Annotated in this window: 204 protein-coding genes, 7 tRNA genes and 1 pseudogene (2 of these 212 only partly in view); 88 read left to right on the top strand and 124 right to left on the bottom strand. The window is 64.6% G+C overall.

The features are described from left to right. From Q352_RS0101595 to Q352_RS0101585, 3 genes are all read right to left on the bottom strand, one after another. On the bottom strand, positions 1 to 10 hold the beginning of the coding sequence (locus tag Q352_RS0101595) for an autotransporter outer membrane beta-barrel domain-containing protein (protein ID WP_028497812.1). The gene continues 1160 nt to the left of window position 1, outside the view; the window shows 10 of its 1170 coding nt (coding positions 1-10); the start codon lies at positions 8 to 10; its stop codon lies off the left edge, out of view. 47 nt (positions 11 to 57) lie between these two features. After that, positions 58 to 636: a hypothetical protein gene (locus tag Q352_RS0101590; RefSeq protein ID WP_146745014.1), complete on the bottom strand. Its 579-nt coding sequence runs from the start codon at positions 634 to 636 to the stop codon at positions 58 to 60. A gap of 67 nt (positions 637 to 703) precedes the next feature. Beyond that, positions 704 to 2074, bottom strand: a complete 1371-nt coding sequence (locus tag Q352_RS0101585; RefSeq protein WP_028497810.1) for a sigma-54 interaction domain-containing protein — start codon at positions 2072 to 2074, stop codon at positions 704 to 706. Between the two features lie 229 nt (positions 2075 to 2303). Between Q352_RS0101585 and ddaH the strand changes: the two genes are divergently transcribed. Together ddaH and Q352_RS0101575 are read left to right on the top strand one after the other, a co-directional pair. Further along, entirely contained in the window at positions 2304 to 3068 is a 765-nt protein-coding gene (ddaH, locus tag Q352_RS0101580) for a dimethylargininase (protein WP_028497809.1), read from the top strand. Between the two features lie 209 nt (positions 3069 to 3277). Next, on the top strand, positions 3278 to 4693 hold the full coding sequence (locus Q352_RS0101575) for a basic amino acid/polyamine antiporter (protein WP_036384720.1): 1416 nt from the start codon (positions 3278 to 3280) through the stop codon (positions 4691 to 4693). Here the strand turns inward: Q352_RS0101575 and recR are convergent. The 4 genes from recR to dnaX are packed head-to-tail and all read right to left on the bottom strand — an operon-like array spanning position 4690 to position 8139. Then, entirely contained in the window at positions 4690 to 5292 is a 603-nt protein-coding gene (recR, locus tag Q352_RS0101570; protein ID WP_028497807.1) for a recombination mediator RecR, read from the bottom strand. The two genes, Q352_RS0101575 and recR, sit on opposite strands and share 4 nt — an antisense overlap. 12 nt (positions 5293 to 5304) lie before the next feature. Then, complete coding sequence (locus Q352_RS0101565; RefSeq protein ID WP_028497806.1) at positions 5305 to 5706, bottom strand: GFA family protein; 402 nt, start codon at positions 5704 to 5706, stop codon at positions 5305 to 5307. Positions 5707 to 5733: 27 nt separating this feature from the next. Then, positions 5734 to 6060: a YbaB/EbfC family nucleoid-associated protein gene (locus tag Q352_RS0101560; protein ID WP_028497805.1), complete on the bottom strand. Its 327-nt coding sequence runs from the start codon at positions 6058 to 6060 to the stop codon at positions 5734 to 5736. A 3-nt stretch (positions 6061 to 6063) separates the two neighbouring features. Beyond that, positions 6064 to 8139 (bottom strand): DNA polymerase III subunit gamma/tau, encoded by a 2076-nt coding sequence (dnaX, locus tag Q352_RS0101555; protein WP_028497804.1) that lies wholly within the window; start codon positions 8137 to 8139, stop codon positions 6064 to 6066. Between the two features lie 135 nt (positions 8140 to 8274). On the opposite strand from dnaX, the gene Q352_RS0101550 reads away from it, so the two are divergent. Then, on the top strand, positions 8275 to 9651 hold the full coding sequence (locus Q352_RS0101550) for an FAD-binding oxidoreductase (protein WP_036384717.1): 1377 nt from the start codon (positions 8275 to 8277) through the stop codon (positions 9649 to 9651). 23 nt (positions 9652 to 9674) lie between these two features. On the opposite strand, the gene Q352_RS0101545 is transcribed toward Q352_RS0101550, so the two are convergent. Next, entirely contained in the window at positions 9675 to 10190 is a 516-nt protein-coding gene (locus Q352_RS0101545; protein ID WP_211249582.1) for a GNAT family N-acetyltransferase, read from the bottom strand. Next, entirely contained in the window at positions 10174 to 12177 is a 2004-nt protein-coding gene (gene uvrB / locus Q352_RS0101540) for an excinuclease ABC subunit UvrB (protein WP_028497801.1), read from the bottom strand. Before uvrB ends, Q352_RS0101545 begins: the two co-directional genes overlap by 17 nt. A gap of 225 nt (positions 12178 to 12402) precedes the next feature. Here uvrB and Q352_RS0101535 point away from each other — a divergent pair, with 225 nt between their 5' ends. Next, entirely contained in the window at positions 12403 to 13275 is an 873-nt protein-coding gene (locus Q352_RS0101535) for a D-alanyl-D-alanine carboxypeptidase family protein (RefSeq protein ID WP_028497800.1), read from the top strand. Between the two features lie 224 nt (positions 13276 to 13499). On the opposite strand, the gene kdpE is transcribed toward Q352_RS0101535, so the two are convergent. The 6 genes from kdpE to kdpF form a co-directional block, all read right to left on the bottom strand. Then, entirely contained in the window at positions 13500 to 14189 is a 690-nt protein-coding gene (gene kdpE, locus Q352_RS0101530; protein WP_028497799.1) for a two-component system response regulator KdpE, read from the bottom strand. Continuing rightward, entirely contained in the window at positions 14186 to 16861 is a 2676-nt protein-coding gene (locus Q352_RS0101525) for a DUF4118 domain-containing protein (RefSeq protein WP_036384715.1), read from the bottom strand. The genes kdpE and Q352_RS0101525 overlap by 4 nt, the downstream gene beginning before the upstream one ends. Before the next feature lie 76 nt (positions 16862 to 16937). Next, positions 16938 to 17579 carry a potassium-transporting ATPase subunit KdpC gene (kdpC, locus tag Q352_RS0101520; protein WP_084299743.1) on the bottom strand — a complete coding sequence of 214 codons (642 nt, stop codon included), beginning with the start codon at positions 17577 to 17579 and terminating at the stop codon, positions 16938 to 16940. 20 nt (positions 17580 to 17599) lie between these two features. After that, entirely contained in the window at positions 17600 to 19663 is a 2064-nt protein-coding gene (gene kdpB, locus Q352_RS0101515) for a potassium-transporting ATPase subunit KdpB (RefSeq protein ID WP_036384713.1), read from the bottom strand. 58 nt (positions 19664 to 19721) lie between these two features. Continuing rightward, positions 19722 to 21500 (bottom strand): potassium-transporting ATPase subunit KdpA, encoded by a 1779-nt coding sequence (gene kdpA, locus Q352_RS0101510; RefSeq protein WP_028497795.1) that lies wholly within the window; start codon positions 21498 to 21500, stop codon positions 19722 to 19724. Next, positions 21497 to 21589, bottom strand: coding sequence for a K(+)-transporting ATPase subunit F (gene kdpF / locus Q352_RS23695; protein ID WP_084299741.1), 93 nt, complete (start codon positions 21587 to 21589; stop codon positions 21497 to 21499). The genes kdpA and kdpF overlap by 4 nt, the downstream gene beginning before the upstream one ends. A gap of 365 nt (positions 21590 to 21954) precedes the next feature. On the opposite strand from kdpF, the gene Q352_RS0101495 reads away from it, so the two are divergent. Next, on the top strand, positions 21955 to 23520 hold the full coding sequence (locus tag Q352_RS0101495) for a methyl-accepting chemotaxis protein (RefSeq protein WP_028497794.1): 1566 nt from the start codon (positions 21955 to 21957) through the stop codon (positions 23518 to 23520). Positions 23521 to 23625: 105 nt separating this feature from the next. Here the strand turns inward: Q352_RS0101495 and Q352_RS0101490 are convergent, their stop codons facing one another. From Q352_RS0101490 to earP, 4 genes are all read right to left on the bottom strand, one after another. Further along, positions 23626 to 24933, bottom strand: a complete 1308-nt coding sequence (locus Q352_RS0101490) for a hemolysin family protein (protein ID WP_028497793.1) — start codon at positions 24931 to 24933, stop codon at positions 23626 to 23628. A gap of 222 nt (positions 24934 to 25155) precedes the next feature. Then, positions 25156 to 25509: a helix-turn-helix domain-containing protein gene (locus tag Q352_RS0101485; protein ID WP_308417826.1), complete on the bottom strand. Its 354-nt coding sequence runs from the start codon at positions 25507 to 25509 to the stop codon at positions 25156 to 25158. Between the two features lie 339 nt (positions 25510 to 25848). Then, positions 25849 to 26409 (bottom strand): elongation factor P, encoded by a 561-nt coding sequence (efp, locus tag Q352_RS0101480; protein WP_028497791.1) that lies wholly within the window; start codon positions 26407 to 26409, stop codon positions 25849 to 25851. Between the two features lie 67 nt (positions 26410 to 26476). After that, on the bottom strand, positions 26477 to 27610 hold the full coding sequence (gene earP / locus Q352_RS0101475) for an elongation factor P maturation arginine rhamnosyltransferase EarP (protein WP_028497790.1): 1134 nt from the start codon (positions 27608 to 27610) through the stop codon (positions 26477 to 26479). Between the two features lie 119 nt (positions 27611 to 27729). Here earP and Q352_RS0101470 point away from each other — a divergent pair, with 119 nt between their 5' ends. Next, positions 27730 to 28182 (top strand): peroxiredoxin, encoded by a 453-nt coding sequence (locus Q352_RS0101470; RefSeq protein ID WP_028497789.1) that lies wholly within the window; start codon positions 27730 to 27732, stop codon positions 28180 to 28182. Between the two features lie 52 nt (positions 28183 to 28234). Here Q352_RS0101470 and leuD read toward each other — a convergent pair whose 3' ends face one another. From leuD to Q352_RS0101445, 6 genes are all read right to left on the bottom strand, one after another. Continuing rightward, positions 28235 to 28876: a 3-isopropylmalate dehydratase small subunit gene (gene leuD, locus Q352_RS0101465; protein ID WP_028497788.1), complete on the bottom strand. Its 642-nt coding sequence runs from the start codon at positions 28874 to 28876 to the stop codon at positions 28235 to 28237. After that, positions 28873 to 28995 (bottom strand): entericidin A/B family lipoprotein, encoded by a 123-nt coding sequence (locus Q352_RS22580; RefSeq protein WP_107889456.1) that lies wholly within the window; start codon positions 28993 to 28995, stop codon positions 28873 to 28875. Before Q352_RS22580 ends, leuD begins: the two co-directional genes overlap by 4 nt. Before the next feature lie 85 nt (positions 28996 to 29080). After that, positions 29081 to 29224, bottom strand: coding sequence for an entericidin A/B family lipoprotein (locus tag Q352_RS22575; protein ID WP_084299739.1), 144 nt, complete (start codon positions 29222 to 29224; stop codon positions 29081 to 29083). Between the two features lie 82 nt (positions 29225 to 29306). After that, on the bottom strand, positions 29307 to 30725 hold the full coding sequence (gene leuC, locus Q352_RS0101455) for a 3-isopropylmalate dehydratase large subunit (protein WP_028497787.1): 1419 nt from the start codon (positions 30723 to 30725) through the stop codon (positions 29307 to 29309). Positions 30726 to 30839: 114 nt separating this feature from the next. Beyond that, positions 30840 to 31748 carry a LysR family transcriptional regulator gene (locus Q352_RS0101450; RefSeq protein WP_036384709.1) on the bottom strand — a complete coding sequence of 303 codons (909 nt, stop codon included), beginning with the start codon at positions 31746 to 31748 and terminating at the stop codon, positions 30840 to 30842. A 5-nt stretch (positions 31749 to 31753) separates the two neighbouring features. After that, positions 31754 to 32350 carry a TetR/AcrR family transcriptional regulator gene (locus Q352_RS0101445; RefSeq protein ID WP_028497785.1) on the bottom strand — a complete coding sequence of 199 codons (597 nt, stop codon included), beginning with the start codon at positions 32348 to 32350 and terminating at the stop codon, positions 31754 to 31756. Positions 32351 to 32768: 418 nt separating this feature from the next. Between Q352_RS0101445 and Q352_RS0101440 the strand changes: the two genes are divergently transcribed. The 3 genes from Q352_RS0101440 to adeC are packed head-to-tail and all read left to right on the top strand — an operon-like array spanning position 32769 to position 38556. Further along, entirely contained in the window at positions 32769 to 33950 is a 1182-nt protein-coding gene (locus Q352_RS0101440; RefSeq protein WP_028497784.1) for an efflux RND transporter periplasmic adaptor subunit, read from the top strand. Between the two features lie 12 nt (positions 33951 to 33962). Continuing rightward, positions 33963 to 37112: an efflux RND transporter permease subunit gene (locus Q352_RS0101435; RefSeq protein WP_028497783.1), complete on the top strand. Its 3150-nt coding sequence runs from the start codon at positions 33963 to 33965 to the stop codon at positions 37110 to 37112. 1 nt (position 37113) lies between these two features. After that, complete coding sequence (gene adeC / locus Q352_RS0101430; RefSeq protein ID WP_028497782.1) at positions 37114 to 38556, top strand: AdeC/AdeK/OprM family multidrug efflux complex outer membrane factor; 1443 nt, start codon at positions 37114 to 37116, stop codon at positions 38554 to 38556. 71 nt (positions 38557 to 38627) lie between these two features. Here adeC and Q352_RS0101425 read toward each other — a convergent pair whose 3' ends face one another. Then, the gene (locus Q352_RS0101425; RefSeq protein ID WP_028497781.1) at positions 38628 to 40145 is read right to left on the bottom strand and encodes an MFS transporter; all 1518 of its coding nucleotides are present in this window, start codon (positions 40143 to 40145) and stop codon (positions 38628 to 38630) included. A gap of 87 nt (positions 40146 to 40232) precedes the next feature. Here Q352_RS0101425 and Q352_RS0101420 point away from each other — a divergent pair, with 87 nt between their 5' ends. After that, complete coding sequence (locus Q352_RS0101420; protein ID WP_028497780.1) at positions 40233 to 41165, top strand: LysR family transcriptional regulator; 933 nt, start codon at positions 40233 to 40235, stop codon at positions 41163 to 41165. Positions 41166 to 41189: 24 nt separating this feature from the next. On the opposite strand, the gene Q352_RS0101415 is transcribed toward Q352_RS0101420, so the two are convergent. From Q352_RS0101415 to Q352_RS19455, 7 genes are all read right to left on the bottom strand, one after another. Then, positions 41190 to 43745 (bottom strand): RHS repeat domain-containing protein, encoded by a 2556-nt coding sequence (locus tag Q352_RS0101415; RefSeq protein WP_156952447.1) that lies wholly within the window; start codon positions 43743 to 43745, stop codon positions 41190 to 41192. Then, entirely contained in the window at positions 43742 to 45337 is a 1596-nt protein-coding gene (locus tag Q352_RS23160; protein WP_156952446.1) for a hypothetical protein, read from the bottom strand. The genes Q352_RS0101415 and Q352_RS23160 overlap by 4 nt, the downstream gene beginning before the upstream one ends. Before the next feature lie 42 nt (positions 45338 to 45379). Next, positions 45380 to 46357 (bottom strand): RHS repeat-associated core domain-containing protein, encoded by a 978-nt coding sequence (locus Q352_RS22570; protein WP_084299736.1) that lies wholly within the window; start codon positions 46355 to 46357, stop codon positions 45380 to 45382. Between the two features lie 54 nt (positions 46358 to 46411). Further along, the gene (locus tag Q352_RS22565) at positions 46412 to 47431 is read right to left on the bottom strand and encodes an RHS repeat-associated core domain-containing protein (RefSeq protein WP_084299734.1); all 1020 of its coding nucleotides are present in this window, start codon (positions 47429 to 47431) and stop codon (positions 46412 to 46414) included. Positions 47432 to 47659: 228 nt separating this feature from the next. Next, on the bottom strand, positions 47660 to 48688 hold the full coding sequence (locus tag Q352_RS0101405; protein ID WP_028497777.1) for a threonine aldolase family protein: 1029 nt from the start codon (positions 48686 to 48688) through the stop codon (positions 47660 to 47662). Positions 48689 to 48806: 118 nt separating this feature from the next. Next, positions 48807 to 50372 (bottom strand): MDR family MFS transporter, encoded by a 1566-nt coding sequence (locus Q352_RS0101400; protein ID WP_028497776.1) that lies wholly within the window; start codon positions 50370 to 50372, stop codon positions 48807 to 48809. After that, complete coding sequence (locus tag Q352_RS19455; RefSeq protein ID WP_051528607.1) at positions 50369 to 50809, bottom strand: MarR family winged helix-turn-helix transcriptional regulator; 441 nt, start codon at positions 50807 to 50809, stop codon at positions 50369 to 50371. The genes Q352_RS0101400 and Q352_RS19455 overlap by 4 nt, the downstream gene beginning before the upstream one ends. A 139-nt stretch (positions 50810 to 50948) precedes the next feature. Here Q352_RS19455 and tadA point away from each other — a divergent pair, with 139 nt between their 5' ends. Genes tadA through Q352_RS0101375 form a run of 4 tightly spaced genes read left to right on the top strand, consistent with a single transcriptional unit; the run spans position 50949 to position 53047 of the window. After that, positions 50949 to 51482 (top strand): tRNA adenosine(34) deaminase TadA, encoded by a 534-nt coding sequence (gene tadA / locus Q352_RS19450; RefSeq protein WP_051528606.1) that lies wholly within the window; start codon positions 50949 to 50951, stop codon positions 51480 to 51482. Beyond that, entirely contained in the window at positions 51436 to 51915 is a 480-nt protein-coding gene (locus tag Q352_RS0101385) for a L,D-transpeptidase (RefSeq protein ID WP_028497774.1), read from the top strand. The genes tadA and Q352_RS0101385 overlap by 47 nt, the downstream gene beginning before the upstream one ends. Further along, on the top strand, positions 51912 to 52607 hold the full coding sequence (locus tag Q352_RS19445; protein WP_084299730.1) for a L,D-transpeptidase: 696 nt from the start codon (positions 51912 to 51914) through the stop codon (positions 52605 to 52607). Before Q352_RS0101385 ends, Q352_RS19445 begins: the two co-directional genes overlap by 4 nt. Before the next feature lie 2 nt (positions 52608 to 52609). Further along, positions 52610 to 53047, top strand: a complete 438-nt coding sequence (locus tag Q352_RS0101375; RefSeq protein WP_028497773.1) for a DUF2721 domain-containing protein — start codon at positions 52610 to 52612, stop codon at positions 53045 to 53047. A gap of 16 nt (positions 53048 to 53063) precedes the next feature. Here the strand turns inward: Q352_RS0101375 and Q352_RS19440 are convergent, their stop codons facing one another. The 10 genes from Q352_RS19440 to ccoN all read right to left on the bottom strand — a co-directional run bounded on the left by Q352_RS19440 (position 53064) and on the right by ccoN (position 61909). Continuing rightward, a complete protein-coding gene (locus Q352_RS19440) occupies positions 53064 to 53717 on the bottom strand; it encodes a hypothetical protein (protein ID WP_112692125.1) in 654 nt (217 codons plus the stop codon). Positions 53718 to 53733: 16 nt separating this feature from the next. Next, positions 53734 to 55116, bottom strand: a complete 1383-nt coding sequence (locus Q352_RS0101365) for an AAA family ATPase (protein WP_028497772.1) — start codon at positions 55114 to 55116, stop codon at positions 53734 to 53736. A gap of 198 nt (positions 55117 to 55314) precedes the next feature. Beyond that, positions 55315 to 55734 carry a Spy/CpxP family protein refolding chaperone gene (locus tag Q352_RS0101360; RefSeq protein WP_028497771.1) on the bottom strand — a complete coding sequence of 140 codons (420 nt, stop codon included), beginning with the start codon at positions 55732 to 55734 and terminating at the stop codon, positions 55315 to 55317. A 335-nt stretch (positions 55735 to 56069) separates the two neighbouring features. Further along, positions 56070 to 56513, bottom strand: a complete 444-nt coding sequence (locus tag Q352_RS19435; RefSeq protein ID WP_051528604.1) for a YbaY family lipoprotein — start codon at positions 56511 to 56513, stop codon at positions 56070 to 56072. Beyond that, on the bottom strand, positions 56510 to 57019 hold the full coding sequence (locus Q352_RS0101350; protein ID WP_051528603.1) for a FixH family protein: 510 nt from the start codon (positions 57017 to 57019) through the stop codon (positions 56510 to 56512). Before Q352_RS0101350 ends, Q352_RS19435 begins: the two co-directional genes overlap by 4 nt. Positions 57020 to 57071: 52 nt before the next feature. Next, positions 57072 to 58505, bottom strand: coding sequence for a cytochrome c oxidase accessory protein CcoG (ccoG, locus tag Q352_RS0101345; protein ID WP_028497769.1), 1434 nt, complete (start codon positions 58503 to 58505; stop codon positions 57072 to 57074). A gap of 194 nt (positions 58506 to 58699) precedes the next feature. After that, positions 58700 to 59626, bottom strand: a complete 927-nt coding sequence (gene ccoP / locus Q352_RS0101340; RefSeq protein WP_028497768.1) for a cytochrome-c oxidase, cbb3-type subunit III — start codon at positions 59624 to 59626, stop codon at positions 58700 to 58702. Continuing rightward, complete coding sequence (locus Q352_RS0101335; protein ID WP_028497767.1) at positions 59626 to 59838, bottom strand: cbb3-type cytochrome oxidase subunit 3; 213 nt, start codon at positions 59836 to 59838, stop codon at positions 59626 to 59628. Before Q352_RS0101335 ends, ccoP begins: the two co-directional genes overlap by 1 nt. An 11-nt stretch (positions 59839 to 59849) precedes the next feature. Beyond that, positions 59850 to 60464: a cytochrome-c oxidase, cbb3-type subunit II gene (ccoO, locus tag Q352_RS0101330; RefSeq protein ID WP_028497766.1), complete on the bottom strand. Its 615-nt coding sequence runs from the start codon at positions 60462 to 60464 to the stop codon at positions 59850 to 59852. Positions 60465 to 60487: 23 nt separating this feature from the next. Next, a complete protein-coding gene (ccoN, locus tag Q352_RS0101325; RefSeq protein WP_028497765.1) occupies positions 60488 to 61909 on the bottom strand; it encodes a cytochrome-c oxidase, cbb3-type subunit I in 1422 nt (473 codons plus the stop codon). A 353-nt stretch (positions 61910 to 62262) separates the two neighbouring features. Here ccoN and Q352_RS0101320 point away from each other — a divergent pair, with 353 nt between their 5' ends. Beyond that, entirely contained in the window at positions 62263 to 64053 is a 1791-nt protein-coding gene (locus tag Q352_RS0101320; protein WP_028497764.1) for a M61 family metallopeptidase, read from the top strand. 7 nt (positions 64054 to 64060) lie between these two features. Here the strand turns inward: Q352_RS0101320 and Q352_RS0101315 are convergent, their stop codons facing one another. After that, positions 64061 to 65107: an AraC family transcriptional regulator gene (locus Q352_RS0101315; protein WP_028497763.1), complete on the bottom strand. Its 1047-nt coding sequence runs from the start codon at positions 65105 to 65107 to the stop codon at positions 64061 to 64063. A gap of 221 nt (positions 65108 to 65328) precedes the next feature. Here Q352_RS0101315 and Q352_RS0101310 point away from each other — a divergent pair, with 221 nt between their 5' ends. The 9 genes from Q352_RS0101310 (at position 65329) to pepN (ending at position 78926) form a co-directional block, all read left to right on the top strand. Further along, positions 65329 to 66600 carry a hydantoinase/carbamoylase family amidase gene (locus Q352_RS0101310; RefSeq protein WP_036384704.1) on the top strand — a complete coding sequence of 424 codons (1272 nt, stop codon included), beginning with the start codon at positions 65329 to 65331 and terminating at the stop codon, positions 66598 to 66600. A gap of 44 nt (positions 66601 to 66644) precedes the next feature. After that, the gene (locus Q352_RS19430) at positions 66645 to 67325 is read left to right on the top strand and encodes a glutathione S-transferase family protein (RefSeq protein ID WP_084299722.1); all 681 of its coding nucleotides are present in this window, start codon (positions 66645 to 66647) and stop codon (positions 67323 to 67325) included. Positions 67326 to 67551: 226 nt separating this feature from the next. After that, positions 67552 to 68325 (top strand): (S)-ureidoglycine aminohydrolase, encoded by a 774-nt coding sequence (gene allE / locus Q352_RS0101300; RefSeq protein WP_028497761.1) that lies wholly within the window; start codon positions 67552 to 67554, stop codon positions 68323 to 68325. 135 nt (positions 68326 to 68460) lie between these two features. Next, a complete protein-coding gene (locus Q352_RS0101295) occupies positions 68461 to 69489 on the top strand; it encodes an aspartate/ornithine carbamoyltransferase family protein (RefSeq protein ID WP_028497760.1) in 1029 nt (342 codons plus the stop codon). A 351-nt stretch (positions 69490 to 69840) separates the two neighbouring features. After that, the gene (locus Q352_RS0101290) at positions 69841 to 71298 is read left to right on the top strand and encodes a YfcC family protein (RefSeq protein ID WP_199489744.1); all 1458 of its coding nucleotides are present in this window, start codon (positions 69841 to 69843) and stop codon (positions 71296 to 71298) included. A gap of 88 nt (positions 71299 to 71386) precedes the next feature. Next, a complete protein-coding gene (gene allB, locus Q352_RS0101285) occupies positions 71387 to 72751 on the top strand; it encodes an allantoinase AllB (RefSeq protein WP_028497758.1) in 1365 nt (454 codons plus the stop codon). A 224-nt stretch (positions 72752 to 72975) separates the two neighbouring features. Continuing rightward, positions 72976 to 74415, top strand: a complete 1440-nt coding sequence (locus Q352_RS19425; protein WP_036384703.1) for an NCS1 family nucleobase:cation symporter-1 — start codon at positions 72976 to 72978, stop codon at positions 74413 to 74415. Positions 74416 to 74566: 151 nt separating this feature from the next. Continuing rightward, positions 74567 to 76006, top strand: a complete 1440-nt coding sequence (locus Q352_RS0101275) for a YfcC family protein (protein ID WP_036384702.1) — start codon at positions 74567 to 74569, stop codon at positions 76004 to 76006. A 298-nt stretch (positions 76007 to 76304) separates the two neighbouring features. Then, positions 76305 to 78926, top strand: a complete 2622-nt coding sequence (gene pepN / locus Q352_RS0101270) for an aminopeptidase N (RefSeq protein ID WP_028497756.1) — start codon at positions 76305 to 76307, stop codon at positions 78924 to 78926. A gap of 104 nt (positions 78927 to 79030) precedes the next feature. Here pepN and Q352_RS0101265 read toward each other — a convergent pair whose 3' ends face one another. After that, positions 79031 to 79363 carry an SCP2 sterol-binding domain-containing protein gene (locus Q352_RS0101265; protein ID WP_028497755.1) on the bottom strand — a complete coding sequence of 111 codons (333 nt, stop codon included), beginning with the start codon at positions 79361 to 79363 and terminating at the stop codon, positions 79031 to 79033. Between the two features lie 262 nt (positions 79364 to 79625). On the opposite strand from Q352_RS0101265, the gene Q352_RS0101260 reads away from it, so the two are divergent. The 4 genes from Q352_RS0101260 to Q352_RS24370 all read left to right on the top strand — a co-directional run bounded on the left by Q352_RS0101260 (position 79626) and on the right by Q352_RS24370 (position 84948). Continuing rightward, entirely contained in the window at positions 79626 to 80276 is a 651-nt protein-coding gene (locus Q352_RS0101260; RefSeq protein ID WP_028497754.1) for a GntR family transcriptional regulator, read from the top strand. 310 nt (positions 80277 to 80586) lie between these two features. Then, positions 80587 to 82503 carry a M14 family metallopeptidase gene (locus Q352_RS0101255; RefSeq protein WP_028497753.1) on the top strand — a complete coding sequence of 639 codons (1917 nt, stop codon included), beginning with the start codon at positions 80587 to 80589 and terminating at the stop codon, positions 82501 to 82503. Positions 82504 to 82958: 455 nt separating this feature from the next. Further along, entirely contained in the window at positions 82959 to 83468 is a 510-nt protein-coding gene (locus Q352_RS0101250) for a PAS domain-containing protein (RefSeq protein ID WP_036384701.1), read from the top strand. A 16-nt stretch (positions 83469 to 83484) separates the two neighbouring features. Further along, positions 83485 to 84948, top strand: coding sequence for a methyl-accepting chemotaxis protein (locus Q352_RS24370; RefSeq protein WP_084299720.1), 1464 nt, complete (start codon positions 83485 to 83487; stop codon positions 84946 to 84948). Between the two features lie 77 nt (positions 84949 to 85025). Here the strand turns inward: Q352_RS24370 and Q352_RS0101240 are convergent, their stop codons facing one another. Beyond that, complete coding sequence (locus Q352_RS0101240) at positions 85026 to 85961, bottom strand: LysR family transcriptional regulator (RefSeq protein ID WP_051528601.1); 936 nt, start codon at positions 85959 to 85961, stop codon at positions 85026 to 85028. A 103-nt stretch (positions 85962 to 86064) separates the two neighbouring features. On the opposite strand from Q352_RS0101240, the gene Q352_RS0101235 reads away from it, so the two are divergent. Further along, entirely contained in the window at positions 86065 to 87063 is a 999-nt protein-coding gene (locus tag Q352_RS0101235) for an aldo/keto reductase (protein WP_028497750.1), read from the top strand. A gap of 13 nt (positions 87064 to 87076) precedes the next feature. Here Q352_RS0101235 and Q352_RS19415 read toward each other — a convergent pair whose 3' ends face one another. Next, the gene (locus tag Q352_RS19415) at positions 87077 to 88138 is read right to left on the bottom strand and encodes an MFS transporter (RefSeq protein ID WP_036384700.1); all 1062 of its coding nucleotides are present in this window, start codon (positions 88136 to 88138) and stop codon (positions 87077 to 87079) included. A 113-nt stretch (positions 88139 to 88251) separates the two neighbouring features. On the opposite strand from Q352_RS19415, the gene Q352_RS0101225 reads away from it, so the two are divergent. Then, positions 88252 to 89115 carry a helix-turn-helix transcriptional regulator gene (locus tag Q352_RS0101225; RefSeq protein WP_028497749.1) on the top strand — a complete coding sequence of 288 codons (864 nt, stop codon included), beginning with the start codon at positions 88252 to 88254 and terminating at the stop codon, positions 89113 to 89115. Positions 89116 to 89281: 166 nt separating this feature from the next. Here Q352_RS0101225 and Q352_RS0101220 read toward each other — a convergent pair whose 3' ends face one another. Beyond that, positions 89282 to 89500, bottom strand: a complete 219-nt coding sequence (locus Q352_RS0101220) for a hypothetical protein (RefSeq protein ID WP_156952445.1) — start codon at positions 89498 to 89500, stop codon at positions 89282 to 89284. A gap of 115 nt (positions 89501 to 89615) precedes the next feature. Here Q352_RS0101220 and Q352_RS23990 point away from each other — a divergent pair, with 115 nt between their 5' ends. Beyond that, positions 89616 to 90212 carry a toxin-antitoxin system HicB family antitoxin gene (locus Q352_RS23990; protein WP_244879549.1) on the top strand — a complete coding sequence of 199 codons (597 nt, stop codon included), beginning with the start codon at positions 89616 to 89618 and terminating at the stop codon, positions 90210 to 90212. Between the two features lie 282 nt (positions 90213 to 90494). Here Q352_RS23990 and Q352_RS0101210 read toward each other — a convergent pair. The 3 genes from Q352_RS0101210 to Q352_RS0101200 form a co-directional block, all read right to left on the bottom strand. Then, positions 90495 to 90570: transfer RNA gene (locus Q352_RS0101210), tRNA-His, on the bottom strand. Between the two features lie 43 nt (positions 90571 to 90613). After that, positions 90614 to 90690 (bottom strand) — tRNA-Arg (locus tag Q352_RS0101205). A 25-nt stretch (positions 90691 to 90715) separates the two neighbouring features. After that, positions 90716 to 90793, bottom strand: a tRNA-Pro gene (locus tag Q352_RS0101200). A gap of 112 nt (positions 90794 to 90905) precedes the next feature. Here Q352_RS0101200 and folD point away from each other — a divergent pair. From folD to Q352_RS23155, 11 genes are all read left to right on the top strand, one after another. Continuing rightward, complete coding sequence (folD, locus tag Q352_RS0101195) at positions 90906 to 91757, top strand: bifunctional methylenetetrahydrofolate dehydrogenase/methenyltetrahydrofolate cyclohydrolase FolD (protein ID WP_028497746.1); 852 nt, start codon at positions 90906 to 90908, stop codon at positions 91755 to 91757. Positions 91758 to 91836: 79 nt separating this feature from the next. Continuing rightward, the gene (gene purU / locus Q352_RS0101190; RefSeq protein WP_028497745.1) at positions 91837 to 92697 is read left to right on the top strand and encodes a formyltetrahydrofolate deformylase; all 861 of its coding nucleotides are present in this window, start codon (positions 91837 to 91839) and stop codon (positions 92695 to 92697) included. Beyond that, on the top strand, positions 92697 to 93302 hold the full coding sequence (locus Q352_RS0101185) for a hypothetical protein (RefSeq protein ID WP_028497744.1): 606 nt from the start codon (positions 92697 to 92699) through the stop codon (positions 93300 to 93302). The genes purU and Q352_RS0101185 overlap by 1 nt, the downstream gene beginning before the upstream one ends. A 186-nt stretch (positions 93303 to 93488) precedes the next feature. Further along, a complete protein-coding gene (secF, locus tag Q352_RS0101180) occupies positions 93489 to 94421 on the top strand; it encodes a protein translocase subunit SecF (RefSeq protein WP_028497743.1) in 933 nt (310 codons plus the stop codon). A 142-nt stretch (positions 94422 to 94563) separates the two neighbouring features. Then, complete coding sequence (locus Q352_RS0101175; RefSeq protein WP_028497742.1) at positions 94564 to 95202, top strand: DedA family protein; 639 nt, start codon at positions 94564 to 94566, stop codon at positions 95200 to 95202. A 41-nt stretch (positions 95203 to 95243) separates the two neighbouring features. Further along, a complete protein-coding gene (mutL, locus tag Q352_RS0101170; RefSeq protein WP_028497741.1) occupies positions 95244 to 97166 on the top strand; it encodes a DNA mismatch repair endonuclease MutL in 1923 nt (640 codons plus the stop codon). Between the two features lie 81 nt (positions 97167 to 97247). Further along, entirely contained in the window at positions 97248 to 98414 is a 1167-nt protein-coding gene (locus Q352_RS0101165) for a benzoate/H(+) symporter BenE family transporter (RefSeq protein WP_028497740.1), read from the top strand. 32 nt (positions 98415 to 98446) lie between these two features. Then, on the top strand, positions 98447 to 98980 hold the full coding sequence (locus Q352_RS0101160) for a helix-turn-helix domain-containing protein (protein ID WP_233495187.1): 534 nt from the start codon (positions 98447 to 98449) through the stop codon (positions 98978 to 98980). Continuing rightward, positions 98980 to 99552: a PIN domain-containing protein gene (locus tag Q352_RS0101155; protein ID WP_036384697.1), complete on the top strand. Its 573-nt coding sequence runs from the start codon at positions 98980 to 98982 to the stop codon at positions 99550 to 99552. Before Q352_RS0101160 ends, Q352_RS0101155 begins: the two co-directional genes overlap by 1 nt. A 73-nt stretch (positions 99553 to 99625) precedes the next feature. Further along, a complete protein-coding gene (locus tag Q352_RS22555) occupies positions 99626 to 99811 on the top strand; it encodes a DUF2269 family protein (RefSeq protein WP_255420181.1) in 186 nt (61 codons plus the stop codon). Then, positions 99808 to 99984, top strand: a complete 177-nt coding sequence (locus Q352_RS23155; RefSeq protein ID WP_156952444.1) for a hypothetical protein — start codon at positions 99808 to 99810, stop codon at positions 99982 to 99984. The genes Q352_RS22555 and Q352_RS23155 overlap by 4 nt, the downstream gene beginning before the upstream one ends. Before the next feature lie 5 nt (positions 99985 to 99989). Here Q352_RS23155 and Q352_RS0101140 read toward each other — a convergent pair whose 3' ends face one another. Further along, entirely contained in the window at positions 99990 to 100598 is a 609-nt protein-coding gene (locus Q352_RS0101140) for a glutathione S-transferase (protein ID WP_028497737.1), read from the bottom strand. Between the two features lie 120 nt (positions 100599 to 100718). Here Q352_RS0101140 and Q352_RS0101135 point away from each other — a divergent pair, with 120 nt between their 5' ends. Next, positions 100719 to 101174 (top strand): Lrp/AsnC family transcriptional regulator, encoded by a 456-nt coding sequence (locus Q352_RS0101135; RefSeq protein ID WP_028497736.1) that lies wholly within the window; start codon positions 100719 to 100721, stop codon positions 101172 to 101174. Between the two features lie 20 nt (positions 101175 to 101194). On the opposite strand, the gene Q352_RS0101130 is transcribed toward Q352_RS0101135, so the two are convergent. Beyond that, a complete protein-coding gene (locus Q352_RS0101130; protein WP_028497735.1) occupies positions 101195 to 102121 on the bottom strand; it encodes a pyridoxal-phosphate dependent enzyme in 927 nt (308 codons plus the stop codon). Positions 102122 to 102268: 147 nt separating this feature from the next. On the opposite strand from Q352_RS0101130, the gene Q352_RS0101125 reads away from it, so the two are divergent. Beyond that, the gene (locus Q352_RS0101125; protein WP_028497734.1) at positions 102269 to 104077 is read left to right on the top strand and encodes a putative nucleotidyltransferase substrate binding domain-containing protein; all 1809 of its coding nucleotides are present in this window, start codon (positions 102269 to 102271) and stop codon (positions 104075 to 104077) included. After that, the gene (locus Q352_RS0101120; protein WP_028497733.1) at positions 104077 to 104685 is read left to right on the top strand and encodes a 3'-5' exonuclease; all 609 of its coding nucleotides are present in this window, start codon (positions 104077 to 104079) and stop codon (positions 104683 to 104685) included. Before Q352_RS0101125 ends, Q352_RS0101120 begins: the two co-directional genes overlap by 1 nt. Positions 104686 to 104738: 53 nt before the next feature. On the opposite strand, the gene yiaY is transcribed toward Q352_RS0101120, so the two are convergent. Both yiaY and adh read right to left on the bottom strand, forming a co-directional pair. After that, on the bottom strand, positions 104739 to 105887 hold the full coding sequence (gene yiaY, locus Q352_RS0101115; protein WP_028497732.1) for an L-threonine dehydrogenase: 1149 nt from the start codon (positions 105885 to 105887) through the stop codon (positions 104739 to 104741). 88 nt (positions 105888 to 105975) lie between these two features. Next, positions 105976 to 107496 (bottom strand): aldehyde dehydrogenase, encoded by a 1521-nt coding sequence (gene adh / locus Q352_RS0101110; protein ID WP_028497731.1) that lies wholly within the window; start codon positions 107494 to 107496, stop codon positions 105976 to 105978. A gap of 326 nt (positions 107497 to 107822) precedes the next feature. Between adh and Q352_RS19405 the strand changes: the two genes are divergently transcribed. Continuing rightward, complete coding sequence (locus tag Q352_RS19405) at positions 107823 to 109652, top strand: sigma-54-dependent Fis family transcriptional regulator (protein WP_051528600.1); 1830 nt, start codon at positions 107823 to 107825, stop codon at positions 109650 to 109652. A gap of 3 nt (positions 109653 to 109655) precedes the next feature. On the opposite strand, the gene cysK is transcribed toward Q352_RS19405, so the two are convergent. Further along, complete coding sequence (gene cysK / locus Q352_RS0101100) at positions 109656 to 110588, bottom strand: cysteine synthase A (protein ID WP_028497730.1); 933 nt, start codon at positions 110586 to 110588, stop codon at positions 109656 to 109658. 173 nt (positions 110589 to 110761) lie between these two features. Here cysK and Q352_RS0101095 point away from each other — a divergent pair, with 173 nt between their 5' ends. Continuing rightward, positions 110762 to 111562, top strand: coding sequence for a CHAD domain-containing protein (locus Q352_RS0101095; RefSeq protein ID WP_028497729.1), 801 nt, complete (start codon positions 110762 to 110764; stop codon positions 111560 to 111562). Positions 111563 to 111685: 123 nt separating this feature from the next. Here the strand turns inward: Q352_RS0101095 and Q352_RS0101090 are convergent, their stop codons facing one another. Beyond that, positions 111686 to 113305 (bottom strand): YdgA family protein, encoded by a 1620-nt coding sequence (locus tag Q352_RS0101090; protein ID WP_028497728.1) that lies wholly within the window; start codon positions 113303 to 113305, stop codon positions 111686 to 111688. A gap of 156 nt (positions 113306 to 113461) precedes the next feature. On the opposite strand from Q352_RS0101090, the gene Q352_RS0101085 reads away from it, so the two are divergent. The 4 genes from Q352_RS0101085 to Q352_RS0101070 all read left to right on the top strand — a co-directional run bounded on the left by Q352_RS0101085 (position 113462) and on the right by Q352_RS0101070 (position 116585). After that, entirely contained in the window at positions 113462 to 114643 is a 1182-nt protein-coding gene (locus Q352_RS0101085; RefSeq protein WP_028497727.1) for a DesA family fatty acid desaturase, read from the top strand. 16 nt (positions 114644 to 114659) lie between these two features. Next, positions 114660 to 115250, top strand: a complete 591-nt coding sequence (locus tag Q352_RS19400) for a methyltransferase domain-containing protein (protein WP_036385030.1) — start codon at positions 114660 to 114662, stop codon at positions 115248 to 115250. Between the two features lie 92 nt (positions 115251 to 115342). Beyond that, positions 115343 to 116077, top strand: coding sequence for an energy transducer TonB (locus tag Q352_RS19395; RefSeq protein ID WP_158537399.1), 735 nt, complete (start codon positions 115343 to 115345; stop codon positions 116075 to 116077). A gap of 37 nt (positions 116078 to 116114) precedes the next feature. Beyond that, positions 116115 to 116585, top strand: a complete 471-nt coding sequence (locus Q352_RS0101070) for a copper chaperone PCu(A)C (protein WP_028497726.1) — start codon at positions 116115 to 116117, stop codon at positions 116583 to 116585. 156 nt (positions 116586 to 116741) lie between these two features. Here the strand turns inward: Q352_RS0101070 and Q352_RS0101065 are convergent, their stop codons facing one another. Continuing rightward, on the bottom strand, positions 116742 to 117290 hold the full coding sequence (locus Q352_RS0101065) for a RidA family protein (RefSeq protein WP_244879548.1): 549 nt from the start codon (positions 117288 to 117290) through the stop codon (positions 116742 to 116744). Here Q352_RS0101065 and Q352_RS0101060 point away from each other — a divergent pair. The 10 genes from Q352_RS0101060 to Q352_RS0101010 all read left to right on the top strand — a co-directional run bounded on the left by Q352_RS0101060 (position 117271) and on the right by Q352_RS0101010 (position 126246). Continuing rightward, positions 117271 to 118173, top strand: coding sequence for a LysR family transcriptional regulator (locus tag Q352_RS0101060; protein ID WP_028497724.1), 903 nt, complete (start codon positions 117271 to 117273; stop codon positions 118171 to 118173). The genes Q352_RS0101065 and Q352_RS0101060 overlap by 20 nt on opposite strands. A 95-nt stretch (positions 118174 to 118268) precedes the next feature. Then, a complete protein-coding gene (locus Q352_RS0101055; RefSeq protein WP_028497723.1) occupies positions 118269 to 118487 on the top strand; it encodes a YgaP family membrane protein in 219 nt (72 codons plus the stop codon). A gap of 6 nt (positions 118488 to 118493) precedes the next feature. Next, complete coding sequence (locus Q352_RS0101050) at positions 118494 to 118856, top strand: carboxymuconolactone decarboxylase family protein (RefSeq protein ID WP_028497722.1); 363 nt, start codon at positions 118494 to 118496, stop codon at positions 118854 to 118856. A gap of 248 nt (positions 118857 to 119104) precedes the next feature. Continuing rightward, the gene (argS, locus tag Q352_RS0101045; protein WP_028497721.1) at positions 119105 to 120826 is read left to right on the top strand and encodes an arginine--tRNA ligase; all 1722 of its coding nucleotides are present in this window, start codon (positions 119105 to 119107) and stop codon (positions 120824 to 120826) included. Positions 120827 to 121005: 179 nt separating this feature from the next. Continuing rightward, a complete protein-coding gene (gene ygfZ / locus Q352_RS0101035) occupies positions 121006 to 122034 on the top strand; it encodes a CAF17-like 4Fe-4S cluster assembly/insertion protein YgfZ (RefSeq protein ID WP_028497720.1) in 1029 nt (342 codons plus the stop codon). Positions 122035 to 122181: 147 nt separating this feature from the next. After that, a complete protein-coding gene (locus tag Q352_RS19390) occupies positions 122182 to 123927 on the top strand; it encodes a putative bifunctional diguanylate cyclase/phosphodiesterase (RefSeq protein ID WP_051528598.1) in 1746 nt (581 codons plus the stop codon). A 318-nt stretch (positions 123928 to 124245) separates the two neighbouring features. Continuing rightward, on the top strand, positions 124246 to 124554 hold the full coding sequence (locus tag Q352_RS0101025) for an H-NS histone family protein (RefSeq protein WP_028497719.1): 309 nt from the start codon (positions 124246 to 124248) through the stop codon (positions 124552 to 124554). Positions 124555 to 124757: 203 nt separating this feature from the next. Further along, entirely contained in the window at positions 124758 to 125690 is a 933-nt protein-coding gene (locus Q352_RS0101020; protein WP_084299712.1) for a dihydroorotate oxidase, read from the top strand. 128 nt (positions 125691 to 125818) lie between these two features. Continuing rightward, a tRNA-Asn gene (locus Q352_RS0101015) sits at positions 125819 to 125894 on the top strand. Between the two features lie 58 nt (positions 125895 to 125952). Next, entirely contained in the window at positions 125953 to 126246 is a 294-nt protein-coding gene (locus tag Q352_RS0101010) for a GIY-YIG nuclease family protein (RefSeq protein WP_028497717.1), read from the top strand. Between the two features lie 132 nt (positions 126247 to 126378). Here the strand turns inward: Q352_RS0101010 and Q352_RS22115 are convergent, their stop codons facing one another. The 4 genes from Q352_RS22115 to Q352_RS0100990 form a co-directional block, all read right to left on the bottom strand. Beyond that, positions 126379 to 128133 carry a cytochrome c peroxidase gene (locus Q352_RS22115; RefSeq protein WP_051528597.1) on the bottom strand — a complete coding sequence of 585 codons (1755 nt, stop codon included), beginning with the start codon at positions 128131 to 128133 and terminating at the stop codon, positions 126379 to 126381. A gap of 14 nt (positions 128134 to 128147) precedes the next feature. Then, positions 128148 to 130814, bottom strand: a complete 2667-nt coding sequence (locus Q352_RS0101000; RefSeq protein ID WP_051528596.1) for a TonB-dependent receptor — start codon at positions 130812 to 130814, stop codon at positions 128148 to 128150. Positions 130815 to 130951: 137 nt separating this feature from the next. Next, complete coding sequence (locus Q352_RS0100995) at positions 130952 to 131911, bottom strand: FecR domain-containing protein (RefSeq protein WP_028497715.1); 960 nt, start codon at positions 131909 to 131911, stop codon at positions 130952 to 130954. Next, positions 131908 to 132423: a sigma-70 family RNA polymerase sigma factor gene (locus tag Q352_RS0100990; protein ID WP_028497714.1), complete on the bottom strand. Its 516-nt coding sequence runs from the start codon at positions 132421 to 132423 to the stop codon at positions 131908 to 131910. The genes Q352_RS0100995 and Q352_RS0100990 overlap by 4 nt, the downstream gene beginning before the upstream one ends. Before the next feature lie 186 nt (positions 132424 to 132609). Here Q352_RS0100990 and Q352_RS0100985 point away from each other — a divergent pair, with 186 nt between their 5' ends. From Q352_RS0100985 to Q352_RS23145, 3 genes are all read left to right on the top strand, one after another. Further along, the gene (locus Q352_RS0100985; RefSeq protein ID WP_028497713.1) at positions 132610 to 133662 is read left to right on the top strand and encodes an NADP(H)-dependent aldo-keto reductase; all 1053 of its coding nucleotides are present in this window, start codon (positions 132610 to 132612) and stop codon (positions 133660 to 133662) included. An 88-nt stretch (positions 133663 to 133750) separates the two neighbouring features. Next, entirely contained in the window at positions 133751 to 134359 is a 609-nt protein-coding gene (locus Q352_RS19380) for a LexA family protein (RefSeq protein WP_036384696.1), read from the top strand. A gap of 52 nt (positions 134360 to 134411) precedes the next feature. Next, positions 134412 to 134576, top strand: a complete 165-nt coding sequence (locus Q352_RS23145; protein ID WP_156952443.1) for a hypothetical protein — start codon at positions 134412 to 134414, stop codon at positions 134574 to 134576. A gap of 91 nt (positions 134577 to 134667) precedes the next feature. Here the strand turns inward: Q352_RS23145 and Q352_RS0100965 are convergent. The 5 genes from Q352_RS0100965 to uvrC all read right to left on the bottom strand — a co-directional run bounded on the left by Q352_RS0100965 (position 134668) and on the right by uvrC (position 137455). Next, positions 134668 to 134741 (bottom strand) — tRNA-Cys (locus tag Q352_RS0100965). Between the two features lie 41 nt (positions 134742 to 134782). Further along, positions 134783 to 134858, bottom strand: a tRNA-Gly gene (locus Q352_RS0100960). A 31-nt stretch (positions 134859 to 134889) separates the two neighbouring features. Next, a tRNA-Gly gene (locus tag Q352_RS0100955) sits at positions 134890 to 134965 on the bottom strand. An 81-nt stretch (positions 134966 to 135046) separates the two neighbouring features. After that, positions 135047 to 135628 carry a CDP-diacylglycerol--glycerol-3-phosphate 3-phosphatidyltransferase gene (gene pgsA, locus Q352_RS0100950; protein WP_028497711.1) on the bottom strand — a complete coding sequence of 194 codons (582 nt, stop codon included), beginning with the start codon at positions 135626 to 135628 and terminating at the stop codon, positions 135047 to 135049. 30 nt (positions 135629 to 135658) lie between these two features. Beyond that, positions 135659 to 137455, bottom strand: coding sequence for an excinuclease ABC subunit UvrC (uvrC, locus tag Q352_RS0100945; protein ID WP_028497710.1), 1797 nt, complete (start codon positions 137453 to 137455; stop codon positions 135659 to 135661). Positions 137456 to 137569: 114 nt separating this feature from the next. On the opposite strand from uvrC, the gene guaB reads away from it, so the two are divergent. After that, complete coding sequence (gene guaB, locus Q352_RS0100940) at positions 137570 to 139030, top strand: IMP dehydrogenase (protein ID WP_028497709.1); 1461 nt, start codon at positions 137570 to 137572, stop codon at positions 139028 to 139030. 91 nt (positions 139031 to 139121) lie between these two features. Here the strand turns inward: guaB and astE are convergent, their stop codons facing one another. The 3 genes from astE to Q352_RS19370 all read right to left on the bottom strand — a co-directional run bounded on the left by astE (position 139122) and on the right by Q352_RS19370 (position 142442). Continuing rightward, entirely contained in the window at positions 139122 to 140126 is a 1005-nt protein-coding gene (gene astE, locus Q352_RS0100935) for a succinylglutamate desuccinylase (RefSeq protein ID WP_028497708.1), read from the bottom strand. A gap of 123 nt (positions 140127 to 140249) precedes the next feature. Next, a complete protein-coding gene (locus tag Q352_RS19375) occupies positions 140250 to 141128 on the bottom strand; it encodes a hydroxymethylglutaryl-CoA lyase-like TIM-barrel protein (RefSeq protein ID WP_051528595.1) in 879 nt (292 codons plus the stop codon). Between the two features lie 132 nt (positions 141129 to 141260). Beyond that, positions 141261 to 142442 carry an NAD(P)/FAD-dependent oxidoreductase gene (locus Q352_RS19370; RefSeq protein ID WP_233495188.1) on the bottom strand — a complete coding sequence of 394 codons (1182 nt, stop codon included), beginning with the start codon at positions 142440 to 142442 and terminating at the stop codon, positions 141261 to 141263. A 193-nt stretch (positions 142443 to 142635) separates the two neighbouring features. Between Q352_RS19370 and Q352_RS0100920 the strand changes: the two genes are divergently transcribed. The 5 genes from Q352_RS0100920 (at position 142636) to Q352_RS0100900 (ending at position 148650) form a co-directional block, all read left to right on the top strand. Then, a complete protein-coding gene (locus Q352_RS0100920) occupies positions 142636 to 143610 on the top strand; it encodes an ABC transporter substrate-binding protein (RefSeq protein ID WP_036384695.1) in 975 nt (324 codons plus the stop codon). 110 nt (positions 143611 to 143720) lie between these two features. Continuing rightward, on the top strand, positions 143721 to 144539 hold the full coding sequence (locus Q352_RS0100915) for an ABC transporter permease (protein ID WP_028497706.1): 819 nt from the start codon (positions 143721 to 143723) through the stop codon (positions 144537 to 144539). A 52-nt stretch (positions 144540 to 144591) separates the two neighbouring features. Then, positions 144592 to 145386 carry an ABC transporter ATP-binding protein gene (locus Q352_RS0100910; RefSeq protein ID WP_199489745.1) on the top strand — a complete coding sequence of 265 codons (795 nt, stop codon included), beginning with the start codon at positions 144592 to 144594 and terminating at the stop codon, positions 145384 to 145386. Positions 145387 to 145483: 97 nt separating this feature from the next. Next, positions 145484 to 147310, top strand: coding sequence for a sensor histidine kinase (locus tag Q352_RS19365; RefSeq protein WP_051528594.1), 1827 nt, complete (start codon positions 145484 to 145486; stop codon positions 147308 to 147310). Continuing rightward, the gene (locus Q352_RS0100900; protein WP_028497704.1) at positions 147307 to 148650 is read left to right on the top strand and encodes a sigma-54-dependent transcriptional regulator; all 1344 of its coding nucleotides are present in this window, start codon (positions 147307 to 147309) and stop codon (positions 148648 to 148650) included. Before Q352_RS19365 ends, Q352_RS0100900 begins: the two co-directional genes overlap by 4 nt. Before the next feature lie 2 nt (positions 148651 to 148652). Here Q352_RS0100900 and Q352_RS0100895 read toward each other — a convergent pair whose 3' ends face one another. The 3 genes from Q352_RS0100895 to Q352_RS19360 all read right to left on the bottom strand — a co-directional run bounded on the left by Q352_RS0100895 (position 148653) and on the right by Q352_RS19360 (position 151127). After that, positions 148653 to 149948 (bottom strand): EAL domain-containing response regulator, encoded by a 1296-nt coding sequence (locus Q352_RS0100895; RefSeq protein WP_156952442.1) that lies wholly within the window; start codon positions 149946 to 149948, stop codon positions 148653 to 148655. A gap of 170 nt (positions 149949 to 150118) precedes the next feature. Beyond that, on the bottom strand, positions 150119 to 150763 hold the full coding sequence (locus Q352_RS0100890) for a response regulator (protein WP_036384693.1): 645 nt from the start codon (positions 150761 to 150763) through the stop codon (positions 150119 to 150121). Between the two features lie 43 nt (positions 150764 to 150806). Beyond that, on the bottom strand, positions 150807 to 151127 hold the full coding sequence (locus tag Q352_RS19360) for a helix-turn-helix domain-containing protein (RefSeq protein WP_051528593.1): 321 nt from the start codon (positions 151125 to 151127) through the stop codon (positions 150807 to 150809). A gap of 199 nt (positions 151128 to 151326) precedes the next feature. On the opposite strand from Q352_RS19360, the gene Q352_RS0100880 reads away from it, so the two are divergent. Both Q352_RS0100880 and Q352_RS0100875 read left to right on the top strand, forming a co-directional pair. Next, entirely contained in the window at positions 151327 to 151944 is a 618-nt protein-coding gene (locus Q352_RS0100880) for a helix-turn-helix domain-containing protein (RefSeq protein WP_028497701.1), read from the top strand. A 117-nt stretch (positions 151945 to 152061) separates the two neighbouring features. Further along, positions 152062 to 152721: a helix-turn-helix domain-containing protein gene (locus tag Q352_RS0100875; protein WP_028497700.1), complete on the top strand. Its 660-nt coding sequence runs from the start codon at positions 152062 to 152064 to the stop codon at positions 152719 to 152721. Positions 152722 to 152725: 4 nt separating this feature from the next. Here the strand turns inward: Q352_RS0100875 and corA are convergent, their stop codons facing one another. From corA to Q352_RS0100830, 9 genes are all read right to left on the bottom strand, one after another. Then, a complete protein-coding gene (corA, locus tag Q352_RS0100870) occupies positions 152726 to 153823 on the bottom strand; it encodes a magnesium/cobalt transporter CorA (RefSeq protein ID WP_028497699.1) in 1098 nt (365 codons plus the stop codon). A 69-nt stretch (positions 153824 to 153892) separates the two neighbouring features. Further along, positions 153893 to 155404: a Ppx/GppA phosphatase family protein gene (locus tag Q352_RS0100865; RefSeq protein WP_028497698.1), complete on the bottom strand. Its 1512-nt coding sequence runs from the start codon at positions 155402 to 155404 to the stop codon at positions 153893 to 153895. A 177-nt stretch (positions 155405 to 155581) separates the two neighbouring features. Next, positions 155582 to 156283, bottom strand: a complete 702-nt coding sequence (gene phoU / locus Q352_RS0100860) for a phosphate signaling complex protein PhoU (protein ID WP_028497697.1) — start codon at positions 156281 to 156283, stop codon at positions 155582 to 155584. A gap of 146 nt (positions 156284 to 156429) precedes the next feature. Beyond that, on the bottom strand, positions 156430 to 157092 hold the full coding sequence (rpiA, locus tag Q352_RS0100855; RefSeq protein WP_028497696.1) for a ribose-5-phosphate isomerase RpiA: 663 nt from the start codon (positions 157090 to 157092) through the stop codon (positions 156430 to 156432). An 89-nt stretch (positions 157093 to 157181) separates the two neighbouring features. Then, positions 157182 to 157676 (bottom strand): 2-C-methyl-D-erythritol 2,4-cyclodiphosphate synthase, encoded by a 495-nt coding sequence (gene ispF / locus Q352_RS0100850; RefSeq protein WP_036384690.1) that lies wholly within the window; start codon positions 157674 to 157676, stop codon positions 157182 to 157184. A 13-nt stretch (positions 157677 to 157689) separates the two neighbouring features. Then, positions 157690 to 158385, bottom strand: coding sequence for a 2-C-methyl-D-erythritol 4-phosphate cytidylyltransferase (ispD, locus tag Q352_RS0100845; protein ID WP_028497694.1), 696 nt, complete (start codon positions 158383 to 158385; stop codon positions 157690 to 157692). Next, positions 158382 to 159107, bottom strand: a complete 726-nt coding sequence (gene dnaQ, locus Q352_RS0100840; RefSeq protein ID WP_028497693.1) for a DNA polymerase III subunit epsilon — start codon at positions 159105 to 159107, stop codon at positions 158382 to 158384. The genes ispD and dnaQ overlap by 4 nt, the downstream gene beginning before the upstream one ends. 26 nt (positions 159108 to 159133) lie before the next feature. After that, on the bottom strand, positions 159134 to 159583 hold the full coding sequence (gene rnhA / locus Q352_RS0100835) for a ribonuclease HI (RefSeq protein WP_028497692.1): 450 nt from the start codon (positions 159581 to 159583) through the stop codon (positions 159134 to 159136). After that, positions 159573 to 160307, bottom strand: a complete 735-nt coding sequence (locus tag Q352_RS0100830; protein WP_028497691.1) for a class I SAM-dependent methyltransferase — start codon at positions 160305 to 160307, stop codon at positions 159573 to 159575. Before Q352_RS0100830 ends, rnhA begins: the two co-directional genes overlap by 11 nt. A 30-nt stretch (positions 160308 to 160337) precedes the next feature. Here Q352_RS0100830 and gloB point away from each other — a divergent pair, with 30 nt between their 5' ends. Next, entirely contained in the window at positions 160338 to 161111 is a 774-nt protein-coding gene (gene gloB / locus Q352_RS0100825; protein WP_028497690.1) for a hydroxyacylglutathione hydrolase, read from the top strand. Between the two features lie 253 nt (positions 161112 to 161364). Beyond that, the gene (locus tag Q352_RS0100820) at positions 161365 to 163263 is read left to right on the top strand and encodes a lytic transglycosylase (protein ID WP_028497689.1); all 1899 of its coding nucleotides are present in this window, start codon (positions 161365 to 161367) and stop codon (positions 163261 to 163263) included. Between the two features lie 94 nt (positions 163264 to 163357). Here Q352_RS0100820 and Q352_RS0100815 read toward each other — a convergent pair whose 3' ends face one another. The 9 genes from Q352_RS0100815 to cmk form a co-directional block, all read right to left on the bottom strand. Then, positions 163358 to 164002: an MBL fold metallo-hydrolase gene (locus Q352_RS0100815; protein WP_084299701.1), complete on the bottom strand. Its 645-nt coding sequence runs from the start codon at positions 164000 to 164002 to the stop codon at positions 163358 to 163360. Beyond that, positions 164002 to 164991: an ADP-glyceromanno-heptose 6-epimerase gene (gene rfaD / locus Q352_RS0100810; RefSeq protein ID WP_028497687.1), complete on the bottom strand. Its 990-nt coding sequence runs from the start codon at positions 164989 to 164991 to the stop codon at positions 164002 to 164004. The genes Q352_RS0100815 and rfaD overlap by 1 nt, the downstream gene beginning before the upstream one ends. A gap of 48 nt (positions 164992 to 165039) precedes the next feature. Then, positions 165040 to 166005, bottom strand: a complete 966-nt coding sequence (gene rfaE1, locus Q352_RS19355; RefSeq protein WP_051528592.1) for a D-glycero-beta-D-manno-heptose-7-phosphate kinase — start codon at positions 166003 to 166005, stop codon at positions 165040 to 165042. A gap of 14 nt (positions 166006 to 166019) precedes the next feature. Continuing rightward, complete coding sequence (gene pyrF / locus Q352_RS0100800) at positions 166020 to 166751, bottom strand: orotidine-5'-phosphate decarboxylase (protein ID WP_051528591.1); 732 nt, start codon at positions 166749 to 166751, stop codon at positions 166020 to 166022. 13 nt (positions 166752 to 166764) lie between these two features. Continuing rightward, on the bottom strand, positions 166765 to 167934 hold the full coding sequence (gene lapB, locus Q352_RS0100795; RefSeq protein WP_028497685.1) for a lipopolysaccharide assembly protein LapB: 1170 nt from the start codon (positions 167932 to 167934) through the stop codon (positions 166765 to 166767). Positions 167935 to 168019: 85 nt separating this feature from the next. After that, complete coding sequence (locus tag Q352_RS0100790; RefSeq protein ID WP_028497684.1) at positions 168020 to 168316, bottom strand: LapA family protein; 297 nt, start codon at positions 168314 to 168316, stop codon at positions 168020 to 168022. A 180-nt stretch (positions 168317 to 168496) separates the two neighbouring features. Beyond that, complete coding sequence (locus tag Q352_RS0100785) at positions 168497 to 168805, bottom strand: integration host factor subunit beta (RefSeq protein WP_028497683.1); 309 nt, start codon at positions 168803 to 168805, stop codon at positions 168497 to 168499. Between the two features lie 12 nt (positions 168806 to 168817). Continuing rightward, complete coding sequence (gene rpsA / locus Q352_RS0100780) at positions 168818 to 170587, bottom strand: 30S ribosomal protein S1 (RefSeq protein ID WP_084299696.1); 1770 nt, start codon at positions 170585 to 170587, stop codon at positions 168818 to 168820. Positions 170588 to 170605: 18 nt separating this feature from the next. Beyond that, a complete protein-coding gene (gene cmk / locus Q352_RS0100775) occupies positions 170606 to 171271 on the bottom strand; it encodes a (d)CMP kinase (RefSeq protein WP_028497681.1) in 666 nt (221 codons plus the stop codon). A gap of 190 nt (positions 171272 to 171461) precedes the next feature. Here cmk and aroA point away from each other — a divergent pair, with 190 nt between their 5' ends. Both aroA and Q352_RS0100765 read left to right on the top strand, forming a co-directional pair. After that, a complete protein-coding gene (gene aroA / locus Q352_RS0100770) occupies positions 171462 to 172748 on the top strand; it encodes a 3-phosphoshikimate 1-carboxyvinyltransferase (RefSeq protein ID WP_028497680.1) in 1287 nt (428 codons plus the stop codon). Continuing rightward, complete coding sequence (locus tag Q352_RS0100765; protein WP_051528589.1) at positions 172745 to 173194, top strand: nucleoside triphosphate pyrophosphohydrolase family protein; 450 nt, start codon at positions 172745 to 172747, stop codon at positions 173192 to 173194. Before aroA ends, Q352_RS0100765 begins: the two co-directional genes overlap by 4 nt. A gap of 134 nt (positions 173195 to 173328) precedes the next feature. Here Q352_RS0100765 and Q352_RS0100760 read toward each other — a convergent pair whose 3' ends face one another. From Q352_RS0100760 to Q352_RS0100670, 19 genes are all read right to left on the bottom strand, one after another. Continuing rightward, on the bottom strand, positions 173329 to 174054 hold the full coding sequence (locus tag Q352_RS0100760; protein ID WP_028497678.1) for a YebC/PmpR family DNA-binding transcriptional regulator: 726 nt from the start codon (positions 174052 to 174054) through the stop codon (positions 173329 to 173331). Positions 174055 to 174173: 119 nt separating this feature from the next. Beyond that, positions 174174 to 174968: a flagellar biosynthetic protein FliR gene (fliR, locus tag Q352_RS0100755; protein ID WP_028497677.1), complete on the bottom strand. Its 795-nt coding sequence runs from the start codon at positions 174966 to 174968 to the stop codon at positions 174174 to 174176. Position 174969: 1 nt separating this feature from the next. Beyond that, positions 174970 to 175239 carry a flagellar biosynthesis protein FliQ gene (gene fliQ, locus Q352_RS0100750; protein WP_028497676.1) on the bottom strand — a complete coding sequence of 90 codons (270 nt, stop codon included), beginning with the start codon at positions 175237 to 175239 and terminating at the stop codon, positions 174970 to 174972. A gap of 10 nt (positions 175240 to 175249) precedes the next feature. Beyond that, the gene (fliP, locus tag Q352_RS0100745; protein ID WP_051528588.1) at positions 175250 to 176011 is read right to left on the bottom strand and encodes a flagellar type III secretion system pore protein FliP; all 762 of its coding nucleotides are present in this window, start codon (positions 176009 to 176011) and stop codon (positions 175250 to 175252) included. Then, a complete protein-coding gene (fliO, locus tag Q352_RS19350; RefSeq protein ID WP_051528587.1) occupies positions 176011 to 176454 on the bottom strand; it encodes a flagellar biosynthetic protein FliO in 444 nt (147 codons plus the stop codon). Before fliO ends, fliP begins: the two co-directional genes overlap by 1 nt. Positions 176455 to 176458: 4 nt before the next feature. Beyond that, positions 176459 to 176902, bottom strand: a complete 444-nt coding sequence (gene fliN, locus Q352_RS0100735; protein ID WP_028497674.1) for a flagellar motor switch protein FliN — start codon at positions 176900 to 176902, stop codon at positions 176459 to 176461. Between the two features lie 37 nt (positions 176903 to 176939). Then, positions 176940 to 177941, bottom strand: coding sequence for a flagellar motor switch protein FliM (gene fliM / locus Q352_RS0100730; protein WP_028497673.1), 1002 nt, complete (start codon positions 177939 to 177941; stop codon positions 176940 to 176942). Positions 177942 to 177943: 2 nt separating this feature from the next. Continuing rightward, positions 177944 to 178384: a flagellar basal body-associated FliL family protein gene (locus Q352_RS0100725; RefSeq protein ID WP_051528586.1), complete on the bottom strand. Its 441-nt coding sequence runs from the start codon at positions 178382 to 178384 to the stop codon at positions 177944 to 177946. Positions 178385 to 178497: 113 nt separating this feature from the next. Next, on the bottom strand, positions 178498 to 179739 hold the full coding sequence (locus Q352_RS0100720; protein WP_158537403.1) for a flagellar hook-length control protein FliK: 1242 nt from the start codon (positions 179737 to 179739) through the stop codon (positions 178498 to 178500). Positions 179740 to 179848: 109 nt separating this feature from the next. Further along, positions 179849 to 180283, bottom strand: coding sequence for a flagellar export protein FliJ (gene fliJ, locus Q352_RS0100715; RefSeq protein ID WP_028497670.1), 435 nt, complete (start codon positions 180281 to 180283; stop codon positions 179849 to 179851). 7 nt (positions 180284 to 180290) lie between these two features. Beyond that, the gene (gene fliI / locus Q352_RS0100710) at positions 180291 to 181694 is read right to left on the bottom strand and encodes a flagellar protein export ATPase FliI (RefSeq protein WP_084299694.1); all 1404 of its coding nucleotides are present in this window, start codon (positions 181692 to 181694) and stop codon (positions 180291 to 180293) included. Beyond that, the gene (locus Q352_RS19345; RefSeq protein ID WP_169735623.1) at positions 181681 to 182493 is read right to left on the bottom strand and encodes a FliH/SctL family protein; all 813 of its coding nucleotides are present in this window, start codon (positions 182491 to 182493) and stop codon (positions 181681 to 181683) included. Before Q352_RS19345 ends, fliI begins: the two co-directional genes overlap by 14 nt. A gap of 4 nt (positions 182494 to 182497) precedes the next feature. Further along, complete coding sequence (fliG, locus tag Q352_RS0100700) at positions 182498 to 183496, bottom strand: flagellar motor switch protein FliG (RefSeq protein ID WP_028497668.1); 999 nt, start codon at positions 183494 to 183496, stop codon at positions 182498 to 182500. Then, entirely contained in the window at positions 183489 to 185105 is a 1617-nt protein-coding gene (gene fliF, locus Q352_RS0100695; RefSeq protein WP_244879547.1) for a flagellar basal-body MS-ring/collar protein FliF, read from the bottom strand. The genes fliG and fliF overlap by 8 nt, the downstream gene beginning before the upstream one ends. Before the next feature lie 224 nt (positions 185106 to 185329). Next, positions 185330 to 185665 (bottom strand): flagellar hook-basal body complex protein FliE, encoded by a 336-nt coding sequence (gene fliE, locus Q352_RS0100690; RefSeq protein ID WP_028497666.1) that lies wholly within the window; start codon positions 185663 to 185665, stop codon positions 185330 to 185332. Then, on the bottom strand, positions 185662 to 187077 hold the full coding sequence (locus Q352_RS0100685) for a sigma-54-dependent transcriptional regulator (protein ID WP_028497665.1): 1416 nt from the start codon (positions 187075 to 187077) through the stop codon (positions 185662 to 185664). The genes fliE and Q352_RS0100685 overlap by 4 nt, the downstream gene beginning before the upstream one ends. Before the next feature lie 4 nt (positions 187078 to 187081). Further along, positions 187082 to 187762, bottom strand: coding sequence for a chemotaxis protein CheB (locus Q352_RS0100680; RefSeq protein WP_028497664.1), 681 nt, complete (start codon positions 187760 to 187762; stop codon positions 187082 to 187084). After that, the gene (locus Q352_RS22110) at positions 187759 to 191931 is read right to left on the bottom strand and encodes an EAL domain-containing protein (protein WP_051528584.1); all 4173 of its coding nucleotides are present in this window, start codon (positions 191929 to 191931) and stop codon (positions 187759 to 187761) included. Before Q352_RS22110 ends, Q352_RS0100680 begins: the two co-directional genes overlap by 4 nt. Positions 191932 to 192215: 284 nt before the next feature. Beyond that, on the bottom strand, positions 192216 to 192620 hold the full coding sequence (locus Q352_RS0100670; protein ID WP_028497663.1) for an OsmC family protein: 405 nt from the start codon (positions 192618 to 192620) through the stop codon (positions 192216 to 192218). A gap of 501 nt (positions 192621 to 193121) precedes the next feature. On the opposite strand from Q352_RS0100670, the gene Q352_RS22105 reads away from it, so the two are divergent. The 7 genes and pseudogenes from Q352_RS22105 (at position 193122) to Q352_RS0100635 (ending at position 212671) form a co-directional block, all read left to right on the top strand. Continuing rightward, positions 193122 to 195527: a hypothetical protein gene (locus tag Q352_RS22105; protein WP_051528583.1), complete on the top strand. Its 2406-nt coding sequence runs from the start codon at positions 193122 to 193124 to the stop codon at positions 195525 to 195527. A 186-nt stretch (positions 195528 to 195713) separates the two neighbouring features. Then, entirely contained in the window at positions 195714 to 198125 is a 2412-nt protein-coding gene (locus tag Q352_RS0100660) for a hypothetical protein (RefSeq protein ID WP_156952441.1), read from the top strand. 48 nt (positions 198126 to 198173) lie between these two features. Further along, positions 198174 to 200978, top strand: coding sequence for a Tc toxin subunit A (locus Q352_RS0100655; protein ID WP_084299687.1), 2805 nt, complete (start codon positions 198174 to 198176; stop codon positions 200976 to 200978). A gap of 54 nt (positions 200979 to 201032) precedes the next feature. After that, positions 201033 to 205199 carry a Tc toxin subunit A-related protein gene (locus Q352_RS22100; RefSeq protein ID WP_028497659.1) on the top strand — a complete coding sequence of 1389 codons (4167 nt, stop codon included), beginning with the start codon at positions 201033 to 201035 and terminating at the stop codon, positions 205197 to 205199. Positions 205200 to 205252: 53 nt separating this feature from the next. Then, positions 205253 to 208048 (top strand): RHS repeat-associated core domain-containing protein, encoded by a 2796-nt coding sequence (locus Q352_RS19320; protein ID WP_051528582.1) that lies wholly within the window; start codon positions 205253 to 205255, stop codon positions 208046 to 208048. Between the two features lie 74 nt (positions 208049 to 208122). After that, a pseudogene (locus tag Q352_RS23835) lies at positions 208123 to 209052 on the top strand (SpvB/TcaC N-terminal domain-containing protein); the annotation flags it as partial. Positions 209053 to 209479: 427 nt separating this feature from the next. After that, a complete protein-coding gene (locus tag Q352_RS0100635) occupies positions 209480 to 212671 on the top strand; it encodes a toxin TcdB middle/C-terminal domain-containing protein (RefSeq protein ID WP_028497658.1) in 3192 nt (1063 codons plus the stop codon). A gap of 5 nt (positions 212672 to 212676) precedes the next feature. Here the strand turns inward: Q352_RS0100635 and Q352_RS19310 are convergent, their stop codons facing one another. Beyond that, entirely contained in the window at positions 212677 to 213198 is a 522-nt protein-coding gene (locus Q352_RS19310; RefSeq protein ID WP_051528581.1) for a L,D-transpeptidase family protein, read from the bottom strand. A 164-nt stretch (positions 213199 to 213362) separates the two neighbouring features. Here Q352_RS19310 and tsaD point away from each other — a divergent pair, with 164 nt between their 5' ends. Both tsaD and Q352_RS0100620 read left to right on the top strand, forming a co-directional pair. Then, a complete protein-coding gene (gene tsaD, locus Q352_RS0100625; RefSeq protein ID WP_028497657.1) occupies positions 213363 to 214397 on the top strand; it encodes a tRNA (adenosine(37)-N6)-threonylcarbamoyltransferase complex transferase subunit TsaD in 1035 nt (344 codons plus the stop codon). 4 nt (positions 214398 to 214401) lie between these two features. Continuing rightward, positions 214402 to 215706 (top strand): replication-associated recombination protein A, encoded by a 1305-nt coding sequence (locus Q352_RS0100620; RefSeq protein WP_028497656.1) that lies wholly within the window; start codon positions 214402 to 214404, stop codon positions 215704 to 215706. Positions 215707 to 215713: 7 nt separating this feature from the next. On the opposite strand, the gene Q352_RS0100615 is transcribed toward Q352_RS0100620, so the two are convergent. The 3 genes from Q352_RS0100615 to Q352_RS0100605 all read right to left on the bottom strand — a co-directional run bounded on the left by Q352_RS0100615 (position 215714) and on the right by Q352_RS0100605 (position 217276). Continuing rightward, a complete protein-coding gene (locus tag Q352_RS0100615) occupies positions 215714 to 216043 on the bottom strand; it encodes a type II toxin-antitoxin system RelE/ParE family toxin (protein ID WP_028497655.1) in 330 nt (109 codons plus the stop codon). Beyond that, the gene (locus Q352_RS0100610) at positions 216040 to 216312 is read right to left on the bottom strand and encodes a type II toxin-antitoxin system Phd/YefM family antitoxin (protein WP_028497654.1); all 273 of its coding nucleotides are present in this window, start codon (positions 216310 to 216312) and stop codon (positions 216040 to 216042) included. The genes Q352_RS0100615 and Q352_RS0100610 overlap by 4 nt, the downstream gene beginning before the upstream one ends. 88 nt (positions 216313 to 216400) lie before the next feature. Beyond that, positions 216401 to 217276, bottom strand: coding sequence for a prephenate dehydrogenase (locus Q352_RS0100605; protein WP_233495190.1), 876 nt, complete (start codon positions 217274 to 217276; stop codon positions 216401 to 216403). Positions 217277 to 217529: 253 nt separating this feature from the next. Here Q352_RS0100605 and Q352_RS0100600 point away from each other — a divergent pair, with 253 nt between their 5' ends. The 3 genes from Q352_RS0100600 to Q352_RS0100590 all read left to right on the top strand — a co-directional run bounded on the left by Q352_RS0100600 (position 217530) and on the right by Q352_RS0100590 (position 218628). Next, positions 217530 to 217850, top strand: coding sequence for an ElaB/YgaM/YqjD family protein (locus tag Q352_RS0100600; RefSeq protein ID WP_028497652.1), 321 nt, complete (start codon positions 217530 to 217532; stop codon positions 217848 to 217850). Between the two features lie 92 nt (positions 217851 to 217942). After that, on the top strand, positions 217943 to 218323 hold the full coding sequence (locus Q352_RS0100595; protein WP_084299685.1) for a phage holin family protein: 381 nt from the start codon (positions 217943 to 217945) through the stop codon (positions 218321 to 218323). Continuing rightward, positions 218320 to 218628, top strand: coding sequence for a hypothetical protein (locus tag Q352_RS0100590; RefSeq protein WP_028497650.1), 309 nt, complete (start codon positions 218320 to 218322; stop codon positions 218626 to 218628). Before Q352_RS0100595 ends, Q352_RS0100590 begins: the two co-directional genes overlap by 4 nt. Before the next feature lie 9 nt (positions 218629 to 218637). On the opposite strand, the gene Q352_RS19305 is transcribed toward Q352_RS0100590, so the two are convergent. From Q352_RS19305 to Q352_RS0100540, 10 genes are all read right to left on the bottom strand, one after another. Further along, the gene (locus tag Q352_RS19305) at positions 218638 to 219807 is read right to left on the bottom strand and encodes a dicarboxylate/amino acid:cation symporter (protein ID WP_036384673.1); all 1170 of its coding nucleotides are present in this window, start codon (positions 219805 to 219807) and stop codon (positions 218638 to 218640) included. A gap of 95 nt (positions 219808 to 219902) precedes the next feature. Beyond that, the gene (gene pabC / locus Q352_RS0100580) at positions 219903 to 220700 is read right to left on the bottom strand and encodes an aminodeoxychorismate lyase (RefSeq protein WP_028497649.1); all 798 of its coding nucleotides are present in this window, start codon (positions 220698 to 220700) and stop codon (positions 219903 to 219905) included. Between the two features lie 55 nt (positions 220701 to 220755). Beyond that, on the bottom strand, positions 220756 to 221604 hold the full coding sequence (locus Q352_RS0100575; protein WP_028497648.1) for a Rossmann-like and DUF2520 domain-containing protein: 849 nt from the start codon (positions 221602 to 221604) through the stop codon (positions 220756 to 220758). 69 nt (positions 221605 to 221673) lie between these two features. Further along, positions 221674 to 222948, bottom strand: a complete 1275-nt coding sequence (locus Q352_RS0100570; protein WP_028497647.1) for an O-acetylhomoserine aminocarboxypropyltransferase/cysteine synthase family protein — start codon at positions 222946 to 222948, stop codon at positions 221674 to 221676. 115 nt (positions 222949 to 223063) lie between these two features. Further along, positions 223064 to 224218, bottom strand: coding sequence for a pyridoxal-phosphate-dependent aminotransferase family protein (locus Q352_RS0100565; protein ID WP_028497646.1), 1155 nt, complete (start codon positions 224216 to 224218; stop codon positions 223064 to 223066). A 289-nt stretch (positions 224219 to 224507) separates the two neighbouring features. Then, entirely contained in the window at positions 224508 to 225482 is a 975-nt protein-coding gene (locus Q352_RS0100560) for a peptide ABC transporter ATP-binding protein (protein WP_028497645.1), read from the bottom strand. Then, entirely contained in the window at positions 225479 to 226441 is a 963-nt protein-coding gene (locus tag Q352_RS0100555) for an ABC transporter ATP-binding protein (protein WP_028497644.1), read from the bottom strand. The genes Q352_RS0100560 and Q352_RS0100555 overlap by 4 nt, the downstream gene beginning before the upstream one ends. Positions 226442 to 226451: 10 nt before the next feature. Further along, a complete protein-coding gene (locus tag Q352_RS0100550) occupies positions 226452 to 227366 on the bottom strand; it encodes an ABC transporter permease subunit (protein ID WP_051528580.1) in 915 nt (304 codons plus the stop codon). A gap of 9 nt (positions 227367 to 227375) precedes the next feature. Continuing rightward, on the bottom strand, positions 227376 to 228404 hold the full coding sequence (locus tag Q352_RS0100545; RefSeq protein ID WP_028497642.1) for an ABC transporter permease subunit: 1029 nt from the start codon (positions 228402 to 228404) through the stop codon (positions 227376 to 227378). Positions 228405 to 228824: 420 nt separating this feature from the next. After that, positions 228825 to 229968 carry the 3' portion of an ABC transporter substrate-binding protein gene (locus tag Q352_RS0100540; RefSeq protein ID WP_028497641.1) on the bottom strand. The gene runs 452 nt beyond the window's last position, so 1144 of the gene's 1596 nt are visible here — the last part of the coding sequence; its start codon lies off the right edge, out of view; its stop codon occupies positions 228825 to 228827.

Genomic DNA, 229968 nt, shown 5'->3' with positions numbered 1-229968 from the left:
TGCGCAGCACGCCGGTCCCGGTCTGGGTAAAGTTGCCGACGACATAGCCGGTGTCTTTCAGCCCCAGGTCGATGGTGCCGGCGTTAGGGAGGCAAACCCGCCGGTCTCCCCGGCGGCAAAGACGTTGATGACACCACCGCTGGCGTTGAGCAGGCTGCCCCCCGTGGAAATGGTCTCGGCCTCGATGCCCCGCACCCGGATGTCGCCATTGTTGCCGCTGTTGGTGGCCGTGCCGGTAATCAGGCCATTGTTGACCAGCTGGCCGGAAATCGTGACGCTGTAGATGCCGTCGGCAACGGCCAGACCTTGTCCGGCGCTATTGGCCGCACTGGCAGACATGTTCCGGTTCTTGGTCAGCGTGCCGGAAAGATCGCCATCGATGTAAATGCCGTAGGCCTTGGCCCATTGCCCCGTCTGATTGGCCGACCCCGCGCGGATAGCGCCGGCATTGGTCAGGGTGCCGGCCAGATTCCGGGTGACCCGGATGCCGTAGTTGGTGTCCTCGACCATCAATGAGGCATCAATGATGCCGTTGTTGAGCAAGGTCTTGCCGACGCCAAGATCGGTGGCGAACTGGACCGCCGCCGGCTGGTCCTGCTGTTCCACCCCCGAACCGGCGCCGGTCGTTCTGAGCAAATCCGGGACGGAATTACCTTTTTGTCATCGCAGCGCCGGATCTGGCCGCAGGATAAAACCCTCTCCGTCAGGCCTGCAGCCCCAGCCGCTGCATGCGCCCGATCAGGGTAGTGCGCGGCAATCCCAGCGCCGCTGCCGCCCGGGCCGCATTGCCGCCATGCGTCGCCAGCGCCTGGGCGATCCACTGTCGTTCGGCCTCCTCCAGCCGGTGGTGCAGGTCGCCGTCGACCGGCAGGACCGGCGGCAGTGCCGGCGACTCGCCGTCGTCCGGCAGCGAGATCCGCTCCAGCACTGCCCCCTGCCCGCCATGCAGCAGCAGGCTGCGGCGGATGGCGTTTTCCAGCTCACGGACATTGCCGGGCCATGGCAGCCGCTGCAGCTGCGCCAGCGCCGCATCGCCCAGCGCGGTCACGTTCGGGTTCAGTTCGGCCGCATCGCGGCGGACGAAGGCGTGTGCCAGCAGCGCGATGTCGTCACGGCGCTCGCGCAGCGGCGGAATATGCAGGCAGCCGACATTGAGCCGGTAGTACAGGTCCTCGCGCAGGCGGCCATCGGCGATCGCCTCGCGCGGTCGCTGGTTCAGCGCTGCAATCAGCCGCACATTGGCATGCTGGGCCAGCTGGCTGCCCAGCGGCAGATAACTGCCGTCCTGCAGCACGCGCAACAGCTTGCTCTGCAGCGACTGCGGCATCGAGTTGATTTCGTCCAGGAACAGGGTGCCGCCATCAGCCAGGGCGAACATGCCCTTGCGGTTTTCCGCACCGGTAAACGCGCCACGTGTGGTGCCGAACAGCGTGCTTTCCAGCAGGGTTTCCGGAATGGCGGCGCAGTTCAGGCTGATCATCGGCCGCGCGCCGCGGCGGCTCATCGCATGCGCGCGCCGCGCAAACAGTTCCTTGCCGGTTCCGGTCTCGCCATGGATCAGCAACGGCAGGTCGGTCACGGCGAAGATGTCCAGCGCCGCCAGTTGCCGCTGCATGGCCGGGTCACGGGTCAGGATGTCCGGTGGCGGGGTATGCCGCGCCGCGCCGTCACTCGGCATTTCCGATACCGTACGGCCGACTTCCATCGCGCCGATCAGCTCACCGTCGCGATCCAGCAGCGGGAAGGCACGGTGCAGGTAATGGACCGGTTGCCCGCCGGCGCCGTGGTAGGCCTGATAGGCATCGACCAGCGGCACCCGCTCGCGCAGGCAGCGCAGCAGCGTGCTGTCATCGGCATCCAGCCACGGCGTGATCTCCAGCACATGGCAACCGATCATCTGCTGCGGGTCGGTGCCGTCCAGCAGGGCACTGGCATGGTTGTAGTAAACGAAGCGGCCCTGGGTATCGACGATGGTGACCGGCTGATCGAGCCCGTCCAGACCGGTCCGGACGCAGTCAACCAGCCATTGCAGCGATTCGGCAACACGGAATGTCGCGTGGTCGTCGGTTGTCATCACAATCCCTTGTTCTGTCTGAGTCGCAGGATCGTCGAAATATGGACATGCGTCCGTTTTTCGACAAACGATCCCATTTTACCTGCTTCGGCCAGCCTGAATATGGCAAAAAACAGCGAAAAACACCGCATTTTCCATTTTTCAGCGTCTGAAATTCCAGAAAACCAGGCACGCACCTTGCTAAGTAACAGGCAGACACTCCCGATTACCAAACGGAAAGGACTCCACCATGTTCAAGCACATCATTGCCCGCACTCCCTGCCGCGCGCTGGTCGACGGACTGAGCTCCAGCCATCTGGGCAAGCCGATCTATGAAAAGGCGCTCGAACAGCACAATGCCTATATCCGGGCGCTGCAAACCTGCGAGGTGGACATCACGCTGCTGCCGGCGGATGAACGCTTTCCGGACTCGGTCTTTGTCGAAGACCCGGTACTGTGCACACCGCATTGCGCCATCATCACCCGCCCGGGCGCCGAAACCCGGCGTGAGGAAACCGAGATCATCGTCGAGACCATCGAACGCTTCTATCCGGGCAAGGTCGAGCGCATCACGGCACCGGGCACGGTCGAAGCCGGCGACATCATGATGGTCGGCAGCCACTTCTATATCGGCCAGTCGGCACGGACCAATGCCGAAGGCGCCCGGCAGATGATCGCCATCCTCGAACGCCACGGCATGACCGGTTCGGTGGTGAAACTGGAAAAAGTGCTGCACCTGAAGACCGGCCTCGCCTATCTGGAGCACAACAATCTGCTGGCCTGCGGCGAGTTCATCACCAAGCCGGAATTCCAGTCGTTCAACATCATCGAGATTCCGGAAGAAGAGTCGTATGCAGCCAACTGCATCTGGGTCAACGAACGCGTGATCATGCCTTCCGGCTACCCGGTCACCCGCGACAAGATCGCCAAACTCGGCTACCAGGTGATCGAAGTCGACACGTCCGAATACCGCAAGGTGGACGGCGGGGTGAGCTGCATGTCGCTGCGCTTCTGAACCGGCATGTCCGGCGGGCACCGGTAGCCGGGGGGCAACGGTGCCTGTCCGACGGGGTGCGGGGCTGGCAGGCAGTTTCTCCGCTGCCTTCCGGCTCCGCCCGCCCCTGCAGTGGCGGGCAGACCCCGCTTCGCTCATCCGTCCTGCATGATGCAGGCGGGTGAGCAAACCGGCCCGGGCAATCCCGGGCCTTTTCGGTGGAGCGCACAATGACAAACGCAACACGACTCGGCCTGCCCGCACTGACGGCGCTGGTGGTGGGCGGCATTATCGGCAGCGGCATATTCAGCCTGCCGCAGAACATGGCCGAAGGGGCTGGCGCTGGCGCCATCCTGATTGCCTGGGCCATCACCTTCGTCGGCATGCTGACGCTGACGCGGATCTTCCAGTGGCTGTCGACATCGCGTCCGGATATCGACGACGGGGTCTATGGCTATGCGCGCGAGGGTTTCGGCCGCTATCTGGGCTTCAATGCCGCCTGGGGCTACTGGATTTCGGCCTGGATCGGCAGTACCGGCTATCTGGTGGTCATGTTCAGCGCACTCGGCTCGTTCGCCGCGCTGAGCTTCTTCGGCGACGGCACCACGCTGCCGGCCCTGCTGTGCGAACTGGCCGTGCTGTGGCTGGTCCACTCCTTCGTGCTGCGCGGTGTGCAGAGCGCGGCGCTGACCAACTTCGTGGTCACGGTGGCCAAGATCGTGCCGATCGGCCTGTTCATTGTCTGTGCCGCCCTGATGTTCCGCGTCGATGTGTTCCGCATCGATTTCTGGGGCAGCGCGGCACTGGGCAGCGTGACCGACCAGGTGAAGAACACCATGCTGTATACGGTGTGGGTGTTCCTCGGCATCGAGAGCGCCACGGTCTATGCATCCCGGGCGCGCAATATGGTCGACGTCAGCCGGGCAACCTTCCTCGGTTTCATCATCACCATGCTGTTGCTGGTCTGCGTGTCGGTGCTGTCGCTGGGCATCGTGCCGCAGCATGAACTGGCGGCGATGAAGAATCCGTCGATGGCGCAGGTGCTGGCAGCGGCCGTCGGACCGTGGGGCGCGGCGCTGATCAATATCGGCCTGATCGTCTCGGTGGCTGGCGCCCTGCTGGCCTGGACCATGCTGGCGGCGGAAATGCTGTACCTGGCCAGCCGGGGCGAGCGCAATACTGCGCCGTCGCTGTTCGGTCGCGTCAACGCCCGCGGTACGCCGGCACCGGCACTGTGGCTGACCAATGTACTGGTTTCCGGTCTGCTGCTGATCGCCTATCTGAATGCGTCCGGCTACAACGCACTGATCCAGCTGGCCACGTCGATGGCGCTGATCCCGTATCTGCTGTGTGCGGGCTTCTCGCTGCAACAGGCCATGCACGCGCCGCAGCCGTCCACCGCCCGTATCGGTCTGACCGCGCTGGGCTCGGCTTACGGGGTATGGCTGATCTATGCCGCCGGGCTGAAGTTCCTGCTGCTGTCGATGATCCTGTATGCACCGGGGCTGCTGTTCTTCCTGTGGGCGCGGCGTGAACGCGGCGAACCGGTGTTCGCCAACCGGGGCGAGCAACTGGCAGCCGGTGTGGTACTGGTGCTGGCGGTGACGGCGGTCGTCGCCATGCTCAGCGGCAAGCTGGCGCTTTAATCCTTGATCCCGCGCCGCTCGTACAGTGCCTGTGCGAGCGTGCCGGGATCGACGTATTCAAGCTCGCCGCCGACCGGCAGGCCACGGGCAATGCGCGTCAGCGTCAGCCCGCGATCCTTCAGCAAGGTGTGCAGCACATGCGCTGTCGCCTCGCCCTCGGCGGTGAAATTGGTCGCCAGCACCACTTCCGATACCGTGCCGTCCAGCGCCCGCCGCGCCAGCTGTTCCAGCGGCAGGTCGCGCGCGGTCAGGCCGTCCAGCGGCGATACCCGTCCCATCAGCACGAAGTACAGGCCGTCGTAGCTGCGGGTCTGTTCAATCATCATTTCATCAGCCGGCATCTCGACGATGCACAGCAGGTCCTGGCGCCGCTGCGGATCGGCACAGACTCCGCACAGCTCGCTTTCGCTGAAGGTATTGCAGCGGGCGCAGTGCTTCAGATGGCTGCGCGCATGGTCGATGGCGCGGGCAAGCCGGTCGGCGCCGGCGGTGTCGCGCTGCATCAGGTGATAGGCCATGCGCTGCGCCGACTTCGGGCCGACACCGGGCAGGACACGCAGCGCGGTGATCAGCGAATCGAGCGAGGGAGGATTTTTCATGCAGTCGAGGGATCAGTCGTCGAGCTCGCCGTGCAGGCTGCGCGGCAGGGCATCGTCGATATGGAAACCGGGAATGGCGCTGGCGGTCCACACATGGACCTGCGCCGCAATGGCTTCCGGATGGTCCAGCGTGGCAACGCTGACTTCGAAATAGTCGCCGTCGAGCGGCTCGAAGAACAGGCTCGAACCGCAGGTCGGACAGAAATGCCGCCACGCACGTGCCGATGAGCGGTAACGGGCGGTCTGCCCGTCCACGCTCACCGCCTCGCGCGGGAACGAGACGCCGAAATACACCGGCGCCCCGGTCGCCCGCTGGCAGGTGCGACAGTAGCAATAGCCTGCCTTCAGCGGCTGGCCGTGACACTGGTAGCGAACCGCGCCGCACAGGCAGCGGCCCTGAAGACAGTCATCCATCGCGCGCCCTCCGGGCAGCCGGATCACTCAGAACGGCAGCTTCATCCCTGCCGGCAGATTCAGGCCTTGCGAGAAACCGCCCATTTTTTCCTGGGTGGTGGTGTCAATGCGACGGTTCGCGTCATTGACGGCGGCAGCGACCAGGTCTTCCAGCATTTCCTTGTCGTCCATCACGCTGTCGTCGATCTGCACGCGCTTGACGTCGTGGTTGCAGGTCATGGTGATCTTGACCATGCCGGCGCCGGACTGGCCTTCCACCTCGATGGTGGCCAGCTCGTCCTGGGCCTTCTTCATGTTTTCCTGCATTTGCTGCGCCTGCTTCATCAGGCCTGCAATACCGTTCTTGCCGAACATGGCTTACTCCTCAATCGGTTGAATGGATTCGGGCACGAGCGTGGCGTTGAATTCCCGCATCAGCTCGGCCACTTTCGGGTCGCTATCGATGGCGGCGCGCGCGGCGGCAAGTTTTTCGCCCTGCACCCGTGCACGCTGCATCAGATGGGTTTCGCCAGCCACTTCGCCGATCTCGACATCGATCTGCACCGGCTGGCCGAAGTGATCGGCCAGCGCGCTGGCCAGTTGCTGCTGGTAATCGTGTCCGGACACGAAGCGGTGGGCAGACGGCACGCGCAAGGCAAAGCGGGTACCGTCCAGCCCGGCGCACTCGGCGTTCTGCGCCAGCATGCGCGCCTTCGCGCCCAGTCCTTCCTTCAACTGGTCGACCAGCGCAATCCAGTCGCCGTCGAACGACAGCGGCGAATCGGCGCCGACCGGCGCGATAACCGGCGCTACGGCCGGCACGCCAGCGTCGGCGGCAGGCGGCAGTACCGCCGCTTCCGGTTCCGGAGCAGGTTCCGCGGCAACGGCGGCGGGCGGTTCGCCAAACATGTCGTCGTGCGCTTCGGCCTCGGCCGCGGTCAGCCCGTCGGGCTGCGCATCGTCGTCGGCCACTGCGGCCGGCTCGACCGGCGGCGGCGCCTCGACGACCGGCGCCGGCTGATCGGCTACGGCATCGGCGACCGGTGCGTCGTCCCAGGGCGGCACGACAGCCGCTTCCGGTACAGGCGGCGGTTCCGCCACAAGCTCGGGCGCCGGTACCGGCTCGGGTTCAGGCGGCGGCGTGTCGTCGGGTGGTGGCGTTGGCGCAGCCGGGCGCGGCGCGACCCGGGTCGCCGGCGCGGGTGGCGGGGTCGCCGGTCCGCGCTTGAGGAATTTTTCCAGTGCGGCACGCGCCGCAGCCGGACCGGTGCCGCCCGCAGGCGGCGGGGAGGACGGCCGTTCGACGGCAGGACGCGCGGCAGCGGCCGGTGCCGGACTGGCCGGGGCAGCGGCTTCGGCCACCGGCGCATGCGCCGGGTGGAAGGCCAGCATGCGCAGCAGCGTCATGTTGAAGCCGAGCTGCTCGTCCGGTGCCAGCGGCAGGTCGCGACGGCCCTGGGTGGCAATCTGGTAATACAGCTGGACGTCTTCCGCCGCCAGGGTCTGCGCCAGTGCCAGCAGCGCCTCGTGGTCGGGATCGTCCTCGGCCAGTGCCTGCGGTACGGTCTGCGCCAGCGATATCTGGTAGAACAGGCAGGCGAGTTCTTCCAGCGCGGCATCGAAACCGACGCCGCGCTGCGCCAGTTCGCTGGCTTCGGCCAGCAGGGCCGCGCCATCGGCATCGGCCAGCGCCGCGATCAGCGCGAACAGGTAGCGGCGGTCAACGGCCCCGAGCATGGCGCGCACGCCGGCTTCCTGCACTTCGCCAAGGCCATAGGCGATCGCCTGGTCGAGCAGCGACAGCGCGTCGCGCATCGAGCCATTGGCCGCCCGGCCGAGCAGCGTCAGCGCGCCGGGCTCGTACGGCACCTGCTCGGTTTCGAGCACATGGGCCAGGTGGCCGGACACCTGCGGCGGTGTCATGTTGCGCAGGCTGAACTGCAGGCAGCGCGACAGCACCGTCACCGGCACCTTTTGCGGGTCGGTGGTGGCCAGAATGAATTTGACGTGCGCCGGCGGTTCTTCCAGCGTCTTCAGCATCGCGTTGAACGCCGACTTCGACAGCATGTGCACTTCGTCGATGATGTACACCTTGTAGCGGCCGGCGGTCGGCGTGTACTGGGCGTTCTCGATGACTTCGCGGATGTTGTCGATGCCGGTATTGCTGGCCGCGTCGATTTCGAGCAGGTCGACGAAGCGGCCGGCGTCGATCTGGCGACAGGCCGCGCATTCGCCGCACGGCTCGGCGCCAACGCCGCGTTCGCAGTTCAGGCTCTTGGCCAGAATGCGGGCGATGGTGGTCTTGCCGACCCCGCGTGTGCCGGTCAGCAGATAGGCGTGGTGCAGGCGTTCGCCGGCCAGCGCATTGCCAAGCGCACGCACGACGTGCTCCTGGCCGACCAGATCGGCAAAGCGTTTCGGACGCCACTTGCGGGCAAGGACTTGATAGCTCATAGGTAGCGGATTCTATCTTAGGTTGCCGGACAACTCATAAAGGGATGCTGCAAAAAGCCGGAGGGGGGCGTAGTCTTTTTTGCATAAAAACCGACTGCAACCGATCCGGAACGGATCCCGGGAGAAGAAACTGCAATGATTCCTGCCGCCGCACTGGCCGAGCTGTCGTCGCTGCTTGGCGACCGCCTGTCCACCACCCGCAGCGTCTGCGACCAGCATGGCCGCGACGAATCCCCCTACCCGGCCATGCCGCCCGACGCGGTCGCCTTCGCCGACAGTACCGACGAGGTCGCCCGCATCGTGCAGGTTTGCGCCCGCCACCGCGTGCCGGTCATCCCGTATGGCGCCGGCTCGTCGATCGAGGGCCATCTGCTCGCCATCCGGGGCGGGCTCAGCCTCGACCTGTCGCGCATGACCCGCATCATCGCCATCGACGCCGACGACCTGACCGCCACGGTCGAGGCCGGCGTGACCCGCGAGGCGCTGAACGACGCGCTGCGCCACAGCGGGCTGTTCTTTCCGATCGACCCCGGCGCCAACGCCAGCCTGGGCGGCATGAGCGCCACCCGCGCGTCCGGCACCAATGCCGTTCGCTACGGCACCATGCGCGAGAACGTGCTGGCGCTGACCGTGGTCACCGCCGCCGGCAAGGTCATCCATACCGGGACGCGGGCGCGCAAGTCATCGGCCGGCTATGACCTGACCCGGGCCTTCGTCGGCTCGGAAGGCACGCTGGGCGTCATGACGGAAATCACCGTGCGCCTGCATCCGCAGCCGATGGCGGTATCGGCGGCGGTCGCCACCTTCGACAGCGTCGCCGACGCCGTGAATACCGTGATCCGCACCATCCAGTACGGGATTCCGGTCGCACGGGTCGAGTTCATGGATATCCAGGCCGTCCGTGCGGTCAACGCCTACTCGAAGCTGTCGCTGCGCGAGGCGCCGACGCTGCTGTTCGAGTTCCACGGCAGCGAGGCCGGCGTGGCCGAGCAGGCGGAGACCGTGCAGGCCATCGCACACGAGTTTGGCGGCACCGATTTCGAGTGGGCCAGCCGCCAGGAAGACCGCAGCCGGCTGTGGGCGGCGCGGCACAAAGCCTATTTTGCCTCGCTGCAGCTGCAGCCGGGCTCGACCTGCGTGACTACCGATGTCTGCGTACCGATTTCCCGGCTGGCCGAATGCGTGACTGCCACCTGTGCCGATATCGACGCGTCCGGCATCCTGGCCACCGTGCTCGGCCATGTCGGCGACGGCAATTTCCACGTGCTGTTGCTGGTCGACCCCGCCGACCCGCAATCGCGCGAACGCGCCGAAGCCGTGAATGCCCGCATCGTGCGCCGTGCGCTGGACATGGACGGCACCTGCACCGGCGAGCACGGCGTCGGCCTGCACAAGATGGACTTCATGCGTGCCGAGCATGGCGAGGACGCGCTGGACATGATGCGCGCGCTGAAACGCGCCTTCGACCCGCAAAACCTGATGAACCCGGGCAAAATCGTCACGCTGGACTAGCACCGGGCGCCGGCACGGGATCGCTACAGCAGCAATTGCATCTCGTGCCACGCCATGCCGCCATGCAGCGACGGCGACGGTCGCACATACGCATAGCCGAGTTTTTCGTACAGCGGCACGTGCCGCTCGCGGCACATCAGCTGGATCGAGGTCTTGCGCCACTGCCGTGCGCGTTCGACAAAGGCGCGCATCAGGGCGCCGGCCAGCCCTCTGCCCTGCCAGTCCGGATGAACGACCACGGACAGGATCACCAGATGGGCGCCGTCCGGGTCGTGGCCGACCAGTTCCTTGAACGCCTCGTCCTCCATTTCCACCACGTCGGCCGCACCGGCGTTGATGAAGCCGGCGACCTCGCCGTCCATCTCGGCCACCAGGAAGGCCTGCGGAAAGGTCTCGATGCGGATGCGGATCTTGTCGCGGGTGGCGGCTTCGTCGCCCTCATAGGATTCGGTCTCGATCCGGTAGCAACGGTCGAGATCCCGCGCCTCGACCTGGCGGATGCGGCAGGCATCGCCTGCCCGCTCATTCTTCGTCGACAAACAACTGCTCCTTCAGTGAACGCAGGGTATCGCGCAGACGGGCTGCTTCCTCGAACCGCAGGTCGCGGGCCGCTGCCATCATGTCTTTCTCGGTGGTCTTGATCAGCTTGGCCAGCTGCTTTTCGTCATGCAGCTTCGGCGCGGCTTTCGCCTTCGGGTCATTGTGATAGACGCCGTCGATAATGTCCTTGATACGCTTCTGCACCCCGCGCGGCACGATGCCGTTGGCCAGGTTGAACGCCGTCTGTTTGGTGCGGCGGCGGTCGGTCTCGCCGATCGCGCGCTCCATCGACGGCGTGATCCGGTCCGCATACAGAATGGCGAGGCCGTGCAGGTTGCGCGCCGCGCGGCCGATGGTCTGGATCAGCGACCGCTCGCTGCGCAGGAAGCCTTCCTTGTCGGCATCGAGGATGGCGACAAGGCTGACTTCCGGGATATCCAGCCCCTCGCGCAGCAGGTTGATGCCGACCAGCACGTCGAACACGCCGAGACGCAGGTCGCGGATGATCTCCACCCGCTCCACGGTGTCGATGTCCGAGTGCAGGTAGCGCACCTTGATCCCGTGTTCGGTGTAGTAATCGGCCAGTTGTTCCGACATGCGCTTGGTCAGCGTGGTCACCAGCACCCGCTCGCCCTTGGCCACGCGCAGGGTGATTTCGCTCATCAGGTCGTCAACCTGGGTCGCCACCGGCCGCACGCTGATCAGCGGGTCGACCAGCCCGGTCGGCCGCACCACCTGTTCGACCACCTGTCCGGCGTGGTCGGCCTCGTACGGACCCGGCGTGGCCGAGACAAAGATGGTCTGCGGCATCAGTTGCTCGAATTCCTCGAACTTCAGCGGCCGGTTGTCGAGCGCGGAAGGCAGGCGGAAGCCGTAGTCGACCAGGTTTTCCTTGCGCGCCCGGTCGCCGCGATACATGCCGCCGACCTGCGGCACGGTCACGTGGCTTTCGTCGATGATCATCAGCGCGTTTTCCGGCAGATAGTCGATCAGCGTCGGCGGCGCCTCGCCCGGCAGCTTGCCGGAGAAGTGGCGCGAGTAGTTCTCGATGCCCTTGCAGAAGCCCATCTCGTACAGCATTTCCAGGTCGAAGCGGGTGCGCTGCTCGATGCGCTGCGCCTCGACCAGCTTGCCCTCGCGCTCGAAGCGGCTGCGCCGCTCGGTCAGCTCTTCCTTGATGGTTTCGCACGCGCGCAGCACGGTCTCGCGCGGTGTCACGTAGTGGCTGGACGGGAACACGGTAAAGCGGCCGACCCGGCTGTGGATGCGCCCGGTCAGCGGGTCGAACAGCTGCAGCGTCTCGACCTCGTCGTCGAACAGGCCGATACGCAGCGCCAGCTCGGCACTTTCGGCCGGGAACACGTCGATGATGTCGCCGCGCACGCGGAAGGTGCCGCGGGTGAAATCGACCTCGTTGCGGTCGTACTGCATCACGGCGAGGCGGGCGATGATGTCGCGCTGCGGGCAGCGGTCGCCTTCCTTCAGATGCAGGATCATCTTGTGGTAGTCGGACGGGTCGCCGATACCGTAGATCGCGCTGACTGTCGCCACGATGATACAGTCCGGCCGCTCCAGCAGCGCCTTGGTCGCCGACAGCCGCATCTGTTCGATATGCTCGTTGATCTGCGAATCCTTTTCGATGAAAAGGTCGCGGCTCGGCACATACGCTTCCGGCTGGTAATAGTCGTAGTAACTGACGAAATACTCGATGGCATTCTCGGGAAAGAACTCGCGCATTTCGGCATACAACTGCGCGGCCAGCGTCTTGTTCGGCGCCATGACAATGGCCGGCCTGCCGGTGCGGGCGATGACGTTGGCCATGGTGTAGGTCTTGCCCGAACCGGTTACGCCAAGCAGCGTCTGGTAGGCCAGCCCGTCGTCCAGCCCGTCGATCAGCTTTTCAATCGCGGCCGGCTGGTCGCCGGCCGGCGGGAACGGCTGGTGCAACTGGTACGGGGAGCCCGGAAAGGTGACGACATCGGCCATGTGATCGCCTATGAATCAAAGAATAAGAAGGAAATTGTAGGCGTATGCCGCCCCTCGCGGCGAGCCCGACCCGGAATTTACAATTTTTCGATTCGGAACCACCTGTGCTTGCGTTTAAAATCGGAGCCTTCGCCAACCAGGGAAACCCTTACGGCCTTTGACGATGCCGTCTGCCGGGCGGCGGACGCATCGCATGCGACAGGCTCTCGAGGGAGGAAACAATAAATGCTGCCCCGCTTTCTCATTTCCGGATTGACCGCCGCCGTGCTGGCGCTCAGTCCGATGCTGCCCGCCGCCGCCGAGCAACTGCGCGTCGCGTCGCTGGACAGCCTGGAGTCGGCTCCCGTGCTGCACTCCAACGCCGTGCTGATCATCAATGCACAGACCGGCGTCCCGGTATTCAGCAAGAATGCCGACAAATTGTCATCCATCGCCTCGATCACCAAACTGATGACCGCCATGGTCGCCCTGGACAGCAATCCGGATCTGGACGCCGCGCTGACCATCAGCGATGACGAGGTCGACCGGCTCAAGCGCACCACGTCCCGCCTGCCGGTCGGCACCACGCTGACCCGCCGCGAAATGCTGCTGCTGGCGCTGATGTCCAGCGAGAACCGCGCCGCCCACGTGCTGGCCCGCTCGGCCCTGCCCGGCGGCACCGGCATCTTCGTGTCCCGCATGAACCAGAAGGCGCGCCAGCTCGGCATGACCCATACCCGCTTCTACGACCCGACCGGGCTGAACAGCGGCAATGTGTCCACCGCGCAGGACCTGGCCAAGATGGTGGCGGCGGCCTACCGCTATCCGCTGATCCGCCAGTTCACCACCACGCAGGAACATGACGTCTACGTGAAAACCCGCCTCACGCACTACAAAAACAGCAATGCGCTGGTGCGCGAGGGCGAATGGCAGATCGGGCTGTCCAAGACCGGCTACATCCAGGAAGCGGGCCGCTGCCTGGTCATGCACGCAACGGTCGGCACCACGCCGCTGATCATGGTATTCCTCGACGCCGGGGGTTCGGCCGCGCGCACCAACGACGCACGCGCCATCCGCACCTGGCTCGAAGGCCATCCGGGGACGTGGCTGGCCGGTTGAGGCTCCCCCCATCGGCGCCCGGAACACCGTGGCGCCATTCCATGCCCGGCAAACACCAGGGGGCGCCAGACACGGCAGCCCCCTGTTCGATTCCGGTGCTCGCCCTGTCTCGCTGCGGCAAGCGAATCCCGCTTCGCTCGTCCATGGTTTCTGCTGCCTGTGCGCGGTGGTAACGGCGCCGGCACCAGAATCCCCATTTCATCCGGGCTGAGGGCTCACGTCCCTCACAGCAACAGCCGGTAGCCGACCCCTGTCTCGGTCAGCAGGTGGCGCGGCTGGGCCGGATCGGCCTCCAGCTTCTGCCGCAGATGGCCCATGTAGATGCGCAGATAGTGCGGCCGGTCGGCGTAGCCGGGTCCCCAGGTATCGAGCAGCAACTGGCGATGGGTCAGCACCCTGCCGTGGGCCTTGATCAGCGTTGCCAGCAGCCGGTATTCGATCTGCGTCAGCCGGACCGGCTCGCCGTTGCGGCTGACGGCGCGCGCGGCGAGGTCGACACTGATATCGCCGAAGCGGCAGATGCTGTCGCCGTCATCGGCCAGACGCGTGCCGCGCCGCAGTTGCGCCCTGACCCGCGCCAGCAGCTCGGGCACGCCGAACGGCTTGACCAGATAGTCGTCCGCGCCGGCATCCAGCGCGGCGACCTTGTCCTCTTCCCGTTCGCGCGCCGACAGCACGATGACCGGCACCGCCGACCAGCCGCGCAGGTCGGTCAGCACCTCGATGCCGTCCAGATCGGGCAGACCGAGGTCGAGCACCACCAGGTCCGGCTGCCGGGTCCCGGACTCGATCAGGCCACGCTGGCCACCGTCGGCCTCGAACACGGCAAAGCGCTCGGCCTCCAGTGCCGCACGCAGAAAGCGGCGGATGGGCGGATCGTCCTCGATGATCAGGATGCGGGGTTCGGTATTCATGCGTCGGACTCGGCTGCGTCAATGTCAGGCGGTGTGGTCAGCGGCAGCGTAAAGCTCAGCCGCGCGCCGCCACCCGTCAGGGATTCGGCCTGCATCTTACCGCCATGCGCGTCGATGATGCTGCGCGCCAGCGCCAGCCCGAGGCCGGCGCCCGGCGTGGCCGATTCGCGCTCGCCACGGGCAAAGGTATCGAACAGCCGCTCGGGGTCGCCGTCCGGCAACCCGGGGCCGTCGTCCTCGACGCCAACCACCAGATGGTGACCGTCGACCCGGGCGAACAGCCGGACCCGGCTGCCGGCCGGCGTGTACTTGGCGGCATTGTCGAGCAGGTTGCACAGTACGCGTTCGATCATGACCGCATCGAACTGCACCAGCGGCAGTTCGGCCGGCAGCCGGGTTTCGACCCGGTGGCCGCCGAGGCTGGCCGCACTGGCACGCAGGGCGCTGCCGACCACCTCTTCCACGGCCTGCCATTCGCGGTTCAGGCGGACACCGCCGGCCTGCAGCCGCGCCAGCGCCAGCAGATTGTCGACCAGCGCCGCCAGCCGTTTCGCCTCGTGATGCACGGCACTGGCCAGCCCGTCGCGCGTCGCCGCCGGCTGGGCCGGATTGGCCGCGGTTTCCGCCAGCCCGACCAGCGCCGTCAGCGGGGTACGCAGATCGTGCGACACGCTGGCCAGCAATGCATGGCGCAAACGCTCGGATTCCATTTTCACCAGCACGTCCTGCGCCACTTCCACATAGTGGATCCGTTCGATGGCCAGTGCGATCTGCGCTGCCGACGCTTCCAGCCACTGCACCGTTTCCGGCTCGTCCAGCCGCGCCAGATCGGCCGGGCGCAGGCCGAGCACGCCGCGAATGCGCATCGGCGCTTTCAGCGGCAGGTAGCGCGCCGTGGCGGCCGACAGCGTCCGGGTACCGGCGCCGGCCGCCTGGCCGCTGTCGTAGACCCACTGCGCGACCGCGCTGTCCGGCACCCAGTCACCGCCCTGCCCGTCGCTGGTCGCCGCCCGTACCCGTTCGTGGCTGTCCGGCAGCAGCAGCACGCTGACTGCGCCCAGCGCACTGTCCAGATGCCGGGGCAGACACTCGACCACCTGGTCCAGCGTCAGCGCCGCCGACAACTCGCGCGCCAGCGCCGCCAGAGCATAGGCGCGCCGTTCGCGCGCCCGGGCCACATCGGCGGCAAAGCGCAACCGCGCCGCCAGCTGGCCGATCCCCAGCGCCACCGCCAGCATCAGCACAAAGGTGAACAGATACTGGCCGTCGGCCACCGTGAACGAAAAGCGCGGCGGCACAAAGAAGAAATCCAGTCCGCCAACGGCCAGCAAGGCGGCCAGCGCGCCGGGGCCACGGCCCCAGCGATAGGCGATGCCGACCACCGCCACCAGATAGACCATCACCACGTTGGCAAGGTCGAACACCGTCAGCAGCAAGGCAGTCAGCGCGGTGGTCAGTACGCCGATGGCAACCGTCCACGCATAGCCGCGCCAGTCGGTGCGGCGCGGCTGGCGCGAGCGGATCGGCGCCCGCGGCACATCGAGCGCGATCTGGTGCAGTTCCAGCCCCGGCGCCAGCCGGGCCAGCGATTCGGCCAGCCGGGGGCGCAGGCCGGCCCAGCCCCGGCGCCGGCTGCCGGCACCCAGCACTACGGTGCCGGCATTGTGCCGGCTGGCACATTCCTGCAGCGCGGCCGCAATGTCGTCGCCGGCCAGCGATACGGTTTCGGCGCCGAGTTCGGCCGCCAGTTGCAGCGCCGACAGCGCGCGGCCGCGCACCTCGGCGCTGGCGCGCGCCAGTTGCGGCGTTTCCACATAGACCGCCAGCCAGTCGGCGCGCAGCGATTCGGCCAGCTGCGCCGTCGCCCGCACCACCTGCTCGCCGCCATCCGGTCCGACACAGGCCAGCAGTCTCGGCACCGCCGGCCACACCGGCCGGATATCGCGGTCGGCGCGCCAGGCACGCATTTCGGCGTCGACCCGCGCCGCCGTCCGCCGCAGCGCCAGTTCACGCAGCGCCAGCAGATTGCCCTTGCGGAAAAAGTGCCCGGCCGCGCGTTCGGCCTGGCCGGCCAGATAGACCTTGCCGGCCTTGAGCCGGTTCAGCAGTTCGTCCGGCGGCAGATCGCACAGAATGACGTCCTCGGCGGCATCGAACACCCGGTCCGGCACGGTTTCCGCCACGCGGATACCGGTGATGCGGCCGACAACGTCGTTCAGGCTTTCCAGATGCTGGACATTGAGCGCGGTATAGACGTCGATGCCGGCGGCCAGCAGTGCTTCGATATCCTGCCAGCGCTTCGGGTGCCGGCTGCCGGCGACGTTGCTGTGGGCGAGTTCGTCGACGATGATCAGCGCCGGCTTTGCCGCCAGCGCCGCATCGAGGTCGAACTCGGCCAGTGTCCGTCCGCGGTACTCGACTGCGCGCGGCGGCAGGATCGGCAACCCGTCGAGCAGTGCGGCGGTCTCGACCCGGCCATGGGTCTCGGCCACGCCGATCAGAACGTTGGCGCCGGCCTGCAGCTGTTCGCGCGCGGCGGACAGCATCGCGTAGGTCTTGCCGACGCCGGCGCAGGCGCCGAAGAAGATTTTCAGCTTGCCACGGGCGGCGCGTTCGCTGTCGCGTGACAGGCTTTCCAGCAGTCGGTCGGGATCGGGACGGGTATCGTTCATCGGCACGGCAGTCTGTGAATGTGAGTCGACCCGTCCCGCGCAGGGCGGGACGGGTGGCGGCGGGTCGGGGTAACGCTCAGCGCTTCAGGTCATCCAGCGCCAGGTTCAGCGCCAGCACATTGACGCGCGATTCTCCGAACAGCCCCAGTTGCGGGCCCTCGGTCGCATGCACGATCAGCGCCCTGACCTCGCTTTCGGGCAACTGGCGCGCCCGGGCGATGCGACCCGCCTGATACAGCGCCGCTTCCGGCGAGATATGCGGGTCCAGACCGGAGGCCGAGCTGGTGGCCAGGTCGGCCGGCACCGGACCGCGCTGGTCCGGATGCGCGGCGCGCAGCGCGGCAACGCGGGTCGCTACCTGCTCGGCCAGCACCGGGCTGTTCGGCCCCAGGTTGGCCGCGCCGGACGACGCCGCATTATAGGCTTGCGGCCCGGTGGCCGACGGGCGGCCCCAGAAGTAGCGCTCACCGGTGAACGACTGGCCGATCAGCCGCGAGCCGACCACCTTGCCATCGCGGACGATCAGGCTGCCGGCAGCCTGTTCCGGGAACAGCAGCCGGGCCACGCCGGTCACGGCCAGCGGGTACAGCAGGCCAACGATGGCCGACAGCACGACAAATACGGTCAGCGCCGGGCGCAGCACGCCGCGCCAGATCGAGTCCTTGCCGCGAGCGGCGGCGTGCGCCGGGTGCGACGGGTTTGCAAGCGATTGGTACATGGAATGTCTCCGGTCGGGGATCAGGCCCAACCCAGCGCATTCAGCGCCAGGTCGATCAGTTTGATGCCGGCAAACGGCACGAGGATGCCGCCGAGGCCGTAGATCAGCAGGTTGCGACGCAGCAGCCGCGCCGCGCCCAGTGCGCGATAGCGCACCCCCTTCAGTGCCAGCGGAATCAGGAACACGATCACGATGGCGTTGAAGATCACCGCCGACAGGATGGCCGAGCTCGGGCTGGTCAGGCCCATGATGTCCAGCCGGCCCAGTTGCGGGTAGGTGACGGCGAAGGCGGCCGGGATGATGGCAAAGTACTTGGCGACGTCGTTGGCCAGACTGAAGGTCGTCAGCGCACCGCGCGTCATCAGCATCTGCTTGCCGATCTCGACAATCTCGATCAGCTTGGTCGGGTTCGAGTCGAGGTCGACCATGTTGCCGGCCTCTTTCGCCGCCTGGGTACCGGTGTTCATCGCCACCGCGACGTCGGCCTGGGCCAGCGCCGGCGCATCGTTGGTACCGTCGCCGGTCATGGCCACCAGCTTGCCTTCGGACTGGTAGCGGCGGATCAGCGCCAGCTTGTCTTCCGGGCGGGCTTCGGCCAGGAAGTCGTCGACGCCGGCTTCGGCGGCGATGGCGGCGGCAGTCAGCCGGTTGTCACCGGTAATCATCACCGTCTTGATGCCCATGGCGCGCAGTTCGGCAAAGCGCTCCTTGATGCCGCCCTTGACGATATCCTTGAGCTCGACCACCCCCAGCACGCGCAGCCCGTCGACCACCACCAGCGGCGTGGCGCCACGGCGGGCAACGTCGTCGATGGTGCCGTCCAGCGCCGCCGGCCACTGACCGCCACCGTCAGCCACATGGCGGCGCACCGCGTCAGCAGCCCCCTTGCGGATATGGCGCGAGCCGATGTCGACCCCGCTCATCCGCGTCTGGGCGGTAAACGGCAGGAAGTGGGCATCGCCCAGTGCGCGACCGCGCAGGTCGAAGCGGGTCTTGGCCAGCACGACAATCGAGCGGCCTTCCGGCGTCTCGTCCGACAGCGATGCCAGTTGTGCCGCATCGGCCAGTTCGCGCTCGTCCACGCCCTGCGCCGGCAGGAAGGCGCTGGCCTGGCGGTTGCCGAGGGTGATGGTGCCGGTCTTGTCCAGCAGCAGCACGTCGACGTCACCGGCTGCCTCGACCGCACGGCCGGAAGTGGCGATGACATTGGCCTGCATCATCCGGCTCATGCCGGCGACACCGATGGCGGACAGCAGGCCGCCGATGGTGGTCGGAATCAGGCACACCAGCAGCGCCACCAGCACGGCGATGCCGACCGGACTGCCACTGCCGGCTGCATCGGCGCTGTAGATCGAGAACGGCAGCAGTGTGGTGCAGGCCAGCAGGAACACCAGCGTCAGTGCGGTCAGCAGGATGGTCAGTGCGATCTCGTTCGGGGTTTTCTGCCGACGCGCGCCTTCGACCATGGCGATCATGCGGTCGAGGAAGGCCTCGCCGGGCTTGACCGTGATGCGCACCACCAGCCAGTCGGACAGCACGCGGGTCCCGCCAGTGACAGCGGTGAAGTCACCGCCGGATTCGCGGATCACCGGTGCGGACTCGCCGGTAATGGCGGATTCGTCGACCGACGCCACGCCATCGATCACCTCACCGTCCAGCGGCACGATGTCGCCGGCCTCGATCAGCACGATGTCGCCGCACTGCAGCGAGAAGGCGTCGATCACACTGACGGTCGAGAGACGGTCGGCAGAGGCCAGCCGCTTGGCGCTGACATTCTTGCGGGCGCCACGCAGCGCGGCAGCCTGGGCCCGGCCCCGGCCTTCGGCCAGCGCCTCGGCCAGGTTGGCGAACAGCACGGTGAACCACAGCCAGGCAGCGATCGCCAGGGTAAAGCCGGCCGGAGCGTCGGCCACACCGGCCAGCGCCGCAAAACCGAGCAGCGAGGTCAGCACGCTGCCGGCCCAGACGACGAACATCACCGGGTTTTTCCACTGCGCCCATGGCGACAGCTTCCTGAACGCGTCTTTCAACGCCGGTCGCAGCAGCGCCGGGTCGAGCAGCGGCAAGGTACGAGTTGTATTCATGATCGTTTCCATGGCCCGCCGGAGCGGGCACAAATGATTTCTGCGGGATGCGCCAGGCTCAACGGAACAGTTGCAGGTGGTCGACGATCGGCCCCAGCGCCAGCGACGGAATGAAGGTCAGCGCGCCGACCAGCAACACCGTGCCGACCAGCAGGGTGACGAACAGCGGACCATGCGTGGGCAGGCTGCCGGCGGTGGTCGCCAGCTTCGGCTTGGCGGCCAGATGACCGGCAATGGCCAGCACCGGGATGATCACGCCGAAGCGGCCGAACCACATCGCCATGCCCAGCATCACGTTGTAGAACGGGGTATTGGCCGACAGGCCGGCAAAGGCCGAGCCGTTGTTGTTGGCGGCGGACGTGAATGCGTACAGCACCTCGGAGAAGCCGTGCGCCCCGGTATTCAGCATGCCGGCGCGGCCAGCCTCGACCACCACGGCGATGGCACTGCCGCCCAGCACCAGCGTCGGCGGGATGAGGATGGCCAGCGCCAGCATCTTCATCTCGAAGGCTTCGATCTTCTTGCCCAGGTATTCCGGCGTGCGGCCGATCATCAGCCCGGACACGAACACGGCGACCAGCGCGAACACCAGCATGCCGTAGAAGCCGGAACCGACCCCGCCGTAGATCACCTCGCCCAGCTGCATTTCCAGCATCGGCACCAGACCGCCGAGCGGCATCAGCGCATCGTGCATGGCGTTGACCGCACCGCACGAGGCCGCCGTGGTCACCACGGCGAACAGCATGGTGCCGATCACGCCGAAGCGCATTTCCTTGCCTTCCATATTGCCGAGGCCCGGATCGAGCCCGGCAAGCTGCGGATTCAGCTGGCCCTCGGCCATGAACGCCGCCGCCGCCATCAGCACGAACAGCACCGTCATGGCAGCAAGAATGGCGACACCCTGGCGCCGGTCGCCGATCATCCGGCCGAACACCAGGCACAGCGCGGCCGGGATCAGCAGGATGGCCAGCATCTGGCTGAAGTTGGACAGCGGGGTCGGGTTTTCGTACGGGTGTGCCGAGTTGGCGTTGAAGAAGCCGCCGCCATTGGTGCCGAGCAGCTTGATCGCTTCCTGCGAAGCCACCGGTCCCATCGCCAGCAACTGGGTGGTCGCCTGCTCGGTCTTCATAGCCGGCAGGCCGGCCGCATCGGTCTGCGGCTTGCCGTCGGCATCGACGACCGGCACGCTGTAGCTGACCGTTTCGGTCAGTTGCGCCAGCCGGTAGCTGTCGACGTTCTGGATCACGCCCTGGCCAACCAGGAACAGGGCATACAGGAACGACAGCGGCAGCAGCAGGCCCAGGGTCGCCCGCGACAGGTCGATCCAGATATTGCCGAGGCCGCTGGCCGAACGACGGGCAAAGGCACGCATCAGCACCACGGCGACCACAATGCCGGTCGCGGCGGACAGGAAGTTCTGCACCGCCAGCGCCAGCATCTGCGTCAGGTAGCTCATCGTCGATTCGCCACCATAGCCCTGCCAGTTGGTGTTGGTCACGAACGAGATCGCGGTATTGAATGCCGAATCGGGGGCGACGGCCGCAAAGTCCTGCGGATTGAACGGCAGTCCGCCCTGCGCGCGCTGCAGCAGATAGACGGCAATCAGGCCGATCACGTTGAACACCAGCAGTGCACTGGCGTAGCGGCTCCAGTGCATGTCCTGGTCCGCATCGGCGCCGGCCAGCCGGCAGACGCCACGCTCGACGGCATCCAGCCAGCGCCAGCGCGCGGCCAGCCGGCCGTCGAACAGGGCCGCGCAGTAATTCGACAGCGGCCACGCCAGAACCAGCAGCACGGCCAGGAACAGCCCGACCTGCAGGATGGCAGCATGGTTCATGCGACCTCCTCGGCGTTGATCAACGCCCAGACCAGGTAAACCGCCAGGCCCAGCGCCACGGCGCCGGCCATCCAGTAAAGCATGCTCATCGCCGGGTCTCCAGTTTGCGGCAGCCGGACAGCAGACCGGCTACAGCCAGGGCAAACAGCGCACAAAGCGCCAGATAGACGACATCCATTCCGGTCTCCAGATCAGTGGGGGGATTTCGTCATGGATGCTAGGCGCCGGCGTATAAATCCGGCGTCGAGAGCCCGGTCATCCCTGTAAACGGAATGTAAAAAAAGGCGTGCCGGGCCGCGGAGCCCGACGAAAGAAAACGGGGAAAACAGCATTGAAAACAGCCATTTGCAATGAAACATGCCAGGAACATGCCTGCAAAGTCAGCTCTTTGACATAAATAGGTCAACCGTGCCACTATAATGATTTCGCCCCTTATAAGAAAAAGCCTTCCCGAATGCGCAACAACCAGCCCGTCACCCAGCAAGAACGCAGTTTTCCAGGCGAACAGCGACTGATCTCCAGTACCGACCTGAAAGGCCGCATCACGTATTGCAACGATGCGTTCGTCCATCAGTGCGGGTTCAGCCGTGACGAGCTGATCCGTGCGCCGCACAATCTGATCCGCCACCCCGACGTGCCGGCTGCCGTATTCGGTCACATGTGGGCCGCGCTGAAGCAGGGGCAGCCGTGGATGGGCATCGTCAAGAACCGCTGCAAGAATGGCGATCACTACTGGGTCAACGCCTATGTGACGCCGGTCTATGACGGCGACCAGGTGTCGGGCTACGAATCGGTACGGGTCAAGCCGACCCGTGAGCAGATCGCCCGGGCGGAAAAGCTGTATGCCCGCATCAATGCCGGCAAGTCGGCCACGTCCCGCATCAGCCGCGTGCTGCCGCAGGTGATCGACTGGCTGCCGTACGGCGTCGTGGCCGTACTGGGTGGCGCGGCGGGCGCGCTGTTCGGCCCCGCCGCCGGTCTGGGCGCCGCCGTGGCACTGGCGGTACCGGTCGGTCTGGCCGGACTGCGCTTCCAGCGTCGTGAACTGGCGCGCTTGCTGGAACTGCCGGGACAGGCCCTGTCCGATCCGCTGCTGGCCGCGCTGTACACCGACCGCAGCGGCGTGGTCGCCCAGCTGGAAATGTCCATGCTCAGCCAGGAAGCGCGGCTGCGCACCTGCATGACGCGGCTGGAGGACAGTGCGGTGCAGCTGGCCAGCCAGGCGCAGGAAGCCGATCGCCTGACGCACGGCAGTTCCGACAGCCTGAAGCGCCAGCAGGAGGAAACCGAGCGGATTGCGGTCGCCGTCGGCCAGATGGCCAGTTCGGTGCAGAGCGTCGCCGACGGCGTGCAGAGCACGGCCAACGCCACCCACGAAGCCAATCAGCTGACCCGTCAGGGCCGCGACATGACCACCGAAACCCATGACGCGATCCAGCGTCTGTCGCAGGTGGTCGGCAAGGCCGGCGAGTCGATGGGGCGCCTGGCCCGCGACAGCGAAGAGATCGGCGGGGTGGTCGATGTGATCGAGGGCATTGCCGAACAGACCAATCTGCTGGCACTGAATGCGGCGATCGAGGCCGCACGCGCCGGGGACCAGGGCCGCGGCTTCGCCGTGGTGGCCGATGAAGTGCGGACGCTGGCCCAGCGTACCGCCCAGTCGACCCAGCAGATTCACGGGCTGATCGCCCGCCTGCAGGGCACGGTCAATGAAGCGGTCGCCACCATGGATACGGCCTGTACCCAGGCCAGCGCCTCGGTGGTGCAGGTCGGTCAGGCCGAGCAGGCACTGGCCGGCATCAGCGACGCCGTCTCCCGCATCAACCAGATGACCCTGCAGATTGCCAGTGCCGCCGATGCGCAAAGTCGCTCGGCCGAGGAGATCAACCTCAATGTCGGCACCATCGCCCGGCTGACCGACGCCACCAATGACGAAGTGCACCGGACCGCGCGCCTGAGCGAAAGCCTGACCCAGACCGCGCTGGACCAGCAGGCGCTGGTGTCACGCTTCAACCGCTAGTCCGGCCCGCGGGAAACCGGCATGAAAAAGCCCCGTGCTGCCATGGCAGCACGGGGCTTTGACTGCGGCGACAGCAGCTGCGCCGGGTTTACGCAGCCCTGCGCTTTATTCGTCGTGCGGGTAAATCCGCAGCAGCACGATGCGCGGGCCATGCATCTTCTTGACCACGGCGTCAAAGTGCTCGAACTCGATCCGTTCCCCTTCGGACGGCACATTGCCGAGCCGGGAGAAAATCAGCCCGCCGACCGTGTCGACCTCTTCGCCCTGGTCCGGCTCGATATCGACCCCCAGCGCGCGTTCCAGGGTAAAGATCGGCAGGCTGCCCTTGCCAAGCAGCGAGCCGTCGTCGAGCCGCGCCCATTCGTTGCGCGCCTGGCGGAACTCGTCGCGGATCTCGCCGACCATCGCGCCGAGCAGGTTGTCCAGCGTCAGATAGCCGAGCGGCTGGCCGTCGTCACTGTCCTCGACGATGGCGAAGTGCGGCGCTCCCTGCTGCAGGCGGCGGAACAGCTCCATGGCCGACAGGTGCGGCGACACCCGCAGTGCCGGACGCAGCAGTTCGCCGAGATCGACGTCGTCATGCTTCTGCATGGCGAACAGCACGTCTTTCAGGTGAATGATGCCCTGCACGTGACCATTGTCATCGAGATACGGGTAGCGGCTGAAACGGTGCTGGGCCGCACGGTCGAGGCTGGTCTGGAAATCGTCCTCGGCCCGCAGGCACACCGCCTCGTTGAACGGGCGCATCAGGTCCGACACTTCGAGTTTGCGAAAATCGAGCGACTGCGCAAGCACGCGCCATTCGTCGCCGGTGAACTGGCCGTCGGCACGCGACGAGCGCAGGATCAGCTTCAGCTCGTCGGCGGAATAGTGGCTGTCATGCCCGGTGTCGCCATCCAGTTTCAGCAGGCTCAGCACCTTGCCGGCGCTGTGATTCAGCAGCCAGATGGCCGGATACATGGCCCAGTAGAACACGTACAGCGGCGGAGCCGTCCACAGGCCGACTTTCTCCGACATGCGGATGGCCAGCGATTTCGGGGCAAGTTCGCCAACGACGATGTGCAGATAGGAAATGGTAAAGAAGGCCACGACAAACGAGATGCCGTGCACCAGTTGCGGCGAGTCGATGCCGGCTGCCTGCAGCAGCGGTTCGAGCAGGCGCGAGAAAGCCGGCTCACCGATCCAGCCCAGACCGAGCGAGGACAGCGTGATGCCGAGCTGGCAGGCCGACAGATAGGCGTCCAGGTCCTGATGCACCTTGACCAGCAGACGCCCGCGACGCCCGTGCGTCTTGGCCATTGCCTGCACGTGGGTCTGCCGGAGCTTGACCAGGCCGAATTCGGCCGCAACGAAAAACCCGTTCAGCAGAACGAGCAGGAATGCAGCAAAAACGAGTAATAAGTTACTACCCATATCGGGGACACCAGCGGATGTCCCACACCTTTCCGGTTGTCAGGAGAGGGCAAATTGTGCACGAATCGCCGCACGCTGTCGCGGAAATGGCATGCTGCGACGCAATGAGCCGGAGCCGGCCCATACCGCCCCCGGCCGGATTTTTTCATCTGCCGGGCATCGCCCCGCCGCGCCAGCAACGGGCACGGGGCCTGGGCATGGCGGCCGGCGGCACGGGCACGGTCAGCCCTTGCGCTTGATCATTTTTGCCAGGCTCGCATACAGCTCCGGATGCTGGTCGCGCAGATAATGGACAATCTTCAGATCATCTTCATTCAGCGCTTCAATATCGACGTGCCGGACGTAGAGCAGGTTCAGCAATATCCGCACCGGTTTCGGAATATAGTAACCACGCTCATAGCGACTGCCGCCACTTTGTGAAATACCCAATGGGCTCCAGAACTGTTTCTGGGTTAATCCGACTCCCTCCCGGATACGAATGACATCGCTGTTATCGAACAATTTGCGCACAAACGGTTTGCGGCTGCCAACCGCCATGACCGACTGGGCCGCGCCGTGGCTGAGCTGATTATCCATATTACCCCCGATAAAAACCGTATTCGCCAGCAAATAACACCTGTCTGGGTGCCAGTATTCCGCGTGACCAGACCGGAGTGACCTTGAGTTCCCTCCGCTGACCAACTAGGCTTAGCCATGCTAAATATTCCGCACGGTCACCAGCAATAGGATTTTTCTCAAATTAAGTGGCGTCATTTCTGATGCCATGGACATGTCAGATAAATCAAGTCGGCAGAAGGCTACAATCAGGGCAATCCCGGTCATATACCGGCCGGAAATGAAAACGCCGCTTTCCGTGAGAAAAGCGGCGTTTCGGCCAGAGATTCAACTGCGGCCCCGGGGGGGCGGTGAGTGAACTCAGGCGCGCTTCTTGAATTCGCCAGTGCGGGTGTCGATTTCGATGAGGTCACCGATTTCGACGAATGCCGCCACCTGAACGATGGTACCGTTCAGCAGACGGGCCGGCTTCAGCACCTTGCCCGACGTGTCGCCGCGAACGGCCGGTTCGGTGTATTCGACTTCGCGCACGACGGTGGTCGGCAGTTCGAGCGAGATCGCGCGGCCATCGTAGAACACCACTTCGCACACGTCTTCCATGCCGTCCTGCAGGTACGGGAGCACGTCACCCATGTTGTCGGCTTCGATCTCGTACTGGTTGTACTCGGTGTCCATGAACACGTACATCGGGTCGGCGAAGTACGAGTAGGTGCACTCCTTCTTGTCGAGGGTGATGACGTCGAACTTTTCGTCTGCCTTGTACACGGCTTCGCTTGCGCTGCCGGTCAGCAGGTTCTTCATCTTCATCTTGACGACGGCGGCATTGCGGCCCGACTTGTTGTACTCGGTTTTTTGCACGACCATCGGCTGGCCGTCGAACATGAACACGTTGCCGGAGCGAAGTTCCTGAGCGGTTTTCATCTAATATCCTGTAACTGACTGTCTGATTGGCGAGCAGCAAAGTGCCCGCGTTTCGGAAAACGCGTGATTATAAAAGACTTTCGCAAAAACGCGCCAGATTGGACGTCAGATCCCCCAGCGCGGCAAGCCGGTCCGCCCAGCGGCGCGCATGTGCGCGAATTTCCGGCAGTACGGCGACATAGGCCTGCCAGGCCTCGCCGATCCCGTCGCCGGCCCCGTTCCAGACCCGATGCATCTGCCGCACCGAAGCCGCCGCCGCCGGGCTCAGGCCCTCGCAATACCGGGTCAGCCACGCGTCCAGTTTGACCAGATGGGCATCGTCCTGCTGCGGGTAGATATGCCACAGCAGGGGCCGGGCCGCCCACTGTGCACGCACGAACGAGTCTTCGCCGCGAATGAAATTGATGTCGCAAGACCATAACAGCGGGTCGTAATCCGGCTGGGCGACAAACGGCAGCACGCTGAGGGCCAGCGCGCCTCGGCGCAGTGTTTCGCCACGGGTCAGCGGCCGTCCGGCCCAGCCGGCGACCGAATCGAGCACGCGCCCTTCCGGCACCAGCACGTGCACGGCGCATTCGCCAGAGGCCAGCGCGTCCAGCCAGGCCGGCAGCGCCGGGTTCTCGTAGGCGAACAGCGAGACGGTCAATGCGCCCTCGTCGATGCTCAGGCCGGCCTCGTGCCGGAACGCGGCCTGCGCGACCGGATCAGCCACGAAGGCATCGCGCTGCGCAGACAGCGCACGCTCGGCCAGCAGTCCGCCACTGCGCGGGGTGAAGCCGGGAAAGAAGAAATGCTTGCGCAGCGGCGGCTGCGGCGAGGCCATGCCGTGGCAATCGTCGATCCAGCTCTCCGCCGACAGGTATTCGAGATTGATCCACACCGGCGGTGGCGACGCAGCCGCCATGGCCTGACGAAACCGGGGCGGAATCTCGCAGGCGAAGGCCTCGACCACCACCCGGTGCGGCACGACCTCGTCCCAGTGTGCGGACCAGTGGCGCACGTCGACACCATCCCGTGTCTGTGCGGTCAGCGTCGGGTCGATCTGTGGCGCAATGCGGGCGAAGCTGTGCAGGTCGTCGACCCACAGCCGCACCGGCTCGCACCGTTCGGCGGCCAGTTGCCGGGCCAGCCGCCAGCACACGCCGATATCGCCGTAATTGTCGATGACGGTGCAGAAGATATCCCAGGAAAGCACGGGCATGGGGAGAGGCCTGCGGAGGAAAAGCGGCATGCTCTCACAAGCGGCGGGCGGCGCGAAGACTGGAAGCGGCGGCGCCATTCGCTACACTATGCAGACTGAAGACCCAGCCGGAGAAGTTCATGAGCGCCACGCCCTGCCCCGATTTCACCCTGCCGTCCACTGGCGACGACAGCTTCACGCTGTCCAGCGCACCAAAGCCGCTGGTGCTGTATTTTTATCCGAAGGACAACACGCCCGGCTGCAGCAACGAGGCCGCCGCCTTCCGTGACCTGTACCCGGCCTTCCGCGCAGCCGGCGCCGAGGTGGTCGGCATTTCGCGCGACAGCCTGAAATCGCATGAGAATTTCCGCGCCAGATTCGAGCTGCCGTTCGCGCTGCTGTCCGACAGCGACGAAACCGTCTGCACGCTGTTTGACGTGATCAAGATGAAGAACATGTACGGCAAGCAGGTGCGCGGCATCGAGCGCAGCACCTTCCTGATCGGCCGGGATGGCGCGATCGCCGCCGAGTGGCGCAAGGTCAAGGTACCCGGCCACGCCGAGCAGGTGCTGGAAGCGGTAAAAGCGCTGTAAGTGCACCGGCGGGATCGGGGCAGACCCCGGTCCCGCCGGAAAGATCAGGCGCTTACGACGCGAACAGCCACGGCTGCGACTGCTTGCGCGCGTCCTCGAATGCGTGGATCTCGTCCGCGTGCTGCAGGGTCAGGCCGATTTCATCCAGCCCGTTCAGCAGGCAGTGCTTGCGGTGCTCGGTGATGTCGAACGGGAACGACTCGCCGGACGGCGTGGTCACCACCTGGGCGGCCAGATCGACCACCAGCCGGTAGCCTTCGCTGGCCTCGCACTCGCGGAACAGCTGGTCGACGACCGCTTCCGGCAGCACGATCGGCAGCAGGCCGTTCTTGAAGCTGTTGTTGAAGAAGATGTCGGCAAAGCCCGGCGCGATAACGGCACGGAAGCCGTAGTCGTCCAGCGCCCACGGCGCGTGCTCGCGCGAACTGCCGCAGCCGAAATTCTGCCGTGCCAGCAGCACCTGCGCACCACGGTAGCGCGGGAAGTTCAGCACGAAATCGGGATTCTGCGGCCGCTTGCTGTTGTCCATGCCCGGTTCGCCATGGTCGAGATAGCGCCATTCGTCGAACAGGTTCGGACCAAAGCCCGAGCGCTGGATCGATTTCAGGAACTGCTTCGGAATGATGGCGTCGGTATCGACGTTGGCGCGGTCGAGCGGACAGGCGAGTCCGTCGAGTCGGGTAAAGGCTTTCATTTGGCTACTCTCTCAATGGCGCGACCGCCGGCACTGATGTCGCGGCCGACCCCTTGCACGGTGTTGCAGCCGGCCAGAACGCCGGCCAGAAGAACAACAAGTACGCTCAGCTTTGTCATGTTTTTCATCTATCGATCAGCAGTCCGGGACCGACCCGCAGGCCCCGGACTGCCGCCCCCTTCAGTCAATGTGCGGCAGGTGTCGCTACATTTTTTCTTTGACGTCCTCGGCAGAATTCGACATGCCCTGCCCGGCAGCCTTGACGTCCTTGCCCATGCCGGACACGGTGTTGCACGCGGACAACCCGATGGCGGCCAGCGCCGCTACAGCCACTAACAACAGCTTCATGTCACGCTCCTTGAGGTGCTGCCATCACCCGATGGCCACCCTAAGCATAGCGCGTGAATCCGCCGTGCCGGACCGTGCGGCATCAGCCCGCGGTACGCAGGTCGACGAAATGGCCGGCGACGGCAGCGGCGGCGGCCATGGCCGGACTGACCAGATGGGTACGCCCGCCCTGCCCCTGCCGCCCTTCGAAATTGCGGTTCGAGGTCGATGCGCAGCGCTCGCCCGGCTCCAGCCGGTCGGCGTTCATCGCCAGGCACATCGAGCAGCCCGGCTCGCGCCACTCGAAGCCGGCAGCGCGGAACACCTGGTCCAGCCCCTCGGCCTCGGCCTGCGCCTTGACGTTGCCGGACCCCGGCACCACCATCGCCAGCCGGACCGAATCGGCCTTGTGCTTGCCGGCCACGACCGCGGCCGCTTCACGCAGGTCCTCGATGCGCGAGTTGGTACAGCTGCCGATGAATACCTTGTCGATGGCGATGTCGGTGATCGGCGTATTCGCTTCCAGTCCCATATAGCTGAGGGCGCGGATCATGCCCTCGCGGCGGACCGGATCGGTCTCGCGCGCCGGATCCGGCACCCGGCCGGTGACGTCGGTCACCATTTCCGGCGACGTGCCCCAGGTCACTTGCGGCGCGATGGCGGCGGCATCCAGCCCGACCACGTGGTCGAACTGCGCACCGTCGTCGGACACCAGCGTGCGCCAGTTGGCGACGGCGGCTTCCCATTGCGCGTCGGTCGGCGCAAACGGGCGTCCCTTCACGTAATCGATGGTGGTCTGGTCGACGGCGACCAGGCCGGAGCGCGCACCGGCCTCGATGGCCATATTGCACAGCGTCATCCGCCCTTCCATCGACAGTCCGCGAATCGCGTCACCGGCGAATTCGATCGCGTAGCCGGTACCGCCGGCCGTGCCGATATGACCGATGATGGCCAGGGCGATGTCCTTGGCGGTCACGCCGGGCTGCAGCTTGCCGTCGACGCGGACCAGCATGTTCTTCGATTTCTTCGCCGTCAGGCACTGGGTCGCCATCACGTGCTCGACTTCGGACGTGCCGATGCCATGGGCCAGTGCGGCAAAGGCGCCATGGGTCGAGGTGTGCGAGTCGCCACAGACCACGGTCATGCCCGGCAGCGTCGCGCCCTGCTCCGGACCGACGACGTGGACTATGCCCTGGTTGCGGTCCATGAACGGAAAGTAGGCCAGCGCACCGGTGGCGCGCACATTGGCGTCCAGCGTCTCGACCTGCAGCCGCGAGATCGGGTCCTTGATCCCGGCGATGCCTTCCTCCCAGTGGTCGGTCGGCGTGTTGTGATCGGCGGTGGCGACGATGGAAGTGATGCGCCACGGCTTGCGACCGGCAATCTTCAGCCCCTCGAACGCCTGCGGGCTGGTGACTTCATGCACCAGGTGGCGGTCGATATACAGCAGGGCGGTGCCGTCGGCGTCGGTACGCACGACATGGCTCTGCCAGAGTTTGTCGTAAAGGGTGAGTGCGGCCATGGTGAACCTTCCGGTAAGGAGATGGCGGGAGAATATGCAGCGATTATGCACGCCCGCCGTCCTCATCGGCACTGAAATCGGACGACGCAGACATCGCGGATGGCGATGGCTGGATCAGGCGCTTTCGCCGCTGGCGGCCAGGTGGCCGAACAGGCGTTCGGCGGCCGGCGACAGTGAGACCCCCGCCTTGCGGCACAGGTACAGATGGTGGGTGGCCCACGGTTCGTCCAGCGTCAGCGCCGCCAGCCCGAGCGGCACCAGATACGGCGAGATGGCGGCGCGCGGCACCACGCCGACCCCCAGCCCGGCCGACACCATGGCGCAGACGGCATCGAAACTGCCGACCTGGATGCGCAGCGGCAGGTCACGGCCGATATCGCCGGCGGCCAGCAGCAGCCGGCCATGCAGCGTACTGCCGGCTTTCAGCCCAACCATCGGATAGTCGAGTGCCGCGGCAAAGCGCAGCCGCGTCTGCCGGGTCAGCGGATGGCCGGGCGGCGCCAGCAGCACCAGTTCGTCGCTGCGGCACAGTGTCAGTTCCAGCCCGTCGTGGCGCAGCAGTTCGCTGACGACACCAAGGTCGGCCACGCCTTCGGTCACCGCCTGGGCGATGCGGGCCGACACGTGCTCTTCCAGATCGACGCGGATGCCGGGCCACTGCCGGTCGAAGCTGGCCAGCACCGGTGGCAGGAATTCGACGATGGACGAAATATTGGCGAACAGCCGCACATGGCCGCTGAGCCCGGCGCCATAGCTGGCAATCTCGCGCTCGACCCGGCCGGCTTCTTCCAGCAGGCCGCGCGAGCGCACCAGCAGCGCCAGCCCGGCCGCAGTCGGCCGCACGCCACGATTGTGCCGCTCGAGCAGTGCGGTACCGAAGGCGGCTTCAAGGTCGGACAGCCGCTTGCTGGCGGCACTCGGCACGATATGGCAGCGCTCGGCGGCGCGGGCGATGCTGCCGCTGTCGGCGGCGGCGATAAACAGCTCAAGGTCCCGCCAGTCAAACCCGATGCGCGTGGGCATGACGATCAGGCGCTGAGCAGGTACTGCATGACCATCTTCAGGCTGCGCATGATGGCTTCCTTGTCGAAGTCGTCATTGCGTACCGAGCGGATGATCAGCCCGTCGAAAATGGCGCTGATGATTTCCACCCGCCCGTTCAGTTCCCGTTCATCCTGAACCCAGCCGGTCTGCAGCGCATTGCGCAGCATGTTGCGGAAGCGGGCGCGAACGATGGCATCGGCCTCCGACACCATGGCCGAGACCTTCGGATTGCGCGAGGCCTCGCTGAGGATCTCCAGCCACAGCCCGGCCTCGTACGGGTCGATCGACATTTCGACGCCCTCGTCGACACAGTCGAGCAGATGGCGGAATACGTCCTCGGCGGCCTCGAAGGCCGCGATCTTTTCCAGCATGTCGGCCAGGTCACGCTGGACGATGGCGGCAATGATCGCCTCCTTGTTGGCAAAGTAATGGTAGATGTGGCCAACGCTCATCCCCGCTTCCCTGGCGATGCCCGCCATGCCCGCGCCATGAAAGCCATGCTGCCTGAAACAGTCGGCTGCGGCCTTGATGACCTGTTCCCGCCGACTGTCCGCACAGCACGGCGAACCCGCCGCGTGCATTTCCTTACCTGCCATTCCTCTGTCTCCCGAACATGTTGTACTTGACGCGTGACCGCATTGTAGTGGCAATGCGCCACCACAGGTAAAAAACTAGAATGAACGTTCACTCTAGCGCCAGAAACGGTGCTAGACTGCGCGTCCACCCACTAGTGGAATCGCCATGTCGTGCGATTCAGTCGCAATTAACTCGAACGGCCTGCGCTGCGCGACTCATCGCGCAGGCGCCCGCCATTCCTCTTTTGCCGCGCAGATCCGTGGCAGGGGCCACAGGCCCTCCCCTTGTTGTAGCAAGCGCCGCCCTGGCGAGCAGCCGGCCACCGCGACGCGGTCGTATGAAGCATCAGACAGCAGCCAAAAATAACAATCGCCAATGCCCGCTTGCGCTCATTGGCCAGCTTTCATTCCAGAGAGGTTCCACATGCAGATCAATCGAACTGTCGCGCAGTTGACTGCCGCCGGCATCCTGCTCTCCGGCAGCATCCTGCTGACCGGCTGCGGCAAGAAGGACGCCCCGCCTCCCCCCGGGCCGCAGGAAGTGTCCGTGGTCTCGGTCGTGTCGCAGCAACTGGCCATGACGACCGAATTGCCGGGTCGCACCTCATCGTTCCAGATTGCCGAAGTCCGCCCGCAAGTCGGCGGCATCATCCAGAAGCGCCTGTTCCGCGAAGGCGCCGACGTCAAGGCTGGCCAGCCGCTGTACCAGATTGATCCGGCCACCTATCGCGCCGCCTACGACAGTGCCCGCGCCACGCTGGCCAAGGCCGACGCCAATCTGACCACCGCGCGGCTGAAGGCCGAACGCTACCGCGAGCTGGTGTCGATCAATGCCGTCAGCAAGCAGGAATACGACGACGCCGACGCCGCCTTCAAGCAGGCCGCCGCCGACGTGGCCGGCGCCAGGGCTGCCGTGGAAAGCGCGCGCATCAACCTCGACTACACCCGCGTGAGTTCGCCGATCTCCGGCCGCATCGGCAAGTCGACGGTGACGCCGGGCGCCCTGGTGACGCAGAACCAGGCCGATGCGCTGACCACGGTCCAGCAGATCGACCCGATCTATGTCGACGTGACCCAGTCGAGCACCGAAGTGCTGCGCCTGCGTCGCGAACTGGAAAGCGGCAAGCTGGCCCGCGCCGGCAACGGTGGCGCCCGGGTCAAGCTGCGGCTGGAAGACGGCAGCGACTATGCGCATGAAGGCCGGCTGGAGTTCTCCGACATCACTGTCGACCAGGGCACCGGTGCAATCACCATCCGCGCGGTATTCCCGAACCCGGAACGCAATCTGCTGCCGGGCATGTATGTCCGCGCCGTGCTGGAAGAAGGGGTCAATGACCAGGCGATCCTGGTTCCGCAACAGGGTGTGACCCGCAATCACAAGGGCGAAGCCACCGCACTGGTGGTCGGTCAGGACAACAAGGTCGCCGAGCGCGTGCTGAACGTGTCGCGCACCATCGGCGACAAGTGGCTGGTAAACAGCGGCCTGAAGCAGGGTGACCGGGTCATCGTCGAAGGGCTGCAGAAAGTGCACCCGGGCGCGGTGGTCAAGCCTGTCCCGGCCAAGCCGGCCAAACCCGCCCCGCAAGCCGCGGCCGCCAAGCCGTAAGAGGATTCATTCATGGCCAAGTTTTTCATTGACCGGCCGATTTTCGCCTGGGTCATCGCCCTCGTCATCATGCTGGCGGGCGCCCTGTCGATTCTGAAGTTGCCGGTTTCACAGTACCCGAGCATTGCGCCGCCGTCGGTCACGATCAGCGCCAACTACCCGGGTGCCTCGGCCCAGACGCTGCAGGATACGGTCACCCAGGTGATCGAACAGCAGATGAAGGGGATTGACCACCTGACCTATATGTCCTCGACCAGCGATTCGAGCGGCTCGGCCAGCATCACCCTGACATTCGATGCCGGCACCGATCCCGATATCGCCCAGGTCCAGGTGCAGAACAAGCTGTCGCTGGCGACGCCGCTGCTGCCGCAGGAAGTCCAGCGTCAGGGCATTTCCGTGTCCAAGAGCTCGTCAAGCTTCCTGATGGTGCTCGGCTTCGTGTCCGAAGACGGCAGCATGAGTGGCAGTGACCTGACCGACTATGTGGTCGCCAACCTCCGTGATCCGATCAGCCGGGTCAACGGGGTCGGTACCGTGCAGGTGTTCGGTTCGCAGTATGCGATGCGCGTCTGGCTGGACCCGAACCGGCTCGACAAGTTCAGGCTGACACCGAGCGACATCGCCACGGCGATCACCGCGCAGAACGCGCAGATTTCAGCCGGCCAGCTCGGCGGCACGCCGTCGATTCCGGGCCAGCAGATCAACGCCACCATTACTGCGCAGACCCGGCTGCAGACGGCCGAGCAGTTCGAGCAGATCCTGCTGCGGGTGCAGCCTGACGGCTCCAAGGTATTGCTGAAGGATGTCGCCCGGGTCGAGATCGGCAGCGAAAGCTACGATACCGTCGCGCGCTTCAACGGCAAGCCGGCGGCCGGCGTGGGCATCCAGCTCGCGACCGGTGCCAATGCGCTGGACACGGCATCGGCCCTCGAAGCCAAGCTGGCCGAACTGCAGCCGTACTTCCCGGCCGGCACCAAGGTCGTGATCCCGTACGACACCACGCCGTTCGTGAAAGTGTCGATCCATGAGGTGATCAAGACGCTGGGCGAAGCCATCGTGCTGGTGTTCCTGGTCATGTACCTGTTCCTGCAGAACTGGCGCGCGACGCTGATTCCGACCATCGCCGTGCCGGTGGTGCTGCTGGGCACCTTCGGCGTGCTGGCGGCGGCCGGATTCTCGATCAACATGCTGACCATGTTCGCCATGGTGCTCGCCATCGGTCTGCTGGTCGACGATGCGATCGTGGTGGTGGAAAACGTCGAGCGGGTGATGAGCGAGGATGGCCTGTCGCCACGCGAGGCAACCCGCAAGTCGATGGGACAGATCACCGGCGCCCTGGTCGGCATCGCCCTGGTGCTGTCGGCCGTGTTCGTGCCGATGGCGTTCTTCGGCGGCTCGACCGGCGTGATCTATCGCCAGTTCTCGATCACCATCGTTTCGGCCATGGTGCTGTCGGTGCTGGTGGCCATGATCCTGACCCCGGCCCTGTGCGCGACGCTGCTGAAACCGGTCCAGAAGGGCCACCACATCGTCGATACCGGCTTCTTCGGCTGGTTCAACCGGGTGTTCGACACCGGCACCCAGCGCTATCAGTCCGGCGTGCGCGGCATTCTCGGCCGCAGCAAGCGTTTCATGCTGATCTACGGTGTGATCATCGCCGTGATGGCGCTGATGTTCATGCGCCTGCCGACCTCGTTCCTGCCAGACGAGGACCAGGGCATCCTGTTCAGCCAGATCCAGCTGCCGGCCGGTGCCACCCAGGAACGTACCCTGGAGGTCATCAAGCAGGTCGAACAGCACTTCATGGTCAAGGAAAAGGACGCGGTCTCGTCAGTGTTCGCCGTCGCCGGCTTCAGCTTCAGCGGCAATGGCCAGAACAACGCGATCGCCTTCGTCAGCCTGAAGGACTGGGACCAGCGTGACGGCAAGACCCAGAGCGTGAAGGCTCTGGCCGGGCGCGCGATGGGTGCGTTCTCGCAGATCAAGGACGCGATGGTGTTCGCCTTCGCCCCGCCGGCCGTGGTCGAGCTGGGCAATGCGACCGGCTTCGACCTGCAACTGCAGGATCGCGGCGGCCTCGGTCACGACAAGCTGATGGAAGCGCGCAACCAGTTGCTCGGCATGGCGGCGAAGAGCCCGGCGCTGGCAGGGGTGCGTCCGAACGGTCAGGAAGATACGCCGCAGCTGCGCATCAACATTGACCAGCAGAAGGCCACCGCGCAGGGGCTGAGCATCGCCGCGATCAACGACACCCTGTCGTCGGCCTGGGGCGGCGCCTACGTCAACGACTTTATCGACCGCGGCCGGGTGAAGAAGGTCTATCTGCAGGCCGATGCCCCGTACCGCATGGTGCCGGAAGACCTGAACAAGTGGTTCGTGCGCAATACCCAGGGCGACATGGTGCCGTTCTCGTCCTTCGCCACCGCAAGCTGGGAATACGGTTCCCCGCGTCTGGAACGCTATAACGGCGTGCCGTCGCTGGAAATCCTCGGCGAACCGGCGCCGGGCAAGAGCTCGGGCGAGGCGATGCAGGAAGTCGAGGACATGATCGCCAAGCTGCCCCCGGGCATCGGCTACGAGTGGACCGGTCTGTCGTTCCAGGAACGCATGACCGGCTCGCAGGCACCGGCGCTGTACGCGATCTCGCTGCTGGTGGTGTTCCTGTGCCTGGCCGCACTGTACGAAAGCTGGTCGATTCCGTTCGCGGTGATGCTGTCCGTGCCGCTCGGCGTGGTCGGTGCGGTGGTTGCCACCAGCGTGACCGGGCTGTCCAACGACGTGTACTTCAAGGTCGGTCTGCTGACCACGATCGGTCTGGCGGCGAAAAACGCCATTCTGATTGTCGAGTTCGCCAAGGAGCTGTACGAAGGCGGCATGGGCCTGATAGACGCCACGCTGGAAGCGGTGCGGATGCGTCTGCGCCCGATCCTGATGACCTCGCTGGCCTTCACGCTTGGCGTGCTGCCGCTGGCAATCAATAACGGTGCCGGTTCCGGCGCGCAGAACGCGATCGGTACCGGCGTGGTCGGCGGCATGATTTCCGCCACCGTACTGGTGATCTTCCTGGTTCCGCTGTTCTTCGTGCTGGTCCGCCATCTGGCCGACCGCAAGCGCACGGCCGCGACGGCAACCGAAGCTACCCCATCCCAAGAGGGTCAATGACATGAAGTACGCCCCCCTCTCCGCACTGGCCGCCGCGCTGCTGCTCAGCGGTTGCATCAGCATGGCGCCGACCTACCACCGGCCGGCCGAGCCGGTGGATGCGGCCTGGCCGCAAGGCCCGGCCTACCCGAAGGAGGCGTCGCCGGCCGACGCCACCCCGGCGGCCGATATCGGCTGGCGCGATTTCTTCGTCGATGAGCGGCTCAAGCGCCTGATCGCGCTGGCGCTGGACAACAACCGCGACCTGCGCGTCGCCGCGCTGAACATCGAGAAGGCGCGTGCGCAGTACCAGATCCAGCGCGCGGACCTGTTCCCGTCGATCAACGCCCAGGGCGCCGGCACCGGCCAGCGCACGCCGGGCAGCCTGAGCACCACCGGCCAGGCGCTGACCACGCGTCAGTATTCCGCCGGACTGGGCTTCAGCGCCTATGAGCTGGACCTGTTCGGCCGGCTGACCAGCCTGAAGAACCAGGCGCTCGAGCAGTACTTCGCCACCGAAGCGGCGCGCAACAGCGCACAGATCAGCCTGGTGGCGGAAGTCGCCAATGCGTGGCTGACCCTGTCGGCTGACCGTGAACGACTGCGGGTCGCCGCTGACACGCTGAAAAGCCAGCAGTCGTCGTACACGCTGATCCAGCGTCGCTTCGAGCTCGGCTCGGCCTCGGCGCTGGACCTGCGTCAGGCGCAGACCAGTGTCGATTCGGCCCGGGTCGATATCGCCGGCTTCACCGCTCAGGTCGCCCAGGACGAGAACGCACTGGCACTGCTGGTCGGCATGCCGGTCCCGCAGGATCTGCTGCCGGTCGAATCGGTCGAACGCGTCGCGGCGGTCACCGACATTCCGGCCGGCCTGCCCTCGACGGTACTGGTCCGGCGTCCGGACGTGCTGCAGGCCGAGTACCAGCTGAAAGCGGCCAATGCCAATATCGGCGCGGCCCGCGCGGCGTTCTTCCCGAGCATCACGCTGACGGCATCCGGCGGTACGGCCAGCAACACCCTGTCCGGCCTGTTCAAGGCCGGATCGGGCGCCTGGTCGTTTGCCCCGCAGATCAATCTGCCGATCTTCTCCGGGGGCCGCAACCTGGCCAATCTGGACGTGGCAAAGACCGAAGAGAAGATCGCCGTCGCCCAGTACGAGAAAGCGATCCAGAGCGCGTTCCGCGAGGTCGCCGATGCGCTGGCCCAGCGCGGCACGGTCAATGATCAGCTCGACGCCCAGTCGTCGCTGGTCACGGCCACGGCCGATGCCTACCGCCTGTCGGGCGCCCGCTACGACAAGGGGGTCGACAGCTATCTGAACGTGCTGGACTCGCAGCGCTCGCTGTACAGCGCCCGTCAGGGCCTGATCACCGTGCGCCTCGCGCAGCTGGCCAACCAGGTCACGCTGTACAAGGTGCTCGGCGGCGGGCTCGGTGAAACCACGAAAGTGGCCGCCAAACCCTGAAACGGTCAGCCATCTGCAGAAAAACGCCACATCCGGTCCGGATGTGGCGTTTTTTCATGGATGGCCGGCAGTCAGTTGTAGACCCGCTGCCGGTAGACGATCAGGCCGACGATCACCGCCATCACCGCCAGCAACTGGTAGTAGTCGAGACAGGACATCAGCATCGACTGGCGATCCACGCTTCGCGCCAGCACACTGAGCGCCATCTGCCCGCCCGGGTCGTGCAGGATGCCATCCAGTTGCTCGACCTGCTGCCGGTACAGCGGGTTGAAGAGGCTGAAATTCTCCGACAGCCGGCTGTAGTGCACCGCGCCGCGCGACTGCAGAAACAGCGTCGCCAGCGTGATGCCGAACGACGATGCCAGCTCGCGGATGACATTCTTGCTCTGGTAGGCATGCGAGAACGTGCGCTCGTCCATGTTCATGAACGCGCCCTGTGCCACCGGACCGATAAACAGCGACATGAAGCCGCCGCCCAGCAGCATGGTGACGCCGAACCAGGCCCAGGTCACATCCGGCGAGAAGCGGCTCATCAGCGCCGACGACCCGGCCAGAATCACCAGCCCGCTGAGCATGTAGACGCGGAAACCGGCCTTGATCCGCAGCAGCGTCACGTGCAGCAGGGCGCTGGCCAGACTGCCGATCGACGACAGCGCCGCCAGCCCGCCGGTATTCAGGATGGTGAAGCCCAGCCCCTCATGCGCCAGCTTCGGCATGATGAAGCCGTTGGCGTTGACCACCAGATAGCCGAAGAAATAGCACATCATGCCGATCAGGAAGCGGGCCTGGAACAGCGGCCGGTAGTCGATCAGCGGCCGCGCGTGCCCCATCTGCCGGCGGCAGAACCACAGCACGCACAGCGCACCGGCCACCGACAGCGCCAGCAGCCGGCCGGACTCGCTGAAGAAGTCATAGCGCGAGCGCTGCAGCGCATACTGCAGGCCGATCCCGCCGACGACCACCCAGATCAGCCCGCCCCAGTGCGCCTGGCTCTTGTCTTCCGCCGAGCCGACCTCGGTCGGCATGAACCGCCAGCACAGTACGGCGACCAGCGCCAGCACCGGCAGCATGGACCAGAACAGGTCGCGCCACTGGCCATGGTCGAGCAGCCAGCCGGCCAGCAGCGGCGCCAGCGTCGATGCGCCCAGCAGGGCGATGACGAAGGCCAGCAGCGGCCGCAGCCGGCCCGGGCCGGCGACGGTATTGCACATGACCCGGCCGGCACAGAAGAAGGTCGCGCCGCCCGCGCCCTGCAGCACGCGCCCCAGCACGAATTCCGGCACATTGGCGGACAGGGCACAGACTACGGTGCCGATCGCGTACACCAGCAGCGACACCAGCGCAAAGTCGCGGTAGCCCAGCTGCTCGGCCAGCCAGCGATGCTTGAACAGCATCAGGATGGCGGCCACCGAGTAGGCCATGGCGGCGAAACTGAATTCTTCCGGCGCAGCACCAATGCCGCCGACGATATACGAGGCGGAAAAATTGACCATGCCGTTCTGCAGGAACTCGATGCAGGTCAGGCTGGCGATGAACAACAGGAACAGCGGGCCGGGCAGCGGCTCGCCCGGGGAGGCTGGCTGGGTCATGCGATGGGGGCAATGGGGGAGAAGAGCCCGATTGTAGGAATATCAGCCCAATCACACCAATCGATGCGAAAGATTTACAATATCGACATGGATAATATTCAACATGCGGACTTCCGCCGGCTGGACCTGAACCTGCTGGTCGCCTTCGACGCGCTGATGCAGGAGCGCAGCGTCAGCCGCGCGGCCGAGCGGCTGTATATCGGCCAGCCGGCCATGAGTCATGCCCTGGCGCGCCTGCGCGAGCTGTTCGGCGACGAGCTGCTGTTCCGCAACGGCGCGGTCATGGAACCGACCTCGCGGGCGCTGGAGCTGGCGGCCCGCATCCGCCCGCTGCTGATGCAGGCCGGCACCCTGACCCAGCAGAGCGCGTTCGATCCGTCGACCCTGAACAGTCACGTTCGCATCTCGATGTCCGACCCGCTGGAAGCCATCCTGCTGCCCGGGCTGATCGCCCGCCTGCGCGAGCAGGCCCGCGGACTGACGCTGTCGGTGCAGCCGTCGTCGGCACCGATGCAGCTGGAACTGCTCGATCGCGGCGAGATTCTGCTTGCGGCCGGTCACTTCCCCGAGCTGCGCGATGTGCATCAGGCCGTGCCGCTGCTTGATGTCCCCTACTACGGCATGTTCAATCCGGCCCTGGTGCCGCTCGGCGAGGCGCCAACACTGGAACAGATCCTGTCCGTGCCGCACATTCACACTGCCTACGGCGGCGACTCGCTGGGGATTTTCGACCGGGCACTGAAGCGCCAGGGCCTGCAGCGGCGCATTGTCGTGCGCAGCGCCAGCCTGCTGTCGATCCCGTTCGTGGTCAGCCAGTCGGCACTGTTCGCCGTGCTGCCGGCCATTGCCACCCGCCCGTTCCTGCACCATAGCGAGTTGCGCATCGTGCCGATCCCGCTCGATGGCCTGTCGCTGGCACTGCATGTCGTCAGCCACCGCCGCAATCAGGCCGACCCGCTGGTCGCCTATCTGGCCGGTCTGATCATAGACAGCGGGCGGGAGCTGTTTACATCCAGCTGAATCACTAGCTTCTCCACACCAATTTTATTTAGTCAATACACTATCGGAAAAGATATAAGAAGCCCGGTTTTTCAAATCAAAGGTCAAGCCGTACGCAGTTTGTCCCTGAAAGTGAAAATTATAGTATCGATAGACATTAAGGGTTTCACTGCTGGGTGGAATTCTCCGTGAATATTTATCTATGGTTCCCACGGCCAGTAACGTCCCATCGGGCTGGCTCAGACAAGGCTGGACCCACTTGCCACCGTTCTTGTCCACATGCGTCATGTATAGCATATTGCCTTCAGCACGATGAAAAATCGTCAATGTGCCATCTTGTGGACTGGCGTTCGGTCTCTGCCACTCGAACAGAAGCACTCCGTCCAGGTAATAGCGCGCCGTATCCTGTTCCACGCCATTCGCGGCAGCACGCAGATAAATCAGGCGCCCACCGGCATCGTACCAGTTAGCCAGCGTCGAGCTGGTCTTCAACCATTTTGCAGTAACGGTCTTGACACCATCCTCCATGCCATAATCAAATGTTTTTATATTATAGCTGCCGTGGAGAACAAACTGCTGCTTGCTGACATGTCCTTCGTTATCATTAGTAAAAGCAACGGCATCCGGAAAATAGCTTGTAACAGTCTGACTATTATTGCCAATCTGGAACAACTGGTTGTTGGCATTGTAGCGATAAACAGCATGATTGTAACCATCACTTGTTTCGCTATTGATCTGCGATATATTCCCGGCATGGTCATACAGGAATGACTGGGAAGCAATGGAATTACCGAATTGATCCTGGCAAACCAGGTTTCCCGTCCGGTGCCAGCTGGCAAGTTGTGCGCGATCATTATATGCAAACGAATCCACCCAGCGGGTTCCCCCTCCTCCCAGGCTGGAAGTATACTTCGCCTGCAGCAACAAACCATGGTGGTCATAATTCATGGAAACCGCCATAATCCGCCAGAGCTTGCCGGCTACCGTACCTGCACTGCCCTGCCTCGGGGGAGGCCCCAGCTTCCATTCGGTATGGTTTGTCCTGTTATAATTCCCGTACCCATAATTAATGTCCATGGGTATCCGTTCCAAACCCGGCGAAACGATTCGTGCAGAAGAACCGCGGATATTTCTGATATTTCCATTTATTTCATCACGCATGATAGTTGCTTCGCACAGCAATGCGCCATGCATCGACCAGCTCATCTTCCGTGTCAGCCCCTGCGAGTCATACAGACAGTCGATAACAATCGTGTGTGCCGGCGGCGTCACAGGAAAAGAGAACAATGCCCGCAGCAGCAGGCCTTGCACGGAGCGAGGGGTCTGGACGGAATAGGATCCGAATGCCAGACCGGCCCATCCACCACTGCTGCCGTTCTCGTTGTTGAACTCATCATAGGAAAACGTATGCGTATACTGGTCAGCGCGATGACTTTTCAGCAAGCGGGTACGAATATCATACTCATAAATCCTTGATGCCGATTCCGTACCATCGGCATTGCTGACATCCCGTCTTGTAACATTATCAAGGACGGCATCGTATTGATAGGCCCAGGTTCTTCCGTTGGAAATCTTCACCGTTGACGGGCGAGAAAACATGGCTGAACCAGCATAGTCATATGAGGTACTGACCCCATCCACAATTGAGGATTTCTGCCGTCCCAACCCGTCAAATTCTCGAGTTCCGATCACTTTTTCGTCGATGGCAATCATGCATACTGACTCATCCAGTAAATGAGGGGCGTAAGTCATCGTCTGCCGCCCGCTCGATGACCCTGTTCTGGCCACGGGGCGATCAAATGCGTCATATTCAAAAGATTCGGTTTCCCGGGCTGTTTTGGCATGACGGATCAAGCGTAAAAAAGCATCATAGAACAGGGTTTCGGTCACATCCGCCATCTCCTTGCTGGCTGGACTGCAGATTTCCCGCTTGCTTAGCTCGCCATGGGCATCAAAACAGGTCAGGGTTTTGACGTCACCAGGCTGATGAACCTGCTCAATGGAAAATGTCCCGTCTTCCATTTGAAAAAACTGATAGTCGTCAGAAGAACACCCCGGTTTTTTCATACTAACCAATTCATCATAGACATTATAGTCCGACAGGGTTGTTTTCGAAAAAACCTGCTCTCCTGCATAGTCATATTGCGTTTCTTGTATCAGCTGACCAATTTCGTTATAGATAAAACCGGCCATCAAATAATCCAGCGCCTTTCCATCCCGAATGATATTCACTTCTTTTTTAACCACATGACCGGATCCATCCCGGACAAGGGTTTCACTGAAAGCATCTGTTGTACTCCTGGTGACCTGCTTGCCGGATTGCCACTGATACGTGACATGCACGGTATAACCGTACGGTCGCCCCGGCGCATAAACGGTCCTGATGGTACGCCCGATCTCATCATAGCCATACTCGGTGATCACACCATTTTCATTAACAGCTGACTGAACAAGCCCCGTGGTGTACGCACGCGTCACCACTTCACTTTTGGTCACTTGATCCCAGCCGACAATTTTTTTGGTGACAGACAGCTGTCTGGTATTTTCGTTTCGCTGGTAAATAAAATAAAGTATCGTTGAAAAATAATCATCAGTCGTCAATGATTTGATACTGGATATTTTTTTAATGGTGCACCATAGCTACCATAAGTATGGCTGACCATCGACTGTGCCACGAAAGTGGCCGTACTTTCATTTTGCAGCGCAAACTGTTCGGTTTTCACCATGACCAATGAAGTCGCAGCAATGGATTGATAAGTGTAGCCAAAAATTTTTCTGGGATAATCGCCAGATCCATTGCCTGAAGATATAATCTTTGTTTTAATATAATTGACAAATCCATTTGGATCAGCAGGGCACAACACTTCCCCGTCGCCATTCTTCTCACCCATCACGTCATAATATTCATACCACTCTTTCATTCCATTTTCATCAGTGAATTGAACGAGATTGGCAAATTGATCATATTGACAGGATGTCAGCCGTGAAACGTTACAAGGTGTTCCGGCACGATCACTGCCGGTGCTCACATGGACATTCAAAACAGACAGCATGAAAGTCGATGATTGCGCATCAATACCCTTTCCAGGAACCAATGCATATCCGTATGTGCTGTATTTTCTGCGCGCGGCGCCATCTTCCCTGCCTGGGCGAGGAAAACATTTAACAAGCAGATAGAATTTATTATAATGAAACTCGGTAATCTTGGCCGGCAGAGCCGCATTCCCGATTTTCTCGGTTACTATATACGTATAGTCATCCGGTCGGGATTCCAGATTGTCGGCATCAGAAATCCATGCCGGGCCGTCAGCCCCCCCCAGGTAATTATTTTTTCCATATTCATACGCAAAGTGTACCGCATGCTCTGCTGACTGACGGGAATCAATAAAATCAACAGCCCGGACATCCTGTTTCAGCCCCGATGGCTTTGGCAGGCTTTTATAAGAAATGATATCCTGTTGAACATAATTAACCCAGGCATCCCATTTTATTATTTCCAGATAACTGTCGTTATGAATCGCATACTTCATGCGGCACAGTGATGGCCCTGAGCGAATGGCGACGCCAGTCAGCTGTTCAACACCACTGCTATCGCAGGTAAAGTCCAGCAGCGAGTCCACAACCGATACAGTATGAGTTTTCCCTGTCGCTGTCGTCGCAATTGTTGTCGTAACAAGATTTACGCCTCCATCATCACTGATCACAAACGAAGAATCACTGTTCCAGGCCAGATTGAGACCGAGACCATTGGGCAGTTCAACCCGGGTCGTTCTCCCGTTTTCTATTGTTTCAATGATGCCTTCTTTGCCTACCAGCTGGTATTTATCAGGATTTGCAGAGATTTGTTTGAAATCAAATGTCAATGTCCGCTTGTATTTCAATGTCGCGATGCCATCCTGATCTTCAATCAACTGATAGCGCGCCCCGTTGGAGAGGACCAGTGTCTGAATGGCGTTATTATTTTCATCAACCTCGGCATCGATATGAGAAAGATTAAATTCCCAGCCAACACCAAATCCATAATTCAATGCATTGAACTGGTTGAAGCGAAGGGCTAGCGAGATTTCAGGCCCCTGCAATTTATTACCTGATACGCTGGCCACCGGGATATGGCGAAGATACATTCCACTACATGGATCAATGCCATTTTTCGTCCAGTCCATCAGGCTGAAAATATTGGAATAGAACAGCATACCCCCCCTACCTGATATAGTATTCTGACCGGCGTTGGCTGGTTAAATAATGATATTAAAATTTTGCATCGACATGACAGAATTTGCATGCGAGGAATTCTGAAAACTGGACGGGGCCGTAAAAAACACATGTTCTAGCGTAGATGACGAACGCAATGAGCTGCCCAATGACCCCCCTTCGCGCAACTGCTGCAGAGATGACATGCCGCTATGGTTTCGTGCTTCCATCAAAAACCAGTTTGATGCCGACTTTGAACCGGCCAGCCCAACCAGGGATTCTGGATTTGAAGCCGTGCGTGTCATCCCTGAAAATCCGCTCATGCCGGAAGAGACAGACCGCCTGGACGAGGTCAACGTACTGCGGCCGCTTTGTGCGGCGAGTGCTTTGGCAACGGTCCTCGCAGTTATTGCCCCCCGTAGTGCAGCCAATTGGCCCAGGACGAGAAATACTACGGACACAATATAAAAGCCGTTGGCAACCCTTATCAGGGTTGCGGACAATGCAGGATTATCATCCTGGGCAAGCGCACCCACAATTTGCAGTACTCCCCCTGACAGCATCAACGCGCCAGAGAGGATTGCAGACCAGAGGACAATTCCGGCCCCCCCGGCAAAGAGCAATATGGTAAACCCCAGAAAAACCATCAGCAAATTACCCAGGCCCAATATCAAATTTTGCCTCACATCAATGTTACTGATATCTGCGTAGCCTGACGGATCGCTTCGGTTGACAGGATCTCCCGAGCAGAATCCATATGGATTGACACCGCCTATTGAAAAAGGGCTGAAAATGTCCTGACTCAGGAAACGCCCATATGCCGGATCGTAGCACCGTACACCATGACCAAGAAGATATAGCTGACAGTGGGGCCCTACCCAGACAATCCGTTCTCCATGCATGCCGATGCAAGGCGGAACGCTGTCGGCCTTGACCACGCTGGATGCTTTCTCTTCCTGAGTGGCGATCCGGTCAGGCTTTTTCCTCTGCGGCGGGCGGGAAAAACGAAAAGGAGGCATCATGTTTCTCCTGGAAAAATATTGGCTGCACCCCTGACTGTGCAAAAAAGCATTGCGTCAAAAATGCATCAGCCCACCCAGCTTTGCATCAAAGAACAGAAGATCAAATCCCCTTGCCGGATCAAATCGGCGGATGCCATACAGAGAACTGGTTCCGAGCGCAATGACTTCTCTGTTCAGTCTTCTCGCCAGGAGTGCAGCATTTGCGTGGGCCCCGTTCTTTGCTGCATGGCAGGACATCAGATAAAGTGGCGTACGGCTTGAGCTCAAACGATAAACCTCCATTCTGGCCAATTCATTAGCCCAGACATTGACCGGCATATACTCCCCACTATATCCCTGCAGAATGCCTGGTCTGCCATGCGTCGCCACCAGAGAACCTTGTTTAAAATCTGTGGCAAACAGAAAATCTATTGCTGGCTTATCACTGGATTTTGGACTGAAATTATTTTTGATATAGCCGCTTGCCACTCCCTTGAGATAATGTCCCCTCAGCTTGGCATAGCTTGCTGCCAGCGGCATGGGCAGCCCCAGCAGAATGGAGGCAATGCTCAGCCCCAGCGTAGTCCACCCCAGTGCACGCGACAGCACTGGATCAGCCTCCTTCACAAGGATGGATACAATTCCGTATACCCCGGCTGTCACGCCCAGCGCCAATGAGCTGACCGCAAGAAACAGTCCGACAGGCAATAACGAAATTGAAAATACGCCAAAGGTGGCCAGACTCAGAACAATACCCAGAACAGCGAGTGCAATACCAAACCAGTCCGCAGCTGAGACATAGCCGGATGGATCACTTCGATTGACGGGATCGCCCAGGCAATAGGCATAGGAATTGGTGCCAGCAATGGAAAATGGGCTGAATGGATCCTGGCTCAGAAAGCGCCCGCACTCTGGATCATAGCTGCGGGCACCATTACCAAGAAAATACAGCTGGCAGCGCTGTCCCACCCAGGTTATTCGCTCGCCGTGCAAGCCCACAGATGTCGTCAGGGCACCTCGAACCGGCGCAGTGCCCTGCCTTGCCTGCGGCAGCAACCGGCCGCCTGAAGTCGGATTGGTAGAGGCAGAAGGCATGATATTTCCATGCTGGAACCGTCAGCACATGATCAGACCAGGCTCGCAAAGAGTGACAGGAAAGTGTGCATGCGATTTTTAATAAGGAAAATCAGAAAACACGCAGCCCGGAAAGAAAGCTGGTGGCACTGTGCAGTGATTACTCTTCTGCTTTATAGGTGAGTTCAACCTGTGGCAGGGGCCAGCCGACGAATGGGGAGCCCGTTACTGAAACGGGCCCCCCCCCCTTTATACCGTCAGCCCCGACTCGACTGCAGTAGCCAGCTTCGCCACATCTTCTTCAGTGATCTGCCAGTGGGTCACGAAACGCATCATCCCGTGTTCCGGCGGATTGGCCCTGATCCCGTGCGCCGTCAGTGCCGCCATCAGCGCCACGGTGTCGACTTCGGGGGCGAGGCGGCACCAGACCATATTGATATCGAGCTGACCGCGCATGACCGAAATACCTGGCAGGGCATCGAGCCTGGCCGCCAGGCGGCGGGCGTTCGCGTGGTCCTGGTCGAGTCGCTGCGTCATGCTGTCCAGCGCAATCAGCCCGGCGGCGGCCAGGATGCCGACCTGACGCAGCCCGCCGCCCATCAGCTTGCGCTTGCGTCGCGCGGCAGTGATGAAATCGCGCGAGCCGGCCAGCATCGAGCCGACCGGCGCCGCCAGCCCCTTGGACAGACAGATCATGACCGAATCGGCATGGGCGGCGACCCGGGCCGCATCGACCCCGAGCGCCGTGGCCGCATTGAACAGCCGCGCGCCGTCCAGATGCACCGGCACGCCGAGGGCATGGGCGTGGGCCGCGATGGCGGCCATATTGTCCAGCGGGATGACGCGTCCGTTCGAGTGGGCGTTTTCCAGACAGACCAGCCCGGTTTTCGGCTCGTGGATATCGTCGGTGCAGCGGAGGCGCGCGGCGACCGCCGCCGGATCGAGTACCCCCTGATCGCTGGCTAGCGTGCGCAGGTTGACACCGGCAATGACCGCGGCAGCGCCGCCCTCGTGCCAGACGATATGGCAGTCATCGCCGAGCACGACTTCGTCGCCGCGCCGGCAGTGGGTGAACAGCGCCAGCTGGTTGCCGAAGGTGCCGGACGGCACGAACAGCGCCGCCTCCTTGCCCAGCCGGGCCGCGACGCGCAACTCCAGCTCGATCACGGTCGGGTCGTCGCCATAGACGTCGTCGCCGACCTCGGCGCGCGCCATCGCGTCGCGCATGGCAGGGGTGGGATGGGTCACGGTGTCACTGCGTACGTCGATCCAGCGCATGGCAATCGGCCTCTTCGGTCAGGAAAGGCATCAGACTAGCATGCGGCCCGGCACCGATCAGCCCGCAGGCCGGACGACATCCCCCTCCCGCGCGCCGGGTCCCCCGGCCATCGTCGTCTCAGGCCGGGCTGTCGGTCCGCCGGTCAGCGAACGGCGGCAGGCGCCGACTGATGGCAAAGCTGATGCCGGCGATCAGTACGCAGCCGGCAAAGGCAAGATGGATGCCACTGACCAGCCCGAGCCGCGCCTGTTCGACCAGTGTGGCGGCATCGAACCCGCCCGCATGCGACAGCGCAGACAGCGTCTGCAGGTCCTGGGCCCGCACCAGCAGTTGCGGGCTGTCGAACAGCTGCGTCACGCGCGCATCGGTGACCCCGCTGCCGGCCAGTGCCGCCCCGATCTCATGCCCGTAGCGCACATTGACCAGCATCCCGGCCAGGCTGGCGCCAAACATGCTGCCCAGCGTGCGGTTGGTCTGGATCAGCGCCGAGGCAATGCCGGTATCCTGCCGCGTCACGGCCGACTGGACCTGCAGCGTCAGGTTCGGCAGCTGAAAGCCCAGACTCAGCCCGCACAGGCTGAATACCAGCGCCAGCCATGCGACCGGCGAGTCATGCTCGAGCGTCACCAGCAGCGCGCAACCGGCCATCAGACCGAGCAGCCCCCACGAAATCAGTTTTTCCGGATGCGCCAGCCGCGGCATCAGCCGGCCGTTGATGATGCTGCCGATGGTCACGCACACCAGCAGCGGCGTGACCAGCAGACCGGCCATTTTCGGCGAGAAGCCAAAGCCGCCCTGCAGCAGCAGTGGGGCATAGAACACCAGCACGAACATCGCCAGCCCGGTCAGCGCGCTGATCACGCACAACTGGCGCACGGCCGGGGTGGAGAACAGGTGAGCGGGAATCACCGGCGCACGGCTGCGACGCTGGTGGCGGACGAAGACCGTGCACAGCACGATGGCCGCAACCACGATGGCCCAGTACAGCGGGTTGCCGAAGCCCAGCGTCGCCCCCTGCTCCGAGGCCAGCAGCAGCCCGCACATCGACAGTGTCAGCAGCAGCGCACCGCCCCAGTCGATACCGGCATCGTCAGCACGCCGATGGACGATATGCGGCAGAAAGATCCACACCACGGGCAGCGCCAGCAGCGCGACCGGCAGGTTCACGTAGAACACACTGCGCCAGCCAAGGTGCTCGGTCAGCCAGCCGCCCAGTACCGGCCCCATTGCCGTGGCAATGCCGAAGCTCGCCGACAGCATGGCCTGCCAGCGCACCCGCTCCAGCGGCTCGGGAAACAGGTCGCTGACGCAGGCGAAGGCGGTACCGGCCAGCATGCCGCCGCCAATCCCCTGCAAGCCACGCGCCAGCACCAGCTGCAGCATGCTGTCGGCCATGCCGCACAGTGCGGAAGCCAGGGTGAACAGCACGATCGCTGCCAGCACCAGCCCCTTGCGGCCGTGCAGGTCGCCCAGCCGGCCGGCAATCGGAATCATCACTGCCGTGGTCAGCAGATAGGCAGACGCCACCCACTGGTACAGCGCGAAGCCCTGCAGCTCGGCCACCACGCGCGGCAGGGCGGTGCCGACCACGGTCTGGTCGAGTGCAATCAGCAACATGACCAGGCAGATACCCAGCATGGCCGCTACCGACTGCGAGCGGCTGCGCACCGGACTGGCACTCATGATTCACCTCGTGCCGCCTGGCCGGTTTCGAATACCTGCTGCAGGATATCGAGCGCATCGTGAACGGTGTCGCGCGCCGTCGGCGGCACGCGATCGAGCAGGGCGCCGGCATGACGGTCGAGCTCGGCATTGATCCGCGCCGCCTGCTCCTGGCCGGCCGGGGTCAGCGTCAGCAGCACGCCACGGCGGTCGGTCTCGCTCGGCTGGCGTTCGACCCAGCCCTGGGCCACCAGCCGGTCCACCGCCCGGCTGATCCAGCTTTTTTCCCACGCGCCAATCCGGCACAGCGCCGCCTGCGAAATCGGCCCATGGCGATACAGCCACGACAGCATGCGGCTCTGCGCCGGCTGGCCGAACGTCGACAACGCCTGTTTCTGTTCATTGATGAAAAAACGCATGACATTGCGCAACTGGGCAATCTGCCTGTCGTCAGCCATCCGGCTTCTCCCGACGGAACCAAGAATGACTGCAATGTAGCCGTAAAAGTTGTCTTTAGCAACAATAACGCCAGTAATCGATGCCACGACGCCGACGGGCGGCGCGTATAATTGCCGGATTCTCACCGCCGATGCCGCCATGACCCCCGCCCTTCCCCACGACGAATTTTTCATGCGCCAGGCGCTTGAACTGGCGATGGAAGCGGCTGCACGGGGCGAAGTGCCGATCGGCGCCGTCGTAGTGCTCGACGGCAAGGTGATCGGTCGCGGCTCCAACGCGCCGATCGGCAACAGCGACCCGACCGCACACGCCGAAATCGTCGCCCTGCGCGCGGCCGGCGAGCGGCTGGGCAACTACCGCCTGCCCGGCGCCGAGCTGTACGTGACGCTGGAACCGTGCGTGATGTGCACCGGCGCGATCCAGCATGCGCGGATCGCGCGGGTGATTTTCGGTGCCCGCGACCCGAAAACCGGCGCGGCCGGCAGCGTGGTCGACCTGTTTGCCGAACCCCTGCTGAACCACCATGCGGACGTCACCAGCGGCGTACTGGCCCAGACCTGCGCCGACATGCTGTCCGATTTTTTCCGTTCCCGGCGCGCGGCCCAGAAGGCGGCGCGGAGTGCCCATGCAGATTCGCATTGTTCTTGCCGACCAGACCCTGACCTTGCTTGACGACGCGGGCGCACTGGTGCGCCGCTATCCGGTCTCCACCGCTGCGCGCGGCGCCGGCGAGCAGTCCGGCAGCTTCCAGACCCCGCGCGGCCGCCACCTGATCCGCGCCCGGATCGGCGCCGGCCAGCCGGCAGGCGCCGTGTTCAGGGCGCGCCGACCGACCGGGGAGATCTGCGATGCCGCCAGTTATGCCGCCAATCCGGACCGCGACTGGATCCTGACCCGCATCCTGTGGCTGTCCGGCTGCGAACCGGGTCGCAACCGGCTCGGCAAGGTCGACACCATGCGCCGCTATGTCTATATCCACGGAACCCCCGACGAGGTCGATATCGGCAAGCCGGGCTCGCACGGCTGCGTGCGCATGCGCAACCATGACCTGATCGACCTGTTCGACCGCGTACCGGTCGGCACACCGGTGGAAATCATCGAATGAATGCCGGTCTGCCGCTGGCTGCCGCCCTGCTCCTGGCCGCCGCCCTCGCCCAGGCGGCACCGGCCGATTTTGTCGATGCACAGCAACGCGTACCGTTGCTGGCTCACGCGACCAATCCGCGCAGCCCGGACAAACCGTGGCTGCGGGTTGACGTCGCCGGCCAGTGGCTGACCCTGTACGACGCCGACGGTACGCCGCGTCGCCACTACCGTGTCTCCACGGCCAGCAATGGCGTGGGCGAAACCGAAGGCAGTTACCAGACGCCGCGCGGCTGGCACGTGGTCTGCGACAAGATCGGCGACGACGCACCGGCGGACACCATCATCTATCGCCAGCAGGTCACCGACTGGCGCTACACACCGGCGCTGCATGCACAGTATCCGGACAAGGACTGGATCCTGACCCGCATCCTGTGGCTGTGCGGCGTCGAACCGGGCCGCAATCAGGGGGAGCGCGACGACGGCACCGTGGTCGACAGCTACCGCCGCTTCATCTACATCCATGGTGCCGGCGATCATGTACCGTGGGGAACGCCAAGCTCGAAAGGCTGCGTGCGCATGTCCAGCCCGGACGTGATCGACCTGTACCGCATCGCCCGCCCCGGCCTGGAAGTCCTGATCGATGCCCCGCACGACCCGGCGCCCCTGTCCGCTGGCGCGCCTTCTTCCGACCCGCTGCACCAGGACCCCTGACAATGGAATTGTCCCTGACCACCCCGGCACTGCTGTTCCCGGCCCTGTCCCTGCTGCTGCTCGCCTACACCAACCGCTTTCTGAGCCTGTCGGCGGTGATCCGCAACCTGTACGACCGTCACCGGGAAAAGCCCGATCCGCGCCACCTGCGCCAGCTCGACAACCTGCGCCGCCGCGTCGAACTGATCCGGCAGATGCAGACCGCCGGCACGCTGAGCATTCTGCTGACCTCGGTCAGCATGACCTTCCTGTTCTTCGGCCTGCACCTGGCCGGCCTGATCGCCTTCGGCATCTCGCTGGTGCTGATGTGCGTCTCGCTGGCGCTGTCGGTCATGGAACTGGCGATTTCCGGCGATGCGCTGACCATCCTGCTCGCCGACCTCGAACAGATCAGCGGCGAGGACAAACCGAAACCGCGCCGCTGGCTGCGCCGGCCGTAGGAACGGCCCCCCGGTCTTATTCCTTGCGTGCAGCCCCCAGCCGGGTTTGCGAAAAACGGTTTACCTGCGTCCTGAAATGCCGATAGGAGTCCAGCCCTTTCACAGGGCCATTCGGGTCAAGATCAAAGGTCAGCCGTGCCCGCATGTCAGCAAAACGCCCCTTGAATTTTTTCAGCCGGCTGCCTTGTGTCTGGCTGGCCTCGCAAAGCGCCTCACACAGCAACTGCTTGCTGTCCCGGACTTTCTCCAGTCTTGAAATACCGGGGATACACTCAAGGCTTCCCTTGTAGCCACTATTGCCAGCAACTCTCTTGATGGCTTCCGCATCTGCCAGCAACCAGGTTTCCAGCATCGTAACCGGGATAACAGGGATAATCCGTTCAGCCGCCAAGATACCGAGCGCGGCACGCCATACTTCCTGCTCACGAGTCTCAACACCGACATTATCAGCATCACGGTGAACAAATATCACATCACTATTCGGATAGTGCCTTGCCAATGCCATAAGTTTTTCTCTGACAGAACGACCAACAGCGGGGCTGAACAGGCTGAGATCGGGTGCTTCACCACGCACCTCAGTGAAACCTTCTTCAATTAATACGCTTCCAATATGTTCAACCAGACGCAGATCGGAGCTGCCCTCTCCGGTAAGAATGAAGCTTAATTTCATATTTTCGCCCCTGTATTCAGTGTTCGAAATCCATCGATATCTGGCTGTCAGGCGGAAGCGCCAGGTACGCAATAATGGATCCCTTGTCTATGCATTCCTCCCCTGATTTGCAGCGCCAGCTTTCTCGCAAGCTTTTACAACGGATAGTGGATGCAGGCTTGCCATCCGGCCCCCTTACCTTGACCGCATCGGCATAAATCAGGTCATCCGGCGTTTCCAGTTTGACCAGGACCGGAGAGTGTGTGGCGATAAGAATCTGCCGCATGGGGTTGTCTTCGCCCGCAGCCAGATCGGGGTCAACCGCCAACTCTTTCAACAGTGCCAGCATTGCGCTCATTTTGGCCGGATGAATACCGTTTTCAGGCTCCTCAAAGCAAAGCAGCCCACTGAAATCCGGGTCTTCTGCCATGATGCACAGGGCCAGAAAACGCAGCGTGCCATCGGAAAGAGCACGAGCGGGCAGGAATGCGCCGGCTCGTTCCTTGACCTCCAGCGTCAGCAATTGCCTTACCGGATCCATATCCACCCGGACATCGGAGGTTGGCACAATCTCCGACAGCCTGCTGGCAATACGGGAATATACGTTTTCGTCTCGCCGATGCAGCTTGTACAGCGCCGCCGCCAGTTTGCCGCCATCGGCACCGACACTACCGTTCTCGTGGATTTTGTTCGAGCGGCGCATTGCACTGGGTTCCAGCGACAGAAACCGCCACGACTGCATCTCTCGGCGAGCCGCGAGGATCGTTGGCCAGACAGCACTATTGGTATTGGCAATCACTGTTTTCGGAATATGGCGTGCAGGGATTTTTTGTGGCTGACCACTACTGCCACCATCCTGGTGCAAATGAATCTCGATGATTCCATCATCCATCACCTGCGTTGAAATATAGCCTGCACCTTTTCGCTTGTTGACCACGGCCTGATCGCGAAACCGGGTAGCGCTCAATGGGAAGTGCAGGTGATTTACCGCTTCACCCTTGTTGATATAGCTCAGCGTCTCGCGGGCAAGATAAAGGCCAAAGGAGCCATTTGCCTCCTCCTGCAAGTCTCTGGCGAGCTCTACTTCATAGCGGAGAAAGGTAGAAGTCGCAATGGCCTTTCTTCCGAAGTCATCGATGATATCCAGCGGCACAAGCATCTCTGCTGCTAATACCAGGCGCTCTGCCCGGTAATCTCCATTGGTCCAGAAAATATCCAGAGGATCGGTCGACTCGGAGTCCCGTACCGCCAATGCGGCCTCAACAATAGATTTATCACTTAATAGGGAAAGGAACTTTATGGCATCGAAAATATTCGATTTTCCCACCCCGTTCAGCCCGGCGATACAATTGAATGGCCCCAGGGATACGGAAAAATCCAGAAGATTTTTGAAGCCATGGGCTTCGAGCTTGGTGAGCATGAGCGTTCTCTGTCATCGAACTGATGGTCAGAACTGTAACAGAGTCTGCCAGTCATGACGGCTGCAGCAGGAAGGTGCAAATGGGGACATGTGGCATCAAGCACACAAAAAAAGGCACCGTCCGAAGACGGTGCGAACCCATGGAGGAATGCCGATGAGGACATTACCGGTGTGGGCTACCTGCCCACCGAGGTTTGACTAGGGCTGACGCGAGGGTAACGCGGGCTTTTCGTCGAAAATCGTTTGCTGCGCCGGTGTCAGCTGGGTGTACAGCGCGGTGACAACCGGTTTCATGGCTTCGAGGTGCCTGACCTGCGTGCGGGCCATTTCAATATGGCGTTCGACACGTTCAGGCGCGGTGGCCGGCGGGTGACGGCGGTTCGCTTCAGCGAGTTCGCGCATCTGGCGCTGCTGCTGCTCACGGAGCGCGCGGTAACGTTGCCAGGCCGGCTCCTGCTTCCCGGTGAGCTCGAGTCTGGACTGGAGCGTTTCAAGTTGCCGTTCCCCCTCTTCCATCGACAATGGGCCGGCCCGCATGACTTGTGCTGCCGGCGGGACGCCGTCGGTCACTGGCGCGGCGACGACAGCGCCCGAAAAAAGAGACACTCCCAGCAGCATGGCGGACGCCGTAGCGCGTACAGGTGTTCGCATGGCGTGTTCTCCGTTTCTTGGTGAATTATCAGGAGACCCCGGTGGGGAAGTGAAATTCATCATAGGCGGTCCTGGTAACGATCATGTGTCCGCCCGGCGCCAATTGTTAACAAACATTGCGTTCTCCCCAGTCTCGCTGGGCAAGCGGGTGGACATCCTGTGGATATCTGGCCACGACACTGATCAAGTCTTTATTTTTAAACGATATCCGTGAAATTGCTCATTTTTTCAGCTAAACGGCCATCAACAGGCCACAATAAAAAACGGGCCCTTTCCAGGACCCGTTTTTTACTGGCGGATGTTCAGTGCCCTATCGGCCTCACCGTCACGTCAACGTGTGCAGGCGCCCCCTGCGTCAGCACCGGATACGCATCGGCAGTCAGCATCAGCAGCCGGCCGTCACGGTCGGTAATGCGGGCCGACACCTGATAACGGGCGTGCCTGCTCACCTTGTCCGCATCCGTGCACAGCTCGAAGGCGTGCGGCAGTGTGCGTTCGCCGCCCAGTCCGGTGTACTGCTCGGCCAGCACGGTCGCCGGCGCATCGGCCAGCGACGTGTCCAGCAGCTGGACGCGCAGCAGCGCACCCGGCGGCAGGGCAGCAGCGCCGGCGGGCAGCAGCACCCTGCCGCTCACCGTGACCTGGGCCGGAGCGACAGCAGCAGGCCGCGCCAGCGGCGGCGCGGCGCAGGCGGCAAGCCCGGCCGCCATCACCAGCGCCAGCACAACCGGGCGGATTCTGCTCAACGTGCCGGTTCCAGCATCACGCCATTGCCCTTGTCCGGCGTCCATTGCCCTTCGACCCGCCAGCTGTCGGCCGGGTCCTGCAGGCGCACGTACCAGTGCTTGGATGCCACCGTCAGCTTGACCTCACCGATATAGCTGCCCGCTCCCTCGCGCTTCAGCGTTGCGGTCACGTCATGACCGGCGATGGTCGGATGCTGGAATGACAGCGTCAGCGTGTCCGGCAGCGGCTGGCTGCCCTGCTGGCGCAGCAGCACGCGCACCGCACCGCCCTGATCGGCAAACAGCATCTGCGCGCTCAGTCCGCGCTGTGCGGCGGCGGCATCGCGCCCGAGGTCCTCGTTGATCTCGTTGCCGCGCTTGTAGTAGTCGTCGTTGACCAGCGGATCATTGGTCTGGACGGCAATCACCAGCGTCGCAATCCCGGCAACGACCACGATGGCCGGTCCGAGCATCAGCAGCCACGGCCAGCGCTGCTTGTACCACGGGGGGGTCAGGGTGGTGCTCATGCGGATTCTCCGTTTGCAGTCGGCCGGGCTCACGCCCGGCCATGGATCATTGTCATTCGCCGATGAAGCTCGACTTTTCCGACAGCGAGATGCTGCCGCCGTCGACCGAGGTCGCGGTGAAGTGGATCGGATGGCTGCCGCTGGTCGCCGCTTCCGGGTCCACCTGTGCATGCACGGTAATCACTTCGTTGCCGGTCGGACCGATCGTGACCACCGGGGTGTCGGTCACCAGCTTGATGCCTTCCAGCCCGTCGACGCCCAGCCGGACCTGCTGCGGCTTCTCGGACAGGTTGATCAGACGCAGGTTGTAGGTATTCTCCAGCATCCCTTCATCGGTTTCACGCACCAGTGACGCACGGTCGCGAACGATATCGAGCCGCATCGGCTGGCGCATGACCAGCGAAGTCATCGCCACCCCGAGCACGGTCAGCAGCACCACGGCGTACATGACCACGCGCGGCCGCTTGAGCCGGGTCAGGATCGCGCTTTCCGGGTACTTCTTCTCCAGCGCGCTCTCGGTGGTGTAGCGGATCAGCCCGCGCGGATAGCCCATCTTGTCCATCACGTCGTCGCAGGCATCGATACAGGCGGCGCAACCGATGCACTCGTATTGCAGCCCGTCGCGGATATCGATGCCGGTCGGACAGACCTGGACGCAGATGCCGCAGTTCACGCAGTCGCCCTTGCCGGCCGCGTGGGCATCGACGCCCTTCTTGCGTGCGCCGCGCGGTTCGCCACGTTCGGCGTCATAGGAAATGATCAGCGTATCGGCATCGAACATCACACTCTGGAAGCGGGCGTACGGGCACATGTACTTGCAGACCTGTTCGCGCAGCATGCCGGCAAACAGATAGGTGGCGCCGGCATAGAAGAACACCCAGAACGCTTCCCAGCCCGCCACGTTCAGCGACACCAGATCGCCGAACACGCTGCGGATCGGCAGGAAATAGCCGACCAGGGTAATGCCCGACAGCAGCGACACGGCAATCCACAGCGCATGCTTGACCGTTTTCTTGCCGATCTTGGTCGCAGTCAGCGGGCCCTTGTCGAGCTTGATCCGCTTGTTGCGATCGCCTTCGACCAGGTTCTCGATCCACATCATGATTTCGGTGTAGACCGTCTGCGGACAGGCATAGCCGCACCACAGCCGCCCGGCGATGGTGGTCCAGACAAACAGGCCGAATGCACAGCTGATCAGCAGCGCGGCCAGATAGATGAAGTCCTGCGGGAACAGCGTCAGACCGAACAGATAGAACTTGCGGTTCATCAGGTCGAACAGCACGGCCGGCCGATCGTTCCAGGTCAGCCACGGCAGACCGAAATACACCAGCTGGGTCAGCACGACCAGCGCGATGCGCCAGTTGGCGAACACGCCCCAGGCCTGGCGCGCATAGATCTTCTTGTGGCTTTCGTACAGCGAGATCGGCTGGATCTCGACCACTTTTCTGGGTTTGTTGTCGGGGTCTTGCTGCTGCGGGTCACTCATTTCGGCAGTTCCCTTTACGGAGGATTCGACGGAAACCGCGCAAGCGGTCTCGATCCAGTCCTCCCGATGATGCGCATTACACATTACAGGAGACGGAAACGATCACGGCACCGGCCGGACCGCTTCCACAAGCGTCACTGCCCGCACGGGGCGGGCAGCGATTCACACTTACAGCGTACCGTCAGACGACCAGTTTACTGCTGGGCGGCTGCTTTGGCAGGCTTGTTCGACAGGCCCCAGACATAGGAGGCCAGCAGGTGCACCTTGCCGTCGCCGAGGAAGTCCTTCCACGCCGGCATCTGGTTGCTGCGACCATTGGTAATGGTCTCGACGATGGTCTTTTCGGTACCACCGTACAGCCAGATATTGTCGGTCAGGTTCGGCGCGCCGATATCCTTGTTGCCCTTGCCGTCCGGACCGTGGCAGGTCGCGCAGATGGCCTTGAACGTGTCGGCACCGCGGGTGGCGCGTTCGGCATTGTGCTTCTTGCCGGACAGCGACATCACGTAGTTGGCCACGTCCTTGACCTTTTCCTCGCCGAATGCAGCGCCGAACGGCGGCATCTGGCCATGGCGACCGTTGAGGATGGTTTCCTGGATTTTCTCAGGCGAGCCACCGTACAGCCAGTCGTTGTCGGTCAGGTTCGGGAAACCCTTCGCACCGCGGGCATCGGAGCCGTGGCACTGGACACAGTAGGTCTGGAACAGGCGATAGCCCATTTCCTGTGCCTTCTGGTCGCCGGCGACGGTCGGGATGTCCTGCTTCAGGAAGGCGTCATACAGCGGCTGGTACTTGGCTTCCGCCGCGGCGCGTTCCGCCGTGTACTCGCCAACCGACGTCCAGTTGCGGATGCCCTTGAACGAGCCCATGCCCGGATACAGCACCAGGTAGGCAACGCCGAACACCAGCGTGAGCGTGAACATCCACATCCACCATTTCGGCAGCGGGTTGTTGTACTCGGCCAGATCACCGTCCCAGACGTGGCCCGTGGTCTTAACCTCGGTCCCCGACTCGACTTTCAGTCTGTTCTGCGAGAACAGCAGATAGGTCAGACCGACAATCCCGACGACGACGACGCCGGAGATCCAGTAGCTCCAGAAATCGCTTACGAAATCACTCATTATTTTGCTCCGTTGTGGCCCGGGGTCGACAGGCGACCCAGGCCGGACCGCGCAGCATTATCGTTGTCATCGTCGGCAAACGGCAGGTTCGCCGCCTCCTCGAAGCTTTTCTTCGCCGCCCTGCCACCAAAGGCCCAGATCAGGATCAGGATGAAGCTGGCAAATGCGGCAACGGTGACGATGATGTGAATCAGCGTGGCGGTATCTAGCATATCGATTGCTCTCAGCGGGTGTTTTTCAGCGCGAGACCGAGGCCTTGCAGGTAAGTGACCAGGGCGTCCATTTCCGACTTCCCTTCCACTTCGCTCTTGGCCTTGGCGATCTCTTCATCCGAATACGGCACACCGACCAGGCGCAGGGCGCGCATCTTGGCCTGGACGCTGTCCGCGTCAGCCAGGTTGCGGGCCAGCCACGGGAACGCCGGCATGTTCGATTCGCTGACCACGTCACGCGGATTGATCAGGTGGACGCGGTGCCATTCATCCGAATAGCGGCCGCCGACACGGGCCAGATCCGGACCGGTACGCTTCGAACCCCACAGGAACGGGTGATCGTAGACCGACTCCCCCGCCACCGAGTAGTGACCGTAACGCTCGGTTTCCGCACGGAACGGACGGATCATCTGCGAGTGGCAGTTGTAGCAGCCTTCGCGGATGTAGATGTCGCGACCGGTCAGTTGCAGTGCCGTGAACGGCTTGACACCGGCAACCGGCTGCGTGGTCGAGCGCTGGAACATCAGCGGCAGGATTTCAGCCAGCATCGCCACGCTGACCACGAGCAGGGTAAACACGATCAGATAGCCGACATGCTCTTCGACCAGTTTTTGGATTCTTTCCATTTGCGTCTCTCTCGTCAGCTATATCAGGCGTGTGCGGCAACGGCCGGGATACGGGCGTCGACAGCACGGCCCATCGTGACGGTGCGGAACACGTTGTAAGCCATGACCAGCATGCCGACCAGATACAGCAGGCCACCGATCAGACGAACGAAGTGGTACGGATAGGTTGCCTTGACCACTTCGGCGAACGCGTAGGTCAGCGTGCCGTCCGGGTTCAGGGCGCGCCACATCAGACCCTGGGTCACACCGGCGATCCACAGCGCGGCGATGTACAGCACGACGCCCAGCGTGGCCAGCCAGAAGTGAACTTCGATCAGCTTGGTCGAGAACATCTGTTCACGGTTGAACAGGCGCGGGATCAGGTAGTACAGCGAACCCATGGTGATGAAGCCAACCCAGCCCAGCGCACCGGAGTGAACGTGACCAATGGTCCAGTCGGTGTAGTGCGACAGCGCGTTGACGGTCTTGATGGCCATCATCGGGCCTTCGAAGGTCGACATGCCGTAGAACGACAGCGACACCACGAGGAACTTCAGGATCGGGTCGGTACGCAGTTTGTGCCATGCGCCGGACAGGGTCATGATGCCGTTGATCATGCCGCCCCAGCTCGGTGCCAGCAGAATCAGCGAGAACACCATGCCGAGCGACTGGGTCCAGTCAGGCAGCGCGGTGTAGTGCAGATGGTGAGGACCCGCCCACATGTAGGTGAAGATCAGCGCCCAGAAGTGGACCACCGACAGGCGGTACGAGTAGACCGGACGACCGGCCTGCTTCGGGACGAAGTAGTACATCATGCCGAGGAAGCCGGCGGTCAGGAAGAAGCCGACCGCGTTGTGGCCGTACCACCACTGCACCATCGCATCGACGGCACCGGCGTAAGCCGAGTAGGACTTCCACATCGACACCGGGATGAAGGCACTATTGACCACGTGCAGCAGGGCCACGGCGAGAATGAACGCACCGTAGAACCAGTTGGCGACGTAGATGTGCTTGACCTTGCGCTTGGCGATGGTGCCGAAGAACACGACCGCGTAGGCGACCCAGACAATGGTCAGCAGTACCTTGATCGGCCATTCCATCTCGGCATATTCCTTGTTGAAGGAAAGGCCAAGCGGGTAGGTGATCACGCACAGGACGATGACTGCCTGGTAACCCCAGAAGGTAAAGGCGGCCAGTGCATCAGAGAAGATGCGGGTCTGACAGGTGCGCTGCACCACGTAGTAGCTGGTCGCGAAAAGGCCACAGCCGCCAAATGCGAAAATCACACCGCTGGTATGAAGTGCGCGCAGGCGACCAAAGTGGAAGTACGGTCCGAAGTTCAGATCAGGCCAGACCAGTTGGGCTGCGATCGTCACGCCGACCAGCATACCGATGACACCCCACACGACTGTCATCACGGCAAACTGGCGCACCACCTTATAGTTATAAGTGGATTGCGTCTCCATCGAGGATTCTCCAAGGTTACGAACGAGTCATCCGCAAAAGACCGCCAGACCTTCGTCTGACAGCCAGTCAGGCCGGCCCCCAGCCAGACCATGACATGTTTCCGGATTGATTTTTTGACGGCGCGCCACCATCTTCTGGCGAGCACCCCGTTTGCATGGTGGCATTCTAATGCAAACCCGCATGGCGAACTAGCTGAACAAAAGCTTAAAGCACCATGCGCGCAGCACGTAAACAGCCACATCTTGCATACGGCGGATTATATTGTCATGACCGTTTGACCCCTTGACGCAGGTCAATTGCGGACGGCCCTTCACTCGCCCGTCATGGGCCTGGATCTGACGGAACGCTTCTCATGTCCCACCCCGTGCACTACCGGATCACCGCGGCCGACCCCGCCGCCCATCTGTTTTCCATTGAAATGACCGTTCGTCGGCCGGCTGCCGACGGCCAGGTATTTCGCCTGCCGCGCTGGATTCCGGGCAGCTACCTGCTGCGTGATTTCTCCCGCCATCTCGGCCCGCTGTCGGCCCGGTCGGCGCACGGGCCGGTCACGCTGACCGCACTCGACAACCACAGCTGGCAGGCCGCGCCCTGCCATGGCCCGCTGACCCTCAGCTACACCGCCTATGCCTTCGACCTGTCGGTCAGGGGTGCCTATCTCGACCGCGAGCGGGGCTTCTTCAACCCGACCAGCCTGTGTCTGGAGGCAGTCGGACAGTCCGGCCAGTCACACGGGCTCCGTGTCGACGCGCCGGCGCCGGGCACGGTCAGCGGCGACTGGCGTCTGGCCGGCACGCTGCCGGCCGACGGCGCTGCGCCGTTCGGCTTTGGCGACTTTGTCGCCGACAGTTACGACACGCTGATCGATCACCCGTTCGAGCTCGGCCATTTCGACGTTGTCCCCTTCCGCGTCTGCAACACCGATTATGAAATTGTCGTATCCGGCCGCCATCGCGGCGATCTCGACCGGCTGGCGCGCGATGTCGCACGGATCTGCGAATGGCAGATCCGGCTGTTCGGCGAACCGGCACCGTTTCACCGCTACCAGTTCCAGCTGTTTGTCGGCAAGGACGTCTATGGCGGGCTGGAGCATCGCGACTCGACCGCGCTGATGGCGAGCCGCGACGACCTGCCGGTCCACGGCGACGACACGCTGAGCGACGGCTATCTCGACCTGCTCGGCCTGTTCAGCCACGAACATTTCCATGCCTGGAACGTCAAGCGGATCAAGCCGGCCGCCTTCACCCCCTACGACCTGTCACAGGCGGCGCTGACCTCGCTGCTGTGGGCCTTCGAGGGCGTCACGTCGTACTACGACGATCTGACCCTGGTGCGCAGCGGCGTGGTGCCGGTCGAACGCTACCTGGCCCAGCTGGCGCGAACCCTCACCGCCGTGCAGCGCGGCAGTGGTCGCCACAAGCAGACGCTGGCCGAATCCAGCCTCGATGCCTGGACCAAGTACTACCAGCAGAATGAAAACAGCCCCAACGCCATTGTCAGCTATTACCAGAAGGGTGCGCTGGCCGCGCTGGCGCTGGATCTGAAGATCCGCCAGGACAGCCACGGCACCCGCTCACTCGACGATGTGATGCGGGCGCTGTGGCGGCGCTGGCGCGATACCGGCGCCGGCATCGGCGAGACGGAGTGGGAACGGATCGCTCAGCAGGCGACCGGGCTGGATCTGGGCGCCTTCTTTGACCAGGCCATCCGCTCGACGGCCGACCTGCCGCTGCAGGCGCTGCTGCAGGACGCCGGCGTGACCGTTGCCTGGCGTGTCGCCCAGAGTGGCGCCGACAAGGGGGGCGCGCCGTTGCCCGCCGCAAGCGACACACCACCACGTGCCGTCATCGGCGTGCGCAGCGCGGCCGATCCGGCAGGCATCCGCCTGACCCATGTTCTGGACGGGGGGGCCGCACAGGCGGCGGGCCTGTCGGCAGGGGATGTTCTGGTGGCGATCGACGGGCTGCGCGCCAGCGATCTCGAACGCCAGCTTGCCCGCCACCGGCCCGGCGGCAGCGTTCGCCTGCACGCCTTCCGCCGCGACGAGCTGCTGGCCTTCGACGTCATCGTCCAGGCCGCGCCCGCCGATACCTGCTGGCTGGCGCCGCAGGACACACCGCTGTGGCTGTCGCCGGCGGCCTGAGTCGCGCTCAGGTCACCAGTTGCAGGCAGCGCTGGCGATACTCGCTCGGCGAACAGCAGAACCAGCGGTGGCAGGCCCGGCAGAAATTGCTGGGGTCGGAGAACCCCAGCCGGTAGCCGATCTCGACCACCGCCAGATTGCCGTGGCTGAGCCAGTCGCTGGCCAGCGTGCGCCGCACCTGGTCGAGCAGCGCCTGAAAACTCTGGTTTTCCTGGCGCAGCTTGCGCTGCAGCGTACGCACCGACAGCCCGAGATGGGTGGCAACATCGACCAGCTTCGGTTCGCCGCTGGGCAGCATGTCCTGGATCTGGGTCAGCACCCGGTCCGAGAACAGGCTGCGTTCCAGCCGCGACAGATAGTCGCGGATCGCCTTTTCGTTCAGCCCCACCAGCATGGTATTGGCACTGGCATACGGCTCGATGGTATCGGCATAGGTAAAGCCGATCGCATCGGCCTCGGCCCCCAGCGTCACCGGCACATGGAAATACTGGTCCAGCCGCTCGGTCCCCGGCGCCGGCGGCATGCCGAGCGTGACGAAGGACGGAATCACCTGACGCTGGCTCAGCTTGCATGCCTGGCGATAGACAAAGGCCAGCATGGCGATGCGCGCCGCGTGGTTCATCTCGCTGCCGCCGAGCGTGTTGACCACCAGCGCGCTGCCGCCGGCATCATGGCGCAGACTGATATACATGGTGGTCGACAGCACGGTCGCATAGCGCGCGACCAGGCTCATCAGCTCGGACAGCGAACCGCAGGCGAGGATGGCCAGCCCGAGCCCGTGCAGCGTGGCCGGCTGGACTTCCTCGCCGAGCCGCAACCCGAGCAGCGGGTCGCCGGTCGCCTCGATTGCCAGTCGCCAGAAGCGGCGCACGCCGATCATCGGGAAGCGCGCCTCCGGCACATTGAGCCGGTTGGCGTCCAGCCCGGCCCCTGCCATCAGCGGCAGCGGATCGCAGCCGTAGCCGCGCACGGTCTGGCAAAGCGCCCGGATCCAGCTGGCCAGCACACTGGGAGACACCGGGTCGAGCGATGCTGCGTAACTGTCCTGAGCCACTTGCGTCTCCCTGCGAAAATCGGATCGGTGGCGGCCCCGGGCCGGTGCAACACCGGTGTTCCGCGCCGCCCTGGTCTGGCAGATAGCCGGCTTTTCTCATGCCGGCATGTTGGTGATCATAGCAACCGGAACCGCGCGGAATCTTGACTGGCGTCCAATGACAAGGATTTGGCGCAGGAAATCAATTCGTCCCGCCCGCCAGCACCTAGACTTAGTCAATCATGACCCAGCTTCCCTTCTCCTACCCGGCCATCGACGGCGAGCGCCTGCTCGCCGACCTGCACACCCTGCGCGGTTTCGGCGCCGTCGGACACGGCGTGGTCCGCCCCAGCCTGTCGCCGGAAGACATCGCCTCCCGGCACTGGCTGCGTCAGCGCATGGCCGATGCCGGCCTCGACGCGACCCTCGACGGTGTCGGCAATGTCATCGGCCGTTCGCCGCAGCCGGGGCCGGCACTGCTGCTCGGCTCGCATACCGACACCCAGCCACTCGGCGGCTGGCTCGACGGCGTCTATGGGGTAATCGCCGCACTGGAAGTCGCCCGCACCCTGCGACACGACCCGGTACTGGGTGCCATCGCCCTGGATGTCGCCAGTTTCATTGACGAAGAAGGCACGCATTACAGCTTTCTCGGCAGCCTGTCGGCCAGCGGGCAGCTCGACCAGCCGACACTGGACGCCGCACGCTGTCGCGACGGCACCTCGCTGCCGGAACGCCTGCATGCCGCCGGGCTCGACGGCCGGATCGCACCACTCGACCTGCGCCGCTACGCCGGCTTCATCGAACTGCATATCGAACAGGGACCGGTACTCGACGATGGCGGCAAGCGCCTCGGCGTGGTCAGCGGGATTGTCGGCGCACGCAATATCGATATCGTCGTCAGCGGCGAGGCCAATCATGCCGGCACCACGCCGATGGCGCGCCGGCATGATGCCGGCCGGGCGCTGATCGCGCTGGCCAGTGCCATCGAGGACACCTTCAGCCGCACGGCCGGCCCGGAAACAGTATGGAATATCGGCCGCATGAGCTTCCAGCCGGGCGCAGCCGCCATCGTGCCGGAACGCGCCGAATTGCGGCTGCAGTTCCGCGACCTCGACAGCCGCCGGCTCGACCGGCTGGAAGCCGCCCTGCAACCGCTGGCGGCAGATATCCGTACCCGCTGGCAGGTCGGCGTCGACATTGCCCGCGCCGGCCAGCCAACCCTGCCGGCCCATCTGTCGCCGGTGCTGCAGGCGCACCTGGTCCGGGCAACCGAACGTCGCGCATCCGGCGCCTGGATCACCCTGCCCAGCGGCGCCATGCACGACGCCGGCATCTTTGCCCAGGTCATGCCGGCCGCCATGCTGTTCGTCCCCAGCCTTGGCGGACGCAGCCACTGCCCGGAAGAAGACACCCGCCCCGACGATCTGGTACTGGGCGCCCAGGCACTTGCCGACGCCGTTGTCGACTGGGCCCGCTTCACCCTCCCCGACCGGCTGCCCGCACGCAAGTAGCCCCGCGGCCGGTTGCTCCCTCCCCGCAAGAACAGGAGATCGACATGATCACGCTTTATGGCCGGCGCAATTCCGGCAATGTGCAGAAAGTCCTCTGGACCCTGGATGAAATCGGTATCGGGTACCAGCGCCTGAATGCCGGCGGCAGCTTCGGCGGCACCCAGGTTGCCGACTATCTGGCACTGAATCCGAACGGGAAAGTGCCGACCCTGGTCGATGGCGACCTGGCCCTGTTCGAGTCCAACACCATCGTGCGCTACCTGGCCGCCCGCTACGGCAAAGACTCGCTGTGGCCGGCCGATCCGGCGCAACGCGCCGCCCGCGAAAAATGGATGGACTGGGAACTGTCCACCCTGGCGCCGGTGGTCGGCCCGGCCTTCCTCGCCACCATCCGCACTGCCCCGGCCGAACGCGACCACAAGCTGATTGCCGCCCGCGCGGCAGCGCTGGCCGACACCTTCGGCCTGCTGGACCGAGAGCTGGCCCGGACCCCGTATCTGTCCGGGGCCGAATTCGGGCTGGCCGACATCCCGGCCGGCACGCTGACCGCACGCTACAGGGCGCTGCCGCTGGATCGCCCGACCCTGGTCCATGTCGACGCCTGGTTCGAGCGGCTGTCGGCGCGCCCGGCTTTCCGCCGTCATGTACTGATCGAGATCGGCAGCACCCCGGACGAATGGACCCGGCTGGAGCGCGCCGAGGCCGGCCAAACCGGCAAACAATGACTGCGAACAGGAAAAAACGACCGCCGCAAGGCGGTTTTTTCATTGCCTTTCAACAGCTTGAAACACATGGCGCGCAGAGACAACGACTTGTCATCCCCGGCCATGCGACTTGCACGGGGCCACGCGTAGACTTCATTCAACACCTGAAGACAAACCGCCACAAACACCATGAGTACGGCGATTTTTCTGAAAGATGAATGCACGTTAACCGAACTTGGAGATAATCATGCCCTATCCCGACGGCCCGCTGAAGAACCGCTCCGTAGTCAAGCACGGCAACTATGCCGTCCTGTCGAACGACGGTCGCGTCATCAACTGCGTTCCCGGCTTCGCCGACTGCAAGCTGACCATCCTCGCCACGCCGAAGATGGGTGCCAGTTTCATCCAGTTCATCGGCACGGTCGGCGCGGAAGGTCGCACCACGCTGACTTACGCCGCCCAGCCGCACGAAGAAAGCTTTATCTACATCCTCGATGGTGAAGGCCAGCTCAAGCTGACCGTCGGTGGCGAAAGCAAGGTGATGGGTCAGGGTGGCTATGCGTATGCCACCGCCGGCCAGGGCATTGCCTTCGAGAACGCCAACGGCAAGGAATGCCGGATCCTGCTGTACAAGCAGCGCTATGTGCCGCACCCGGATGGCCGCAAGCCGTTCACCGTGTTCGGCAATACCAATGAAATCGAATGGCAGGACTACGACGGCATGAGCAACGTCCACCTGAAGGACCTGCTGCCGATCAACGAAGCGTTCGACATGAACATGCACATCCTGAGTTTCGATCCGGCTGGCTGCCATCCGATCATCGAAACCCATGTGCAGGAACACGGCGCCTACCTGTACGAAGGCGAAGGCCTGTACCTGCTCGATACCGACTGGATCCACGTGCAGGCGGAAGACTTCATCTGGTTCGGCCCGTTCACCAAACAGGCCTGCTATGGGACCGGACGTGGCCCGCTGACCTACATCTACTCGAAGGACTGCAACCGCGACGTCGAGATCTGAAGCTTTCTGTCCGCGCCGGGCTTCCTTTCCTCTCCGCTAACCGCCTGATTCCCCGTCCGGCCCGTCACCGGGCGGGAGGCGCGGACAGCCCTTATGAACGCTCCATTCCGTATCCCTTTCTGAAGGAATCGCATCATGGCTCTCACCAAGAACTTCAAGACCCTGGACATCCGCGAGCAACTGGCCGCTACCAGCATGAAGGGCAAGAACATCACCTTCCTCGACGATTTCAAGCGCGAACAGATCCATGCGCTGTATGAATCCGCGAAGATGCTCGAACCGTTTCTGCGCACCGGCGTCGACCTGCTGAAGGGCAAGACCCTGTACACGCTGTTCTTCCAGCCGTCGACCCGTACCCGCTGCAGCCATGAAAACGCCATGCTGCGCCTGGGCGGCAACGTGATCACCGAAGCCGACCCGCTGCACAACTCGTCGGTAGCCAAGAACGAAAGCCTGTACGACAGCCTGCGCGTCACCTCGCAGTACGCCGACGTGATCGTCATGCGTCACCCGGACGACAAGGAAGCGCTCGGCGCCATCGAACAGCTCGGCACCGACAGCTCGCCGATCATCTCCGGCGGCTACGGCCACGTGACCCACCCGACCCAGGGCCTGCTGGACAGCTACACCTGCTGGCGCGCCTTCGGCGACCTGCAGAACGCCACCGTGGTGATCAGCTCGCCCGACCTGTCCCGCGCCCGCTCCGGTCAGTCGTTCGCTCTGGCGCTGGCCGCCATGGGTGCCCGCATTGTCTACACCGGCACCAGCGAGCTGCGCACGCCGGAAATCATCCGCAAGAAGCTGACCGCCATGGGCGCACGCTGGGAAGAGCATTTCGACCTCGACCAGAAGAAGCATGCGGAAATGTTTGCCGACGTCGGCGCCGACCTGATCTACCTGCCGGGCTGCTCGGTGAAAAAGGACGATCCGGACCGCGAAGCGTTCATGCGCAAGCTGGAAAACCACTACGTGTCGCTCGACATGCTCGACAACCTGAAGAAGAAGACCGGCAAGGTCGTCGGTGTCCATCACTCGCTGCCGCGCAACCCGGGCGAGTTCGACATGGCCATCGACCGTACCGAACACGAGCTGTACTTCAAGGCCATCGGTTTCTCGGTCGCCGTGCGCATGGCCCTGCTGGCATCGGTCATCGGCGTCAACTGATCAGGTTCCCTCGTTCCAGTACCGGCCGCTGCCTGCGGTGGCCGGTTTGCGTTGCGAATGCCGCCGTCCCGGCGTACCCGGTGCGGCGGCCGGTCGCGAGTACTGTTTGGCTTCAGATGCCAGGAGGCGACACGGCGCCCTGCCATGCCGCCCTGTGCCAGGAGGTGGATCGGTCATTGGCCGGGACGCCCTGCTGACGGACGGGGATGTCCCCGACCCGGTCAAGCACCTGCTGCCGCATGTTGTCTGCCGGTTTTCCGGCATACGCATACCGGACCCTGACGCCCGAACCCGGCAAGTCCCTGGCCGTCGTCCGGTGTGCTGACACCCGTCAACACTCTGGAGAGAAGCATGAGCACCCATCCCGCCACCAATGCGCCGATGCCCCCCGACAGCCGGCCGGCCCGCAAATCATTCCGGATGCCGGACATCTACATCGTCCTGTCGGTCTTTATCCTGGTCATGGCCGTCCTGACCTTCATCATCCCCGCCGGCGAATACACCCGCGAAACCCTGCAGACCGCCCACGGTCCGCAAACGCTGGTCGTGGCCGGCACCTACCACCAGGTCGCCCAGCAACCGGTCGGCTTCATGCAACTGGTCACCGCCATCCCTGACGGCCTGAAGCGCGCCGCATCCATCGTGTTCCTGACCTTCATGGTCGGGGGCGGCATGGGGCTGATCAAGCGTGCCGGACTGATCGACATCGGCGTGCACAAGCTGATCGACGGCGTCGGCGACAAGGGCTTTCTGGTCATTCCGATCCTGATCGGCATTTTCACCGGCCTGGCCGCCTTTATCGGTGTGCCGGAACTGTCGCTGGCCTACCTGCCGGTGCTGCTGCCGCTGTTCTACCGGCTCGGCTATGACGGCATGTCGGCCATGGCGGTCGCCCTGCTCGGACCGTGCATGGGCTTCACCTTCGGCCTGACCATTCCGGGCTCGGTCGGTGTCGGCCAGCAGATCGCCCAGTTGCCGATCTTCTCCGGTTCGGCCTTCCGCGCCGTGGTGCTGGTGATCGTCACCATCGTCACCGTCGCCTACGTGATGCGCTATGCCGCCCGGGTCAAGGCTGACCCGAGCCGCAGCCTGACGCTGGACTCCGACCAGCTGATGCGTGCCGAGCTGCAGGAAGCGCAGCGCGAACAGGGCGAGCTGGTCGTCACCCGCCGCCACATCCTGGCCGGCCTCGCCTGCCTGGTGATGTTCCCGTGCGCCATTGCCGCCATCCTGATCAACAACCTCGGTTTCGAGGCCATCGGCGGGCTGTTCCTGTTCATCGGCATCACGGCATCCGCCATTGCCGGCAAGCGGCCGCAACAGATCTGCGACGACGTCAATGCCGGCATGCGTGACATGATGGTCGCCGCACTGCTGTGCGGGGTGGCCAGCGCCATCGCCGTGGTCATGGACCGTGGCGTGATCACCGATACCCTGGTGTACTGGCTGGAACAGATCATGCGCAGCGTGCCGGCCGAAGTGTCCGCCATCGTGGTGTTCTGGGAACAGGCGCTGTTCAATGCACTGGTGCCGGGCGCCACTGCCCTGACCGTGCTGACCATGCCGGTGCTGTCGCCGCTCGGCACCCTGCTCGGCATCTCGCAGCAGGCCGTCGTCACCGCCAATGCCTGGGGTGGCCAGCTGACCGACATCTTCTTCCCGACTTCGGGCTTCTTCGTCGCCACGCTGGTGATGGGCAAGGTCGACTTCGGCAAGTGGATCCGCTTCTACACCCCGCTGATGCTGATACTGGGCGCCATCGCCTGTGTCGCCCTGTACCTGATGCAGACCATGAACCTCGGCATGTAGCCGCAGACGGCCCATGAAGATGGGCACGGACCGCCAGAGGCGGGCCTGGCGACAGGCCCGCCACAATGAACCGAAAGGACTCCTTACCATGATGTTCGACACGATCATCCGCAATGGCGCCGTCGTGTTGCGCGACGGCACCGTTCCGCTCGACCTCGGCATCCGCGACGGCAAGATCACCTGTCTCGCCGGCCGCCTCGACCCGGCGCAGGCCGCCGAAGTCATCGACGCCGACGGCCAGTACGTGCTGCCCGGCATGGTCGACGCGCACATGCACATTTCCGAGCCCGGCCGCACCGAGTGGGAAGGCTATCTGAGCGGCACCCGGGCCATGGCCGCCGGCGGCACCACCACCTTTGTCGAGATGCCGCTGAACACCATCCCGGCCACCACCGACCTGGCCTCGCTGCAGATCAAGCTGGATGCCGCACGGGGCCAGTGCCACGTCGACTATGCGCCGATGGGCGGGCTGGTGCCGTGGAACCTCGCCGACCTCGAACCGCTGTCCGCCGCCGGCGTGGCCGCCTTCAAGTGCTTTGTCGCCACCTGCGGCTCCGGCAAGCCGGGCGATTTCATGAATGTCGACGACTACGAGCTGTATCGCGGCATGCAGGTGCTGGCCAGAACCGGTGACCTGCTGGTCATCCACTGCGAAAACGCAGCCCTGACCGACAAGCTCGGCCGTGACGCCCGCGCCGCCGGCAAGACCCGCGTGTCCGACTACGTGGCCAGCCGCCCGGTGTTCACCGAGGTCGAAGCGGTCCAGCGCGTGCTGCTGATCGCCAGGGAAACCGGCTGCCGGGTGCATATCGCCCACAACAGCTGCCCGGAAGCGGTCGACGCCATCCACCGCGCCATAGCCGACGGGGTCGATGCCAGCGTCGAGTCCTGCCCGCACTACTTCCTGCTCTGCACCGAGGAGCTGGATGCGATCGGCCCGCGCGCCAAGTGCTCGCCGCCGATCCGCGACCGCGCCAACCAGGAACGGATGTGGGACGCGCTGCGTGCCGAACGCATCCACATCATCGGTTCCGATCACTCGCCATGCACGCCGGACCTGAAAGCATCGCCGAATGCCTTCGATGCCTGGGGCGGGCTGTCCGCCTGCCAGAACAGCGTCGACGCGATGTTCGATGCTGCCGTACTCCAGCGCGGCATCGACCCGTCGCTGCTGATGCGGCTGCTGGCCACCCGACCGGCCGAACGCTTCCGCCTCGGCCAGAAGGGCGAGATCGCAATCGGCAAGGATGCCGACGTGGTGCTGCTCGACCCGACGCGGCCATACACGCTGCGCGCCGAGGACCTGTACTACAAGAACCGTTTCAGCGCCTACGAAGGACGGCGCATCGGCTGCCGCATCACCCGCACGCTGCTGCGCGGGCGCACGGTCTTCCGCCTCGACAGCGGCATCGTCGGCGAGCCGGCCGGCCAGTTGCTGCGGCCGGGTGAGTGAACGGCGCGAAAAGACCACATGCTGTCGGGTCATGACAACTCCCGTCCGGTAACCGGTCCGTAAACTGGTTCTGTTCCGGCCGTCACGACAGGCGGCCGGCACTACCGGATATATCCGGTGTGGCGGCCGGCCAGCGGTGGCCGCCACACCCGACAGCGCCGCACCGTGCGACGACCTTCCCGCAACGGGTGCGGCACAGGAATTCATCCTTCAGGGAGCTTTTCATGAACGCACCGGACCCCTCCACCCTTCCGCCCTCGTACAGCCCGCGTCTGACCAATGACGATCTGCTCCCGATCTCGCGGCGCAGTTGGGGTACCTACAACTACTTCGCCATGTGGATGAGCGATATCCACAGCGTCGGCGGCTATGTATTCGCCGCCGGGCTGTTCTTTCTCGGCCTGTCCGGCTGGCAGATCCTGCTGGCGATGATGGCCGGCATCCTGGTGGTCAACAAGCTGCTCGACGGCGTCGGCGTGATGGGCCAGCAGCTCGGCGTCCCGTATCCGGTCATCGCCCGGCTCAGTTTCGGCGTGTTCGGTGCCAATCTGCCGGCCATCCTGCGTGCCATTGTCGGCATCGTCTGGTACGGCGTGCAGACCTGGCTGGCCTCGACCGCGCTGGTGATCATGGTGGCCGCGCTGTGGCCGGCGGCAGTCGGCCGGCTCGACGGCATGTGGCTCGGACTGACCGAGCTGGGCTGGATCTGCCTGATGATCATGTGGTGTCTGCAACTGGCGCTGTTCTGGCGCGGCATGGAATGGGTGCGCCGCTTTATCGACTTCTGCGGCCCGGCGGTCTACCTGGTCATGTTCGCACTGGCGGCCTGGATGCTGTCGCAGGCCGGCTGGGGCGCCCTGACCCTGTCGCTGTCTGACAAGACGCTGAGTCCCGGCGAGACCCTGTACCAGATGCTGTCGGTGGTGGCGCTGGTCATCGCCTACTTTGCCGCGCTGCTGCTGAATTTCGCCGATTTCTCGCGCTTCGGCGTCAGCACGAAAGCGGTCCGGCGCGGCAATTTTCTCGGCCTGCCGATCAACTTCCTCGCTTTCGCGCTGGTGACGGTTGCGGTCACTGCCAGTACCGTTTCCGTCTTCGGCGAGGCCATTCTCGACCCGATCCATGTCGTGCAGCGCATCGATCACCCGACCGTGCTGGTGCTGGGCTGCCTGACCTTCGTCATCGCCACCATCGGCATCAATATCGTCGCCAATTTCGTCTCTGCCGCGTACGACATTGCCAATATCGCGCCGAAGCACATCTCGTTCTGGCGCGGCGGCGTCATCACTGCCGTGCTGTCCATCCTGGTCATGCCGTGGTCGCTGTACCACAACCCGATCGTGATCAATCTGTTCGTCGGCTGCCTCGGCGCCTGTCTCGGCCCGCTGTTCGGCGTGATCATCACCGACTACTACGCGATCGCCCGCCGCCAGGTCGACATCAGCGCGCTGTACAGCGAATCGCCGGACGGTGCCTACTGGTATCACCGCGGCGTCAACCGCCGTGCGGTACTGGCGTTCTTCGTCGCCGCCATTCCGTCCTGTGTCATTGCCCTGTGGTCGCCGCTGGAACGGCTGGCGCCGTTCGCCTGGATCATCGGCACGCTGCTCGCCTCGGCGCTGTACTGGCTGCTGATGAAGCATCGCCGCCAGCCGGTCATCTGACGACCAACGGCATGGCGTGCAAGGACAATGCATTGTCAGTCCCGGACAGCAAAGCCCTTCCGCACCCTGCTTAGACTAGCCATGAGTCATATCACGTTCCCCTGGCGGCCGGCCCAAGCCGGTTCGCCCAGTCCCAAACCTGGAGGTCATCATGGCTACCCTGCACACCCCGTCCGAGCAGAAGACGGACAGCAAGTCACCCGCGGCGAAGAAGTTCGTGATTCCGGACATCTACGTCATCCTTGGAGCCATGGTGCTGATCGTCGCCGTGCTCAGCTACATCATGCCGGCCGGCGAATATGCACGCACCATGGTCAACGGTCGTTCGACCGTGGTGCCGGGTTCGTTCCAGTTCATCGAACAGACCCCGCTGAGCTTCATGCAGATCATGTCCGCCATTCCTGACGGCATGGTCAAGGCGGCCGACGTGGTCATCCTGACCCTGCTGGTCGGCGGCGCGGTTGGCGTCATCCGCATGGCCGGCGTCATCAACTATGCGATCGACAAGCTGCTGGCCGCCCTCGGCGCGCGGGTCAGCCTGATCATGTTCGTGCTGGTCTTCATTTTCAGCCTGATCGCTGCCTTTGTCGGCACGCCGGAACTCGGCATCGCCTACCTGCCGATCGTGCTGCCGCTGATGCTCCGGCTCGGCTATGACACCACCAGTGCCGTCGCCATCGCGCTGCTCGGCCCGTCGGTCGGCTTCGCCTTCGCCCTGACCGCCCCGGCCACCATCGGCACCTCGCATATCGTCGGCCAGCTGCCGATGTTCTCCGGCGCCGGCTATCGCGCGATCTTCCTGGTGGTCAGCACCCTGATCTCGATCGCCTATCTGATGCGCTACGCGGCACGGGTCAAGGCAGATCCGGCCCGCAGCCTGACGCCGGAACTCGACGCCACCCTGCGCAGCAAATACCAGGCCGAAACCAACGCCGGCCCGGTGGAATACACCGTCCGCCAGCGGATCGCTGCCGTCGCCACCCTGGTGATGTTCATCACCATCATCTGGTCGATCCTGCAGTTCAAGCTCGGCTTCGTCCCGATCTCCGGCCTGTTCATGGGCATGGCCGTGGTATGCAGCCTGATTGTCGGCCAGCGCCTGAACGACATCTGCTCGAACTACAACGAAGCGATGCGCGGCGTGATGGTCGGCGCACTGATCTGCGGCGTGGCACGCGGCGTCTCGGTCGCCCTGGAAAACGGCCATATCCTCGACACCATGGTGTACTACCTCGCGCAGATGCTGTCCGGCCTGCCGACCTCGCTGACCGCCATCGGCATCTGGATCGTGGAATGGGCATTCAACCTGGTGGTGCCGTCCGGCGCCGGCAAGGCCGTGATCACGCTGCCGGTGTTCTTCCCGCTGGCCGACCTGGTCGGTCTGCACCGCCAGGTGGTCGTGCTCGGCCTGCAATGGGGTGACGGGCTGGCCAACCTGATGCAGCCGACCGAAGGCTACTTCATGGCCATCATCGCCATGGCCGGCCTGCCGTTCGGCAAGTGGCTGAAGTTCTACCTGCCGCTGTTCGCCATTCTCAGCGCCGTCTGCATCATCGGTCTGCTGGCAGCGGTCTCCATCGGCCTGAACTGATCCTGGCCTGCGCGCTCTGCAAACGCCGTCCTTCGGGACGGCGTCTGACTGTCCATGAACCCCGGCCACAAAGAACGGACGAGCGTGGCGAGGTTTCCCCGCGGCGGCGGGGACAGAAGAGGCAGGGTTCAATCAGGCAGACTGCCGTGCTCGGGACAGATTCTGTCAGTCGGGTGTGTACCGACGCCACGGTGAACATCGGCGCCCACCTTGATGAGCCGTCTGGACGGTGTTCGGTCGCCCGGCCGGGCACGGCGTATAATCCCGGGGTCTGAAGCCACTTTCCCGGACCTGGATCATGAGCCAACCGCAAGCCAAGTACCGCGCCGATTATCTCCCGTCTGCCTTTCTGATCGATTCGGTCGATCTGACCTTCGACCTGCGCGACGACGACGTCCGCATCGACAGCCGCATGACGGTCCGGCGCAATCCGGCGGCGGCGGCCAGCAGCGAGCTGGTGCTCGACGGCACGGCCGAACTGGTGTCGGTGACCCTCGACGGAGAACCGGTCGCCGTCAACCACTATTCGAACGACGCGGAAACGCTGACCCTGCGTGACGTGCCGGAAAGTTTCATTCTCGAAATCGCCACCCGCGTCGACCCGTATGCGAACTCGTCGCTGATGGGGCTGTACGCCAGCAACGGCAACCTGTTCACCCAGTGCGAGCCGGAAGGCTTCCGCAAGATCACCTATTACCTTGACCGTCCGGACGTGATGGCCAAGTTTTCCACCACCATCATCGCCGAACGCAACCGCTTCCCGGTGCTGCTGTCCAACGGCAACAAGGTCGGCGAAGGCCAGACCGACAAGCGGCGTCACTGGGTCAAATGGGTCGACCCGTACCGCAAGCCGAGCTATCTGTTTGCGCTGGTCGCCGCGCGCCTGTCGGTGCTGCGCGACGAGTTTGTCACCCGGGGCGGCAAGAAGGTCACCCTGGAAATCTGGGTCGAGCCGCAGGACCTGGACAAGTCGCAGCACGCGATGGAAAGCCTGAAGCGCGCAATGGACTGGGACGAACGCCGCTTCGGTCTCGAATACGACCTCGACACCTACATGATCGTCGCCGTCGGCGACTTCAACATGGGGGCGATGGAAAACAAGGGCCTGAACGTCTTCAACACCAAGTACGTACTGGCCAGCCGCGCCACCGCCACCGACACCGATTTCGACGGCGTCGAGGGCGTGATCGGCCACGAATACTTCCACAACTGGACCGGCAACCGCGTGACCTGCCGCGACTGGTTCCAGCTGTCGCTGAAGGAAGGGCTGACCGTCTTCCGCGACCAGGAATTCTCGGCCGACATGGGCAGCCGCGCGGTCAAGCGCATCGGCGACGTGCGCAATCTGCGCGCGATGCAGTTCCCGGAAGACGCCGGCCCGATGTCGCACCCGATCCGTCCCGAGAGCTATCTCGAGATGAACAACTTCTACACCATGACCGTGTACGAAAAAGGCGCGGAAGTGGTGCGGATGTACCACACCCTGTTCGGCGAGGACGGCTTCCGCCGCGGCATGGATCTGTATTTCAAACGCCATGACGGCCAGGCCGTCACCTGCGACGATTTCCGCGCCGCCATGGCCGACGCCAACGGCGCCGACCTGACCCAGTTCGGCCGCTGGTACAGCCAGGCCGGCACGCCGGAGGCGAAAGTCTCCTGCCAGTGGTCGGAACTCGGCCATACGCTGACGCTGACCGTCAGCCAGTCGACACCGCCGACCCCGGGCCAGGCCGACAAGCTGCCGCTGCACATCCCGCTGGCCATCGGCCTGCTCGATCCGGACGGCAGGGAATTCCCGCTGACCCTGTCCAGCGACGCCGCCCCCGGCCCGACCACGCGCGTGCTGTCGGTGCAGGAAGCCACCCAGCATTTCACTTTCATCAATATCGACCGCAAACCGGTCCCGTCGCTGCTGCGCGGCTTCTCCGCACCGGTCCGGCTGACTTACGACTACAGCGACAGCGAACTGGCCTTCCTGCTGGCTCACGACCGCGACGACTTCGCCCGCTGGGAAGCCGGCCAGCAACTGGCCGAACGCATGCTGCTGGCGCTGTACCGCGCCAGCGTCGACGGTCTCGAACTGACCGTGCCGGACGACTTCATCTGCGCCTGCCGCGCCGTGCTGGTCGATACCGCGCTGGACCCGGCCTTCGTCGCACTGGCGCTGGTACTGCCATCGGAAAACGAGCTGCTGGAAAAGATCGACGCCGCCGATCCGGAACGCATCCGCCAGGTGCGCGCCTTTGCCCGCGCCGAACTGGCCCGCCAGTTGCGCGCCGACCTGATTGCCGCCTACGAACTGAACGACATCAAACCGTTCAGCCATGAACACGCCGGTCAGCGCGAGCTGAAGAACCTGTGCCTCGGCTACCTGGCCGCACTGGACGATCCGCTGGCCATCGATCTGGCCGTCAGCCAGTGCCGCAATGCCGACAACATGACCGACCAGATCGGCGCACTGAACGCGCTGCGCGATATCCGCCATCCGGATCGCGACGCGGTGTTCAACGAGTTCGCCCATCGCTGGATCGACGACGCGCTGGTGATGGACAAATGGTTCGCGCTGAATGCCGCCAGCCATCGCGGCGACACGCTGCAGATGGTGCAGGACCTGCTGCTGCACCCGGCGTTCTCGCTGCGCAACCCGAACAAGGCACGCGCGCTGCTCGGCAGCTTCGGCCGCAATATCGCCGCCTTCCATCGCGAGGATGGCGCCGGCTACCGCTTCATGGCCGACCAGGTGCTGGCGGTCGATGCGATCAACCCGCAGGTCGCGGCGCGGCTGGTGGCGGCGTTCAACCGCTGGAAGCGGGTCGATCCGGCGCGGCGGCAGATGATGCAGGCCGAGCTGGAACGGCTGATCGCGCATCCGGCCCTGTCCAAGGACGTCTACGAAATCGTCGAAAAGAACCTCGCGTAGCCCGTATCAGCAAAACGGCCCGGAAATCCGGGCCGTTTTGCTGTCCACAAACGCCGCCTGCGAAGAACGGACGAGCGCAGCGAGGTGCCTGCCGAATCAGGCGCTCAGGCCGGGCGGGAGAACGCCTGCATCAGCGTCATCATTTCCGGCAGGTTGGACAGCTTGATCTTGCCCTGCATGAAGGCCACTTCCGGCCGCAGTTCGCCACGCTCGATCGCCAGATAATCGGCACCGCTGGCTTCAACCACACACTTCGCTTCGCCGGTCAGCCCCTTTTCGACCTGGCACTGGCCCTTGTCGAGCGCCACGGTCCATTCACCGCCCGGCTCGCCGGACAGTTTGAAATGGAAGCGGCTGACCACGCCGGCGGCCTTGTCGGCCTGCAGGCGTGCCGGCATGCCGGCAAACAGTTCATCGAGAGTGGAAGGCAATGCCATGTCGGGTTCTCCAGACGGGTCCGCAGCGGCCGGCAAGCCGGGCGGACGGGGTTAAACAAGTGTTTAATGTCATAGTACTACCAGTTTCCAGCTAATGGATACGCGAATCTGCGGCACTTGTCCAACCACGCCAGCCCCGGTCATTCCGACATAAATGCGACACCCTGCGCCATGTTCTTGTGTCAAACACCAAGACAATCTTGTGTGCCGTCGCAGCGTATAGGAAAATACTAATATTAAAAATACCGGGCATGTTCATATCATGACATTCAAAGCCAACGATTCCCTGACGGAGCAGATTGCCCGTTATCTGGGCAAGCAGATCATCCAGAACGACATGCATGCCGGCGAGCGCATCCAGGAACTGCGCATTGCCGCCGAACTGGACGTCAGCCGCGGGTCGGTGCGCGAAGCGCTGCTGCTGCTGGAACGCCGCCATCTGGTCAATATCTACCCGCGCCGCGGCGCTGTGGTGGCGGAACTCGGAGCGGAAAGCGCCGACGAGTTCTTCGACCTGTGGTTCGCACTGATCGAACGGGTGGTGGTCACCTTCTGCCAGACCTGGGACAACGAGGAACTGGCGCCGTTCTTCGACATCAGCACCCAGCTGATGGAAGCCCAGCAGCATGATGACCTCGAAGCGTACTACGACAGCTCGGTCGCCCTGCTCAGCGCACTGTATCCGCTCGGCCGCAACCGCTATCTGGAACAGACGCTGGACGACCTGCTGCCGCTGACCCAGCGCTGCTTCTACGCCGTGCTGAAGAGCGGCAAGACGCAGATGGCCATGACCAACCAGCTGGTCGACGCCACGCTGAAGGCGGTCACCGCACGCGATGTCGAGCGTGTCCGCAAGGCCATTGCGGACTTCAGTGCCGCCTACCGCCACATCATTGCCGAGGCACTGCAATAAACGCGGCGGCAGGAACACGGAAAAGACAAAGACTCGTCCCGCACGAGTCTTTTTTCTTGTGCCTGCGAAAATTGCAGCTACACCCAATTGATCTGCATCACCCTAAATTTAAGAAATAGTTAATATACTTATTGCCTCGGAATCCGCGTTCGAATGCCCACCCGGCATGCAGGCGCCGGATTCCATCGTGGATAGTCGGGCGGCCGCCCGGCCTGCGCCCAGTCGCCGATCTTCCGGCCAACACCGGACTCGACGTCCGTCACGCGACCGGACCCCGCTTTCATGCCTCACCCGTTACGGAGAGCCATAAATGCACACCTTCCCTTCCCGTCGTTTCGCCCTTGCCACCAGCGCGCTCGCCATCATGAGCCTGCCGGCACTGGCAGCCCTGCCACAAGCCCCGGGCTATATCGACGATTCGACCGCCGTTCCGGCCGCCAAGACCCGCATTCTGCCGCCGATGTTCGAGCAGACGCTGACCAGCACCCGGTTCCTGGTCGGCGCCGACAACCCGCTGGCCACCGTTGCCGAAGCCAGCGACTTCCACAAGACCAGCAACTACACGCAGACCGTCGAGTACATGAAGAAACTCGCGGCCGCCTCAAATGGCGCGATCAAGCTGACCTGGATGCCGGAGAAAAGCGCCGAAGGCTACGACATGATGCTGGCTGTCGCATCGACATCGGCGGACAAGAGCCCGGAAGGCCTGAAGAAGTCCGGCAAGCCGACCGTGCTGGTCGAGGCTGAAATCCACCCGGGCGAAGCCAACGGCAAGGACGCGATGTTCATGCTGCTGCGCGACATGACCACCGGCAAGAAGCCGCTGGCGTCGATTCTGGACAAGGTCAACATCCTGTTCATCCCGACCGTCAACGTTGACGGCGACATGCGCACCAGCGCCTATGGCCGCATCAACCAGAATGGTCCGGACATCACCGGCTGGCGCGTCAACGGCCAGAACCTGAACCTGAACCGCGACTTCACCAAACTCGACAGCGCCGAAATCCGCAACGTGGCCTGGGTGTTCAACCAGTACGACCTGAGTTTCTTCGCCGACACCCACTCGACCGACGGCGCCATGTATCCGTACGACAGCTCGTACTGCAATAACGGCGAAGGCTGGTCGCCGGCCGCGACCCGCTGGATGGATACCGTGATGCAGCCGCACGTCTACAAGGAAGTGCAGAGCTACGGCCACCAGATCCACGAGTGCATCAGCCTGAACGACAACAAGGACCTGACCCAGGGCTACTACCCGTACCGTACCGACCTGGCCCGCTTCTCGAACCAGTACGGCGATATCCGCAGCGTGCCCTCGGTGCTGATCGAACAGCATGCGCTGCACCCGTACAAGACCCAGGTGCTCGGCAACTACGTGATGCTGAAAGCGATGTTCGAATCGGTCGGCAACAATGCCGGCTCGCTGAAGACCGCCATTGCCGCCGACCGCAGCAAGGCACTGTCCGACGACAAGGTCACCCTGACCTGGAAGCCGGGTACACCGAAGAAAGTCCAGTTCACCGGCGGCGCCTACACCTACGAGATGTCGCCGATCACCGGCCAGAAAACCATCAAGTGGACCAACAAGCCGAAGACGATGACCGTACCGGTCACCGCCAACGACGTGCCGGACCTGACCGTCACCCGGCCGGCCGAGTACATCGTGCCGGTGCAGTGGAGCGACGTGATCAAGCGGCTGCGCGCGCACGGCATCCAGATGAAGACCCTGGACAAGCCGACGCCGGTCGAAGTGACCCTGTACCGGATGGACAACGTCAAGCTCGCCGGCGGCTTCGAGCCCGACCGGGCAGCGAAGAACCAGATCCCCGGCTATGAAGGCCACCTGCTGGTCAGCGGCGATGCCAAACCGGTCAAGCGCCTGCAGACTTTCCCGGCCGGCTCGGTGGTCATTGATGCCCGGCAGCCGCTCGGCGTGCTGGCCATGAACCTGCTCGAACCGACCAGCCCGGATTCGTTCTGGTCATGGGGCTTCTTCAACTCGACCCTGGTCGCCGCCGAAGAACCCGAGGAATACGTGATGGAACCGATGGCGCGGCAGATGCTGGCCCAGGACCCGAAACTCAAGGCCGAATTCCAGCACAAGCTGAAGACCGACAAGGCCTTCGCCAGGGATGCCGGCGCCCGTCTGCAGTGGTTCTACCAGCACACGCCGTTCTATGACGCCAATGCCTATCTGTATCCGATTGGCCGGGTAGAAAAGAAGTAGTTTTTCCGGCAGCCCCGGGACAAGGGCGACGCCTGCCGCGTCGCCCTTGTCTTTTTGTCATGACCCGGATTTTTTCCAGCGAAAACAAGGCAATCCGCTTGACAATAGCAAGCGGATTAACCTAAATTCCGTAAATGCCGTCAGCATCAGAATTGTCGCAAAAAAATGCGGAACAACAGCGGACGAATGGCCGCACCGGACGCCACGGCATCCCGGCGTGCGTCAGCAAATCCCTGCCACGAAGCCCTGTCATGACCCGCCCTCCCCCCTGCGCCAGCGCAGCCCTGACAAAAAGTCGTACCGGCCCCGGGCAGGCGGACCGCCGCCCCTCCCGCCGCCCCCTCTTCCTCGCAGACATTCCCCTCGCCTGCCGCGCGTCATGCACCGCCGGCGTTGTGGCGTAGCCGATGGCGAACAACCGGTCGCAAAGACACAAAGCAACGGAGTTGATTTCAATGAACAACCAGGAAGTGCGACTGCAGCCCGACGACCTGATCATCACCAAGACGGACCAGAAAGGCATCATCACCTATGCCAACCGGAAGTTCATGCAGGTGTCGAACTACGCGGAATCCGCCTTGCTGGGACAAGCGCACAACCTGATCCGCCACCCGGACATGCCGCGCGGCGTCTTCCGGCTGATGTGGAAGACACTCATGCAGGGCAAGGAATTCTTCGGCATCCTGAAGAATTACACCGCGGATGGCGGGTTCTACTGGGTGTTCGCCAATGTCACGCCCGACTATGGCATCGATGGCAGCACCAAGGGCTATTATTCGGTCCGCCGCATGCCGACCCGGCATGCCATCGACACCATGACCAGAATCTATGCCGAAATGCGCGCGGTGGAACAGTCCGCCGGCAAGGCAGCAGCACCGGATACCTCGCTGGCCTGGTTACAGGACTACCTGGACAAGGCCCACGCCGGCTCGTACGAAAATTTCGTCCTCGGCCTGAACAAGTAACAGAGAATCAACCTACATGGGCACCACCACCACTTCCTCGCTGTTTCTGAAACAGCGTACCTATCTGTACCTGCTGGCATTCAACATCCTGATCCTGATTGCGGTCGGCCATGAAGTCTTCATCGACAACGACAGCCTGTACCTGCTGGCCCTGCCCGCCTGTTCGATCCTGCTGAGCTTCCATGTCCACCGGCAAACGTCGCGGATGTTCGCCATTCTCGGCATCCTGAAGGAGCAGTTGAGCTACGCGAACAAGGGCGAGCTGTACCACCGCGCAACCCGCACGCCGGGCATGGGCGAAATCGGCCTGGTCGCCTGGGAACTCAACGATTTCATGGACCTGATCGAGACCTATTTCAAGGAAATCAATACCTGCTTCGTGCGCATCAGCAAGGGCGATTTCAACCGCTATCCGCTGTCGTCCGGGATGCCGGGGGTGTTCTCGCTGTCGATGGAAGTGTTCGCCAAGGCGATCAAGGCGATGGAGGACAACGACGTCTATGTGCGCCAGAACCAGCTGTCATCCCAGCTGCACAAACTGAACACCCAGTACCTGCAGAGCAATCTGGCCTCCAACCAGAGTGACCTGAACGTGATCAGCAGCGAGATGGAATCGGTGTCCCGGCTGGCAGAAGGCAATGCCGCCGGTGCCGACGAAAGCCTGAAGAGCGCGCAGGACCTGAGCCTGCAGCTGGATACCATCGTCGACAGCGTCAGCGCGGTGAATGAAACCGCGATGACCCTCAGCGAAAAATGGACCCATATCGAGACCTCGCTGTCGTCGATTGCCGCCATTGCCGACCAGACCAACCTGCTGGCGCTGAATGCCGCCATCGAGGCGGCGCGGGCCGGTGAGCAGGGTCGTGGCTTTGCCGTGGTCGCCGACGAGGTGCGCATCCTGGCCGAGCGCAGCAAGAGCACGGCCGGCGAAGTCAAGAACGTGCTGACCGTGCTGTCGGACCTGATCGCCAACATGCGCGAGAAGTCGAGCCAGAGCGGCGAGACCGCCGCCCGGGTCAAGACCTCGATCGACGCATTCCGCAGCCAGTTCGAGAACCTGGCGGAAACGTCGAGCGAAGTGATCGGCCGCGTGTCGCTGGTACGCGACAAATCGCTGGTGTCGCGGGTCAAGGTCGACCACATCATCTACAAGCAGGGTGCGTACATGCACCTCGACGCACGTCAGGCCAGCGAGTCCGACAAGCGCGACGTGCGCAGCGATACCTGGATCAAGAGCGAAGGCCAGACGCAGTTCGGCAGCACCCGCTCGTTCCAGGCGCTGCAGGCCAGGATATCGCTGGTCAGCGACAATATCGCCACCGCCACCGCCACCCTGGCCGAACACGGTGCCGGGGAAAGCGAAGCCATCCTCGCCCGGATGCGCGAAGCGGAAAAGGCCAGCCAGGAAACCATCCAGTTGATCGACGCCATGGTAGTGGAGAAGCACGATACCGGCAGCAAGGCCGCCATCGCCGCCTGATCCGCTCCGCCCGACAGGCGCCGCCGGCGCGGGAGACGTTCCTGCACCGGCGGCGTTTTCATTTCCGCACGAGGCCGTCAGCCGGCAACGGCTGGACGCAACAGCCCGATAAACGCCCGCAGCGTGGCCGGCATCTGCCGCCGGCCCGGGTAATAGAGAAAGAAGTCCAGCGGCGGCAGGCAATAGCTGTCGAGCACGCGCAGCAGCCGCCCGTCGGCAAGTGCGTCCGCCACCATGGCCTCGTACATATAGGCCAGGCCGATGCCGTCCAGCACTGCGCCGAGGATCAGCACATCATCGTCGAGCAGCAGTGGTCCATTCACCTGCACTGCCAGCGGCCGGCCATGGCGGACAAACTCCCAGTCATACACCGCGCCACCAGGGAAGCGACGGCCGATGCAGGCGTGATCCTTCAGTTCGTCCGGCGTGACCGGCAGTCCGTGCAGTGCGGCGTAGGCCGGCGCGGCAACGACAATCAGCCGCGATGCCGGCGCCAGCGGCAGCGCCACCATGTCACCGGCCAGACTGTCACCGAAACGGATGCCGGCATCGAAACCGCCAGCGACGATATCCACCAGTCCGTCATCCGTGACCACTTCCAGCCGCACCTGCGGGCAGGCCTGGTGAAAGCGTGCGAACAGCGGCGCCAGCAGCAATCTTGCCGCTGCCCGCGGCACATTCAGCCGCAGCGTGCCGCTGGGCGTATCACGGAACAGATTGACCTCGTCGAGCGCCTCGCCAATCTCGCGCAGCGCCGGCGCCAGCCGCGCCAGCAGGCGCTCGCCGGCCTCGGTCGGGGTGACGCTGCGCGTGGTGCGGTTCAGCAGACGCACGCCCATGCGCGCCTCCAGTCCGCGCAGTGCATGGCTGAGCGCCGACGCCGACACCCGCCGCTCGGCGGCGGCCTTGCGAAAGCTGCGATGGCGCGCCACGCAGGCGAACGCCTCCAGCTCTCCCAGATCGGGCGGGGCCTGGTGGCCATGGGCGCGAACCTCGTTGTCGGATCGGGTCATTGATGAATTTTCCTCAGTAGTTCATCCATCATAAGCGGACTTATCACCAGCAATGAAGCACGCGACACTACCGGGGTCGTCACCTGACCAGGAAAACTCCGCAATGAAAACCCGCACACTGGGCCGGCAAGGCCTGAACGTTTCCGCCATCGGCCTCGGCTGCATGGGCATGAGCTTCGGCTACGGCGCCGCCGACGAGCAGGAAGCCATCGCCACGCTGCAGCGCGCCATTGATCTTGGCGTCAGCTTTCTCGATACCGCCGAAGTCTACGGCCCGTATACCAACGAGACCCTGCTCGGCCACGCCATCAGGGGCCGCCGCGACCAGGTGGTGCTGGCGACCAAATTCGGCTTCAACATCCTGCCGCACGGCCAGGGCACCGAGCGCATGGCCGGCGTCAACAACCGGCCGGAACATGTGCACGAGGCGGTGGAAGGCTCGCTGCGCCGCCTCGGCGTCGACTGCATCGACCTGCTGTACCAGCACCGGGTCGACCCGCAGGTGCCGATCGAGGACACCGTCGGCGCCATGGCCGAACTGGTGCGTGCCGGCAAGGTGCGCCACCTTGGCCTGTCGGAAGTGTCGGCGGCCACGCTGCGCCGCGCGCACGCGGTGCATCCGATTGCCGCCGTCCAGTCCGAGTATTCGCTGTGGAGCCGCGATGCCGAACGTGAAGTGCTGCCGGTCTGCCGCGAACTCGGCATCGGCTTCGTCCCGTACAGCCCGCTCGGACGCGGTTTCCTGACCGGCAAGCTGACCAGTACCGACAGCCTGGCGGCTGACGATTTCCGCCGCACGCTGCCGCGCTTCCAGGACGAGGCGCTGCGCCACAACCTGGTTCTGGTCGACGCGCTGACCAGGCTGGCGACCAGCCGGGGCTGCACGCCGGCGCAACTGGCGCTGGCCTGGCTGCTGGCACAGCATGAACAGATCGTACCGATCCCCGGCGCACGCCGCGTCAGCCATCTGGAGGAGAATGCCGCCGCCGCCAATATCGAACTCGATGCCGACGCACGCGCCGCCATCACGGCGGCCCTGCCCCCGTCCAGCGTGGTCGGCCAGCGCTACAACGATGCCCAGCTGACCATGGTCAACCTCTGAGCGGTACCTGCCGTCACCGGCAGCGATAGCGTACGGCACTGGCCACCAGCACTGCCATCAGGCACAGCTCGGCAGCCAGTGCCGTCAGCACCGCCTGCAGGTAGTCGCCGCCGGTCGCGTGCAGGCGGTGGGCAAACACCGCCCCCAGCAGCGCCGGCCCCAGCCCCAGAGCGGCCTGCTGCACCGTGGTCAGCATGGCCCCGCCGGCACCGGCCTGGGTCACCGGCACATCGGACAGGCCGATGCGGAAAAAGCAGCTGACGATCAAGGCCTGCCCGCTGCCGATCAGCAACGACCCCGGCACCAGACTCAGCACGCCAAGCTGCGGCCATGCCCGGCTCAGCGTCAGCATCAGCACCAGCAGGCCGGTCATCTGGACAACGCAGCCAAGCCGCAGCGTCACCACCTTGCCGAAACGCTCGACCAGCCGCGCAGTCTGCAGCGATGCCAGAAAATAGATCACGCCCAGCGTGATAAAGGCATTGCCGGACTGGAAGGGCGACAATCCGGCTCCGGACTGCAGCAGCAGCGCCACCACGAACATGAAGCCACTCCAGCACGAGAAGAACAGCACGGCGATCAGCAGGCCGAAGCGCACGCTCGGCAGGCGCAGCAAGGCCGGCGGCAGCAAGGGAAACGCACCACGCCGTTCCTGGCGCAACTCGACCCGCCACAGTGCCCACAGCAGTGGCGGCACCGCCAGCAGCATCGCCACGCACGGCCACGGCCAGTGCTGCGCCGGCCCCAGTGCCAGCGGCAGCAACAGCATCCATACCGTGCCCGCCAGCCCGCACAGCAGCGAAGCGAAGCCGAACAGCCAGACACCGTGGCAGAACAGCCGCCGCCGGCCAAAATTGTCGCCAAGCCGGCCACCCATGGCCAGGCAGACGGCAAAGGCCACACCATAGATGGCGACGATCAGTTCGAGCTGTGTCGGCGTGGCATCCAGTGAGCGGGCGATGGCATCGAGCGCAACATTGACAATGGAGAAGTCGATCATCGGCAGCAACTGCCCGGCCAGCAGGATCATCAGTCCGGCACGGCCGAGCGCTGGCGGGTAAACGGGGTTTTTCATGGGATGCAATCGTGGTTCCGGCTGGAGTGAAGTGCCAGCATCGCGTATCGTTTAACCGGGTACCAGTTCTTGCTTATCCTGGTATAAAAACTGCCCGTCACCGGAATGCCATCATGCCCAGCGCCCCCCAGACCGACGCCGCCGCCCACCGCACCCGCGAACTGGGTACCTTTCTGCGCAGCCGCAGGGAAAGTCTGGACCCGGTCCGCCTTGGCCTGCCGCGCGTCGGTCGCCGCCGCACCCCGGGCCTGCGCCGGGAAGAAGTCGCCCAGCTGGCCGAGGTCGGCGTCACCTGGTACACCTGGCTGGAACAGGGCCGGCCGATCCAGGCCTCGGCCAGATCGCTCGGCGCCATTGCCGTCGCCCTGCAGTGCAGTGCGGCGGAAACCCGCCATCTGTTCGCCCTTGCCGGCCTCGGTGAACCGGTTGCGCCCCACGCGCCCTCCTGCGAACGGCTGTCGACCGCTTCCCGCATCCTGCTCGACCAGCTCGATCCGCTGCCGGCCCTGATCCAGAATGCCCGCTTCGACATCCTCGGCTACAACCCGGCCTACAGCCGCCTGATCGGCGTCGATCTGACGCAGGTCCCGCATGAGGATCGCAACTGCATTTATCTGGCGCTGACCCACCCGGTCTGGCGCAGCCGGCTGGCCGACTGGAACGATATCCTGCCGCGCATGGTCGCCTCGTTCCGCGCCGCCATGGCCGGCCATCTGGAAGACCCGCAATGGGGCGCGCAATTGCAGCGTTTTCTCAGCATCTCCGCCGACTTCCGCGACACCTGGCAGCGCAATGAGGTGCGCAGCATCGAGAACCAGAGCAAACGCTTCCGCCACCCGCTCGTTGGTGTGCTGGAGCTACAGCAGGTCAATTGGTGGTCGGCACCAAGAAACGGCGATCGTTTGCTGGTGTACGTACCGGTCGATGCCGACAGCGAGCGGGCGTTGAAGCGGATCGCGGAAGACGGGGGACCATGACCGGACTCACCGGTGGCCACTTGCCGCTACCCCATTGATTCTCATCTGACCCCTGCATAAAAACCCGGAATTTTGCAGGGGTTCTTTATTGTCGCCAGAAAGGGTTTGTGGCGCCGGCGTCACACCCCGGCCGGTCACAGGATAATGAAGTGCAGGTCGCTCTCGTTCATCTGGTCGAGGCGGTCGATGGCGGCTTTAAACCTGGCACACGGGGGTCAGCCTGTTGCGGGCGGCAATCGATGGCACTATCCCGGTCATCGAGCGTGACCTCGACCTCATCGCTCTCCAGGCCGGCCTTGTCGGTAATGCGCAGGCTGATCAGACGGTCACGGAACGTGGCGGTAGTGTCCTTGCCATCGGCAAGGATCTGGAAATCCGGTCGCATGGGGCGCCCCCAAAAAAACAAAGCCCCATGCCGGTGGAAGGTCAACACCGACACCAGCCGCCGCATCTACCCATCAATGGTTTGACTTGGTACTACAATTTGGTACCATAAATCAATGAAACGCAGATACCAATCCACGCTGGAACTGATCTTCAAGCGCCCCGTCAGCGGCAACATCTGCTGGAAAGAGATTGAGGCCCTGCTCGTCGAACTGGGTGCCACGGTGGAAGAGCGCGAGGGTTCGCGCATCGGCGTGACGCTGTTCGGGTCGGTGCGCGTGTTTCACCCCCCCCCCCCCCCCGTCACCGGAGACAGACAAGGGTGCCGTAGTATCAGTCCGCAAGTGGTTGGAAGAAAACGGAGTCAAGCCATGAACAACATCATGATCATCAATGGCCAGAAGGCCGTCATTGCCTACGATCCCGAAATCGAGATGTTCCGCGGCGAGTTCATCGGTCTGAGCGGCGGAGCCGACTTCTATGCGGCGGATGTCGCCAGCCTCAAGGCCGAGGGCGAAACCTCTCTCCGGGTTTACTTGGCTATGTGCACGGAAAAGGGTATCGAGCCCTACAAGTCCTATTCTGGCAAATTCAACGTGCGCATTGATCCGGCCACTCATTCTGCGGCCGCCGTTTCTGCAGCCGCACAGGGGAAAAGCCTGAATGAGTGGGTAGCCGAAGCTATCGAAGAGTACGCTGAGCACGCTGCATAGGCATTCTGCCGCCGAGCCATTCAAGCGGCATCGGCATGCCGGCTTTCAAGTACAGCGAGACGAATGCCCGGTTCATCCCCGCGCACGCGGGGAACACTGATCGAACGGCACTACGACAGACGACGAGCAAGGGTCGCCAAGCCGGTCCGGTGACCTCACGACAACAGGTCAAGTTCCGAAAACACAAAATCATCTTCCGAAATTCAGCCTGGACCAGCAGGCGCCACAACGTCCGAAACGACACAAGCCCCTGATTCTGCTGAATCAGGGGCTTGTGAATTTTGGGGTGGATGATGGGGCTCGAACCCACGACAACTGGAATCACAATCCAGGACTCTACCAACTGAGCTACATCCACCACAGAAACCGGTACTACAACTCTTGCTGCTGACCACTCCGAGTGGCGCGCCCGACAGGATTCGAACCTGTGACCCTCGGCTTAGAAGGCCGATGCTCTATCCAACTGAGCTACGGGCGCACGGACCGTCGGGCGTTGCCTTGAATGGTCGGGGCGGTGGGATTCGAACTCACGACCCCCTGATCCCAAATCAGGTGCGCTAACCAGGCTGCGCTACGCCCCGAACAAGAGGACGCCACTATAAAAACCCGGACGATTCCTGTCAACACCTGTTGAGCAAAAAGCCCAAAAAATGCGAAAATCCGCTTTTCGGTTTCTGGTGTGAAAGCAAGGGCATGACGGCACAACTGATTGATGGAAAAACCATTTCCGCAGATCTGCTCGACCGGGTGGAAAACGGCGTAAAAATTCGTCTCGATGCAGGCAAACGCGCGCCGTGCCTCGCGGTCATCCTGGTCGGCAACAATCCGGCCTCGGAAGTCTATGTGCGCAACAAGAAGCGCTCGTGCGAGAAGGTCGGCATCACCTCGGTCGCCCATGACCTGCCGGCCACCACCACCGAAGCCGAGCTGCTGGCACTGATCGACCAGTTGAATGCACGCGACGACGTCGACGGCATTCTGGTGCAGCTGCCGCTGCCGGAGCACATCGCGTCGGAAACCGTGATCGAGCGCATTGCGCCGCACAAGGACGTCGACGGTTTCCACCCGTACAACATGGGTCGTCTGCTGGTGAAGATGCCGCTGATGCGCCCGTGCACGCCGCGCGGGGTGATGATCATGCTCGAACACACCGGCATCAACGTGAAGGGCATGAATGCCGTGGTGATCGGCCAGTCGAATATCGTCGGCCGGCCGATGGCGCTGGAACTGCTGATGGAACGCGCCACCGTGACCATCTGCCACAGCCAGACCCGCGACCTGCCGGCCAGGGTGCGCGACGCCGACCTGGTCGTTGCCGCCGTCGGCATCCCGCATTTCGTCAAGGGTGACTGGATCAAGCCGGGCGCCGTGGTCATTGACGTCGGCATCAACCGCCTCGACAACGGCAAGCTGGCCGGCGACGTCGATTTCGACGCCGCGCGCGAACGCGCGAGCTGGATCACGCCGGTGCCGGGTGGCGTGGGCCTGATGACCGTCGCCACGCTGCTGCAGAACACCCTCGACGCCGCCAACCGCAACGCGTAACCTCGCGCGCACTCCCGCCTTACGATATTGAGACGGGCTGCTTTTCGGGCAGCCCGTCGTGCATTTATACAGATTGATCATGAGCGAACAACATTCCGCCACGCTGTTGATGAGCTGCCCGGACCAGAAGGGTCTGGTCGCGGCCATCGCCAATTTCCTGATGACCTACAACGCCAACATCCTGCATGCCGACCAGCATCAGGATGCCGGCGAGAACCTGTTCCTGATGCGCGTGGAATGGGATCTGGACGGTTTCACCCTGCCGATGGAAAGCTTTGCCGCCGCGTTCCAGCCGATCGCCGACGAGCACCGGATGGACTGGAACGTGTCGCTGTCGTCGCGCAAGCCGCGGATGGCGATCTTCGTGTCGAAGTACGAGCACTGCCTGGTCGACCTGCTGCACCGCTGGCGCATCGGCGAGCTCGGCTGCGACATCCCGCTGGTGATCTCGAATCATGAAGACTGCCGCCGGCTGGTCGAGTTCAACGGCATTCCGTTCCATGTCGTGCCGGTCACCCGCGACAACAAGGCCGAAGCCGAAGCCGAGCAGTTCCGCCTGCTGGAAGAAGCCGGTATCGATTTCGTGGTGCTGGCGCGCTACATGCAGGTGCTGTCGGCCGACTTCGTCCGTCGCTACCCGAACCGCGTCATCAATATCCACCACAGTTTCCTGCCGGCCTTCGACGGCGCCAAACCGTACCATCGCGCCCACGCCCGCGGCGTGAAGCTGATCGGCGCCACCAGCCACTATGTAACCCAGGATCTCGACGAAGGCCCGATCATCGAGCAGGAAGTGGCCCGCATTTCGCACCGCGACGCGGTCGACGCGCTGATCGAAAAAGGCCGCGATCTGGAAAAGGTCGTGCTGTCGCGCGCCGTGCGCTGGCATGTGGACAACCGCGTGCTGTCGTACTGCAACAAGACGGTCGTGTTCGACTGATGCGACTGATCGACGACGCGCTGGAACTGGCCCGCTTCCGCATCTGGACGCTGGAGGCCTACCAGTATCCGTTCTGGCAGAGTGCGCTGCTGCTGACGCTGGTCGGCATCACCTCGGCCGCCAGCAACGAGGCGGTCGGCTTCGTGGCCGGCGCCGGCACGCGGATGCTGTTCTTCATCATCCTGACCTGGGCGGAAACGCTGCTGTTCATGGTGTTTATCGGCGGCTGGATGAAGCACGCCGGCTGGGAACGGCCGGCACCGCTGTTCGGCCTGATCGTGCTGACCTACGCCCCGCAGTTGCTGACGCCGCTGACCAGCTGGCTGCCGCCGGATGTCAGCCAGGGGCTGAACTTCGCGCTGTCGGTCTATTCGATCCTGCTGCTGATGCGCTCGCTGACCCTGATCAGCGGCCTGTCGCGCGGCCGGGTGATCGCCGGCATCCTGCTGTTCGCGCCGGTGTCGATCCTGGTGATGTCGCTGATGCTGAGCGTCGGCGTCTCGGCCGGCTGGATCGACCTGCCGGCCGACATGGCGGCATCCGTGTCGTCGTCCTCGTCATCCGGCGATGACGGCGGCAGTGCCGACGATGCGGCACTGCCGTAAAAACCCTGCCGGCATCAGCTGGCCGTCAGCAATGTGCCGACGGCCCTGTGCTACCATACCCGGCTGATTTTCTGTCGGTGGCGACGTGTTCGCCGCCTGCATGCGGCCCGATGCCGCCTAACGATGGAAACCTCATTCATGCAAGACAGCAAGACGCCGGCCCCGGCCGGCAAACATCCGTGGTGGATGAAGCACTTCCTGAAGCACGACATCCGCTTCATGAGCTACGGCAAGGTGACCACGCTCATCTCGCTGCTGACCTTCCTCGCCGCCGTCTTCTTCCTGTACGCCAAGGGCCTGAACTACTCGGTCGAATTCACCGGCGGTACGGTGATGGAAGTCCAGTACCAGCAGGCAGCGCAACCGGAAAAGATCCGTACCCAGATCGACGGCCTGCATATCGGTGACCCGGTGGTGCAGATGCTCGGCACCTCGCGCGACGTGCTGATCCGCCTGCCGAACATCAAGGACCGCACGTCGGCCCAGGTCTCCAACGAGGTGCTGACGGCACTGAAGTCCGGCGGTGACCAGGTCGAGATGCGCAAGGTCGAGTTCGTCGGCCCGCAGGTCGGCGAAGAACTGGTGACTCACGGCCTGACCGCGCTGACCATCGTCTGCCTCGGCATCATCGCCTACCTGGCCGTGCGCTTCGAGTGGCGCTTCGCCGTCGCGGCCGTGATTGCCAACATGCATGACGTGGTGATCATTCTCGGCTGCTTCGCGCTGTTCCAGTGGGAGTTCTCGCTGACGGTGCTGGCGGCGGTGCTGGCGGTACTTGGCTACTCGGTCAACGAATCGGTGGTGGTGTTCGACCGGATCCGGGAAAACTTCCGCAAGCCGGGCATGCGCGGCAAGAGCACGGCGGCAATCATCGACAACGCCATTACCGCAACCATGAGCCGGACCATCATCACCCACGGTTCGACCGAAATGATGGTGCTGTCGATGCTGTTCTTCGGCGGCCCGGCACTGCACGGCTTCGCCATGGCGCTGACCATCGGCATCGTGTTCGGCATCTACTCGTCGGTGCTGGTGGCCAGCCCGATCGCACTGGCGCTCGGCGTATCGCGCGAGCACATGATCAAGCCGGTCAAGCCGAAGGAAGAAGCGGTCGTCTGACCCCGCTGCGCTCGTCCGCGCTTCCGGGCGGGGTTATCGGCAGTGTGAACGTGCGGCTGCGGCCGCACGTTTTGCATGCCGCTCATTCATTCATCCTTAAGCTCCGGACTGGCACAGTCCGTCTTTTTCCCCGGTGCGCCCCATGGAATTCATCAGCTTCATCATCGATTTCATCCTCCATATCGATGTGCACCTGACCGAGCTGGTCGCCGCCTACGGGCCGTGGATCTACCTGATCCTGTTCCTGATCGTATTCTGTGAAACCGGGCTGGTGGTGATGCCGTTCCTGCCCGGTGATTCGCTGCTGTTCGTCGCCGGCGCCATTGCCGCGCTGGGCGGCATGGATGTCCACCTGCTGGTGATCACGCTGATCGCCGCCGCCGTGATCGGCGACACGGTCAATTACCAGATCGGCAAGTATTTCGGCCACCGGCTGTTCAGCAATCCGGATTCGCGCGTGTTCCGTCGCGCGTATCTGGAAAAAACCCACGACTTCTACGCCCGCCATGGCGGCAAGACCATCATCCTGGCGCGCTTCGTGCCGATCGTGCGCACCTTCGCGCCGTTTGTGGCCGGCATCGGCGGCATGGGTTATCGCAAATTCCTCAGCTTCAATCTGGTCGGCGCCGTGCTCTGGGTCGCCGGCATCTGCTACGCCGGTTATCTGTTCGGCAACCTGCCGGTCATCCGCAGCAATCTGTCGCTGCTGATCGTCGCCATCGTCTTTGTGTCCTTCCTGCCCGGCCTGATCGAACTGTGGCGCATACGCCGGCTGCGCTAAGCCGGTAAAATCGCGTTTTCTGCCGTTCCGCCGGAGCCCGCATGTCCCGCATCCACCGCCTGCCCGACCATCTCGTCAACCAGATTGCCGCCGGCGAGGTGGTGGAACGGCCGGCGTCGGCGCTGAAGGAACTGCTGGAGAACAGCCTCGACGCCGACGCCAGCCGCATCACCGTCGACCTTGGCCAGGGCGGCATCCAGCTGATCCGGGTCAACGACGACGGCAACGGCATCAGCCAGGACGACCTGTCACTGGCGCTGCACCGCCACGCCACCAGCAAGATCTCGTCACTGGACGATCTGGAGCAGGTGTCCACGCTCGGTTTCCGTGGCGAAGGTCTGGCCAGCATCGCTTCGGTCTCGCGGATGACACTGGTCAGCCGCACTGCCGACAGTGAACACGCCTGGTCGGTCTCGGCACTGGACGGCACACTGGAAGCACCGGAACCGGCCGCCCACGCCCCGGGCACCACGGTCGAAGTGGCCGACATCTATTTCAACACCCCGGCGCGGCGCAAATTCCTGAAAAGCGAATCGACCGAATTCGCCCACTGCGCAACCGTGTTCGAGCGCGTCGCCCTCGCCTACCCGCATGTCGAATTCCTGCTGCGCCACAATGGCCGGGTGGTGAACCGGCTGCCGTCCGAGTCGCTGGCCGACCGGGTCGGCCGGCTGCTGGGCAAGGACTTCGTTGCCGCGGCTCTGGATATCGACGAAGCGGCCGGCCCGCTGGCCATCGCCGGGTTCGCTGCCTCGCCATCACTGAGCAAGGCCGGCCGGGATGCGCAGTACTGCTTCGTCAATGGCCGTTTCGTCCGCGACAAGCTGCTGGCGCATGCCGTGCGCCAGGCCTACCGCGACGTGCTGCACCATGAACGCCAGCCATGCTACGCGCTGTTCCTGCGCGTGCCGCCGGAAGCGGTCGACGTCAATGTGCATCCGACCAAGGTCGAAGTGCGCTTCCGCGAATCCCAGGCCGTGCACCAGTTCGTGTTCCATGCCGTCAACCGGCGGCTGGCGACCACCCGCACCCGGGAAGCCGGCCAGGCCGACACCGGCGATGACCGCCCGGCCGATACCGATGCCCCCGATACCGACGCCCCCGCCATCCGGCCCGACACGGCCTCGCCGACGCCACACTACAGTGCAGGCGGCAATGGCAGTACCGGCTTCGCCTATCGCGGCGGCACCCGGCCGCTGGACCTGAAAGCGGCCGAAGGCGGGCTGGACACCTACCGCCTGCTGTTCGGCGACATCGAATCCCGGGAACGCGCCAGTGCCGGCGTCCGGCCCGCCGGCAGCGATGACGGCGATGCGCCAGCACCACAGACCGGCTCGCCGCTCGCGCCGGCGCCGGCACTGACAACCGGCGACGACACCCTGCCGCCGCTGGGCTTCGCCATTGCCCAGTTGCATGGCGTCTACGTGCTGGCACAAAACGCCGCCGGGCTGATCATCGTCGACATGCACGCGGCACACGAACGCATTGTCTACGAACGGCTGAAGCGCGCGTTCGACCGCGACGGGCTGCCGAACCAGCCGCTGCTGATTCCGGTCACCTTCCCGGCCGACCGCTTTGAAGTCGCCACCGCCGCCGACCAGGCCGAACTGCTGGCAAGGCTGGGCTTCGAGCTGACCGTGCTCGGCCCGGCGCAGCTGGCGGTCCGCGCCCGCCCGGCGCTGCTGGCTGATGCCGACCCGGTATCGCTGGCGCGGGCCACGCTGGCCGAAGTGCGCGAGCTCGGCGCCAGCGAGGCGATTACCGCCCGCCGCGACGAGATGCTGGCCACCATGGCCTGCCATGGCGCAGTCCGCGCCAACCGGCCGCTGACGCTGACCGAAATGAACGCGCTGCTGCGCGACATGGAAGCCACCGAACGCTCCGACCAGTGCAACCACGGCCGGCCGACCTGGCGGCAACTGAGCATGAAAGAGCTGGACGGGCTGTTCCTGCGCGGCCAGTAACCACGCCTCGTCCCCTTGGCGTCACGGGCGGGTTCGCAGTTACACTCACCCTCCCGTCATTCGTGTCTGGCAGTCTGACCCATGCGTGCTTTCAAGGATTTGTCGCTGTCGGCGATCATCGCCGGCTTCGTGACCGTGCTGGTCGGCTTTACCAGCTCGGCCGTCATCGTGTTCCAGGCCGCTGAGGCATCAGGCGCCAATGCGGCCGAAGTCGCCTCCTGGATGTGGGCGCTCGGCCTCGGCATGGGCCTGACCTGCATCGTGCTGTCGCTGCGCTACCGGGTGCCCATCGTCACCGCTTGGTCGACACCGGGCGCCGCCATGCTGATTACCGGCGCTGCCGGCGTGCCGATGAGCGAGGCCATCGGCGCCTTTGTCGTCTCGGCGGCACTGATCACCGCAGCCGGATTCTCCGGCGTGTTCGAGCGGGCAATAAAGCGCATTCCGGTCTCGCTGGCCGCCGGCATGCTGGCCGGCGTCCTGTTGCGTTTCGGCCTCAATGTGTTCGTCGCCCTGCAGGCGCAGTTCCTGCTGGTCGTGAGCATGTGCGCCGTCTACCTGCTTGCCCGCCGTCTGCTGCCGCGCTACGCCATCATTCTCGCGCTGGCGGCCGGCCTGGCCGTGGCGCTGCTGCATGGACAGCTGCACTTCGGCGATGTGCGACTGGAACTGGCCACGCCGGTGTTCACCCTGCCGTCGTTCTCGTTCGCCGCGCTGGTCGGCATCGCCCTGCCGCTGTTCGTCGTCACCATGGCATCGCAGAATGTGCCCGGCGTCGCCGTGATCCGCGCTTCCGGCTACGACGTGCCCGTGTCGCCACTGGTCGGCTGGACCGGTCTGACCACGCTGCTGCTGGCGCCATTCGGCGCCTATGCGCTGAATCTGGCCGCCATCACCGCCGCCATCTGCATGGGCCGCGAGGCGCATGAAGACCCGTCGCGCCGCTATATGGCCGCCGTATCGGCCGGGGTGTTCTACCTGCTGATCGGCGCCTTTGGCGCCACGGTCGGTGCGGTGTTCTCCGCCCTGCCGAAGGAACTGGTGCTGGCCATAGCCGGTCTGGCGCTGCTCGGCACCATCGGCAACGGCCTGGCGGTCGCCCTGCGCGAGGACAGCGATCGCGAGCCGGCGCTGATCACCTTTCTGGTCACCGCGTCCGGCGTCACCCTGGCCGGCGTCGGTTCGGCCTTCTGGGGGCTGGTCGCCGGCGTGATTGCGCTGCTGGTGCTGCGCGTGCGGAACCGGTGAGGCGGGCAGGCTCACCGGCACCATTTCGTTTATTGCGATTTTCGATTATTTCGTTTACGGTGTACCTGTCCGATATGGCTAAACAAGGGAAACAAGCCATGACCCCAGTTCTGTCAGCCGAAATGACGCTCCCGGCGGCGCGGGAGGCACAGCTGGCCGGTGAAGGGCGACGTGCGCTGGCCGCCTGCCTGGCAAGCGGCCCCGGCACCCAGCGCCTGCAGATACTCGATGAACAGAATCAGTCCCACCAGCTGGATCTGCCCATCTCTGCCCTGCGCCTGCTGCTGGATATCCTGGCCGAACAGGCAGAAGGCAATACCGTCAAAGTCGTTCCCGTGCATGCCGAACTGACCACACAGGAAGCGGCGGATCTGCTGAATGTCTCACGCCCGCATCTGGTCAAGCTGCTCGATAACGACGCTTTGCCCTGCCACAGGACAGGCAAGCATCGACGTATCCGGCTCACCGACCTGATGCGTTTCAAGGCTGAACGTGATCACAACAGTGAGCAGGCCATGGCTGCACTGGCCAGCCAGGCCCAGGCGCTGGGCATGGGCTACGACTGATGGCGACGCCCTTTGTCGCCCTCTGCGATGCCTGCGTCCTCTACCCTGCACCACTGCGGGACCTGCTGATATGGCTCGGACTGTCAGGGCAGTTCCGGGCACGATGGAGCCCGCAAATCCACGCCGAATGGCAGCGCAACCTGCTGAAGAACCGCCCGGACCTGACACCCCGGCAAGTCAGCCGCACCGCAGCCCTGATGGACCAGGCCATCCCGGATGCCGTGGTGACAGGTCATGAACACCTGATAGAAGCGCTGGCCTTGCCTGATGCTGATGACCGCCATGTGCTGGCCGCAGCCATACACGGCAATGCCAGCGTGATCGTGACTTTCAATGAAAAAGACTTTCCGTCCAGGGTACTGTCAGGCTACGGAATCGACGCTCAGCATCCGGACAGCTTTATCGAAAACCTGTTCGATCTGGATCAGGCAGCCGTCGTCCAGGCAGCCCGGAAACAGCGAGAGCAGCTCAGAAATCCACCGATAGCGGTGGATCACTACCTCGCCATTCTGCTGAAGCAGGGCCTGGTGCGGACAAGCAAACTGCTTTCGTCTTTCCGGGGCATTCTCTAGCCTTTTTCCAACCAGCGTATGGATTGCCGCCAGCCTGTTCCTGTATTTTTTTGCCGGTGCCTGCTGACTGCCCGTGGTCTGGCTGCAGATACGCATGCAGCGCCTCGCCAGCGAAGCCATGGTCCGGGGCACGCCCCTGCCCGCGCGGTACTGGACCATGACCCGGTGGTGGTTCTGGCTCGGCGTCCCGGCCTTTCTCTCGATGGTACGGGTCGTGGCACTGATGGTCTTCAAACACTTTCCGGGAGCCGGATCATGAAAAGTCTGATACAGCAGGTGCTCGGCGCCGACTGGGATGCCCTGCCGCCAGCGCTGCAGGCCCATTACCACTTCGGCACGACAAGCGACACCGGCCGGATGGATATCGAATGCCCCCGGTTCATGCAGCCGTTCCTGCATCTGCCCGGCCTGTGCGGTGTACTGGTTAATTGAACCGGTCAGCGCTGCGGCGACGCCAGGAATGCAGGCAGGCGTTCCGCGCGCAGCGAGAAGTCGGCCAGCAGCGGGCAGGCGTCGGGGGCAAGGAGGTCCGGCAGCATCAGTTGCATGAATGCCCAGGCCACGGCAACCGACAGATCGGCCTGTGTCATGAGGGCGGCGTCGGCCGACAGTGGTGTGGCTGCCGCTTCCTGCTCGATGGCCGACCAGGCCGCAACGAGCTGGCTGCCGATCCTGTCCAGCCAGGGCTGATGCTGCTTCCCGGCCGGTCGAAGGTTTTGCTCGTAGACGATCTGCACCGTTTTCTCGCAGGCGACCAGCGCCAGCCCGGTGAGACGCAGCGCGCGGACCCGTTCGCTGGCGGCAGCCGGCATCAGGGAGCGGCAGCTCACTCCCTCGGCGTAGTCGATGATCAGCGAGGAATCCATCAGCACAGTGCCGTCGTCGCAGATCAGCGTCGGTGCCTTCACCACCGGATTGATCTCGCGAAACCGGTCAAAGTCACTGAATACCGACAGCGGCCGGTGTTCGAAGGGCAGCCCCAGCAGCCGCAGGGAAATCGCCGTGCGCCGCACGTAGGGTGAATCCAGCATTCCGATGAGTTGCATTTGTCCTCCCGAGGAAAGTACCCCACGATACCGGGGATGCCATTCGTGGCGAATGGCAGTTCATCGAAAATCCGCCCTCCTGACCGATGATTCATCGGTCAGCAACCCGATCGGAAGCACATGCCTGTCGACAAGAAGGACCGCCAGATCCTGGAAGCGCTCCAGGCTGACGCACGCCAGAGCCTGGCGGCACTGGGAAAGAAGATCGGCCTTTCACAGCCGGCGATGAGTGAGCGCGTGCGCAAGCTGGAACACAGCGGCGTTATCGAAGGGTACGGCGCCCGCGTCAACCTGCGCGCGCTGGGCGTCGGCCTGGAAGCCATTATCCGGATCAGGACCACGCATGCCGGCATCGCCCGGTATCTGGCGCTGTTCGAGGCCATGCCCGAGGTGCTGAGCGCTGACCGCGTGACCGGCGAAGACTGCTTTATCGTGCGCTGCGCCATCGCCGAGCCGCAGGACCTGGAACGCGTCGTGGATGCCCTGGCCGTCGAGGGCGCGGTGACGACCTCACTGGTGCTGTCGAGCCCGGTCCGCAAACACGTGACGGTGCAGGCGGTAAAGATCACGCCGTAACGGCCCCCCGGGCAGACGCGCTACGCCTGGTCCTGTTGCCCGGCCCAGGTACGGATCTGGTCGATGGTCGCCGTCGCGCCGCCGCATACGATCACCAGCACCTTGCGGCAGGCGGCCAGGGCGGTGGCCTGCTCGTAGACCGCGGCCAGCGCTGCGCCACAGGCCGGTTCGACCAGAATGCGGTGATCGGTCAGAAAACGCTCGCAGGCAGCAAGGGCGCTGCGATCCGGTATCACCAGACTGTGGACCGGGTGTGTCTGCGCGCAGTGCCATGCCTGCTCGCACACCTGCTTGGCACCCAGCGAAGTGGCAATACTGCTGATCCGCTCCAGCGCCACCGGATGCCCGGCCTGCACGGCGGCCTGGAACGAGGCCGCCCCTTCGGTTTCCACCGCCAGCACCGGCACGTCATGCCAGCCATTGCGCTGCAGACCCGCCACGACGCCGGACAGCAGACCGCCACCACCGACCGACAGCACCACGGCATCCGGCTTGCCACTGGCCCGGGCGACTTCGTCGATCATCGTCGCATGACCCTCCCACAGCAGCGGATCATCGAACGGATGCAGGAAGGCATCGCTCGCACCCAGCAGGGTTTGTGCATGCTGGTTGGCCTCCTGCCAGGAACTGCCGTGCACGATGACATCGGCCCCTTCCAGAGCCAGTAGTTCTTTCGCCCGTGCCGTCGTCGTTTCCGGCACCACGACCGTGACCGGCAGCCCCAGACAACGCCCGGCATAGGCGACGGCCAGCCCGGCATTGCCGCCGGATGACGACACGAAACGCTGCGCCCCGCGCTGCCGGTAAACGGTGCATGCGTGGCCGATACCCCGGATCTTGAACGACCCTGGCACTTGCAGCGCCTCCAGCTTCAGCCAGACGGACTGGCCGCTCAGCACGCTCAACGGGCGTGATTCCATCAACGGGGTTTCAATGTGCAGTGGCATGGCAGTGTGTTTCCGGGCGGAGGCACAAGATAGCACGGGTTTTCGCCGGCTCCCCAATGGCAAACATCTTGTCCGACAATCCTGATGACGCGCGTTCGGCAAACGGGCATCATGACGAAAGGATAATCACGACGGACTCGCCCCGCCATGCAACGATTCGACTTTTCCCACCCGCCTTTCGACGTTCTGGGGCCGGCCGAGCGCAGCCGGGTCGAGCAGGCAGTCGACATCCTGTACTTTGCGGCCGAAGCGGTGATTCTGGCTCCGGGCGAGGCGGTCGAACACATGTTCGTGGTCATGAAGGGCATGGCCTGCGAGCGCGCCGATGATGGCGAGATCGTCGCCGTCTTCCGCGAGAACGACACCTTCGACAGTCGTGCGCTGATCGCCGGCCGCGCCGGCCACCGCATTGACGCGCATGAGGAAACGCTGCTGTTCGCGATCCCGAAGGCGGTAGTCATGGCGCTGATCGACGGCAACAGCCTGTTCGCCGCCTTTTTCTTCCAGAGCGCGGCACAGAAATTCGCTGCGCTGGCCGGTCGCGGCAACAATCGCGAGTTGCAGACCATCCTGACCGCCTCGGTACGGGACGCCGTCGTGAAACCGGCGGTGTTCCTGCCCGCCGATGCCACCGTTTTCGACGCCGCCGTCGCCATGCGCGACCACAAAGTGCGCTCGGTGCTGGTCGGTGCCACTGACCGGGTCGGCATCTTCACCACCAGCGATTGCCGTGACGTGATCATCAACGGCACGCCGTCCGACACCCCGCTGGACGCACTGTGCCGCTTTGAACTGATTACCGTCGACATCGACGACTACCTGTTCGACGCCCTGCTGATCATGACCCGCCACATCATCCAGCGCGTGGTCGTCACCGAGGAAGGCCGCCCGGTCGGCGTACTGGAACAGATCGACCTGCTGTCGTACTTCTCCAACCATTCGCACCTGATCGCCCAGCAGCTGGAAGTCGCCGACTCGCTGGACGCGCTGCGCGCGGTCGCCGCGCAGATGGAGACACTGATCGCCATGCTGGCCGGCCACGGCGTCAAGGCACGCGAACTGGCCCGGCTGATGCAGGCGCTGAACGGCAAACTGTTCGCCCGCGCCTGGGAACTGATCGCGCCGGACGGGCTGTTCGCCAACAGCTGTCTGGTGGTGATGGGATCGGAAGGCCGTGGCGAACAGATCATCAAGACCGATCAGGACAATGCCCTGATCGTGCGCGACGGCTACCCGCTCGACGGGGTCATGGTCGCCTGCGAGGCGTTCTCCGCCGCGCTGGCCGATTTCGGCTACCCGCCATGCCCGGGCCGCATCATGGTCAACAACCCGGAATGGGTGCAGTCGCAGACCGGCTTCCGCAACATGCTGTATCGCTGGATCTACCAGCCGGACGAGGCGGCACAGATGAAGCTGGCCATCTTCGTCGATGCCAGCACCGTTGCCGGCGATGCCTCGCTGCTGCAACAGGCTCGCGAGTACCTGTTCGGCATCATGCACGACGACGCGTCCTATTTCGCCCGCTTCGCCCGTGCCGTCGACCAGTTCGACGCGCCGATGGGACGGCTGTCGCAGTGGCTGGGCAGTGGTCGCCACGGCGCCGAGCTGCTCGACCTGAAAAAGACCGGCATCTTCCCCATCGTCCATGGCGTGCGTGCCTATGCGCTGGAGTCCGGCCTCGACGATACCAACACCTTTGACCGGCTGACCGCGCTGGCGGCGGCCGGCCGCCTCGACGGCGAACTGGCGCACGACACGGCCGAAGCCCTGTCCTTCCTGCTCGAACTGCGACTGGCTCACGGTCTGGAGGCACAGAAACTCGGCCAGAAGGTCGATACCCAGATCGATGCCGCCCGCCTGTCGACACTGGAGCGCGACCTGCTGAAGGATGCGCTGGCCGTGGTCAAGCGCTTCAAGACCATCGTCCGCCACCACTTCAAGAGCGGGGCTTTCTGATGTGGGCAAAACTGCGCACGACGCTGGCGCGGCGGCGCCTGCGCCCGGAATGGCTCGGCCTGCTCGATACCCCGACCGACGAATATGTGTCCCTCGACTGCGAAACCACCAGCCTGAATGTGCGCGAGGCCGAGATCCTGTCCATCGGCGCAGTGCGGCTGACGCCGGGCCATATTCACGCCAGCGAATCGCTGTACCTGCTGGTCAAGCCGGAGCGGCTGCCCGAGCCGGGCAGCGTGGTAGTGCACGGCCTGCGCCCGAGTGACCTGTCCGATGGCCTGCCGCCGGCCGAGGCGGTCAGCCGCCTGCTGGAATTCATCGGCGGCCGCACGCTGGTCGGCTATTACCTCGAATACGATGTGGCGGTGCTGAACAAATACGTGCGCCCGCTGATCGGCACCGGTCTGCCACAGCCGCAGATCGATGTCTCCGGGCTGTATTACGACTGGAAGCTGAAACAGACGCCGAACGGCTATGTCGATCTGCGTCTGCAATCCATCCTCGACGAGCTGCACCTGCCGTCGCTGGGCCGGCATGATGCGCTGACCGATGCCATTACCGCCGCCGTGATCTGGCAGGCAATGGCCAGCCGCGGGCATCCGGGGTGATGCCTGCGGCGGGCGGGCACCGACGCCAGCAGGAACGTCGGTGTCTTTCCTGGCTACATCGCGTTGCGGAACAGGGCTTCGATCTCCTGCTGGCTGGCCGGACGCGGATTGGTCAGCCCGCAGGCGTCCTTCAGGGCATTGGCCGCCAGCAGCGGAATGTCTTCCGCCTTGACCCCGAGGCTGCTCAGACCGGCCGGAATGCCGACATCCTCTGACAGCTGACGGATCGCCGTCAGGCACGCCTCGGCACCGGCCTGCCCGCCGCCGGAGACGCTGCCGCCCATCGCCCGCGCCACATCGGCAAGCCGGTCCGCCGAGGTGGCGGCATTGAATGCCTGCACGTGCGGCAGCAGCACCGCGTTGCACACGCCATGCGGCAGGTCATAGACGCCGCCAAGCTGGTGCGCCATCGCATGCACGTAGCCGAGCGATGCATTGTTGAAGGCCATGCCGGCGAGGAATTGCGCGTAGGCCATCTGTTCGCGGGCCTCGGCATTGCCGCCGTTGGCCACCGCGCTGCGCAGGTGGCGCGAAATCAGATCGACCGCCTTCAGTGCACAGGCATCGGTAATCGGCGTCGAGGCGGTCGACACATAGGCCTCGACCGCATGGGTCAGCGCATCCATGCCGGTGGCTGCGGTCAGCGACGGCGGCATGCCGGCCATCAGCGCCGGGTCGTTGACCGACAGCAGCGGGGTCACGTTGCGGTCGACAATGGCCATTTTCACGTGCCGCTGCTCGTCGGTGATGATGCAGAACCGCGTCATCTCGCTGGCGGTGCCGGCGGTCGTGTTGATGGCGATCAGCGGCAGTTGCGGCCGGGTCGAACGGTCGACGCCCTCATAGTCGGAAATATGCCCGCCATTGGTCGCGCACAGCGCGATGCCCTTGGCGCAGTCATGCGGCGAGCCGCCGCCGAGCGAGACGATCGCGTCGCAGTCGGCGGCCTTCAGCGCCGCCAGCCCGGCTTCGACGTTGGCCACGGTCGGGTTCGGCTTGGCGCCGTCGAATACCGTTGACTGGATATCCGCATCGACCAGCAACTGCTGGATGCGGGCCGCCATGCCGGAACGGGCCAGACCGGCATCGGTCACGATCAGCAGCCGGCGCAGCCCGTGGCGGCGAATGGTCGCCACGGCCTCGCTGATGCAGCCGGTGCCCATGATATTGACGGACGGAATGAAAAACGTAGTGGTGGCCATGCCATGTCTCCTGTGTTGTTTTTGACTTCAGGTATGCCAGTGCGCCCGCCACGGGCAGCGTGCCCCGTGGCGGGAAAAGGGGAAAAAATCAGAAGAAGCCGAGCGCGTCGGGGCTGTAGCTGACCAGCATGTTCTTGGTCTGCTGATAGTGGTCGAGCATCATCTTGTGGTTCTCGCGGCCGACGCCGGACTGCTTGTAGCCGCCAAACGCCGCATGCGCCGGATACAGGTGGTAGCAGTTGACCCACACCCGCCCGGCCTGGATGCCGCGACCGAAGCGATAGGCGCGCGAGCCGTCGCGCGTCCACACCCCGGCGCCCAGTCCGTACAGCGTATCGTTGGCAATTTCCAGTGCTTCGGCCTCATCCCTGAAGGTCGTTACCGCCACCACCGGGCCGAAGATTTCTTCCTGGAAGATGCGCATCTTGTTGTGGCCCTCGAACACGGTCGGCTTCACGTAGTAACCGCCACCGAGTTCGCCGCCGAGTTGCTGGCGTTCGCCGCCGGTCAGGCAGCGCGCCCCTTCCTGGCGGCCCAGCTCCAGATAGGACAGGATCTTGCTCAGTTGCTCGTTCGAGGCCTGGGCGCCGATCATGGTGGTCGGATCGAGCGGATGGCCCTGCTTGATCGCCTCGACGCGCTTGATCGCACGCTCCATGAAGCGGTCGTAGATCGAGGCCTGCACCAGGGCGCGCGACGGGCAGGTGCAGACTTCGCCCTGGTTCAGCGCGAACATGGCGAACGCTTCCAGCGCCTTGTCGAAATAGGCGTCGTCCTCGTTCATCACATCGGCAAAGAAGATGTTCGGGCTCTTGCCGCCCAGTTCCAGCGTGACCGGAATCAGGTTCTGGCTCGCATACTGCATGATCAGCCGGCCGGTGCCGGTTTCGCCGGTAAACGCGACCTTGGCGATACGGCGGCTGGAGGCCAGCGGCTTGCCGGCCTCGAGCCCGAAACCGTTGATGACATTGATGACACCCGGCGGCAGCAGGTCGCCGATCAGCTCCATCAGCACCATGATCGACGCCGGCGTCTGCTCGGCCGGCTTCAGCACCACGCAGTTGCCGGCCGCCAGCGCCGGCGCGAGCTTCCAGATCGCCATCAGGATCGGAAAGTTCCACGGAATGATCTGCGCCACCACGCCGAGCGGTTCGTGGAAATGGTAGGCAATGGTGTCGTGATCGACTTCGGAAATGCTGCCTTCCTGCGCCCGCAGGCAGGCAGCGAAATAACGGATGTGATCGACGGCCAGCGGCAGGTCGGCGGCACGGGTTTCACGGATCGGCTTGCCGTTGTCGATGCTCTCGGCCAGCGCCAGCGTTTCCAGATTCTGCTCCATCCGGTCTGCGACCCGGTTCAGCAGCAGGGCGCGCTCGGCGGCCGACGTGCGACCCCAGGCGGCCTTGGCCGCATGCGCGGCATCCAGCGCCCGTTCGACATCGGCTTCCTTCGAGCGGGCAATGCGGCAGAACGGCAGGCCGGTGATCGGCGAGATATTGTCGAAATACTCGCCGTCGGCCGGCGCGACCCACTGGCCGCCAATGAAATTGTCGTAGCTGTCGCGGAACGGATAGGCGACGCCCAGGAACTGCAATTCGGCGTGGTTCATTGGTGTTTCTCCTCCCGGGCTTGTTCTGGCGTGGCCCCTCACCGGCCCGGGGTTTCGGCGGAGGCCCCCCTTCATCCGCAATTCCCGTGCCACCCGCCAGACAGCCGGTAACAAGCCGAAACAAGGGCTTACAGCGGAGATTCTCTGTGCCGGGACGGGACAGTCCGGGTGACCGCTGTATCGTTTCGGCACACCCGGGCGCCGGAATCGGCGCCCGGCGCGCGGTCCAGGCCGGGGCGTGCTAATGTTCTAAGCATTCCCGGCCAGCAGATGCCGCACGAGCGGCACGCCCACAGTCAATGAGCCCGGGATGAGGAGACAAGCCCATGACGGCCCGACTCGATTCGCGCCCCGTCCCGCGGCTGGCCGGCCATGCCGACCTGATCGCGCACGCGCATGCCCGTTCCGCCACCCACGGCCTGCGCCGCCAGGACGCCCCCGACCTCGACCGCCTGCCGCGCTCGGAACTCGAGCTGCGACGGGAACAGCACCGGACCCTGCTGCGACAGGCCACCCCGGTCATGACCGAGCTGTGCCGGCAGCTGGCCGGCACGCGCTGCATGGCGGTGCTGTCCGGCCCGGACGGACTGCTGCTGCATGCCGATGGCGACGCCCGCTTCCTGCGCCGCTCGGAACAAGTAGCCCTGCAGCCAGGGGCCGACTGGTCCGAAGGCCGCAAGGGCACCAATGCCATCGGCACGGCCCTGGCCACCGGCACCCCGCTGGTGGTCGGCGGGCCGGAACACTTTCTCGATGCCAACCGCTTTCTGGTCTGCGCCTGCGCGCCAATAGAGGATGCCGACGGCACCCTGCTCGGTGCGCTCGATGTCTCCGGCGATGCTTCGTCGTCCGGTCTCCATCCGCTGACGCCGGTCCAGACCGCCGTGCTGCAGATGGAACACTGCCTGTTCCTGGCCCGCCACGCCGATGCAGTCTGCCTGGCCGTCGACGACCGGCCGCAGCGGCTCGGCACGCCGGCGGAAGGCCTGCTGGCCTTTACACCGGACGGGCGCGGGCTGGCCATGAATCGCGCCGCGCGGCGGCTGTTCGGCCTGCATCCCCGGGCGCTGCCGCCGGCGTTTGCCGATCTGTTCGACGCCGGTTGCGAACCGGAGGCCGCGCTGCCTCACGCGACAGAGTCCCGGACCGTACGCGGCCGGGATGGCTGCGACTGGCTGGTTCGCCGCTACCCGGCGCCCGCCCCGGTGGTCCGCCCTCCGGCCGTCGAACCGGTTGCCGGCCGGGCCCTGTCGGCACTGCAGTCCGGCGACCCGGTCATCAATGCCGCCATCGGCAAGCTGAAGCGGGTGCTGGGCAAACAGGTGGCGGTGGTACTGTCCGGCGAAACCGGTACCGGCAAGGAGCTGTTCGCCCGTGCCATCCACGACGACACCCCCGGCCGCGACGGCCCGTTCGTCGCCGTCAACTGCGCGGCCATTCCGGAAGCGCTGATCGAAGCCGAGCTGTTCGGCTACGAAGAAGGCGCCTTTACCGGCGCCAGACGCAAGGGCGGCATCGGCAAGCTGCTGCAGGCTGATCGCGGCACGCTGTTCCTGGACGAGATCGGCGATATGCCGACCAGCCTGCAGGCGCGACTGCTGCGGGTGCTGCAGGAACGTGCGGTCACGCCGCTCGGCAGCACCCGTACCCTGCCCACCGACTTCATGCTGGTCTGCGCCACCCACCGCGACCTGCGGGCGATGGTCGACGATGGCAGCTTCCGCGCCGACCTGTACTACCGGCTGAACGGCCTGACCATCCGTCTGCCCGCCCTGCGCGAGCGCGTCGATCTGGCAGCCCTGATCGGCAGGATGCTCGGAGCCGGAACGACAACGCCGCCGCCGCGTCTGAGTGACGCGGCGGCGGCGTTGCTGCTTGGCCATGACTGGCCGGGCAATCTGCGCGAGCTGGCGACGGTACTGCACACCGCCCGCTGTCTGGCCGACGACGGGCTGATCGATGTCGAGCACCTGCCGGATGAGCTGACGACCCGCCCCCGCCTGCCGCCTGCCGCCACGGCAGTCCGCCTCTGCGAACATCAGGACCGGCTGGTCGCCGATACGCTGGAACGGCTTGGCGGCAATATCTCGGCGGCGGCACGCGCGCTGGGCATCTCGCGCAACCGGCTGTACCGCCAGCTGGCGCGGGCCCGCTGACGATCAGTCGACCAGATCGGCGTACAGCGGCGTGGACAGGTAGCGTTCGCCGAACGACGGAATGATCACGACGATGGTCTTGCCGGCGTTTTCCGGCCGTCTGGCCAGCTCCAGCGCGGCCCAGGTCGCGGCGCCGGACGAAATGCCGACCAGCAGCCCTTCCTTCGCCGCCATGGCGCGGGCAGTGGAGAATGCATCGTCGTTCTTGACGCGGATGATCTCGTCGTAGATTTCGGTATTCAGCACCTTCGGCACGAAGCCGGCGCCAATGCCCTGGATCGGGTGCGGTCCCTTCGCGCCACCAGACAGCACCGGGCTGGCATCCGGTTCAACGGCGACGATCTTCACGCCCGGCTTGTGTGCTTTCAGCACTTCGCCCACGCCGGTAATGGTGCCGCCGGTGCCGACGCCGGACACGAAGATGTCGACCTGGCCGTCGGTATCGCGCCAGATTTCCTCGGCCGTGGTCTTGCGGTGGATTTCCGGGTTGGCCGGATTTTCAAACTGCTGCGGAATCAGATAGCGGCTGTCGGCCGCGGCCAGCTCACTGGCCTTGGCGATGGCGCCGCCCATGCCGTCCGGCCCCGGGGTCAGGATCAGTTCCGCGCCGTAAGCCTTCAGCAGGATGCGGCGCTCGCGGCTCATGGTTTCCGGCATGACGATGGTCAGCTTGTAGCCGCGCGCGGCGCAAACCATGGCCAGACCAATGCCGGTATTGCCACTGGTCGGCTCCAGGAAGATGGTGTCCGGCTTGACCTTGCCGGCCTGTTCGGCGGCATCGACCATGGCGACCGCAATGCGATCCTTCACACTGTGGGCAGGGCTGTAGAACTCCAGCTTGGCGAGCACGGTCGCCTGCGCGCCCTCTGTCACCCGGTTGAGTTTCACCAGCGGCGTGTTGCCGACCAGTTCACTGACATTCTGCGCAATGGCCATTTCTATATTCCTGAAAAATAGGTTTCACACATGGACTAGCCTCTAACGAGCATATTAGCCCGATTGCGGCCGACTGCGCGCGCGCAGTTTGTTCTAAATTAGGGCAAATTCGCTATATCCTGCATGTTGTTGCCCAATGGACCGGCCCACGCTGCCCGACCGAGAGTCACACCATGCCCCAGTCGCTGAAAAAACTGCTTGCCCTCGAAATCGCTCACCGCATCGATGCCATGCGGACGTGCCGCAAGCGCGCGCTGCGCGGTGAGGATGCCGAGTCGCTGCACAATCTGCGCGTCGCGCTGCGCCGCCTGCGCAGCCTGACCCGGCCGCTGCAGCCGCTGCTGACGCCCCGCATCCGCCGCATCGAGCGCCGGCTCAAGCGGCTGGTGCAGGACACCAATGCCCTGCGCGATGCGGAAGTCCACCAGCAATGGCTGTCGCGCCTGGCACCGGACCTGCCGCCGCCGTCGCCCCGGCGCAAGGATGCCGCCCGCCTGCGCAGGGCCCTGAAAAGCGGCCGGCTCAAGCGCGATCTGAACCTGCTGCGCGAGCGGCTGCCGCGGCAACTGGCGAAAACGCCGAAATTCGCACTGACCCGGCTGCTGGCCGGCGGCTGCGACGCGGCCCAGATCGAACTGGCGCATGCGCTGTCGCGCAGCGGCTTCGACGATGCCGCTCCGCAGGACCTGCACAACAGCCGCCTGCTGACCAAACGGGTGCGGTATCAGGCGGAAAGCTATGCGGTTCTGCTCGGTGACAGCCGGCTGGCCTTGCTGGCCACGCCGTGCCGGGAGCTGCAGGATGCGCTGGGCGATCTGCGCGACCTCGAGGCCTGTGCCGCCTCCCTGCCGCAGGCAGAACAGAAACGGGCCGCGGCCCGGGTCCGCCAGGCCCGTGCCGAATGCCGGGAACGCGCGCGGCTGGCCTGGCAGGACATGCACGACCGGCTGGCACCGGCCCCGCTCGAAGACTGAACACAAAGGGGGCACCGACGGTCATCGTGGGGGAAACCCCGCTTCGCGCGTCCGTCCTTCAATCCCTGCAGCAGCAATTGAAAAGCCCCCCGTTCATATGGACTGAACGGGGGGCTTTTCATTTTACGGTCTGGCAGCGGCGGCAGGTGGTGGTGCCGGCTCCGGCTCCGGTGCCGGCGGCGCTTCCTGCCACGGCATGGACACCGGCTTGCCGCTGATGCTCATCTTGCCGTCCTTCCAGTTCATCCGCGTCCTGACCTGGCCATTCTGGATGGTCAGGTAGTGCCCTTCCTGCCAGATCTCCAGTTGCGAAGCGAGCAGGTTGCGGGCCAGATCGTCGATCTCGTCCACGCTCGGCGGGTTCTCGGCCGTTTCATCGACCACGAACAGATTGCGCGCCTGCGCGACCACCATCGACTCCAGCGTCAGCTTCGGCACTTCGATGCTGGCATTGGCTTCGACCTTGGCCAGGAAGTCCGCCGGCTTGTTCAGGTCAGCCTCGCGCAGATTGTTCAGCGCCAGATCGCCGGAAGCCTTGACCTCGCCGGCCGGCAGCTTCAGGTAGAAATCGTTGACCAGCAGCTTCGGATTGTTGGTCAGCAGCGGCAGCCCGTTCTTCTTGATGGTATCGATGTACTGCTGGCGCAAAGCGGCCGGCTCGACCCCCTCGAACGGAATCGCCGACAGCGCCTGGTCCAGCCTGACCAGCGTCGGGCCGTGCAGGTGGTTGGCCGACACGTCAAGCCGCATCGGCCCGTAGCTGTTCTGGTCCACGCTGAGGTGGGCAAACGACAGCTTGCCGCGGGTGTTGACGAAATCGTCCTGCTCGCTGGTGACGATCTGGTAGCGCAGCTGGTCGAGCACCGCCCTGGACGGCTTGATCTCGCCCACCGGGTTGATGAACTCGCCGACGCGCATGCGCGTCAGCAGGTACACCAGTTCGTTCAGCTTGATCTCGTACGGCAGGCTTTCCTTGGCGTCGAGGCTGACCTTGACGACGGACATCTCCGACGAGCCCAGCGTCACCCCGGTCTGGCCCGGGCGATGGCTGGACTGGTAATGCACTCCGTCCAGCGCGACGCGGCCCTTGGTCGCGGCCTCGACATTCAGCCCCGGCACCTTGACGTCGACCGCGTACTCCTTGTAGCCCGGCTCGTAGTCGATCCGGGTGTCCAGCCCCTTCCAGTCGACCTTGACCCCGGCCAGCGGCTCTTCATAGTCGAATTTCGGAATGCTGGCGGTCAGCGTGCCGCCACCGCCGAAGTTCAGCCGGTTGATGACCGTGATCGGCGGCTTGTCGCCAAAGAACTTCTGCAGCGTCTTGCGCGTCTGTTCGCTCATCGCGAACTCGGTGGTCACCACCGCGCGTCCCGGACGGAAGCCGAAGTCGCCGATTTCCGGCAGCGGGCCGTGCTTGATGTGATTGGTGTAGCGCACCGTGGTATCGAGCCACTCGGCCGCATTGGCCGGCAGCATCGACAGATACGGCGTGAACAGCTTCTTGTTGAACGTCAGCTCGGTCGTCTCGGTCGAACTGAACCAGCCGCGCTGGTAGCTGTGCGACTTGACCACGAACAGCGGCACGCTCTGCAGCAGGCGATACTGCTCGGCCAGCGTCTGCTCGGTTTTCAGGCCGAACCAGTAGGAACCGCCGCCCCAGGCAACGGCGGCAACGACGACGCCGGCGGCGGCCTGCTTGAGGCCACGGCTGCGGAACACGGACAAAAAGGTATGCGAGGACATGGCGCGGAATGTTACACGACTCACCCCGGCTGGCGCAGCCAATGTGGCGTATCGCTGTGTACCGTTCCTCCGGTCGTCGCCACCCGCACCGTCGGCACCCACCCGTTTCACAGTCTGTGTAGAATGGAGTTTCTGCTCCAATATTGAGATACATCAATGGAATACCTGAATGGCCTTGTCAACTGGCCATGGTGGGGGTACGTGCTGTACACGCTGGCCGTGACCCACGTCACCATCGCCTCCGTCACCATCTTCCTGCACCGTCACCAGGCGCACCGCGCGCTGGACCTGCACCCGATCGCCAGCCACTTCTTCCGCTTCTGGCTCTGGCTCACCACCGGCATGGTGACCAGGGAATGGGCGGCCATCCACCGCAAGCACCATGCACGCTGCGAAACGGCCGACGATCCGCACAGCCCGCAGGTTCTCGGCCTGAAGACGGTCATGTGGCAGGGCGCCGACCTGTACCGCGAAGCCGCCAAAGACCAGGCGCTGCTGGACAAGTTCGGTCACGGCACGCCGGACGACTGGATGGAACGCAACGTCTATACCCGCCGCAGCGCGCTGGGCGTCGGCATCCTGCTGGTACTCAACCTGATCCTGTTCGGACCGATCGGCCTGACCATCTGGGCGGTGCAGATGGCATGGATTCCGTTCTGGGCCGCCGGCGTGGTCAATGGCGTCGGCCACTTCTGGGGCTATCGCAACTTCGAGAACGAGGACGCCGCCACCAACCTGCTGCCGTGGGGCATCCTGATCGGCGGCGAGGAACTGCACAACAATCACCATACCTTCGGCACCTCGGCCAAGCTGTCGTACAAGTGGTATGAATTCGACATCGGCTGGATGTATATCCGGCTGATGGAAATGGTCGGGCTGGCCAGGGTCCGCCGCGTGCACCCGGTACTGCTGCAGGGCACGCCGAAGCCGCAGCTCGATCTGGCCACGCTGCAGAGCATCGTCAGCAACCGCTATGCACTGGCGTCGCGCTATGCACGGGAACTGAAGGCGGCCTACCGCGCCGAGATCGACGCCATCCGCCGCCAGCACCCGGACATCTGCGCCCGCACACTGCGCCGGAAGATGAAAGTGTGGCTGAAGCAGGAAGCCAGGGACACGCCGAGCACCGAACGCCATGTGCTCGATCGCGCGCTGGCGGTCAGCCCGACGCTGGACACCATCTATCGCATGCGCCAGGATCTGAGCCGGGTGTGGGAGCGCTCCAGCCTCAGCCGCGAACAGCTGCTGCAGGAACTGCAGGACTGGTGCGCCCGCGCCGAAGCCAGCGGCATCCGCCAGCTGGAGAACTTTGCCCGACGCCTGCGCGCGGTCGGCTGAACGGACGCAGAAAGCCATGGCACAGGACAGCTCGCTTGCCGACTTCTGGGATACCCGCTACCAGCAGGGCGTCACGCCGTGGGACGCGGGCCAGGTGCCGGTCGAGTTTGCCGCCTTTGCCGAAGAACAGCCGCGTGGCCGGGTGCTGGTGCCCGGCTGCGGCAGCGGCTACGAGGTACGCTGGCTGGCCGAACGCGGCCACGCCGTCAGCGCCATCGACTTCAGCCCCGCCGCCATCGCCGTGGCGCGCCAGGTCATCGGCAACGACAGCCTGCTGCGCGAGGCCGACTTCTTTGCCCTGGACGAGCCCGCGTACGACTGGATTTACGAGCGGGCCCTGCTGTGCGCGCTGCCGCCGCGCACCTGGGCAGACTGGGGCGCGCAGATGGCGCGCCTGATCCGTCCCGGCGGCCTGCTGGCCGGCTACTTCTTCCATGCCGACACGCCGAAGGGGCCGCCGTTCGGCCTGCACGACACCCGGCTGCAGCAATTGCTCGAACCCGGCTTCCGCCGCATCGACGATCGCCCGAGCTGTACCGGCCTGCCGATCTTCAGCGGTCGCGAGCGCTGGCAGGTCTGGCAGCGGCTGGACAACGCCGGCACCTGATCACCATCAAGCATCCTGCGACGGATTGCCGCACGCCACCGTCATGCCCCCCGCAGCCCGCCCGCCGCAGGTAAACTGGCGCCGCCATGCTGATGTCCCGCCCCCTGATTCCCGCTGCCGTATCGCTTGCCCATATTGCCGTTCTCGCGGCACTGGCCGGCGTGTGGGTGGTCGAGCGTGCGCCAATCCCGCCGCGACCGCTGCAGGCCATGCTGTACACCCCGGCGGTCGCCGCTCCGGTCGAGGCACCGCCGGCGTCGGCACCACCGGCACCACAGGCCCGACCGGCCGCCGCAACCGCACCGGCGCACAGCATCCCCACTCGCGAACAAGCTGACGCCCCGGCCGACATCACCCGGAAAACCCGCCCGCAGCCGCCCGCACCGACCGCGGCACCGGCGGCACCGGCGGCACCGGCCAGTCCGCCGGCAGCAGCGAGTGCCGCGCCGGACAGCAGCAGCGCCACGGCCGACGGCAGCGCAACCGCCAGTGGCGGTCAGGGCCGGCACGGCACGCAGGACAGCAGCGGCGACGGCCCGCACGAAGCCAGAATCATCAGCTCGATGTACAGCAATCGACCGCCGACCTATCCGGCAGCATCGCGCAGCCTCGGCGAAGAAGGCCGCGTCATTCTCAAGGTCCGCGTCAATGCGGCAGGACGGCCGGAGAGCATCGACATCGACACCTCCAGCGGCTTCCCGCGCCTCGACCGCGCCGCGACCGACGCCGTCCACCGCTGGCGTTTCGAGCCGGCGATGTCGCAAGGTCAGCCGGTCGCCGGCTGGGTCCGCGTCCCCATTCTGTTCCGGCTCGACAACAGCCGCTGATTTCTCCCCCTTTACCCCGTTCTGCAAGGACACCCCAATGAAGACCTTTGTATCCGCTGCCCTGTTGCTGCTGTCGAGCACCGCCTTCGCCCACAGCTATACCGCCGGCGACGTCGCCATCGGCCACCCGTGGGCCCGCGCCACACCGGGCCCGGTCAAGACCGGCGCGGCCTACCTGACGCTGCAGAACAAGGGCAAGAGCGCCGACACGCTGCAGGGTGCCGACGGCGATGTCGCCGACCGGGTCGAAATCCACAACCATATCAACGACAACGGCGTGCTGAAGATGCGCCGGGTCGATGGCGTGAGCGTCGAACCGGGCCAGCGCGTGGCACTGCAACCCGGCAGCTACCACATCATGCTGATCGGCCTGAAAAAGCCGCTGCTGGCCGGCGAATCGTTCCCGCTGACACTGCACTTCAAGCGCGCCGGCGATGTCAGGGTCGACGTCAAGATCGAAGCGACCACCAGTGAGGCCCCTGCGGCCGACGCCCACGGCGAGCACTGATCCGGACAGCATCCGGGCGGCAAGGATTCTGCTCCCTGTTTTGCGCACGCAAGTGCGCAGGACAGAGGGGGGCGTCCTTGCCGCCCTTTGCATTGCGGGGCAACGGTCATGAGGCAACGCCCTGCAGGTCAAGGCGTGCGGGCACAGGCATCCTCGCTACGGCCTGGCCCCGGGCAGCCTGGCCACCACCTTGATCTCGAGATCAAAGCCGTACAGCCAGGTAACGCCCACGGCGGTGAGTGCAGGATGGGGCGCCTCCCCCCAGTAATCGGGCAGGACCTTCCACAGGGTATCGAGCACGGCCTCGGGGTTGACGATAAACAGCGTGACATCGATGACATGATCAAAGCTGCAGCCTGCGGCTGACAGGATGGCGTTGAGATTGTCAAACGCCCGGCGGATCTGTGCTTCCAGACCGGGCTCGGGCGAGCCGTCCTCGCGGCTGCCGACCTGGCCGGACACGAAAAGAAAGCCGTTGGCGCGGATGGCGGGCGAATAGCGGTTTTTCTCGTACAAGGCCTGACGGCCGGCGGGAAAAACGACCTGGCGAACATTGCTCATGAAAGTCTCGACCACGAAGTGACAGGAGCCGCCACTATCCGCGAGGGCCTGGCCGCGATAAACAGGCAATACTCCCCAGCGCTGTTTGTAAAATTCAAACAATCGACAGAGAGGGAGCGCGCCATTGGACCGTTTCGACGCCATGCAGGCTTTTGCCAGGGTCGTGGAGACCGGCAGCTTCACCAGGGCAGCGGATGCCCTGCACATCAGCCGGACCACGGCCACTCAGCTGGTCCAGCAACTGGAAGCGCGGCTGCGCGTGAGCCTGCTTCACCGCACCACGCGCAAGGTCGGGCTGACCCAGGCCGGCAGCATTTATTACGAGCGAGTAGTCCAGCTGCTGGCCGATCTGGACCGGGCCGAGGCGGATCTTCCGCAGGCGCTGGGCACGCCCGCGGGCCGGCTGCGCGTCGACGTACCCGGGCCGCTGGCCAGCATGGTGCTGGTGCCTGCGCTGCCGGCGTTTTTTGAACGCTATCCCGGCATCGAGCTGCACATGGGTGCCGGCGATCGCATGGCCGATCTGCTCGACGAGAGTATTGATTGCGTGGTGCGCGGCGGACCCGTCACCGACCAGTCCCTGATCGCCAGACATGTCGGGGATCTGCAGATGTCGGTATACGCGGCGCCGTCTTATCTGACCCGCAAGGGGATGCCCGCACACCCGGGCCAGCTGGCGGGGCCGGAGCACAGCCTGGTCGGTTTTCTGTGGGAGTACCGCAATCTGCCGCAGCCTTATGCGCTGCGGCGCGGGAACGAGAGCATCCCCGTGCGCGGCCACTACGCCCTGGCGCTCAATGATGGCAATGCCTATCTGGCGGCCGGCCAGGCCGGGCTGGGCGTCGTCCTGCTGCCCGACTACATGGCCCGCCAGGCAGTCAGCGAGGGCCGGCTGCAGCGTCTGTTCGAGGGCTGGCACGTCGACCCCATGCCCATACACGTGGCTTTTCATCGCACCAGGCACAGCAACGCGCGGCTGCGGGCCTTTATCGACTGGGTGGTCGAACTCATGGCCTCCCTCCGCTAGCGCGCAGCCCCGGCCCGGCCGGGAAACAATATGCTTGATAATATAATGTTATTTGTTATTATATTTGCCAGTGTATTGTTAACCCGGAGAACAACATGCAAGCCAATGTGGGCGGTCCCGACCGCATCCTTCGCATCATCGCCGGCCTGGCGCTGATCGCCGCCACGGCACTCGGCTGGATTGGCGCCTGGGGCTGGATCGGCCTGCTGGTCCTGGCCAGCGGCGTATTCCGTTTCTGCTTTGCCTACCGGCTGCTCGGTCTGAACACCTGCGGCAGTTGCTGCAGCGGCAAAACCTGCAAGAAAGCGGAGTAAATCCACATGAACAGCACCGATTACCGTGATCTGACCCGGACCCTTACCCAGAACCTGTCCGCGCTGCGCAGCGATCTGCCCGAGCTGATGAAAGGCTTCGGCGATCTCGGCCGCGCCGCCACCCGCGACGGCGCACTGGACCACAAGACCAAGGAACTGATCGCCCTCGCACTCGGCGTCGCCGCGCGCTGCGACGGTTGCATCGGCTTCCATACCCAGGCGCTGGTCAGGCTGGGTGCCAGCAAGGCCGAAGTCGAGGAAGCCCTCGGCATGGCGGTCTACATGGGCGGCGGACCGTCGCTGATGTACTCGGCCAACGCCATCGCCGCCTTCGACGAATTCAGCGCCGCCGCCACCGACGCACGCTGACGCCCTGCCATCGGCCGGGGGCACCGACGCCACGGCAACCGCCGGTGCCCACCCTTGCAAGCAGTCCGCAACCGCCTTCGTGGCGGTTTTTCCTTTCCCTTTCGGGAAGTTCCGGATATCCAGCGTTGCCGGGGCGGGGGGCCCGGACATACAATCAAGCGGTACTTTTCTGCATTTGCCGGCATCAATGCTGCTTTGGCTGTTATTTGCAGCTTTTTTACCGCGCCCCTCACTACGGAATCCGCAAGATGACGCTGCAACATCTTCTGCAAGACAAGCTCGCCGCCGCGCTCGCCGCCGCCGGTGTCCCCGACGCCCAGCCGCTACTGCAACCCGCAAGCCGACCAGAGTTCGGCGATTACCAGGCCAACGGCGTGATGTCCGCGGCCAAACAGCTGAAGATGAATCCGCGAGAGCTGGCGCAGAAAGTCATCGACAAGCTCGACCTGACCGGCATTGCCAGCAAGGTCGACATCGCCGGACCGGGCTTCATCAACATCACGCTGGATCCGGCCTTCCTGGCATCGCGCCTGGACCATGTACTCGAACAGCCGAAGCTCGGCGTCGAACCGCAGCAGCCGACCAAACGCGTGATGGTCGAATACTCGTCGCCGAACCTGGCCAAGGAAATGCACGTCGGCCACCTGCGCTCGACCATCATCGGCGACACGCTGGCCCGCGTGGTCGACTATCTCGGCCATGACCTGGTGCGTGGCAACCACGTCGGCGACTGGGGCACCCAGTTCGGCATGCTGACTGCCTACCTGGTGGAAACCCAGCAGGCCGGCAATGCCGCGCTGGAACTGAACGACCTGGAAGGCTTCTACCGCAAGGCCAAGATCCGCTTTGACGAAGACGCAGACTTCGCCGATCGCGCCCGCGACTACGTGGTGCGCCTGCAGGGCGGTGACGCTGACGTGCTGGCACTGTGGAGACAGTTCGTCGACGTGTCGCTGAAGCATTGCGAGGCGGTCTACCGCAAGCTTGGCGTCGGTCTGACCCGCGACGACGTGCGCGGCGAATCGTCCTACAACGACGACCTGCCGATCATCGTCCAGGAACTGCACGATGCCGGCCTGCTGACCGAAGACAACGGCGCCCAGGTCGTGTACCTGAACGAATTCAAGAACCACGACGGCGAACCGATGGGCGTCATCGTGCAGAAAAAGGACGGCGGCTTCCTGTACACCACCACCGATATCGGTGCCGTGCGCTACCGCCACAAGACGCTACACCTTGACCGCGTGATCTACGTGGTCGATGCGCGCCAGAGCCAGCACTTCCAGCAGATGTTCAGCATCTGCCGCAAGGCCGGCTTCGCCCCGGCCGGCATGTCGCTGGAGCACGTCGGCTTCGGCACGATGATGGGTGACGACGGCAAGCCGTTCAAGACCCGCACCGGTGGCACGGTCAAGCTGATCGAGCTGCTGGACGAGGCCGAAGAACGCGCCTTTGCCCTGGTCAGCGAAAAGAACCCGGACCTGGCGGAAGCCGAACGCCGCAAGATCGCCCACGCGGTCGGCATCGGCGCGGTCAAGTACGCCGACCTGTCGAAGAACCGCAACAGCGACTACATCTTCAACTGGGACCTGATGCTGGCGTTTGAGGGCAATACCGCCCCGTACCTGCAGTATGCCTACACCCGCGTGGCCAGCATCTTCCGCAAGGCCGGCGCCTTTGACGCCAGCGCACCGCTGCAACTGAACGAACCGGCCGAGAAACAGCTCGCCCTGGTACTGGCACAGTTTGGCGACACGCTGAATGCCGTGGCCGACGACTGCCTGCCGCACGTGCTATGTGGTTACCTGTACCAGGTTGCCACCCACTTCATGCGCTTCTACGAAGCCTGCCCGGTGCTGAAGAGCGAAGGCGCCGTGCGCGCCAGCCGCCTGAAGCTGGCCCGGATCACGGCGGAAACGCTGCGTACCGGTCTGGACCTGCTCGGCATCGAAGTGCTCGAGTCGATGTAAGCCCGGGGAACGGGAACCGGTTCGCGCCGGTTCCGTTCGCGAACCGCATGCCGGCGTGCCCCTTTCGGGACACGCCGGCATTTTTTTACTTGTCGACCCGGCCTGCCGTCCCCATCTTGTCCGCCAGTACATCGCACGGCACGATCGATACCGCCGCGCCCAATGGAGAATCCCTCAGCATGAATGCATCCTGGCTCGAATTCCTGGCCGCGCAAGGCGCGGTCGTTACCGATGGTCATGTCAGCGCCTTCGCCGGCCGCGACGCGCGCGCCGACAGCGGGCTGGCAGCGGCACACGCGCCGACCGTCACGCCGCTGACCCGGTTCGCCGTGCTCGATTTTGCCGGCGACGATGCGCAGGCCTTCCTGCAAAGCCAGTTTTCCAGCGATGTACGCCAGGTCGACGCGACCAGCGCCCAGCTGTCCAGCTACTCGACCGCCAAGGGCCGCATGCTGGCCAGTTTCCTGATCTGGCAGCGCGACGGCCGCTACCGGCTGCTGCTGGCCGCAGACCTCGCCAGCGCCATCGACCGCCGTCTCGGCATGTTCATCCTGCGCAGCAAGGTCAGCCATGCCCCGCTGACCGGACAGGTCCTGCTCGGCATCGCCGGCGAGCACGCCGCCCGCCGTGCCGGCGTCATCGCCCCCGCACCGGCCGCCGATTTCAGCCTGACCGCCTTCGACGGTGGCGAAGTCATCCGCCTGCCGGGCGAGCGCTTTGTCGTCATGGTCGCGGAAGACCGGGCGGCGGACGTCTGGCATGCGCTGCAGGAAGCCGGTTCGCAAGCGACCGGCGAAGCCGCGTGGGACTGGCACGACATCGCCACCGGCACCCCGTGGATCAGCCTGGCCACCCAGGAAGCCTTCGTGCCGCAGATGACCAATATGGAGCTGCTTGGCGCGGTCAATTTCAAGAAAGGCTGCTATCCGGGCCAGGAAATCGTCGCCCGCACCCAGTACATCGGCAAGGTCAAGCGGCGCATGCTGCGTGCCCATGTCGATGCCGATGCCAGCGCCGGCCAGGACCTGTACGCGGCGGAAACCGGCGAGCAGTCGATCGGCAAGATCGTGCAGTCGGTGCCGGCGGCTCACGGTGGCAGCGAAGTACTGGCGGTCGCGCAGCTGTCGGCCTGGGCATCCGGGGTGCATCTCGGCGCCCCGGACGGACCGGCGCTGACGGCCGGCACCCTGCCCTATCCGGTAGCGTAAATCACGGCGCTGACAGATAAGCATTCGTAATACCGGTGCGAACCGGCGATGCGGATCAATTGTCAGCGCAGGACGACTAATGCCACAATCGCGGCGCCCGACCGTGCAACGGAGAATGCCTCCCCGGCGGGACACCGAGGTCCTCCCGTGAAGTGGTTTTCGCTGTATCCGTCCTTCCTGCAACCCGCCAGGTCCGAGCCGCCACCGGCCCAGACCCAGATACTGCTGTGCGCGCTGGAACAGTGCGTCGACTCGGTAATGATTACCGACGCCAATGGCATCATCACTTATGTGAATGCCGCCTTCGAGCGCATCACCGGCTTCAGCAAGCGGGAAACCCTCGGCCGTACCGCCTCGCTGCTGCGTTCCGGCCGCATGAGCGCCGCTTTCTATGCCCAGTTGTGGGCACAGCTGCGCGCCGGACGGGTATTCAAGGCCATCTTCATCAATCGCCGGAAAAACGGCGAGCTGTACAGTGAAGAGAAAACCATCACGCCGCTGACCGACGAAAACGGTCAGATCACCCACTACATTTCCACCGCGCGCGATGTCACCGAACGCCTGCGCACCCAGGACCAGCTGCACCGGCTCAGTCATTTCGACCTGCTGACCGGGCTGAACAACCGCGGTGCCTTCCTGAGCCTCGGCGAGCGGGTACTGGAGCGGGCGCGGCTGGACAATCATCGCGTTGCCGTCGTCCTGGCCGACGTCGACCACTTCGGCCAGCTGAATGCCATTCATGGCCAGAATGTCGGCGATGCACTGCTGGTGGAAATGGCCGAGCGCCTGAGCCGGCTGTGCCAGAGCGAACACCTGGCCCGCACCAGCGGCCGCGGCTTTGCCTGGCTGATGACCGATCCGGCACCGGACACGGTGCTGACCCAGGCCATGCGCCCGCTGCAGAGCTGGCAGACCCCGTTCCCCTGCGACAATGTCTCGCTGCCGATCACCGTCTCGGCCGGCATCGCCCTGTTCCCGGACGATGCCGAAAACTTCTTCGACCTGCTGCACAAGGCACAACTGGCCAAGCGGCTGGCCAAACAGGGCGGCGGCGGCATCAGCCAGCGCTACCAGCCGGAACTCGGTCTCCGCGAAAGCGGCGACAGCCGGCTGTGCGCCGAACTGCGTACGGCACTCGGCAACGCCGAGCTGTCGGTATTCTACCAGCCAATCTTCGACCTGACCTGGAACCGGCTGGTCTCGGTCGAGGCGCTGCTGCGCTGGGATCATCCACAGCACGGCATGCTGTCGCCGGCAATCTTCCTGCCGCTGGCACAGCGCAGCGGGCTGATGCCGCAGCTGAACCGCTACGTCAGCGACATCGCCTGCACCGCCCTGTCCCGCATCAACGACGGCAGGGAACGGCCACTGCGACTGTCGATCAACCTGTCGGTGGGCCAGTTCGCCGACCCCGGGTTGCCGGACACCATGCGCCAGGTACTGACGCGTACCGGCTTCCCGCCTGGGCTGCTGACCGTGGAAGTCGACAGCGCGGCACTGAGCGGCCCGCAGGCGCGCCCGGACGGTGCGCTGACGGCGCTGGGCGCGCTCGGCATCGAACTGGCCATCGACGACTTCGGCCTCGGCCACCTGGCGCTGGAAGCCCTGCGCCGGCTGCCGGTGCAGGCGGTCAAACTCGACCGGCAGCTGGTCGGCCGGCTCGACAGTGACCCGCTGGCGGAAAATGTGGCTCGCGCCAGCCTGCTGCTGGCCCGGGAACTCGGCCTGACCCTGATTGCCGAAGGGATAGAAACGCCCCGCCAGATCCAGTGGCTGCAACAGCAGGGCTGCCATTTTGGCCAGGGTTATCTGCTGGCAAAACCGATGTCGGCAACGGCATTGGCGGAATATCTGGATTCCGACCAGTGTCGCTTTGGCAGCGAACTGCTATAAGCAACGGTTCATCATGCCGGGCTGAAAATACCCGGCGTCTTCTGCCCGGCAAGTTCCGTGACGATGCGCCGAAAATTCATCTGCACAAGTGTCCGTTCGTTCATCGGCACGTAAGAAATACCCCTTTTAATCGGGCGGGCAATCCTTCCGCCGACCGATTTACAAAAAATTGACAAATATCAGCCCGCAAATGACCCCGGGGGTCTTTTCAAAGTCGGCAAAAACTATTATTTTCCGGGGTGTTTCTTGACAAACAGAAACCTGTTTCGCTAACGTGAAGCAAGTTTCCGATTCACCCGCACAAAAAGGCAGAACACAATGGACTTCCAAAACATGGAATACACCGAACTCCTGACGCTGAAGGCGCAGATCGAGTTCGAAATCAAGCGTCGCGAATCCGAAGAAAAGAGCAAGGCCCGCAAACAGATTCTCGAACTGGCCAAGACCTACGGTCTGGAACTCGACGAAGTGCTGGGCAAGGTGGCTACCACCACCCGCAAGCCGGTTGAAGCCAAATACCGCCACCCGGCCGACCCGTCGCAAACCTGGACCGGCCGTGGCCGCAAGCCGCGCTGGGTTGAAGAACTGCTGCAAAGCGGCAAGACGCTGGAAGACCTGGCCATCTGAGCCTGGCCATTGCCTTCCGAAAGCGGCAGAGAAATCTGCCGCTTTCGTTTTTTCAGCACAACACGAATGGGCACATTATCCGGTCATTTCAAGACCAGCTGCATAATGAGAATCCATGCACGAATAGCGCTTGACCGGTCACAACACCGGCAGCGGAAAATTCGCGCATAGTGCCCTTTTCCCTTCGACGCAGGAGCCTGCCCGTGACCGATATCTCCACCCACATCCTCGACCAGCGCATGCGCAGCCCGGTATACAACGCGTCCGGCGTGATGTGCAGGGAGACTACGGAGCTTGAAGCCGTACGCCACAGCGATGCCGGCGCACTGGTCAGCAAAAGCTGCACGCTGGAGGCCCGCGACGGCAATCCCGAGCCGCGTTACGCCGCCACGCCATTCGGCAGCATCAATTCGATGGGCCTGCCCAACCACGGCTATCGCTATTATCTCGACTACGCCGCCCATTACGATTACACCGACAAGCCGCTGTTCATCTCGATTTCCGGACTGAGCCTGGCGGACAATCTGCACATGCTCGACGCGTTCCAGCGCCTGAAACGCCCGCTGCTGCCGGAGGTGAATCTCTCCTGCCCGAACGTGCCGGGCAAACCGCAACTCGGCTACAGCTTTGACGACATGGCCACGGCGCTGACCGCCATCCACGCGGCGATGGACATTCCGTTCGGCGTCAAATTGCCCCCGTATTTCGATATCAGCCACTTTGAAATGGCGGCGGAAATCTTCAATCGCTTTGAACGTCTGAAGTTCCTTACCTGCATCAATTCGATCGGCAATGGGCTGGTGGTGGACACCGACAGCGAGACCGTGCTGATCAAGCCCAAGAACGGGCTGGGCGGCATTGGCGGCGATTATGTATTGCCAACGGCATTGGCCAACGTCAATACGTTCTATCGGCTGTGCCCGGACAAGCAGATTATCGGCTGCGGCGGCATCGGAGCCGGTGAGCAGGTATTCCAGCACATACTCTGCGGCGCAAGTGCCGTTCAGGTCGGTACCCGGTTGTGGGAAGAAGGCGCCGGCCTGTTCACCCGTCTCAATCAGGAGCTGGTGGCGATCATGCAGCGCAAGGGTTACCAGTGCCTGGCGGACTTCCGTGGCAAGCTGCGCACGCTTTAAACCGCTTAGTGGATGATGGAAAAGGGAAAAGTGCCGGCAAGGCCGGCCATTCCGGTCCGGACGTTCTGAATTCCTGAAGAAACGCTTGACGCTTCAATAAGGAAACCGTATAGTTCCCCTCCATCAATTCCCCGATAGCTCAGTTGGTAGAGCGCCGGACTGTTAATCCGTAGGTCCCTGGTTCGAGCCCAGGTCGGGGAGCCAGATTCAACGCCGTGAACCATTGGTTCACGGCGTTTCACGTTATGGGCCATCCCTTGCCATGAACTGGTACCTGTACCTGCTCGAATGCCGCGGCGGCAGCCTGTATACCGGCATCACCACCGATGTCGAGCGCCGCTATGCGATGCACGCGGCCGGCAAGGGGGCCCGCTATACCCGCCTGCATCCCCCCGAACGCATCGCGCTGGTCGTCGCCTTCGACAGCAAGTCCGACGCCCTGAAAGCCGAGTACGCCATCAAGCGCTTCAGCCCGGCCGAGAAGCGCCGCTGGATCGCCGAAGCCGGTGGCGCTGCCGGGCAGCCCCTGACCGCACAGGAAGACGGCCATCGGTAGAAACAGCGAAATCCACCAACTTGCCTGCCCCGACGCGTACTGACCCTGATCGACCGCTATGCCAGGGCACACCACGAAAGCCGCACGGGCTTTCTCGCCCGTGCGGCCGTCCTGGCCATGCGCGACTGACCCTCAGCGCCGCGCCGACACCGGCTCCAGCCCCATCTCGGCCGGTGTGGCCGGCCCGGTCCTGGCTTCGCCGCTGACCGCCTGCAGGAATGCATGCAGCGCCTGTTTCTCCCGCAGCGTCAGCCCCAGCGGCCTCAGCTCGGGCGCCGCCTGCGGCAGATCGGGCCGGCTGGCGGCCGTCTGCACCATACCGGCATCGTACATGGCGATCACCCCCAGGTTCTCGGTCAGCGGAAACAGCCCGTTATGCATGTACGGACCGGTCAGCAGGATGTCGCGCAGTGACGGCGTACGGAATTTGCCACGGTCAGCCGGGTCACCGGTCACGGCGTAGCGGCCGAGGTCCTCGAGCTCGCGGCCGAAATAATGCAGGCCGTTGCTGTGGAAACGGTTGTCGGACAGCAGTGCCCCATTGTGGCAGTTGATGCAGCGCGCCTTGGTCCGGTACAGATGCAGTCCCCACAGCGCCCGGTCATCGAGCGCCATGCGCTCGCCCTTCAGGAAACGGTCGAAGGCGCTGTCATGGCTGATCAGGGTGCGCTCGAACGTCGCCAGCGCCCGTGCCATGCGCAGCGTATCGACCCGCGCATCACCAAAGGCCGCCGCAAACAGCGGCGCATACCCTGGCTGTGCCGCGATGCGGGCGACTGCACGCGCCAGCGGCTGGTGCATTTCCAGAGGATTGCTGATCGGTCCCAGCGCCTGCGCTTCCAGCGAGCCCGCCCGGCCGTCCCAGAACAGTGACGTGGCATAGGCACTGTTCAGGATGCTCATCGAATTGCGCTCGCCACGCTGGCCGAGATGGCCCAGCGAGACCGCGCGCCGGTCGGTCCAGCCGGTGGCCGGATTGTGACAGCTGGCGCAGGACACCTGCCCGTTGCGTGACAATTGCGGATCAAAGAACAGCCGACGCCCGAGTTCGACCTTCTGCGGAGAGTACGGATTGTCGGCCGGGAACGGCACGGGGGGCAGCAGGCCCAGATCGGCAAAGCCGTCGCGCACCGACGCATCGATCTGCGGCGGCGGCCAGTCCGGCTGCCATGACTCGCCCGGGCGGTAGCGCGCGTACTGTGCCCGCCATTGCGCCAGTTGCGCTGCCGACGGCGGCAGGTCCTCCCCCACCGCGGCCACTGGCGGCCGCAGGAAGGCGCCAGACGGGCCGGACCGGCGGGCCGGCACGACCGCCGGCTGCCCGCGCACCAGCCGCACGGCACCGGCACGCGTCGGCAACAGACTGGTGGCCGGCAGCTCGCGGTGAGTATCGTCGAACCACACGGCGCGCACGCCGCCGACCCGGTGCAGGGTCGAACTCCAGTAGAAGGTCGGCAGCGCATCCGGAAACGCCCGCCGGTCGATGGCCGGCCGCGACGGCCGGGTGGCAACACGGGACAGATCGAGCAGCGATTTCAGCTCGTCCTCGTCCGGCAGCCGCCAGTCGTCATGGCCGCACAGCCGCGCGGCATTGACCGCCGCCACATACGACGGCGCATCGCAGCGGGGCAACGCCGCATCGCAGCGCCCGGCCTCGCCGCCGCGGCGGCTGTCGACCGGCAGATACACATGGTCGCGCGCGCGCAGCCCGGAGCGGGTCTTCCGCTCCCAGAGCAGACCGGTACGCCGGTCGAGCACGCAGGCCACCTCGCCAGTGCGCCCGCCAGTCTGCGGCACAAAGCGCAGACCGTCATCGCCGCGCGCCATGGCCGGCAGGGCGGCGCCCAGCGCCAGCACTCCCGGCAGCAAATACTTGAATATCGACATGTGCCAGCCCTCCGTCAGAACCGATAGTTGGCTTGCAGCCAGATTTCGCGACCATTGCCATACTGGTCGTTGTTGCGCTTGATCAGCGGCGAGGTCGACACCAGCACCGGCTGGCGGTTCAGCACATTGAGAATGTCCACCGTCAGTTCCAGCTGGCGCCAGAACGTCGGCTGCCAGACCAGCCGCGCATCCCAGGTCCAGTACGACGGCAGCGTGCCCTCCTGGTACATGTCCAGCTGGTCGGCCTTGTTCACGCCGACATAGAACACGTCGTCGCGCTTGCTCAGCCAGTTGAAGCGGTTGTTCCAGCGCAGCCCGATGCCGTTCCAGCCGGCGTTGAGATCGAGCGTGACCCGCGACGGCTGGTTGAAGTTCGCCGTCGGGCGGTCGGCAGCATCGATCAGCTTGCCGTTGTAGTAGATCTGCTCGTTGTCGACCCCGGTGTCGTCATAGCCGTCGACCAGACTGTTGTTGCTGCGGAAACGCTCGTAGCTCAGTGCCAGCCGCATCTGCCAGTCCGCCCCCAGCGCCTGCCACGGCCGCTGGTTGGCGAGGCTGAGCCCGAACGAATCGGTGCGCGACTCGCCGTCGTTCACATACTCGTAGCCGAGCAGCACGTTCTTGCTGTCGCGCAGTGCCCGCTTGTTGATCTGGTCGCGTCCCTCGCGATGGACATAGGACAGCACGCCCTCCAGCCCGGCGAACTGCTGGGTCAGCGCCAGCGAGCGCTCGTCGTTGTACGGCGTATCCAGGTCGCGGTAGCGCGAGATCTCCCCGCTGCCCGACGAGGCCACCGGCAGGCCGGCGCTGTTCAGTACCGACTCGGTCAGTTTGCTGACCCGCTCGCGCAGCGCCAGATCGAGCACGTTGTCGCCGTAGTAGCGCGCCATGCCGAGCGTGACCACCGACTGGCGACTGCCGAACAGATCCCAGTCCAGCCGCGTCCGCGGCGACAGATTGCTGTTGCCCAGATAGCTGTCGCGGTCGAAACGCAGCCCCGGGGTCAGACTCACCCGTCCCCAGCGCATCTCGTCAGCCAGCCACAGTGCCTGGCTGTTGTAGGACACGCCGACCTGGCCAGCGTGGTAGCGGGTCAGGCTGGTGATCTTTTCACTGCCGTTGGCCTGATGCGTCAGCCGGTACGAGCTGGCGTCATTGAAGCGCTGGTAGTCGACCTCGACCCACTGGCTGTCGACCCCGACCGACAGCGTGTGCGCCACCGGCCCGGTCAGCAGCGGATCGAGATCCAGCCGCGCCTTCAGCGCCCAGCTGTCGCGGGTTTTCTGTTCCTTGCCCAGCCCGCCGGTGGTGAACTGGGTGCGGGTGCTGGCGAAATAGTGGGTGACCAGATCGTCGCTGTTCGAGGTGCGGCTGTCGTCGAAACGGTCCCAGCCCAGCTGGAAGTTGAATTTCGCGCCATTCAGGCGCTGGTCCAGATTCCACGCCACCCCGGCCGCATCATGCTCGTTGTCCCAGCGTGAATCGACAAACAGCGAATTGGCACGCTGCTCGCGGCGGGCGCTGTACTTCAGCGTCAGATCGGTCACCGTATCGCTGTCGATCCACCAGCTGAGCTTGCCCAGCAGATTGTCGACCCGGTCCTGTTCGGTCGAGGTGCCGGCCACCACACTCTTGTCCAGGCTGACCGAGCTGGCGCGGCGGATATCCGACTCGCGGCGCGACAGGCCGAGGACCACACCGAAGCGGTCGTCCAGCTTGCGGTCGACATTCAGCGAATAGAAGCGCTTGCGCCAGTCCGGGGTATAACCGGACATGCCGAGATCGTAGTTCGACTGGTTGCCGTCGCTGACCCGCTGCTCACTGAGATTGGAGCCGCTCATGCGATAACCGACATCGACACTGTCCTGGCCGCTGGCCCGCTTCAGCCGCGCATCGACCACACCGCCATTGAAGCGGCCGTATTCGACCGGAATATTGCTGTCGAACACCCGCACTTCGCCCAGCAGGCGGGTATCCAGGAAATAGGCCTGGCTGTTGCTGGGAATGTTCCTGACCTGCAGATTGCTGTTCTTGTTGGCCGGATTGATATTGTTGCTGCCATCCATGCCGTCGATCTGGAACAGGTTCTGGTACGGGCTTGCACCATGGAACGACAGGTCCTCCGGCGCCAGCGAGCCACGCGTCAGCGAGCCCCCGGCGCTGCTGTTCTGGCGCACGGCCGGATGGGTGGCCAGCAGTTCGCTCAGGTCGCCATTGGCCGCCGGCGTATTGCGGATATCGTCGGCGCTCAGCAGCGCCCGGCCCGGCGCCAGCGGCGGACGCCGGTCGCTGATCACCACCACCGGCAGGCGGATTTCATCGCGCAGGCGGTCGGCGATCACCACCACCGCCGGCAGGCTGTCAGGGTTGCCGCCAGCGCTGCTCCGGCCATCCGGGCGCAGCACGAAGCCGTCGCGGGCATCGCCGGCGACCTCAATGCCGCTGCCGACCAGCAGCTGCTTCAGCGCATCGAGCAGCGAATAGCGACCGTCCAGCCCGGCGGTCTGCCGGCCGGCCGCAATATGGGAACCGAACGAAATCATCACCCCGGCCTCCCGGCCCAGCCGGTTGACCGCTGCCTCCAGCGAGCCGGCCGGGATCTGGTAGTAACGGGTCTCCGCGGGCAACCCATCGGCCCGTGCCGGCGCGGCCGGCACGCACAGCGCGGCCCCCAGGGTCATGCCGATCAGGACGCGCCGGAATGGCGCCGGAACGGAAAGTCTTCGCCGATGCATGTCTTCTGTCTCTCTGTGCAGTGGAGTTCTCTCTCTGCTGTCACGCGAGACGAAAAAACGGACCATGAAAATACGGATTATTTTCAGATGGCGACCGGAGCGGGCGGGCGCGGATACAGCCCGACCCACAATCGGGTGCGCTGGCGCAGCTCCAGCCCCAGCCCGCTGGCGAGCAACTGCAGGATGCGGTCGGTATCGGCCAGCGGATAGGTGCCGGAGACGCGCAGCCCGGCAATGGCAGGGTCGCAGTGGATCCAGCCATGCCGGTAGCGCCCCAGTTCGGCAAGCAGATCGGCCAGCCGCCAGCCGGACACCACCAGCATGCCATCGGCCCAGCTGGCGTCCTCCGCCGCCAGCACGACGTTCGACACGATGCCTGCCGCACGGAAGCGCACCTGTCTGCCTGCAGGCAGCGACAGGGGCCGGGCCGCGGACGGACAGAGCCGCACCGCGCCGGTGTGCACGCCGAGCGTGTCGCTGTCCCCGCCGGCACGCAGCACGAACTGCGCCTCAACGGCCTCCGCCCATCCCTGCCCGCAGGCAAGACGCAGCGGCCGCCCGGCGCGGGCCGACACGCTGGCCAGCACTTCGCCGCACAGCAGCGTGACCTGATGCCTGCGCGGATCGCGGCCCAGCGCAATGGCGCTGTCGGTATTCAGCGTCAGCCGCACACCGTCGGCCAGCGCCACGCTGCGCGTCTCGCCGACCCCGGTCAGATAATCGGCCTGCCACGGCTGCGCCCGCGCGACCAGCAGCGCCGACGTGCCGCCGACGGCCAGCACGCCCAGCGCCTGCAATGCACGGCGGCGGGCCGGCGAGGCCGGCCGCTCCAGCGTATCGCGCGCGGCGCCGGCCGGCAGTTGCCGCCAGCGCGCCCGCACCGTCTCGATCCGCTGCCAGGCCTGATGGTGAACCGGGTCGGCGTCCAGCCACGAACGCCACTGCGCCAGCCGCTGCGGCGTCGGCGGGCAATCGGCGAACTCGACCAGCCAGGCCACCGCCTGACCGGCCACTGCGGCGCTGAACGGCGCGGCGCGGCTCATTGCGGCAGCTCGGCGAAATAACACTGCATCGCCGCCCGGCTCATGTGCCGCTTGACCGTGCTGACCGAGATGCCGAGCCGGGCACCGATCTCGGCATAGCCGAGGCCATCGAGCTGGGACAGCAGAAAGGTGCGCCGCACCGCCGCCGGCAATCCGTCCAGCAGCCGGTCCAGCTCGCACAGTGTTTCCAGAATCATGAGCCGCGTTTCCGGTGGCGGCGCCACCGGTTCCGGCAGGCCGGCGAGTGTCTCCAGCCAGGCGCGCTCGATCTCGGCCCGGCGGTAGTGATTGGCCAGCACGCGTCGCGCCACCGTGGTCAGAAAGGCACGCGGTTCCTGAATCGCGCCGACATCACGCGACAGCAGTACGCGCACAAAAGTGTCCTGCGCCAGATCGGCGGCCTGCTCCACGTCTGCCAGCCGGCGGCGCAGCCAGCCGGACAGCCAGTGGTGATGCCCGTGGTAGAGCTCGGCCACCACCGACGCCGCATGGGCAGTAGATGCGTCAGCCACAATCCCTCCGCGTCGGAAAAAACCTAAATAGTAATGAGAATCGTTCTATTCGTGAAGCATTAATTCCCATTCGGCATGCCACCGATATAACCATCCGGCTAACTGCAGCACAGCAGAAGCCATTTGAGGCCGCGAACCGCTCTGCTACCCTGAGCGACCCGAATCCCGTCTCGCAAAGGACGCGCAATGGAATACGTCGCATTGGGCGACAGCGGCCTCGATATCAGCCGCCTGACCCTGGGCACCATGACCTGGGGCGAACAGAACACGGCGCAGGACGCCTTTTCGCAGATCGACCTGGCACTTGAACACGGCATCAACCTGATCGACGTCGCCGAGATGTACCCGGTCCCGCCCCGCCCGGAAACACAGGGCGACACCGAGCGCATTCTCGGCCAGTGGCTGGCGCGCTCCGGCCGCCGCGACAAGGTGCTGATCGCCACCAAAGTGGTCGGCCCGATCAACGACCCGACCCGGCCCAGTCACTTCCGTGACGGCAACACCCACTTCGACCGCGCCAATCTGACCGCCGCCCTCGACGCCAGCCTCAAGCGCCTGGGCACCAACTACGTCGACCTGTACCAGCTGCACTGGCCGGATCGCAATGCCAACTACTTCGGCAAGCTCGGCTACCCCTACCAGGACGACGCGCCGGACAGCGCCCCCATCGAGGAAACCCTCGCCGTGCTGAAGGAATTCATCGCGGCCGGCAAGGTGCGCCATATCGGCGTGTCCAATGAAACTCCGTGGGGAGTCGGCCGCTTCCTGGAAGCCGCCCGCCATGCCGACCTGCCACGCATCATGTCGATCCAGAATCCGTACAGCCTGCTGAACCGCAGCTACGAGATCGGCCTGTCAGAATTCGCCCACCGCGACGGCATCGGCCTGCTCGCCTATTCGCCGCTGGCATTCGGCGTCCTGTCCGGCAAGTACCTGAACGGCGCCCGGCCGGCCGGCGGCCGCCTGACCCTGTTCGACCGCTTTGTCCGCTACAGCAATCCGCAGGCCGAGGCCGCCACCGCGCAGTACGTCGCCCTGGCCGACGCCCATGGGCTGACACCGGCGCAACTGGCGCTGGCGTGGGTCAACAGCCGCCCGTTCGTACTCAGCAACATCATTGGCGCGACTACGCTGGCGCAGCTGGAAGAGAACCTGCGCAGCATCGATGTCACCCTCGACGCCACGCTGCTGGCCGGCATCGAAGCCATCCACACCCGGCAGCCGAATCCGGCGCCCTGACACCGTTCGTCGGCCTGTACGCCGACACGGGCTTGCCGACAGCGGGGTTTCTGTTATTCTTGTTACACGAATAACAGAAACCCCGCGCATGAGCGAAACCCCGAAACCCCGACAACGCAAACCCGGCGCCGGCCGCAAGGCCGGTACCGGCCAGTTCGGTGGCGAGCCGACCGTGATCGTCCGCCTGCCCGAGGCCGATCGCGACTCGCTGCTCGAGCTGGCCCGCCTGCGCTCCGAGCGACGACGCGGCCTGTTCCCGCCACTGCCGGCCGACCAGGTCTACCGCCCGATGCCCGATGCGCCCCGGGTCGCCATCCCGCTGGCCGGCGTCTCGGTCCGTGCCGGCCTGCCGTCCCCCGCCGCCGACTTCGAGAGCGAGCAGCTGGATCTGAACGACTACCTGCTGCGCGATGCGCCGTCGACCATCATGTATCGGGTCAAGGGCCTGTCGATGATCGGCTGCGGCATCGACGAAGGAGATCTGCTTGTCATAGACCGCAAGCTCGAGGCCGGGCACAATGACATTGTACTCGCCGAGATCCCGGGTGAAGGTGCCACGGTCAAACGCCTGTACCGCAAGGGTGGCCGCGTGGCGCTGCTGCCCGAGAACCCGGACTTCGAGCCCATGGAATTCTGCGGCGAGCAGGAGTTGCTGCTCGTCGGCGTCGTTACCGGCTGCATCAAGAAATTCCGCTAGCCCCGGTCCCGCTTACCTTTATCGCAGTCGTCACCGTATTGCGGAGGTCACCATGTCCCATCTGATGAACTTCATTCCCCGCCGCCTGGCGGTCTTTCCCACCGAACGCGAGGCGATGCTGTACGCACGGCAGAAGCTGGCGGAGGGCCTGAAACAGGTCAACGTCGTCGCCGGCAAGCATGGCTGGGTGGTCAACCGCGCCGGCCGCCTGAACTGAAACGCCGGCGGGCACCGTGACAGGTGCCCGCCTGAATGCCGCCCATGCAAAAAGCCACCGTCGGGACGGTGGCTTTTTACTTCGGTGTCACTGGAGGCGGGGGTCGGAATCGAACCGGCGTCTACGGATTTGCAGTCCGCTGCATAACCACTTTGCTACCCCGCCTTTGAACGGCACGGCAGGAACACTTCCTGCCGGGATAAAACTGGAGCGGGAAACGAGGCTCGAACTCGCGACCTCAACCTTGGCAAGGTTGCGCTCTACCAACTGAGCTATTCCCGCATACCGTGATTTTCTGCCGCAAAGAAAGAAGTGGAGCGGGAAACGAGGCTCGAACTCGCGACCTCAACCTTGGCAAGGTTGCGCTCTACCAACTGAGCTATTCCCGCATACTTTCTCTTTGCCTCCCGCGTCGTTGCCGTCGCGAGAGATTGCGAATTATAGGGATTGCCGAATGGCTGTCAACCCCATCAGACGTCGATTTTTTTACCCGACAGCTCGACCGAAGCCATTTTCAGGTAATAAACCATTGACCACAAAGTAAGAATGGCCGCGATCACCATCAGCACATTTCCCAGCAAATTTGTATCGACATACGGAACCAGCGGCGCATCGGACAGCAGCAGCAGAATGGCAACCATCTGTGCCGTGGTCTTCAGCTTGCCGACGGTGGCCACGGCGACGCTCTTGCGCTGGCCAAGCTGCGCCATCCATTCGCGCAATGCCGAAATGGTGATTTCGCGACCGATGATGATCATCGCCAGGATGCTGTCGGTCCGTTCCAGGCGCACCAGCAGGATCAGCGCCGCCGCGACGATCAGCTTGTCCGCCACCGGGTCGAGGAAAGCGCCGAATGCCGAGGTCTGCCCCCAGCGCCGGGCGAGAAAGCCATCGAGCCAGTCGGTCACCGCAGCGAACGCAAAGATCAGCGCCCCGACCAGATTGGCCGTTTCCACCTGGATCCAGCTTACCGGCAGGTAGAACACTGCCACGAACACCGGGATCAGCGCCACGCGCATCCAGGTCAACAAGATAGGAAAATTAAACGGCATCGCTCGGTCTTCGGTTGTCTTCCGCACGGCTCAATGCAGCGCGGCATGTATTTTTTCCGCCAGCACGCGGTTGATGCCTTCCACCTGGGCGATATCGTCCACGCTCGCCGCCGCCAGCCCCTTCAGGCCGCCGAACCGGGTCAGCAGCCGCTGCCTGCGCTTGGGACCCACGCCGGCAATCTGTTCGAGCGAAGAAACGGTGCGCGCCTTGGCCCGGCGTGCGCGGTGGCCGGTGATGGCGAAGCGGTGCGCTTCGTCTCGTACCGTCTGGATCAGGTGCAGTGCTGGATGGTCTTTCGGCAATTGTATCGCCTTTTGCTCGCGAACCAGTATCAGGGTCTCCAGGCCGGGCTTGCGCGCCTCGCCCTTGGCCACGCCGACAATGGGCAGATCGTTCAGGCCCAGCTCGTTGAGCACCTCCAGCGCCACCCCGACCTGGCCCTTGCCGCCGTCGATCAGCAGCACATCGGGCAGCTTGCCCTCGCCGGCGGCCAGCCGGGCGTAGCGCCGGTTCAGCGCATCGCGCATCGCCGCATAGTCATCGCCCGGCGTGATGCCGCTGATGTTGAAATGGCGGTACTCGCCCGGCTGCATCGCGCCCTTGTCATAGACCACGCAGCTGGCCACGGTCGCCTCGCCCATGGTGTGGCTGATGTCGAAGCACTCCAGCCGCTCGACATTCTCGTAGCCCAGCGCCTCGCCCAGCGCGGCCAGCCGCGCCTCCTGGGTCGCCTGGCCGGACAGTCGCTGCTCGATCGACAGCCGGGCATTCTTCTCGGCCATATCGAGCCAGACCCGGCGTTCGCCATTCGGGTTCGACACGATGGCCACCCGGTGGCCGGCCAGGCTGGCCAGCGCCTCGGTAACGACGCCGTCGACCGGCTGGTTCACATAGATGACGCCGGGCGCCGGCTGGCGGCCGTAATGCTGCAGCAGGAAAGCCTCGACAATGCCGCGCTCGTCCATCTCGTCGGCGTTGTCGGGGAAAAAGCGCTTGTCCCCCAGATGACGCCCGCCGCGGATCATGACCAGGTTCACGCACGGCATGCCCTGCCACACCACACAGGCAGCGACGTCGCAGTCGATTTCGCTCGAATTGCTGCTGACGTACTGGCGCTCCTGCACCCGGGCCAGCGCCTGGATCTGGTCGCGCAGCTCGGCCGCCTTCTCGAACGCCAGCTCGGCACTGGCCGCCACCATGTCCGCCGTCAGCTCGTCGATCAGTTCGCTTTGCCGGCCGGACAGGAAGTCGGACGCGCGGCGCACGTCGGCACGGTAGTCGTCGTCAGAGATCCGCCCGACACAGGGCGCGGTGCAGCGCTTGATCTGGTACAGCAGACAGGGCCGCGAGCGGTTGGCGAACACCGCATCCTCACAGGTTCGCAACTTGAAGACCCGCTGCAGCACATGAATGGCCTCGCGCACCGCCAGGCCATTCGGGTACGGGCCAAAATACTGGTGCTGCCGGTCCAGCGCACCGCGGTAATAGGCCAGTTGCGGATAGGCATGACCGGACAGCATCAGGTACGGATAGGACTTGTCGTCGCGGAACAGGATGTTGTACTTCGGCGTCAGCGACTTGATCAGGTTGTTTTCCAGCACCAGCGCCTCGGCCTCGGAACGGGCCACGGTGGTCTCGATCGACGCGATCTGGCGCACCATCAGCCGGATGCGCGGGCTGAGGTCGGACTTCTGGAAATACTGGCTGACGCGACGCTTCAGGTCGACGGCCTTGCCGACATAAAGCACCTGCGCATCCGCGTCCAGCATGCGGTAAACCCCCGGCAGGTTCGGCAGGGTGGCGAGTACGGGTTTCGGATCGAACATCGGAAAGCAGACAGTAACAATTTGGTGAATCGGGGTTACAACGCGGCAGTCGCCAGATTTTGCCCAACGAATAGCACGCCCGGTATAATGTTTTTTTGCCGCAAAGGAAACACGATGCGCATCGTCCAGAAAGCGTATACGTTCGACGACGTTCTGCTGGTTCCCGCCCACTCCTCCGTTCTTCCGCGTGACGTCAGTCTCGCCACCCAGTTCACCCGCAACATCCGGCTGAATCTTCCGCTCGTGTCCGCCGCCATGGACACCGTGACCGAAGCCCGCCTCGCCATTGCCCTGGCGCAGGAAGGCGGTCTCGGCATCGTGCACAAGAACATGTCGGCACAGAAGCAGGCGGCCGAGGTCGGCAAGGTCAAGCGTCACGAGTCCGGTGTGGTCAAGGACCCGATCATCATCCGTCCGGACATGCTGGTCCGCGACGTCATCAAGCTGTCCCGCGAACACAAGATCTCCGGCCTGCCGGTGATCGAGAACGGCACCGTGGTCGGCATCGTCACCAACCGTGACATCCGTTTCGAGAACCGTCTCGACACGCCGGTTCGTGACATCATGACCCCTCGCGACCGTTTGGTCACGGTCCGTGAAGGCGCCTCGCTTGAAGACGCGCGCGAACTGATGCACGCCCACAAGCTGGAACGCGTGCTGGTCGTCAACGACGCGTTCGAACTGAAGGGCCTGATCACGGTCAAGGACATCATCAAGACCAGCGAAAAACCGCTGGCCTGCAAGGATGACCAGGGCCGTCTGCGCGTCGGCGCCGCTGTCGGCGTGGGTGAAGGCACCGAAGAACGCGTGACGCTGCTGGTCGAAGCCGGCGTCGACGTCGTCGTGGTCGACACCGCCCACGGCCACAGCCAGGGCGTGATCGATCGCGTGCGCTGGGTCAAGCAGAACTTCCCGCACGTCGAAGTCATCGGCGGCAACATCGCCACCGCCTCGGCTGCGCGCGCACTGGCAGACGCCGGCGCCGACGCGGTCAAGGTCGGCATCGGCCCGGGCTCGATCTGCACCACGCGTATCGTCGCCGGTGTCGGCGTGCCGCAGCTGACTGCCGTGTCTAACGTCTGCAAGGAACTCGCCGGCTCCGGCATTCCGCTGATCGCCGACGGCGGCATCCGCTTCTCCGGCGACATCAGCAAGGCCATCGCCGCCGGTGCGAACACCGTCATGCTCGGCGGCCTGCTGGCCGGCACCGAGGAAGCCCCGGGTGAAATCGAACTGTTCCAGGGCCGCTCGTTCAAGAGCTACCGTGGCATGGGTTCGCTCGGAGCCATGCAGCAGGGTTCCAGCGACCGCTACTTCCAGGACAACGAGGCGAATGCCGACAAGCTGGTTCCGGAAGGCATCGAAGGTCGCGTGCCGTACAAGGGTTCGGTCATTGCCGTCATCCATCAGCTGATGGGCGGTCTGCGCTCGTCGATGGGCTATTGTGGCTGCGGGTCGATCGACGACATGCGTACCCGTGCCGAGTTCGTCGAGATCACCTCGGCCGGCATGCGTGAAAGCCACGTCCACGACGTGACCATCACCAAGGAAGCCCCCAACTACCACGTGGATTGATGCAGGCGGCCGTTTGCCATGGCAAACGGCCGGTGCCCGCCACGCAAAAGGAGCTGCATGCCGCAGCTCCTTTTTCTTTGGTACAGACCACTCAGTCCAGCGTCACCGGCTCGACAACGATACCGGCGCGCAGCCCGGGCCTGACAGTCGGGTTCGGGAACAGAATGCGCTCGCCGCCGCCTTCGGCGATCCAGCGTTCCTCGCCGTCCTCGGCAATGACAAAGCCCGCCGCCAGCGGGGTGAAATTTTCCACCGAGTCGGCCAGGTTCAACCGGAACGCTTCGCTGCGCTTGACCAGATCGTACCTGGCGCGGAACAGCGGCAGTGCCGGATCGAAATCGGCCTTGCCATCGTCGGCCCCTCCGAGCAGCGCCCGCAACGCGCGGTCAATGCCGGCAAAACGCGAGAGGTCGTTGTGGCCGAACGGCCGCGCCTTGCCCAGCTCCAGCGTATAGGCATCCACACCGAGCCGATGGCTGGTGAAGTAGCTGAATGTCGCCGCCGGCGCACTGTGCAGCAGCACGGCTTCGATACCGGCCTGGCCGAGCCAGCCGAGCCGGGCACGCGCGGTCGGGCGCTCGTGCAGATACGGCTGAATGGCGAATTTCTCGAACAGCGAGCCGCGAATCGCCGTATGCAGATCCAGATGCAGCCGCGCGCCATGGCTGGATGAGAAAAAGGTGGTCGCGGTCTGTTCCAGCCGCCGCGCATGCGCAGCCTCGCGCATGTCGGGCTGGGCAGCATGCCGGCCATCGAACAGCCGGTTCAGGTCGTAGTCCAGATAGCGCTCGCCGCTGCGCAGCGCATCAGGATTGCCGAGCTGCACTCGCGTGCGTCGCGCCAGCGTCAGCCGGCCATGCAGCAGGTCATCGATGATGGCCATCACCACCTCGACCGGTGCCGTTTCATTGCCGTGGATGCCGACCGTCAGCAGTACGTCGGTATTCGATGCGCCGGCCTGCGCCGGCAGCAGGTCGAACACGCCATCGGTCACCATCCGCAGGCTGCCGCCTGCGGCCAGGGCGAGATCGGGTACGGCACGGCCGGCCAGGGCGTCATCGAGCAGGCGGGCGGCGGTATAGTCGGGGGTCTGCATGGCGGCTCTCGGAACGGAAGTCGACCGATTGTAGGCATGGATTGCCGTCGTGACGATGCCGTGACGCGGTTTTGACCGCCCATGGCGGAAATCGCCCGCTCCCCGGCATCGCCGACAGCGGTGCTAGAGGCCGACCGAACGCAACGCCTGCGCCACATGCGAACGGGTCGGCAGGCCGGTGATGCCGGCCAGCAGCCGGCCGGTTTCCGCCAGCCGGCCCAGATCCACCCCGGTCCTGACCTCCAGCCCGTCGAGCAGATAGACCACATCCTCGCTGGCCAGCGTGCCGGCGCAGCCAGGCAGCCACGGATTCGGCAGCACGCCGCCAGTCGCCGTCTCCACCGTCGTCACCCCGCACTGCAGGCTGGCGAGCAGATTGGCGATGCCCAGCCCGTAACTGTCCATCCAGCGCACGGCCAGTTTCTTTACCGGTACCCGCCGGTCCACGGCCTCGAACACCCGACGGACCCGGTCCGGCGTCAGGTGACCGGTCAGATCGGACAGCACCACGCTGTCGCAGCCCATCGCATACAGCTCGCCGGCCACTGCCGCTACCGCCAGTGGCGAAAGATCGCCCTCGTACGGGCAGCCGAACGCGCCGGCCACGCGGCCGCGCACCTTGAAGCCGGCCTGATTGATGGTGTCGATCGTGCCTGCCAGATGGTCGAGCACGGCAGCCAGGCTGCCGTCCAGATGCCGGCGCGAGAACGTCTCGCTGGCGGTCGCCCGGACCATCAGTTCGCCGGGCCAGTTGGCCGGCAGACGCGGCATGGCCGTCAGCGGGCCACCGCCTTCCGCCAGATAGCGCACGCCCTTGCGTGGCGGCAGCTCGCCCAGCAGCCCGGATTCGGCATCCAGAGCCCCCACGGCCAGTGTCGGCATGCCGGCATCGGTCAGCCGGATGGCGATATCGAGCTGGTGTGGCCGCAGTGCCACCCACGAAGGCAGCACCTCGCTCAGTACCAGATCGACGATATGGACCTGTTTCGGTAGTGTCTGCATGACTCCCTCCGCCCTCGCCGTCCCGAGGGGACCTCGGAAACCCCCGGCATCGCGTGATGACGGCGGCCAACCGGCGGGCTCAGCCCTTCTCTATGTAGCGCCTGAGCCGGGGATTGCCAGTCCGATCCGCAATCAGTCGATATCGAGCGCAACCGGGCGATGCCCGTCCAGCCGGTCCCCCACCTCGCGCGCAATGGCCAGACAGGCCGTCAGGCCGGGCGATTCGATACCGAACAGATTGACCAGCCCGTCCAGCCCGTGGACTTCCGGCCCCTCGATGCAGAAATCGCCGCTCCGGCCATCGAGCTTCGGCCGCACACCGGCATAGGCCGGCATCAGTGCCGTCTCCGGCAGAGCCGGCCACCAGCGGCGGATCGCTTCGGCAAAGGCACCGGCCCGGCCCGGGTCCACCTGGTAATCGGGCTGTTCGACCCACTCGACATCCGGGCCGAAACGCGCCTGCCCGCCCAGATCCAGGGTCAGGTGCACGCCAAGCCCGCCCGGCTCGGGCAGCGGATAGATCAGCCGCTCGAACGGCACCCGCCCGGCGACGGAAAAATAGTTGCCCTTCGCATAGCGGGCACGCGGCACATCGGGCAGGCCCTCGATCATCGCCGCCAGGCCGGCCGCATCCAGCCCGGCCGCATTGACCAGTTGCCGGGTCGCCAGCAGCGACACATTGTCACTGCCTTCCTCCCCGATCTCCAGCCGCAGCACGCCACCGTCGCAGTCGATGCGCCGCACCGGGCTGTGCAGCACCAGCACCGCGCCGGCCGCTTCGGCATCGGCCAGCAGCGACCACATCAGCGCATGGCTGTCGATGATGCCGGTGGACGGCGACGACAGCGCGCCCCGGCAGCGCAGCGACGGTTCCAGCCGGGCCACGCCATCCGCATCCAGCAGGACCAGATCGTCGACGCCACTGGCACGGGCACGCATGGCCATCGACTCCAGCAGCGGCAGCTGGGCATCCTCGGTGGCGATCACGAGTTTGCCCAGCCGGCGGAACGGCACGCCACGTGCCGCGCAATAGCCATAGAGCAGCTCGCGTCCCTCGACGCACAGCCGCGCCTTCCACGAGCCGATCGGGTAATAGATGCCCGCGTGCACAACCTCGCTGCTGCGTGCGCTGATGCCCTGCCCGATCGCTCCGGCCTGCTCCAGCAGCCATACCTCACGCCCGCGCTGTGCCAGCTCGCGGGCCACCGCCAGACCGATGACGCCTGCCCCGATCACGACGGTATCGACGATTTCCTGCATGTCGATCCTTTCATTCCATAGCACGTTTTCGCACGTCAGCGGGCGGAAATCCATCCCGTTTTCCAGCCCGGTGTGCGAATCCCCGCACATACCCCGACAGGAAAATACACCAACACAATGATTTCAATCATTTTTTCTTCAAACCGGAGCTGGCATGCCGTTTGCGTTAACGGAAAGCATGGACGACACGTTCCATACACGCACCGCCCGGGTACGGCGGTGACGAACGAGAACATGAGGAGACACCATGACCCCCCAACGCTATCTGCTGGCCGGCGCACTGACGCTTGCCGCCCTGTCCGCTTCCGCCGCCGACCTGGTCCGCCTCGGCAACCTGAAGTTCGCCCACTACGGTGCGGTGTCCTACATGAAGGAACTGGCACCGAAGTACAACCTGAAAATCGACGAGCGCGTGTTTGCCAAGGGCATCGACATCATTCCTGCCATCGTGGCCGGGGAAATCGACATCGCGGCCAGCGCGGCTGATGGCGCCATCGCCGGCCGTGCAGCCGGCGCACCGATCTACGTAGTCGCCGGTTTCTCCAAGGGCGGCGTGCGCTTCGTGTCGCGCAAGGGCGCCGGCATCCAGACACTGGCGGATCTGAAAGGCAAGAAGGTCGGCGTGGCGCGTGGCGGCACCCAGGAAATGCTGCTGCTGGCCGAACTGGCCAAGGCCGGCCTGAGCTGGTCGGACAAACCGGGCAAGGATGTGCTGGTGCTGTACATGCCGTATGCCGACCTGAACCAGGCGATGCTGGCCGGCAGCATCGATGCGATGAGCCAGTCCGAACCGCAGGCGGCGCAGGCGATCAACAAGGGCTTCGGCGTCGAGCTGCTGAAGCCGTATGACACGCCGATCGGCGAGCCGGTGCGCACGCTGGTCATGACCGAAAAAATGTACAAGGAAAAGCCGGACGTGGCGCTGCGGGTCATGAAGCTGTTCGTCGAGGCCACCAGAACCTTTATCGACAAGCCGCAACTGGCCGAACAGTACGTGCGCCAGACCATGTTCAAGAACCAGATCAGCGCGGAGGACTACAAGGACGCCATGGGCAATGCCCGCTTCAGCTACAGCACCTCGGTCAAGGAGATCCAGACCAATACCGACATGATGAAGCGCTATGGCGTCGGCAAGATGACCCAGCCGCCGAAAGCCGCTGACTGGGTGAAGCTCGATCTGCTGCAAAAGGCGGAAGGCGCGCTGAAGACCGGTTCGAACTGAGCCCGCGGGTGCACCGGCGGCCAGGATGGCGCCGGTGCCGGCCTGACTGATTGCGAACAAAGGCGCGTGTCCCGGCTACGCCGGGAGGCCGCCCGTTGCTGGAGCATGAGATGAAACCCAGATTCAACCGGACCGTTCAGGGTCTGCTTGTCCCGATTGTGCTGCTGGTGCTGTGGGAGGCCGTCGTCCGCGCCGGACTGGTCAACCCGCACCTGCTGCCCGCCCCGTCGCAGGTCGCCGTCAAATGGTGGGAATACCTGCTGCCGACCCAGCCGTTCGAGCCCGAAGCCGGCTCGCGACTGGCATGGTGGTTTTCCGGCGACCTGATCCACGATGCGTTTGCCAGCCTGTACCGGGTACTGATCGGCTTTCTGGTCGGCGCCGGCCTGGCCTTGCCGCTGGGCCTGCTGATGGGCGCCAACGACCGTGTCTATCACTTCTTCAACCCGCTGGTTCAGTTGCTGCGCCCGATCCCGCCGATTGCCTTCATTCCGCTGTCCATTCTCTGGTTCGGCCTCGGCAATCCGCCGGCGTTCTTCCTGATCGCCATCGGCGCGTTCTTCCCGGTGCTGATCAACACGCTGTCCGGGGTGCGCAACGTCGACAGCATCTACCTGCGCGCGGCACGCAACCTCGGCGTCGGCCGCATGACGCTGTTTACCCGGGTCATTCTGCCGGCCGCCACGCCATACATCCTGACCGGCGCACGCATCGGCATCGGTACCGCCTTCATTGTCGTCATCGTCGCCGAGATGATTGCGGTCAACGACGGCCTCGGCTACCGCATTCTGGAAGCGCGCGAGTACATGTGGTCGGACAAGATCATTGCCGGCATGTTGTCGATCGGCGTGCTCGGACTGGCCATCGACCTCGGCATGACCCGGCTGAACAACCATCTGCTGCGCTGGCATCGCGGGCTGGAAAGCTGACGGCGCGCACCATGCCCGTCATCCCGTCCCCTGCCGCCCCGAAGGAATTTCCATGTCCGACCTGATCCATATCCGCAATGTCGACAAGCGCTTCGCCACTGCCGACAAGGAAGTCGTCGCGCTCGACGACATCAACCTCACCATTCCCGCCGGCCAGTTCGTCTGCCTGCTCGGCCCCTCCGGCTGCGGCAAGTCCACCCTGCTGAACGCCATTGCCGGTTTCTCGCTGCCGAGCAGCGGCGACATCCTGGTCGACGGCCAGCCGGTGCGCGAGCCCGGACCGGACCGGGGCATGGTGTTCCAGGAGTACGCGCTGTTCCCGTGGATGACCGTCGAGCAGAACATCCGCTTCGGCCTGGAAATCAAGCGGCTCGGCCAGCGCGAAATGGCCGAGAAGGTCGACGCGCTGCTGGCAATGCTGAGCCTGTCAGACTTCCGCCACCGCTTCCCGAAAGACCTGTCCGGCGGCATGCGCCAGCGCGTCGCCATTGCCCGCGTACTGGCTCTGGACTCGCCGATCATGCTGATGGACGAGCCCTTCGGTGCACTCGACGCCCTGACCCGGCGCAATCTGCAGGACGAGTTGCTGAAGCTGTGGGCGGAGCTGAAAAAGACCATCATCTTCGTCACCCACAGTATCGAGGAGTCGATCTACCTGGCCGACCGTACCATCGTGCTGACCTACCGGCCCGGCCGGATCAAGCGCGACGTGCAGATCGACATGGAACGACCGCGCGACCCGAGCGCGCCCGGCTTCAATGCGCTGAAGCGGGAACTGGCCGAACTGGTCATGGAAGAGCAGCGTCGCCACCACAACGACGAAATCCACGCCGTCACCAGCGACTGAGACAGCCGACGCCATTGCATGGTATCTAAACGGGACAGCGGGGCGCGCCATGCGCGGGCCCTGCCGTCCCGGCCATCCCGTTTTACGCAGGTTTCCCATGCCGTCTTCCTTCCGCTTTCGCCTGCGCGGCACGCGCTGGCTGGCCGCTGCCGCCATCTGCTGCGCCAGCCTGGTCGCAGCGGTGGTCTATCACGTGGTCTACGCACACGGTCTGGACACGCTGACCCAGCTTGGCCGTCACCGGGCCGAACTGTTCAGTGCCGGGCTGAAAAGCAGCATCGCCCGCTACGACTACCTGCCGACCCTGCTCGCCCTGAACCCGGAAGTGGCACGCCTGCTGCGCGAACCGCATGATCCGGCCCAGGTCGACCGGCTGAACCGTTATCTGGCACGCATCAATGCCGAGGCCCAGTCGTCGGCGCTGTACGTGATTGCCGCCAACGGCACCACGCTGGCCGCCAGCAACTGGAACCAGCCCAGCAGCTATGTCGGCAGCAACTATGCATTCCGGCCATATTTCCGCGACGCGCTGGCCGGCGGGACCGGCCACTTCTATGCCGTAGGCGCCACCACGCGCGAGCCCGGCTATTTTCTGGCCAAGCCGGTGCGCGACGCCGGCCGCCTGGTCGGTGTGGTCGCGGTCAAGATCGATCTGGCGGCGCTGGAGCGCACCTGGCGGCAGAGCGCCGAAAAGGTCATGGTGTCCGACGACAACGGCATCATCGCGCTGGCAGCCGATCCGGCCTGGAAATTCGCCGCACTGGACGAACTGGATGCGCGTCAGCGCGCCCGGCTGACCAGCACGCGCCAGTATTACACCTCGCCACTGCCGCGACTGTCGGTGGTCTGGCACGACGACGATCAACTGGCGCTGGATGGTCACCGCTATCTGGTCAATACCACACCGCTGCCGATACTCGACTGGCGCATGCGCATCCTGCTCGACCTGCAGCCGCTGAAGACCACTGCCGGGCTGGCCGGGCTGGCCAGCGCGCTCGCCTGCTGGGTAGTGATGCTGCTGGTACTCTACGCGCGCCAGCGCACGCGCCGGTTGCGCGAGCGGCTGGCTGCGCGCGATGCGCTGGAACGTACCGTGGCCGAGCGAACCGCCGAGCTGGCCGAGGCCAATGCCCAGCTGACACGCGAGATTGCCGAACGCCGCGACACCGAAGCCAGGCTGCGGGTGACCCAGCACGATCTGGTGCAGACCAGCCGGCTGGCGGCCCTCGGCCAGATGGCTGCCGGGCTGGCCCACGAACTGAACCAGCCACTGGCCGCCCTCGCCACCTATGCCGGCAATACCCGCCAGTTGCTGGCGCGCGGTCAGCGCGATCTGGCCGAAGACAATCTCGACCAGATCGCGGCGCTGGTCGAACGCATGGCCCGGCTGACCTCGCAACTGAAGCTGTATGCGTCACGGCGGCGGGCCGAAGGCAGCGGTGCCGGGACAGCCCGGCCCGACCAGGCGCTGGACCATGTCCGGCACTGGATGGACGCCCGTTTCGCCCGTGCCGGTGCCACACTGATCACGGCGATGCCACCGCATGCCCCGCTGCTGCCGCTGGAACCCGCCGCTCTCGAGCAGGTGCTGCAGAACCTGCTCGCCAATGCGCTGGATGCCATGCCGCCCGATGCATTGCGCCGCGAAGTCCGGGTCAGCGCCGGCGAGGACGACAGCGGCCGGCGCTGGCTGGAAGTGCGGGACAGCGGCACCGGCATCGCCAGCGAGCTGATCGACCGCATCACCGAACCGTTCTTTTCCACCAAGCCGCTTGGCCAGGGTCTCGGGCTTGGCCTCGCCATCGTGCGCGGGCTGATCGAGGACAGTGGCGGGCGGCTCGGCATCGCCAATGCCGATGACGGCGGCGCCAGCATCATGGCAGTCTGGCCGCCCTCGGCTGCCCCGACAGGAGAACCGGCATGAATGCCACCGCGTCCCCCGACATCCACGTCGTCTACGTCGAAGACGATGCCGCCGTGCGTCGCGCCAGCACCCAGGCTTTCGTGCTGGCCGATCTGCAGGTCCGCGACCTGCCGCGCGCCGAGCCGGCGCTGCCACTGCTGACGCCCGACGCCCCGTGCATACTGGTCAGTGACGTGCGCCTGCCCGGCATGAGCGGGCTGGAACTGCTGGAGCGGGTGCGCCAGCAGGCGCCGGACCTGCCGGTGATCCTGGTGACCGGACACGGCGATGTCGGCATGGCGGTCAATGCGATGCGCGCCGGCGCCTATGACTTTATCGAGAAACCCTATTCGCCGGAACGACTGCTCGATGTCGTTCATCGCGCGATCGACCAGCGCCGGCTGACGCTGGAAAACCGGCGCCTGCGCGAGCGGCTGGCGACGCTGGAAGGCATGGATGCGGTCCTGCTCGGCCACAGCCCGGCCATCGAGCGGGTCCGCCACATCGTCGCCAACCTGGCCGACACCGATGCCGATGTGCTGATCCTCGGCGAAACCGGCACCGGCAAGGAACTGGTCGCGCAAAGCCTGCATGACGGCGGTCGCTGGCGTGCCGGCAACTTTGTTGCCATCAACTGCGCGGCGCTGCCGGAAAGCGTGTTCGAGAGCGAGATGTTCGGCGCCGAGCCCGGCGCCTACACCGGCGCCACCCGACGCCGGATCGGCAAGATCGAACACGCCCACCGCGGCACGCTGTTTCTTGACGAGATTGAGGGCATGCCATTGCCGTTGCAGGCTAAATTGCTGCGGGTTCTGCAGCAGCGCTCGGTGGAACGGCTTGGCGCCAACGAGGCCGTGCCGGTCCAGTGCCGGGTGGTGGCCGCCAGCAAGGAAGACCTGGCCGATGCCAGCCGCGACGGCCGCTTCCGCGCCGACCTGTACTACCGGCTGAATGTCGCCACGCTGACCCTGCCGCCACTGCGCGAACGGCGCGAGGACATTCCGCTGCTGTTCACCCACTTTCTGCATCAGGCCGCGCGCCGCTTCGAGCGACCGGCACCGGAGCTGTCGCCGGCGCTCTGCGACCGGCTGACGGCCCAGCACTGGCCGGGCAATGTCCGCGAGCTCAAGCATGCAGCCGAGCGCCATGTGCTGGGATTGTGGGAAACCGACCTGCCAGCCGGCGATGACACGCTGTCGTTGCCCTTGCGGGTCGAACGCTTCGAGAGCGCGCTGATCGAGTCGGCGCTGGCCGCCAGTCGCGGTGGCGTCACCGAAGCGGCGGCCGCGCTCGGCATCGCCCGCAAGACGCTGTATGACAAGCTGGCCCGCAACGGCATCGATCCGGCCCGCTTCCGCTGAGCTCAGCACGCACCGGCACGGGTCTGCCGGCAGCGCAGCCAGTCGATAAAGTCGGTTTCGCACATGGCCGGCGCGATGAAATGCCCCTGGACCTCGTCACAGCCCAGCGAACGCACCAGCTGGTAGTCCTCGTCGCGCTCGATGCCCTCGGCCACGGTACGCAGACCGATCCGGTGCGCCAGTTGCTGCACGGCGGTCAGCACCTGGGTCGCCGTCTCGCTGCAGCTGGCGCGGTGGACCAGCGAGCGGTCGATCTTCAATTCATCCAGCGGCAGTTCGGCCAGCAGGTGCAGCGCGTTGTAGCCGGCGCCAAAGTCGTCCAGCGACAGCTGGAAGCCCCGCATGCCAAGGCGGATCAGGTTGTCCAGCGTCGGCCCCATGTGCTGGATGACCGACCATTCGGTCATTTCCAGCACGACACGCTCGGGCTCGATCCGGTACGCGCGGGTCTGGTGCAGGATGCGATCGGCCAGCGCCGGATCCGCCAGCTGCGACCAGCACAGGTTGAAGCTCAGCGTCAGTCCGGCGTCCTGCGATTCCAGCTGGCCCAGCAACTGCAGCGACTGCTCCAGCAGGATGGCACTCATCCGTTCCATCAGGCCATGCAGCTCGATCCCGCTGAGAAAGCAGGCCGTCGGCAGGATGCCCTGCTCGGGGTGGCGCCAGCGCGCCAGCACCTCGAAGCCGAGCGGCCGGCCGGTCAGCGGGTCCGTCTTGGGCTGGTACCACGGCTCGATGGCACGGCTGTCGAGCGCGCGTTCCAGCACGGGGCGGCTGACGAACATGGGTTGTGCTGACGACGGATACGTATTCACCGGCTTGCCTGCCCTCGTACGATCGGTCACCACTCCCTGCAGCAGCCTGTGCAGCTGCTCGGGACGGACCGGTTTGTCCAGCAGCCCTCCGAAAGGGACCTGGTATTGCCGCATCATTTCACGCACGGCCAGCATCAGCCGCGGCGGCAGTGAACAGCTGAGCAGCAGCACCGGCTTGCGCGGCAGCGCGGCCAGCTGCCGGATCAGCTCGACGCCATCCATCTCCGGCAGTTGCAGGTCACAGATCACCACGTCGACGACCCCGATGCCAAGCCCGTCCTCCGCCAGTCCGTCCAGCCCGCGCAGGATATGGTAGGCATCCCAGCCGCTGCTTGCTGCATAGATCACGCAGGCGCCCAGTGCGCGCAGTGCCTGGCACAGCGCGGTCCGCTGGCTGTCATGCCGCTCGGCGATCAGCACGTTGAGCGGCAGGCACGCCTCGGACAGACAGACCGGCGACGGGGAAAAGGTGTTTCTGGTCATGAGCGGAACCCCGGCAACAAAACGATATGGCGCGTCGACATTGAACACGCCGCAGCAGCTTACCGCCCGGTCCGGAATGACTTGAATCAGCCAAATCCTTTTCTTGGCATCACATAATCCGAGTATATGAAAGCCATCACTTACGTCATCAGAACTTTCTGGTTTTTGTGTCAGCGGGCCCGCTGCATCAGCCCGCTCTGCTCGGCAAATTCGAACAACGCCCGATCGCTGCCCAGCCCCAGCTTGTGAAACGCGGTGACCTTCTGCTGGCTGATGGTCTTGATGCTGCGGTTGCGCAAACCGGCGATCTCGGTCACCGACAGCCCGCGCAGGCACAGCAGCAGCACTTCCCGCTCCCGTCGCGACAGCCGGTCGAGACCGCTTTGCCGCCAGGGGGCGCCATCGCCCGATGCCGCGCAGACGGCGCTGCGGACACTTCGGTCGACAAAGGTGCCGCCGGCCGCGACCACGCGCAATGCCAGTGCCAGTTGCCGGCGGGCGATGCATTTAAGCAACAGTCCGTGCACGCCGGTGTCCAGCACCAGCCGCAGCACGGCCGGATTGACCAGCATGGTCAGCACGATGATCTTCAGTGCCGGGTAGCGCCGGCGCAATCCGGCCACCATCGCCACCCCGTCGCCATGATCGCCACCGGGCATCATCAGGTCGGTGACCAGAATGTCCGGCAGTTGCCGTTCCAGCAGCGGCATCAGCGTGGTCGAGCTGTCCGCCTCGCCGCACAGGCTGGCATCGCGCATGCCGGTCACAAGGCTGCCGATGCCCATCCGGACCAGTGCATGGTCGTCGGCAATCATGATCCGGATGGCGTGTCCGTGCCGGGACGCCCCGCCCGTTCCGTCACCCCCGTCCCTTGTCCATCCCGTCGCCATGATTGCCCTCCCGCAGCGGTGACTGACTGACCGTTCTTGGTCGCAGAACGCGCTTGCCATTAACATCCCAGCGGTCCGGCCACAGCTCGCACAGCGGGATGCCAAGGAAAGCCGCGATGACGATTTCACCGGAGCGTACCGGCCGGCGCAATGCGTTGCGAACGTTGGCGGATGGCAGGTGATGCTCCCGCGCCAGATCCGCCATGCTTTTGCCGCGTTTCCTGATGGCCGCCTTGACGTCTTCCGGGTGCCAGTACCGGGGTGTGTCGTTCGTGTTCAGGTTTGTCATGTGGATTTTCTCAATCCGGCCATTTGCCGTATAAGTTAGCGTTCGGGATCAACTGAGAATCCAGTTGACCATATTCGGCCTTCTCTGCATCCAAATTCGCAATATAGCGAATGCAGTGACGGCAGTACATTCGCCAACCCTTCACAGAGGACAAGTGTGCTAACGACGCCACACCCAACCGTTAGCGCCAGACAACCGGATGAACAAAAAACTGAAGAATCCCGAATTTGTGCAACGCGTGAAATGGCTGATCGATACCCGTTACGACGGCATTCCGGCCCGGCTCAGCGACGCCACCGGCGTCTCGAAGGCCGGCCTGTCGAAGATTCTCAATTCGGGAACGCAGCCGTTTTCCCGCACGGTGACCAAGCTGGTGGAGGGCACTGGCTGCACGCGCGACTGGCTGCTCGATGGGGATGGCGAGCCGTTCCCGGGTGAGCCCCGCCTGCCGGCCATGGCAATGAGCGATGCTTTGGCGGCGACGCCGGCCGAGTCGTGGCAGCAGCGCTGCTTTATCGAACTCTATGGCCATGTATGCGCGATGTCGGGAGCGCTGCCGGTGGCAATCGAGCCTGAACGTCTTGCCCGGGGCATCGCTGTCGCCACCCGCACGGCGATGCCGGACAGCCAGCTGGAACCCGTCGCACTGGAGACGGCCATTGTCGTGGTTGAAACCAGGCTGGCGCAGCGGGCGTTGCGCCTGACGGCCGAACAGCGGGCGGTGATGGCACTGAGCTGCTACCAGTTGAACGCACTGGCCGGCGGCTCGTCGTTTGACGATATCCTGCGCGTGTTGCTGGAAGACCACGTCCGTTGACGGCGTCCCTGCGTCCGATTGGTTTTTTCACGCCGCATGAGTTAGCGTTCGGGACCGAATGCCGGTGAGTGCGAACACACCACCTGCTCCCCGTCCACCCGTGGGTAACCGTAGCCGATGATCCAGAAACTGAAAAACCCCGAGTTCGTGCAGCGGGTGCAATGGCTGATCGACACCCGTTTCGACGGCATTCCCGCCCGGCTCAGCGAGTCCAGCGGCGTATCCCGGGCCGGTCTGTCAAAAATCCTCAATGAGGGTACGCGGCCGTTCGCCCGCACCGTGACCAAGCTGGTGAATGCTGCCGGCTGCAGCCGGGACTGGCTGGTCGATGGGGTTGGCGACGCATTTCCCGCGCCGGCCGACACGACGCTGTGCGAGACGCGGGCAAGTTACGGTCCGTTGCCGGCACCGGACGCCGGCCTGCCGGAACGGCAGCGCTTCATCCGCATCTATTCCCATGTCAGCGCGCTGACCCGGGCGCTGCCGGTCGAGACCACGCCGGAGCGGCTGGCCAGGACCATCGCCATTGCCGCCCATGCGGCGACGCCGGCCGAAGTCGGGCTGGATGTTGCGGCGCTCGAATCGACCATTGTCGCCGTGGAAAAGGCACTGGTGCAGTACGGCATCGCGCTCGATGCCGAACAGCGCGCCATCATCACGCTGAATCTGCGCCAGCTCGACCTGCTGACCGGCGGCCGCTTCTTCGATCACATTCTGGCCGCCCTGCTCGATGGTCATCCACGGCAGGCGGATGCGGAGATCGAACCCGCATCATGAGCGGCTACAGCCAGCGCCGGCGCCAGAACACCCAGCCCATGACCATGGCAATGCCGATCATCACGCTCCAGACCAGGAAATAGCCGTAGCGCCAGTGCAGTTCCGGCATGAATTCGAAGTTCATGCCATACACGCCGACGATGAAGGTCAGCGGCATGAACAGGGTCGAGACCACGGTCAGGAAGCGCATTTCGCGATTCAGGCGGTTCGACTGGTTGGACTGGTACAGCTCGACCATGTCGCTGATCAGATCGCGCAACAGGTCCAGCGATTCGATCAGCTGGGTCGCATGGTCGTAGACATCACGCAGGAAGATCCGCGTATTGTCCTGCACCAGGTCATGGTCGCCGCGCACCAGGGTATTGATCGCCTCGCGCAACGGCCACATCGCCCGCCGCAGCTCGAGCGCGTCGAGCTTCAGTCCGCGGATGCGGTGCAGTGCGCCGCCGTCGATCGGCATGCCGGCCAGCAGCATGTCGTCGAGCTGGTCGGTCTGGTCGGCAAAGCGGTCCAGGGTGATGAAGTAATAGTCGACCACGGCATCCAGTAGCGCATAGGCGAGGTAGTCCGGCCCGTACTTGCGCGCCTGGCCCTTGCCGGTCCGCAGCCGCTCGCGCAGTGCCTCGAAGCGGCCGGTCGGCCGTTCCTGCACGCTGAGCACGAAGTCGCGGCCGAGCACGATGCTGATCTGGTCGCTGTCGAGTTCCCCGTCGCCGTTCAGGCCGAAGGTGCGGGTGACAATGAACAGGTAGTCGCCGTAGTCCTCGACCTTGGGCCGCTGCTGGGTGTTCAGCATGTCCTCGACCACCAGCGGGTGCAGCTTGTAGCGGCGCCCGATCTCCTCGAGCACGGACGGGTTCTGCAGCCCGTACACATTCAGCCACTGCACGCCATTTTCCAGCGGCGGCTGGGTGCGGCTTTCGTTGACGGCCTCCAGCCCGGTCTGCCGGTAATCGGTGTCGTTGTATTCGATCAGGGCCAGCGACGGCGCCTCGGTGCGCACGGTGCCGATATGTGCCAGGGTGCCGGCCTCCTGGCCAACCTTGACCAGTCGCGCCTTGCCCGGGCGGCGATGCTTGCGTTTGTAGCGCGAATCCGTCATGCGTACTCCAGCGGAACGTCAGCCTGCCACCCTGCCACGGACCACGCGCCGGCGCCAGCCCGGAAATGCTCAGGCCAGCAGTTTGCGATCGTCCTGCCCGCGCACGGTCAGCTGGAAACCGATGTCCTTCCAGCCGCTGGCTTCCTCGCGCAGTGCGCTGGCCGTCATCGGATGGCTGTCCAGCCAGTCGGCGTCCAGAACCACCCGGAACTGGCGTGGCGCGACGGTGCTGAAGTGCAGGTTCTCCGGCAGCGCCAGGTCGCGACGGCTGCGCGAGAACAGGGCCGCCAGCCGCAGCGACACGATCACCGGCCACAGGCTGTCGTCGGTGACCTGCGACAGCAGTTTGCCGAGCGAGCCGCGATGGGCCAGGATCAGCGTCGCCAGCACCTTCTGCTCCTGGCGGGAAAAGCCGGGCATGTCGGCATTCTCGACGATATATGCCGAATGCTTGTGGTAACCGGTGTGCGAGATATCGAGCCCGATCTCGTGCAGCGCCGCCGCCCAGCCCAGTTCGCGTTTCCAGTCCGGCGCCGCCTCCTGCCCGGCCGACAGCCCGGCCAGCACGTGATGGGCCACCCGGGCCACGCGCGTGGCCTGCACGGTGTCGACATGGTAGCGGCGCATCATCTGCGCCACGCTGTCGGCACGCGGGTCGCGCTCGTCCTGGCGACCGAGCAGGTCGTACAGCACGCCGTCGCGCAGGGCGCCGAGCGTGACGTCCATGCGCTGGATACCGAGTTCCTCGAATACTGCCAGCATGATCGACAGCCCCCCCGGCAGGACCGGGGCGCGATCGCCGCGCAGGCCGTTCAGGTGGGCGGCTTTCAGGCTGCCGGCGCGGATCAGTTCGGCGCGCAGCTTTTCCATGCCGTCCAGGGTGATGCCTTCGCTGGAGAAATCGGACTGTTCGAGGATGTCGCGCAGCGAACGCGCAGTGCCGGAAGTGCCGATGGCGAGCTGCCACTGGTCGGGGCCGAATTCGGCGGCGATGCGCTGGATCTGGTCGCGCGCGGCCACCACCGCATCCTTGAAGTTGTGCCGGGTCAGACGACCGTCGGGGAAGAAGCGCAGGCTGTAGCTGACACAGCCAAGGTTCAGGCTTTCGGTCTTCAGCGAACGCATGCCCTGGCCGACAATGAACTCGGTCGAGCCGCCACCGATATCGACCACCAGCCGCTTTTCCTGGCTGGCCGGCAGGCTGTGCGCCGCACCGAGATAAATCAGGCGCGCTTCTTCGCGGCCGGCGATGATTTCGATCGGAAAGCCGAGCAGCCGTTCCGCCCTGGCGATGAACAAGGCGGCATCCCTGGCAACGCGCAGGGTATTGGTGCCGACCACGCGCACCCGGTCAGGGTGGAAACCGCGCAGGCGTTCGCCAAAGCGGGCCAGACAGGCCAGCGCACGGTCGGCGATGTCCTGGTCGAGTTCGCCGGAAGGCAGCAGCGCGCCGCCAAGGCGGACGGTGTCCTTCAGCGAGTCCAGCGGGTACAGCATGCCGTCCATCACGCGGACGATTTGCAGGCGAAAACTGTTCGAGCCGAGATCGACGGCGGCGAGGGTGTCAAACGATGCGGTCATCTGGGCGGCGCTGGCAGGGAAAGGAAGGAAAGCGACACGGTGCGCCGCAGGGGGTCTGCCGGCGACACCGGGCAACACGGGCAGGGGCGGACCGGATGGCCCGACCCTGCCCGCGCTATTGTCACACAGCTGGCGGGAACCGGCAGCAAGCCGCTACCGGTTGCCACCGGGAAAGGCCTACAGACCTTCGCGCTCGACGTCCTCGAGCGAGGTGTGACGGATGTCCTTGCCCTTGACCAGGTACACCACGTATTCGGAGATGTTCTTGGCATGGTCACCGATGCGCTCGATCGCCTTGGCGATAAAGATGGTGTCCAGCGACATGGTGATGGTGCGCGGGTCTTCCATCATGAAGGTGATCAGCTGGCGCAGGCTGGCGCTGAAGTCCTCGTCGAGCTGACGGTCCTGGCGGGCCACGTCCAGCGCGCCGTAGACGTCGAGACGGGCAAAGGCATCCAGCACGCGGCGCAGCATCACCAGCGCGACATTGGCCATCTTCTCGATTTCGCGCAGGCGCGGCACCTGGACCCGCTCGTCTTCCAGCATTTTCTTGCCGACGCGCGCGATCTTCTGCGCCTCGTCACCGATGCGCTCAAGATCGGTAATGGTCTTGATCACGGTGATGACCATGCGCAAGTCGCTGGCCGCCGGCTGGCGACGGGCGATGATGTGCTGACACTCCTCGTCGATCCCCACCTCCATCGCATTCACATGCACGTCGTCGGCGACGACGCGGCCCAGTGTCTCGATGTCACCGTCAATCAGCGCCTGCATGGCACTGCTGATCTGTTGTTCGACCAGTCCCCCCATCTGCAGCACGCGGGTGCGGATGGTTTCGAGTTCCATGTCGAACTGCTTGGATATATGTTCTTTTGGCATTATCGCGCTCTTCGGTTTGCCCAGCGTCAGCAGACGAGTGTATTGCCCTGCCGTGACATCGGTATGACAGGCCGTTGTAACGGACCGGGCCGGCGCAGGTCATGCAGACACTGCCCCGGCCCGGTCCAGCGACATGATATCGGCGCTTACTCGAGAACCTGTACCGTGCCATCGGCACGGCCGAGCAGCAGCACGTCGGCATGACGGCGGGCAAACAGGCCGCAGCAGATCACGCCCGGAATGTGGTTGATGGTTTCTTCCATCTCCACCGGCGCCATGATGTTCAGCCCGTGCACGTCGAGGATGATGTTGCCGTTGTCGGTCACGTAGTCCTGCCGCCATTCCGGATGACCGCCCAGCTTGACCAGCTTGCGTGCGACCAGGCTGCGCGCCATCGGCAGGACTTCCACCGGCAGCGGGAATGCGCCGAGCTTCTGTACCAGCTTGGCTTCGTCGGCGATGCAGACCAGCTGTCTGGATGCGGCGGCAACGATCTTCTCGCGCGTCAGCGCACCGCCACCGCCCTTGATCATGTGCAGGTGATGGTTGATTTCGTCGGCGCCATCGATATACACCTCGAGGTCGCCAACCGAGTTCAGTTCGTAGACCGGGATGCCGATCGCCTTCAGCCGGGCGGTGGTCGCCTCGGAACTGGATACGGCACCGTCGATGCGGTCCCTGATTGTGGCCAGCTCGTCGATCAGGAAATTGACGGTGGAACCGGTGCCGACGCCGATGATGGCGTTGTCCGGAATGTACTGCACTGCCTTCTTGGCCGCAGCCATCTTCATTTGGTCTTGGGTTTTCATGCTGACGTCTCCGTTGCAGATAGCAGGATTATCCCATAGCCGGGCGCCAACGGCCCACCGGATCGCAGCGGGCGGGCCGGACCGTGCAGTTACTTGCCGCTACGGTGCGACAGCAGGCATACCGCCTCGGCGGCGATGCCCTCTTCACGTCCCAGATGGCCAAGCCGCTCGCTGGTCTTGGCCTTGACGTTCACATTGTCGGGCGGGACGCCAAGGTCGGCCGCCAGGTTCGCGCGCATGCGGTTCACGTACGGGGCCAGCTTCGGTGCCTGGGCAATCACGGTGCAGTCGATGTTGACCACGTCGAAACCGGCCGCCCGCACCCGCTGCACCGCTTCGCGCAGCAGCACCCGACTGTCCGCTCCCTTGAAATCTAGGTCAGTATCGGGGAAATGGCGGCCAATATCGCCAAGCCCGGCCGCGCCGAACAGCGCGTCGGTCACGGCATGACACAAGGCGTCGGCATCGGAATGACCATCGAGGCCCCGGTCATGCGGAATGATCACGCCGCCGAGAATCAGCTTGCGGCCTTCGACCAGCCGGTGGACATCCCAGCCCTGTCCGATGCGGAAAGGTATTGTCATCGCGTTTCTCCCGTCATTCGACCCGCCCGCCCCGCTCCGCGGCCAGGATGGCGCGCGCCAGCGGCAGATCATGCGGCCAGGTCACTTTCAGATTCATGGTATCCCCTTCGACCAGCCGCGGCGACAGTCCCAGCCGTTCGACGGCACTGGCCTCGTCGGTCACACCGGCATCCAGCTCACCGCCCAGCGCCCGTGCCAGCAGGCCGGCGCGGAACATCTGTGGCGTCTGCGCCTGCCACAGGCCATCGCGCGCCACGGTGGCGGCAACGCGCAGCCCGCCGTCAGCCCGTTTCAGCGTGTCGGCCACCGGCACCGCCAGCAGGCCGCCGACCTCGTCGTCGTCCAGCGTGTCGATCAGCCGTGCCAGCGCGGCGGCCGGCAGACAGCAGCGGGCGGCATCGTGGACCAGCACCCAGTCGCCGGCGTCCGCCGCCAGCACCGCCAGTCCGTTGCGCACGCTTTCGGCGCGCGACGGGCCACCGACGCGGAGCACGGCCAGCCGGCGATCTTCCGGCCAGGCGAAGGTATCGAACCAGCCGTCATCCGCCGCCAGGACCAGGACGATGCGGTCGAGGCGCGGCTCGGCCAGCAGGCGTGCCAGCGTGTGCGCCAGCAGCGGCCGGCCGGCCAGTTCCAGATACTGCTTCGGCCGCCCGGCGCCCATGCGGCTGCCGCCGCCGGCGGCCGGCACCAGGGCAATGCGGCTCACGACGCGTCGGCGCCGGCCGGCGCGTCCAGCGGCTCGTAGTCGCGCCATACGCAGGCGCCGCCGGCCTTCTTGTCCAGCCGCGCCAGCATCGCCTCATGCCCGGCCTGCTCGGCCGCGCTGGCGCGCTGCACGATCAGCGGCTTGCGCGCGCCGAGCGACAGGTCGTTGCTGCTGTCACTGTCGGTCTCGATCGCCATTTCCAGGCTTTCCTGACCACGGGTCAGCGCCAGATAGACTTCGGCCAGCAGCTCGCAGTCGATCAGCGCGCCGTGCAGGGTCCGGTTGCTGCGGTCGATCTCGAAGCGGTCGCACAGGGCATCGAGGTTGTTGCGCTTGCCGGGAAAGACCTCGCGCGCCATCGCCAGGGTGTCGATCACACCACCGGCCACGCTGCGGGTCTTCGGCAGCCGCACCCGCTCGAACTCGGCATCGAGAAAGCCGATGTCGAACGCCGCGTTGTGGATGATCAGTTCGGCATCACGCAGGAAGTCGGCAATCTCGCCGGCCACCTGCTTGAACACCGGCTTGCCTTCGAGCATGTCGAGGCTGATGCCGTGCACGCGCTGCGCATCCGGATCGATGTCGCGCTGCGGGTGGATATAGAAGTGGCAGTGCCTGCCGGTCAGCTTGCGGTTGACCATTTCCAGCCCGGCCACTTCGATCAGGCGGTGTTCGCGCGGATCGAGGCCGGTGGTTTCGGTGTCGAGGATGATTTGTCGCATGGGGGTCCTGTGCGCCGGTCCGGCCATCAGCGCGAGCGTTCGCTGACGCCGCGATTGGCCAGCTGGTCGGCGCGTTCATTGAATTCGTGGCCGGCGTGGCCCTTGACCCAGCGCCAGTCGATGTCGTGCGGCTGCCGGGCGGCATCCAGTTGCTGCCACAGGTCGGCATTCTTGACCGGTTCCTTGCTGGCGGTCTTCCAGCCGCGCGCCTTCCAGCCCTTGATCCACTCGCTGATGCCCTTCTGTACATACTGCGAATCGGTGTACAGCACGATGCGGCACGGCCGCTTCAGGCATTTCAGCGCTTCGATGACCGCCGTCATTTCCATGCGGTTGTTGGTGGTCATCGGCTCGCCGCCGAACAGCTCCTTCTCCTGGCCGCGATAGATCAGCAGCGCGCCCCAGCCGCCGGGGCCGGGATTGCCCTTGCAGGCGCCGTCGGTATAGATGTCGATATGTTCTGGTTCAGTCTGCAATGTCGTCTTTCAGCATTTCATTCGGGGTCATGGCCGGGCGCTTGGCGCGGGTGACGGCAATCAGTGGCTGGGCCAGCACTTTCCAGCGCGGCATGATCAGGCGCATGCCGCGCACGCGCTTGACTGCCTCCAGCGCATAGACGCCGCTGGCGACCGGCCACCAGCGATCGCCGGCATCTTCCATGAAAGTGAAGCGGTCCCGCCACTTGTCGGAGGCCAGCGGCGGCGCGTAGCACAGGAAGGCGCCGCCGGCGATATCGAAATTCAGCAGCTCGAGCCAGTCCTTCAGCCGGCCGAGGCTCAGGAAGTTGCCGTTCCACGGCGACGGCGCGCGGGTCAGTACCCGACGCACGCCAAACAGCGAGACCGGGTTGAAGCCGGTCAGCAACAAACGCCCTTCCGGCACCAGCACCCGCTCGACCTCCCTGAGCACCTCGTGCGGATGCGACGTAAAATCGAGGGTATGCGGCATCAGGACCAGGTCGAGACTCTGTGCGGCGAACGGCAGCTGTGCCGGATCGGCGACAATGTCGGCATCGGGCCGCAGGCCGACCACACGCTGCCATGGAATCCGGTTGTCGCGCAGGAACGGCTGGTCGGCAAAGCCGATCTGGATCGCACGATAGCCAAAGGCATCCGCAACCGCCTGGTCAAAATAGGCCTGTTCGCGCGCCATTACATACTGGCCCAGCGGCGACGCCAGCCACTCTTTCAATCCGGGCATCCGCCCACTCCTTGTAGCAAAGGGCTCGTCATGGTCGACGTCACTCCGGTTCCCGCCTTCAGCAGCAATTATATCTGGGTTCTGCACCGCGCCCAGACCGCTGTCGCAGTCGACCCCGGCGATGCCGCGCCGTTGCTCGACTATCTTGCCGGCGCCGGGCTGGTGCTGGACGCGGTACTGATCACCCATCATCACGCCGATCATGTCGGCGGACTGCCGGCACTGCAGGCGAGATTCCCCGCCCTGACGGTCTGCGGGCCGGCCGGCGTGGCCGGCGTCACCCACCCGCTGGCGGACGGCGACCGGGTGGAACTGGCCCCTCTCGGGCTCAGCCTGGACGTGCTGGCAGTGCCCGGTCACACGCTCGACCACCTGGCCTATGCCGGCGCAGGCTGGCTGTTCTGTGGCGACACGCTGTTCGCTGCCGGCTGCGGCCGGCTGTTCGAGGGCACGCCGGCACAGATGCTGGCGTCGCTGACGCGGCTGGCCGCACTGCCCGATGACACCCGCATCGCCTGTGCCCATGAATACACGCTGGACAACCTGCGTTTCGCACTGGCGGTCGAGCCGGACAACCCGGCACTGCATGCCCGTCTCCGCCGCGACCAGGCCAGCCGCGATGCCGGCCTGCCGACCCTGCCCTCGACGCTGGCGCAGGAACGCGACACCAATCCGTTCCTGCGCGTCCGCGTGCCGTCAGTGCAGGCCGCCGCCGCGCGTCAGACCGGCGAGCCGGCGACCGATGACGGGCTGGCGACCTTCACCACGCTGCGGCGCTGGAAAGACCGGTTCCAGGCCGGATAGCCCCGGTTTCGCCCGCCACGCCTCCGGCATGAAATGACCGTCCGGCGGAATGAATTGCGTAAATTCAACCGCCAACAGTTCAGATCGGGACAAACCCGCTGAAACTATTGACATTTCCTGTTGACGATCCTTCCGGCGAGCGCATACGATTCCCGCTAATTTTGTATCAATCCTTTACAGGGGACCTCCAAAAACCGACGCGCGCACCGTGCGGCCGGCTTTTGAAGGTGCCCTTCACATCGGGCCGGGCACGATGAAACACACACTGAAGCTGGCATTGTCGCTGGCGTTCGCAGGCGGCCTTGCCGGCCAGGCACACGCGGAGTTCGACAACCTGTCCTATTCCTCCGGGCAGGCGATGATGCAGCAGAACAACATCCTGCTGCGCAATGGCGACGATGTCTGGCAGCGCATCCGCGAAGGCTTCCAGATGGATGAAGTCAACGCCGATCTGGTCCGCCGCTTCGAACGCCAGTACGCCGCCAATCCGGCCGGCATCGAACGCACGCTGGGCCGCAGTCACAAATACCTGTTCCACATCATCAACGAAGTCGAAAAGCGCGGCATGCCGACCGAGCTGGCCCTGCTGCCGGTGGTCGAAAGCGCCTTCGTCCCGCAGGCGGAATCGCCGGTCGGTGCAGCCGGCCTGTGGCAGTTCATGCCGGCCACCGGCCGTCATTACGGCCTTGAGCAGACCTGGTGGTACGACGGCCGTCGTGACGTGGTCGGCGCCACCCAGGCGGCGCTGAACTATCTCGAATACCTGCACGGCCTGTTCGGCGACTGGTCGCTGGCGCTGGCGGCCTACAACTGGGGCGAGGGCAATGTCAGCCGCGCCCAGGAACGCAACCGCGCCCAGGGCCTGCCGGACGACTTCGAACACATCCGCATGCCGGCCGAGACGCGCAACTATGTGCCGAAGCTGATTGCCGTGCGCAATGTGCTGTCCGACCCGAAGCGCTACAACGTCGCGCTGAACAAATTCCCGAACCGCCCGTACTTCGTCGCCGTCAGCACCGGCAAGCATATCGACATCGACGTGGCGGCCAAACTCGCCAATGTGCCGGAAGCCGAGCTGAAAACGCTGAACCCCGGCTACAAGCGCCCGCTGCTCGCCTACAAGAACGGCCGCCAGTTGCTGATTCCGGTCGACCACTTCGACCGCTTCGAGAAGAACCTGGCCAGCTGGGACAAGCCGCTGTCGCAGTGGCAGGCCGTGGTCGCCCAGGATGGCGACACGCCTGACGTGGTGGCCGAACGCTACAACATGACCGTGGCCGAGCTGCGCTCGGTCAATGGCGCGCTGGGTGGCCGGCTGCAGGCCAGCCAGCCGCTGCTGGTGGCCCAGCGCGGCAGCAGCGCGGCACCGGCCCTGATTGCCGCCGCCGATCGCGACGACCAGGCCGAGGCCCCGCGCACCGTCGCCGCCCGTCCGGTCAGCGACAGCCCGGCCCGCCCGGTGGTGACCGTTGCCCGTGCGCCGGTCGTGGCCGACAAGGCCCCGGTCGTGGCGGCCGCGCCGGTCGCCAGGCCCGCCGTGATGGTCGCCAGCGCCGATACCCGCCCGGCGGCCAGCAGCAGAAGCAGCAGCGCCGTGACCACCGACCTGCCGCCGGCCGTCGATACCGTGGCCTCGCCGCGTCCGTTCGCCGATATCGAGGTCGTGCCGTCTCCGGTCGTCGCCACAGCCGCTTCGGCCGAGGATGCGATCAGCGAAATCGCGTCGATCAGCCCGGCCGTCGATACCGTGGCCCGGACTGAACCGGCCCGCCCGCAGCAGACAGTCGCTGTCGCGACTTCATCACGGCATACGGTCAGCAGCGGCGATACGCTGTATAGCCTGGCCAAACGCTACAACATGAGCGTCGCCCAGCTGCGCGATCTGAACCAGCTGAACGGCAATGCGCTGCAGCTCGGCCAGACGCTGCAGGTCGCCGCCGGCAGCAGCAGTGACCTGATCACGGTCGCGGCCAGCAGCGCCGCCGCCCCGCGCACCCAGCAATACCAGTACGTGGTCCAGCGTGGCGATACGCTGTACAGCATCGCCCGCAAGTTCGGTCTTGATCATCAGGACCTGCGCCGCTGGAACGACGAGCGCAAGCTCGCCCGCCTGCAACCGGGCAACCGGGTCACGCTGGTGGTCGGCATCTAGTCGCAGCGGGGCCACCCCGCTTTGCCGCGCCTCGCGTCAGAATGAAAACAGGCCACCGGTTTACCCGGTGGCCTGTTTGTCTTTCATGCCGGCTTCAGCCGAAGCGCTTGTCGGCCACAAACGGATTGTGCCGGCGCTCGTCACCGAAGGTCGACTCCGGGCCATGGCCGGGAACGAAGCGGATGTCGTCGCCGAGCGGGAACAGCTTGCCGCGAATTGACGCCACCAGGTCATCCTGATTGCCACCGGGAAAGTCGGTACGGCCAACCGAGCCGGCGAACAGCACGTCGCCAACCCAGGCCCGGGCGGCTTCGCGGTCGACAAACACCACGTGGCCGGGGGTATGGCCGGGACAGTGCAGTACATCCAGCGTGCGTTCGCCGACGCGGATGCGGTCGCCCTCGTCCAGCCAGCGGTCCGGCGTCAGCGCCTCGGCCGGCGGGAAGCCGAACATCTCCGCCTGCTGCGGCAGGCCGGTCAGCCAGTACTCGTCGGCGCGATGCGGACCGAGAATCGGCACGTCCAGCGCCGTTGCCAGCGCGGCAGCGGCCCCGACGTGGTCGAGATGGCCATGGGTCAGCAGCACGCGGGTCACCTTGACGTCCAGCGCGTCAATGGTGGCCAGCAGCGTGTCGACATCACCGCCGGGGTCGACCACGGCGGCTTCACGGGTGGCGTCGCACCACAGGATCGAGCAGTTCTGCGCGAACGCGGTGACCGGAACGATGCGGTCGCCCATCAGCGCAACGCGTCCGCGTAGCGGGCCACGCCATCGGCGACGGTCAGGAACTCGTCAGCGTAGCCGGCCGCACGCAGCGCGCCGATATCGGCGCAGGTGTAGCTCTGGTACTTGCCCTTCAGGGCGTCCGGGAAGTCGATGTACTCGACGATGCCGGCGGCGATCATCTGCTCCAGCGTCATTTCTGCCTCACCCTGCTGGCGGCGGCAGGCGTTGACCGCTGCCAGCGCCACATTGTTGAACGGTTCGGCTCGGCCGGTGCCCAGGTTCCAGATGCCGGACGATTCCGGGTGATCGAGGAAGTGCAGGTTGACCCTGACCACGTCTTCCACCGACACGAAGTCACGGCTCTGCATGCCGGCTTCATAGCCATCGTAGCTGCCGAACAGCTTCACCTTGCCCGTGTCGCGATACTGGTTGAAGTGGTGGAAGGCCACCGAAGCCATGCGCCCCTTGTGCTGCTCGCGCGGGCCATAGACGTTGAAGTAGCGGAAGCCGGCGACCTGGGCGGTCAGCCCGTTCTGCATCCGCTTGCGCACGACCTGGTCGAACAGGAATTTCGAGTAGCCGTAGACATTCAGCGGGCTTTCGAAGCCGCGTTCCTCGCGGAACACCTGCCCCCCGCCGTACACCGCCGCACTGGACGCGTACAGCAGCGGGATGGCGTCCTGCTGGCAGTATTCGAGCAGGCTGACCGAATACTGGTAGTTGTTCTCCATCATGAACTTGCCGTTGTGCTCCATGGTGTCGGAGCACGCGCCCTGGTGCAGGATCGCGCGGATCTCGCCGTCCCAGACGCCATCGAGCAGCATCTCGATAAACTGGTCCTTGTCGACGTAATGGGCGATGTCGCAATCGACCAGATTGCGGAATTTGGGGCCATCGGTCAGATCATCGACCGCGATAATGTTGCGTTCGCCGCGCGCATTCAGTGCGTGGACCAGGTTGGCGCCGATAAAGCCTGCGGCACCGGTAACGACGGTATACATGGAGTGCTCCTTCTGGCGCGCCGCGAACGATCGCGACGACGCGTTTGATCAATGACCGAACAGTTCGGACCGTCGGACGACGGCCGTGCCCAGCTTGCCGACCACGATGCCGGCAGCGACATTGGCCACCTGCATCGCCTCGGGCAGCGCCAGCCCGGCGGCGACCATCAGGCCGAGTGTGCCGATCACGGTGTCCCCGGCGCCGGATACGTCGAACACTTCGCGGGCGACGGTCGGCACATTCAGCGGGCCGTCGGCGCGGAACAGGCTCATGCCGTCCTCGCTGCGCGTGACCAGCAGCGCGTCGAGCTGCAGATCGCTGCGGATGCGCTCGGCGCGCGCCGCCAGGTCATGCTCGTCGCGCCACTGTCCCGCCACCTGACGGAATTCGCTGCGGTTCGGCGTCAGCAGCGTGGCACCGGCGTACTTGTCCCATTCATCGCCCTTCGGGTCGATCAGCACCGGCTTGCCGGCAGCGCGGGCCAGTTCGATCATGCGCGTGACGTGGGTCAGGCCCCCCTTGCCGTAGTCGGACAGGATGACCACATCGTGGTCGGCGATCAGGCGGCTGTACTCGTCGAGTTTTTCCGCCAGCACTTCATGGCTGGGCGCATCCTCGAAATCAAGCCGGATCAGTTGCTGCTGGCGGGCGATCACCCGCAGCTTGACCGTAGTGGCGATGCGCGCGTCGCGCCGGAACGACACCGCCACGCCATCGCGTTCCAGCAGGGCAGCCAGGGCATCGGCCGCCTCGTCCTCGCCCACAACCGACAGCAGCGTAGCGTTGCCACCGAGGCTGACGATATTGCGCGCGACGTTGGCCGCGCCACCGGCGCGCTCTTCCATGCGGGCAATGCGCGCCACCGGTACCGGCGCTTCCGGCGAGATGCGCTCGACGTCACCGAACCAGTAGCGGTCCAGCATCACGTCACCGACCACCAGCAGGCGGGCGGCGGACATCCGCGCCATCAGACCGGGTTCGCGCGCCAGCAGCGCGGGAATGAATTCACTCATCGGACGGACTCCGTTCAGGCCAGGCCAAGTTCGGCATGGATGGCGGCCAGCGTCGCCAGCGGATCGGCGGCACGCGTGATCGGCCGGCCGATGACCAGGTAGTCGCTGCCGGCCTGCAGCGCGGCGGACGGGGTCATGACCCGACGCTGGTCATCGGCCACGGCATCGGCCAGGCGGATGCCCGGCGTGACCAGCCTGAACGACTCGCCCAGTGCAGCCTTCAGTTGTGCCGCCTCGAGGGCGGAGCACACCACGCCGTCCAGCCCGCTGTCGCACGCCAGCCGTGCCAACCGTTCGACCTGGGCCGCAGCGCCGTCGTTCAGGCCGATTTCGGCCAGTTCGGCATCACTCATGCTGGTCAGCACGGTCACGCCGATCAGCAGCGGCGGCTGCGACAGGCTGGCCACGGCTTCGCGTGCGGCCTCCATCATTCGCCGGCCGCCGGACGCATGCATGTCGACCATCCACACCCCGAGATCGGCCGCCACGCGGCAGGCGCTGGCCACGGTATTCGGGATGTCGTGGTACTTGAGGTCGAGAAACACGTCGAAGCCGCGCGCGGTCAGCTTGTCGACCAGGTGGCGACCGGATGCGGTGAAGATTTCCTTGCCGATTTTCAGCCGGCACAGGCCCGGCTCCAGCCGGGCGACGAATTCGAGCAGGTCTTTCTCGGCCGGGAAGTCGAGAGCGACGATAACGGGCGACGCGCTGTGCGCGATCGGGGCGGCGGGAGCAAACGGATTCATGGTTGGGCGGCGTTCAGACGGACAGCGACTCGCTGCGGTTCGGAGTCAGGCTTTCCCACTCCCCGCAGGCCGGGCACTTCCAGAAAAAGGTTTTGGAACGGAAATTGCAGTGCTGGCAACGATGCACGCGCAGGCGCTTGGCATGTGACAGCACCACTTCGCGGGCCAGTTCGGCATCCTGCCGGGTGGCCGGGTCCATGGAGCCGAATTTGGCGTCGATCAGTTTGGCAATGCCGGCCAGCGACGGATAGCCGTGCACGGCATCGCGCAGGAACGACAGGCCTTCCCGCTCGCCGCCATGCTGGGCGACCCGCGGATACAGCAGATCGGCCAGGTCGAGCTGCGGATAGGTTTCCAGCCAGCCCCGGACCAGTTTGATGCCGTCAGCGGTCCGGCCCAGCGCGTCATAGGCGCCCAGCACCCGTTCCGCGACCAGGGTCAGGTATTCCGGCTGCTGGTTTTCCAGTGACTGCCAGGCAGTAATCGCGCCTTCGGTGTCACCGGCGGTCAGCAGGATGTCACCATTGAGCAGATACGCTCGCGGGCAGCGGCGATTGGCAGCGAACGCGGCCGCGACTTCCTTGCGGGCCTGTTCCAGATCGGACTTGAACAGCGCAGCCTGGGCCAGCTCGCAATGGAATTCGGCCAGTTCGCGCTGGAACTGGGTCGCGTCGTTGCGCAGCGTCTTCGCCAGCGTGATGGCCCGGTCCCAGTCGCGTTCCTGCTGGTACAGGGCCAGCAGCCGCGAGCGTGCCAGGCTGGCGACGGCGGGCCGGTCGGTCAGCTGGGTAAGGATTTCCTCGGCCCGGTCGACCAGTCCGGCGCGCTGGAAGTCGTCGGCCAGTTCCAGCCGGATCTGGTCATGGGCAGGCTCGGGCAGGTCCGGGTTTTCCAGCAAGCCCTGGTGCAGGCGGATGGCAAGGTCGTTCTCGCCACGGCGGCGGTACAGCTTGCCGAGCGCGATCTGCAGATCCAGCGCACCGGGCTCCTGTCGGGCCACTTCAGCCAGCCGGCGGCTGGCTTCGCTGGTGTCGTCATCGACCAGGGCGGCCAGGCCGCGGAAATAGTTGGTCGGCAGTTTGCGGGCACCGGCGATCACGGCCCGCATGTCGATGCGCGCGGCCAGCCAGCCCAGCGCGAAGAACAGCGGGAAGATCAGCAGCCACCAGAGTTCGAAATCCACCAAGAGGAAGATCCTTAGGAAACGGGAATGACGGAAAGCGCCGGGCCGAAACGGCCCGGGATGCGGTCAGGCGCGGGAAGCGCGATTACTCGGCCACGGATTCGCTCGGGTCGTTGACGACCTGACCCGGCGCCTGCTGACGCGCACGCAGTTCTTTCTTCAGTTGCGTCAGTTCGCGACGCAGCTTCAGCGAATAGAAGAAACCGGCAGACAGGCCGGCGGCGGCGCCGACGGCGAAGAAAACCAGCAGCACCAGGATCAGCGGTGCCTGCCAGGTATGGCCCATGAACAGGTTCAGCGTGACCGAATCACTGTTCTGCATGGCGAGCGTGAGCAGCAGCACAAACACCAGAAACTTGATTATCCAGCCTACATAGCGCATTGCGCGACCCTCCATGACAGAGGCTGAAGTTTAAACGATGTCGGCGGGCCCGGCATCGCGTTGGACGAAAAACGCTAAGGAATGACAGCCGCGGATGAACAAATACTGCGCAATCCCGCAATGCGCGGACGGCAGACGCAAAAACGCCGCAGGTTACCCTGCGGCGTTTCGTGACTCGCGTTAGCCCGAGGCTTGCGCTTCTTCCTGAATCCGAGCGTCGACGCGTTCGCGCAACTCCTTGCCGGCCTTGAAGTGCGGAACGTATTTCTCCGGCACTTCAACACTGCTCCCCGACTTGGGATTGCGACCGGTACGCGGCGGACGGTAGTTCAGATCGAAGCTGCCGAAGCCGCGGATCTCGATGCGCTGGCCACGTGACAGGCACGTTGCCATCGCATCAAGAATGGTCTTCACCGCGAGCTCCGCGTCCTTGGCAATCAACTGAGGATAGCGCTCCGCGAGCCTGGCAATCAGCTCAGACTTGGTCATTGCACTGCCTGATTACTCGTTGCCGCCGGACAGTTTGGCCTTCAGCAGCGCGCCCAGGTTCGTGGTGCCGGCGTTGGCGTTGGCTTCAGCCTGGAAGCGGCTGACCGCACCCTGCTCTTCAGCCGCATCCTTGGCCTTGATCGACAGCTTCAGCGAACGGCTCTTGCGGTCGACGTTGATGACCAGAGCTTCGATCTCTTCGCCTTCCTTCAGCAGCGAACGGGCATCTTCGACGCGGTCACGCGACAGCTCGGAAGCCGGCAGGTAACCTTCGATGTCGCCGTCCAGCGCGATCACGGCGCCACGTGCGTCAACGGTCTTGATGATGCCCTTGACCAGCGTGTTCTTGTCGTGGATCGACACGAAGCTGCCGAACGGATCGCCTTCGAGTTGCTTGATGCCCATCGAGATGCGTTCCTTGTCGGTATCGATCGACAGGACCAGCGCTTCGACTTCGTCGCCCTTCTTGAACTGGCGGATGGCTTCTTCGCCGGCAACGCTCCACGACAGGTCGGACAGGTGCACCAGACCGTCGATGCCGCCCGGCAGGCCGATGAACACGCCGAAGTCGGTGATCGACTTGATGGTGCCGGTGATCTTGTCACCCTTCTTGTAGTTGGCCGAGAAATCATCCCACGGGTTCGGCATGCACTGCTTCATGCCCAGCGAGATGCGGCGGCGGTCTTCGTCGATCTCGAGGATCATGACTTCGACTTCGTCACCCAGCGACACAACCTTGGACGGATGCACGTTCTTGTTGGTCCAGTCCATTTCGGACACGTGGACCAGGCCTTCGATGCCCTGTTCGATTTCGACGAAGGCGCCGTAGTCGGTCAGGTTGGTGACCTTGCCGAACAGGCGGGTGCTTTGCGGGTAGCGACGGCTCAGGCCCACCCACGGATCTTCGCCCAGCTGCTTCAGGCCCAGCGACACGCGGTTCTTCTCTTGATCGAACTTCAGCACCTTGGCTTCGACTTCGTCGCCGACGGCCAGGACTTCGCTCGGGTGCTTCACACGACGCCATGCGAGGTCGGTGATGTGCAGCAGACCATCAATGCCGCCCAGGTCCACGAAGGCGCCGTAGTCGGTGATGTTCTTGACGATGCCCTTGACGACTGCACCTTCCTTCAGGTTTTCCAGCAGTGCCTTGCGCTCTTCGCCCAGGGTTTCTTCCAGCACGGCGCGACGCGACACAACGACGTTGTTACGCTTGCGGTCGAGCTTGATGACCTTGAATTCGATCTGCTTGCCTTCGAACGGCGTGGTGTCCTTGACCGGACGCACGTCGACCAGGGAACCCGGCAGGAAGGCGCGGATGCTGTTGACCATGACGGTCAGGCCGCCCTTGACCTTGCCGCTGATGACGCCGGACAGGATCTTGCTGGTTTCCAGCGCTTCTTCGAGCTCAAGCCATGCAGCCATGCGCTTGGCCTTGTCGCGCGACAGCTTGGTTTCGCCATAGCCGTTTTCCAGGCTATCGAGCGCCACGGTAACGAAATCACCGATGCTGACTTCCAGTTCGCCCTTGTCGTTCTTGAACTCTTCGACCGGGATCAGCGACTCGGACTTGAGGCCGGCGTTGACGGTGACGAAATTCGGATCGATAAGGACAACTTCAGCGGTGATCACTTCACCGGCCTTCATCACCTGACGGGACAGGCTTTCTTCGAAGAGGGCGGCAAAGCTTTCCATGGCGGGAACAGTGTTAGTCATTGAAATGGAGACTCGGTGCGAACGATGGGAATCCGCGAGGTGACGTTGATGATGTCCGCACGATCCCATCCCGTACGGAGAAAAAAATCATGCCCGCGGCGCGATGGCGCGATACCACTCGATGACCTGATCGACGGCGGCGTCAATGGTCAGGCGGGTGGTGTCGAGCAACCGGGCGTCGGGCTCTTGCCGGAGCGGTGCCACCGGGCGGGCGGCATCGCGCTCGTCACGGTCGGCAATATCCTGCTGAATCTGCTGGAGATTAGCAGACGCGCCCTTTCCGATCAACTGCTTATAGCGTCTGCGGCCCCGTTCGTCGGCACTGGCGGTCAGGAAAACCTTCAGCGTGGCGTCGGGAAACACGACCGAGCCCATGTCGCGACCGTCGGTCACCAGACCGGGCGGGTGGCGAAAGTCGCGCTGGCGCTGCAGCAGCGCGCTGCGCAGCGCCGGCAGGGCGCCGATCCGCGACGCACAGAGACCGATGTCCTCGCTGCGGATCTCGTCGGTGACATCGATGTCCTCGAGCCAGACCCGGCCGTCGCGAAACGCGATCGGCAGCCGCACGGCGGCCATCGCCAGCTTGGCCTCGTTGTCCAGCGGGATCTGGTGGCGGACGGCGTACAGCGCAGCCAGACGGTAAAGCGAACCGGAATCCAGGTAGTGGAATCCCAGGCGAAGCGCGACCATCGCAGCCACGGTGCCTTTGCCGGAGGCGGACGGACCATCGAGCGTAATGACAGGTGCAGACATGTGTAAGGTTGGATACCGGCAGCAAATGACAAACAGCCGGACGCATCCGGCTGCAAACGTATGAAATGCTAGCGCATTTTCATTGCGCTGCACAATCCGCCGGCATGACTATGGCGTCGTCGCTCCCACGCCGGCGGGCGGGTGTGCTAGCGTTCGGCATCCGACTCAACGCTTGGTTCCCCTCTCCCGCATGGAATTTCTCGATCTGTCCGTTCGTGACCGGGCACAAGGCACCGTATGCCTTCCCGGTTCGAAAAGCATCTCCAACCGCATCCTGCTGCTGGCCGCACTGGCCAGTGGCGACACTCTGGTCCGTGGCGTGCTCGCCGCCGACGACACCGAGCGCATGCTCGACGCGTTGACGACACTGGGTGTCGCGCTTTCGCCGCAGTCCGGCACGCGGGATATCCTGATTCATGGCGTCGGCGGCCGCTTTCCGGTCCGGCGCGCCGATCTGTTCCTCGGCAATGCCGGCACCGCCTTCCGGCCGCTGACCGCCGCACTGGCGCTGACCGGCGGTGATTACCACCTGCACGGCGTACCGCGCATGCATGAGCGCCCGATCGGCGATCTGGTCGACGCGCTGACCGCACTCGGTGCCCGGATCGACTATCCCGGCCAGCCCGGCTTCCCGCCGCTGGACATCCATCCGGTCGACATCGCCGCCGGCGGCACCACGCGCGTCAACGGCAATGTGTCCAGCCAGTTCCTGTCCGCGCTGCTGATGGCGCTGCCACTGGGGGGCGGCGGTACGGTCGAGGTGATCGGCGAGCTGATTTCCCGCCCCTATGTCGACCTGACGCTGAACCTGATCGCCCGCTTCGGCGTCACGGTCGTGCGCGACGGTTACGCCCGCTTTACCGTACCGGCCGGCAGCTGCTATGTGAGCCCCGGCGAGATCCATGTCGAAGGTGACGCGTCCAGCGCCAGTTACTTCCTGGCCGCCGGCGCCATCGGCGGCGGTCCGGTCCGGGTCGAGGGCGTGGGTCGCGACAGCATCCAGGGCGATGTCCACTTCGCTGCCGCGCTGGCGCAGATGGGCGCGCAGATCGAGATGGGTCCGGACTGGATCGAGGCGCGGGCGCCGGCCGATGGCCGGCTGCGGGCGGTCACGCTGGACTGCAATGCGATTCCGGATGCGGCGATGACGCTGGCAGTGGCCGCGCTGTTTGCCGACGGCACCACCCGGCTGGAGCAGATCGCCAGCTGGCGGGTCAAGGAGACCGACCGCATCGCGGCCATGGTCACCGAGCTGACCAGGCTGGGCGCCACGGTCGAGTCCGGCGACGATTTCATTGCCGTGACTCCGCCGGCACAACTGACGCCGCAGGCCGCCATCGACACTTACGACGACCATCGCATGGCGATGTGCTTCTCGCTGGCCAGCTTTGCGGTACCGGTGCGCATCAACGATCCGCGCTGCGTGGCCAAGACCTTCCCTGACTACTTCGACGTTTTCGCGGGGCTGTGCGCATGAGCCGGGACCGTTTCGTCACCGATCGCCATGCCTTCATGGCCGCCGCCGGCGAACCGCAGCCGCAGTCGCCGGTTTTCCGCCCGCAACAGCTGCCGATGTGGGAAACCATGCTGGCTGAAGAGCTGGCCGAATTGCGCGAGGCGATCGATCACTATCGCGCGGTCGACCCGAATGACGCCGACGCGCTGGCGGCGGCCCAGGCCGAGTTCTGCGCCGAGGGCTGCGACGCAATCAATGTGCTGGTCGGGCTGATGATTTCCCAGGGGCTGCCGATCGATGCCATGGCCGATGCGATCCACGCCGCCAATATGGCCAAGTGCGTCGATGGCCACATGGTTCGCCGCGACGACGGCAAGATCCTGAAGCCGGCCGGCTGGCAGCCGGCGGACAAGCTCGGCGTGATTCTTGCGGCCAGACAGCGGCAAATGGAGAAGGCGCAAGGGTAACCGCAGCGTCGGTGCACGCCCGGCTGATAACGGGATTCGCGAACACGCCATTCCCGCCTCACCCGCCACGCTTCACAGGCAGAAAAAACGGCGATGCATTCGATGCATCGCCGTTTTTTCCTGCGCGGACGGGTTTATTCGTCCATGACAGCGCTGGTATAGACTTCCTGCACGTCGTCGAGGTCTTCGAGCGCGTCGATCAGCCGTTGCATGCGCGCGGCGTCGTCGCCGGTCAGTTCGGTATCGTTCTGCGCGCGCATGGTCACTTCACCGATATCGGTCTTGTAGCCGGCCGCTTCCAGCCGTTCCTTGATGTCGGCGTACTCGTACGGCGGCGTGATGACTTCGATCGAGCCGTCGTCGTTGGTGACCACGTCGTCGGCGCCGGCTTCCAGCGCGGACTCCATCAGCGCATCCTCGTCGGTGCCCGGTGCGAACACCAGGTAGCCACAATGCGTGAACTGGAAGGCCACGCAGCCGTCGGTGCCCATATTGCCGCCGAACTTCGAGAACGCATGGCGAACGTCGGCCACGGTGCGGGTCTTGTTGTCGGTCAGGCAGTCGACCATGACGGCAGCGCCACCGATGCCGTAGCCTTCGTAGCGGATTTCTTCATAGGTCACGCCATCGAGCTGGCCGGTGCCGCGCTTGATCGCGTTCTCGATATTGTCCTTGGGCATCGACTCGCCCTTGGCCTTTTCCACCGCCAGGCGCAGGCGCGGGTTGGCCGTCGGATCCCCGCCGCCCATCTTGGCGGCAACGGTGATTTCCTTGATGAGTCGGGTGAAGATCTTGCCGCGCTTGGCGTCCTGGCGACCCTTGCGGTGCTGGATGTTCGCCCATTTGCTGTGACCGGCCATGTGTAACCTCGTGAAGATCGAAAAAACCCGCCGCAGGCGGGTTCAGACGGGTGATATCGGTGAGCACCGGCGGCGACAGAGGCGTCGGTGCGGGGTCTGGTACGGATTCTAGCACCGCCTCACGGGGCGCTGCCAGTCTGCGGCAGCAGCAGTTGACGCATGAGGACGAAGGCCTGCAGGTAGACCTGTTCCAGCGCCGTTCCCAGCAGCGGGATCGACAGGTACAGCACGACGAAGCCGATGGTCAGCGTCATCGGAAAGCCAAAGCTGAAAATGTTGAACTGCGGCGCGGCGCGCGTCATCACCCCGACCGACAGGTTGACGATCAGCAGCGCCGCCACCAGCGGCAGCGACAGCCACAGGCCAAGGGCCAGCATGGTGCCGCCCCAGCCGGCCAGCATTTTCAGGCTCATCGCCGGCAGCGGTGCCAGCGATACCGGCAGCAGGGTGAAGCTTTCCACCAGGGTGCCGAGCATGACGTGGTGACCGTTGATGGCCAGCAGGATCAGATAGGTGAACAGGGTCAGCAGCCGCGAGACCGACGACACCTGGGCGCCAGAGCCCGGATCGAACTGCATGGCGAAGCCCAGGCCCATCTGCATGGCAATAATGGCACCGGACACCTCGACGGCGGTAATCGCCAGCCGCATGGTAAAGCCCATGGCGGCGCCAATCAGCAGTTGCTGGACGATGATGAACACGCCCTCGCCCGAGACGACCGGCACCGCCGGCATCGGCGGCAGCAGTGGTGCAATCAGCACCGTCAGCGAGATCGCCAGCACGGTCTTGATCCGGCGCGGGACCTGCTTGGTGCCGAACAGCGGGTCGGCCAGCAGGAAACCGGTAATGCGGAACAGCGGCCACAGATAGGTCGACAGCAGCAGGCCGATCTGGGTGTCGGTCAGTTCGAGCACGTCAGCCGATCATGTTGGGAATACTGGCCAGCAGGCGCGTGGTGTATTCGATCAGCGTGCGCAGCATCCACGGTCCCGCCAGCACCAGCACCAGGAACATGGCCAGCAGCTTCGGGATGAAGGTCAGCGTCATTTCGTTGATCTGGGTCGCGGCCTGGAACACGCTGACCAGCAGGCCGACGCCGAGCGCGACCAGCAGCATCGGCGCGGCGACGATGATCAGGATGAACAGCGCATTCTGGACCAGGTTGATGACCATTTCCGGCGTCATGTCCGCACCTTCACTTTATGTAGAAGCTCTGCACCAGCGAGCCGATCAGCAGGGTCCAGCCGTCGACCAGCACGAACAGCATCAGCTTGAACGGCAGCGAGATCATGGTCGGCGACACCATCATCATGCCCATCGCCATCAGCACGCTGGCCACGACCAGGTCGATGATCAGGAACGGGATGAACACCATGAAGCCGATCTGGAACGCCGTCTTCAGTTCACTGACCACGAAGGCCGGAATCAGCGTTTTCAGGCTGACGTCGGCCTGGGTGGCCGGCTTGTCCTCGCGGGCAATCTCGATGAAAAAGGCCAGGTCCTTCTCGCGCGTCTGCCGCAGCATGAATTCGCGGAACGGCTCCGCGCCCTTCTCCGCTGCCTGCAGGATGCTGATCTGGTCTTCGGAGAACGGCAGCCAGGCGTCCTTGTAGGCCTTGTCGAAGGTCGGCGCCATGACGAACAGGGTCAGGAACAGCGACAGGCCGATGACCACCTGGTTAGGCGGCGCCTGCATCAGGCCGATGGCCTGGCGCAGCAGCGACAGCACGATCACGATGCGGGTGAACGCGGTCATCATCAGCAGCAGCGCCGGGATGAAGGTCAGCCCGGTCAGGAACAGCAGCATCTGCAGCGACAGCGAGTACTGGGTACCGCCATCCGGCGCCGGGCCGGAATTCATCAGCGGCAGCCCGCCTGCCGCCATCGCCGCTGCCGGAAGCAACCATAGCGCCAGCGGCAGCAGCGCCCGGCGACAGTAGGACAAAAGGGAAACCATCATGCTTTTCGGTCGGAAGGCGTTCGTTGCAGACGTTCGATCGCCGTTTTGAGACGGGCGGCAAAGTTGCCGTCCGCAAGGGAAGGAGGAGGCGTATCGGCGTTGTCGGGGCGTTCCATGTCCTTCAGCAGGCTGATGTGCTGCGGCGTGACGCCGAGCACCAGCCAGCGACCGGACACCTCGACCACCACCACGCGTTCGCGCCCGCCAAGCAGCGTGCCGCCGACGACGCGCACCGCGCGTCCACCGGACAGTCCCGCCTGGTTCAGCCGGCGTACCAGCCAGGCCAGTGCAGCAATCAGTCCGAGAACCAGACCGAGGGCCAGCACGACCTGCACCAGCCCGCCGATCGGGCCGGGCATGGCGGCGGCCGGCGCCGCGGCGCGGGCCGACAGCGAAACCGCCGCCAGCGTTGCGGCGGCGGCGACGGGCGTCAGGCGCATGGTGCTACTTCTGCAAACGGCGCAGCCGCTCGGCAGGGGTAATGATGTCGGTCAGGCGGATACCGAACTTGTCGTTCACCACCACGACTTCGCCCTGGGCGATCAGGCAGCCGTTGACCAGCACGTCCATCGGTTCGCCGGCCAGGCCGTCGAGCTCCACCACCGAGCCCTGTGCCAGTTGCAGCAGGTTGCGGATGGCAATCTTGGTCCGCCCCAGTTCCACGGTCATGCTGACCGGGATGTCGAGAATCATGTCCAGGTTGGTCGCACCACCGGCGGCCTGCTGTGTCGCGGGCGAAAACTCCTGGAACAGCCCGGCGGCCGGCTGTGCGCCGCCAGCCGCTTCTGCCGGCGCGGCCGCAGCCTCGCCTTCAGGCGGCGCGTCGGTGGCACTTTGCTGTTCGGCCATTGCGGAGGCCCAATCGTCCATCGTCACTTCGTCGTTCATGTCTTATCGATCTCGTTTGCGTCGGATTGCTCGCCACTCAACTGCCATGAGCCAGCGCTTGTTCACTCAGTTCCTGCGCGCCGGCCAGGACTTTTTCGACCTTCAGCGCGTATTGACCGCCGGAGGTGCCATAACCGCACTCCAGCACCGGGATGCCGGACACGTCAGCCACCACCGTCGAGGCGATATCGACCGGGATCACATCGCCCACTTTCAGGTTCAGGATGTCGCCCAGCGCGACCTCGGTTTCGGTCAGCGTGGCAACCAGCTCGACCTCGGCGATCTGCACCTGTTTCGACAGCAGGTTGACCCAGCGGTTGTCGACTTCGGTCCGGTCGGCCGCCATGGTCGACGACAGCACGTCGCGGATCGGCTCGATGGTCGAGTACGGCATGCAGACGTGGAAGTCGCCGCCGCCCGCGCCCAGCTCGATGCGGAAGGTCATCGACACCACGACTTCGGTCGGCGTGGCGATGTTGGCAAACTGGGTATTCATTTCGGAACGCATGTAGTTGAACTCGATCGGATAGACCGGTTCCCATGCCTTCTGGTACTCGTTGAACACCACGTCCAGCAGTCTGCGGATGATGCGCTGCTCGGTCGCGGTAAAGTCGCGCCCCTCGACCCGCACATGGTAGCGACCGTCGGAGCCGAACAGGTTGTCGACGATCAGGAACACCAGGTCGGGATCGAAAATTAGCAGCGACGTCCCGCGCAGCGGCTTGACGTGGCACAGGTTGAGGTTGGTCGGCACCACCAGGTTGCGGATGAACTCGCTGTACTTGTGGACCTTGACCGGCCCCACCGAAATTTCGGCGTTGCGGCGGATGAAGTTGAACAGGCCGATACGCAGGTTGCGCGCGAAACGCTCATTGATGACTTCGAGCGTCGGCATCCGGCCGCGCACGATGCGTTCCTGCCGCCCGATCTCGTAATTGCGGACATCGGGCGAACTGGCGTCGCCGACATCGTTGTCGTTGCCGGTAACGCCGCGCAGCAGCGCGTCGACCTCTTCCTGCGAGAGGATGTCGTCGGACATGATTACTGCAACTGAACGATGAAGGACGTGAATACTACCGAGCGCACGACGTCGGCGTGGCCGGAATCAGCGAGCGACTCGTTGATGACGCTGCGGATCTGCGCCTTCAGCCGGGCCTTGCCTTCGGCCGTGGCCACATCGGCCGAGGTCTTGCTGGACAGCAGCAGGATCAGGTTGCTGCGGATGCGCGGCATGTAGGCCGAGATCAGCTCGGCGTCGCCCGGCTTGCCGAGTTCGACCTGCAGTTCGGTCTGCAGCATCGTGCCCGGATCGGACAGGTTGACGACGAAGGTGTCGATCTTGCTGAACGTCGGCGCGGCCGGCGCGGCGGCGGCTTCTTCAGCCTTCGGCTTGCTTTCGCCATTGCCGTGCGCCAGGAACAGATAGCCGACAGCGCCAGCGAGCAACAGGACAACTCCGACCAGCGCGCCAATGACCAGCATTAGTTTTTTACCGCCCGCTGCCGGTTGAGCTTCTGTCAAAGATGCCATGTGCAATACCTGTAAAGATTTGTAAATACGTATTTTCGCGTAATTGTCGCTTGCCGACTAGCGTATCACGCAAATACGCTGACTCTTCCATCATCCTTGCCGGTCGCAGGCTGGATAACTGTTGTCGTCACCCCCGCGCCGGCATTGCCATCCAGCGAAAAACTGCCGTCGCCGCGGCCGGACGAGGACTGCCCGCCCTGTTGCGCAAATGACGACGCGCTCTGCTGATCGCGCTGCCCGCTCGACACCTGCGCATCGGCAAGCTGGATGCCCTGCCCGGCCAGTTGCTGCGCCAGGCGCGGCAGGTTCTGTTCCAGTACATCCCTTGTATTCGGCACGGCGGAGACAAAATTGAGCGTCAACTGATTTTCCGCGCCGAACTTCAGCGTGACCTCGATCGGCCCCATTTTTTCCGGGTTCATCTGCAGGCGAGCCCCGTCGAGCTTGTGCTGCGCCAGCAGGGCGACGTGCTGGCCGAGCTCCTGGCCCCATTGCGGGCTGGTCACCGGCTGCTGCATCTGCAGTGCCAGCGGGGCCGGAGCGGCGGCAGTCGGCGCGGTCTGTCCGCCATTGGCGATATGGGCCAGTGCCGAGGCCGCCTGCTGCGGCGTGGCGGCGCTGGCGACGGTGGCCGCACCGGAGGATCGGGCCGCCGCCTGCAGTTCGCTGCCGAAGTCCACCGGTTGCTTGCTCTCGACCGGCGCGGTTTCGTCCAGCGTGGCTTTTGCCACGCCCTGGGTGCCGGGCTGCGCAGCCCGGCCCGCGGCAGCGGTGGTGGCGGCAGCACGCTGCGCGGCAGCATCCTGGACGGTCTTGCCGCCGTCCTGTGCCGGTACCTGAGCCTGGCCCTGTGCATTGCGCGCCGCCACAGCGGCACGGTCGGCCGCCTGGGCGGCATTCTCCTCGCTGTCACCGCTGGCGGCCACGACCGCGGCGCCCTCGTCCCTGCCCGTCAGGCGCAGGTCGGCCTGACCGTCGTCGCTGGCAGCCACGACCTGCTCGCCAACCGCGGTGTCGACGACCGGTTTGACCGGCTCGGTCAGCACCGGCGCGCCCAGCATGGCGGCAAGTGTTGCCGGATCGGGACGGACGTCCTTGCCGTCCGGCTCCCCGGTCTTGCTGTCCGCCTCGTCGACCACGGTGGTCTTGTCGGTCTTGCCCTTGCCGTCGAGCACGGCGATCTGTTCGTCGACCAGCTGTGTGAACGTGTTGTCCGGCGTGGACGGTCCTTTTCCTGCCGAAGCGGTCTTGCTGCTGGCGGCAGACTGCGCCTGGGCGACGGTCGGGGTGGAAAGCGAAATACTCATGGCAGGCAGGCCCAAGGTTAGGTACACAACAGACAACAGCAATGCAAGAATCATGCCTGAAAAAATGCGCCATGCGGCGCAAGAAACGATCCGGAATTCCAGTCGCGGCCTAGCGTGGACGGCGGAAACCGCGGGTGGCCAGTTCGTCGGTCAGCTTCTGCTCGCGCCGCGCCTTGACCGCCTGTTCGCGCTGCGCGGCCTGCTCGTCGAGGGTTTCGAATGCCTTCAGTTTCTTGCGCTCGGCCAGCCAGCGGGTGCGCGTGGCTTCGCACTCCGCCTCGCGCAGAACCAGTTCCTCGCGCTGGGCATTCACGGCAGTCTCGATGCGTTCGAGAAAGTGCTGATAGTCGGCCCACTGCACGGCCGACATGCCGGTGCTGGCACGCTGGATGCGCTGCATGCGGTATTCGGCCAGAAACTGCTCCAGTTGCGCGAGTTTCTGCCCGGCCTGGACCAGACGCTGCTGTGCCTGGCCCATCAGTTTGGCGGCGGCGTCGGTGCGATCGGTCGCCAGCCGGGTCAGCAGTGCGTAACGGCTGTTCATGCCGGGCTCACTGGCCCGTGACCTGCACCAGCCCGGCGAGCGAGGTCTCGAAGTCGCTGGCCTCGCCGGCCGGCTGGATCAGGTAGGCATTCATGGCCGGTTCGAGGCGGATGGCCTCGTCCAGCAGGCGGTCGGCGCCGGGCACGTAGGCACCGACGCTGATCAGGTCCAGGTTGCGCTGGTAGCGCGAATAGAACTGCTTGAAGCGGCGGGCGGCGTCCAGGTGTTCCTGCGGGACGACGTCGGCCATGACCCGGCTGATCGACTGTTCGATGTCGATGGCCGGATAGTGGCCGGATTCGGCCAGCCGGCGACTGAGCACGAAGTGGCCGTCGAGAATGGCCCGTGCACTGTCGGCAATCGGGTCCTGCTGGTCATCGCCCTCGGACAGCACGGTATAGAACGCGGTAATCGAGCCACCGCCCGGCCGGCCGTTGCCGGCCCGCTCGATCAGTTGCGGCAGCTTGGCGAACACGGACGGCGGATAGCCTTTGGTGACCGGCGGTTCGCCGATGGCCAGGGCGATTTCGCGCTGGGCCATCGCATAGCGGGTCACCGAGTCCATCAGCAGCAGGACGTCCAGTCCCTGGTCGCGGAAGTACTCGGCCAGCGCGGTCGCATAGGCGGCGCCGTGCAGGCGCATCAGCGGCGGCGAGTCGGCCGGCGCGGCGACCACGACCGAACGGGCGAGGCCTTCCTCGCCGAGAATGGCTTCGATGAAGTCCTTGACCTCGCGGCCCCGTTCGCCGATCAGCCCGACCACGACCACGTCGGCACGGGTGTACTTGGCCATCATGCCGAGCAGCACCGATTTGCCGACACCGGAGCCGGCGAACAGGCCGAGACGCTGGCCGCGGCCGACCGTCAGCAGGCCGTTGATGGCGCGCACGCCGACGTCCATGCTGTCGCGCACCGGGTCGCGGTCGAGCGGATTGACCGGCTGCGAGTACAGCGGATAGAAATCGTCGGCCAGGATCTCGCCGCCGTCGTCGAGCGGTCGCCCGAGCGAGTCGACGATGCGCCCCAGCAGCTTGAAGCCGACCGGCACCCGTCGCCCGCCAGCCTGGTCGGACGGCGCCTGGCTGTGGCCGAAGCGCGGCGGCGAATGCACGATCAGCGGTTCGACGGCAATGCCCGGCATCAGGCCGTGCACGTTGTTGACCGGCATCAGGAACAGGGTGTCGGTGTTGAAGCCGACCACTTCGGCTTCGACCCGCCGGCCGTCCGGCAGGCAGACCGAGCAGGCGCCGCCGACCGGCAGCCGCAGCCCGGCCGCTTCCATCACCATGCCGGTGACGCGCGTCAGCTGGCCGTTCGGTCGCGACAGGTCCGCCGTGCGCACGGTGTCGCGGCAGGCGGACAGGTAATCACTCCACGGATGGCCGGATTGGCCGGTCTCAGCGGACGACATGATCCGCCTCGACGTCACCCGGCACCGGTTCGGCACCGAGCGCTTCACCCAGCGCTTCGCGCCGGGTGGCCAGGCGCAGGTCGATCCGCCCGCTGGGCAGGTCGATCAGACAGCCGCCGCGTCCGACCGAGGCGTCGGGAATGTACTGCCAGCTGGCATCAGCCGCCTCGCGTTCGATCACGCGGCGCGCGACGATCAGGTCGTCGGGATGCACGCGCAGCCGGGCCTGCTTCAGCGAGCCGGCCAGATTGGCCAGCGCCCCGGTCAGCAGCGGTTCCAGGGCATCCTCGCAGGCCGCCACGTGCGCGCCAACCAGCCGGTCCGCACATTCCAGCGCCAGCGACAGCAGTTGCGGCGCCAGGTCGGACTCCAGCTGGGTCAGCGAGGTTTCCAGCCGTGTGCGCAGCGCCTGCAGCAGCGCCAGTTCGGCCTGCAGCTCGGGGCGCAGTTCGTCATGTGCCGCAACTTTGCCTTCTTCGCGGCCCTTGTCCAGACCTTCGGCATGACCGGCCTCGAAACCGGCCTGCCATGCTTCCTGGTGAATGGCTTCCAGTTCGGCGGCGGTCGGGTACGACGACAGCGTTTCCGGCTCGATGTCGACCTCTTCGGTCGGCACGTCGACGCCGCGCGGATCGATTTCCGGTTCGTCGACGACTTCCGGTTCCGGCTCGGCCACGGCTTCCGGCGCGACCGGATTCAGGCGCGCGCGGGCCTTGGCCGGCGTCAGAAACGCCGGGGGGGCCGGGGGTTCTATGGGGCGAAGGTCCCAACGCTGCCACGCAGCGTCTTCGCCTGACACGGGCTTATTCGACAACACCTTCCTCGCCACCCTTGCCGCCCAGCACTATCTGGCCGTCGTCGGCCAGTTTGCGAACGATCTTGAGAATTTCCTTTTGCTCGGCCTCGACCTCGGACACCTTGACCGGTCCCTTGGCCTCCAGGTCGTCCTTGAGCATTTCCGCGGCCCGCGACGACATGTTCTTGAAGATCTTGTCCTTGAGGGTCTCGCTGGTGCCCTTGAGGGCGGTAATGAGGCTTTCGCTGGAGACTTCGCGCAGCAGCACCTGGATCGACCGGTTGTCGATATCGCACAGGTTCTCGAACACGAACATCTTGTCCTGGATGCGCTGGGCCAGATCCGGGTCGTGCTCGCGGATCGATCCCAGCGCCGCGCCTTCGACCTGCGCCCCCATGAAGTTGAGGATTTCGGCCGCCAGCTGCACGCCACCCATGGCGCTCTTCTTGATCCGGTCGGAGCCGGACAGCAGCTGGGTCAGCACGTCGTTCAGTTCGCGCAGCGCCTGCGGCTGCACGCCTTCGAGTGTGGCGATACGCAGCAGCACGTCGTTGCGCAGCCGCTCGGTAAAGTTCGACAGGATCGCGCTCGACTGGTCCGGGTCCAGGTGAACCAGGATGGTGGCGATGATCTGCGGGTGCTCGTTGCGGATCAGGTCGGACGCGCTGGACGGGTCCATCCACTTCAGGCTTTCGATGCCGGTGTGGTCGTTGCCCTGGGTAATCTTGTCCAGCAGGTTCGAGGCCTTGTCCTCGCCCAGCGCCTCGGTCAGCACGCTGCGCAGGAATTCGTCGGACGAGTCGATGGACGCGCGCATCCGCGCTTCGTCCTTGAACAGCTGGGCGGCCTGGATGATCTCGTCGCGGCCAAGGTTGCTGATCTGCGTCATCAGCGTCGAGATCTTCTGCACTTCCTTCGGCCCCAGGTACTTGAACACCTCGACGGCATCCGCCTGACCGAGACTGAACAGCAGCACGGCACTGCGCCGGATACCCGCATCACTCATCGTTGCTCACCCATTCCTTGATGATCTGGGCCGCCATGCGCGGATCGTTGCGCACGACCTGTCGGGCAGATTCCAGCGCCATTTCGTATTCACGGCGCGCCACTTCGACCGGGTCGTCGCTCGGCAGGCCGCTGTCGGTGCTGCTGATGGCGACGCCGTCGGCATCGACTTCCGCCCCTTCCATGCCCGGCGGCAGCGGCACTTCCTTCGGCCGGATGATGTCGCGCACCACCGGACGGACCACGCCGAACAGCAGGTACAGCACCACCAGCAGCAGGAAGCCGTACTTGAGCACGTCGCTGAGGTTGTTGGTCACGTAGTCGACGGCACGATCCTGCAGCGACAGCCGTTCCGGACCGGTGGCGGCAAAGCTGGCATTGACCACGTTCAGCGAGTCGCCACGGGTCTGGTTGTAACCCATCGCTTCACGAACCAGATCCTGGATCTGCTTGATTTCCTTGTCCGACAGCGGCGTCGGGCGCTCGACGCCATCCTTGCCGGCAGCGAGCTTGTAGTTGACGACCACGGCGGCGTTCACGCGCTTGATCGAGCCGACCGGCTGCTTGACGTGCTGGATGGTGCGGTCAAGCTCGTAGTTGGTCGTGTTGTCCTTGCTGCTCTTCAGCGGCGGCTGCGCCGCCTGGCCATTGGCCGGCGTCGGCATCAGTCCGGCCTGGGTGCCCGGCGGCAGCGTGATCGGCGCGGCGGCGGCCGACGGCGGCTGGTTCGACAGCGCGCCCGGCACGCCCCCCTGCGGATCGGTCACGCGCGTGGACGATTCGGACGTCTGCTGGCTGCGGATCGCAGCCGCATTCGGCGGGGTGTTCGGGTTGAAGTTTTCCGAGGTCTGCTCGGTTTCGGAGAAGTCGAGCGCGGCGGTGACTTCGGCGCGCACGTTGCCGGCGCCGACGATCGGTTCGAGGATGGCCTCGATGCGCTTGGTCAGTCCCTGCTCCACCTGACGCACATAGTCGAGCTGGCGGCGCGACAGGCCGGACAGGCCGTCATCCAGATCCGGGTGCTTGGAGATCAGGTTGCCTTCCTGGTCGACGATGGTGATGTTTTTCTGCGACAACCCCGGCACCGCGGACGCCACCAGGTTGCGGATCCCGGCAATCTGCCCGGCATCGAGGATGAAGCCGGGACGCAGCGTCAGCATCACCGACGCGGTCGACGGCTGCTGCTCGCGCACGAATACGCTCTGTTTCGGGATGGCGAGGTGAACGCGGGCGTGCTCGACCACGTCCAGCGACTCGACCGTACGCGCCAGTTCACCTTCGACGGCGCGCTGGTAGTTGACCTGCTCGGCAAACTGGCTGATACCGAACTTCTGGTTGTCCATCAGTTCGAAACCGACGCCGGAGGCTTTCGGCAACCCCTGCGCCGCCAGTTTCAGACGAGTGTCATAGACGCGGGCGGACGGGATCTCGATCACGCCGCTGTCGGTCAGCTTGTACGGCACGTTCAGCTTCTGCAGCGCTTCGGTAATCTGCCCGCCATCGCGGTCGGACACGTTGCTGAACAGCACCTTGTAGGCCGGTTCGCGCATGTAGAAGTAGCTGCCGAGCAGGACGGCAAAAATGGCGGCGAGGCCACCGAGCAAGAGCATTTTCTTGTTCGGCGGCAAATCGCGATAACGCGCCATGCTTTCACGCACACGCGTCTGCATGGAGGGAGGGGGAGGCGAACCAGCCAATTCGGCCATGAGATAGACAATTCCGGACCCACCAGCCGAGCCGGCCGGCAGGAAAAGGTAGATCACAGAAAAACCGCGCAGTACACGGAGACCGACGCAGAACGGGAACGCGGAGGCTTTGCCCGGTTTTCGTTACATCAAATCTGGGTGTTCATGACTTCCTGATAGGCGGTCACCAGCTTGTTGCGCACCTGGACCATGGTCTGGAACGACAGGCTGGCCTTCTGCAGCGACAGCATTACGTCATGCAGGTTGACGCTTTCATCGCCAAGTTCGTAGCGCTTCTGCATGTCGACGCTGGTGCCCTGGGTCTCGGCGACCTTGTCGATCGACTGCTTCAGGATGTCGGAAAAGTCGACAGCCTTGCCTGCGCCATCCAGCGCGGCCGGTGCAGCAGCCGGTTTGCCGCTGGCCATCGCGGCAGCAGAGCGCAGTTCGCCCAGCAACTGATCGATACCTTGAATATTGTTCATTGATTCTCTCCGCGGTCGCCGCCGCAAGCCGGTTCGCTGGTCTCGACATCGCCCGTTTCGCGCCAACGGGCCAGTTTGTAACGCAAGGTTCGTTCGCTGATGCCCAGTCGTTCCGCCGCCAGGCGCCGCACGCCGTTCACGGCCTGCAGCGTGTCCAGAATGTACTGTTTTTCCAGACTGCGAATACCCTGAGTCTCAGCCTCATCTGAGGATTTCGTCCGGACAATCTCGGACTTGAGTATTTGCCCTAGCTCTACAACAGTAGTTGCTGGTGCCGGCACCAGTGTGAAATGCAGGCTGTCGCAGTCAATTTCCTCACCGCATGCAAGAATTTCCGCACGCTGCAGGACATTTTCCAGTTCGCGGATGTTACCGGGCCAGTCATAGGCGGTCAATTTGGCGATGGCTGCCTGCGACAGCCCCGGAGACAGCCGCTTCGAGCGCCGGGCCAGTCCGCACAGGATGTTTTCGGCCAGCGGCACGATGTCGGCGCGACGCTGGCGCAGCGGCGGCAGGGTCAGCGGGAACACGTTGACGCGATAGTACAGGTCGGCGCGGAAGCGTCCGGCCGCGACTTCGCCGGCGAGATCGCGGTTGGTGGTCGCCAGGATGCGGATGTCGAGCTTGACCGTACGGCTGCCGCCGACGCGTTCCAGCTCGCGCTCCTGCAGCACGCGCAGCAGTTTGGCCTGCAGCGACAGTGGCATTTCCGAGATTTCATCCAGCAGCAGCGTACCGCCCTGTGCCTGCTCGAACTTGCCCTGGTAGGTTGCCACCGCCCCGGTGAAGGCACCCTTTTCGTGGCCGAACAGCGTCGACTCGAACAGTGCTTCTGGGATGGCCGCACAGTTGACGGCAATGAACGGCGCCAGCCGGCGTGGCGAGTGGCAGTGCAGGAAGCGCGCCATGACTTCCTTGCCGACGCCGGATTCGCCATTGATCAGCACGGTCGCCTCGCTGGCGGCGACGCGGCGGGCCAGTTCGAACACATCGCGCGACGCCTTGGCGACCGCGACCACGGCCGGCGGCTGCGACTCGTCGGCCGGCAGGGTCATCCGGTGGCGATTGACTTCGGCCAGCAGGACGTCGGGTTCGAACGGCTTGGTCAGGTAGTGACAGGCGCCGGCACGCAGCAGGTCGACGGCGCGATCGACCGCGCCATAGGCGGTCATCAGCATGAACGGCACCTGCAGCGCACGGCGACGAATCTCGTGGAACAGCCGGTAGCCGTCCATCGGTTTCATCTGTCCGTCGGACAGCACCAGTCCTACTGCCTCGTGGCGCAGCACGCTCAGCGCTTCCTCGCCGTCGCCGGCCGTCAGCACCTGCAGTCCGCCCAGTTCGAGCGTATCGACCAGCGCTTCGCGCAAGGCGACGTCGTCTTCCACGACCAGTATCGGCAACTCCGCCATTCGTTTACTTTCCTCCGGGTGCAGGCCGGCGCGCCAGACACTCCATGATTCGTCCGCCTATGCGGTCCAGCGGCAGCACTTCATAAGCGGCGCCCAGCGCGATGGCTTCTTTCGGCATGCCGAAGACCACCGAGCTGGCCTCGTCCTGGGCCAGGGTGTAGGCACCGGCCTGTTTCATTTCCAGCAGCCCGCGCGCGCCGTCGCGGCCCATGCCGGTCAGGATCACGCCCAGTGCGGCGCTGCCGCTTTCGTTCGCGGCGGAGCGGAACAGGACATCGACCGACGGCTTGTGCCGGTTGACCTCCGAACCACGGTCCAGCACCGCCATCCAGTTGGCCCGCCAGCCGGCCATCAGGTGGGCATCGCCGGGCGCAATATACGCGCAGCCGCGTTGCAGCGGTTCGTTATGCTCGGCTTCCTTGACCCGTATCCGGCACAGGCCATCGAGCCGCGCGGCAAACGAACGGGTGAAGTTCGGCGGCATGTGCTGGGCGACAAGGATAGGCGGACAATCGGGCGACAGGGCCGACAACACTATTTTCAGTGCCTCGGTCCCCCCGGTGGACGCGCCGATAAAGACCAGCGGCGGCCGGACAGGCGGCGGACGGGTGCCTCGCGGCAGGATGACATCTGCGTCATAGCTGGGAGCAACCTGAATAATCGTGCTCGGGGACGCTTCTTTCACACTTCACTCCTGAAGCCATCATGGCGTACGGTTTCGGCCAGTTCCATTATCGGTAACGGCCGCGAAATCAGGAAGCCCTGTACTTCGTCGCAGCCCTGCCCGCGCAGGAACTGCCACTGTGATTCGGTTTCCACGCCCTCGGCCAGCACCTGGACGCCGAGGCTGTGTCCCAGGCCGATAATGGCGTTGACGATAAGGGCATTATCGTCGTCCACGCCGATATCCTGCACAAAGGAACGATCAATTTTGATCTGGTCCAGCGGAAAACGCTTGAGGTAGGCGAGACTGGAATAACCGGTGCCGAAATCGTCTATCGACAGCGACAGGCCACGCGCCTTCAGTTCGGACAGCACGGCTTCGGTTTCGCGCAGGTCTTCCATCAGCACGCTTTCGGTCGCTTCGACCTGCAGCCAGCACGGCGCCAGCCCGGTCAGTGCCAGGGCGCGGTCGATGGTGTCGACCACATGCGCAGTAAACTGCCGCGCCGACAGGTTGACGGCAAAGGTGATCGGCGGCAGCCCGTCGTCCTGCCAGGCTCTGGCCGCCTGACAGGCGGTATGGATCACCCAGTCGCCGATCGGCACGATCAGCCCGGTTTCCTCGGCGATCGGGATGAAGCGCGCCGGCGAGATCAGCCCCTGCTCCGGATGTTTCCAGCGCAACAGCGCTTCGACGCCAATCAGTTTCCCGCTGCGCATGTCGATCTGCGGCTGGTAGTGCAGTTCGAATTCCTGCCGGTCGAGCGCGCGGCGCAGCCCGTTTTCGATCACCAGGTATTCGCTGATGCGTTCGTTGATGGCCCGGGTGAAGAACTGGTAGTTGTTCCGGCCCAGCGCCTTGGCGTGGTACAGCGCGGCATCGGCGTGACGCAGCAGGGTGTCGATGTCGCGGCCGTCATGCGGGTACACGGCGATGCCGAGCGATGTGGTCACCATCAGGTCGGTATCGCCGACGTGTACCGGCGCGCTGACCGAGGCCCTGAGCTGGTCGGCCAGCCGGGCGAGGTCGTTGACCGAGTGCATGCCGGTCAGCACGACGACGAACTCGTCACCGCCGTAGCGGCAGACCACGTCGCTGCTTCGCGTCTGGCGCGAGAAGCGCTGGGCGATCACCCGCAGCAGCCCGTCGCCGTAGCTGTGGCCGAGGGTATCGTTGATGTTCTTGAAGCGGTCGAGATCGCAGAACAGCACGCCGACCAGCGAGCCGTCACGGTCCGCCTGCGCCAGGGCGGCGTTCAGCCGTTCGTACAGCAGCGGCCGGCTCGGCAGGTCGGTCAGGTGGTCGTAATTGGCCAGCCGCAGTGCGCGCGCTTCGGCGGCTTTCAGGTCGGAAATGTCGACGAACATGCCTATGTAGTGGGAGATCCGGCCACTGGCATCGCGTGCGGTGGCAATCGAGCACCACTCGGGATGAACCTCGCCACTGGCGCGCAATCCCGACACCTCGCCCTGCCAGTGTCCGCTCTGCGCCAGTGCGGCTGCCTGTGCGGTCAGCAGCGCGGGCGCCCCCTGCCAGCGATAGGTCATCGGCTGGCCGCATGCCTGCCCGGCCGCATAGCCGGTAATGGCGCAGAACGCGGCATTGACGCGGACAATCTCGCCCTGCGGGTCGGTGATGAACACCGCTTCGCGGCCGTGCTCGAACACCTGCGCCGACAGCGCCAGCTCCCGCTCGGCCGCCCGCTCGTCGGTCACGTCCTGTACCGACCCGATCAGCTGGATGGCACCGGCCGCCAGATCGTGGCGGTGGCTGATCAGCTCCAGGGTGCGCAGTTCGCCCTGCGCGGTCAGCACCTGGATATCGATCGACTTGCCGCTGCTCTCGCCGCGCAGCAGCTCGGCCAGCCGGCTCATGACCCGTCCGCGGCTCTCGGCAGTCATGAAGTCGAGTGCCACCGACAGTTCGACCTTCTCGTCCGCCGAGACCAGACCCAGCAACCGGTAGGTCTGCGGGGTCCAGAACAGGGTCAGTGTTTCCGGGTCCAGTTGCCAGCCGCCAATCCGCGCGGCGTGCTGGGTCTGGGCCATCAGCTGTGCCTGGCGCTCGCTGTCGGTGATGTCGCGCAGCATGCAGACCATGCCATCGAAGCGGCCCAGCGTATCGCGGTACGGCTCCAGGCTGATCTCGACATGGCGCGGGCCGCGCCCGCCATGGTTCACCCAGCAGCGCTCGCGCACGCTGTCGCCGCCCTGGCAGCGCGCGCGCGCTGCCGCCAGATCCAGCGTCAGCCCCATGGCCCGGGCCCGCTCGGAAAACGGCCGGCCCAGCACGGCGGCACCATCGGTTCCCAGCCAGTCACGCATGGTCCGGTTGGCCAGCTCGATACGGTCATTGCGGTCGATGAAGGCCATGCCGTCCGACGTGGCTTCGACCACCTTGCGGAAGCGGCGCGCCGTTTCCTCGGCCTGCTTCTGCGGGCTCAGGTCGATCATGACGCCATGCATGCGCTGCGGCAGGCCGTCCTCGTCGCGCAGATAGACCTGCCCCCGGTCCAGCACCGGCAGGACACTGCCATCCGCGCGCAGCAGCCGGTATTCGGCGAAATACAGTGCGGTTTCGCCGCGCAGGTGGCGACCGAGTTCATGCGCGACATGGGCGACATCCTCCGGATGCACACGGGCACCGCGGTCGCGGTAGCTGTCGGCCGGCATCGTATCCAGCCCGACCATGCCGAGCCAGGATGGCGAAAAATAGGCTCCGGGCAGCGCCAGGGTCAGCAGGCCGTCGCCGTCCGGCGAGCGCAGCGCAGCGCGCCAGGCGTCGCCGGACGGGAAAGTCAGGTCGAACACCATGTCGCCGGTCGCGGCAAATACCGCTTTCCAGCGCGCATCCTGTTCGGCCAGTTCATGTTCACGCTGTTTGAGTTCGGTAATGTCGACAAAGGACACGATCAGGGCAACTGACGCCGCCCCCTCGACATGCAGCGGCTCGACATGGGTGCGGACCCAGCACGGCGGCTGGCCGTCATCGCGCAGTACGCCGATGACGACATTGCGCACGGCCTGTCCGCCGCGCAGCACGCGTTCGGTCGGATAGTCGTCGGGGGCCAGCGCCCTGCCCTGCTCGTCGACCATGCGCCAGCGCCGGTCATTCAGCAGCATGCCGCCCGCTGCCAGTCCGGGCTGACCGAGTATGCGTTCGGCCGCCTGGTTGCCGACCAGAACCCGCCCGCCGCCATCCACCAGCAGCAACCCCTCGGATAGCGCCGAGACCATGGCCCGGTAGCGCGCCTCATTGACGGCCAGCGAGCGCTCGGCCCGCTGCAGCCGCTCGTCATGGCACCAGACCGCGATCAGCGCCGCGCAGGCGGCCGTGACCGGACGCAGACGTTCCCGCACCAGCAATTCGTCGCCATCATGCCGGGTGACCAGTCCCAGCAGGCCGACCTGCCGGCCGGCATGCATCAGCGGCACATGGATCAGGCGCCGCGCGCCGGCGACGCCGGACTCGCAGCAGGGACCGTCCGCCGGCGCCCGCGGGTTTTCTCCACCGTCCAGCAGCAGCTGACGCAGGCAGGGCGGCAGCACGGCGCTGTCACAGCCACTGGCCAGGCAATCGGGTCCGTAGCGGCCGGTCGCCAGCGTGCGGGGCGGCCGGCCTTCGCAGACGTGGGCGATCAGCCCGCATTCGCTGCCGGTCAGCTCGACCAGATGGGTAATCAGATCAGTGAACACGCCCTGCTCGCCGTCGGCATGCAGCAGCCGCGACAGCGCGCCGGTCACCCAGTCCAGCAATGCATGGCCGTTGTCGCCGGCCGGCGTGTCGCGTTCGGTGACATCCTTCTGCATGCCGAGCAGGTAACGACCGTCCCCGAACTCCGCCGCCACCACGCTGAGGTCGTTCCAGAACACCGAGCCGTCGGCGCGGACATTCTTCAGTACGCCCCGGAACGGACGTCCGTCGGCCAGGCAGTCGCGCAAGCGCGCGCGGGTGACGGTGTCGTCATCGCCATATTGCAGGAAGCGGCCGTTGCGCCCCAGCACCTGGTGACGGCTGTAGCCGGTCAGCCGTTCGAATGCCGGATTGCAGTAGACGATGGGATGGCCGGGATGGTCGGCATCGACGATCACGGCACTGTGCTCGATACAGTCGAGCGCCTGGGTCAGAAAGCGCGGCGGCCCCGATTCCTGCCCGGATGAAGAGACGTTTTGAACGGTATATTCGTCCATACGACGGCGGAGGCATCCCTGCAAAGTCGAAAAAATCCCGGCGGGCCAGGGCCTCGCCGCGCACTCGTGTCGTCGTTGCCGCTCCCCCGCCGTCAGCGGAGGAAACAGGCCGGGAAACATTCTTTACCTGTTTGAGATTTTTTTCCACACCGATCAAGCCGGCAAGCATAAACCCTGCCAGCCCCCAAGCGGATCGTGCGCGAGTCCGGCCCCGACCACAAGGGGTGGACAGCAACCGCCTGCCCGGCCAGGGACAAGGCGGCGGGCGGGTTGTCTGCCCTGTCCTACTGGCAGTCCACAATCTCGAAGTCGTGGCTGAGGGTGGCCGTCTTGCCGAGCATGATCGAGGCCGAGCAGTACTTTTCCGCCGACAGGCTGATGGCCCGTCCGACATGTTCCGGCTTGAGGTCGCGTCCGTGGACAATGAAGTGGAAATGGATGCGCGTGAACACCTTGGGATCGCTGTCGGCGCGGTCGGCATCCAGCTCGACCTGTACATCGCGCACATCCTGGCGGGCTTTCTTCAGGATGCTGACCACGTCGTAGCAAGTGCAACCGCCAGCGCCCATCAGCACCAGTTCCATCGGGCTGGCGCCAAACTGCTTGTCCGGGTCGATGACGACCCCATGGCCGCTTTCGGACTCGCCAAGGAAGCGGGTACCTTCGATCTGCTTCAGTCTTGCTTTCATGAATCAGGGACTTTCAATTCGCTATCGGAAACAGCGTTGAGAATACCCGACAGCGGAATCCGGCCGCCAGCCGTTTCCGCGGCAGGCCACCTGCTGCCGCCCCTGTCGCCACGCGCTTTCGCCACTACCACAGGGGCACCGCACGCCAGGCCGGAGAGCGTCAATGGCGATTCACTACCGCCTGTCTCCACCCGATATCCATTCATCGGAACGCGAGCAAATCGACTGGAAAAATAGCACGCTTGGCAGATACTGAGGAAAACCTTCAGTCCTCACCGCAAAGCCAGCGTCTCTATTCTGCCGGATCGCATTCCGCCAATGGCCATCGGCCCAGCAATACCGGTTTGCGCCCCCGGCCCGGCATGTCACGCCGTGAATCCGGATTCACGATAAAACGCCAGGTGCCTCGCGTTCGCTGAATACCGTATCTGCTCCATGGTGTCCGTTGCACGACGATGGAGAGTCATCCGCCTGTATTTCGTTCGGGCCGGGAGCCAGTTCATGTCTGAAAACTCCAAAAATGATCTGCTTGCCATGATGCTTGGCCATTCAATAACGCTTGGCTGGGATGCCATAAGCGTTTATCAAAGAAACAGCCTAAACGATATTATCTGGCAACAGTTTTCCCAATATATTTCGACAGGCGAATTATTTGATACTGCGGAAGAAGACATCCCGGGAAACCACGATCAGAATGGCGACAGCGTCTATATACATGCCAACAATCTGGTACTCGGGCAGCCCCGGCTTTCATTCGATACGGCAACGCTCGACGACGCGGCGGCATCGCTGCAGATACCGTTCCTGTCCGGATTTTTTTTCACGCTGAGCGAATCGCCTGGCGCACCGGTCGCCCTGACCGGATACCACACGGTTTTCCCGGACAGCGAGTTCAGCCTGGAACTGGGTTTGCCGCTGCAGCAAAGCAGCAGCGATGTTTCTCCCCAAAGCGACATCTACTTCGACCTGTCCGACGGCATCCCGGGCAGCGCCACTGTCAACCTGACCACTGACGACCGGACAAATCAGCAGATCGGCCAGTATTTCCTGGACAAATTCACCAGCATTGGCGTCTCTGCCAGGCACTATGTGCTGGCCACGCTGAGCACCGGCGACGATGAGACGCCACTGACCCCGGTGGCATTCGCCACCCGTACCCAGGCCGCGCCGGGCGGGGCGGGCGATGGCGCCGTGCTGGTCTTCGTCCAGACCCGCAACGGCACCGGCGGCACCCTGCCGTCGGCCGACTCCGGTTTCCCCTACCTGATTCCGGATGATTCGCAGGATGGCAGTGCGCTTTATTCCGGTTCGGTGCTTATTTCCAGTCGTGCCCTGTGCAACGATCTCGTGGCCCCTGCCTTTCAGGACCAGATTAGCGCAAACGGGCTGTCGCTCCAGCCCGGACAGAGCAGTACGAGCGGCCTGTGCGGATATCTGGTCGCCACCGGGGGGGTCGCACCGACGGACAGCGTCACGCTCTCATGGTCGGCCACGCACGAGGCCGACGAGTACGACTATACCGCGACCCTCTCGTCACTCGATTTTCCCTATGCGCCACAGGATGGCCCGGGTTTTACCCTGGTGCCGAATCTGACCGGCCTGTATCAGGAGTGGAACAACAATGAATCCTGTGTTATCCGGCTGCACGGCAGCAGCCCGCGGGGAAACAGCGACGGCGAGGAAACCCTCGATCCTGTTTTTTATTCGCACAGCCACTTTCCTGTTTCCATTTCGCCAGAAAACGCGGTCGCATTCCATTTGTCGCTCAATGAGCGGGATATTACCGTCAATCTGCCCGGCATAAGTGCACTGCTGAAAGCCTGGGACTGGCGCTGCGAACAGACCGATGAATTGCTGGCCACGCTCCGCGGCCTCGTGTCGCAGATTCTTCATTCTGCCGATACGATCGATCTTCCCGGTATCGCCCGGTTCACACTCGACAATCAGCTGTTCCCGGACGGCAGCACGCTGCAGCTCGGTGATGTTGCCATTCCCGGCGACATGGCCCTGTTCGGCCAGCTGGCTCCCTCGTCGTCCAGCCAGTCGCTGTTGCCACGGCAGGCAACCGTGGCGGCCGGCACCTCCTGCACCTTCACGCTGGAGGCCGACGGCGCAAGTGCTGTCACCTGGTCGATCGGGAACGCATCGGGCATCGATGTCACCGGCCGCATCCGGGCCAGCGCCAACGGCAGCGCCGTCTATCAGGCGCCGGACCGGGCGGCATTGAGCAGCGCATCGATGCCGGAAACCGTCACGGCCAGCTTTACTGCCCGCGATGGCAGCAACGGCAGGGCCAGTGCGGTCGTGGTCGTGTCCGGCAACGCCATCAATGTGAATCCGGGCTTCATTCTGGCCACGGCCGGCCAGGCACCGATCATTTTCACCGCCTCGGTGGCCGGGAATGCCGACACCACCGTCACCTGGAGCCAGGCCACGGAAACCGGATCCCCGCAACCGGGCGTCCACCAGGCCAGCTATTCCCCCGTCCTGGGCAGCGGCCAGTCCTGCGCACTGCAGACCGTCACCGCCAGCATCGGCAGTGCGACCGGTGACACCGCCACGGCCAGCGTACTGGTCATGGCGCCCGACACCACGCCTTCCCTGCTGGTCGGCGGTGGCTCCTGGCAGTCCGGCAACCCGTCGGAAGTCGTCACGGGAGGCCTGTTTCCGCTGCCGCCCTATGGCCAGCGACAACTGACCGCGCTGGAAGGCAATCCCGGCGATGGCAGCTATGCGAACGTCACCGCCAGTTGCACCTGGCAGATTCTGGACGACCCCCCCCAGGGGTCCATCAACCAGGGGCTGTATATCGCTCCGGCAACCATCACCACTTCCTGCGTGACCATTCTTGCCAGCAATGGCAGCCATTTCGGTTACACCGTCGTCCCGCTGGCGCCAGGCGACTGAGGTTTTTCCGACGCGCCCGTTTCAAGGAGTCCCATGATGTCAAACTCGAAAACCGACCTGCTTTCCGCTCTGGACGGCAAGTCCATCACGCTGGGCTGGAATGCCGTCGTCGTCTACAACCGCGACCGGATCAATGCCCTGTTTGCCCAGCAGTTCGCCCAGAAAACGGCCGCGGGAAACAATCTGGTGGTGCCGGATCAGGAAATCCCCGACAACCACTCGTCCAGCGCCAGCGACATCTATCTCAGTGTCAGCGATCTGGCGCTGGGACCGCCCCTGCTGTCGTTCGCCAATGCGGACCTCGACACTTCCACGGCCGCGCTGACCATGCAGTTCCTGTCCGGCTATTTCTTCTCGATTGCGGAGTCGGAAACGGCGCCCTCGACCATCAGCCGCTATGACGGGGTATTGCCAGACAGCAATTTCAACCTGACCGCCACGCTGGACCTGTCAAAAACCGAGGGGGACATCAGCAGCTCCGGCGATGTGTATCTTGACCTGTCCCAGGCCAGCGCGGCGGACATCAGTGTCAATCTGGTCGAAGGGCAATCCAATATCACGCAGTTGAGCACCTATTTTCAGCAGCTGTTCAATCAGGCAAGCGACGAGCAAAAACGGTACCCGCTGGGTTCACTGCAAAATATCGACAGCAGCAACCCGCTGAACCCGACGCAATTTGCACTGCGCACCCAGCCGGCCCCCACGGCCTCGGCAAATATTTCGGACAAGAGCTATGGCGACGGCGCCGTGGTCCTGTTCATCCAGACCGCAGCCAATACCAGCGGCACGACCGGCAGCCTGCCCTCGTCAGGCTCCGGCTATCCCTACCTGATTCCGGACGATACAGACAGTGCAGGCAATGCCCTGTACTCGGGCGCAGTCATTGTGGAAAGCGCAACGCTTTTCGACAGCATCATCAGACCGGCCTATCTGTCCCAGATCGGCAGCGATGACGTTGTACTGAACACCAAACTGCTGGACAACGGCACCGCCTCCCCGGCCAGTTATCTCATGGCAGCGACCGGGCATGTCCGTGGCGGCACGCTGGACATGTCATGGGAATTTTATGAAGAGCAACCTTATCCAGCCCCCACGGCGCATGTCATCGTTACTGTCCACACGTCCGACACCAATAAAAATCTCCAGCCAGTTCTTCTCGATATCACCGGCATGACGGTTGTGCCCTCTGCCCAGTCGATAAAACTAAGCTGGTCGGGACAATTCGACCAGTTCATCTATCAGTTGCACCACCAGCTTTCCCCGAATGATTTCCAAGACATTACCAACCAGAGCATGCGCATTTCCTACCCGCTCACCAGCACGTCGACACCTTCCGTCGATCCCGACAGCAATATTGTCAAAATCACAAATTCCCGGAGCAGCACGGACATTACGCTGGGCGGTTATCCCTGGTGCAACGAAATCGATGACGCCGAGTACCGTGATCAAATCACGCAGGACTTGTCCGGAGACACTTACTCGGCCATCGAGAAGCTGGCCTCGCTGCAGGTTCCGGATATCGATGTCTTTACCCTCAGCAACATGCTGTTCCCGAACGACAACGCACTGCAGCTCAGTGATGCCTCCGTCCCCGGCGACATGGCGCTGTTCGGTCAGATCAATCCATCGGCCACGACCTGCCTGCTGTCGCCGCTGCAGGCGACGGTCGTCGCCAGCAATCCGGCGCAATCCGCCCTGGTCAATGACACCCAGGTCTTCACCCTGACCGGACCGGCCGGCGCCACCATCAGCTGGTCGCTGAGCAACAACGCCGACGTCTGCACGGATGATCGCATCGAAGGTCGTGAAGACGGCATCAGCGCGACCTACAAGGCGCCGGATATCTCGCTGCTGAGCAGTGCATCGTTCCAGGAAGTCATCACCGCCGTCGCCGTTGTCGACAATGCCGACGGCACCACGAGCACGTATACCGCCAGCGCGGTTGCCATCGTGTCGGCCAACCCGATCAATATCAATCCGTGCTTCGCCTATGCCGTCTCCGGCAGCAGCGCGCCAATCACGTTCACCGCATCCGTGGTCAACAAATCAGCCGAAGATGCGGGTCAGCCCGCCTGGGGCGGCGCCACCGACACGACCCCCGACAGCGCCCCGCCCGGCATCTACACCGCCAGCTACACGCCGACCCTGTCTACGGGAGCATACGGGCTGGAAACCGTCACGTTCTCGATAGGCTCGGTCTCCGCCACGGCCAGTGTCCTGGTGGTCAAGCCGGGTCTCTACCCGACGCTCCATGTCGGTGCCGGCACCTGGCACGCCGGAGATACCGATCCCGATGAAGTCGTGGCCGGCAACCTGACCCCGCTGGCGCCCGGCGCATCGCGCCAGCTTGCGGCAATCCAGACCAACATGATGACGGGCGAAAGCACCGACATCGCCAGCACCCCCGGCTGCACCTGCTCCATTCTCGGCGCCCCGGTGCCGGATGACGGCTCACTGGGCTCCCTTTCCGCAACCGGGCTCTACACGGCGCCGGCCCTCGCCAAAACCACCTGTGTCGCCATCATGTTCATGACCACTTCCGGCAGTGACTTCGGCTACACCGTCATCCCCCTGCTGCCCGGCAAGACGGCGGCCTGAGCTTCGTCCCAACCGGCCGCGGCACCGGCCATCCGCAAAGGAACTGACATGCCCTCCACCCCTCTGCTTTCACAGTTGCTGCAACGGCACGGCCTCGACAGCAACACGTTCGACTCGCTGTTCGATATCGTCGGCCAGTCGAAAAGCGCCTTTGTCCGCCGGCATGGTTCCCGTCTCGGAGCCGGCGCCGCCAGCCTGTACGACGATGCGCTGCGCCAGGCGGTCCCGCTGGCCCGCCGCTATCGCACCCGCCGCCGGGGCGGCAGCGCCCCGGCGGCGCTGATCGACGGCCAGCCGACCTATCAGTCGCTGTTCCAGGAAGACTGGCACACATGCAGCCCGGAAGACGCGCTGGAAGCCAACGATTCCCCGGTCATCTATCTGTGCCGGCTGTACCAGTGGGCGCAGCAGATGGATGCGATCTCGGACGACGGCAGCGGCAGCATGATCCCGCTGACCACCCGCCGTCCCGATCTCGCATCACTGGTACTCGACCGGGTCAGCACCGACCAGACCGTCACCGCCCTGTCGCTGGTGAACGAGATCCTGGGCAAGGCGCTTGAGAGCTACACCGGCACCACCACGCTGAAAGCGCTCAACGACAAGCTGGCGGCAGCCCGCTTTCCGTTCACCCTGCCCTACGATTACGCCAGCCAGCAGATTACCCGCGGGCTGGACGGTGTCCGGTCGTCGCTGATGTCGCTGACCCAGCAGCTCGATACCGCATGGCCGTATTTCCTCGTCCCCGCGTTGTCGACCACGCAGGGGGAAACCGCCCAGCAACAGGGCAGCCAGCTGTCGACGGAACAGTACACGCTGCTGACCGAGACCCCCCCGAGCACTTATTCCTACCCGACGAACTACGGTGTCGCGGACAGCAGCAGCCTGAAGACACTGTCCGGTTTCTGCCACCAGACCGGCCTGGCGGCCTGTGACGTGCAGGACCTGCTGTGCTCGCAGGGCAAGGACGCCGCCTACAGCGTGGTGGCCTCGCACAACGTGACCTCCCCGGCTCTCGTCGCCGCGCCAAACCAGTATGGTGCGGTCTACATTCACGGCGACAGCACGGCCGACACCAGCATCATGACCCTTGCCGCTGACAGCGGAGACCCGGATGCCTCGACCCTGACCCATACCAGCGACGATCGCTTCGACCGCATGAGCCGGTTCATCCGCCTGCGCAACTGGATGCAATTGCCGTTCGACCAGCTTGATCTGCTGCTGGTGTCGACGATGATGGCCGAGGGCTATGTGAAGGATAACACCCAGCCTGTGGACCTGCTGGCCAATGCCAATACGGTGCGGACGCTCGGCGTGTTCAGGGAACTGAACCGCAGCGCCACCATCAGTGCCGAAACCTTTGCCGCCTGGGTCGGCCAGATCACGCCGTATGCAGTCGGCAACAACGTCCCGTTCTACGACCGGCTGTTCAACAGCAATGGCCTGTTCAGCACGCCGCTGGTCTGCGATGGCAGCGCATTCTCGTCCAGCAGCACCACCGTCATCAAGCAGCTGTCTGCCGGCCTGGGCATTACCCAGGCCGAATACGAGCTGCTGGCCAGTCATGTATCGGCCAAGCAGAGTCTGACCTGCTCGCTGCCGGTATTCTCGGCCTTCTACCGGCTGGTGACCCTGCCGCGCGCCTTCGGCCTGAGTGTCACCGCCGGTCTCGGCATCATCAACCTGCTCGGTTCCCATGTGATCGGCACGCTGGCGGGCAAGCCTCCGGTCAACACCACGCCCAGCGACACCGCGCCGGACATCCTCGACATTATCGTGGCCTTCGCCGCCTGCGCCGACTGGATCAGCAGCCACGACCTGTCGGTGGCAGCCGTCACCTTCATGGTGCATGCGCCGACGGGTACGCTGACCGGCACCCCGGCCCAGACCACCCTGATCGACGGCATTGTCCACGATCTGGCGTCGACGCTGCTGACCGTGGACCGGCTGATCGCCGCCGGCGCACCGCAAAGCGACAGCGACGGTGCCGCCATCGACTGGGCCACGGCGCTGGCCAGCGTGCTGGATGCCAGCGGGCTGGTCATTGATCAGGCCGATCTGTCCGGCGCCATCGATACGGCACTGGCCGCCGTCAAGATCGACGCCGCCGCCAGCCAGCTGGTCAAGACACAGTTGCTGACGGCCGATACCGCCCAGCAGGGCGTGACCATCGCCGCGCTGTCCGGCTATCTGGATGCCGCTCCGGACTATCCGCTGCTGCTGCTGCAGTGGGCCGGCAGCGACAGCTACACCTTCCTGTCCACCACGCTGACGCTGGATGCGGATGGCGTCATCACGCCGACCGCGGACTACCTGAAACTGCTGTACACGCTGGGCCGCATCCAGGCGGTAGTGGTGAGCTTCGCGCTCAGCGCCGGTCTGGTGCAGACCTATGTGAACCATCCGGGCTGGTTCGGCGCCAGCGTCTCCAGCGGCGCCATTGCGGTCACCCTCGGTACGCTGTACGGCTTCAGCCGCTACAACGACCTGCTCGATGGCAGCACCGCCGATGAAAGCGCCCTGCTCGACTATCTGGCCGGCGTCAATGCCGCCACTCCGCCGAGTGCCGCCGTCGCGGCAAAGCTGCTGGCAGCCCTGATCGACTGGTCGGACAGCGAAGTCGCGAATGCGGCAGCGCAGATGGAGCCCTCCGGCAAGATCGCCGGGACGCTGCAGGAGATCGACGGCGTGCGGCGCCAGCAGGCGCTATGGCAGCAGACCGGCCTGTCGGCCGAGCTGCAGATCCAGCTCAGCGCACTGGTCCCCACCAAGACCGACGGTTATGCCGCAGCGGGCGAGTCCGTGGTCGCCGGCCTGAACAGCCGTCTGAACGGCACGGGCGAAGCCGGATAACCCGTCTTCCGCATCCCGCCTTGCCTTCCCCCATTCGCACCGCAGAGGTGAATCATGAGAAATCTCCATGCACAACTGGACGAGTCGCTGCGCGACGCATATGTCTCGTACTACCTTGGGCAGCTCGTACCCAATACGCCGGCGCTGTCGGCGGTCAAGACCGAAGCCGATCTGTATGAATACCTGCTGATCGACCCCCGGGTGGCGACCGACGTCACGACCAGCCGGGTCGCTCAGGCCATTGCCAGCGTCCAGCAATACATCAACGCCGTGATGCTGAACATGGAGCCCGGCCGCGCGTCGCTGCCGGCCGACGATGTCGCCGACTGGGCGCAGAGCGGCAGCCAGTACTCGATCTGGGCCGGTGACCAGGAATTGCAGGACTACCCGGAAAACTATATCGACCCGACACTGCGCGAGCGGAAGACCGGACTGTTCGGGTTGCTGGAAAACCAGCTGGCCGCCCACGCCCTGAACGACACGTCGATCCAGCAGAGCTTTCTCGCCTACCTGACCGGCTTCGAAACCATCAGCAACCTGAAGGTACTGAACGGCTACGCCGAATCGCCGGATTCGGGCAATGCGGTCTACTACCTGACCGGCCAGAGCAACATCGTGCCGAACCAGTTCTACTGGCGTTCACTGGACATGTCGGCACGCGACAGCAGTGGCGCGCTCAATCCGACCGCCTGGACCGAGTGGAACGCTATCGAGCTGGCGCAATCGGCCGATATCGAAATCATCCGCCCGTTCGTGTTCGGCGGCCGGCTGCATCTGGTCTGGCTGCAACGCGGTGAATTGCCGCAGACCGGGCCGGAGACGGATACCACCGAGTATTCGGAATACAAGCTGTGCTGTGCCTATCGCGGTTTCGACGGCAACTGGAGCGTGCCGCACACGCTGCGCAGCTGGAGCAGCCCGGACGGCACGACCGATGCCAGTGCCTACGATTACGAGCTGATTGCCGTCATCGACCAGCGACCGGACAAGTACAAGGCCGGAACCACGCCCGACTACACGTACTACAACGACGAAGACATCATCTACATTTCGCTGGTCGCGACGCAGACGGCTGACGCCAGCAAGGTCACCTATCTGAATGCGCCCTGCGACCTGCTGTTCACGCCACTCGGCGAACCGGCCGTGCCGAGCAGCGACTACGACAGCTTCGGCCAGTACCTGCACATGACGCTGTACAGTTCGGACAGCACGCTGCAGAGCACATTCAGTAAACAAACCGCCACCACCACCACAGCAACAGGGGCAAGCGGTTCGTCGACGCATCAGGCAGACATGGCGCTGAACATCATCAGCAGCACACTGAGTGCCGATGGCTCGCAGATCACTTACGTCCTCGAAGGCACGGACAGCTACACCAGCGCGGCCACCGGCAAGGGCACGCTGCAACTGACCAGCGCGGACGGCTCGGTGACCATCTGCAGTGCAAGCGTTGCGCTGAATGACAGCGGCAGCGCCAGTACCGGCCAGGGCAGCTGCACCGTCGCCTACAGTGCCGGCGCCACCACCACGGTTCAGCTGTCGTATACCGCCAGCACCTCCAGCGAGGAGATGGCAGACGACGCCGCCGTCAATTTCAAGATCACCACGGCCGAGAGTTATCCCGATACCAGCAACATTCCGATACTGAAAACGAATGCCGGCAACAATGCCCAGTATCTGGATTTCACCGGCAGCGACGACACCGGCGTCAATACGCTGCGCATCCGCCTGAACACCCAGATCGGCAAGGACCTGATTGCCCGCGCCAGCGCCTCGGTTGCCAGTGTGCTGAGCTGGGACACGCAGAACCTGACCGAACCGCCGCTGCTCAGCACGGATGCACCGGCCCCCATCGATTTCAACGGCGCGAACGGCCTGTATTTCTGGGAACTGTTCTTTCATGCCCCGCACCTGGTTGCCTACCGGCTGAACCAGGAACAGCAGTATGCAAAAGCGGCGCTGTGGATACATTATCTGTTCGACCCGTCGGCGCGACGTTCCGACGGCAGCTCGCCGCCGCCCTACTGGAACTCGCGCCCGCTGGTCGAGGCCGGCAATGCATCCTATGAGGCAGCGGGTCCGACCGATCCGGATGCCATCGCCTACTCGAATCCGGTCCACTACCAGAAGACGCTGTTCCAGTTGTATGTCCGCAACCTGATTGCGGCCGGGGATGCGTTCTACCGCACGCAGACCCCGGACAGCCTGAGCATGGCCAAGCTGATCTACCGCCAGGCGCTCGATCTGCTGGGGCCATTCCCGGGCGGGGAACTGGAGAACGACTGGGCGCCGGTCACGCTGGGCAGCGCCGTCTCCGCAGGCAATCCGGCGCTGCGGGACTTCGAGCGCACTCAGGCCGGGCCGACGCCGGTGCCGCAGGCCACACCGGCCCCCCACCCGCTGCTGGGCGCGCTGGACCTGCCCTCGCGGCCGCCGCTGAACTCGCAGTTGCTCGGTTACTGGTCGACGCTGGACAGCCGCCTGTACAACCTGCGCCACAACCTGAGCCTGACCGGGCAGCCGATGTCGGTGCCACTGTACGCGACACCGGCCGACCCGGCCCGGCTGATGGCCGCGCGTGGCGCCGGCGCCACGCCGCTGCAGGTGCTCGGCTACGCGGCAGCGCCAACCATTCCGGCCTATCGCTTCCAGGCACTGCTGCCCAGCGCCTACCGCGCCGTCGCCACGCTGAACCGCTTCGGCGATCTGCTGCTGTCGTATCAGGAACGGAAGGACCGTGCCAGCCAGGAAGAAATGCAGCAGGAACAACTGCTGGCCCTGTCTGCCTTTACCGTCAGCCTGCAGCAGCTGTCGCTGCAGGCGGCCAACGACACCCTGGATGTGCTGAATGCCAACCTGAGCAGCGCAACCGACCGCCAGACGCACTTCCAGCAGTTGGCCAGCAACGGCAACTCCACCCAGGAAACGGCCGCGATGGGGCTGCAGGGTACCGGGCTGATACTGGGGACGTCCTCCATTCCGTTCCTTGCCGCCGGTGCCGCCCTGGCAATGATGCCCAATATCAGGGGCACCGCCTGGGGGGGCGCCATGAAGCAGGCGCCCCTGCTGGCCACCGGAACCATTCTCCAGACCCTGGCCATCAGTCTCAACGGCTCTGCCGCGATCATCGCCGAGTCGGAAGCCTACGATCGTCGCAACAAGGAGTGGCAATTCCAGGCCGATCAGGCACAAGACGAGATCGATACGCTCCACCTCCAGGTCACCGTGCAGAATGTTCTGGTCACCGCGGCCCAGACTTCACTGGATCAGGCCAATGCCCAGCAGCAGCAGATTCTGGACATGAAAAATTTCCTGCAGACCCGGGACAGCAGCGGCTCCCTGTACCAATGGCTGGTCGGCCAGATGTCCGCGCTGTACAGCAGCGCCTACCAGGCAGTCCAGGCACTGTGCCTCGGCACCCAGGCGAGCTGGCAGTACGAAATGGGGGATTACAAGACCACCTTCGTCAACCCCAATGCCTGGGATGACAGCCACAAGGGCCTGACTGCCGGCGACACGCTGACGTTCAACCTGCAACAGATGGAAAACGCCTATCTGCAGCGCAACGAGCGCAGGCTGGAGATCGTCAAGACGGTAGCGCTGAGCACACTGCTCGGCAGTGACTGGAAAGGCAGCATCGTCACGCCCACCGACGGCACGGACACCAGCTATATCGATTTCTCCATCAATGAAGCGCTGCTGGACAGCGACTACCCGGGCCATTATCTGCGCCAGCTGAAATCGGTCAGCCTGACCCTGCCGGCCACGGTCGGGCCCTACCAGGATGTGCGTGCCACGCTGGCACAGTCCAGCAGTTCGGTACTGCTGACGGCGGATATCGCAGGCGTCAACTACCTGCTGGATCCGGACGGCAGCGGCGCATCCCCGGCCAATGTCATCACCAATCTGCGGCCAAGCCAGCAGATCGTGCTGTCCACCGGACTCAACGATGCCGGCCAGTTCGTGCTCGACATGTACGACCAGCGCTACCTGCCATTCGAGGGTACCGGCGCCGTCTCGGGCTGGCGGCTGACTTTCCCGCACGCCAGCGGCACCGATCAGGCGTCCCTCCTCGGCTCGCTGACCGACATCATTGTCCAGTTGCGATACACCGCCAGGGACGGCGGCCCGGCCTTCGCCAAGGCGGTCATTGCCGCGCAGACGGCACCGGCCGCCAGCGGCAAGGCGACAAAAACCGCGTCCCGGGCCACCCGTCACTGACCCGGCCCCGCCGCCCGGCCCGCCGGGCGGCACCTGCATAATGAGGTGCAGCAATGATAGACAGCTACGACGAAATCGGCCGGGTGTGCGCCAATACCCCGGACATCACCGTCTTCGACGTCTGCGGCAACGTGGCACGACAGGTTCAGTCCAACCGGATACTGCCCGACGATCCGCTGGAGATCCGGATCACCCGCAACACTTATTCGATAAACGGTTTTCTGGTCTCCAGCATCGATCCGCGCCTGTTCGACCTGCAGCAGCAGGACAGCACCGTCCAGCCAAACGTCAGCCAGTTGAACGACCTGACCGGCCGCTGCCTGCGCAGCGACAGTGTCGACGCCGGCAAGCGCACCCTGGTATGGGATGTCGCAGGCAATCCGTTCCTGCAGTTTCTCGACGACGACGCCACCAGGCAGAGCCGCTTCGACTACGACACGCTGGGCCGACCGACTGCCGCCTACCAGAACGACGCCACCGGGACCGAACGGGTACGGGAACGCTGGTGCTATGGCGAGGGGGAGTCCGACCAGACGGCCGCCCGGGCCGGCAACCTGCTCGGCCGTTGCGTCCGCCATTACGACACGGCCGGCCGGCGAAGCATTTCCGGCTACACGCCCGGCGGCAAACCGCTTGGCGAGACCCGCCAGCTGGTCAAGGACCGCAGCCAGGGAACCGACTGGCAGGGGGCCGACGATGCAGCCTGGGCGGCCCTGCTGGAAACAAACGCCTATACCAGCACTCATGCCTACGATGCGCTGGACAATCCGCTGTCGCTGCTCGATGCGGTCGGCAACCGGCATGACCGCACGTACAACGTCGCCGGCCAGCTGGTCTCCATTGCCATCACCCAGAAAGGCAAGGATGCGGTCACGGTGATCAGCGACATCCGCTACGACGCCAACGGCCTGCGCATTTTCGACCGGCTCGGCAACAATGTGACCAACGAGCACAGCTACGATCCGGCCACCCGACGACTGATTGCCAGCCAGACCCTGCGCCCGGAGCAGGAAGGGCGCGACCCGATGCTGCAGGATCTGTACTACGACTATGACCCGGTCGGCAACATCATTGCCACCTACAACTATGCGCTGAACGACAGCGACAACGACAACGCCGGCATGCTGGGTGAGTCCACCTTTACCTACGATGCGTGCTACCAGCTGTGCGCCACGTCGGCCCGGGAAAATGCCAGGACCCGGCAGGGCCCCATGCCGCCCGATCCGATCACGCCGATCGTCATCGACCCGACGCAGATGAGTCCGTACGGACGCACCTACCGCTATGACAAGGGCGGGAACCTGCAGCAGATCAAGCATGAGGGGGCGGTGTCGTTCACCCAGGATTTCGTCGTGTCCGCCCGCAGCAACCGCAGCGTACTGCAGACCGCCACCGGCATCGACCCGGGCGCCGTCGATGCGCTGTTCGACGCACAGGGCAACCCGGCCACGCTGAGCACCGGCGCCACGCTGGCCTGGAACCGCTACAACCAGCTGGCGCAGGTCACCACCGTCACCCGCAGCGATGGCAATCCGAACGATACCGAAAGCTATTTCTACGATGGGCAGGGACAGCGGGTCTGCAAGGAAAGCAAGACGCTGCAGAGCACCGACAGTGGCAGCGTCAATACGATCCAGACCCTTTACCTGCCGGGCCTGACGCTGCGGCGCACCTATTACGGCAGTACGCTGAATGAGGAATTGCACACGCTGTCGATCCACGGCAGCAGCGACCAGGATATCCGCATCCTGCACTGGGAAGCCGGCGCACCGACCGATATCGCCAACGACCAGTATCGCTACAGCGTCAACAACCAGACGCGGTCGAACCTGATCGAGCTCGATGCCAATGCCGATATCCTGACCCTGGAGGAATACTATCCCTTCGGCGGCACGGCGGTCTGGTCGACGAAAAACACCACCGAGGCGAAGTACAAATTCCAGCGCTACGCCGGCAAGGAACGGGATGTCACCGGCCTGTACTACTACGGCTTCCGTTATTACATCCCGTGGATGGCGCGCTGGGTCAATCCGGACCCGGCCGGCTATTCGGACGGGCTGAATGTCTATGAAATGACCAGGAACAATCCGGCCACCTATTTCGACCCGGATGGCCATCACAGTTTCAGCTACAGCGTACCGGACAGTGGTGTGCCGTGGATGTTCATGCTGCTGCCGGCACTCCTCGTGCTGCGACCGCCGGAACGCGGGTGGCTGGACGAGCCCCTCCCTGATCATCCAGGCATTCTCGAGTTGAGTCACTTCGATCGCGGACCGGCTTCCGGTACGGAAACGGGTAACGAGGAATACATCGACGGCTACCTGCTGGAAGACGTCCCGCTGGACAGCCCGTCGCCGGAGGCAGGCGACGCGTTCGTGGCGAGCGGGATGTCTGCTGAAGCGGCGCCGCTGCTGCCCGAGCGCCCTCTCGCCAGCCCGGCGCCAGCCAGCCGCGCCACCTTGAAAGCACGGGAGCTGGCAGGCAATCTGGGGGCACTCAGGGCCGCGACCGAGACCCATACCGGCACGGTGCGCTATACCGCCGAGATCGAGTATGCACAGACGATGGTCAATACCCTGACTGCCATCGAAAAGCTCATTATCGATGATCCTGGGCATGTGGCCGAGATCATGGAGGCATTGGGATTCCCTGCAACGGAAACGATGCACGAAGCATTCGATATTCTGCATACGCAGAAGGGGAGAAGCAGTGAAATTGCCCAGAGCATTGCGACCGACCTCGGCACGCAAATGAAGCGACTGCATGCCAACAAGCCCGTCCAGGCTTTCAACAGCTCCACGTATTACCTGCACATGGATGGCGCGACGACAATGTCCAGCCATGCTTGATCCCCCGGTCCCGGCAAGGGGCCGGTGCTGCCCGCCCCTTGCCGGTCCAGTGCCATCCTGATCAGGAACGCATCATGAATCAGCAATTGGATGTCATTACCCCTTCGTCACTGCCGAAGGGCGGCGGCACGATCCAGGGCATGGGCGAGGCACTCGGCAAGGTCGGCATGACGGGCCAGGCCGGCCTGACCCTCCCCCTGCCGGTGTCGGCCGGCCGCGGCCATGCCCCGTCCGCCGTGCTTGCTTATGGCAGCGGCAGCGGCAACGGCCCGTTCGGGCTCGGCTGGTCGCTGGCCGGCCCGTGGGAAATCCGTCGCCGCACCAGCCTCGGCGTGCCGCGCTACCAGGACGATGACCTGTTTCTCGGCCCGGACGGCGAGGTGCTGGTCATCGCGGCCGGAGACGACAATCCGGTCATGGTCTCGACCTATGGTGACCTGACACTGGACCAGAGCTATACCGTCACCCGCTACTTGCCACGCATCGAAAGCGGATTCGATCGCATCGAACGCTGGCAGGGCAAGGACGACGGCAATGATTTCTGGCTGGTGCATGGCAGCGACGGCCAGTTGCACTGCGCCGGCAAGAGTGTGGCGGCCCGCGTCGCCGACCCGGCCGACGCCAGCCGCATTGCCCGCTGGCTGCTGGAAGAGTCGGTTACGCCGTCCGGCGAACACATCAGCTACCAGTACCGGCACGAGAATGCCGATGGCGTGACGCTGAGCGGCGCCGAGGCACTGCGCGACCATGCCGCGCAGTGCTATCCGCTGCAGTTCCAGTACGGCAATACCGTGCCCTGTGTGCCGTTGTACGCCTGGGGCCAGGGCGATCCGCCCGTCTGGCTGTTCACGCTGGTGTTCGACTATGGCGAACGCGGCACCGATGGCATGACCGCGCCGCCGTGGACAGCACCTGACAGCTGGCCGGTGCGGTAGGACCCGTTCTCCGACTATGCATGCGGCTTCGAGCTGCGCACGCTGCGGCTGTGCCACCAGGTGCTGATGTTTCACCAGTTCGCGGCACTCGGCACGGCACCGGTGCTGGTTGGTCGCCTGCTGTTCGACCATGACGAAACTCCGTTGTGCAGCCAGCTGGTCGGTGCCCGGCACTGGGCCTACGACAGCCGTGGCACGCCGCTGTCGCTGCCGCCTCTGGATCTCGGCTATGCACCGTTCAGCACCGACTGGCCGGCCGACGGCTACCAGCCGTTCCCTGCCCTGCCGGGTCTGGATGAAAGCCCGCATTACCAGCTGGTCGACCTGTACGGCGACGGCCTGCCCGGGCTGCTGTACCAGCAGGCCGGCGCCTGGCTGTACCGCGCGCCGCAGCGGGTGATCAGCGCGGACCCGGACGGCATCAGCTACGGCAAGGCCACCGCCCTGCCGCAGGCGCCCAAAGCCGCAGCGGGGGGGGCGGCAACTGCTGCTCGACATGACCGGCGACGGCCGGCTGGACTGGCTGCTGGCCAGCCCCGGTCTGAGCGGTTATTTCACGCTGAACCCGGATCACAGCTGGTCCGGCTTCGTGCCGTTTCCGGCGCTGCCGACCGAGTTCCACCACCCGGAAGCACAACTGGCCGACCTGATCGGTGCCGGGCTGTCCGATCTGGCGCTGATCGGTCCGCGCAGCGTGCGGCTGTATGCAAACCGGCGCGAGGCCGGTTTCGGCCCCGGCGAGCAGGTCGACTGCCCCGACGCCACCCTGCCGACCATCGGCCACGACCCGGCCGCACTGGTCGCCTTCAGCGATATACTCGGCTCCGGCCAGCAGCATCTGGTACGCATCCGCCACGACCGGATCGAATGCTGGCCCAATCTGGGGCGCGGCCATTTTGGCGCCATGCTGACCCTGGCCGACGACCTGCCGTTCGATGCCGCCTCGTTCAACCCCGCCCGGGTGTTTCTCGCCGACCTGGATGGCTCCGGCGCCGCGGACCTGATCTATGCCGAGTCAGACCAGATCCGGATTTTCCTCAATCAGTCCGGCAACGGTTTCGACAGCAACGGACACACCCTGCCGCTGCCGGCCGGCATCCGCTTCGACGACCTGTGCCACCTGGCTTTCGCCGATGTCGGCGGCAATGGCACCGCCAGCCTGGTGCTCAGCGTACCGCACATGACACCACAGCACTGGCGCTACGATTTTGCCGCCGCCAAGCCGTATCTGCTGACCTCGATGAACAACAATATGGGCGCCGGCACCACCTGGAGCTATCGCGGTTCGGCACAGGAATGGCTGGATGAAAAACAGGCGGCGCCGGAGCACGTTTGCTCACTGCCGTTCGCCATGCCGCTGCTGTCGCGCATGGTCAGCACCGACGAGATCACCGGCAATACGCTGACCCAGCAATACCACTACCGCCAGGGCGTGTATGACGGCGCATGCCGGGAGTTCCGCGGCTTTGGCTTCGTCCAGCATCTGGACACCGACGCGTGCGCAGTGCCGACCGGCAGCGATGATGACTACTCGCCGCCGACGCTGACCAGGGCGTGGTATCACACCGGTGTGCAGGATGCCGAGGACAACCCGGCCGACACCCCGTATGCCGATCCGGCGCTGTTCGCTCTCGGCCCGTCCCGCTTCAGCAGCCTGAACACCGGCACCGGCGCCGACGACGTGCTGCCGGCGCCGGATGCCAGTACCCTGTTCCAGCTGTCGCGAGCCCTGAAGGGATCGCTGCTGCGCCAGGAGGTCTACGGCCAGGATGGCAGTGCACAGGCCGGGGTTCCGTACCATGTGCAGACCGCCCGCTACCAGGTCCGCCTGCTGCAGCCAGCCAGCGACACACAGCCGTACGCGGTCGTGCTGCCTATGCTGCTGGAGCAGCTGGACGTGCACTACGAGCGGATCGCCAGCGATCCGCTGGTGCAGCAGCAAGTGACACTGCAGGTCGACGCGTATGGCGTGCCCACGACAGCGGTCGCCATCAACTACGCGCGCCGGCCGCAGGGCGAGGTCGACCCGTACCCGTCCACGCTGCCGGCAACGCTGTGGGACAGCAGCTATGACGATGCCCAGCAATCGCTGCGGCTGACGGAAAGCCTGACCGGGGTGTATCACCTGACCGACCCGCAGGCATGGCGGCTCGGTCTGCCATGGCAGCAGCGCCGGAATGTGGTGACCGATCCGGACGGCTATGCCGGCTACCCGGTCGGCAACAGCAGCACCGGGCTCGATTACGAGGCGCTGGTCCAGCCCGACGGCGTGCTTGGCGACAGCCAGCCCCGGGACTATGCCGGGCAAAGCCTGGTCTGCTATTTCAATCAGGCCGGCACCGCACAGCAGGATGCGCAGTCCGCGCCGCCCTGGCTGGCGCTGGTCCACCACATCGAAGTCGCCGAGCTGGATGCCGAGGCGCTGCATGCGTATGACGATGTGCCCGACTTCGACCTCAAGACCGAACTGGCGGCGGCCGGCTATGCGGAACAGCCGCTGCTGTTTCCGCGAGCGGACGAATCGGCCGCCACGGTATGGGTCATCGCCCACGGCTATCACGGCTACGTCGATGCCGAAGGCGCCTGGCTGCCGTTCAATCTGCCGCGCACGCAGCAAAGCAGCCTGCTGGTCGGCGCCAGCACGCTGGCCTATGACGACGACAGCTGCGTCGTTGTCAGCAGTACCGATGCGCTGGGCAACCAGACCCGGACCGCCTGCGACTACCGTTTTCTGGCCCCGTGGCAGTTGATCGATGCCAACGGCAACAAGCAGGAAGTCCTGTTCGACGCACTCGGACGCGTGTGCGCGACCAGTTTCTACGGCAGCGAACTGGACGAGAACGACGCGGTGATCAGCACCGGCTTCAACCCGGTCGCGGACTACGATGCCGGCGCGGCCGCCCTCGCCAGCATCGACGCGGCACTGGACGATCCGGCCGGTGCGGTGCAGGGCTGCGCGTCGGCCTGCCTGTACCAGTCCGACAGCTGGATGGGCAGCATCAGCCAGGCAGGGCTGGCCGCGTACGGATCAGCGGCACAGGCCGCCGCCTGGTGGCAGGCGCTGCTGCACGCCCACCTGATTGCGCCGGATGGCCGGATCCGTTCCCGCGGCCATGCATGGGCGCGAGGCGCGACCGATATCGCCGGCCTGCCGTCATCACTGCGCCCGCTGCTGACCGATGCGCCGCGCAGCCCGGTGCAGAGCGCGATCCTGCAGGCCGACCAGTACCCGGGCGCGGGCACCGCCGCGCAGATCCGCATCGCGCTGACCCAGTCCGACGGCTTCGGCCGTGCGCTGCAGAGCAAGCAGAAGGCAGAACCCGGCGACGCATACCAGGTCGATGCCGACGGCAATGTGCTGCTCGACGACAACGGCATGCCGGTGGTGGCCGATACCGGTACCGCACCGCGCTGGACGGTGTCCGGCCGGGTCGAGTACGACAACAAGGGCCAGCCGATACGCCAGTACCAGCCGTATTTCATCAATGCGCCGCAGTACGTGAACGACTCGTCGATCCGCAACTGGGGCTATGCCGATACCCATTACCACGATGCGCTAGGACGGGAAATCCGCGTTGTCACCGCACTGGGTTACCTGCGCCGGCACAGCGACTACCCGTGGTTCAGTGTCGACGAGGACGAGAACGATACTTTGAGCGAGGTGCTGTCGGCACAGGGGGCGCGCTGACCGCTTCACGGCCGGATCTCGACCTGCGTTCCCTGATCGATCAGGTCGAACAGCTCGCGCATGTCGGCATCGTCCAGCGCCACGCAGCCATCGGTCCAGTCGAAGGTGGCGCCGCCGCCATGGATGAACAGCGCGCCGCCGAGCCGGGTGTCCCACGGAGGGACTTCGCCGGCGGCGTGGGCGGCCATGATGCGGCGGTAGTCGTTGTCGGAAATCAGCCCGGCTTCCAGCCCGCGCAGGGCGTCATCCGGCCCCGGATAGCTGATGCCCAGTGAGCGATAAAAGCGGCTGGCCGGATTCTTGACCCGGATATCGTACTGGCCCTCGGCGGTGCGACCGTCGCCGGCCTCGTGCTTGGTGCCCAGCGGGTGGCTGCCCAGCGACACCCGATAACTGCGGATCGGCTGGCCGTCAGCCAGTACCACCAGGGTGCGGGCACGCTTGTCGACCCGCAATGTCAGGGTAGCCGCACCGGCCAGCAGCGGCAGCAGCGCGATCAGGAACAGCAGCAGGCGAAGGCGGGTCACGTCGGGTCGGCCGGGAAGTCGGGGGGAAGCGGCATGATGTTACCCCGGCGCGAACCGGGCCCCGCCCGCCCGGCTGACGAACGGTTCGCGCGCGTCCGCTTGCCGCACGGGGTAAAATGACCGATTGATCACGCAGACTGCCGGCCTTCGCCGGCCCGCTCCCCATGCTCGTTCTCGGCTTTGAATCCTCGTGCGATGAGACCGGCGTTGCGCTGTACGACAGCGAACGCGGTCTGATCGCCCATGCACTGCACACCCAGATGGCCATGCATGCCGAATATGGCGGCGTGGTGCCGGAACTGGCCAGTCGCGACCACATCCGCCGTGCGATCCCGCTGGCCCAGGAGTGCCTGAAATCCGGCGGCAAGACACTGGCCGATGTCGACGCCATTGCCTACACCGAAGGCCCCGGCCTCGGCGGCGCGCTGCTGGTCGGCGCATCGGTCGCCAATGCACTGGCCTTCGGCCTCGGCATCCCGGTAGTGGCGGTCCATCATCTGGAAGGCCACCTGCTGTCGCCGATGCTGGCCGACCCGGCACCGGCCTTCCCGTTCGTTGCCCTGCTGGTGTCCGGCGGCCATACCCAGTTGATGGCGGTCCGCGCCATCGGCGACTACCAGACCCTCGGCGAAACGCTGGACGATGCAGCGGGCGAGGCCTTCGACAAGACCGCCAAACTGCTTGGTCTGCCGTATCCCGGCGGCCCGCTGCTGTCGAAGCTGGCCGAGTCCGGTGATCCGCTACGCTTTACCCTGCCCCGGCCGATGCTGCACTCCGGCGATCTCGACATGAGCTTTTCCGGACTGAAAACCGCGGTGCTGACGCTGGTGCGCAAGATCGAACGCGAAGCCGGCGGCATCGACGAACAGACCCGCGCCGACATCTGCCGCGCGTTCCAGGAAGCCATTGTCGACGTGCTGCTGCACAAGTCGCTCGGCGCGCTGAAGCGCAGCGGCCTGAAACGGCTGGTGGTGGCCGGCGGCGTCGGCGCCAACACCCAGTTGCGCGCCGCGCTCGACCGCGCTGCCGCCCGCCACCGTTTCGAGGTGTTCTACCCGCCGCTGTCGCTGTGTACCGACAATGGCGCGATGATCGCGCTGGCCGGCTGCCACCGGCTCGCGCACGCACACCCGGCAGGCAGCTATTCGGTCAAGCCGCGCTGGGATCTGTCGGCACTGCCGGCACTGACCGGAGGCTGAACCGATGGCGGACCTGTTCAAAGTCGACCCGACGCCGCCGCTGGCCGAAGCCCTGCGGCCGCAGACACTGGACGAGGTCATCGGCCAGACCCACCTGCTCGGTCCCGGCAAGCCGCTGCGGCTGGCGTTCGAGTCCGGCACGCCGCACTCGATGATTCTGTGGGGCCCGCCCGGCGTCGGCAAGACCACGCTGGCGCGGCTGACTGCCCATGCGTTCGACTGCGCGTTCATCGCGCTGTCGGCCGTATTTGCCGGGGTCAAGGATATCCGCTCGGCCATGGAACAGGCCGAGCAGCATCTGGCACAGGGCCGGCACACCATTCTGTTCGTCGACGAGATCCACCGCTTCAACAAGTCGCAGCAGGACGCGCTGCTGCCGTATGTCGAATCCGGCCTGGTGACCTTTATCGGCGCCACGACCGAAAACCCGTCGTTCGAGGTCAACTCCGCGCTGCTGTCGCGCGCCCAGGTCTATGTGCTGAAATCGTTCGGCGACGACGAGCTGCGCCAGTTGCTGGCGCGCGCGCGCGACAAGGCGCTGACGACGCTGCAGTTCGACGATGCCGCCGTCGATACGCTGATCGGTTATGCCGACGGTGACGCCCGCCGTTTCCTGAATCTGCTCGAACAGGTGCAGACCGCGTCGCGTGCTGCCAGAACAACCACGATCAGCGCCGCCTTCCTGCAGGAGGCGCTGACGCTGAACGCGCGCCGCTTCGACAAGGGCGGCGACAATTTCTACGACCAGATTTCGGCGCTGCACAAATCGGTGCGCGGCTCGGACCCGGATGCCGCGCTGTACTGGCTGTGCCGGATGCTGGATGGCGGCGCCGACCCGCGCTACCTGTCGCGGCGCATCGTGCGCATGGCGTGGGAGGATATCGGGCTGGCCGATCCGCGCGCGATGCAGATCGCCAACGACGCGGCGACCACCTTCGAGCGCCTCGGCTCGCCGGAAGGCGAGCTGGCGCTGGGGCAGGCAGTCATCTATCTGGCCATCGCCGCCAAGAGCAACGCCGGCTATATGGCGTACAACCAGGCACGTGCCTTCGTCAAACAGGACAAGTCGCGCGAGGTGCCGGTGCATCTGCGCAATGCGCCCACGAAGCTGATGAAGGAACTCGGCTACGGCCATGAGTACCGCTATGCCCATGACGAGCCGCACGCCTATGCGGCGGGTGAAACCTATCTGCCCGACGACATGCCGCCACCGCGCTGGTATGTGCCGGTGCCACGCGGGCTGGAAAGCAAGATTGCCGACAAGCTGGCCTTCCTGCGCCAGCTGGACGAGGACGCCGGCAAGTCGTAGAGGGGCGCTACGGTACGCTCAGCAACCTTCGTGTCAATAGTGACTGCATGTCTTCTCTGGCATCTGCGATCAGGTGGATGTAAACCGTACTCTGCCTGACCTCGTAGATGATGCGATTCATGCCCGCCAGCGCCTGCCGGTATTGCGTCAGGTTCAGGCGCTCGATTTCCTCGGGAATCCCTCCCGCCAGCGGGAAGGTTTCCAGCGCGCGGATGGATGCCTTTATCTTGTCGTAGCTGTCCTGCCAGACCGCCGCAGAAAAGCGCCGGAGCAGATAGCGCCTGAGTGTCTGCAGATCCCGCGTGGCGGAGGCCAGCAGTACGACGCGATGGCTCATTGCGGATCTTCCCGGTCCAGTTCGGCAAAGACGTCTTCGGCATCACGAAATTGCGCCAGCTCGATTTCCCGGTTTCCCATGGCCAGCAGCTTCAGCAAGGCCATGGTCTGCTCCTGCTCCTCATAGCTTTTTACGTCCATGACCACCAGCTTGGCTTCGCCATTCTGGGTAATCAGCAACGGCTCGCGGCTGCAGGAAATGTCCCTGACAATTTCGGCAGCATGGCTCTTGAGATAACTGATGGGTTTGATGTGCGATGAAAATTTCATGGAGGGCCCCGGCTCGGCGCTGAACAGACAGGACTGATTTTAGACCGAATTCAGTCCACAACCAATTCTGTTCCGCCCGGCGGTACCCTCACCGCTTCTGAAAGCGCGCAAACCAGTCCAGCCGGACGGCGCGCGCGCGCCGGTAGCGGGCTTCCATCGCGTCGCCGTCCCCGGCTGCCAGCTCGGCACGCAGGGCGGCCAGTTCGTTGCTGAAGGCATCGATCTCGGCCAGCAGCGCCTCGCGGTTGACCAGCGAGATATCACGCCACATTTCCGGATGACTGCCGGCGATGCGGGTGAAATCGCGAAAGCCGGTCGAGGCGAAGTCCAGGCAGCGCTGGGCATCGGGCCGCGAGGCCACGCTGTTCACGTACGAGAATGCCAGCAGGTGCGGCAGGTGACTGACGGTGGCGAACACCCGGTCATGGTCGGCCGGCGCCATCGCCACCACGGTGGCGCCACAGGTGCGCCAGGCGTCGCTGACCCGTTCGACGGCATCGGGCAGGGTCGTGTCCAGCGGCGCGACCACCACGGTGCGGTGCTCGAACAGCCCGTACTGGGCCGCCGCCGCACCGGACAGGTCGGAGCCGGCGATCGGATGCGCCGGGACACAGTAACCGAGCTGGCATGGCAGGTGCCGCTGCATCAGCAAGGCCACGTCGCCCTTGGTGCTGCCGGCATCGGTGACGATGGCCCGGGGCGGCAGGTGGGCAGCAATGGCGTCGAACACTCCGCCCATCTGTCCGACCGGCGTGGCCACCAGCACCAGGTCGGCATCGCGCACCGCAAGGCCGGCATCGTGTTCGCAAGCATCGATCACGCCCAGTTCGATGGCGCGTTCGAGGTTGCGCACGCTGCGCCCGACCCCGACCACATGGTCCACCTGGCCGGCGCGCTTCAGCGCCAGCGCGAAAGAGCCGCCGATCAGGCCGACGCCGATGATCACCAGTTTGCCGATCCGCACACCTGTCCCCATCCCGAATAAATGCCCGTCATGATAGGCGAAAGGCGCGCCCGCCGGTCCAAGTTTGTCGATTGCCGGCCAGGGCCGGCGTCGGCTGCGCCATTGCCAAGTCGCCATGATTACGCAACTATGCAGAGACAAGCGCTTGATCCTCGCCCGACCGCCCCCAGCTGTCTTCTTGTAGCCGCCGACGGCCCGGGTCCGGACCGTCAGTGCATGTCTTCCCCTTCTTTCAACCCCACAGGAGAGTTTCATGGCAACTCAGAACGCAAGAAAGCAGGACCCGCAGGAAGCCCTGATCGACGATCTGCGCGATGTGCTGGCCGATACCGAAGCCATGATCGACGATGTGACCGCCCAGGGTGGCGAAAAGGCGCTGGCGCTGCGCGGCAAGATTGCCGACAACCTGCGCGCCGTGCGCAGCCGTCTGTACGACGCGGAACAGAAGGTGGCCGGCAAGGCCAAGGAAGCCGCCAGGGCGACCGATACCTATGTGCATGACCATCCGTGGCAATCGGTCGGCGTCGCCGCCGGCGTCGGCTTTCTGCTCGGCCTGCTGGTGTCGCGCCGCTGAGGCACCACCGATGACGCTGCCAGGCCGTCCCGCACTGCGGGGTGGCCGGCGCGTTTTTTTCTGATACCCGACCGAGACCCTTCACTGCGACCATGACCGATACCCGGCGCCCCTCCGCTTCCCCTGGCGTCATGCAACGGCTGCTTGGCAGCCTGCTTGGCCTGCTTCACGCCCACATGGGCCTGCTCGGCGTCGAGCTGGAGGAAGCGCGCGAGCGCATTCTCAGGATGGTGGTCCTCGGCATGCTCGGTGCCGGCGCGCTGCTGCTGTGCCTGCAGACGGTGATGATCGGCATCATCGTGCTGGCCGATCCGTCATGGCGACCGTATGCGGTCGGCACCATGGTGCTGGTCTTCCTGCTGATGGGCCTGGGCTGCATCGCTGCCGCACGCAAGCTGGCGCTGCACTCGCCGACGCCGTTTGCCGCCACGCTGGATGAACTCAAGCGCGACAAGGAGCGTCTGCTGTCATGAGCATGAGTGCCGCCGAAATCCGCGCCCGCCGCGATATCCGCAAGCAGCTTTACCGTCTCGAACTCGAATCGCACCGGCTGGAACTGGTCAGCGTGCTGGACGAGATGAAGCACCCGATCCGTCAGGCCGGCCGCTTTGCCGCCATGCTCGGCCTGCTGCGTGGCGGCTCGTCCGGCTGGATCGCCGCGCTTGGCAGCCTGGCCGCCTCGTCACGCTGGAAAGGTGCCGCCAGGTTCATTCCGCTGGCGCTGGCCGGCTGGCGACTGGCCGGCATCGTGCGCCGGCTAATTGCCCGCCGGCGCTGATCCCTTCTCTCAGGCTTCGTCGCCGACCGCTACCGCGGCCGGCACGGCCGCATCGACCGCCACCGCAATCGCGCCGTCGCCGGTCACGTTGCAGGCGGTGCCGAAGCTGTCCTGGGCCACATACAGCGCAATCATCAGCGCCAGACTGGCATCGCCAAAACCGAGCATCGACGCCAGCAGACCCAGCGCCGCCATCACGCCGCCGCCCGGCACGCCGGGTGCGGCGACCATGGCCACCCCCAGCATCAGGATGAACGGCAGCATGGTCGACCAGCTGGCCACGTCGAGCCCGGCGGTCATCATCATCACCGCCGTCGCGCACGACACCAGCGTGATGGTGCTGCCGCACAGATGGATGGTCGCGCACAGCGGGATGACGAAATCGCCGATCTCGTCGCGTACCGGCATCGCCCGCGCCTGACGCAGCGTGACCGGAATGGTCGCCGCCGACGACATGGTGCCGAGCGCGGTCAGGTAGGCCGGCAGCATGGTCCGCAGCAGGCGCAGCGGATTGCGTCCGGTCGCCGTACCGGCCACCGTATACAGCACCGCCAGCCATACCCAGTGCAGCAGCACCGCCAGCAGCAGCACCACGCCAAAGGTCTTCAGCGTATCGAACACCGTGCCGTCGGCCGCCATGCCGGCGAACACGCCGGCAATATAGAACGGCAGCAGCGGGATCAGGGCACTGGCCAGCACCCACTCGACGATATTGCGCCCCTCGTCGGCGACCCGGCGCAGCGAGGTCGCACCGGTCGCGGAAATGCCGATGCCGCCGATAAAGGCCAGGCCCAGCGCGGTCATGACGTCAAACAGCGGCTTGATGTCGACGGTAAAGAACGGCTCCAGCGCCTGTTCATGCCGGGCCGCGGCATGGATGCCCTCGGCGATCAGCCCCGGCAACACCTCGTGCGCCACCGCAAAGGCGAAGCCGCCGGCCAGAATGGTCGACAGATAGGCCAGCCCGACCGTCAGCCCGAGCAGCCGGCCGGAATTGCGTTCCAGGCTGGCAATCCCGCTCATGATGTAGAACAGGATGATCAGCGGAATGACGAAATTGAGGAACTGGCCGAACAGCGCCTTGAAGGTCAGCAGACCGCGCACCACGTCCGCCGGGGCAAACAGGCCGAGCAGCGCACCGACCAGCATGCCGGCCAGCAATTTCAGGATAAGGTTCATCGACGATTCGAATCTGACATGCAAACCGGCGATTATATAAGTTATCCACGAAATGCTCAGTCAGACGCTTCCTGTTTTCGTTCAGAAAAGCGCCACTATCCGGCCTCGGCCAGTACGGCCGCCAGCTGTTCTGCCGCCGTGCGCGAGCGGCTGCGCCAGTCGCCGAGCCGGGCCAGCGGCCAGACGCCAATCAGCGAATTGACGCAGAGGATCTCGTCGGCAGCAAGCAGTTCGTCCAGTCGCAATTCGGTTTCCTGCAGCGGCAACGTCGCCATCAGGCAGGCGCGCACGGCGCCGGCGACACCGGCACCGTCCAGCCGTGGCGTCAGCAACGCACCCCCACGGCAGATGACCAGATTGGACATCGTGCCTTCGATCACCCGGCCTTCGCTGTCGCGCAGGATGCCTTCGCGAATGGCCGGGTCGGTCCATTCGGCCCGGGCCAGCACGTTCTCCAGCCGGTTCAGGTGCTTGATGCCGGCCAGCCGCGGCTGGAGCGCCAGCCGCCAGTCGCACAGCCGGGCGACGATGCCGTCGCGAAAGCAGCTGTCCGGCGCCGCCAGATACGGCGAGGCCTGGACGATCAGGGTCGAGCCCGGCGCCGAGGCCGGCGAATAGCCGCGTGCGCCCTGCCCCCGGGTCACGGTGATCCGGACCGTGGCTTCGTCAATGCCGGCGCAGACGCGGGTAATGTCGGCCAGCAGCGGGTCGACATCCGGCAGCGGCAGCCCCAGTGCCGCGCAGTCATGCGCCAGCCGCTGCCATTGCCAGCGCCACAGCCGGGGCTGGCCATGGCTGGCGCGCAGGGTGCGGAACACGCCGTCGCCATAGGTGAAGCCCCGGTCGGACACGGACAGACTCTCGGCGGGCTGATGATTGATCAGGATCGGCATGGCGGCAGCAAACAGGGGAACGAAGCCGCCATGATGCCAGTTCGGCAGCGGACAATCACCGCGCCAGCGCCTCGTGCACGGCGGCGATCCGGGCCGGCTCCAGCCCCGGCGCAGCCAGTTGCAGGGCCAGCCGGCCCAGCGCCCGGTAAGCGTCGGCGTCGGCCGGCACCTGGTCGAGACCGGCCAGATGCAGCGCCACGGTGGCCGCATCGCCGCGCGCCACCGGTCCGGTCAGGGCGGCCGCCGGGCCGAGGGTGAAGGCATTGGCCAGCGACTGGCCTGCCAGCGGTGCCAGCACCGCACGTGCGGTCGCGGCATCCAGCCCGGCCCGCTGCGCGGTCCGCAATGCCAGATCGGCCAGCACCACCGCGTAGTTCGAGGCGATCGCACAGGCGGCGTGATACCCGGGCTTGGCGGCGGCGGCAAGCGGGAACGGCGCGCCACCGATGGCGGCAAACAGGGCAGACAGGGTCTGGCAGGCTGCCGCATCGCCTTCCAGTGCCACCGGCGTGCCGGCAAACTCGCGCACCGCCCTTGCCGGCTCGGCAAAACTCAGCGCCGGGTGGGCACTGGCGGTCGCCAGCCCGCGCGCGGCCAGCGGTGCCAGCACGGCGGCGGTCAGCGCACCGCTGGCGTGAAAAACCGTGCCGCGGTCGATGCGACCGGCCAGTGTCTCGGCAACCGCAGCCAGTTCGCTGTCGGGCACGGCCAGCAGCCACAGCGCAGCCGGCGGCATGGCGTCCAGCGCCAGAGCCTGACCGGCGCCGATAAAAGCCACCGCGTCAGCGGCGGAGTCCGTACGCCGGGTACAGACGCCGCCGAGGCGCACCGCGCCGGCCTGATGCCACAAGCGCGCCAGCGACCGGCCGACCCGACCGGCGCCCACCACGTTCAATACCTGCATGCCAGGCAACCTCCAGCAATGAAAACGGCGCGATGGCCAAGGCCATCGCGCCGGCAAACATACACTTTGTCAGGCTGCAGCGGCCAGCGCCTGGTCGATATCTTCCAGCAGGTCGTCGATATGCTCGATGCCGATCGACAGCCGGATCATTTCCGGACGCACGCCGGCCTTCAACTGCTCTTCCGGGCTCAACTGACGGTGGGTGGTGCTGCCCGGATGGCAGGCCAGGCTCTTGGCGTCGCCGATATTGACCAGTCGTGTGACCAGCTGCAGCGCGTCGATGAACCTGGCGCCACCGGCCGCACCGGTCTTGATGCCGAAGCTGAGCACGCCGGAAGCGCGTCCGCCCATGTACATGTCGACCAGCAACTTGCTGATATTGCCTTCCAGCGCCGCATACTCGACCCAGTCGACCAGCGGATGCCGGGACAGGTGGCGGGCGATGGTCAGTGCGTTGTCGCAGATCCGGTCCATGCGCAGCGGCAGGGTCTCGATGCCCTGCAGGATCAGGAAGCTGTTCATCGGCGAGATCGCCGCGCCCATATTGCGCAACGGCACCACCCGCGCCCGGGCGATATAGGCAGCCGCACCCAGCACTTCGACGTAGTTGACGCCGTGATAGCTGACGTCCGGTTCGTTCAGGCGCTTGAAGCGCTCCTTGTGCTCGCCCCACGGGAACTTGCCCGAGTCGACGATGATGCCGCCGATGCTGGTGCCGTGGCCACCAAGGTACTTGGTCAGCGAGTGGACCACGATATCGGCGCCATGCTCGAACGGACGGCACAGATACGGGCTTGGCACGGTGTTGTCGACGATCAGCGGCACGCCGTGGGCGTGGGCAATGTCGGCAAAGGCGGCGAAATCGACCACATTGCCGAGCGGATTGCCGATGCTTTCGCAGAACACCGCCTTGGTGCGTGCGTCGATCAGGCCGGCAATGTCTTCCGGTTTGCGATAGTCGACGAAGCGCACTTCGATGCCCAGTTGCGGCAGGGTATGGGCGAACAGGTTGTAGGTGCCGCCATACAGGGTCGAGGTGGCGATGATGTTGTCACCGGTCTCGGCAATGGTCTGGATTGCGTAGCAGGTTGCGGCCATGCCGCTGGCGACGGCCAGTGCACCGATGCCGCCCTCCATCGCCGCAACGCGCTTTTCCAGCACGTCGGTGGTCGGGTTCATGATGCGGGTGTAGATATTGCCCTGCACCTTCAGGTCGAACAGGTCGGCACCATGCTGGGTGCTGTCGAACGCAAAGCTGGTGGTCTGGTAGATCGGGACGGCGACGGCCTTGGTGGTCGGGTCGGGCGAGAATCCGCCATGGACGGCCAGGGTTTCAATGCGCATGACGACAGGTCCTGTACGAAAAGAGGGATGACCGCAACATAACCGGCCACGGCCATGCAGGCAACCATCCCTCTGTACTGACTTAATAGCTATTTGGCATTTGCCGTGGCGCTGCTTACCCGGCAGCACGCACCAGTTCGCGCTGCAGTACGGCCAGCCCGGTACCCAGTTCGACCGGGATCCCGCTGCGCACGGCGGCACGCTCGATCGCCGCCAGCGTGGCCACCAGATCGTGCGCGTCGATATTGCCCATATGGCCCAGGCGGAACATGCGGCCGGCATAGGCAGCCAGCCCGCCAGCCACCATCACCCCCTCCTCGGCCAGCAGCCGGCGGAAGGCGGCATCGTCGGCCCCGGACGGATAGATCAGGTTGGACAGTGTCACCGCACGATGATCGGCCTCGGCCAGTACCTGGAAGCCCAGTGCTTCCAGCGCGGCCTGCATCGCCCGCGCCGTGCGCCGGTGGCGGGCGTAGCGGTTTTCCAGTCCTTCTTCCTTGATCAGCCGCACCGCTTCCTTCAGTGCCCAGACCAGGTTGACGGCCGGGGTGGCAAAGTACTTGGCCGGCTCGTGCATGATCGGCAGCCACTTGTCGAAGTCGATGTAGTAGTCGGGAATGGTGCCCAGCGACGCACGACGCGCCAGCGCCTTCGGCCCGGCCCACAGGATCGCCAGTCCCGGTGGTACGCCGAATGCCTTCTGCGAACCGGTCAGCAGAATGTCGATGCCCATGTCGTCGACGTACTCCGGTTCGGCGGCGGTCGCGCACACGCCATCGACGATATACAGCGTGTCGGGGAAGCGGCGCAGCAGCTGGCCGATTTCGGCGACCGGCGCGCACACCCCGGTCGAGGTATCGACGTGGGTCACGGTGATCGCCTGGTAGTTCTTGCTCGCCAGCGCGCGTTCGATCTGCTCCAGCGGCACGATCCGGCCCCATTCGCTGGCCAGCACGTCGACTTCGATGCCACGGCGCGAGCACAGCTCGGAGAAACGGTCGCCAAAGTAGCCGTGCGACACCACCAGCACCCGGTCGCCGGCGCGCAGGCTGTTGGCGACGGCCATTTCCATCCCCAGCGTACCGGTGCCGGCGACGACAAAGACTTCGCCCGTCGTTTTCCACAGCGACTTCAGGTCATTGAGCAGCGACGTGAAGTCGCGCACGAAGTCGGGATCGCCAAAGGCGGCGGTCTCGCGTCCCATCTGTTCCTGAATGGAACGCACGACCGGCGTCGGTCCCGGAATCATCACCAGCTTCTTGGTCTTCATTCCCATCTGCCTTTCTGGAGCGTGTCGCAGGCCTGCGAAAAAAAATCCCTGTCAAACTGCCCACAACCCTCCCGGCGAAGAACGGACGAGCGCAGCGAGGTTTCCCCGCGACGGCGGGGACGGAAGGGGCAGGATTCAATCAGGCAGACTGCCGCCTGCACTGACAGTACTGTCAGTCGGGCATGCACCGACGCCACGCAAACCGTCGGTGCCCGCCTTCATGAGCAGTCTTGTAGTCATAAACCGGATTTACCGATTCGGCATTGACGCAGATCGACCACCGCCATGCTCAGCCGTTGATCGACTCCGCATGATGGCAGGCGACCCGGGTTTCGCCGAGCGGTCGCAATTCCGGCACCTCGTGCCGGCAACGTTCGGTCGCGAACGGGCAGCGCTTGTGGAACGCACAGCCTTCCGGCGGGTTGAGCGGACTCGGCAGCTCGCCGGTCACCTTGATCTTGATCTTGCGGTTCTCGGCATGGATGGACGGCGTGGCCGACAGCAGCACCCTGGTGTACGGGTGCAGCGGCGTCGCATACAGCGTGGCCTTGTCCGCCACTTCGACCGCCCGGCCGAGGTACATCACCATCACCGTATCGGCAACGTGTTCGACCACGGCCAGGTTGTGGGTGATGAACACATAGGCGGTGCGGAACTCGTCCTGCAGGTCCATGAACAGGTTCAGCACCTGGGCCTGGATCGACACGTCCAGCGCCGAGGTCGGTTCGTCGGCGACAACGATGCCGGGGTTCAGCATCATCGCCCGCGCAATGGCAATGCGCTGGCGCTGGCCACCGGAGAACATGTGCGGATAGCGGAAGAAGTACTCCGGTCGCAGGCCGACCCGGTCCATCATCTCGCGCACCTTGTCATCGCGCTCCTGCCGCGACAGCGCGGTGTTGATCGCCAGCGGTTCGCCAAGCTGGGTGCCGATCTTCTGCCGCGGGTTCAGCGAGCCGTACGGGTTCTGGAACACCATCTGCACCTTCTGCCGCAGGGTGTGGATCAGCGCCTTGTCGGCGCGGGCCGCATCATGGCCGTCGATCTGCAGCGAGCCGCTGGTCGGAGCCTCGATCAGGGTCAGTTGCCGCGCCAGCGTGGACTTGCCGCAGCCGGACTCGCCGACCACGGCCAGCGTGCGGCCCGGACTCAGGTCAAAACTGACACCGTTCAGCGCCTTGACCGTGGCCAGGCCCTTCATGAAACCGCGGCTGACCTGGTAGTGACGGGTCAGATCGCGGGCGGAAAGAATGACGTCGCTCATGCGGCCTCCGTATAGGTCAGCGGGTAGTAGCAGCGCGCCTCGCCATGCGAGGTGGCCACCAGTTCCGGCCGTGTGGCGCGGCAGTTGTCCTGCACGTACGGGCAGCGTGGCGACAGCAGACAGCCGCCGGGCCGGTCATAGGCGCCGGGTACCACGCCGGGCAGCGTGCGCAGGCGCGACGCGCCCTTGCTGTGCTCGGGAATGGCCGACAGCAGCGCTTCGGTATACGGATGGTGCGGGGTGCGGAACAGCTGCGGCACGCGACCGGTCTCGACCACCTGGCCGGCATACATCACCTGCACCCGGTTAGCGATTTCGGCAATGACCGCCAGGTCGTGGGTAATCATCACCAGCGCCATGCCATGGTTTTTCTGCAGGTTGACCAGCAGTTCCATGATCTGCGCCTGGATGGTGACGTCGAGCGCGGTGGTCGGCTCGTCGGCGATCAGCAGTTTCGGACGACAGGCGATCGCCATTGCGATCACCACCCGCTGGCTCATGCCGCCGGACAGCTGGTGCGGATAGGCATTGAGCCGGCTGGCCGGGCTGGGGATTTCGACCAGTTCCATCAGTTCGATCGCGCGCTGTTTCAGTGCGGCACCGTGCAGGCCCTGGTGCAGTTTCAGCACTTCCATGATCTGGAAGCCGACGGTATAGCTCGGGTTCAGGCTGGTCATCGGGTCCTGGAAGATCATGGCGATGTCCTTGCCGACGATCTTGCGCCGGGCGCGGGCGCCCATTTTCATCAGGTCCTTGCCATCGAAGGTCATGGCATCGGCACTGATCGTGCCATTGCTGTCGATCAGCCCCATCAGCGCCATCATGGTCACCGACTTGCCCGAACCGGACTCGCCGACGATGCCGACGATCTCGCCGGCCTCGACTTGCAGGTCGACACCCTCGACGGCATTGAAGTGGCCGAAGCGTACCGCCAGATTGCGGATATCCAACAAACTCATCAGCGGTCTCCTAGGCGGCGCGCTTGAGTTTCGGGTCCAGCGCATCGCGCAGCCCGTCACCCATCAGATTGATCGCCAGCACCGACAGCAGAATGGTCAGCCCCGGCAGAGTCACGACCCACCACGCACGCTCGATATAGTCGCGCGCGCTGGCCAGCATGGTGCCCCACTCCGGCGTCGGCGGTTGCACGCCCAGGCCGAGGAAGCCGAGCGCGGCGGCATCGAGAATCGCGGTGGAGAAGCCCATGGTCGCGTTGACGATCAGCGGCGCCATGCAGTTCGGCAGTACGGTAATGAACATCAGGCGCAGGATGCCGGCGCCGGCCACCCGGCTGGCGGTCACGTATTCGCGGTTCAGTTCGGACATGGCCGACGCCCGCGTCAGCCGCACATAACCCGGCAGGGCGACGATGGCAATGGCCATCATGGTATTGATCAGGCCCGGCCCGAGGATGGCGACGATGGCCACCGCCAGCAGCAGGCTCGGCAGCGCCATCATCACGTCCATCAGCCGCATGATCAGGCTGCCGGCCAGTTTCGGAAAGAAAGCGGCCGCCAGACCGAGTGCAATGCCCGGCAGCAGTGACATCACCACCGAGGACAGGCCGATCAGCAGCGACAGCCGGGCGCCATAGATCAGTCGCGACAGGATGTCGCGTCCCAGTTCGTCGGTACCGAACAGGAACTGGCTGCTGCCGCCATCCAGCCAGACCGGCGGTGTCAGCAGGTGATCGCGGAACTGCTCGATCGGATCGTGTGGCGCCAGCAGCGGCGCGAACAGCGCACAGGCGAGCACCAGCAGCATGAACAGCAGGCCGGCGACGGCGCCGCGGTTGTGTGCAAAGCTCTGCCAGAATTCGCGCAGCGGGGACGGATGGTCCGGCGCGTCGGCCGGTGCCACGGTCAGGGTATTCGTTGTCGTCATGACGCCCTCTTATCTCTGGTGGCGGATGCGCGGGTTGGCGATGCCGTACAGCACGTCAACGAGGAAGTTCACCACGATGACCAGCGTGGCGACGATCAGGATGCCGTTCTGCACCACCGGGTAGTCGCGGCGGCCAATGGCGTCGATCAGCCATTTGCCGATGCCCGGCCACGAGAAGATGGTCTCGGTCAGCACCGCACCGGCGAGCAGCGTGCCCACCTGCAGGCCGATCACGGTCAGCACCGGGATCAGCGCATTGCGCAGCGCATGCACGAACACCACCCGCATCGGCGACAGCCCCTTGGCGCGCGCGGTGCGGATATAGTCCTCGCGCAGCACTTCGAGCATCGACGAGCGCGTCATCCGCGCAATCACTGCCAGCGGGATGGTGGCGAGCACCACGGCCGGCAGGATCAGGTGGCGGACGGCGTCGACAAAGGCGCCGGCGTTCAGTTCCGGATCGGCCTGCTGCGCCAGCCAGGTGTCGATCAGCATGAAGCCGGTTTTCGGGTCGATGTCATACATCAGGTCGATGCGCCCGGACACCGGGGTCCAGCCCAGCGTCACCGAGAAGAACATGATCAGGATCAGCCCCCACCAGAAGATCGGCATCGAGAAACCGGTCAGGCTCAGGCCCATTACGCCATGGTCGAGAATGGTGCCGCGCTTGATGGCGGCAACGACGCCGGCCAGCAGGCCGAGCACCACCGCGATCAGCATCGCGGCACTGGCCAGTTCCAGCGTGGCCGGGAACAGCACGGTGAATTCCTTCCACACGCTCTCGCGCGTCACCAGCGACTGCCCGAGATCGCCATGAGCCAGACTGGTGATGTAGTCGAGATATTGTGCCGGCAGGGATTTGTCGAGTCCGAGGCGATGCATGGCTTCTGCATGCATGACCGGATCGACGCGACGCTCGCCCATCATCACTTCGACCGGGTCGCCAGGAATCAGCCGGATCAACCCGAAGGTGATCAGCGTGATGCCGAAGAAGGTCGGAATGAGCAGGCCGAGTCGTCTCAGAACGAACGAGAACATCGGTGAGTCCTTTTAGGAAATGCGTTTGACGCTTTCATGAACGGCGGATCATAGCGGCGGGGTCGCCCGGCAACAATCAACGCATGATCCCGCCCCCCGGCGACACCATGCCGCAGCGGGCCGGCACATGTTCGAACACGAACGCCCGCGCACCCGGCCAGTGCTGCACAAACCGGTCTGATGACAGAAATTCCGCAATTCGCCCAGAAAAACGCAAGCAAGCGCCACTTCCATTCCGTCAGCATGGTCATTAACACTCAAGGAATGGGGAATGTTCACTTTCGCGCCTCACCGCCGCAAGCACAGTATGTCGCCTGCAGAAATGAATATGGCGCATCGCTGTCTTTTATGCATCCAGTCACATGAACAAAAAACGGCCCCCGGAACCCCGGGGGCCGTCCTTGTCGTCTCGGTGGCTGCTTACTGCACACTGACGCCGTAGAACGAATTCAGCGAGAACGGGCTGATCTTGTAGCCCTGCACTTTCTTGCTCATCGGCTTGTCGATGGTCGAGTGAGCCACCGGCGTGAACGGCACTTCCTGCTTGAAGATCTGCTGTGCCTGCATGTAGTACTTGCTGCGCTCAGCCTGGTTGCTGGTCGAACGGCCCTTGACGATCAGGTCGTTGAACGGCTTCTGGCACCACTTGGAGAAGTTGTTGCCATTGATCGCGTCGCAGCCGAGCAGCGTGCCCAGCCAGTTGTCCGGATCCCCATTGTCACCGGTCCAGCCAATCAGCAGCACATCATGCTCGCCGGCCTTGGCACGCTTCATGTATTCGCCCCACTCGTACGAGACGATTTTCGCCTTGACGCCGATCTTGGCCCAGTCGGCCTGCAGCATTTCCGCCATCAGCTTGGCGTTCGGGTTGTACGGGCGCTGCACCGGCATCGCCCACAGCGTGATGCTGAAGCCGTTCGGCACGCCGGCCTTCTTCAGCAGTGCCTTGGCCTTGTTCAGGTCGTACGGCGCATCCTTCAGCGCCTTGTTGTACGACCATTGCGTCGGCGGCATCGGGTTGGTCGCCAGCTGGCCGGCGCCCTGGTAGACGGCGTTGATGATCGCCTTCTTGTTGACCGCCATGTCCAGCGCCTGGCGCACTTCCAGCTTGTCGAACGGCTTGTGCTTGACGTTGTAGGCGATGTAACCCAGGTTGAAGCCGGCTTGCGACTGCACGGTCAGCTTCGGGTCGGCCTTCAGCCCGGCCACGTCGGCCGGCTTCGGGTACGAGGCAATATGGCATTCGCCGGCCTTGACCTTCTGCGCCCGCACCGATGCGTCGGTGTTGATGGCGAAGATCAGGTTGTCCAGCTTGACGGCATTGGCACCCTTTTCCCAATACTGCTTGTTGCCGACGAAGCGGATCTGCGCATCCTTCTGGTAGCGCTTGAAGATGAACGGGCCGGTGCCGATCGGCTGGGTGTTCAGCTGCGCCGCCTTGCCGGTCTTCAGCAACTGGTTCGCGTATTCGGCCGACTGGATCGACGCGAAGCTCATGGCCATGTTCTGGATAAAGGCCGCTTCCGGTTTCTTCAGGACGAATTTGACCGTATACGGATCGATT

The sequence above is a fragment of the Microvirgula aerodenitrificans DSM 15089 genome, assembly GCF_000620105.1.
In the GTDB taxonomy this organism is placed as follows: Bacteria; Pseudomonadota; Gammaproteobacteria; order Burkholderiales; family Aquaspirillaceae; genus Microvirgula; species Microvirgula aerodenitrificans.
The sequence above is the reverse complement of the archived record's forward strand: the minus strand, read 5'-3'. Positions and strand labels throughout refer to the sequence as shown.

Coding starts and splice junctions, on each gene's coding strand:
- Q352_RS0101435 (WP_028497783.1), top strand. CDS start 33,963: ATGGCCAAGTTTTTCATTGACCGGCCGATTTTCGCCTGGGTCATCGCC.
- Q352_RS0100760 (WP_028497678.1), bottom strand. CDS start 174,054: ATGGCCGGTCACAGCAAATGGGCGAACATCCAGCACCGCAAGGGTCGC.
- Q352_RS0100880 (WP_028497701.1), top strand. CDS start 151,327: ATGAACAAAAAACTGAAGAATCCCGAATTTGTGCAACGCGTGAAATGG.
- Q352_RS0100900 (WP_028497704.1), top strand. CDS start 147,307: ATGAATGCCACCGCGTCCCCCGACATCCACGTCGTCTACGTCGAAGAC.
- Q352_RS19445 (WP_084299730.1), top strand. CDS start 51,912: ATGAATGCCGGTCTGCCGCTGGCTGCCGCCCTGCTCCTGGCCGCCGCC.
- Q352_RS0101360 (WP_028497771.1), bottom strand. CDS start 55,734: ATGCTGCTGGGAGTGTCTCTTTTTTCGGGCGCTGTCGTCGCCGCGCCA.
- earP (WP_028497790.1), bottom strand. CDS start 27,610: ATGCCCGTGCTTTCCTGGGATATCTTCTGCACCGTCATCGACAATTAC.
- dnaX (WP_028497804.1), bottom strand. CDS start 8,139: ATGAGCTATCAAGTCCTTGCCCGCAAGTGGCGTCCGAAACGCTTTGCC.
- ccoP (WP_028497768.1), bottom strand. CDS start 59,626: ATGAGTGATTTCGTAAGCGATTTCTGGAGCTACTGGATCTCCGGCGTC.
- cysK (WP_028497730.1), bottom strand. CDS start 110,588: ATGGCCATTGCGCAGAATGTCAGTGAACTGGTCGGCAACACGCCGCTG.
- purU (WP_028497745.1), top strand. CDS start 91,837: ATGAGCGAACAACATTCCGCCACGCTGTTGATGAGCTGCCCGGACCAG.
- cmk (WP_028497681.1), bottom strand. CDS start 171,271: ATGTCTGCACCTGTCATTACGCTCGATGGTCCGTCCGCCTCCGGCAAA.
- Q352_RS19375 (WP_051528595.1), bottom strand. CDS start 141,128: ATGCAGACACTACCGAAACAGGTCCATATCGTCGATCTGGTACTGAGC.
- Q352_RS0101450 (WP_036384709.1), bottom strand. CDS start 31,748: ATGCCCACGCGCATCGGGTTTGACTGGCGGGACCTTGAGCTGTTTATC.
- Q352_RS0101565 (WP_028497806.1), bottom strand. CDS start 5,706: ATGGATGACTGTCTTCAGGGCCGCTGCCTGTGCGGCGCGGTTCGCTAC.
- Q352_RS23160 (WP_156952446.1), bottom strand. CDS start 45,337: ATGCTGTTCTATTCCAATATTTTCAGCCTGATGGACTGGACGAAAAAT.
- Q352_RS0101535 (WP_028497800.1), top strand. CDS start 12,403: ATGCTGCCCCGCTTTCTCATTTCCGGATTGACCGCCGCCGTGCTGGCG.
- recR (WP_028497807.1), bottom strand. CDS start 5,292: ATGAAAAATCCTCCCTCGCTCGATTCGCTGATCACCGCGCTGCGTGTC.
- Q352_RS22575 (WP_084299739.1), bottom strand. CDS start 29,224: ATGAAGCTGTTGTTAGTGGCTGTAGCGGCGCTGGCCGCCATCGGGTTG.
- Q352_RS0101065 (WP_244879548.1), bottom strand. CDS start 117,290: ATGGCGTCGAAACGGTCCAATGGCGCGCTCCCTCTCTGTCGATTGTTT.
- Q352_RS0101095 (WP_028497729.1), top strand. CDS start 110,762: ATGCCCCAGTCGCTGAAAAAACTGCTTGCCCTCGAAATCGCTCACCGC.
- Q352_RS0101050 (WP_028497722.1), top strand. CDS start 118,494: ATGAACAGCACCGATTACCGTGATCTGACCCGGACCCTTACCCAGAAC.
- Q352_RS0101400 (WP_028497776.1), bottom strand. CDS start 50,372: ATGAGTGCCAGTCCGGTGCGCAGCCGCTCGCAGTCGGTAGCGGCCATG.
- efp (WP_028497791.1), bottom strand. CDS start 26,409: ATGAAAACCGCTCAGGAACTTCGCTCCGGCAACGTGTTCATGTTCGAC.
- Q352_RS0100575 (WP_028497648.1), bottom strand. CDS start 221,604: ATGCAGGTATTGAACGTGGTGGGCGCCGGTCGGGTCGGCCGGTCGCTG.
- Q352_RS0100915 (WP_028497706.1), top strand. CDS start 143,721: ATGAAACCCAGATTCAACCGGACCGTTCAGGGTCTGCTTGTCCCGATT.
- Q352_RS22570 (WP_084299736.1), bottom strand. CDS start 46,357: ATGATGCCTCCTTTTCGTTTTTCCCGCCCGCCGCAGAGGAAAAAGCCT.
- Q352_RS0100570 (WP_028497647.1), bottom strand. CDS start 222,948: ATGCGCATTGAAACCCTGGCCGTCCATGGCGGATTCTCGCCCGACCCG.
- Q352_RS0100565 (WP_028497646.1), bottom strand. CDS start 224,218: ATGAAGACCAAGAAGCTGGTGATGATTCCGGGACCGACGCCGGTCGTG.
- guaB (WP_028497709.1), top strand. CDS start 137,570: ATGCGCATCGTCCAGAAAGCGTATACGTTCGACGACGTTCTGCTGGTT.
- Q352_RS0100995 (WP_028497715.1), bottom strand. CDS start 131,911: ATGAGCCGCGCCGCGCCGTTCAGCGCCGCAGTGGCCGGTCAGGCGGTG.
- Q352_RS0101420 (WP_028497780.1), top strand. CDS start 40,233: ATGGATAATATTCAACATGCGGACTTCCGCCGGCTGGACCTGAACCTG.
- Q352_RS0101275 (WP_036384702.1), top strand. CDS start 74,567: ATGGCTACCCTGCACACCCCGTCCGAGCAGAAGACGGACAGCAAGTCA.
- Q352_RS0100610 (WP_028497654.1), bottom strand. CDS start 216,312: ATGAAATTTTCATCGCACATCAAACCCATCAGTTATCTCAAGAGCCAT.
- argS (WP_028497721.1), top strand. CDS start 119,105: ATGACGCTGCAACATCTTCTGCAAGACAAGCTCGCCGCCGCGCTCGCC.
- Q352_RS0101290 (WP_199489744.1), top strand. CDS start 69,841: ATGAGCACCCATCCCGCCACCAATGCGCCGATGCCCCCCGACAGCCGG.
- Q352_RS0101255 (WP_028497753.1), top strand. CDS start 80,587: ATGCACACCTTCCCTTCCCGTCGTTTCGCCCTTGCCACCAGCGCGCTC.
- Q352_RS19455 (WP_051528607.1), bottom strand. CDS start 50,809: ATGGCTGACGACAGGCAGATTGCCCAGTTGCGCAATGTCATGCGTTTT.
- Q352_RS0101425 (WP_028497781.1), bottom strand. CDS start 40,145: ATGACCCAGCCAGCCTCCCCGGGCGAGCCGCTGCCCGGCCCGCTGTTC.
- Q352_RS19305 (WP_036384673.1), bottom strand. CDS start 219,807: ATGAACCTTATCCTGAAATTGCTGGCCGGCATGCTGGTCGGTGCGCTG.
- kdpB (WP_036384713.1), bottom strand. CDS start 19,663: ATGAATACAACTCGTACCTTGCCGCTGCTCGACCCGGCGCTGCTGCGA.
- Q352_RS22115 (WP_051528597.1), bottom strand. CDS start 128,133: ATGTCGATATTCAAGTATTTGCTGCCGGGAGTGCTGGCGCTGGGCGCC.
- astE (WP_028497708.1), bottom strand. CDS start 140,126: ATGCAGACCCCCGACTATACCGCCGCCCGCCTGCTCGATGACGCCCTG.
- Q352_RS0100590 (WP_028497650.1), top strand. CDS start 218,320: ATGAGCATGAGTGCCGCCGAAATCCGCGCCCGCCGCGATATCCGCAAG.
- Q352_RS0100725 (WP_051528586.1), bottom strand. CDS start 178,384: ATGCTGGTCATTGGCGCGCTGGTCGGAGTTGTCCTGTTGCTCGCTGGC.
- Q352_RS0101025 (WP_028497719.1), top strand. CDS start 124,246: ATGGACTTCCAAAACATGGAATACACCGAACTCCTGACGCTGAAGGCG.
- secF (WP_028497743.1), top strand. CDS start 93,489: ATGAAGCACTTCCTGAAGCACGACATCCGCTTCATGAGCTACGGCAAG.
- Q352_RS0100720 (WP_158537403.1), bottom strand. CDS start 179,739: ATGAGTATTTCGCTTTCCACCCCGACCGTCGCCCAGGCGCAGTCTGCC.
- Q352_RS0100670 (WP_028497663.1), bottom strand. CDS start 192,620: ATGAAAGCAAGACTGAAGCAGATCGAAGGTACCCGCTTCCTTGGCGAG.
- ispF (WP_036384690.1), bottom strand. CDS start 157,676: ATGACAATACCTTTCCGCATCGGACAGGGCTGGGATGTCCACCGGCTG.
- Q352_RS22110 (WP_051528584.1), bottom strand. CDS start 191,931: ATGGACGAATATACCGTTCAAAACGTCTCTTCATCCGGGCAGGAATCG.
- Q352_RS0101155 (WP_036384697.1), top strand. CDS start 98,980: ATGGCGACGCCCTTTGTCGCCCTCTGCGATGCCTGCGTCCTCTACCCT.
- Q352_RS0101440 (WP_028497784.1), top strand. CDS start 32,769: ATGCAGATCAATCGAACTGTCGCGCAGTTGACTGCCGCCGGCATCCTG.
- ygfZ (WP_028497720.1), top strand. CDS start 121,006: ATGAATGCATCCTGGCTCGAATTCCTGGCCGCGCAAGGCGCGGTCGTT.
- Q352_RS0100890 (WP_036384693.1), bottom strand. CDS start 150,763: ATGATTGCCGACGACCATGCACTGGTCCGGATGGGCATCGGCAGCCTT.
- Q352_RS0101175 (WP_028497742.1), top strand. CDS start 94,564: ATGGAATTCATCAGCTTCATCATCGATTTCATCCTCCATATCGATGTG.
- Q352_RS0100595 (WP_084299685.1), top strand. CDS start 217,943: ATGACCGATACCCGGCGCCCCTCCGCTTCCCCTGGCGTCATGCAACGG.
- Q352_RS0101405 (WP_028497777.1), bottom strand. CDS start 48,688: ATGCGCTGGATCGACGTACGCAGTGACACCGTGACCCATCCCACCCCT.
- Q352_RS0100560 (WP_028497645.1), bottom strand. CDS start 225,482: ATGAGCGACGTCATTCTTTCCGCCCGCGATCTGACCCGTCACTACCAG.
- pepN (WP_028497756.1), top strand. CDS start 76,305: ATGAGCCAACCGCAAGCCAAGTACCGCGCCGATTATCTCCCGTCTGCC.
- kdpC (WP_084299743.1), bottom strand. CDS start 17,579: ATGTACCAATCGCTTGCAAACCCGTCGCACCCGGCGCACGCCGCCGCT.
- Q352_RS0101055 (WP_028497723.1), top strand. CDS start 118,269: ATGCAAGCCAATGTGGGCGGTCCCGACCGCATCCTTCGCATCATCGCC.
- pgsA (WP_028497711.1), bottom strand. CDS start 135,628: ATGCCGTTTAATTTTCCTATCTTGTTGACCTGGATGCGCGTGGCGCTG.
- fliQ (WP_028497676.1), bottom strand. CDS start 175,239: ATGACGCCGGAAATGGTCATCAACCTGGTCCAGAATGCGCTGTTCATC.
- kdpE (WP_028497799.1), bottom strand. CDS start 14,189: ATGAATACCGAACCCCGCATCCTGATCATCGAGGACGATCCGCCCATC.
- Q352_RS0100785 (WP_028497683.1), bottom strand. CDS start 168,805: ATGACCAAGTCTGAGCTGATTGCCAGGCTCGCGGAGCGCTATCCTCAG.
- fliG (WP_028497668.1), bottom strand. CDS start 183,496: ATGAGTGATGCGGGTATCCGGCGCAGTGCCGTGCTGCTGTTCAGTCTC.
- Q352_RS0101525 (WP_036384715.1), bottom strand. CDS start 16,861: ATGAACGATACCCGTCCCGATCCCGACCGACTGCTGGAAAGCCTGTCA.
- Q352_RS0101185 (WP_028497744.1), top strand. CDS start 92,697: ATGCGACTGATCGACGACGCGCTGGAACTGGCCCGCTTCCGCATCTGG.
- Q352_RS0100820 (WP_028497689.1), top strand. CDS start 161,365: ATGAAACACACACTGAAGCTGGCATTGTCGCTGGCGTTCGCAGGCGGC.
- Q352_RS0100550 (WP_051528580.1), bottom strand. CDS start 227,366: ATGACGACAACGAATACCCTGACCGTGGCACCGGCCGACGCGCCGGAC.
- uvrB (WP_028497801.1), bottom strand. CDS start 12,177: ATGGCCGATGTCGTCACCTTTCCGGGCTCCCCGTACCAGTTGCACCAG.
- Q352_RS0101000 (WP_051528596.1), bottom strand. CDS start 130,814: ATGACCCTGGGGGCCGCGCTGTGCGTGCCGGCCGCGCCGGCACGGGCC.
- fliF (WP_244879547.1), bottom strand. CDS start 185,105: ATGCTCTTGCTCGGTGGCCTCGCCGCCATTTTTGCCGTCCTGCTCGGC.
- pabC (WP_028497649.1), bottom strand. CDS start 220,700: ATGCCGATCCTGATCAATCATCAGCCCGCCGAGAGTCTGTCCGTGTCC.
- Q352_RS0100985 (WP_028497713.1), top strand. CDS start 132,610: ATGGAATACGTCGCATTGGGCGACAGCGGCCTCGATATCAGCCGCCTG.
- Q352_RS0100635 (WP_028497658.1), top strand. CDS start 209,480: ATGACCGGCGACGGCCGGCTGGACTGGCTGCTGGCCAGCCCCGGTCTG.
- Q352_RS0100895 (WP_156952442.1), bottom strand. CDS start 149,948: ATGACCAGAAACACCTTTTCCCCGTCGCCGGTCTGTCTGTCCGAGGCG.
- Q352_RS0101385 (WP_028497774.1), top strand. CDS start 51,436: ATGCAGATTCGCATTGTTCTTGCCGACCAGACCCTGACCTTGCTTGAC.
- fliJ (WP_028497670.1), bottom strand. CDS start 180,283: ATGAACAGCCGTTACGCACTGCTGACCCGGCTGGCGACCGATCGCACC.
- Q352_RS0101090 (WP_028497728.1), bottom strand. CDS start 113,305: ATGTCCTCGCATACCTTTTTGTCCGTGTTCCGCAGCCGTGGCCTCAAG.
- Q352_RS19395 (WP_158537399.1), top strand. CDS start 115,343: ATGTCCCGCCCCCTGATTCCCGCTGCCGTATCGCTTGCCCATATTGCC.
- allE (WP_028497761.1), top strand. CDS start 67,552: ATGCCCTATCCCGACGGCCCGCTGAAGAACCGCTCCGTAGTCAAGCAC.
- Q352_RS23155 (WP_156952444.1), top strand. CDS start 99,808: ATGAAAAGTCTGATACAGCAGGTGCTCGGCGCCGACTGGGATGCCCTG.
- fliI (WP_084299694.1), bottom strand. CDS start 181,694: ATGTCGTCCGCTGAGACCGGCCAATCCGGCCATCCGTGGAGTGATTAC.
- Q352_RS22100 (WP_028497659.1), top strand. CDS start 201,033: ATGAGAAATCTCCATGCACAACTGGACGAGTCGCTGCGCGACGCATAT.
- Q352_RS0100685 (WP_028497665.1), bottom strand. CDS start 187,077: ATGGCGGAGTTGCCGATACTGGTCGTGGAAGACGACGTCGCCTTGCGC.
- uvrC (WP_028497710.1), bottom strand. CDS start 137,455: ATGTTCGATCCGAAACCCGTACTCGCCACCCTGCCGAACCTGCCGGGG.
- allB (WP_028497758.1), top strand. CDS start 71,387: ATGATGTTCGACACGATCATCCGCAATGGCGCCGTCGTGTTGCGCGAC.
- Q352_RS19425 (WP_036384703.1), top strand. CDS start 72,976: ATGAACGCACCGGACCCCTCCACCCTTCCGCCCTCGTACAGCCCGCGT.
- Q352_RS0101165 (WP_028497740.1), top strand. CDS start 97,248: ATGCGTGCTTTCAAGGATTTGTCGCTGTCGGCGATCATCGCCGGCTTC.
- Q352_RS0101240 (WP_051528601.1), bottom strand. CDS start 85,961: ATGACCCGATCCGACAACGAGGTTCGCGCCCATGGCCACCAGGCCCCG.
- Q352_RS19405 (WP_051528600.1), top strand. CDS start 107,823: ATGACGGCCCGACTCGATTCGCGCCCCGTCCCGCGGCTGGCCGGCCAT.
- Q352_RS19320 (WP_051528582.1), top strand. CDS start 205,253: ATGATAGACAGCTACGACGAAATCGGCCGGGTGTGCGCCAATACCCCG.
- adh (WP_028497731.1), bottom strand. CDS start 107,496: ATGAACCACGCCGAATTGCAGTTCCTGGGCGTCGCCTATCCGTTCCGC.
- leuC (WP_028497787.1), bottom strand. CDS start 30,725: ATGGCCGCACTCACCCTTTACGACAAACTCTGGCAGAGCCATGTCGTG.
- Q352_RS0101140 (WP_028497737.1), bottom strand. CDS start 100,598: ATGCAACTCATCGGAATGCTGGATTCACCCTACGTGCGGCGCACGGCG.
- Q352_RS0100615 (WP_028497655.1), bottom strand. CDS start 216,043: ATGAGCCATCGCGTCGTACTGCTGGCCTCCGCCACGCGGGATCTGCAG.
- Q352_RS0100875 (WP_028497700.1), top strand. CDS start 152,062: ATGATCCAGAAACTGAAAAACCCCGAGTTCGTGCAGCGGGTGCAATGG.
- dnaQ (WP_028497693.1), bottom strand. CDS start 159,107: ATGCGACAAATCATCCTCGACACCGAAACCACCGGCCTCGATCCGCGC.
- Q352_RS19380 (WP_036384696.1), top strand. CDS start 133,751: ATGAGCGAAACCCCGAAACCCCGACAACGCAAACCCGGCGCCGGCCGC.
- Q352_RS22105 (WP_051528583.1), top strand. CDS start 193,122: ATGTCTGAAAACTCCAAAAATGATCTGCTTGCCATGATGCTTGGCCAT.
- Q352_RS0100790 (WP_028497684.1), bottom strand. CDS start 168,316: ATGCGCTATGTAGGCTGGATAATCAAGTTTCTGGTGTTTGTGCTGCTG.
- Q352_RS19365 (WP_051528594.1), top strand. CDS start 145,484: ATGCCGTCTTCCTTCCGCTTTCGCCTGCGCGGCACGCGCTGGCTGGCC.
- Q352_RS19440 (WP_112692125.1), bottom strand. CDS start 53,717: ATGAAATTAAGCTTCATTCTTACCGGAGAGGGCAGCTCCGATCTGCGT.
- Q352_RS0101490 (WP_028497793.1), bottom strand. CDS start 24,933: ATGGGTAGTAACTTATTACTCGTTTTTGCTGCATTCCTGCTCGTTCTG.
- Q352_RS0101260 (WP_028497754.1), top strand. CDS start 79,626: ATGACATTCAAAGCCAACGATTCCCTGACGGAGCAGATTGCCCGTTAT.
- pyrF (WP_051528591.1), bottom strand. CDS start 166,751: ATGAATCCGTTTGCTCCCGCCGCCCCGATCGCGCACAGCGCGTCGCCC.
- Q352_RS0101070 (WP_028497726.1), top strand. CDS start 116,115: ATGAAGACCTTTGTATCCGCTGCCCTGTTGCTGCTGTCGAGCACCGCC.
- gloB (WP_028497690.1), top strand. CDS start 160,338: ATGGTCGACGTCACTCCGGTTCCCGCCTTCAGCAGCAATTATATCTGG.
- Q352_RS22565 (WP_084299734.1), bottom strand. CDS start 47,431: ATGCCTTCTGCCTCTACCAATCCGACTTCAGGCGGCCGGTTGCTGCCG.
- Q352_RS0101560 (WP_028497805.1), bottom strand. CDS start 6,060: ATGTTCGGCAAGAACGGTATTGCAGGCCTGATGAAGCAGGCGCAGCAA.
- Q352_RS0101295 (WP_028497760.1), top strand. CDS start 68,461: ATGGCTCTCACCAAGAACTTCAAGACCCTGGACATCCGCGAGCAACTG.
- kdpA (WP_028497795.1), bottom strand. CDS start 21,500: ATGAACCATGCTGCCATCCTGCAGGTCGGGCTGTTCCTGGCCGTGCTG.
- Q352_RS0101585 (WP_028497810.1), bottom strand. CDS start 2,074: ATGACAACCGACGACCACGCGACATTCCGTGTTGCCGAATCGCTGCAA.
- Q352_RS22580 (WP_107889456.1), bottom strand. CDS start 28,995: ATGACAAAGCTGAGCGTACTTGTTGTTCTTCTGGCCGGCGTTCTGGCC.
- Q352_RS0101495 (WP_028497794.1), top strand. CDS start 21,955: ATGCGCAACAACCAGCCCGTCACCCAGCAAGAACGCAGTTTTCCAGGC.
- rfaD (WP_028497687.1), bottom strand. CDS start 164,991: ATGTATACCGTCGTTACCGGTGCCGCAGGCTTTATCGGCGCCAACCTG.
- fliO (WP_051528587.1), bottom strand. CDS start 176,454: ATGCGCCTGACGCCCGTCGCCGCCGCCGCAACGCTGGCGGCGGTTTCG.
- rfaE1 (WP_051528592.1), bottom strand. CDS start 166,005: ATGAGTGAATTCATTCCCGCGCTGCTGGCGCGCGAACCCGGTCTGATG.
- Q352_RS0100765 (WP_051528589.1), top strand. CDS start 172,745: ATGAGCCGGGACCGTTTCGTCACCGATCGCCATGCCTTCATGGCCGCC.
- Q352_RS24370 (WP_084299720.1), top strand. CDS start 83,485: ATGGGCACCACCACCACTTCCTCGCTGTTTCTGAAACAGCGTACCTAT.
- tadA (WP_051528606.1), top strand. CDS start 50,949: ATGACCCCCGCCCTTCCCCACGACGAATTTTTCATGCGCCAGGCGCTT.
- Q352_RS19400 (WP_036385030.1), top strand. CDS start 114,660: ATGGCACAGGACAGCTCGCTTGCCGACTTCTGGGATACCCGCTACCAG.
- Q352_RS19360 (WP_051528593.1), bottom strand. CDS start 151,127: ATGACAAACCTGAACACGAACGACACACCCCGGTACTGGCACCCGGAA.
- Q352_RS23990 (WP_244879549.1), top strand. CDS start 89,616: ATGAAACGCAGATACCAATCCACGCTGGAACTGATCTTCAAGCGCCCC.
- rpiA (WP_028497696.1), bottom strand. CDS start 157,092: ATGAAAACCCAAGACCAAATGAAGATGGCTGCGGCCAAGAAGGCAGTG.
- Q352_RS0101130 (WP_028497735.1), bottom strand. CDS start 102,121: ATGCCACTGCACATTGAAACCCCGTTGATGGAATCACGCCCGTTGAGC.
- Q352_RS0101310 (WP_036384704.1), top strand. CDS start 65,329: ATGACCCAGCTTCCCTTCTCCTACCCGGCCATCGACGGCGAGCGCCTG.
- corA (WP_028497699.1), bottom strand. CDS start 153,823: ATGACGGATTCGCGCTACAAACGCAAGCATCGCCGCCCGGGCAAGGCG.
- Q352_RS0100555 (WP_028497644.1), bottom strand. CDS start 226,441: ATGAGTTTGTTGGATATCCGCAATCTGGCGGTACGCTTCGGCCACTTC.
- Q352_RS0101120 (WP_028497733.1), top strand. CDS start 104,077: ATGTGGGCAAAACTGCGCACGACGCTGGCGCGGCGGCGCCTGCGCCCG.
- fliN (WP_028497674.1), bottom strand. CDS start 176,902: ATGAACGACGAAGTGACGATGGACGATTGGGCCTCCGCAATGGCCGAA.
- ccoG (WP_028497769.1), bottom strand. CDS start 58,505: ATGAGTGACCCGCAGCAGCAAGACCCCGACAACAAACCCAGAAAAGTG.
- Q352_RS0101575 (WP_036384720.1), top strand. CDS start 3,278: ATGACAAACGCAACACGACTCGGCCTGCCCGCACTGACGGCGCTGGTG.
- Q352_RS19370 (WP_233495188.1), bottom strand. CDS start 142,442: ATGGATTTCCGCCCGCTGACGTGCGAAAACGTGCTATGGAATGAAAGG.
- Q352_RS0100545 (WP_028497642.1), bottom strand. CDS start 228,404: ATGTTCTCGTTCGTTCTGAGACGACTCGGCCTGCTCATTCCGACCTTC.
- kdpF (WP_084299741.1), bottom strand. CDS start 21,589: ATGAGCATGCTTTACTGGATGGCCGGCGCCGTGGCGCTGGGCCTGGCG.
- Q352_RS0100920 (WP_036384695.1), top strand. CDS start 142,636: ATGACCCCCCAACGCTATCTGCTGGCCGGCGCACTGACGCTTGCCGCC.
- fliM (WP_028497673.1), bottom strand. CDS start 177,941: ATGTCCGACGACATCCTCTCGCAGGAAGAGGTCGACGCGCTGCTGCGC.
- yiaY (WP_028497732.1), bottom strand. CDS start 105,887: ATGGCCACCACTACGTTTTTCATTCCGTCCGTCAATATCATGGGCACC.
- Q352_RS0101550 (WP_036384717.1), top strand. CDS start 8,275: ATGATTCCTGCCGCCGCACTGGCCGAGCTGTCGTCGCTGCTTGGCGAC.
- Q352_RS0101485 (WP_308417826.1), bottom strand. CDS start 25,509: ATGGATAATCAGCTCAGCCACGGCGCGGCCCAGTCGGTCATGGCGGTT.
- Q352_RS0101220 (WP_156952445.1), bottom strand. CDS start 89,500: ATGCGACCGGATTTCCAGATCCTTGCCGATGGCAAGGACACTACCGCC.
- mutL (WP_028497741.1), top strand. CDS start 95,244: ATGTCCCGCATCCACCGCCTGCCCGACCATCTCGTCAACCAGATTGCC.
- Q352_RS0101225 (WP_028497749.1), top strand. CDS start 88,252: ATGCCCAGCGCCCCCCAGACCGACGCCGCCGCCCACCGCACCCGCGAA.
- aroA (WP_028497680.1), top strand. CDS start 171,462: ATGGAATTTCTCGATCTGTCCGTTCGTGACCGGGCACAAGGCACCGTA.
- tsaD (WP_028497657.1), top strand. CDS start 213,363: ATGCTCGTTCTCGGCTTTGAATCCTCGTGCGATGAGACCGGCGTTGCG.
- Q352_RS0101250 (WP_036384701.1), top strand. CDS start 82,959: ATGAACAACCAGGAAGTGCGACTGCAGCCCGACGACCTGATCATCACC.
- Q352_RS0101320 (WP_028497764.1), top strand. CDS start 62,263: ATGTCCCACCCCGTGCACTACCGGATCACCGCGGCCGACCCCGCCGCC.
- Q352_RS0101445 (WP_028497785.1), bottom strand. CDS start 32,350: ATGCACGCGGCGGGTTCGCCGTGCTGTGCGGACAGTCGGCGGGAACAG.
- Q352_RS0101350 (WP_051528603.1), bottom strand. CDS start 57,019: ATGAGCACCACCCTGACCCCCCCGTGGTACAAGCAGCGCTGGCCGTGG.
- Q352_RS0101365 (WP_028497772.1), bottom strand. CDS start 55,116: ATGCTCACCAAGCTCGAAGCCCATGGCTTCAAAAATCTTCTGGATTTT.
- Q352_RS0101125 (WP_028497734.1), top strand. CDS start 102,269: ATGCAACGATTCGACTTTTCCCACCCGCCTTTCGACGTTCTGGGGCCG.
- ccoN (WP_028497765.1), bottom strand. CDS start 61,909: ATGGAGACGCAATCCACTTATAACTATAAGGTGGTGCGCCAGTTTGCC.
- ddaH (WP_028497809.1), top strand. CDS start 2,304: ATGTTCAAGCACATCATTGCCCGCACTCCCTGCCGCGCGCTGGTCGAC.
- Q352_RS0101265 (WP_028497755.1), bottom strand. CDS start 79,363: ATGGCATTGCCTTCCACTCTCGATGAACTGTTTGCCGGCATGCCGGCA.
- adeC (WP_028497782.1), top strand. CDS start 37,114: ATGAAGTACGCCCCCCTCTCCGCACTGGCCGCCGCGCTGCTGCTCAGC.
- Q352_RS0100865 (WP_028497698.1), bottom strand. CDS start 155,404: ATGACCGCATCGTTTGACACCCTCGCCGCCGTCGATCTCGGCTCGAAC.
- ccoO (WP_028497766.1), bottom strand. CDS start 60,464: ATGGAAAGAATCCAAAAACTGGTCGAAGAGCATGTCGGCTATCTGATC.
- Q352_RS23145 (WP_156952443.1), top strand. CDS start 134,412: ATGTCCCATCTGATGAACTTCATTCCCCGCCGCCTGGCGGTCTTTCCC.
- Q352_RS0101235 (WP_028497750.1), top strand. CDS start 86,065: ATGAAAACCCGCACACTGGGCCGGCAAGGCCTGAACGTTTCCGCCATC.
- fliP (WP_051528588.1), bottom strand. CDS start 176,011: ATGGTTTCCCTTTTGTCCTACTGTCGCCGGGCGCTGCTGCCGCTGGCG.
- Q352_RS0100830 (WP_028497691.1), bottom strand. CDS start 160,307: ATGCCCGGATTGAAAGAGTGGCTGGCGTCGCCGCTGGGCCAGTATGTA.
- folD (WP_028497746.1), top strand. CDS start 90,906: ATGACGGCACAACTGATTGATGGAAAAACCATTTCCGCAGATCTGCTC.
- Q352_RS0101335 (WP_028497767.1), bottom strand. CDS start 59,838: ATGCTAGATACCGCCACGCTGATTCACATCATCGTCACCGTTGCCGCA.
- Q352_RS19430 (WP_084299722.1), top strand. CDS start 66,645: ATGATCACGCTTTATGGCCGGCGCAATTCCGGCAATGTGCAGAAAGTC.
- Q352_RS0101085 (WP_028497727.1), top strand. CDS start 113,462: ATGGAATACCTGAATGGCCTTGTCAACTGGCCATGGTGGGGGTACGTG.
- rpsA (WP_084299696.1), bottom strand. CDS start 170,587: ATGGGATCGTGCGGACATCATCAACGTCACCTCGCGGATTCCCATCGT.
- Q352_RS0101375 (WP_028497773.1), top strand. CDS start 52,610: ATGGAATTGTCCCTGACCACCCCGGCACTGCTGTTCCCGGCCCTGTCC.
- Q352_RS0101010 (WP_028497717.1), top strand. CDS start 125,953: ATGAACTGGTACCTGTACCTGCTCGAATGCCGCGGCGGCAGCCTGTAT.
- Q352_RS0101135 (WP_028497736.1), top strand. CDS start 100,719: ATGCCTGTCGACAAGAAGGACCGCCAGATCCTGGAAGCGCTCCAGGCT.
- Q352_RS0100600 (WP_028497652.1), top strand. CDS start 217,530: ATGGCAACTCAGAACGCAAGAAAGCAGGACCCGCAGGAAGCCCTGATC.
- leuD (WP_028497788.1), bottom strand. CDS start 28,876: ATGAAAGCCTTTACCCGACTCGACGGACTCGCCTGTCCGCTCGACCGC.
- Q352_RS0100620 (WP_028497656.1), top strand. CDS start 214,402: ATGGCGGACCTGTTCAAAGTCGACCCGACGCCGCCGCTGGCCGAAGCC.
- Q352_RS0101470 (WP_028497789.1), top strand. CDS start 27,730: ATGAGCGCCACGCCCTGCCCCGATTTCACCCTGCCGTCCACTGGCGAC.
- Q352_RS0100655 (WP_084299687.1), top strand. CDS start 198,174: ATGCCCTCCACCCCTCTGCTTTCACAGTTGCTGCAACGGCACGGCCTC.
- Q352_RS0100910 (WP_199489745.1), top strand. CDS start 144,592: ATGTCCGACCTGATCCATATCCGCAATGTCGACAAGCGCTTCGCCACT.
- Q352_RS0100815 (WP_084299701.1), bottom strand. CDS start 164,002: ATGGGCGACCGCATCGTTCCGGTCACCGCGTTCGCGCAGAACTGCTCG.
- phoU (WP_028497697.1), bottom strand. CDS start 156,283: ATGCCAAAAGAACATATATCCAAGCAGTTCGACATGGAACTCGAAACC.
- fliE (WP_028497666.1), bottom strand. CDS start 185,665: ATGAACAATATTCAAGGTATCGATCAGTTGCTGGGCGAACTGCGCTCT.
- Q352_RS19415 (WP_036384700.1), bottom strand. CDS start 88,138: ATGAAAAACCCCGTTTACCCGCCAGCGCTCGGCCGTGCCGGACTGATG.